This window comes from Noviluteimonas lactosilytica (assembly GCF_020866925.1).
GTDB classification, from domain to species: domain Bacteria; phylum Pseudomonadota; class Gammaproteobacteria; order Xanthomonadales; family Xanthomonadaceae; genus Noviluteimonas; species Noviluteimonas lactosilytica.
Map to the genome: position 1 here is coordinate 967,124 of NZ_JAJGAK010000001.1, position 230,686 is coordinate 1,197,809.

Annotated in this window: 192 protein-coding genes, 1 tRNA gene, 1 other RNA gene and 3 pseudogenes (2 of these 197 cut by a window edge); 63 read left to right on the forward strand and 134 right to left on the reverse strand. The window is 67.9% G+C overall.

Annotated features, from left to right (window positions below):
- Positions 1-1,881, forward strand: the 3' portion of a protein-coding gene (locus LK996_RS04840; protein WP_230526004.1) for a glycosyltransferase. The gene continues 234 nt to the left of window position 1, outside the view; only the last 1,881 of its 2,115 coding nucleotides appear in the window; its start codon lies beyond the left edge, outside the window; its stop codon occupies positions 1,879-1,881.
- Positions 1,882-1,970: 89 nt separating this feature from the next.
- On the opposite strand, the gene LK996_RS04845 is transcribed toward LK996_RS04840, so the two are convergent.
- The 3 genes from LK996_RS04845 to hrpA form a co-directional block, all read right to left on the reverse strand.
- Complete coding sequence (locus tag LK996_RS04845; protein WP_230526005.1) at positions 1,971-3,512, reverse strand: tetratricopeptide repeat protein; 1,542 nt, start codon at positions 3,510-3,512, stop codon at positions 1,971-1,973.
- A gap of 1 nt (position 3,513) precedes the next feature.
- Complete coding sequence (locus LK996_RS04850) at positions 3,514-5,586, reverse strand: RelA/SpoT family protein (protein ID WP_425493733.1); 2,073 nt, start codon at positions 5,584-5,586, stop codon at positions 3,514-3,516.
- A 164-nt stretch (positions 5,587-5,750) separates the two neighbouring features.
- Positions 5,751-9,704 (reverse strand): ATP-dependent RNA helicase HrpA, encoded by a 3,954-nt coding sequence (gene hrpA / locus LK996_RS04855; RefSeq protein WP_230526007.1) that lies wholly within the window; start codon positions 9,702-9,704, stop codon positions 5,751-5,753.
- Between the two features lie 115 nt (positions 9,705-9,819).
- Between hrpA and LK996_RS04860 the strand changes: the two genes are divergently transcribed.
- Together LK996_RS04860 and recQ are read left to right on the forward strand one after the other, a co-directional pair.
- Positions 9,820-10,347 carry a Dps family protein gene (locus tag LK996_RS04860; protein WP_230526008.1) on the forward strand — a complete coding sequence of 176 codons (528 nt, stop codon included), beginning with the start codon at positions 9,820-9,822 and terminating at the stop codon, positions 10,345-10,347.
- Between the two features lie 176 nt (positions 10,348-10,523).
- The gene (gene recQ, locus LK996_RS04865) at positions 10,524-12,323 is read left to right on the forward strand and encodes a DNA helicase RecQ (protein WP_230526009.1); all 1,800 of its coding nucleotides are present in this window, start codon (positions 10,524-10,526) and stop codon (positions 12,321-12,323) included.
- Positions 12,324-12,411: 88 nt separating this feature from the next.
- Here recQ and LK996_RS04870 read toward each other — a convergent pair whose 3' ends face one another.
- On the reverse strand, positions 12,412-12,627 hold the full coding sequence (locus tag LK996_RS04870; RefSeq protein WP_230526010.1) for a hypothetical protein: 216 nt from the start codon (positions 12,625-12,627) through the stop codon (positions 12,412-12,414).
- Between the two features lie 298 nt (positions 12,628-12,925).
- On the opposite strand from LK996_RS04870, the gene LK996_RS04875 reads away from it, so the two are divergent.
- Positions 12,926-14,407: a DUF1254 domain-containing protein gene (locus LK996_RS04875; RefSeq protein ID WP_230526011.1), complete on the forward strand. Its 1,482-nt coding sequence runs from the start codon at positions 12,926-12,928 to the stop codon at positions 14,405-14,407.
- Between the two features lie 21 nt (positions 14,408-14,428).
- Here LK996_RS04875 and LK996_RS04880 read toward each other — a convergent pair whose 3' ends face one another.
- From LK996_RS04880 to LK996_RS04895, 4 genes are all read right to left on the reverse strand, one after another.
- Positions 14,429-14,983, reverse strand: coding sequence for a hypothetical protein (locus LK996_RS04880; RefSeq protein WP_230526012.1), 555 nt, complete (start codon positions 14,981-14,983; stop codon positions 14,429-14,431).
- Between the two features lie 60 nt (positions 14,984-15,043).
- Entirely contained in the window at positions 15,044-16,651 is a 1,608-nt protein-coding gene (locus LK996_RS04885; protein WP_230526013.1) for a sensor histidine kinase, read from the reverse strand.
- Between the two features lie 92 nt (positions 16,652-16,743).
- Positions 16,744-17,760, reverse strand: a complete 1,017-nt coding sequence (gene galE, locus LK996_RS04890) for a UDP-glucose 4-epimerase GalE (RefSeq protein WP_230526014.1) — start codon at positions 17,758-17,760, stop codon at positions 16,744-16,746.
- A gap of 73 nt (positions 17,761-17,833) precedes the next feature.
- Complete coding sequence (locus LK996_RS04895) at positions 17,834-23,632, reverse strand: putative Ig domain-containing protein (protein ID WP_230526015.1); 5,799 nt, start codon at positions 23,630-23,632, stop codon at positions 17,834-17,836.
- Positions 23,633-23,914: 282 nt separating this feature from the next.
- Between LK996_RS04895 and LK996_RS04900 the strand changes: the two genes are divergently transcribed.
- Complete coding sequence (locus tag LK996_RS04900; RefSeq protein WP_230526016.1) at positions 23,915-25,834, forward strand: patatin-like phospholipase family protein; 1,920 nt, start codon at positions 23,915-23,917, stop codon at positions 25,832-25,834.
- A gap of 4 nt (positions 25,835-25,838) precedes the next feature.
- Here LK996_RS04900 and LK996_RS04905 read toward each other — a convergent pair whose 3' ends face one another.
- The 6 genes from LK996_RS04905 to LK996_RS04930 form a co-directional block, all read right to left on the reverse strand.
- On the reverse strand, positions 25,839-28,178 hold the full coding sequence (locus LK996_RS04905; RefSeq protein WP_230526017.1) for a prepilin-type N-terminal cleavage/methylation domain-containing protein: 2,340 nt from the start codon (positions 28,176-28,178) through the stop codon (positions 25,839-25,841).
- Positions 28,179-28,191: 13 nt separating this feature from the next.
- Entirely contained in the window at positions 28,192-29,940 is a 1,749-nt protein-coding gene (locus tag LK996_RS04910) for a hypothetical protein (RefSeq protein WP_230526018.1), read from the reverse strand.
- Positions 29,941-29,959: 19 nt separating this feature from the next.
- Entirely contained in the window at positions 29,960-30,571 is a 612-nt protein-coding gene (locus LK996_RS04915) for a PilW family protein (protein WP_230526019.1), read from the reverse strand.
- A complete protein-coding gene (locus LK996_RS04920) occupies positions 30,568-31,143 on the reverse strand; it encodes a pilus assembly FimT family protein (protein ID WP_230526020.1) in 576 nt (191 codons plus the stop codon). The genes LK996_RS04915 and LK996_RS04920 overlap by 4 nt, the downstream gene beginning before the upstream one ends.
- Positions 31,144-31,277: 134 nt before the next feature.
- Positions 31,278-31,592, reverse strand: a complete 315-nt coding sequence (locus LK996_RS04925) for an I78 family peptidase inhibitor (protein ID WP_230526021.1) — start codon at positions 31,590-31,592, stop codon at positions 31,278-31,280.
- Between the two features lie 53 nt (positions 31,593-31,645).
- On the reverse strand, positions 31,646-32,284 hold the full coding sequence (locus tag LK996_RS04930) for a glutathione S-transferase family protein (RefSeq protein WP_230526022.1): 639 nt from the start codon (positions 32,282-32,284) through the stop codon (positions 31,646-31,648).
- Positions 32,285-32,455: 171 nt separating this feature from the next.
- Between LK996_RS04930 and LK996_RS04935 the strand changes: the two genes are divergently transcribed.
- From LK996_RS04935 to LK996_RS04965, 7 genes are all read left to right on the forward strand, one after another.
- Positions 32,456-32,761, forward strand: a complete 306-nt coding sequence (locus LK996_RS04935) for a hypothetical protein (protein ID WP_230526023.1) — start codon at positions 32,456-32,458, stop codon at positions 32,759-32,761.
- Positions 32,762-32,828: 67 nt separating this feature from the next.
- Positions 32,829-32,999 (forward strand): hypothetical protein, encoded by a 171-nt coding sequence (locus tag LK996_RS04940; protein ID WP_230526024.1) that lies wholly within the window; start codon positions 32,829-32,831, stop codon positions 32,997-32,999.
- A 132-nt stretch (positions 33,000-33,131) separates the two neighbouring features.
- Positions 33,132-35,210 carry a TonB-dependent siderophore receptor gene (locus LK996_RS04945; RefSeq protein ID WP_230526025.1) on the forward strand — a complete coding sequence of 693 codons (2,079 nt, stop codon included), beginning with the start codon at positions 33,132-33,134 and terminating at the stop codon, positions 35,208-35,210.
- A 19-nt stretch (positions 35,211-35,229) separates the two neighbouring features.
- Positions 35,230-35,493, forward strand: coding sequence for a hypothetical protein (locus tag LK996_RS04950; RefSeq protein ID WP_230526026.1), 264 nt, complete (start codon positions 35,230-35,232; stop codon positions 35,491-35,493).
- Positions 35,493-35,756, forward strand: coding sequence for a hypothetical protein (locus LK996_RS04955; protein WP_230526027.1), 264 nt, complete (start codon positions 35,493-35,495; stop codon positions 35,754-35,756). The genes LK996_RS04950 and LK996_RS04955 overlap by 1 nt, the downstream gene beginning before the upstream one ends.
- Before the next feature lie 4 nt (positions 35,757-35,760).
- Positions 35,761-37,347, forward strand: a complete 1,587-nt coding sequence (locus tag LK996_RS04960) for a PepSY-associated TM helix domain-containing protein (protein ID WP_230526028.1) — start codon at positions 35,761-35,763, stop codon at positions 37,345-37,347.
- On the forward strand, positions 37,344-37,748 hold the full coding sequence (locus LK996_RS04965; RefSeq protein ID WP_230526029.1) for a group III truncated hemoglobin: 405 nt from the start codon (positions 37,344-37,346) through the stop codon (positions 37,746-37,748). Before LK996_RS04960 ends, LK996_RS04965 begins: the two co-directional genes overlap by 4 nt.
- Here the strand turns inward: LK996_RS04965 and LK996_RS04970 are convergent.
- From LK996_RS04970 to LK996_RS04985, 4 genes are all read right to left on the reverse strand, one after another.
- On the reverse strand, positions 37,745-38,425 hold the full coding sequence (locus LK996_RS04970; protein WP_230526030.1) for a 2OG-Fe(II) oxygenase: 681 nt from the start codon (positions 38,423-38,425) through the stop codon (positions 37,745-37,747). The genes LK996_RS04965 and LK996_RS04970 overlap by 4 nt on opposite strands.
- A 41-nt stretch (positions 38,426-38,466) precedes the next feature.
- Positions 38,467-39,390, reverse strand: a complete 924-nt coding sequence (locus LK996_RS04975; protein WP_230526031.1) for a rhodanese-like domain-containing protein — start codon at positions 39,388-39,390, stop codon at positions 38,467-38,469.
- Positions 39,391-39,486: 96 nt separating this feature from the next.
- Positions 39,487-40,578, reverse strand: coding sequence for a glycosyltransferase (locus tag LK996_RS04980; protein WP_230526032.1), 1,092 nt, complete (start codon positions 40,576-40,578; stop codon positions 39,487-39,489).
- Positions 40,575-42,056, reverse strand: a complete 1,482-nt coding sequence (locus LK996_RS04985; protein ID WP_230526033.1) for an alpha/beta hydrolase — start codon at positions 42,054-42,056, stop codon at positions 40,575-40,577. The genes LK996_RS04980 and LK996_RS04985 overlap by 4 nt, the downstream gene beginning before the upstream one ends.
- A 205-nt stretch (positions 42,057-42,261) precedes the next feature.
- On the opposite strand from LK996_RS04985, the gene LK996_RS04990 reads away from it, so the two are divergent.
- Positions 42,262-43,872: a M20/M25/M40 family metallo-hydrolase gene (locus LK996_RS04990; protein ID WP_230526034.1), complete on the forward strand. Its 1,611-nt coding sequence runs from the start codon at positions 42,262-42,264 to the stop codon at positions 43,870-43,872.
- 24 nt (positions 43,873-43,896) lie between these two features.
- On the opposite strand, the gene LK996_RS04995 is transcribed toward LK996_RS04990, so the two are convergent.
- From LK996_RS04995 to LK996_RS05005, 3 genes are all read right to left on the reverse strand, one after another.
- The gene (locus LK996_RS04995; protein WP_230526035.1) at positions 43,897-44,085 is read right to left on the reverse strand and encodes a hypothetical protein; all 189 of its coding nucleotides are present in this window, start codon (positions 44,083-44,085) and stop codon (positions 43,897-43,899) included.
- Positions 44,086-44,101: 16 nt separating this feature from the next.
- Entirely contained in the window at positions 44,102-46,063 is a 1,962-nt protein-coding gene (locus tag LK996_RS05000; RefSeq protein WP_230526036.1) for a pyridoxal phosphate-dependent decarboxylase family protein, read from the reverse strand.
- An 86-nt stretch (positions 46,064-46,149) separates the two neighbouring features.
- Positions 46,150-48,015, reverse strand: a complete 1,866-nt coding sequence (locus tag LK996_RS05005; protein WP_230526037.1) for a winged helix-turn-helix domain-containing tetratricopeptide repeat protein — start codon at positions 48,013-48,015, stop codon at positions 46,150-46,152.
- A 112-nt stretch (positions 48,016-48,127) separates the two neighbouring features.
- Here LK996_RS05005 and LK996_RS05010 point away from each other — a divergent pair, with 112 nt between their 5' ends.
- Positions 48,128-48,646 carry a hypothetical protein gene (locus LK996_RS05010; protein ID WP_230526038.1) on the forward strand — a complete coding sequence of 173 codons (519 nt, stop codon included), beginning with the start codon at positions 48,128-48,130 and terminating at the stop codon, positions 48,644-48,646.
- A gap of 122 nt (positions 48,647-48,768) precedes the next feature.
- Here LK996_RS05010 and LK996_RS05015 read toward each other — a convergent pair whose 3' ends face one another.
- The 3 genes from LK996_RS05015 to LK996_RS05025 form a co-directional block, all read right to left on the reverse strand.
- Positions 48,769-50,214 carry a hypothetical protein gene (locus LK996_RS05015; protein ID WP_230526039.1) on the reverse strand — a complete coding sequence of 482 codons (1,446 nt, stop codon included), beginning with the start codon at positions 50,212-50,214 and terminating at the stop codon, positions 48,769-48,771.
- Between the two features lie 39 nt (positions 50,215-50,253).
- A complete protein-coding gene (locus LK996_RS05020) occupies positions 50,254-50,400 on the reverse strand; it encodes a hypothetical protein (RefSeq protein ID WP_230526040.1) in 147 nt (48 codons plus the stop codon).
- Between the two features lie 64 nt (positions 50,401-50,464).
- Complete coding sequence (locus LK996_RS05025; RefSeq protein WP_230526041.1) at positions 50,465-51,388, reverse strand: LysR family transcriptional regulator; 924 nt, start codon at positions 51,386-51,388, stop codon at positions 50,465-50,467.
- 102 nt (positions 51,389-51,490) lie between these two features.
- Here LK996_RS05025 and LK996_RS05030 point away from each other — a divergent pair, with 102 nt between their 5' ends.
- Positions 51,491-52,723 carry an MFS transporter gene (locus LK996_RS05030; RefSeq protein WP_230526042.1) on the forward strand — a complete coding sequence of 411 codons (1,233 nt, stop codon included), beginning with the start codon at positions 51,491-51,493 and terminating at the stop codon, positions 52,721-52,723.
- A gap of 27 nt (positions 52,724-52,750) precedes the next feature.
- Entirely contained in the window at positions 52,751-53,788 is a 1,038-nt protein-coding gene (locus LK996_RS05035) for an aldo/keto reductase (RefSeq protein WP_230526043.1), read from the forward strand.
- A gap of 4 nt (positions 53,789-53,792) precedes the next feature.
- Here the strand turns inward: LK996_RS05035 and LK996_RS05040 are convergent, their stop codons facing one another.
- Both LK996_RS05040 and LK996_RS05045 read right to left on the reverse strand, forming a co-directional pair.
- Positions 53,793-56,150, reverse strand: coding sequence for an arylsulfatase (locus LK996_RS05040; RefSeq protein WP_230526044.1), 2,358 nt, complete (start codon positions 56,148-56,150; stop codon positions 53,793-53,795).
- Positions 56,151-56,288: 138 nt separating this feature from the next.
- Positions 56,289-56,654, reverse strand: coding sequence for a VOC family protein (locus LK996_RS05045; RefSeq protein WP_230526045.1), 366 nt, complete (start codon positions 56,652-56,654; stop codon positions 56,289-56,291).
- Positions 56,655-56,837: 183 nt separating this feature from the next.
- Here LK996_RS05045 and LK996_RS05050 point away from each other — a divergent pair, with 183 nt between their 5' ends.
- The 6 genes from LK996_RS05050 to LK996_RS05075 all read left to right on the forward strand — a co-directional run bounded on the left by LK996_RS05050 (position 56,838) and on the right by LK996_RS05075 (position 69,291).
- Positions 56,838-57,899, forward strand: a complete 1,062-nt coding sequence (locus tag LK996_RS05050; RefSeq protein ID WP_230526046.1) for a glycoside hydrolase family 18 protein — start codon at positions 56,838-56,840, stop codon at positions 57,897-57,899.
- A 60-nt stretch (positions 57,900-57,959) separates the two neighbouring features.
- On the forward strand, positions 57,960-60,305 hold the full coding sequence (locus LK996_RS05055) for a winged helix-turn-helix domain-containing protein (RefSeq protein ID WP_230526047.1): 2,346 nt from the start codon (positions 57,960-57,962) through the stop codon (positions 60,303-60,305).
- Positions 60,306-60,462: 157 nt separating this feature from the next.
- Entirely contained in the window at positions 60,463-62,001 is a 1,539-nt protein-coding gene (locus LK996_RS05060) for a M4 family metallopeptidase (protein WP_230526048.1), read from the forward strand.
- 42 nt (positions 62,002-62,043) lie between these two features.
- The gene (locus LK996_RS05065; protein WP_230526049.1) at positions 62,044-67,575 is read left to right on the forward strand and encodes an autotransporter outer membrane beta-barrel domain-containing protein; all 5,532 of its coding nucleotides are present in this window, start codon (positions 62,044-62,046) and stop codon (positions 67,573-67,575) included.
- A 33-nt stretch (positions 67,576-67,608) separates the two neighbouring features.
- A complete protein-coding gene (locus LK996_RS05070; protein WP_230526050.1) occupies positions 67,609-68,760 on the forward strand; it encodes a TIGR03032 family protein in 1,152 nt (383 codons plus the stop codon).
- Between the two features lie 93 nt (positions 68,761-68,853).
- On the forward strand, positions 68,854-69,291 hold the full coding sequence (locus tag LK996_RS05075; protein WP_230526051.1) for an Ohr family peroxiredoxin: 438 nt from the start codon (positions 68,854-68,856) through the stop codon (positions 69,289-69,291).
- Positions 69,292-69,326: 35 nt separating this feature from the next.
- On the opposite strand, the gene LK996_RS05080 is transcribed toward LK996_RS05075, so the two are convergent.
- On the reverse strand, positions 69,327-70,022 hold the full coding sequence (locus LK996_RS05080; RefSeq protein ID WP_230526052.1) for a DUF4410 domain-containing protein: 696 nt from the start codon (positions 70,020-70,022) through the stop codon (positions 69,327-69,329).
- A 137-nt stretch (positions 70,023-70,159) separates the two neighbouring features.
- Here LK996_RS05080 and rnk point away from each other — a divergent pair, with 137 nt between their 5' ends.
- Positions 70,160-70,543 carry a nucleoside diphosphate kinase regulator gene (gene rnk / locus LK996_RS05085; RefSeq protein ID WP_230526053.1) on the forward strand — a complete coding sequence of 128 codons (384 nt, stop codon included), beginning with the start codon at positions 70,160-70,162 and terminating at the stop codon, positions 70,541-70,543.
- 4 nt (positions 70,544-70,547) lie between these two features.
- Here rnk and LK996_RS05090 read toward each other — a convergent pair whose 3' ends face one another.
- The 21 genes from LK996_RS05090 to aspS form a co-directional block, all read right to left on the reverse strand.
- Complete coding sequence (locus tag LK996_RS05090; RefSeq protein ID WP_230526054.1) at positions 70,548-71,171, reverse strand: carbonic anhydrase; 624 nt, start codon at positions 71,169-71,171, stop codon at positions 70,548-70,550.
- Between the two features lie 145 nt (positions 71,172-71,316).
- A tRNA-Lys gene (locus LK996_RS05095) sits at positions 71,317-71,392 on the reverse strand.
- Between the two features lie 37 nt (positions 71,393-71,429).
- Positions 71,430-72,110, reverse strand: coding sequence for a 7-cyano-7-deazaguanine synthase QueC (queC, locus tag LK996_RS05100; protein ID WP_255656368.1), 681 nt, complete (start codon positions 72,108-72,110; stop codon positions 71,430-71,432).
- Entirely contained in the window at positions 72,107-72,793 is a 687-nt protein-coding gene (gene queE / locus LK996_RS05105) for a 7-carboxy-7-deazaguanine synthase QueE (RefSeq protein ID WP_230526055.1), read from the reverse strand. Before queE ends, queC begins: the two co-directional genes overlap by 4 nt.
- Before the next feature lie 85 nt (positions 72,794-72,878).
- Complete coding sequence (ybgF, locus tag LK996_RS05110) at positions 72,879-73,685, reverse strand: tol-pal system protein YbgF (protein ID WP_230526056.1); 807 nt, start codon at positions 73,683-73,685, stop codon at positions 72,879-72,881.
- A 3-nt stretch (positions 73,686-73,688) separates the two neighbouring features.
- Complete coding sequence (gene pal / locus LK996_RS05115) at positions 73,689-74,204, reverse strand: peptidoglycan-associated lipoprotein Pal (protein WP_230526057.1); 516 nt, start codon at positions 74,202-74,204, stop codon at positions 73,689-73,691.
- A gap of 76 nt (positions 74,205-74,280) precedes the next feature.
- Positions 74,281-75,576: a Tol-Pal system beta propeller repeat protein TolB gene (tolB, locus tag LK996_RS05120; RefSeq protein WP_230526058.1), complete on the reverse strand. Its 1,296-nt coding sequence runs from the start codon at positions 75,574-75,576 to the stop codon at positions 74,281-74,283.
- 97 nt (positions 75,577-75,673) lie between these two features.
- Positions 75,674-76,627, reverse strand: coding sequence for a cell envelope integrity protein TolA (gene tolA, locus LK996_RS05125; RefSeq protein WP_230526059.1), 954 nt, complete (start codon positions 76,625-76,627; stop codon positions 75,674-75,676).
- The gene (tolR, locus tag LK996_RS05130) at positions 76,624-77,085 is read right to left on the reverse strand and encodes a protein TolR (RefSeq protein WP_230526060.1); all 462 of its coding nucleotides are present in this window, start codon (positions 77,083-77,085) and stop codon (positions 76,624-76,626) included. Before tolR ends, tolA begins: the two co-directional genes overlap by 4 nt.
- A 12-nt stretch (positions 77,086-77,097) precedes the next feature.
- The gene (tolQ, locus tag LK996_RS05135) at positions 77,098-77,895 is read right to left on the reverse strand and encodes a protein TolQ (protein ID WP_230526061.1); all 798 of its coding nucleotides are present in this window, start codon (positions 77,893-77,895) and stop codon (positions 77,098-77,100) included.
- The gene (gene ybgC, locus LK996_RS05140; RefSeq protein WP_230526062.1) at positions 77,892-78,323 is read right to left on the reverse strand and encodes a tol-pal system-associated acyl-CoA thioesterase; all 432 of its coding nucleotides are present in this window, start codon (positions 78,321-78,323) and stop codon (positions 77,892-77,894) included. The genes tolQ and ybgC overlap by 4 nt, the downstream gene beginning before the upstream one ends.
- Positions 78,307-79,368 carry a Holliday junction branch migration DNA helicase RuvB gene (gene ruvB, locus LK996_RS05145; protein WP_230526063.1) on the reverse strand — a complete coding sequence of 354 codons (1,062 nt, stop codon included), beginning with the start codon at positions 79,366-79,368 and terminating at the stop codon, positions 78,307-78,309. Before ruvB ends, ybgC begins: the two co-directional genes overlap by 17 nt.
- Before the next feature lie 4 nt (positions 79,369-79,372).
- Positions 79,373-79,912: a GNAT family N-acetyltransferase gene (locus LK996_RS05150; protein WP_343225848.1), complete on the reverse strand. Its 540-nt coding sequence runs from the start codon at positions 79,910-79,912 to the stop codon at positions 79,373-79,375.
- Complete coding sequence (locus tag LK996_RS05155) at positions 79,893-80,177, reverse strand: type II toxin-antitoxin system TacA family antitoxin (RefSeq protein ID WP_230526065.1); 285 nt, start codon at positions 80,175-80,177, stop codon at positions 79,893-79,895. The genes LK996_RS05150 and LK996_RS05155 overlap by 20 nt, the downstream gene beginning before the upstream one ends.
- Before the next feature lie 78 nt (positions 80,178-80,255).
- On the reverse strand, positions 80,256-82,175 hold the full coding sequence (locus tag LK996_RS05160; RefSeq protein WP_230526066.1) for a potassium transporter Kup: 1,920 nt from the start codon (positions 82,173-82,175) through the stop codon (positions 80,256-80,258).
- A gap of 13 nt (positions 82,176-82,188) precedes the next feature.
- A complete protein-coding gene (gene ruvA, locus LK996_RS05165) occupies positions 82,189-82,779 on the reverse strand; it encodes a Holliday junction branch migration protein RuvA (protein WP_230526067.1) in 591 nt (196 codons plus the stop codon).
- Positions 82,780-82,799: 20 nt separating this feature from the next.
- Positions 82,800-83,321 (reverse strand): crossover junction endodeoxyribonuclease RuvC, encoded by a 522-nt coding sequence (gene ruvC, locus LK996_RS05170; protein ID WP_230526068.1) that lies wholly within the window; start codon positions 83,319-83,321, stop codon positions 82,800-82,802.
- A 22-nt stretch (positions 83,322-83,343) separates the two neighbouring features.
- Positions 83,344-84,075: a YebC/PmpR family DNA-binding transcriptional regulator gene (locus tag LK996_RS05175; RefSeq protein WP_230526069.1), complete on the reverse strand. Its 732-nt coding sequence runs from the start codon at positions 84,073-84,075 to the stop codon at positions 83,344-83,346.
- Between the two features lie 37 nt (positions 84,076-84,112).
- The gene (locus LK996_RS05180; protein WP_230526070.1) at positions 84,113-84,763 is read right to left on the reverse strand and encodes an alpha/beta fold hydrolase; all 651 of its coding nucleotides are present in this window, start codon (positions 84,761-84,763) and stop codon (positions 84,113-84,115) included.
- On the reverse strand, positions 84,760-85,317 hold the full coding sequence (locus LK996_RS05185; RefSeq protein WP_230526837.1) for a GNAT family N-acetyltransferase: 558 nt from the start codon (positions 85,315-85,317) through the stop codon (positions 84,760-84,762). Before LK996_RS05185 ends, LK996_RS05180 begins: the two co-directional genes overlap by 4 nt.
- Before the next feature lie 5 nt (positions 85,318-85,322).
- A complete protein-coding gene (gene aspS / locus LK996_RS05190; RefSeq protein ID WP_230526071.1) occupies positions 85,323-87,101 on the reverse strand; it encodes an aspartate--tRNA ligase in 1,779 nt (592 codons plus the stop codon).
- A 156-nt stretch (positions 87,102-87,257) separates the two neighbouring features.
- On the opposite strand from aspS, the gene LK996_RS05195 reads away from it, so the two are divergent.
- Entirely contained in the window at positions 87,258-88,328 is a 1,071-nt protein-coding gene (locus tag LK996_RS05195) for a GGDEF domain-containing protein (protein ID WP_230526072.1), read from the forward strand.
- A 304-nt stretch (positions 88,329-88,632) separates the two neighbouring features.
- Here LK996_RS05195 and LK996_RS05200 read toward each other — a convergent pair whose 3' ends face one another.
- The 3 genes from LK996_RS05200 to clpB form a co-directional block, all read right to left on the reverse strand.
- Positions 88,633-88,905 carry an FmdB family zinc ribbon protein gene (locus LK996_RS05200; RefSeq protein ID WP_230526073.1) on the reverse strand — a complete coding sequence of 91 codons (273 nt, stop codon included), beginning with the start codon at positions 88,903-88,905 and terminating at the stop codon, positions 88,633-88,635.
- Between the two features lie 31 nt (positions 88,906-88,936).
- Positions 88,937-90,808: an ABC-F family ATP-binding cassette domain-containing protein gene (locus LK996_RS05205; protein ID WP_230526074.1), complete on the reverse strand. Its 1,872-nt coding sequence runs from the start codon at positions 90,806-90,808 to the stop codon at positions 88,937-88,939.
- 63 nt (positions 90,809-90,871) lie between these two features.
- The gene (clpB, locus tag LK996_RS05210) at positions 90,872-93,454 is read right to left on the reverse strand and encodes an ATP-dependent chaperone ClpB (RefSeq protein ID WP_230526075.1); all 2,583 of its coding nucleotides are present in this window, start codon (positions 93,452-93,454) and stop codon (positions 90,872-90,874) included.
- A 135-nt stretch (positions 93,455-93,589) separates the two neighbouring features.
- Here clpB and LK996_RS05215 point away from each other — a divergent pair, with 135 nt between their 5' ends.
- Positions 93,590-94,339: a lysophospholipid acyltransferase family protein gene (locus LK996_RS05215; RefSeq protein WP_230526076.1), complete on the forward strand. Its 750-nt coding sequence runs from the start codon at positions 93,590-93,592 to the stop codon at positions 94,337-94,339.
- 40 nt (positions 94,340-94,379) lie between these two features.
- Here LK996_RS05215 and LK996_RS05220 read toward each other — a convergent pair whose 3' ends face one another.
- The 3 genes from LK996_RS05220 to rluD all read right to left on the reverse strand — a co-directional run bounded on the left by LK996_RS05220 (position 94,380) and on the right by rluD (position 96,477).
- The gene (locus LK996_RS05220; RefSeq protein WP_230526077.1) at positions 94,380-94,757 is read right to left on the reverse strand and encodes a YbbD-related protein; all 378 of its coding nucleotides are present in this window, start codon (positions 94,755-94,757) and stop codon (positions 94,380-94,382) included.
- Entirely contained in the window at positions 94,745-95,413 is a 669-nt protein-coding gene (gene pgeF / locus LK996_RS05225) for a peptidoglycan editing factor PgeF (RefSeq protein ID WP_230526838.1), read from the reverse strand. The genes LK996_RS05220 and pgeF overlap by 13 nt, the downstream gene beginning before the upstream one ends.
- 74 nt (positions 95,414-95,487) lie before the next feature.
- Entirely contained in the window at positions 95,488-96,477 is a 990-nt protein-coding gene (gene rluD, locus LK996_RS05230) for a 23S rRNA pseudouridine(1911/1915/1917) synthase RluD (protein WP_230526078.1), read from the reverse strand.
- A gap of 111 nt (positions 96,478-96,588) precedes the next feature.
- Between rluD and LK996_RS05235 the strand changes: the two genes are divergently transcribed.
- Complete coding sequence (locus LK996_RS05235) at positions 96,589-97,449, forward strand: outer membrane protein assembly factor BamD (RefSeq protein WP_230526079.1); 861 nt, start codon at positions 96,589-96,591, stop codon at positions 97,447-97,449.
- A 74-nt stretch (positions 97,450-97,523) separates the two neighbouring features.
- Here the strand turns inward: LK996_RS05235 and LK996_RS05240 are convergent, their stop codons facing one another.
- From LK996_RS05240 to sucC, 7 genes are all read right to left on the reverse strand, one after another.
- On the reverse strand, positions 97,524-99,167 hold the full coding sequence (locus LK996_RS05240) for an NAD+ synthase (RefSeq protein WP_230526080.1): 1,644 nt from the start codon (positions 99,165-99,167) through the stop codon (positions 97,524-97,526).
- A 49-nt stretch (positions 99,168-99,216) separates the two neighbouring features.
- Entirely contained in the window at positions 99,217-102,972 is a 3,756-nt protein-coding gene (locus LK996_RS05245; protein WP_230526081.1) for an ATP-binding protein, read from the reverse strand.
- Positions 102,973-103,026: 54 nt separating this feature from the next.
- Positions 103,027-104,097, reverse strand: a complete 1,071-nt coding sequence (locus LK996_RS05250) for a DNA topoisomerase IB (RefSeq protein WP_230526082.1) — start codon at positions 104,095-104,097, stop codon at positions 103,027-103,029.
- 24 nt (positions 104,098-104,121) lie between these two features.
- A complete protein-coding gene (locus LK996_RS05255) occupies positions 104,122-104,829 on the reverse strand; it encodes a toxin (RefSeq protein ID WP_230526083.1) in 708 nt (235 codons plus the stop codon).
- The gene (locus LK996_RS05260; RefSeq protein ID WP_230526084.1) at positions 104,804-105,169 is read right to left on the reverse strand and encodes a hypothetical protein; all 366 of its coding nucleotides are present in this window, start codon (positions 105,167-105,169) and stop codon (positions 104,804-104,806) included. The genes LK996_RS05255 and LK996_RS05260 overlap by 26 nt, the downstream gene beginning before the upstream one ends.
- Before the next feature lie 137 nt (positions 105,170-105,306).
- Complete coding sequence (gene sucD, locus LK996_RS05265) at positions 105,307-106,182, reverse strand: succinate--CoA ligase subunit alpha (RefSeq protein WP_230526085.1); 876 nt, start codon at positions 106,180-106,182, stop codon at positions 105,307-105,309.
- A 14-nt stretch (positions 106,183-106,196) separates the two neighbouring features.
- Positions 106,197-107,363 (reverse strand): ADP-forming succinate--CoA ligase subunit beta, encoded by a 1,167-nt coding sequence (gene sucC / locus LK996_RS05270; RefSeq protein ID WP_230526086.1) that lies wholly within the window; start codon positions 107,361-107,363, stop codon positions 106,197-106,199.
- 118 nt (positions 107,364-107,481) lie between these two features.
- On the opposite strand from sucC, the gene LK996_RS05275 reads away from it, so the two are divergent.
- The 10 genes from LK996_RS05275 to LK996_RS05320 all read left to right on the forward strand — a co-directional run bounded on the left by LK996_RS05275 (position 107,482) and on the right by LK996_RS05320 (position 120,197).
- Positions 107,482-109,068, forward strand: coding sequence for a sensor histidine kinase (locus LK996_RS05275; protein WP_230526087.1), 1,587 nt, complete (start codon positions 107,482-107,484; stop codon positions 109,066-109,068).
- A 39-nt stretch (positions 109,069-109,107) separates the two neighbouring features.
- On the forward strand, positions 109,108-110,526 hold the full coding sequence (locus LK996_RS05280) for a sigma-54-dependent transcriptional regulator (RefSeq protein ID WP_230526088.1): 1,419 nt from the start codon (positions 109,108-109,110) through the stop codon (positions 110,524-110,526).
- Positions 110,523-111,875, forward strand: a complete 1,353-nt coding sequence (locus LK996_RS05285; RefSeq protein WP_230526089.1) for a glycosyltransferase family 39 protein — start codon at positions 110,523-110,525, stop codon at positions 111,873-111,875. The genes LK996_RS05280 and LK996_RS05285 overlap by 4 nt, the downstream gene beginning before the upstream one ends.
- A gap of 236 nt (positions 111,876-112,111) precedes the next feature.
- A complete protein-coding gene (locus tag LK996_RS05290) occupies positions 112,112-112,552 on the forward strand; it encodes a pilin (protein ID WP_230526090.1) in 441 nt (146 codons plus the stop codon).
- Between the two features lie 151 nt (positions 112,553-112,703).
- Positions 112,704-113,135: a pilin gene (locus tag LK996_RS05295; protein WP_230526091.1), complete on the forward strand. Its 432-nt coding sequence runs from the start codon at positions 112,704-112,706 to the stop codon at positions 113,133-113,135.
- Positions 113,136-113,220: 85 nt separating this feature from the next.
- Positions 113,221-115,209 (forward strand): tetratricopeptide repeat protein, encoded by a 1,989-nt coding sequence (locus tag LK996_RS05300; protein ID WP_230526092.1) that lies wholly within the window; start codon positions 113,221-113,223, stop codon positions 115,207-115,209.
- Positions 115,206-117,122: a tetratricopeptide repeat protein gene (locus LK996_RS05305; RefSeq protein ID WP_230526093.1), complete on the forward strand. Its 1,917-nt coding sequence runs from the start codon at positions 115,206-115,208 to the stop codon at positions 117,120-117,122. Before LK996_RS05300 ends, LK996_RS05305 begins: the two co-directional genes overlap by 4 nt.
- 8 nt (positions 117,123-117,130) lie before the next feature.
- Complete coding sequence (locus LK996_RS05310; protein WP_230526094.1) at positions 117,131-118,258, forward strand: glycosyltransferase family 4 protein; 1,128 nt, start codon at positions 117,131-117,133, stop codon at positions 118,256-118,258.
- Positions 118,255-119,181: an NAD-dependent epimerase/dehydratase family protein gene (locus LK996_RS05315; RefSeq protein ID WP_230526095.1), complete on the forward strand. Its 927-nt coding sequence runs from the start codon at positions 118,255-118,257 to the stop codon at positions 119,179-119,181. The genes LK996_RS05310 and LK996_RS05315 overlap by 4 nt, the downstream gene beginning before the upstream one ends.
- Positions 119,154-120,197 (forward strand): glycosyltransferase family 2 protein, encoded by a 1,044-nt coding sequence (locus LK996_RS05320; protein WP_230526096.1) that lies wholly within the window; start codon positions 119,154-119,156, stop codon positions 120,195-120,197. The genes LK996_RS05315 and LK996_RS05320 overlap by 28 nt, the downstream gene beginning before the upstream one ends.
- A 10-nt stretch (positions 120,198-120,207) precedes the next feature.
- Here the strand turns inward: LK996_RS05320 and LK996_RS05325 are convergent, their stop codons facing one another.
- Genes LK996_RS05325 through LK996_RS05370 form a run of 10 tightly spaced genes read right to left on the reverse strand, consistent with a single transcriptional unit; the run spans position 120,208 to position 130,731 of the window.
- On the reverse strand, positions 120,208-121,410 hold the full coding sequence (locus LK996_RS05325; RefSeq protein ID WP_230526097.1) for an acyltransferase family protein: 1,203 nt from the start codon (positions 121,408-121,410) through the stop codon (positions 120,208-120,210).
- A complete protein-coding gene (locus LK996_RS05330; RefSeq protein WP_230526098.1) occupies positions 121,341-122,012 on the reverse strand; it encodes a class I SAM-dependent methyltransferase in 672 nt (223 codons plus the stop codon). Before LK996_RS05330 ends, LK996_RS05325 begins: the two co-directional genes overlap by 70 nt.
- Positions 122,009-123,175 (reverse strand): glycoside hydrolase family 99-like domain-containing protein, encoded by a 1,167-nt coding sequence (locus LK996_RS05335; RefSeq protein ID WP_230526099.1) that lies wholly within the window; start codon positions 123,173-123,175, stop codon positions 122,009-122,011. Before LK996_RS05335 ends, LK996_RS05330 begins: the two co-directional genes overlap by 4 nt.
- Positions 123,172-124,425, reverse strand: coding sequence for a class I SAM-dependent methyltransferase (locus LK996_RS05340; protein ID WP_230526100.1), 1,254 nt, complete (start codon positions 124,423-124,425; stop codon positions 123,172-123,174). The genes LK996_RS05335 and LK996_RS05340 overlap by 4 nt, the downstream gene beginning before the upstream one ends.
- Entirely contained in the window at positions 124,422-125,384 is a 963-nt protein-coding gene (locus LK996_RS05345) for a GDP-mannose 4,6-dehydratase (protein WP_230526101.1), read from the reverse strand. The genes LK996_RS05340 and LK996_RS05345 overlap by 4 nt, the downstream gene beginning before the upstream one ends.
- Positions 125,384-126,409 carry a glycosyltransferase family 2 protein gene (locus tag LK996_RS05350; protein ID WP_230526102.1) on the reverse strand — a complete coding sequence of 342 codons (1,026 nt, stop codon included), beginning with the start codon at positions 126,407-126,409 and terminating at the stop codon, positions 125,384-125,386. Before LK996_RS05350 ends, LK996_RS05345 begins: the two co-directional genes overlap by 1 nt.
- On the reverse strand, positions 126,409-127,260 hold the full coding sequence (locus LK996_RS05355) for a class I SAM-dependent methyltransferase (protein WP_230526103.1): 852 nt from the start codon (positions 127,258-127,260) through the stop codon (positions 126,409-126,411). The genes LK996_RS05350 and LK996_RS05355 overlap by 1 nt, the downstream gene beginning before the upstream one ends.
- Positions 127,261-127,278: 18 nt before the next feature.
- Complete coding sequence (locus tag LK996_RS05360) at positions 127,279-128,787, reverse strand: lipopolysaccharide biosynthesis protein (protein WP_230526104.1); 1,509 nt, start codon at positions 128,785-128,787, stop codon at positions 127,279-127,281.
- A 5-nt stretch (positions 128,788-128,792) separates the two neighbouring features.
- Entirely contained in the window at positions 128,793-129,875 is a 1,083-nt protein-coding gene (gene gmd, locus LK996_RS05365; protein ID WP_230526105.1) for a GDP-mannose 4,6-dehydratase, read from the reverse strand.
- A gap of 1 nt (position 129,876) precedes the next feature.
- Positions 129,877-130,731 (reverse strand): glycosyltransferase family 2 protein, encoded by an 855-nt coding sequence (locus LK996_RS05370; protein ID WP_230526839.1) that lies wholly within the window; start codon positions 130,729-130,731, stop codon positions 129,877-129,879.
- Between the two features lie 118 nt (positions 130,732-130,849).
- On the opposite strand from LK996_RS05370, the gene pilB reads away from it, so the two are divergent.
- The 4 genes from pilB to coaE are packed head-to-tail and all read left to right on the forward strand — an operon-like array spanning position 130,850 to position 135,373.
- Positions 130,850-132,574 (forward strand): type IV-A pilus assembly ATPase PilB, encoded by a 1,725-nt coding sequence (pilB, locus tag LK996_RS05375; RefSeq protein ID WP_230526106.1) that lies wholly within the window; start codon positions 130,850-130,852, stop codon positions 132,572-132,574.
- 25 nt (positions 132,575-132,599) lie between these two features.
- Positions 132,600-133,868 (forward strand): type II secretion system F family protein, encoded by a 1,269-nt coding sequence (locus LK996_RS05380; RefSeq protein WP_425493706.1) that lies wholly within the window; start codon positions 132,600-132,602, stop codon positions 133,866-133,868.
- Positions 133,869-133,878: 10 nt separating this feature from the next.
- Complete coding sequence (locus LK996_RS05385) at positions 133,879-134,742, forward strand: prepilin peptidase (RefSeq protein WP_230526107.1); 864 nt, start codon at positions 133,879-133,881, stop codon at positions 134,740-134,742.
- A 16-nt stretch (positions 134,743-134,758) separates the two neighbouring features.
- Entirely contained in the window at positions 134,759-135,373 is a 615-nt protein-coding gene (gene coaE, locus LK996_RS05390; protein ID WP_230526841.1) for a dephospho-CoA kinase, read from the forward strand.
- On the opposite strand, the gene LK996_RS05395 is transcribed toward coaE, so the two are convergent.
- From LK996_RS05395 to LK996_RS05405, 3 genes are all read right to left on the reverse strand, one after another.
- Positions 135,366-136,334, reverse strand: coding sequence for a Nudix family hydrolase (locus LK996_RS05395; protein ID WP_230526108.1), 969 nt, complete (start codon positions 136,332-136,334; stop codon positions 135,366-135,368). The genes coaE and LK996_RS05395 overlap by 8 nt on opposite strands.
- A gap of 22 nt (positions 136,335-136,356) precedes the next feature.
- The gene (secA, locus tag LK996_RS05400) at positions 136,357-139,092 is read right to left on the reverse strand and encodes a preprotein translocase subunit SecA (RefSeq protein WP_230526109.1); all 2,736 of its coding nucleotides are present in this window, start codon (positions 139,090-139,092) and stop codon (positions 136,357-136,359) included.
- A gap of 168 nt (positions 139,093-139,260) precedes the next feature.
- Entirely contained in the window at positions 139,261-140,193 is a 933-nt protein-coding gene (locus LK996_RS05405) for a M23 family metallopeptidase (RefSeq protein ID WP_230526110.1), read from the reverse strand.
- 4 nt (positions 140,194-140,197) lie between these two features.
- On the opposite strand from LK996_RS05405, the gene LK996_RS05410 reads away from it, so the two are divergent.
- Entirely contained in the window at positions 140,198-140,659 is a 462-nt protein-coding gene (locus tag LK996_RS05410) for a DciA family protein (RefSeq protein WP_230526111.1), read from the forward strand.
- Positions 140,660-140,895: 236 nt separating this feature from the next.
- Here the strand turns inward: LK996_RS05410 and lpxC are convergent, their stop codons facing one another.
- The 15 genes and pseudogenes from lpxC to mraZ all read right to left on the reverse strand — a co-directional run bounded on the left by lpxC (position 140,896) and on the right by mraZ (position 157,730).
- Complete coding sequence (lpxC, locus tag LK996_RS05415; protein WP_230526112.1) at positions 140,896-141,804, reverse strand: UDP-3-O-acyl-N-acetylglucosamine deacetylase; 909 nt, start codon at positions 141,802-141,804, stop codon at positions 140,896-140,898.
- Positions 141,805-142,045: 241 nt separating this feature from the next.
- The gene (gene ftsZ / locus LK996_RS05420) at positions 142,046-143,284 is read right to left on the reverse strand and encodes a cell division protein FtsZ (protein ID WP_230526113.1); all 1,239 of its coding nucleotides are present in this window, start codon (positions 143,282-143,284) and stop codon (positions 142,046-142,048) included.
- 110 nt (positions 143,285-143,394) lie between these two features.
- Positions 143,395-144,630 (reverse strand): cell division protein FtsA, encoded by a 1,236-nt coding sequence (ftsA, locus tag LK996_RS05425; protein ID WP_230526114.1) that lies wholly within the window; start codon positions 144,628-144,630, stop codon positions 143,395-143,397.
- Positions 144,631-144,686: 56 nt separating this feature from the next.
- Positions 144,687-145,370: pseudogene (locus LK996_RS05430) on the reverse strand (cell division protein FtsQ/DivIB); the annotation flags it as partial.
- Entirely contained in the window at positions 145,367-146,356 is a 990-nt protein-coding gene (locus tag LK996_RS05435; RefSeq protein WP_343225849.1) for a D-alanine--D-alanine ligase, read from the reverse strand. The pseudogene LK996_RS05430 and the gene LK996_RS05435, both read right to left, overlap by 4 nt.
- Positions 146,353-147,795: a UDP-N-acetylmuramate--L-alanine ligase gene (gene murC / locus LK996_RS05440; RefSeq protein ID WP_230526115.1), complete on the reverse strand. Its 1,443-nt coding sequence runs from the start codon at positions 147,793-147,795 to the stop codon at positions 146,353-146,355. The genes LK996_RS05435 and murC overlap by 4 nt, the downstream gene beginning before the upstream one ends.
- A gap of 38 nt (positions 147,796-147,833) precedes the next feature.
- Positions 147,834-148,883: pseudogene (gene murG / locus LK996_RS05445) on the reverse strand (undecaprenyldiphospho-muramoylpentapeptide beta-N-acetylglucosaminyltransferase); the annotation flags it as partial.
- A 29-nt stretch (positions 148,884-148,912) separates the two neighbouring features.
- Positions 148,913-150,220, reverse strand: a complete 1,308-nt coding sequence (gene ftsW, locus LK996_RS05450; protein ID WP_230526117.1) for a putative lipid II flippase FtsW — start codon at positions 150,218-150,220, stop codon at positions 148,913-148,915.
- Positions 150,220-151,305 carry a phospho-N-acetylmuramoyl-pentapeptide-transferase gene (gene mraY / locus LK996_RS05455; protein ID WP_230526118.1) on the reverse strand — a complete coding sequence of 362 codons (1,086 nt, stop codon included), beginning with the start codon at positions 151,303-151,305 and terminating at the stop codon, positions 150,220-150,222. Before mraY ends, ftsW begins: the two co-directional genes overlap by 1 nt.
- The gene (locus LK996_RS05460) at positions 151,295-152,677 is read right to left on the reverse strand and encodes a UDP-N-acetylmuramoyl-tripeptide--D-alanyl-D-alanine ligase (protein WP_230526119.1); all 1,383 of its coding nucleotides are present in this window, start codon (positions 152,675-152,677) and stop codon (positions 151,295-151,297) included. Before LK996_RS05460 ends, mraY begins: the two co-directional genes overlap by 11 nt.
- Complete coding sequence (locus LK996_RS05465) at positions 152,674-154,176, reverse strand: UDP-N-acetylmuramoyl-L-alanyl-D-glutamate--2,6-diaminopimelate ligase (RefSeq protein WP_230526120.1); 1,503 nt, start codon at positions 154,174-154,176, stop codon at positions 152,674-152,676. Before LK996_RS05465 ends, LK996_RS05460 begins: the two co-directional genes overlap by 4 nt.
- The gene (locus LK996_RS05470; RefSeq protein WP_230526121.1) at positions 154,173-156,077 is read right to left on the reverse strand and encodes a peptidoglycan D,D-transpeptidase FtsI family protein; all 1,905 of its coding nucleotides are present in this window, start codon (positions 156,075-156,077) and stop codon (positions 154,173-154,175) included. Before LK996_RS05470 ends, LK996_RS05465 begins: the two co-directional genes overlap by 4 nt.
- On the reverse strand, positions 156,074-156,334 hold the full coding sequence (gene ftsL / locus LK996_RS05475; RefSeq protein WP_230526843.1) for a cell division protein FtsL: 261 nt from the start codon (positions 156,332-156,334) through the stop codon (positions 156,074-156,076). The genes LK996_RS05470 and ftsL overlap by 4 nt, the downstream gene beginning before the upstream one ends.
- A 2-nt stretch (positions 156,335-156,336) precedes the next feature.
- Positions 156,337-157,287, reverse strand: coding sequence for a 16S rRNA (cytosine(1402)-N(4))-methyltransferase RsmH (rsmH, locus tag LK996_RS05480; protein WP_343225850.1), 951 nt, complete (start codon positions 157,285-157,287; stop codon positions 156,337-156,339).
- Positions 157,284-157,730 (reverse strand): division/cell wall cluster transcriptional repressor MraZ, encoded by a 447-nt coding sequence (mraZ, locus tag LK996_RS05485; protein ID WP_230526123.1) that lies wholly within the window; start codon positions 157,728-157,730, stop codon positions 157,284-157,286. The genes rsmH and mraZ overlap by 4 nt, the downstream gene beginning before the upstream one ends.
- 337 nt (positions 157,731-158,067) lie before the next feature.
- Between mraZ and rnpB the strand changes: the two genes are divergently transcribed.
- Positions 158,068-158,416: RNase P RNA component class A (gene rnpB / locus LK996_RS05490), an RNA gene on the forward strand.
- Positions 158,417-158,450: 34 nt separating this feature from the next.
- Here the strand turns inward: rnpB and LK996_RS05495 are convergent.
- Together LK996_RS05495 and rsmI are read right to left on the reverse strand one after the other, a co-directional pair.
- A complete protein-coding gene (locus LK996_RS05495) occupies positions 158,451-159,935 on the reverse strand; it encodes a class I SAM-dependent methyltransferase (RefSeq protein WP_230526124.1) in 1,485 nt (494 codons plus the stop codon).
- 77 nt (positions 159,936-160,012) lie between these two features.
- Entirely contained in the window at positions 160,013-160,843 is an 831-nt protein-coding gene (gene rsmI, locus LK996_RS05500; protein WP_230526125.1) for a 16S rRNA (cytidine(1402)-2'-O)-methyltransferase, read from the reverse strand.
- 313 nt (positions 160,844-161,156) lie between these two features.
- On the opposite strand from rsmI, the pseudogene LK996_RS05505 reads away from it, so the two are divergent.
- The 3 genes and pseudogenes from LK996_RS05505 to LK996_RS05515 all read left to right on the forward strand — a co-directional run.
- Positions 161,157-162,368, forward strand: a pseudogene (locus LK996_RS05505) (penicillin-binding protein activator); the annotation flags it as partial.
- Entirely contained in the window at positions 162,352-162,759 is a 408-nt protein-coding gene (locus LK996_RS05510; protein ID WP_230526127.1) for a YraN family protein, read from the forward strand. The pseudogene LK996_RS05505 and the gene LK996_RS05510, both read left to right, overlap by 17 nt.
- Before the next feature lie 91 nt (positions 162,760-162,850).
- A complete protein-coding gene (locus LK996_RS05515) occupies positions 162,851-163,705 on the forward strand; it encodes an SGNH/GDSL hydrolase family protein (protein ID WP_230526128.1) in 855 nt (284 codons plus the stop codon).
- 3 nt (positions 163,706-163,708) lie between these two features.
- On the opposite strand, the gene thiL is transcribed toward LK996_RS05515, so the two are convergent.
- From thiL to glyA, 11 genes are all read right to left on the reverse strand, one after another.
- Complete coding sequence (gene thiL / locus LK996_RS05520) at positions 163,709-164,668, reverse strand: thiamine-phosphate kinase (protein ID WP_230526129.1); 960 nt, start codon at positions 164,666-164,668, stop codon at positions 163,709-163,711.
- Positions 164,665-165,099, reverse strand: coding sequence for a transcription antitermination factor NusB (gene nusB / locus LK996_RS05525; protein WP_230526844.1), 435 nt, complete (start codon positions 165,097-165,099; stop codon positions 164,665-164,667). The genes thiL and nusB overlap by 4 nt, the downstream gene beginning before the upstream one ends.
- A 17-nt stretch (positions 165,100-165,116) precedes the next feature.
- Entirely contained in the window at positions 165,117-165,584 is a 468-nt protein-coding gene (gene ribH, locus LK996_RS05530) for a 6,7-dimethyl-8-ribityllumazine synthase (RefSeq protein WP_230526845.1), read from the reverse strand.
- A 44-nt stretch (positions 165,585-165,628) separates the two neighbouring features.
- Positions 165,629-166,735, reverse strand: a complete 1,107-nt coding sequence (gene ribB, locus LK996_RS05535) for a 3,4-dihydroxy-2-butanone-4-phosphate synthase (RefSeq protein ID WP_230526130.1) — start codon at positions 166,733-166,735, stop codon at positions 165,629-165,631.
- Complete coding sequence (locus LK996_RS05540) at positions 166,732-167,346, reverse strand: riboflavin synthase (protein WP_230526131.1); 615 nt, start codon at positions 167,344-167,346, stop codon at positions 166,732-166,734. Before LK996_RS05540 ends, ribB begins: the two co-directional genes overlap by 4 nt.
- A complete protein-coding gene (locus LK996_RS05545) occupies positions 167,346-168,137 on the reverse strand; it encodes a class I SAM-dependent methyltransferase (RefSeq protein WP_230526132.1) in 792 nt (263 codons plus the stop codon). The genes LK996_RS05540 and LK996_RS05545 overlap by 1 nt, the downstream gene beginning before the upstream one ends.
- Complete coding sequence (gene ribD / locus LK996_RS05550; RefSeq protein WP_230526133.1) at positions 168,134-169,243, reverse strand: bifunctional diaminohydroxyphosphoribosylaminopyrimidine deaminase/5-amino-6-(5-phosphoribosylamino)uracil reductase RibD; 1,110 nt, start codon at positions 169,241-169,243, stop codon at positions 168,134-168,136. Before ribD ends, LK996_RS05545 begins: the two co-directional genes overlap by 4 nt.
- 4 nt (positions 169,244-169,247) lie before the next feature.
- Positions 169,248-169,679: a hypothetical protein gene (locus LK996_RS05555; RefSeq protein ID WP_230526134.1), complete on the reverse strand. Its 432-nt coding sequence runs from the start codon at positions 169,677-169,679 to the stop codon at positions 169,248-169,250.
- Positions 169,676-170,191: a transcriptional regulator NrdR gene (nrdR, locus tag LK996_RS05560; RefSeq protein ID WP_230526135.1), complete on the reverse strand. Its 516-nt coding sequence runs from the start codon at positions 170,189-170,191 to the stop codon at positions 169,676-169,678. The genes LK996_RS05555 and nrdR overlap by 4 nt, the downstream gene beginning before the upstream one ends.
- Positions 170,191-170,565 (reverse strand): four helix bundle protein, encoded by a 375-nt coding sequence (locus tag LK996_RS05565; RefSeq protein WP_230526846.1) that lies wholly within the window; start codon positions 170,563-170,565, stop codon positions 170,191-170,193. The genes nrdR and LK996_RS05565 overlap by 1 nt, the downstream gene beginning before the upstream one ends.
- A gap of 129 nt (positions 170,566-170,694) precedes the next feature.
- Positions 170,695-171,945: a serine hydroxymethyltransferase gene (gene glyA, locus LK996_RS05570; protein ID WP_230526136.1), complete on the reverse strand. Its 1,251-nt coding sequence runs from the start codon at positions 171,943-171,945 to the stop codon at positions 170,695-170,697.
- Between the two features lie 147 nt (positions 171,946-172,092).
- Between glyA and ettA the strand changes: the two genes are divergently transcribed.
- The 3 genes from ettA to LK996_RS05585 all read left to right on the forward strand — a co-directional run bounded on the left by ettA (position 172,093) and on the right by LK996_RS05585 (position 175,681).
- Positions 172,093-173,754, forward strand: coding sequence for an energy-dependent translational throttle protein EttA (gene ettA, locus LK996_RS05575; RefSeq protein WP_230526137.1), 1,662 nt, complete (start codon positions 172,093-172,095; stop codon positions 173,752-173,754).
- An 11-nt stretch (positions 173,755-173,765) separates the two neighbouring features.
- On the forward strand, positions 173,766-174,581 hold the full coding sequence (gene pyrF, locus LK996_RS05580) for an orotidine-5'-phosphate decarboxylase (protein WP_230526138.1): 816 nt from the start codon (positions 173,766-173,768) through the stop codon (positions 174,579-174,581).
- A gap of 176 nt (positions 174,582-174,757) precedes the next feature.
- Complete coding sequence (locus tag LK996_RS05585; RefSeq protein WP_230526139.1) at positions 174,758-175,681, forward strand: RICIN domain-containing protein; 924 nt, start codon at positions 174,758-174,760, stop codon at positions 175,679-175,681.
- A gap of 11 nt (positions 175,682-175,692) precedes the next feature.
- Here the strand turns inward: LK996_RS05585 and LK996_RS05590 are convergent, their stop codons facing one another.
- Together LK996_RS05590 and LK996_RS05595 are read right to left on the reverse strand one after the other, a co-directional pair.
- Entirely contained in the window at positions 175,693-176,538 is an 846-nt protein-coding gene (locus LK996_RS05590; RefSeq protein WP_230526140.1) for a glycosyltransferase family 2 protein, read from the reverse strand.
- Positions 176,535-177,362: a glycosyltransferase family 2 protein gene (locus LK996_RS05595; protein ID WP_230526141.1), complete on the reverse strand. Its 828-nt coding sequence runs from the start codon at positions 177,360-177,362 to the stop codon at positions 176,535-176,537. Before LK996_RS05595 ends, LK996_RS05590 begins: the two co-directional genes overlap by 4 nt.
- Before the next feature lie 208 nt (positions 177,363-177,570).
- Between LK996_RS05595 and LK996_RS05600 the strand changes: the two genes are divergently transcribed.
- Complete coding sequence (locus LK996_RS05600; RefSeq protein ID WP_230526142.1) at positions 177,571-177,882, forward strand: hypothetical protein; 312 nt, start codon at positions 177,571-177,573, stop codon at positions 177,880-177,882.
- A gap of 70 nt (positions 177,883-177,952) precedes the next feature.
- Here the strand turns inward: LK996_RS05600 and gspD are convergent, their stop codons facing one another.
- From gspD to gspE, 11 genes are read right to left on the reverse strand one after another with little or no spacing between them, the layout of a single operon-like run.
- The gene (gspD, locus tag LK996_RS05605) at positions 177,953-180,178 is read right to left on the reverse strand and encodes a type II secretion system secretin GspD (RefSeq protein ID WP_230526143.1); all 2,226 of its coding nucleotides are present in this window, start codon (positions 180,176-180,178) and stop codon (positions 177,953-177,955) included.
- A 14-nt stretch (positions 180,179-180,192) separates the two neighbouring features.
- On the reverse strand, positions 180,193-181,002 hold the full coding sequence (locus LK996_RS05610; protein ID WP_230526144.1) for a general secretion pathway protein GspN: 810 nt from the start codon (positions 181,000-181,002) through the stop codon (positions 180,193-180,195).
- Positions 180,989-181,630 carry a type II secretion system protein GspM gene (gene gspM, locus LK996_RS05615; RefSeq protein WP_230526145.1) on the reverse strand — a complete coding sequence of 214 codons (642 nt, stop codon included), beginning with the start codon at positions 181,628-181,630 and terminating at the stop codon, positions 180,989-180,991. Before gspM ends, LK996_RS05610 begins: the two co-directional genes overlap by 14 nt.
- A complete protein-coding gene (locus tag LK996_RS05620; RefSeq protein ID WP_230526146.1) occupies positions 181,611-182,801 on the reverse strand; it encodes a PilN domain-containing protein in 1,191 nt (396 codons plus the stop codon). The genes gspM and LK996_RS05620 overlap by 20 nt, the downstream gene beginning before the upstream one ends.
- A complete protein-coding gene (locus LK996_RS05625; protein WP_230526847.1) occupies positions 182,798-183,670 on the reverse strand; it encodes a type II secretion system minor pseudopilin in 873 nt (290 codons plus the stop codon). The genes LK996_RS05620 and LK996_RS05625 overlap by 4 nt, the downstream gene beginning before the upstream one ends.
- Positions 183,671-183,687: 17 nt before the next feature.
- Positions 183,688-184,320 (reverse strand): prepilin-type N-terminal cleavage/methylation domain-containing protein, encoded by a 633-nt coding sequence (locus tag LK996_RS05630; RefSeq protein ID WP_230526147.1) that lies wholly within the window; start codon positions 184,318-184,320, stop codon positions 183,688-183,690.
- A gap of 17 nt (positions 184,321-184,337) precedes the next feature.
- Entirely contained in the window at positions 184,338-184,778 is a 441-nt protein-coding gene (xpsI, locus tag LK996_RS05635; protein WP_230526148.1) for a type II secretion system protein XpsI, read from the reverse strand.
- Positions 184,775-185,284 carry a type II secretion system protein XpsH gene (gene xpsH, locus LK996_RS05640; RefSeq protein WP_425493707.1) on the reverse strand — a complete coding sequence of 170 codons (510 nt, stop codon included), beginning with the start codon at positions 185,282-185,284 and terminating at the stop codon, positions 184,775-184,777. Before xpsH ends, xpsI begins: the two co-directional genes overlap by 4 nt.
- Positions 185,285-185,287: 3 nt before the next feature.
- Positions 185,288-185,725 (reverse strand): type II secretion system major pseudopilin GspG, encoded by a 438-nt coding sequence (gspG, locus tag LK996_RS05645; protein ID WP_230526149.1) that lies wholly within the window; start codon positions 185,723-185,725, stop codon positions 185,288-185,290.
- On the reverse strand, positions 185,722-186,939 hold the full coding sequence (gene xpsF / locus LK996_RS05650; RefSeq protein ID WP_230526150.1) for a type II secretion system protein XpsF: 1,218 nt from the start codon (positions 186,937-186,939) through the stop codon (positions 185,722-185,724). Before xpsF ends, gspG begins: the two co-directional genes overlap by 4 nt.
- Before the next feature lie 11 nt (positions 186,940-186,950).
- The gene (gene gspE / locus LK996_RS05655; protein WP_230526151.1) at positions 186,951-188,678 is read right to left on the reverse strand and encodes a type II secretion system ATPase GspE; all 1,728 of its coding nucleotides are present in this window, start codon (positions 188,676-188,678) and stop codon (positions 186,951-186,953) included.
- Between the two features lie 221 nt (positions 188,679-188,899).
- Between gspE and LK996_RS05660 the strand changes: the two genes are divergently transcribed.
- Positions 188,900-191,935, forward strand: coding sequence for an HYR domain-containing protein (locus tag LK996_RS05660; protein ID WP_230526152.1), 3,036 nt, complete (start codon positions 188,900-188,902; stop codon positions 191,933-191,935).
- A 99-nt stretch (positions 191,936-192,034) separates the two neighbouring features.
- Here the strand turns inward: LK996_RS05660 and purL are convergent, their stop codons facing one another.
- The 3 genes from purL to xerD form a co-directional block, all read right to left on the reverse strand.
- Positions 192,035-195,970 (reverse strand): phosphoribosylformylglycinamidine synthase, encoded by a 3,936-nt coding sequence (gene purL, locus LK996_RS05665; RefSeq protein WP_230526153.1) that lies wholly within the window; start codon positions 195,968-195,970, stop codon positions 192,035-192,037.
- Positions 195,971-196,012: 42 nt separating this feature from the next.
- Positions 196,013-196,885, reverse strand: coding sequence for a DsbC family protein (locus LK996_RS05670; protein WP_230526154.1), 873 nt, complete (start codon positions 196,883-196,885; stop codon positions 196,013-196,015).
- A gap of 91 nt (positions 196,886-196,976) precedes the next feature.
- Positions 196,977-197,927: a site-specific tyrosine recombinase XerD gene (gene xerD / locus LK996_RS05675; RefSeq protein ID WP_425493708.1), complete on the reverse strand. Its 951-nt coding sequence runs from the start codon at positions 197,925-197,927 to the stop codon at positions 196,977-196,979.
- 32 nt (positions 197,928-197,959) lie between these two features.
- Here xerD and LK996_RS05680 point away from each other — a divergent pair, with 32 nt between their 5' ends.
- Entirely contained in the window at positions 197,960-198,421 is a 462-nt protein-coding gene (locus LK996_RS05680) for an RDD family protein (RefSeq protein WP_230526155.1), read from the forward strand.
- A 19-nt stretch (positions 198,422-198,440) separates the two neighbouring features.
- Here LK996_RS05680 and lptG read toward each other — a convergent pair whose 3' ends face one another.
- Positions 198,441-199,544 carry an LPS export ABC transporter permease LptG gene (gene lptG / locus LK996_RS05685; RefSeq protein ID WP_230526156.1) on the reverse strand — a complete coding sequence of 368 codons (1,104 nt, stop codon included), beginning with the start codon at positions 199,542-199,544 and terminating at the stop codon, positions 198,441-198,443.
- Complete coding sequence (gene lptF / locus LK996_RS05690; protein WP_230526157.1) at positions 199,541-200,632, reverse strand: LPS export ABC transporter permease LptF; 1,092 nt, start codon at positions 200,630-200,632, stop codon at positions 199,541-199,543. The genes lptG and lptF overlap by 4 nt, the downstream gene beginning before the upstream one ends.
- 96 nt (positions 200,633-200,728) lie before the next feature.
- On the opposite strand from lptF, the gene LK996_RS05695 reads away from it, so the two are divergent.
- From LK996_RS05695 to LK996_RS05715, 5 genes are all read left to right on the forward strand, one after another.
- Positions 200,729-202,207 carry a leucyl aminopeptidase gene (locus LK996_RS05695; protein ID WP_230526158.1) on the forward strand — a complete coding sequence of 493 codons (1,479 nt, stop codon included), beginning with the start codon at positions 200,729-200,731 and terminating at the stop codon, positions 202,205-202,207.
- Entirely contained in the window at positions 202,207-202,632 is a 426-nt protein-coding gene (locus LK996_RS05700) for a DNA polymerase III subunit chi (RefSeq protein ID WP_230526850.1), read from the forward strand. Before LK996_RS05695 ends, LK996_RS05700 begins: the two co-directional genes overlap by 1 nt.
- A 4-nt stretch (positions 202,633-202,636) precedes the next feature.
- The gene (locus LK996_RS05705; protein WP_230526159.1) at positions 202,637-205,417 is read left to right on the forward strand and encodes a valine--tRNA ligase; all 2,781 of its coding nucleotides are present in this window, start codon (positions 202,637-202,639) and stop codon (positions 205,415-205,417) included.
- Positions 205,401-206,501 (forward strand): acyltransferase family protein, encoded by a 1,101-nt coding sequence (locus tag LK996_RS05710; RefSeq protein WP_230526160.1) that lies wholly within the window; start codon positions 205,401-205,403, stop codon positions 206,499-206,501. Before LK996_RS05705 ends, LK996_RS05710 begins: the two co-directional genes overlap by 17 nt.
- Before the next feature lie 65 nt (positions 206,502-206,566).
- Entirely contained in the window at positions 206,567-210,436 is a 3,870-nt protein-coding gene (locus tag LK996_RS05715; protein ID WP_230526161.1) for a patatin-like phospholipase family protein, read from the forward strand.
- Positions 210,437-210,445: 9 nt separating this feature from the next.
- Here the strand turns inward: LK996_RS05715 and LK996_RS05720 are convergent, their stop codons facing one another.
- The 6 genes from LK996_RS05720 to LK996_RS05745 form a co-directional block, all read right to left on the reverse strand.
- A complete protein-coding gene (locus LK996_RS05720) occupies positions 210,446-211,138 on the reverse strand; it encodes an ABC-type transport auxiliary lipoprotein family protein (protein WP_230526162.1) in 693 nt (230 codons plus the stop codon).
- Positions 211,135-212,049, reverse strand: a complete 915-nt coding sequence (locus LK996_RS05725) for an MlaD family protein (RefSeq protein WP_230526163.1) — start codon at positions 212,047-212,049, stop codon at positions 211,135-211,137. Before LK996_RS05725 ends, LK996_RS05720 begins: the two co-directional genes overlap by 4 nt.
- A 10-nt stretch (positions 212,050-212,059) precedes the next feature.
- Positions 212,060-212,851, reverse strand: a complete 792-nt coding sequence (locus tag LK996_RS05730) for an ABC transporter ATP-binding protein (RefSeq protein WP_230526164.1) — start codon at positions 212,849-212,851, stop codon at positions 212,060-212,062.
- A gap of 1 nt (position 212,852) precedes the next feature.
- Positions 212,853-213,962 (reverse strand): MlaE family ABC transporter permease, encoded by a 1,110-nt coding sequence (locus LK996_RS05735; protein ID WP_230526165.1) that lies wholly within the window; start codon positions 213,960-213,962, stop codon positions 212,853-212,855.
- 71 nt (positions 213,963-214,033) lie between these two features.
- Positions 214,034-214,720, reverse strand: a complete 687-nt coding sequence (locus tag LK996_RS05740; RefSeq protein WP_230526166.1) for an RES family NAD+ phosphorylase — start codon at positions 214,718-214,720, stop codon at positions 214,034-214,036.
- 7 nt (positions 214,721-214,727) lie between these two features.
- Positions 214,728-215,141, reverse strand: coding sequence for an MbcA/ParS/Xre antitoxin family protein (locus LK996_RS05745; protein WP_230526167.1), 414 nt, complete (start codon positions 215,139-215,141; stop codon positions 214,728-214,730).
- A 160-nt stretch (positions 215,142-215,301) separates the two neighbouring features.
- Here LK996_RS05745 and LK996_RS05750 point away from each other — a divergent pair, with 160 nt between their 5' ends.
- A complete protein-coding gene (locus LK996_RS05750; protein ID WP_230526851.1) occupies positions 215,302-216,561 on the forward strand; it encodes a threonine/serine exporter family protein in 1,260 nt (419 codons plus the stop codon).
- 27 nt (positions 216,562-216,588) lie between these two features.
- On the opposite strand, the gene LK996_RS05755 is transcribed toward LK996_RS05750, so the two are convergent.
- The 3 genes from LK996_RS05755 to LK996_RS05765 form a co-directional block, all read right to left on the reverse strand.
- Positions 216,589-216,969, reverse strand: a complete 381-nt coding sequence (locus tag LK996_RS05755) for an H-NS histone family protein (protein WP_230526168.1) — start codon at positions 216,967-216,969, stop codon at positions 216,589-216,591.
- 32 nt (positions 216,970-217,001) lie between these two features.
- A complete protein-coding gene (locus LK996_RS05760) occupies positions 217,002-218,699 on the reverse strand; it encodes a proline--tRNA ligase (RefSeq protein ID WP_230526169.1) in 1,698 nt (565 codons plus the stop codon).
- Positions 218,700-218,790: 91 nt separating this feature from the next.
- Positions 218,791-219,282 carry a DUF4124 domain-containing protein gene (locus LK996_RS05765; protein ID WP_230526170.1) on the reverse strand — a complete coding sequence of 164 codons (492 nt, stop codon included), beginning with the start codon at positions 219,280-219,282 and terminating at the stop codon, positions 218,791-218,793.
- 90 nt (positions 219,283-219,372) lie between these two features.
- On the opposite strand from LK996_RS05765, the gene pssA reads away from it, so the two are divergent.
- From pssA to rimI, 3 genes are read left to right on the forward strand one after another with little or no spacing between them, the layout of a single operon-like run.
- Positions 219,373-220,140: a CDP-diacylglycerol--serine O-phosphatidyltransferase gene (gene pssA / locus LK996_RS05770; RefSeq protein ID WP_255656393.1), complete on the forward strand. Its 768-nt coding sequence runs from the start codon at positions 219,373-219,375 to the stop codon at positions 220,138-220,140.
- Positions 220,137-220,391 (forward strand): hypothetical protein, encoded by a 255-nt coding sequence (locus LK996_RS05775; RefSeq protein ID WP_230526171.1) that lies wholly within the window; start codon positions 220,137-220,139, stop codon positions 220,389-220,391. Before pssA ends, LK996_RS05775 begins: the two co-directional genes overlap by 4 nt.
- Entirely contained in the window at positions 220,388-220,873 is a 486-nt protein-coding gene (rimI, locus tag LK996_RS05780; protein ID WP_230526172.1) for a ribosomal protein S18-alanine N-acetyltransferase, read from the forward strand. Before LK996_RS05775 ends, rimI begins: the two co-directional genes overlap by 4 nt.
- On the opposite strand, the gene LK996_RS05785 is transcribed toward rimI, so the two are convergent.
- Positions 220,804-221,445 carry an alpha-ketoglutarate-dependent dioxygenase AlkB family protein gene (locus tag LK996_RS05785; RefSeq protein ID WP_230526173.1) on the reverse strand — a complete coding sequence of 214 codons (642 nt, stop codon included), beginning with the start codon at positions 221,443-221,445 and terminating at the stop codon, positions 220,804-220,806. The two genes, rimI and LK996_RS05785, sit on opposite strands and share 70 nt — an antisense overlap.
- Positions 221,446-221,480: 35 nt before the next feature.
- Between LK996_RS05785 and LK996_RS05790 the strand changes: the two genes are divergently transcribed.
- Positions 221,481-223,103 carry an electron transfer flavoprotein-ubiquinone oxidoreductase gene (locus tag LK996_RS05790; protein ID WP_230526174.1) on the forward strand — a complete coding sequence of 541 codons (1,623 nt, stop codon included), beginning with the start codon at positions 221,481-221,483 and terminating at the stop codon, positions 223,101-223,103.
- A gap of 90 nt (positions 223,104-223,193) precedes the next feature.
- On the opposite strand, the gene LK996_RS05795 is transcribed toward LK996_RS05790, so the two are convergent.
- The 4 genes from LK996_RS05795 to LK996_RS05810 form a co-directional block, all read right to left on the reverse strand.
- Entirely contained in the window at positions 223,194-225,581 is a 2,388-nt protein-coding gene (locus tag LK996_RS05795; protein WP_230526175.1) for an FG-GAP-like repeat-containing protein, read from the reverse strand.
- Positions 225,582-225,715: 134 nt separating this feature from the next.
- Positions 225,716-228,148 (reverse strand): FG-GAP-like repeat-containing protein, encoded by a 2,433-nt coding sequence (locus tag LK996_RS05800; protein ID WP_230526176.1) that lies wholly within the window; start codon positions 228,146-228,148, stop codon positions 225,716-225,718.
- A gap of 145 nt (positions 228,149-228,293) precedes the next feature.
- Positions 228,294-228,926 (reverse strand): CoA transferase subunit B, encoded by a 633-nt coding sequence (locus LK996_RS05805; RefSeq protein WP_230526177.1) that lies wholly within the window; start codon positions 228,924-228,926, stop codon positions 228,294-228,296.
- A complete protein-coding gene (locus tag LK996_RS05810) occupies positions 228,926-229,636 on the reverse strand; it encodes a CoA transferase subunit A (protein ID WP_230526178.1) in 711 nt (236 codons plus the stop codon). The genes LK996_RS05805 and LK996_RS05810 overlap by 1 nt, the downstream gene beginning before the upstream one ends.
- Before the next feature lie 130 nt (positions 229,637-229,766).
- On the opposite strand from LK996_RS05810, the gene LK996_RS05815 reads away from it, so the two are divergent.
- Entirely contained in the window at positions 229,767-230,513 is a 747-nt protein-coding gene (locus LK996_RS05815; RefSeq protein WP_230526179.1) for an electron transfer flavoprotein subunit beta/FixA family protein, read from the forward strand.
- On the forward strand, positions 230,513-230,686 hold the 5' portion of the coding sequence (locus tag LK996_RS05820) for an electron transfer flavoprotein subunit alpha/FixB family protein (protein ID WP_230526180.1). Its footprint extends 765 nt past the window's final position; only the first 174 of its 939 coding nucleotides appear in the window; it begins with the start codon at positions 230,513-230,515; its stop codon lies off the right edge, out of view. Before LK996_RS05815 ends, LK996_RS05820 begins: the two co-directional genes overlap by 1 nt.

Consider the following 230,686-nt stretch of genomic DNA (forward strand, 5'->3'; position numbering starts at 1 on the left):
GCCAGCATCGTCATCCCGGTCTACGGCAAGTTCCCGCTCACCCTCGCCTGCCTGCGCGCGCTCGCCGCGCATCCGCCGGCCAATGGCGCGGAAGTGATCGTGGTCGACGACGGCTCGCCGGACGACACCGGCGAACACCTGCCCCGCATCGACGGCCTGCGTTACCACCGGCGCGCCACGAACGGCGGCTTCATCGCCGCGTGCAACGACGGCGCGTCGCTCGCGCGCGGCGAATACATCGTGTTCCTCAACAACGACACGATCCCGCAGCCGGGCTGGCTCGACGCGCTGTTGCGCACCTTCGACGAACACCCGGACGCGGGCCTCGCCGGCGCGCGCCTGGTGCTGCCCGACGGCCGATTGCAGGAAGCCGGCGGCGTCGTGCGCAACGACGGGCATTCGGACAACATCGGCCGCTTCGCTTCGCCCGCGCATCCGCTGTATGCGTACGTGCGTCGCGTCGACTATTGCTCCGGCGCCGCGATCGCGCTGCCGACCGCGGATTTTCGCGCCCATGGCGGCTTCCACCAGGATTACGCGCCGGCGTATTACGAGGACACCGACCTCGGCTTCCGCGTGCGCGCGGCGGGCAAGTCGGTGTACGTGCAGCCGGCCGCCGACGTGCTGCATTTCGAGGGCGGCACCGCGGGCACCGACGTGCGCGAAGGGCCGAAGGCCGCGCAGGTGCGCAATCGCGAAGTGCTGCTCAAACATTGGCAGCACACGCTCGTGGCGCATCCTGGCCATGACGTCGCGCAGGCCGAATTGAGTCGACACCATTTCGGCAAGCAGGTGTTGATCGTCGACGCGGAAACGCCGACACCGGACCGCGATTCCGGTTCGCTGCGCATGATCAATCTCATGCGCCTGCTGCGCGAGGAAGGTGCGCACGTCGTCTTCCTGCCCGCCAACGCGCGGCACGACGGCGCGTACACGGAAGCGTTGCAGCAACTCGGCGTGGAAACCTGGTACGCGCCGTTCGCGGGGAACATGCCGGCGTGGTTCCGCGAACACGGCCCGCGCTTCGACACGATCGTGCTGTGCCGCCACTACGTGGCCTCCGAAATGTTGCCGCTCGCGCGCAAATACGCACCGCAGGCGCGCGTGGTGTTCGACACCATCGACCTGCATTACCTGCGAGAACGCCGCGGCGCCGACGTCGCGGGCGATGCGGCCCTGCGCCGCAGCGCCGACCGCACGCGCGCGCTCGAGCTCGACTGCATCGCGCGCAGCGACGCCACGCTGGTGGTCAGCGACGTCGAACGCGCGCTGCTCGCGCAGGATGCGCCCGGCGCGCGCGTGGAGATCCTGTCGAACCTGCATCGCGTCGCGGGGCCAGGGCAGTCGTTCGCGCATCGCGAAGACCTCGTGTTCGTCGGCGGCTTCCGCCATCCGCCGAACGTGGATGCGGTGTCGTGGTTCGTTCGCGACGTGTTCCCGCTCGTGCGCGCGCGCTTGCCGGTGGTGCGCTTCCACTGCATCGGCGGGCACGTGCCCGAATCGATCCTCGCGCTCGGTGCGATCGACGGCGTCGTCGTGCACGGGCACGTGCCCGACATCGAACCGTACATGCAGGGCGCGCGCATCGCGCTCGCACCGCTGCGCTACGGCGCGGGCGTGAAGGGCAAGGTGAACCTGAGCATGGCGCACGGGCAACCGGTGGTCGCGACGTCGTGCGCGGTGGAAGGCATGCACCTGCGCGATGGCGAGGACGTGCTGGTCGGCGACGAACCCGCCGCGTTCGCCGATGCGATCGTGCGCCTGTATTCGGACGAGGCGTTGTGGACGCGCTTGCGCGATGCGGCGCTGGTCAGCGTGGAGAAGCACTTCTCCGTCGACGCCGCGCGCGACGTGGTGCGTCGCATCCTGCTCGGCGCGTGAGAGGCAAAACAGGGGCAAGAACAGGGGTCAGAGCACTATTTCGCTCAACGAAATAGTGCTCTGACCCCTGTTCTTGCCCCTGTTCTTGCTCACCGCTGCGCCGAGCCTCCGCTCGCCATGCGGATCCGCTCGGCGAACGCGTCCAGGCCGTCGGCCGATGGATCCAGCGACCGCGCCGTATTCAACGCCCGCTGCGCCGTGGCGATCTCGCCCGCACGCAGACGCTCCTCGCCCACCGCGATCCACCGCATCGCCAGCCGATTGCGCGCCTGCAACACGCTCGCGCGACTGTCGCCGAGCTGGTCGCGCGCGTCCAGGCACGCTTCCGCACGCACGAGGCGATTCGCGCGCAACGCGTCGTCGTAGCAGGTGCGCGCCGCCGGGAGGAGCGTGGCCTGCGCGCTGCGCACCACCGGATCGTCCGGCGCGATCGCACGCGCGCGCCGCAGATGATCGTAGGCGCTGTCGCCGGGCGGCGTGAGCAGGTCGCCTCGCGCCTGCGCTTCGCGCGCTTGCGCGAGCAGGCGATGCACTTCGGACGAACGACCCGCGCTCGTCTGCGCCATCGGCAATCGCTCGCGACGCGCGCGCGATTGCGCGAGATGGCGTTCGGCGTCGGCGATCGCGGGCGACGTGGGATCGAGCGTGCGGGCCTGTTCGAGGCTTGCTTCGGCACGATCGAAATCGAAGTCGGACGCCTGGCGCTTGCTGCGTTGCGCCCACTCGGCGACGAGGCGATCCAGCCCTTCGCGCGCCTGCTCGTCGGTCGGATCGATGGCAAGCAGCGTGCGATACGCCTCCGACACTTCATCCAGGCGCTGGCTCTTCAATCCGCGCGAGGCGCGTGAACGCTCCGAATCGCGCGCCTGCGTGAGCGCGCCTTCCGCATCCGGCAAGCCGACGTGGCCCGGATCGTATTCGCGCACGCGCGCGACGATCGCCGCGGCTTCGTTGTATTCGCGCTTGCCGAGATGCTGCTGCGCCTGCTGCAGCAGATCTGAGAGCGCGTCCTCGCGCCCTTCGAGCGCGGCGTTGTTGGTCGGCTGCAAGGCGAGCACGCGCTTGTACAGCGGCAACGCGGCCGTCGCGTCGCCGTCGAGGCGGCCTTCGCTGCGCGCGACCTGCGCGTCCTGCAGCATCGTGTCGACGCCGACGACCTGGCTTTCGAGTTGGCGCAGGCGTTCGGTGATGCGATCGGCGTCGGCGGTCGGCACCGAGAGTTCGCGCGCGAGTTGCAGGTTGGCGTGCGCTTCGGCGAAGCGGCGTTTCTCGGTCGCGAGCGCGGCCTGCGCGAGCGCCGCCGTGCCGACGCGCTGCAGGCCCAGGCGCGCGTCCTGGCGATCGGGATCCAGCGCCATCGCCGCCGCGTACAACTCGCGCGCACCGCTGCCGTCGCGCGCGCTGAGGTGATTGCGCGCGAGCGCGGCCGCCGCGCTGTCGAGCATCTGCTGCGTGCGGGGCTCGGGATACACGCGATCGGACATCTGCTGGCGGAACGCGATCGCGAGCAGCACGACGCCGAACACACCGACCACCACCCATTCGACATGCCGCCGCATCGCCGGCGGCCAACGGCGCACCCAGTCGACGAAGCGGAGGCGGATCGGGTCGCGGACGCGGACGCGGGGCATGTCAGGTCGCGCGGCGTGCGTCGTCGACGCCGGGGATCGCAGCGAGCTTGCCGAGCAGCGACGACAGTTGCCCGAAGTCGGCCACGCGCAGGCGCAGTTGCAGGCGCACGCGCCCGGTGCCGCGTTCGGGATCGCTGTTGATCGCGGCGACGTGCGCGTTCTCCTGCGCGATCAGGTTGGTCACGTCCTTGAGCAGCCATTTGCGATCGAGCGCGAGCAGTGCGACATCGACATCGTGCCCGCCGCCGGTGCCGCCCCACTCCACCGGGAGCGCGCGCTGCGGTTGCGCGGCGGACAGGCGCGCGAACGTCGGGCAACCGACGCGATGCACCGACACGCCCTTGCCGCGCGTGAGGTAACCGACGATCGGCTCGCCCGGCAACGGCTGGCAGCACTTCGCGGGTTGCGCGAGCAGGTTGCCGACGCCTTCGATGGTGAACTCCGAGCGGCCCTTCTTCGACTTGCCGCGCGCGACGACCGCGGTGGTCGCCGGTTCCGGCTCCGCCAGCGCGCGTTCGTGTTCGAGCAATGCACGCCCGACCTGGTGCGGGCCGACGTCGCCGAGCGCGACGAGCACGACGAGATCGTCGTCGTTCGACACGTTGAACTTCGCGAGCACCGGCGCGAGGTCGGCCTTTGCCAGGCCGAGGCGCTTGAGTTCGCGATCGAGCAGTTCGCGGCCGGCCTGCAGGTTGCGCGCGCGATCGAGCTTGTGGAACCAGCTGCGCACCTTCTCGCGCGAGCGTGCGCTCGCGAGGAAGCCGTTGGACTGCACGAGCCAGTCGCGCCGCGGTTCGGCGACCTTGCCGGTCATGATCTCGACGCGATCGCCGCTGCGCAGCACGTGGTCGAGCGGCACGATGCGACCATCGACCTTCGCGCCGCGGCAGCGATGTCCGACTTCGGTATGCACGTGGTAGGCGAAATCGAGCGGCGTCGCGCCCTGCGGCAGATCGACGACTTCGCCGCGTGGCGTGAGTACGTAGATGCGATCCTCGGCGAGTTCGCTGCCGAGCTCGCGCATCAGGCTCGCTTCGTCGCCGGCCGGGGCTTCGAGCAGTTGGCGCATCCACGCGATGCGTTTTTCCATCGCCGCGTCGCTGGCCTTGCCGTGGCCGCGGCCTTCCTTGTATTTCCAGTGCGCGGCGACGCCGAGTTCGGCCTGCGCGTGCATCTCGTGCGTGCGGATCTGCACTTCGAGCGTCTTGCCTTCCGGCCCGATCACCGCGGTGTGCAGCGACCGGTAGTCGTTGCGCTTCGGACGCGCGATGTAATCGTCGAACTCTTCCGGGATCGGCAGCCACAACGCATGCACGACGCCGAGCACGGCGTAGCACGCGGGGATGTCGTCGACCAGCACGCGCACCGCGCGCAGGTCGTACAACTCGCCGATGGGCGCGTTCTTCTTCTGCATCTTCCGCCAGATGCTGTAGATGTGCTTCGGGCGGCCGGCGACTTCGCCCGCGATGCCCTGCGCTTTCAGCGCATCGCGCAGCGACTCCTTCACGTCTTCGATGAAGCGCTCGCGACCGCCGCGCTTTTCGTCGAGCAGGCGCGCGATCTGCTTGTAGGTCTGCGGTTCGAGGTAGCGGAACGCGAGGTCCTCGAGTTCCCACTTCAGCTGCCAGATGCCGAGGCGATTGGCGAGCGGCGCGTGGATGTCGCGCGTGAGCTGCGCGAGCGCACGTTGCTTTTCCACCGGCTGGTCGCCGGCCAGGCGCAGGCGCGCGAGGTGGCGCGAAAGCAGCACGAGCACGACGCGCAGATCGCGCACGATCGCGAGCAGCAGGCGGCGCAGGCCTTCGCTGTTGCCATGCCCGTGGCCCGTCGATTCGGCGTGCAGCGTCCACACCTGCGCGGCGGCGCGCTGGCCTTCGAGCAGCGCGGCGATCTGCGGGTATTCCTTGTCGACGCGCGTTTGCAACGCCGTGGCCAGCGCCGGCAACGAACGCAGCATCGCAGCGGCGGTCAGTTCGCCGTCGGCGCCGAGCTTGCCCAGCGAACCGAGCGTATCGGCGAGCACGGCGGGCGAATCCGGCGCTTCCGCGAACGGATCGCCTTCGACCTGCAGCATCGCATCGCGCAACGCCTGCGGGATCGCGTCGGCCGGCGGCGTCGCCAGCAACGCGGGAAGCGTGAGGGGGGTGTACCTGCTCAAGGACCTGGGCTCGGGGTCATGCGTTTCAACGCCCTACAGTACCGCGCCCCGTGCGAAGGGCGCGGCATGCCATTCAGTTTTCAGTGAAGCCGCTCCCCGCGCAGCCTGGCCAGCCGTGATGCGAGTCGCTTCGGCGAAACTCCCGCGCGCGCGCCCAGTTCCTGCGCGAACAGCGAGACCCGCAGTTCCTCCAGGTCCCAGCGCAGCGACTGCCATTCGGGGTCGTCGCGCAGGTCGTTCGCGGCCGCCGAGGCCAAGGCGTCGGCGAAGGGCTTGAGCTCCAGCATGCGCTGCTGGTCGCGGGCCGGATCGCGCAGGGCGCGCTCGCTGCGCAGGACCAGCGCGCGCAGGTAGCGCGGGTAGTCGGCGAGTGCGGTCGCGGGTACTTCGCGCAGGAAGCCCGGGGGCACGAGCGCCGCGAGTTGCCGGCGCATGTCGTCGAGGTTGCCGCTCGCCCAGCCGACCAGCTTGCTGTCGAGGCCCGCGCGCACGTCGGCGACGAGGCCGAGGATGGTTTCGGCCTGGCGCAGGCGTGCGGTCGCTTCGGGGAATAGCGCCTTGCCGATTTCCTCGCGCTTGAGCGCGAAGGTCTCCGCGCTGCGAATCTTATCGAGGCCGTCGTTGTCGAGGCCGTCGGCCGCCAGCGCGGCGAACGCGCCTTCGACAAGATCGGCGCGCAGGCGATCGCTGTCGCTGCCCGATACGTCGCGCGGCGCGGCCGATTCGATCGCGGCGTACAGCAACGCGAGCTTCGGCTGGATCGGCAGTTGCTTGCGCGCCTGCTTGAGGCGATCGGCGAGCGCGATGCGCAGCAGGCGGCGCACGCCCTGCGGATGGCGGCGACGCGCTTCCTCGCGACTCGCATGCACGGTGAGCGCGACCGATTCGCCGCGATCTTCGAGTGCGGGGTATGCGGGCACGCCGCCTGCGCCGGGCACCGATTCGGGAATCGCGCGCGCCGGGAATTCGACGAGACCCTGTTCGGCGAGGCCTTCGGCGGCGCGTGCGGCGAACGCGGCTTCGGCGCGCGCGCCGAAACGTTCGCGCAGGTCGGACAGGTCGCGGGATTCGGCGAGCACGTGGGCTTCGCCGCGTTGCGCGGATTTCGCGGTCGCATCGAGCAATCGCAGGTTCGCGTGCAGATGCGGTTCGAGCGAGGCGATGTCGAAATCGCCCGCCGTCACCGCAACGCCGCCCAGCTTGTGCAGGAACCGCGCGAGCTCGCCTTCGATCGCATCGGCGGTCGGTTGCGGAAATGCTTCGGCGAATGCGCGCGCGAAATCCGGCGCGGGAACGAAGTTGCGGCGCAACGCCTTGGGCAGGGACTTGATCAGGCCAGTCGCCTTGTCGGCGATGAAGCCCGGCGCGAGCCACGACAACCGCGCCGCATCGAGCGCGTTGAGCAAATGCAGCGGCACCACGACCGTCATGCCGTCATCCGGCGCACCCGGCTCGAAGCGATAGCGCACCGCGAGCCGCGCATCGCCGAGCGCGAAATACGGCGGGAATCGCGTGGCGTCGCTCTCGTCGCCGACCATCAGGTCGGACAGCGACCATTCGAGCGCCGCCTTCTCCTCCTTCGACAATCGCGCATACCACGCATCCAGCGCCTGCGCGTTGTGCACGTGCGGCGGCAGGCGGTCGAGATACCACTGCGCCTGCCAGTCTTCGTCGACGACCAGGCCCGCGCGGCGCTGCTTGGCTTCTTCTTCCTTCGCCTTCGCGAGCATCGCGAGGTTGCGCGGCAGGAAGACGCTGCGCGTATTGATCTCGCCGGTCACCAACGCATCGCGCGCGAAGATCTGGCGCGCTTCCTCGGGGAACAGCGCGCCGTAATGGATCGGCCGCTTCGGCGCGAGCACGAGGCCGAACAAGGAAATCTGTTCGCTGCCCACCACGCGCCCCTGCGATCGCGCCCAGCGCGGATCGTGCTGGCGACGCGCGAGCAGGTGCGGCAACGCGTCGATCGCCCATTCCGGTTCGACGGTCGCGTTGGTCAGCGCCCACACGCGCTCGGTGTCGAGCAGCGTCGCGGACAACACCCACGGCGGCGGCTTCTTCGACAGCGGCGAACCGGGGAACAGCTGGAACTTGCGCCCGCGCGGACCGTCGTACAGGTTGCGGTCCGCGCGATTGCCGAGTTGCGTCGCGAGGCCCGTCATCAGCGCGCGATGGAGGTCTGCGTAGGGCGCGTCTTTCTCGTCCTGGTTCCAGCCGAGCTCGTCGCACAGCAGCTTCAACTGGCGATGCAACTCGCGCCATTCGCGCAGGCGCAGGAAGCCGAGGAAGTGCTTCTCGGCCCACGTGCGCAGCTTCGATTGCGTGAGGTCTTCGTGCGCGACGCGGTAGGCGTCCCACAACTTGAGGATGCCGACGAACTCCGACTTCGGATCGGCGAACTGCGCGTGCGCGTTGTCGGCCGCGGCGCGCTGGTCGGCGGGTCGCTCGCGCGGATCCTGGATGCCGAGGAACGAGGCGATGACCAGCATCTCGCGCAGGCAATGACGTTCGTGCGCGGCGACCAGCATGCGCGCGAGCTTCACGTCGACCGGCAGGCGCGCCATCGTGCGGCCGATGGCAGTGAGCTTGCGCGTCCCCTTGTCTCCGTCCTCGATCGCGCCGAGTTCGAACAAGGTCTGCCAGCCATCGGCGATCGCGCGCGGTTCCGGCGGTTCGAGGAACGGGAATTCCTCGATGCGCCCGAGGCCGAGCGACAACATGCGCAGGATCACGCCCGCGAGCGCGGCGCGGCGGATTTCCGGATCGGTGTACTGCGGGCGCGATTCGAACTCCGCCTGCGAATACAGGCGATACGCGGTGCCCGGCGCGACGCGGCCGCAGCGGCCCTTGCGCTGGTCGGCGCTGGCCTGGCTGATGTCTTCGATGTGCAGGCGGTCGAGTTTCTGCCGCGGGCTGTAGCGCTTCACGCGCGCCAGGCCCGGGTCGACGACCGCATGGATGCGCGGCACCGTCAGCGAGGTCTCGGCGACGTTGGTCGCGAGCACGATGCGCCGCTGCGGGCCGGGATTGAACACGCGATCCTGGTCGCGCGCGGAAAGGCGCGCGTAGAGCGGCAGGATTTCGGTGTGGCGATATTTTCGCCGTTCGAGCGCGAGGTGCGCGTCGCGGATCTCGCGTTCGCCCGGGAGAAAGATGAGCGTGTCGCCCATCGGGCGCTCGCGCGCGATCTCGTCGCACGCCGCGATGATGCCGTCGAGCACGGTGCGATCGCCGGCGTCCTCGCCCTCGCCTTCCAGCGGGCGATAACGCACTTCGACCGGATAGCCGCGGCCTTCGACATTCACCACCGGCGCGTCGCCGAAATGCGCGGCGAAGCGCTCGGTGTCGATGGTCGCCGACGTGACGATGACCTTGAGGTCCTTGCGGCGTTCGAGCAGCTGCTTCAGGTACCCGAGCAGGAAATCGATGTTGAGGCTGCGCTCGTGCGCTTCGTCGATGATCAGCGTGTCGTAGTCCGACAGCCAGCGATCGGACTGGATCTCGGCGAGCAGGATGCCGTCGGTCATGAACTTCACCGCGGTCTGCGCCGACACGTTGTCGCTGAAGCGCACCTGGAATCCGACCGCGCCGCCGACCGGCACCGCGAGTTCCTCGGCGACGCGACGCGCGACCGCGCGCGCGGCGATGCGCCGCGGCTGCGTGCAACCGATCATGCCCGCCGCGCCGCGGCCTGCGGCCAGGCACAGCTTGGGCAGCTGGGTGGTCTTCCCCGAGCCGGTTTCGCCCGCGATCACCACCACCGGATGGCGGCGGATCAGTTCGACGATGCGGTCGGCCTCGGCGGCGATGGGCAGCGACGGATCGACCGCGGCCTGCGGCAGCGAGGCGGCCCGCGCTTCACGCGCGGCGACCGAGCGCTGCAGGGCCTGCGCGAAGGCCTCGCCCAGCGCCTCGTCCTGCGGCTTCGCGTTCCAGCGCGACCACAGGCCCAGCAGCCGTCCCCGATCCCTCGACAAGGCCCCGTCGATGGCCCGGCGCGCCTGCGCAGACGCGGCCTTTGCACTCCCTTCCATACACTCCGTGGCCGATAGCCTTGTTCAATCGCAGCGACAGCAACAATCGACTATTCGTCGGGTCGCCGCCCCCTTTATTGTGACCGCAACCCCCCGCAACAAGGAGCGACAGCGCATGTCCACCCCCGCGAAGAACCTGAAGGAAGATCCGAAAGTCGGCCAGACCGCCCCCGAGATCGACATCGGGATCGAGGCCGGCGACCGCAAGAAGATCGCCGAGTCGCTGATGGTCGTGCTGGCCGATGCCTTCACGCTTTACCTGAAGACGCACAACTTCCACTTCAACATCACGGGCGAGATGTTCAACAGCCTGCACGCGATGTTCGAGGTGCAATACAACGAGCAGTGGATGGCCTTCGACGAAATCGCCGAGCGCATCCGCGCGCTGGGATACAACGTGCCGGCGTCCTACGAGGACTTCCAGCGCCTGACCAGCATCAAGCCCGGCACCAAGGTCGAGCATACGGACTGGCGCGAAATGGTCCGCCAGCTCACGGTCGGCAACGAGGCGGTGTCGCGCACGGCGCGCCAGGCGCTCGGCGTCGCCGACAAGGCCGGCGACGACCCGACGGTCGACATGCTCACGCAGCGGCTGAAGGTGCACGAGAAGAACGCGTGGATGTTGCGGGCGTTGCTGCAGTAAAGCGATAGAGCGGGAAACGGGAAACCCGGGAAACGGGAGGTTGGACTTCGCTTCGGCTGAGGGACCGTCGGCCGAATCGTAGCTCGACCTCCCGTTTCCCGCTTCTCGTTTCCCGTTTCCCTTTTTGCCGAGCCCTCGGCAACGATTCGCTTGCACCGCTTGTTACCCTACCGCGCATGCAACACGCGCTCGACACCCTCCGCCACGTTTTCGGATACGACGCCTTCCGCGGCGTGCAGGGCGAGATCGTCGAACACGTCGCCGGCGGCGGCGATGCACTGGTGCTCATGCCCACCGGCGGCGGCAAGTCGATGTGCTACCAGTTGCCCGCGCTGCTGCGGCAGGGCACGGCGATCGTCGTCTCGCCGCTGATCGCGCTGATGCAGGACCAGGTGGAAGCGCTGCGCCAGCTGGGCGTGAAGGCGGCCTTCCTCAATTCCTCGCTCGATGCGGGCGCGGCGCTCGCGGTGGAACGCGAGTTCGCCGACGGCGCGCTGGATCTGCTGTACGTCGCGCCGGAGCGGTTGCTCACGCCGCGCTTCCTGTCGCTGCTCGATCGCGCGCGCGTCGCGTTGTTCGCGATCGACGAAGCGCACTGCGTGTCGCAGTGGGGCCACGACTTCCGCCCGGAATACCGGCAGCTCACGCTGCTGCACGAGCGCTGGCCCGAGGTCCCGCGCATCGCGCTGACCGCGACCGCGGATGCGCCGACGCGGCGCGAGATCGTCGAACGCCTCGGCTTGAAGGACGCGCGCCAGTTCGTCAGTTCCTTCGACCGGCCCAACATCCGCTACACGGTGGTCGCCAAGCAGGACAGCCGGCGCCAGCTCGTCGATTTCCTGCGCGAGCGGCGCAACGATTCTGGCATCGTGTATTGCCTGTCGCGGAAGAAGGTCGAGCAGACCGCCGAATTCCTCGTCGCGCAGGGCTTCACCGCCCTGCCCTACCACGCCGGTCTCGACGCGGAGGTGCGTGCGCAGCACCAGCGCCGCTTCCTGCGCGAGGACGGCGTCGTGATGTGCGCGACGATCGCCTTCGGCATGGGGATCGACAAGCCCGACGTGCGTTACGTCGCGCATCTCGACCTGCCCAAGTCGCTCGAAGGCTATTTCCAGGAAACCGGCCGCGCCGGCCGCGACGGCGATCCGGCCGACGCGTGGATGGCCTACGGCCTCGGCGACGCCGTGCTGCTGCAACGGATGATCGAGGAATCCGAATCCGGCGAAGAGCGCAAGCGCCTGGAGCGCCGCAAGATCGAAACACTGATCGGCTACTGCGAATCCACCGCGTGCCGACGACAGACTCTGCTCGCGTATTTCGGCGAGGAACACGACGGCGATTGCGGCCACTGCGACAACTGCATCGCGCCGCCGAAGAGTTGGGACGGCACCGTCGCCGCACAGAAGGCGCTGTCGTGCGTGTATCGCACCGGCCAGCGTTTCGGCGCGGCGCACGTCATCGACGTGCTGCGCGGCGCGGACACGCAGAAGGTCCACCAGTTCGGGCACGACCGCCTGAGCACCTACGGCGTCGGCACCGAGCTCGATGCGAAGCAATGGCGCAGCGTGTTTCGCCAGCTCGTCGCGGGCGGATGGTTGCAGGTGGATGTCGAAGGGCATGGCTCGCTGCGGCTGACGCAGGCGAGCGCGGCGTTGCTGAAGGGCGAGACGACGTTGACGTTGCGTGCGGAAGCTGAGAAGGCGCCGAAGTCGCGGCGCGAGTCGCGCGGGGCGACGGAAGCGGCCGGTGATCTGCCACACGAAGCGCAATCGCGATTCGAAGCGTTGCGTCGCTGGCGCTCCGAGGTCGCGCGTACGCAAGGCGTCCCTGCGTACGTGATCTTCCACGATGCGACGCTGCGGCAGATCGCACTCGCGGAACCATCGAACCTCGATGCACTCGCGGAAGTCCAGGGCGTCGGCGCGGCGAAGCTCGAACGCTACGGCGCGGCGGTGCTGGAAACGCTCAGCGGGTAGCCAGACACGACGACGGGGAGGCCTCGCGGCCTCCCCGTCATCTCGCCCTGATCAAGGCGAAAACGAAAACGAAAACCGGTGGCAGGTTTTAGCGGTCGCTGCCGCTGCCGCCGCGGTTCTGGTCGCTGCGCTGGCCCTGCTGCTGGTCGCGCGAGGAACCCTGCATGTCGCGGTCGCTGCCGCTCTTGGACTGGCCTTCCTGGCGTTGCCCGGTCTGGTCCTTGCCCATGCCGTGCTTCTTGTCCTGGTTCTGCTGCTGGCCGCCCATGTTCTGCTGGTTGCGGTCGTTCGGATTGTTGGCCATCGTGGATCTTCTCCGTTGGTTACCAATATGCGGCGGTGTTTTCGCCGGCCCGCACAGTCTGCGAAATGCGGCGTGCGCAGCGCGTGATTCGTTCGCGCATTCAGTGCGCAATCGCGTGCACTGCATGAACCACTTCATGAACGTGCGGCCGCTTGCACAAACACGAATGCGCAATGCGCGGAACTTTTCGAATACTCCGCAATTACACCTTGGTGCAGAGTTTTTGCCCGCAAGGACAATCGGTCGCCGCGTCGCGCGTTGCTAGCCTCCACGACGCCACCAGCGAGAGAGATTTCCCATGCACCTCCTGCTTTCCAACGCGCGCGCGACGACGCGCGCGGCCGCGTTCGGATTCGCCCTGCTTTTCGCGCTCACGTTCGCCGGCTGCACGCGCGCGCCCTCCTCCGACGAAGCCAGCTCGATGGCGAACAACGCCACGATCAACGCATCGAGCATCGCCAACGATCCGGTCCGCCTGGACGACCTGCGCGAACTCGCGCGCGATGCCTACGTCTGGGGCTTTCCGATCGTCGACAACTACCGCGTCATGGACGCCTACGTGCTCGATCCGAAGAACCCCGAATACAAGGGCCCGTTCACCACGATCGCGAACAACGCGCGCCTGTACACGCCGCAGGACAAGGCGATCCAGACGCCCAACTCCGACACGCCGTATTCGATGGTGTGGCTCGACCTGCGCGACGAGCCGATGGTGCTGACCGTGCCGTCGATCGAGCGCAAGCGCTACTACTCGATCCAGCTGATCGACGCCTACACGCACAACACCGGCTACATCGGCAGCCGCACGACCGGCAACGCGCCGGGCCGCTACCTCATCGCGGGCCCGGGCTGGAACGGCGCGAAGCCGCCGGGCATCGCGCAGGTGTTCCCGATGGAAACGGAGTTCGTGTTCGCGGTCTATCGCACGCAGTTGTTCGGCGCCGACGACATGGACAACGTCAAGCGCATCCAGGCCGGATACAAGGTCGAACCGCTGTCCGCGTTCCTCGGCGAGCCGCCCGCGCCCGCGCACGCGCCGATCGAATGGATCAAGCCGGTGTCCGCGGAAGAACAGCGCACCTCGCTGGAGTTCTTCAACGAACTCGCGTTCGCGATGCAGTTCATCCCGACGCACGAGGCGGCGAAGCGCTTCCGCGAGCGTTTGTCGGCGGTGGGGTTCGTGCCCGGCCGCCACTTCGACTTCGACAAGACCGAACCCGCGATCCGCGACGCGATGCTCGCCGGCATGCGGGACGGCCAGGCCGAGATCGACAAGGAACGCAAGCAGCGCACATCGTCGAAGGGGATGTTCGGCACGCGCGCCGACATGCATTACGACGTGGTGTCGCGTGCGCTCGGCGCGCAGGTCGGCATCTACGCGAACTCGCCGGAAGAGGCGATGTACGCGACTTACGAAACCGACGCCGATGGCGAGCCGCTCGACGGTGCCCATCGCTACGTCCTGCGCTTCCCGAAGGACGGCCTGCCGCCGGTGAAGGGCTTCTGGTCGCTGACGATGTACGACCTGCCGGCGCAGTTGCTGGTCGACAATCCGCTCGATCGCTACCTGGTCAACTCGACGATGCTCGACACGTTGCATCGCGATCCGGACGGCGGCATCACGCTGTACCTGCAGCACGCCTCGCCAGGCAAGGACAAGGAAGCGAACTGGTTGCCCGCGCCGAGCGGCAAATTCTTCGCGGTGCTGCGGAACTACTGGCCGAGCGACGCGATCGTCAGCGGCGCGTGGAAGGGACCGAAGCTGCAGCGCGTCGATTGACGCAACGCATGCCTGCCGCGCTCACGCCGCGAGCGCCGGCAGGCGCGGCAACGCTTCTTCCGGGACGACTTCGGCGAAGCGTGCGAGGACGCGTTCGCCGTAACTCGGTTGCGACGTGCTCACAAGGTAAGCCAGCGCTTCGAGCAGGCGATCCAGCAGCGCGGATGGCTCTGACGTCGACTGGATCGCGAGGCGCAACTCCACCGCCGTCGGCGAACGCTGCAGTTGCAACATGTCGATGAGGTACATCTTCGCGGCGGCCAACGAGCGGCGCTTGGTTGTCGTCGCTGCAGGCGTCGGTGCCGGCGCCGGCACCTGGATCGCTGCAACAGCGGACCGTGGAACCGGTGCAACCGGCGGCAACGTCCGCCCCCAATCGTCCGCCGACGCGAGATACCCCCCGCTCACAAGTCGATCGATCGACGCCGCGCTCGCATCCCCGAGCATCGCGATCAACTCGTCGCGCGTTCGCTTGCCGTCGGCAAGAATGAGAATGCGGCGGTCGCGCAGGTCTACCGCGCCGGCCTTGCCGGCGTCGAGCACGTCGCGTGCCTTGTTCGTCTTGGCCAGTCGCATGGCGGTTCCCCCTGAGGCGCGACAGCCTAGTTCGCGGATATGAGCGTTCGATGACAGCGGTCACGCCGTCGCGCGCACATGCACCGGCAGGCACACGCGAAAGCGCGCGCCCTTGCCGAGCCCCGCGCTGTGCGCTTCGATCGACCCCCCCTGCAATTGCACGAGGCTGCGCGCGAGCGCGAGGCCGATGCCGAGGCCGCCGTCGTTGCGGTCGGGCGTCGGTTCGGCCTGCACGAACAGGTCGAACACGTGCGGGATCAGCGTCGCGTCCAGGCCGATGCCGTTGTCTTCGATCTCGACGCACGCACGCTCGTCGTCGACGAAGCAGCGCACTTCGATGCGGCCACCGTCTGGCGTGTACTTCGCGGCGTTGCTGAGCAGGTTGGCGAACACTTGCGTCATGCGCGCCGGATCGCCTTGCAGCAGCACCGGCGCATCGGGGAGCGAGACGCGCAGGACGTGCCCCTTGCGTGCGGCGAGCGGCGCGATCTGTTCGATCGCTTCGCGCAGCGAACGCGCGAGATCCATTTCGCGCATGTCGAGGATGGCGAGGCCGCGCGTCACGCGCGAGACGTCGAGCAGATCGTTGACCAGGTGCGTCACGTGGCGAACCTGGCGTTCGATGATCGCGCTCGCTTCCTGCACGCGGGTCGGCTCGTCGGGCGCCATGCGCAACAGCGCCGCCGCGGTGCCGATCGGCGCGAGCGGGTTGCGCAGTTCGTGCGCGAGCGTGGCGAGGAAGCGGTCCTTGCGCTGGTCCGCGTCGCGCAACGCGGCGAGCGCGGCTTCGCGATCGGTGACGTCGGAGCCCTGCACGAAGATGGCGTAGACGCGACCGTCGTCGCCGACGATGGGCTGGTAGACGAAGTCGACGAAGCGCGGATGCAGTTCGCCGCCCGCGCCCTGGATATGCACTTCCATCCCGCGACCGACGAAGCGCCGGCCCGTTTCGCGCACCTGGTCGAGCAGGTTGATGTAGCCCTGCTCCGCGATCTCGGGGAGCACGTCGACGAGCCTGCGGCCGAGGAAGTCGCGCTTGCCGGTCAACGCTTCGTAGGCCGGGTTCGCGATCTCGAAGGTGTAGTCCGGACCCGACAGCACTGCCATGAACCCCGGCGCCTGCGCGAACAACGCCTGCATGTGCCGGCGTTGCGCTTCGAGCAAGCTGTTGGCGTCCTGTACGGCGCGCGCGCGCGACACCACGCCTTGCCAGAGTTGTTCCGGCGTCGCGCCGCGCTCCTGGCGCGCGGCTTCGAGCTCGATGCGCGTGCGTTCGACCTCGGTGACGTCGGTGGTGTGTTGCAGCACGCCATGGACGCGACCGTCGCCATCGAACAGCGGCGTGTGCGTCGCGCTCCAGTAGCGTTCCTCCACCACGCGGCCCGACGCGGTCTCGCGCTCGATCGTGAAAGGCACGAGCGCGAGCATGTCGGGGCGGCCGGTGTCGAAGGCGCGCTCGATCGAACGCCGCACGGCTTCCGCCTGCGCCTGCCCCGCGCCATCGACTTCACCGGGGAACGCGTCGAAGACGCGACGCCCGATCAATGCTTCGACGGTCGTGCTCAGGATGCTCGCGTAGGCCTCGTTGACGGCGAGGTAGCGCAGGTCGCGGTCGACGACCATGTAGGGATTCGGCGATTGGCGGAACAACGATTCGAAGTCGACCACGCCTGGCTCCGTGCGCCACCGGGGAAGTCGCGGGGGTCGCGCATTGTGGCGAAGCGCGCGTCATCGCGGCTTCACATCGCGCGGGGCGCGCCCTAGAAGGACTGCGCGGCGTGCCAGCGCAGCGCGGTTTCGATGATCGGTTCCAGCCGGTCGTACGCGGGGCGCCATCCGAGCGCCGCGCGCGCACGGTCGCTTGCCGCCACCAGCACGGCCGGATCGCCCGCGCGCCGCGGCTCGATCGAATACGGGATCGCGCGACCGCTCACCGCTTCGGCCGCCGCGATCACTTCGCGCACGGAGAAGCCGGTGCCGTTGCCGAGGTTGAACGCGTGTGCACCCGCTTGCGCGTCGAGGAAGTCGAGCGCGCGCAGGTGTGCATCGGCGAGATCGTCGACATGCACGTAATCGCGCACGCACGTGCCGTCCGGCGTCGGCCAATCGTCGCCGAACACCTTCAATGCGGGACCGGTGCCGAGCGCGGCGCGCAACACGTTGGGAACCAGGTGTGTTTCCGGCGCATGCGATTCGCCGATCACGCCATCCGGGCTCGCGCCCGCCGCGTTGAAGTAGCGCAGCGCGACCGAACGCAATCCGTATGCGGTGGCGGCATCGGCGAGGATGCGTTCGACCATCGCCTTGCTCGCGCCGTAAGGATTGATCGGTTGCCTCGGATGATCCTCGTCGATGCGCGCCGACTGCGGTTGCCCGAACACCGCGGCGGTCGACGAGAACACCAGGCGATCGACGCCATGGCGCCGCATCGCCTGCAACAGCACCAGCGTGCTGCCGACGTTGCTCGTGTAATACGCGTACGGATCGGCGACCGATTCGCCGACCAGCGAACGCGCGCAGAAATGCATCACCGCATCGAAGCGCGCGTTGCCGAAGACGCGATCGAGCGCATCCGCATCGCCGATGTCCGCTTCGACCAGCTCGCCCCAGCGCACCGCTTCGCGATGACCGGTGGAGAGATCGTCGAGGACGGTGACGCGGTGGTCGCGTTCGGCGAGCCAGCGCGCCATGTGGCTGCCGATGTAGCCCGCGCCGCCGCAGACCAGGACGTGCTTCTTTGCGGCAGGCTTCCTGGAGTCGGGCGTGTGCTCGGGCATGCGCGGAAGGATGCCCGGAAACGAACCGGGGCGGGAAGGCCCGCCCCGGTTCGGGTCGATCGATGGAGCAGGATCAGAAGTCGGCGCGGATCTGCAACCGCAGCGCCTGGCCCTCGAAGAGGTCTTCCGCGCTGCCTGCCGTGCCGTACTCGAAGGTGACCCGGACCGCGCCGAACGCCGCTTCGAGGCCGAACGCCGCGAGCGCGCTGCGTTCGTCGAGGCCGCGCACCGCGAGCACGTACGGCGAGGCCGGCGCGTCGAGGTACCACAGCTGCTGGTTCACCGATGCGCCGTTGCGGTCGCGCACTTCGACGCGCACCTTCGGCGTCAGCGTGCCCCAGTTGAAGCGCAGGTCGTGGAAGGCCTCGGCACCCAGGACGAACGCCGAGTTGCGTTGCGACACGTCGCCGTACTGCAGCGCCAGCGGGCTGGTCGCCGATTCGGCGAAGCCGTCGAGCTCGGTACGCGCGTGTTCGTAGCGCAGGTACGGGACCAGGCCGCGATCGCCGTTGCGCCATTCGCCGCTCAGCTCGACACCGATGAACGCGTTGGTGCCGTCGCGTTGACCGACCACCACGCCCGCGTCGCCGAGGGCACGACGGCTGTCGAGGTCGAGGTCCGTGCGACCGGCGACGGCCGCGAGGCCGAAGGTGTCGCCGAGTGCGACGCGGCCGTACAGCATCCACGTCTTGCCATCGACATCGCCGCGATACCCCGACGCGCGTTCTGCGATATCCCAGCCGGTGCCGAGCGCGGCGCCGAAGCGGACCATGCCGAGCTGCATGTCGGCGCCGACGGTGAACGCGCCGGTGACCGAGGTGCCGCTGGCGTAGTTCGTGTCGTGCGTGCCGGAGGCCCACACTTCGATCGGCTGCTTGCATGCTTCGTTCGACTCGCCTTCCGACGGCGCGCACGGCGCACGCGGCGCGTCGAGTCGGCGGAACACGTGCGACATCTGCATCTCGCCCTGGCGACGCGCGGCACCGAGTTGTTCGGTGACGCTGTCGATCACGCTCGGATCGCGCGTCGGATCCGGACGCACCAACGCGCCGATGATCAGGGTGAAGGCGCGCGAGCCCGCGTGGCCCAGGTCGTCTTCGCCGCGCACGGTGAACGTGTAGGTGCCCGGCGTCGTCGGCGTGCCCGACAGCGTGCCGTTGTTCGACAACGTCATGCCCGCCGGCAACGCACCATCGGAAACCGTGAACGTGTACGGCGCGGTGCCGCCGGTGGCGCCGAACGTCGCGCTGTACGGCGCACCGCCGTGGCCTTCCTCGAGCGTGCCCGGCGTGATGTCGAGCACGATCGCTTCGGCGACGGCGAGCGTGTATGCGCGCGTGCCGAAGTTGCCGTCGGCGTCGGTCGCGGTGACGGTGAACGTCGCATCGCCCGCGGTCGTCGGCGTGCCGCTGATGTGGCCGTCGGCAGCGAGCACGAGGCCTTCCGGCAGCGTGCCTTCGGTGATCGCGAAGGTGTACGGCGCGCTGCCGCCGTTCGCGGTCAGCACTTGCGCGTACGCATCGGCCGCGGTCGCACCCGGCAGCGTTTCCGGATCGACGTTGAGCAGGTCGCCGCCGGCGATCGCCAGCGCATAGGCGTGCGTCGCGGTGTCGCCGTTCGCGTCGGTGGCTTCGACCGAGAAGGTGAAGTCGCCGGCCGCGGTCGGCGTGCCGGTGAGTTCGCCGTTCGCGGCGATCGCCAGGCCCGCGGGCAACGCACCCGAGGCGAGGCCGAACGTGTACGGCGCAGTGCCGCCGGTCGCGGTGAACGTCTGCGCGAACGCGGTGCCGTTGGTGCCGCCGGCCAGCGTGTCCGGGGTGATCGCGATCGTCGCGGCCGCGATGGTCACGGCATACGCACGCGCGCCCTTGTCGCCATGCGCGTCGGTCGCTTCGACGGTGAAGGCGTACGAGCCCGCACCCGCCGGCGTGCCGGCGAGCTTGCCGTTCACGAGCGTCAAACCCTTGGGCAACGTGCCCGACGTCAGCGCGTACACATACGGCGCGCTGCCGCCGGTCGCGGCGAAGTCCTGCGAATACGCCTTGCCGTTGCTGCTGTTCGGCAGCGTCGCGGGCGTCACCGTGACGGACGCGGCGCCGACGACGAGCGCGTAGGAGCGAATGGTGTTGTCGCCGTTCGCATCGACCGCCTTGATGTCGAAGTGGAACGTGCCCGCCGCCACGCCCGGCGTACCGGCCAGCGTGCCGGCCGACGTCAGCGAGAGGCCCGCCGGCAACGTGCCCGAGTCGAGCGAGAACGCGTAGGGCGCGGTGCCGCCGTTCGCGGTGATCGACTGCGAGTACGCGGCGCCGTTCGCGGCATTGGGCAGCGAGTCGGGCGTGATCGCGACGGTCGCCGGATCGACGATGAGCGCGTAAGGCATCGACGAGGTGTCGCCGTTGGCGTCGGTGACGGTGACGGTGATGTCGTACGTATCGGCCGGGCACGTCGGCGTACCCGACAGCACGCCACCCGACGACATCGCCAGGCCGTTCGGCAACGTGCCCGTGGTGATCGCGTACGTGTAGGCCGGCGTACCGCCGGTCGCGCTGAGCGACTGCGAGTAGGCCGCGCCGTTCTTCGCGGTGGGCAGCGCGTTCGGCGTGATCGCGATGACCGCCGGGTCGATCGTGACCGTGTAGTCGCGCGAACCCGTGTCGCCGTTGTTGTCCGTCGCGGTGATCGTGAAGGTGTAGGAACCTGCGACCGTCGGCGTGCCCGACAGCGTGGCGCCCGACAGCGACAGGCCCGTCGGCAGCGCGCCCGACGCGGTGAACGTGTACGGCGCATTGCCGTCGGTCGCACCGAAGGTCGCGCTGTAGGCGGCGCTGTTGATGCCGCTGGGCAGCGACGACGGCGTCACCGCGATCATCGCGGACGCAACGCCGAGCGTGTAGGCCTGGTCGAGCGTGTCGCCGTTGGCGTCGCGCACGCGCACCGTGATCGGATACGCACCGGCGGTCGCGTTCGGCGTGCCGGAGAACGCGCCGGCCGACGAGAAGGCGATGCCGGTCGGCAGCGCGCCCGACACGAGCGAGAACGTGTACGGCGCGGCGCCGCCCGATGCAGTGAGGTCTTCCTGGTAAGCGCGCGCGTTCACCGCGCTAGGCAGCGTGCCCGGCGAGAGGGTGAGCGTCGCGCCGCCGATGACGAGCGAATACGTCTCCGTCGCGGTGTCGCCGAATGCATCGGTGACGGTCACGTCGAATGCGTACGAACCGGAGGCGCCGTTCGGCGTACCGGACAACACACCCGCCGGCGATAGCGCGAGGCCCGTCGGCAACGCAGTCGACGCATACGCGTACGGCGCGGTGCCGCCCGACGTGGTGAACGTCTGGCTGTACGCGACGCCGTTGGTCGCACCAGGCAGCGAGGCCGGCGCGATCGCGAGCGTCGCGGCGGAGACCGCGACCGTATAGGTGCGCGAACCGGTGGAAGCGAAGCTGTCCGTCGCGGTGATGGTGAAGGTGTACGAACCCGCGGCCGTCGGCGTGCCCGACAGCGTGTCGCCTGCCAGCGCGAGGCCGGTGGGCAGCGTGCCGGTATGCGAGTACGCGTACGGTGCCGTGCCGCCCGACGCGGTGAACGTCGTGCTGTACGCGGTGCTCTTCGTGCCGGCCGGCAGCGTCGTCGGATCGACGGTGACCGTCGCGGCAATCACTTCCAGCGAGTACGCCTTGACCGCGGTGTCGCCGTTCTGGTCGGTCGCGGTGACGGTGAAGTTGTACGTGCCCGTCGCGGTCGGCGTGCCCGACACCGTGTCGCCGAGCAGCGTGATGCCCGGAGGCAACGCACCGGCGGTGATCGTGTAGACGTACGGGCCGGTGCCGCCGGTGGTGAACAGTTGCTGCGAGAACAACACGCCCACGGTCGACTGCGGCATGAACGCCGGCGCGACGCCCATCGACGCGGGATCGATGGTGAGCGTGTAGCTGCGCGAGGTCGACGCAAGCGCTGCATCATCGACGCGGATGGTGAAGCTGTACGGGCCCGCGGCAGTGGCCGGCGTGCCGCTCAGCGTGCCGTCGGAGGCGAGCGTTACACCGGTGGGCAGCGTGCCGGACTCGACGGTGAAGGTGTAAGGCGCCACACCGCCTGCGGCGATGAACGATTCGGAGTACGCGAACCCGTTCCTGCCATTCGAAAGCGAAGTCGGACCGAACGTGAGCGGCTCGGCGACGATCGTGAGCGAAATCGTCACGGTCTTCGAATCGCCGTTCGCATCGGTCGCGGTGACATCGAACGTGTACGTGCCCGGCGTGGTCGACGCGCCCGACAGCGTGCCGCCGCCCGACAACGTGATGCCCGGCGGAAGCGTGCCGCTCGTGGTGAACGTGTACGGGCCGGTGCCGCCGCTCGCGGTGAACGTCGTGTTGACCGGCGTGCCGCTCGCGACATCGGCGAGCGACGACGGCGACACGGTGATGCTGGCCGGCGTCACGACCAGCGTGTAACCGTGCAGCCCGCTGTCGCCGAGCATGTCGGTCGCGATGACGTTGAAGTTGAACGTGCCCGCGCTGGTCGGCGTGCCCGAAAGCGTGCCGTCGTTCTGCAGGGTCACGCCGGTCGGCAGCATGGAGGCCATGCCGAGCGAGTAGATGTAGGGGGCGGTGCCGCCGGTGGCGGTGAACACCTGGCTGTAGGCGACGCCGTTGTTCGCGCTGGGCACGGAGCTCGGCGACAGCGAGATCGTCGCTGCGGTGATCGCGACCGTGTACGCGCGCGTGCCGAAGTTGCCGTTGGCATCCTGCGCGCGCACGGTGAAGTTGGAGGTGCCGATCGCATTCGGCGTGCCGGTGATCGCACCGGTCGACGGCGCGATCGACAGGCCGCTCGGCAGCGAACCGGCGGAAATCGAATACACGAACGGAGCGGTGCCGCTCGAGGTGACCGTCTGGCTATACGCGGTCGACCTGGCGCCGTTGGGCAGCGATGCCGGCGCAAGGACCAGCGAGTTGCTGCCCGCGATCGCCACCGTGTACGCGCGCGTGCCGGTGTTGCCGAGCGAGTCGGTCGCCTGCACGGTGAAGTTGTAGCTGCCCGCGACATTCGGCACGCCCACGATGAAACCGGAGGCCAGGGAGACTCCGGTCGGCGGCGAGCCCGCGCTGATCGCGTAGGTATACGGACCGGTGCCGTTGCCCACGCTGAGCGCCTGCGAATACGGCACCGTCGTCTGGCCGCCAGGCATGATCGACGGGAGGACGTTGAGGATCACCGGCGGCGCCGCGTTGATCGTGATCGAGAACGTCGACACACCCGTGCGCGACGATGCATCGGTCGAGCGCACGGTGAACGAGTACGTGCCCGCGAGCGTCGGCGTGCCGCTCAGCGCGCCGGTGGTCGCGAGCGTCACGCCCGGGGGCAGCGTGCCGCCGACGAGCGCGTACGTGTACGGCGAGCTGCCGCCGGTGGTCGTCAGCGATCCGCTGTACGCGGTCCCGACCGTGCCGGTCGGCGGCGTGCCGCCCACCGTCAGCAGGCACGAGCCGGTCGCACCACCGGTCACGTTGAACGAGAACTCGTTGCTGCCGTTGAACAGCGCCGTCGTTCCGTTCCCCGAGATCTGGAGGGTGAACTTCTTGTTGCCGTTCGTGGCGCAGGTCATGCCGCTGACCAGGCCCGAACTCGACACCGAGATGCCAGCCGGCAACCCCGCGCCGACGACCGTGAACGTGTACGGCCCCATGTAACCCGAAGGTCCCGACGGCACGATCTGCTGCGAATAGGCCGCACCGGCCGTCACGCTCGCGAGATTGGTTTCGACGGCGATGCCGTCGACGGTTCGGACGGAAGCGAATGCAGGCGCGGCGATGAGCGTCGCGACGGCCACGAACGTGGCGGCCGCGGCCCGAAGAAGGCGGCTGAGCATGTTGCGGATTTCCCCTGTGAGAGCCCCAGATGCCTTTCACGTCCCCCTGACGCGGCATGTGGCGCGGCGCGAGTGTGACATCGGCCCGGAACCGATTTCAACCTCCATCACACTTCCGGACATTCGTTCTTGCGTTCTCTGATTTGGACGACGACAGCCTCGGTCAATAGGTGACCTTCGGTGTCACTTCCGGACCGCCACGGCCCTGCCCCACGAGGAACTTGATCGCCTGGCGCACATCGCCGAAGGTCGTTGCATCGCGGCGGCAGGGAAACGAGTGCGATGAAGTACTGCGACCTGGTGATGAAGGGCGGGATCACGAGCGGCATCGTGTATCCGAATGCGGTGCTCACCCTCGCGCGCGAGTTCCGTTTCAAGAGCGTGGGCGGAACATCGGCGGGTGCGATCGCGGCCGCGGTCACGGCAGCCGCCGCGTATGGCGATCGACGCATCGCAAATGGCGATCCCGCGATGCACGACGCACCCGGCGCAGGGTTCGATGGATTGCGCGACGTCGCCGCGCAACTCACGACGCAAGGCTTCATCCATCGCCTCTTCCAGCCCGCGATGGGCGTGCGCAATGCGTATCGCGCGCTGGTCGTGTGCGCGGGCGCCGCGCCGAAGTGGAAGAAGATCGCGGCCGCATCGCTCGCCGTGCTGGCGACGGCGCCGCTCGAATTCCTGCTGGTGTTCGGATTGCTGCTCGCGCTCGGGTATTCGCTCGCGAACACCGGCGGCCTGCTCGCGATGCTCACGCCTTCCTTTTTCTGCGGTTATGCGGCGGCGACGGTGTCGTCGGTGTTGCGCGTCGCACGCGTGGTGCGCGGCAACCAGTTCGGGCTGTGTGTCGGCATGCGCGAACGCGGCGCATCGACGCCCGCGCTGACGGAGTGGTTGCACGCCACGCTGCAGCGCCTCGCCGGCAAACCGCTCGATGCGCCGCTGACGTTCGCCGACCTGTGCGGCGCGCCGCGCTTTCCCGGCGAACCCGCGACGCCCGACGCACTCGTGCTGCGCATGATCACCACCAGCATCTCGCATCGCGAACCGCGCACCCTGCCCTTCCGCGACGTGCGCTTCTGGTTCCTGCGCGAAGAGTTCGATCGTTTGTTCCCGAAGGTCGTCGTCGACTGGATGGTCGACAACGGCGGCGCGCCGGAGCAGGTGGAAGGCAAGACGTATTACCCGTTGCCCGCGGACGACGACCTCCCCGTGCTCGTCGCCACGCGCATGAGCCTGAGCTTCCCGTTGCTGGTGAGCGCGGTGCCGCTGCACGAGCCGGCGAAGCGCATGCCGGCAGAACCCGAAGCAGTGATCGAACCCGAGCGCGCGCCCGCAACACCCGCGAAATCCGCCGCCGACAGCGTCGATCAACTCGCCGCTGGCGGCGCGCGCACGCCATCGTCGGGCACGCCGTCCACGGACGCGCCGTCGAGGGACGCGCCGTCGAACATCGCGTCGATGCGCACGGTGTGGTTCTCCGACGGCGGCATCGGCAGCAACTTCCCGATCCACCTGTTCGACGCCGCGCTTCCGCTGTGGCCCACTTTCGCGATCAACCTGGTGTACGCGGCGGTCGACGACACCAGCGTGTCGCGCCACGGCGCGATCTTCCTGCCCGAACGCAATGCACAGGGTTGGCAACGCACGTACGCGCGACTCGGCGACGGCAACGCGGCGGGCGACGTCGCGGGCTTCCTGTTCGGGATCGTCGCGACGATGCAGAACTGGCGCGACCTGTTGCTCGCGCGCGCACCCGGCCAGCGCGACCGCATCGTGCACGTCGCACTGGAAGGCGACGAAGGCGGGATGAACCTCAACATGCCGCAGGCGGTGCTCGAACGCATCGCGGCGAAGGGCGCGGCCGCGGGCGAACGCTTCAACGCGTTCTCGTTCGAGAACCACTACTGGATCCGCTGGCGCAACCTCGCCTCCGGCCTGCAGCGCTACACGCTGCAGGTCGCGCGCACGCATGACGCGACGCTGCGCATCCCCGATTACGCGAGCGCGTATGCGTTGCCGGAATCGCCGGATGCGGCGCCGCCCTCGTATCCGTACACCGATTACTTCCAGCGCAACGAATCCACGCGCCTGCTGCTGCAACTCGTCCACCAGGGCGAGGCCTGGGCCGACATGCAGCCCGACCTCACCCAGGGCGCGCCGCGCCCCTTGCCGCAGATGACGATCACGCCGATCTATTGAAGGCTCACCGCCACGGCGTGTTCCAGGTGATCTGGGTGAACGTGCCCTGCGATGCCTTGCAACTGTCGATCGTCGCGAGCTGCGGACTGCCTTCCTCCGTGAAGGTCGCGATCGCCAGCCCGCCTTCCGCGACGGCTGCGAACAGGACCGACGTGCTTTCGATGAGCATGCCTTCGTTCACCGACGCCGCGATCGTGCCGTTGACGCCGTTGAACGTGGCCGATGCAAGCGTGAAGTTGTGGAAGGTCGGCACCGCGACGATCCCCGAGGCAGCCTTGTTGCCCTGGCAGGTGAAGCTCATCTGGGTCGACGTCGTGTCCTCGTAGTTGTACCTGCGGATCGACACCGTGCCCTGCTGCGGCAGGATCGTGCCCGGGCTCGTGCCGCAACGATGATCCGTGCCGGCGGGCTTGAAGCATTCGACGTCGTTGTCGATGCCCAGGCTGAAGAACACGAACGGGTTGCCGCCGCCGCCCAGCGCGCGCACGTCGAACGTCGGACCCGGAGGACCGCCGACATCGAACTGCTGCGACTGCTGGTGCGTCTCGTCGACGTCGGCCTCATCGACGCCGCCCAGGTTGACGTTCGGCGAATACACCGCGATGCCCGAGTTCGAACTGCGCGTCTGCGCCGTGTTCTGCGCCGTGCCGTTGGCGATGCCGGTCGTCCGGCCGCCCGAGGGATCGTCGGGATCGGTGGCAAGCAGGTTGGCGCTGTTGACGTTGATGATGCCTTCCGGCGCGGCGGTCCACGCCGCGATCTCGGTGAGGTTCGCGGTGGTGAACGGCAGGAACTGCAGGATGCAATCGGCTTCCGCATCACCCGAAGGGCACGGATCGTCGTCGCCATCGGCAAAGGCTTCGCTCACTTTCTCGCGCGCCTTCTCCTCGAGATGATCGACATACAGGCCGCGCGCATGCAGGAAGCGGTAGTCGGTGTTGGAGACGACCGGGAGCGTGATCGGCGTGGTCGGGAACTCGCTGAGGAATTCCGCCTGCGGCGTGGCGCCCGGCGGCACCGCCTGGCTGCCGTCGTACAACGCGAGGTAATCCTTGACGAACGTGGTGTACTGCGCGACCGCCGCGTCGGTGGGCTCGCGGGACTTCGCCGGCACACCGTTGTCGTCGGGTTTCGTTTCGAGCAGCCCGAACTGGCGCTGGTACAGGTCCGCCGCGGTCCGCCAGAACCCATCGATGCGCACGAGACGGCACGAATCGACGTAGGTGCCGCCATTCGTGTTCGCGGGCGAAAGCGCGCCGTTGGCGGCGGCGTCGTACTTGATCTCCTCGCCGACGCGTTCCGGATCGAACTCCACGCCGGTGCCGGAGTCGTGGTGGTCGCGGCAGCATTCCTGGCACAGCTCGCTCTGCGTGACGCCCGAACGCGGGCCCGACGCCTTCGTTTGACCGGGCGCGGCGATGTTGCCGTCGGGGATGTGCACGGCGTAGGCGTCGCCCGTCCAGATCGCGGGCCACAGCGCCGTGCGATAGATCTCCGGCAGGTTGGCGCCACCGGCGCCGTATCGGCAGCTGCACTTGATGACCTCGTTGTCAAAACGCTTCGTCACCACCACCGAGCTGTCGCCGAACTGCTGCGGCGGCGTGTAGTTGAGCACCGAGAAGCGCGTGCCGACGATCTCCTGGTTCTTGCCCTGGCCGATGAGTTCCGGCGTGGGGTTGCCGGTGCCGTTCATCATCTGCTGGTCTTCCGGCCCCATCGCGATGGGAAGCACGCCGGACGTCGCGGGGTCGATCGTGCGCACGATCGGGCCGCCGGTGGGGTTCTCGGTCGGATCGGGCGGCACGACGACGAAGTTGGTCAGCGACATCGAGCTGATGTCGGAGACGAGCTGGTTCGAATGGACGCCGCCGGTCGCATCGGTCCACGTGGCCACGAGGCCGACGCGCTTGAACTGCGCGGTGCGCGGATTCTGGTTGGCCGGCGCGGGCGCGGGCGTGGCGAAAGTGGCGTCGCCGTACCAGGTGTTGACAGTCTGTTGCACCGACAGTGAACCCAGGTTCGCCTGCTCGCGCGCGCAGTCGAGCCAATCGTCCGCGCTGCCGTCGTTGTCGCAGCCATCGCCCGCCGCGCCTTCCACGCTGGTGAGCGGAGCCGCTGCGCCTTCCGGCGCAAGGCTGCCGTAACCACCGCTGCGCAGTTCGTCGATGCGCGCGGTCAACATCGCCGCGACGCGCGCACGCGCCTTCGCATCGGCGGAGGCACGGGACAAACTGCCCTGCAACGCCGCGAGCGCCAGCAGGCCGACGCTCAGCACGACGATCGCGACCAGCACTTCGAGGAGGCTGAAGCCCGTCGCCTTGCGTCCATCGTGGAATCGCACCATGGCTGCCGTCTCCTCAGTACGCTTGCTGGTCGGTCCACGCGCCCGGCAGGGTCGAGTAGACGAGTCCGGCTTCTTCGATGACGCCGCGCAGCACGTTGCCGTCGTAGATCACCGCGGCGGTGCCGTTCGCCTTCAACTGGCCCTGCACGACGAGCGCGCCGTAGATCGCGGAGCCTGCGTTCATGAACAACATGCAGTTCGCGGGGCAGTTGCCCGTGAGGCTGCTGCCCGTCTCGGGCCGCAGCGTGGCGCCGGTGTCGCGCACGAACACGTAGCCGAAGACCACGCCGTGGATCGTGATCGGACCATCGAGGATCAGGAACACCGGCGCATCGGGCGTGCCCACCTGGCCGGTGAGGTCGCAGGCTTGCTGGCACCAGATGACGCCGGCGCTGTTCGGCGCGTCGTTGATCATCGCGTTCGTCGCGAGTTGTTCGGCGCGCACGAGTTCCGCGTTCGCGTCTGTCGGAATGATGTGGTCGGCGATCTTGTACAGGTACGCCTCGTCGGGGCCGACCGAACGCGTGACGCCGTTGTCGGTGTTCTGGTACAGGATCGCGCCGGCCTTCGTCTCGGCGAAGCAGTCGAGGTTGTTGTCGAGCCACGCCTCCACGCCGAACACGAACTTGAACATGTCGGGCGGGAATTCGCAGGTCGGATGCGACTGCGCATCGGAGCGCACGTTGAAGTTCGCGCCTACGTGGCCGCCGGTGTTGTAGCCCGTGTCGCTGTTGGTGCCCTCGTCGATGTCGAGGATGTCGATGCCTTCGCAGTCGTCCGACGGATCTTCGCAGCGGTTGATGCCGCTCTGGTCGTAACTGAGCGTCGCCGGCGCGCCGTTGGTGTCGCACTTGCAGTCGTCGCAGCGGATCGTGCTCTGGTAGAGCGTCGGCGTGTGGTTGCCTTGCGTGTAACGGAAGAACTCGTCGGCGTAGCAGGTGTTGGGCGTGCCGTGCTTGTCGATGTTCAGCCGAGTCCATACCGACACCGGCACGCCGGTGCCGCCCGCGTTGGGATTGGTCACGACCTGCAGGTTGCCGGTCACGTCGACCGATCCCGACGCCATGATCGGCGGCGTGTTCATCACTTCGTCGCCGAGCTTCGGATACTGGCCGACGGTCTGCACCAGCGTGCTGCTGGTGTTCTCGCCCGGGAATTTCGCGACGCTGACGAAGGTGGCGACCATGACACGCGACGAACCGATGTCGCCGCACGGAATGCCTCCGGCGGTTTCGGCCGGGCCGTTCGCGTAGCACAGCACGGGCGCGACGCCGTAGGCCACGTTCTGTCCGTTCGCGAGCGATGCGATCTTGGACGCCGCCGGCAACGGCAGCATGTAGCGCGACAACTCGGGATCGATGTTGGCGATCGTGTTCGGCACGTCGCCGCGCAACCGGAACATCTGCTCGCGACGCGACACCGGCGCGGTGGTCGGGTCGCCGTCATGGTCGAACGTCGCGCCGCTGACGGCGCCGCACGGGAAGTTGGTTTCGGTGGCGCCGCAGCGTTGCCACAAGCCGGCGGTCTGCATCATCTCCGGGTGCTGGCGGATCAGGTACTCGAAGCCCTGCGCCAGGCCCGCTTCGGCGACTTCGTTGACGACCTTCGCACGCATGTCGTTGCCGGTGCTGCGTTGTTCGAACATGCCGACCTTCAGCGCGAACAGCGTCAGCAATCCCGCGAGCAGCAACAGCACGAAGGCGATGACCAGGACGGTGCCCGACGCATTGCGGCGGGGGGACAGGCGGGGCGACGCATGCATGGCGCGTTCTCCGACGGATTCAGATGCCGGCGCCGACCGAACGCACGTAAACCGTCTGGCTCATCGTGCGGGTGGGCTGGACCACGTTGGGGTTGGTGTCGACGAGGCGACCGCTCAGCGTGATGGTGAACTCGCGCTCGAACATTTCGCTGGCCGCGTCGGTGGAAGGCGTGAACGCGATGTCGGTGATCTCGACCTGCGGCGACCCGAGCGTCGTCGTGGCGTCGCCGTCGGCACAATCGGCGGGGCGATCGTCGTTCGTGGCAAGCACGACATTGCCGTCGTCGACGCGGACGATGTGCCAGGGGCCGCTCGCGGCGCCTTCGTAGCCGTAGATGATGCAACCGGCGTTCGCGGTGTCGATGGCGCCCACCGGGTTGCCTGCGGGCGCGAGCGCGACGGTGAGCGGATCGCCCACCGAGCGCGCGCGGCGCATGTCGTTGGCGACGAGGTTCAGCGTCGCGCGCAATTCCTGGTGCAGGCGCGTGGACTGCAGCGTCTGCCGATTGGAGCGCACGATCGCGACGACGAGCGCGACGACCGCGGCGGCGACGATCAGGCTCAACGCCATCGCGACCATCATTTCGATGAGCGAGAAGCCGCGCTCGCGACGGCGGCAGGACAAGGTCATTCGCATACCAGCATCCCCGACAGGACCGGCTTGGTGGCCGGCGTGCAGGCGAAGGCCTGCCCAAGCGCGTTGACCCGGATCTCGACGTCGTACTTGCCGGTCGGCGAGGTCAGCGTCACCGTGCGATCGCCCAGCGGCACGATCGCGCCGAGGGTGCTGTTGAAATCGAACGCGGCGGGCAACGCGCCGATCGACACGTCCGTGTAATCGGCGGACGCGACGACCTGGCGACCGCCCGACACGAGGCAGACGCCGGCGTTTGCGCAGTTGCACTCGGTCGCACCCGCGGCGGGCACGCCACCCACGGGCGGGATCGCGGCGTTGGCGCCGACGCACCACGCGGTGCCCGAACCGCGCATCGCGATGTTCACGTCGAGGTCGTTGCGCACGGCCTCGGCGCGCGCGTTACTGATGAGGCTGACGACGTCGTCGGCCGCCGCGCGCACGCGGTTGCGGTCGAAGAAATCCGACAACGACGGTGCCGCGAGGGCTGCGAGCACGGCCAGCACCGCGACCGTGATCATCAACTCCATCAGCGTGAAGCCGCGGGAACAGCTCGCACGAGTACGCATGGTTCTTCCGCCTGCAGACATGCACACGTTTGGCAACGCAGGCAGGTCGCCTTCACGGGCATGCAACGGACGGGCGGATGGCTTCGGCGGACGAACGAATGCGAAGCGCGAAAGTCAGCTTGGTGAACTTGTTTTCACCGACACTCGAAAGACTGCATGACGTTGTCCTTGTCGGTGTAGATCGTCAGGCGATCAGGGCGAAAATCTTTCCGCTCCGTCGACGCGGGCGCGACGATCCGCCACAGGCCCATCCCGCTTTCACGCAACAGGCGGCGCGCGTTGTCCTCGGTCGCGGGCTGGCCGATCGCCCAATCGAGCTTCGAGGTGTCGCACTTCGCCACGCCGGGATCCTGCGTCGACATGGGCGCGCATGCGGCGAGCGTGAAGGACGCAATCACGGCGACGATCGCGCTTGCTGCGGTCGCGACTTCTGCAATCGGGCGGCGCATGGCAGGCTCCTGCGAGTGGACGCCTGCACCCTACTCCTGTGCGATGGCGCGGGCTACGCGGGCAGCTCGCCGGCCGAATGCGGGTCGATCGCATAGGGCTGCGATTCCGCGAGGTGGCCGGGTTGCGCTTCCACGCGCGCGACCCAGGCGCGGAAGGCCGGGAAGGGTTCGAGCGACAAGCCCGCTTCCCCGGCGCGCGCGGCGTAGGCGAACAGCGCGATGTCGGCGATCGTGTACGCCTCGCCCGCGATGAAGGGACGTTGCGCGAGCTCACGGTCGAGCAACGCGAGCGCGCGCAGCGACGCGGTGCGCTTGCCTTCGACGACGTCCGGCGCGCGCTGCTTGCCGGTCATCGTCCAGTGCCGCAGCGAGCCGATCACCGACTCGACGTTCTCCTGCTCGAACGACAACCACTGGTGCACCTTCGCGCGCGCGAACGGTTCGCCCGGCAGGTACGCGGTGCCGTCGGCGAGATACGCGAGGATCGCGTTCGACTCGGCGAGCGCGCGGCCGTCGTCGAGTTGCCACACCGGCACCTTGCCCGTGGGATTCAGCGCGAGGAAACCGGGCGAGCGGCCCTCGCGTTCGAAGATCGACACGAACACCGTGCGATGCGGCGTGCCGAGGTGCTGCAGCAACTGGCGGATCTTCCAGGCGTTGCGGGACGGAAGGTAGTCGTAGAGCGTGGGCATCGTGGCGTGTTCTGGCGTGGGGGACGAAGCGCGAGTCTCCTCCGCAGTCGTCCCCGTCGCCATCCGATTCCTGCCTTGCGTGCGCGCCCCTTCTTCGTCACCCGACCGGGCGATACCACCGGCCGCGGCGCGACCTGTACAGGAAAGCACCCCGCAACAACGGAGATCGACATGCGCACGCTTCCCAGGTGGGCGCCGGGCGTCGCACTCGCCATCGGCTTGTGCATCGCGGGCGCGACCCACGCGCAACACGTCGTCGTCGACGGGTCCATGTGGCTGAAGTCGTCGACGGAGACGCGCAAGGTGTTCCTCATCGGCGCAGGCAACATGGTCGCGCTCGAGAATGCCTACGCGAAGAAGAAAGGCACGCCGCCGCCGACCGTCGGCACGATGGCCGCGAAAGCGGTCGAAGGCATGACGCTCGACGAAGTGTCGGATCGCATCACGCGCTGGTACGAAGCCAACCCCACGCGCTAGGACGTTCCCGTCATGGGCGTGTTGTGGATGGACATCGTCAAGCCCGCCAATCCCTGAGGAAGACGCCATGAAACGCACGTTGAGATTGTTCGCCGCGCATTGCGTGTTGTTGCTCGCCGCATGCGCGACCGTCGCCGGCACCGCGATCGGCGCCGGCATCGGCAGCGTCTCCGGCAACACCGCCGCGGGCGCGATGATCGGCGGCGGCGTCGGCATGATGGTCGACGTCATCGACTGACGCCCGACCCCCGCGGGCCGGGGAGTGGCATACGGCGGCGCATTGCAGAGTCCCGGGCGGGTCTCTACAATTGCGAACGATTCGCATCTGGGCCGTTCCGGCCCGGGTGCACCTCCCCTCAAAGGCCCTTTCATGCCCGCCCACGCCGCGCGTCGCCGCGCCCTGTCCCTGGCCGTCCTGGCCGCCCTCGCCTCCTTCACCGCTGCCGCCCAGGAGCGCGTCATCGACACCGTCGAGGTCGTCGGCAGCAGCGAGACCGCGACCAAGACCGACACCCCGATTTCCGAAATCCCGCAATCCGTGTCGGTCATCTCCAGCGACGAGATGCGCGATCGCGCGGTGCACGGCGTCGAAGAAGCGGTGTGGTTCACCGCCGGCGCGCAGGGCGGCGGCTACGGGCCCGACCCGCGCAGCGACTGGCTGCTGGTGCGCGGCTTCACGCCCGCGCGTTATCTCGACGGCATCGCGCTCGCCGATGGATCGAACACCGGCATCACGCGCATCGAGCCCTACGGCCTGGAACGCGTCGAAGTACTGAAGGGCCCGGCCTCGGTCGGCTACGGTGCGATGCCGCCGGGCGGCCTGCTCAACTACATCAGCAAGCGCCCGACCGAAACGGACCTGCGCGAAGTGGAACTGCAGGCCGGCACGTTCGGCCTCGCGCAGGCCGCGGTCGATTTCGGCGGCGCGCTCAACGACTCGGGCACCTGGCTCTATCGCCTCACCGCGCTCGCGCGCAACAGCGACGACGTCGTCGATTTCGTGCACGACGATCGTTACTACGTCGCGCCCGCGCTGACGTGGAAGCCCGACGAAGCGAACACGCTCACGCTGCTCGCGCGCTACCAGCGCAACGACACCGTCGCCGGCGGCGGCTTCCTGCCTTCGCAGGGCACGCTCGATCCGAATCCGAACGGCAAGATCCCGATCAACCGCTACACCGGCGAACCGGGCTACAACACCTACGACAAGACGATGCAGTCGGCCGGTTGGGAGTTCACCCACGACTTCGGCGGCGGCACGGTGTTCGGCCAGAGCGCGCGTTACGGCACGACCGACATCGATCCGGCGACGACGGTCGGCGCGTTCGGCCTGCTCGGCGACCTGCGCACGCTGTTCCGCTACATCTGGGCGACCGAAGAGGAATCGAAGAACTTCGGCATCGACAATCACCTGCAGTTCGCGTTCACCACCGGCGGCGCCGAACACACGGTGCTGATGGGCATGGACTATCGCAACGCGCGCAACAACTACGCGTCCGCGTTCTCGTTCACCGCGCCGACGCTCGACATCTTCAACCCCGTGTACGGCGCGACGATCGTGCGCCCCGACTACACCTCGCGCGTGATCCAGCACCAGTCGCAGGTCGGCTTCTACCTGCAGGACCAGGTGAAGATCGATCGCTGGGTGGTGACCCTCGGCGGCCGCCAGGATTTCGTCGGCACGACCACCGAGGACGTGATCGTCGGCGGCGGCGGACGTCGCCAGAGCGACGACAAGTTCTCCGGCAAGGTCGGCGTCAACTACGTGTTCGACAACGGGCTTGCGCCTTACGCGGGCTGGTCGCAGTCGTTCCAGCCGACGGTGGGCACCGATTTCTTCGGCAAGGCCTTCGTGCCGACGACGGGCGACCAGGTCGAAGTCGGCCTGAAGTACCAGCCGCGCGGCAACCGCATCCTCGCCACGATCGCCGCGTACCGCCTGCTGCAGCAGAACACGCTGACGGTGGATCCGAACCACACGCTGTATTCGATCCAGCAGGGCGAAACCGAAGTGCGCGGCGCCGAACTCGAAGGCCGCTGGTATGCGACCGACGGCCTGAGCCTGTTCGGCGCGTACACGTACGCCGATACGGAAGTCACGCAATCCAACGACCCGCTGTCGCTCGGCAAGCAGATCCCGCTGCAGCCGAAGCACGTGGCGTCGCTCGGCTTCGATTACACCTTCACCGCAGGCGCGCTGTCGGGCTTCGGCTTCGGCGCGAGTTCGCGTTACACGGGCGAACACTACGGCGATGCGTACAACGAATGGCAGACGCCGTCGTACACGCTGTTCGACGCGGCGATCCATTACGACGTCGGTCCGTGGCGCCTGCAACTCAACGCGAACAACGTCGCGGACAAGGAGTACATCAGCGCGTGCAACAGCGCGGCGTGGTGCTACTACGGCTATCCGCGCACGGTGACCGCGACCGCGCGGTTCCAATGGTGAATGCCCCAGTGGTGATGCGTTGCTGACCCTGCTCGCCATCGTTGCCACGCTGCTCTCGGCCGCATCGCTGCATGCGGGCTCGCCGCATGGGCGATGGCCGGGCGCCGCGCGACGCGCGTTCGGTCGCAAGGCGATCGGTTTCGCGATCGCGGGGGTCGCGCTCGCGGCATGGATCGCGCGACTCGGCATCGGCGCGGGCGCGTGCGCGATGGTCCTGACGTGGATGTTCGCGTTCGTCTTCCTGCCCTACGCGATGACGCTGCGCGCAGGGGAGCCGCGCTGATGTGGGCGCGCGCAAGCGCCGGCGTCGTCGCCGGTTTCTTCCTCTCGGCAGGCATCGTCGGCCTGGTGTGCTGGGGCTTGCCCGGACCGTGGACGTCGACGATCGTCGGCGGCCTCGTCGCGTTCTTCCCGGTGTGGATGGGCGTGATGGGCGCGAGCTTCGCCTTCGCGAACGGACGCCGCGCGTGGGCGTGGCTGGGTTCGCTCGCGGTGTTCAGCATGGGCGCGCTCTGGGGCCTGCAGCAATTGGCGTGGGTGGCGTGACGCGATGAAGTTCAGTGCCGACACGCTCCGCAAGTTCACCACCGTCCACACGTGGGTCGGCCTGGTCGCGGGCTTCGCCCTGTTCGTCGCGTTCTACGCGGGCGCGATCACCGTCTTCCATCACGACGTGCAGGCGTGGCAATCGCCGCACGGCGTGGCGCGCAAGGCCGAATCGCTTGCCGACGCGCAGCGACTGCTGGACGAAACGCTTCGCCTGCATCCGGAAGCGCGCACGCACGTCGGCATGGTGTTCCCCGGCGGCGAGTATCCGGTCGCGTCGAGCTACTGGGTCGATGCGAAGGGCACGTGGCAGTTCGCCACGCTCGCCGATCCGCAGGGCCGCCCCGAATCCACCGGCACCGAGTTGCCGGAACTCGTCAACGCGCTGCACTACACGCTGGGCCTGCCGATCACCGCGGGCACGTGGCTGATGGGCGTCGTGAGCCTGTTGTATGGACTCGCGTTGATTTCCGGCGTCGTCATCCACCTGCCGAAGCTCGTCGAGGATCTGTTCGCGCTGCGTCGCGGCCGCAACCTCAAGCGCTTCTGGCAGGACGCGCACAACGTCATCGGCGTGCTCAGCCTGCCGATGCACGTCGTGTTCGCGACCACGGGTGCGCTGCTGTGCCTGCTCGCGTTGCTGATGGCGACGATGAACCCGCTCGTGTTCCGCGGCCAGCTGATGACGGCGCTGCCCGCCGCGATGGACACCGCGCCGCAGGTCGCCGCATCGGAACGCGCGCAGCCGATCGCCTCGCTCGCCTTCCTGCATGCGCGCGCGATCGAAGTCGCGCGCGAACACGGCGTGCCCGACTTCGAACCCGCCTACCTGAAGCTCGCCAACGCCGGCGACGCCAACGCGATCATCGAGATCAGCGGCGCCAGCGAACGCGCGGTCGGCGCGATCGGTTCCGTCGCGATGAACGCCGCCACGGGCGAAGTCCTCGCCACGCAATTGCAGGGTGCGCGCGACGCCAACCACGCCACGCTCTCCGCCACGTACTCGCTGCACTTCGGCGACTGGGGCAACGCGTGGGTGCGGTGGATGTATTTCCTGCTCGGCCTCGGCGGCGCGTTCCTGTTCTATTCCGGCAACCTGTTGTGGATCGAATCGCGCCGCAAGCGCAGGCAGCAGGCGCAAGGCCGCGCGCAGTGGTGGATGGCGCGCGCGACGGTCGGCGTGTGCATCGGCGTGTGCGTCGCGATCTCCGCCGCGTTCGTCGCGGCCGCGGTGTTGCAGATGCCGGCGTGGCGCACGCGCGTGGATCTCGACACCGGCATCCGCGTCGCGTGCCTGGCCACGTGGATCCTGTGCGCGACCTGGGCCGCGTTGCGGCCGCCGATCCGCGCGGCGCACGAACTGCTGTGGCTCGCCGCGATCGTCACCGCGCTGGTGCCGATCGCACATGGCGTCGCCACCGGCGCATGGCTGTGGACGAGCGCGGCCGCCGGCGACATGTCGCTCTTCGCGATCGACGCCGGTGCACTTGCGCTCGCGTTCGGCTTCGCGCGCCTCGCGCAAGCGTCACGCAAGCGCATGCACGATGGCGATGGAAACAGCGTGTGGGCGATCCAGGCCACGACCCCATGACCACGCCACTCGACAACGCCGACATCGTCCGCCTCGTCGATCGTTTCTACGACCGCGTGCAGGCCGACCCGATCCTCGGCCCCGTGTTCAATCCCGCCGTGCACGACTGGCCGGAACACAAACGCACGCTCGTGTCGTTCTGGAGTTCGATCGCGCTCGGCACGCGCAGCTATCGCGGCAATCCCATGGCGATGCATCGCCCGCATGCGATTCGCGAAGAGCACTTCGCGCATTGGCTCGCGCTGTGGCGCGAAGTCGCGGAGGCCGAGCTGCCCGCCGAACACGCGGCCATGTTCATCGAACATGCGAATCGTATCGCGCAGAGCCTGCAATTCGGCCTGGGACTGATGCCGCGGCGTGGAGTGATCCGCGGGCTGCCGGTGATCGGCGACGACCTTTAGTCCATGTGCGACGCGTTGCGATCGCGATGCTTTCCCAGCGCACGATCCGCCCGCCCCGCCACCCATTTGACGAATCGCGACCACCGTCCGCGCCGCGTCTTCCGCGAGCGCGCCGATTCATCGACCAGCCACGCCACCTGGATCACGTGCCGCTCGCCTTCGAACGGCAGGTGCCCGTGCCACGAACACTCGGTGCGCTTGAACGCCGCGAGCGTGCCGTAGAGCGGCGGGATTTCGGGAACGAGCGTCGCGTCGATGTCGTTCGTGGCCGACAGGAAACGCAGGCAACCGGCATGCGATCCGTCGGGCCAGTGCGGGTTGAGGTACAGCAACGCGCTGGCGACTTTCGACAGGCTGTCGGTGTGGATCGACCCGTGCCGCTCGTTGAGCGAACGGCAGATCGTCACCAGCGGCGGATGGCGCGACATGCCGGCGATGCCGAGTCGCGCACCCAGCGCATCCGCGAAACCGGGCGCCGTCAGTTCGGCGACGAGCGCGTTGACGCTCGCACCGCAGTCGCCGACGTCGTGCGGGAAATACCCCGCGCCGCGATAGCGCGGAAAATCCGCATCCAGCGCCGACACGTACGCCGGATCGAGCACGTCGTGCGCGATCAGCAAGGGGAACGGCGCCTCCCGGACGTCGGCGACATCGAGCTGGTCCGTTCGCAGCAACATGCGGGAAATCTTCCGGGGAGCGCGTTCAAGCGCCCGTGAAGTCAGACCGCTGCGTTCTCGACCGCCCGGCCTTCGGCGAGCCATCCCGACACACCGCCCGCGAGCGGACGCACGTTGCGGAACCCGCGCTTGCGGATCGCAAGGGCCAGCACCGCGGCGGAGACCTCGTTCGGACAGTCGCAATACACGACCACGGTCTGGTGCGGCATCGCCATCGCTTCTTCGGGCGTCGATGCAAAGACCGCGCCGGGAATCCAGCCGGTGCTGCGACGATCGGCTTCGGCGCGCACGTCGAGGATGAGCGGCGCGTTGCCGGAGTCGATCATCTGCGCCAGTTCGGCGGACGACACGCGCGCCATGCGCAGTTGCCGCAGGAACCACTGGCGACGGCCCCACTTCCACGCGATGTACGCCGCGACGATCGCGAGCAGCGCGGGCAGCGCCATGTGCCCGAGGTCCGCGAGATCGGCGAGCAGGTCGTCGACCGCGTCATGGAAGACCACGCCGAGCACCACCGCGCCGCCCGCCCACAACGCGGCGCCGATGCCGTCGAAGAACAAGAAGGTGCGCGTGCGCGTGCCCGATTGTCCGGCGAGCGTCGTCGCGACGGCGGCGAACCCCGGCACGAACTTGGCGATGATCAGCGACGCGACGCCGTACTTCGCGAATGCACCACGCGTGCGGATCACGCACGAATCCGGCGACAACGACAGCCGGCACATCAGGCGCACGATCCGGTTGCCGAAGCGCCGCCCGCCGGTGAACCACACCCAGTCGGCGAGTATGGCGGCGACCGTCGCGACGGCCAGGATCGGCCAGACCGACTTGCCGTCCATCACCGCGAGCGCGGTGGTGACGATGATCGCCGGATACGCGGGCACCGGGATCCCGCCCTGGTCCAGCAGGACCGTGACGAAGACCACCACGAGCCCGTAAACGGCGATGAGGTGCAGCAGCGAATCCATGGCGAGCGAGCCCCCGATCAGGAACCCGGGAAATGGCGACGCATTGTGCGCCTCCAAGACGCCGCACGCGGATCGCAGCGTTGCGGCATCGCCACGTCAGGCTGCCAGGGCCACGGACAGTTGCACGATCCGCGCTTCGAGCGAATAGCGGCGCGCGATGTCCTCGCGGTGCGCCTCTGCATTCGCCCGCCACCGCGGCCACGACGCACGCAGCGAACGCAGCAATTCGACCGCATGATCCAGGTGCGGGTCCGCCCAGTGCATGTCGATGTCGTAGAAGTCGACGAAGTCCTCCATGCCGAACACCGGCGCGAGGTTGCTGCGCACGACGCCCTGCGGATGGAGGAATTCCATCGGCGCCGACCAGCCGGTATGCACGACCGGCGTGCCGGCGAGCGTGGCCTGCCACGCAGGCAGCCCCCAACCTTCGGCATGCGCAAGGCCCACGACGCCATGCGCCGAGGCATACAACTCGCGCATCTGCCGGTCGGAAAGAAATCCGGTCGCCAATTCGATGCGCGGCAACGCACGCGCGGGCCGCATCTGCCGCAGGACCGACTGCACCGCGTCGTGCATGAACTTCGTGTTCTGCGTGGCGTCGCTGAAGCGATGGGCCTTCAGCAGCAAAGTCGCATCGGGATCGCCGTCGAACGCTGCGCAGAAAGCACGGATCAGACCGGTGGGATTCTTGCGTTCGGACCACTGGAAGACCGACAGCAAGCGGAAGCGATCCGCGGCCGGGCCCTTCCTGTCGGCATCGTACTTGCCCGCATCGGCATCCGGGCCGACGACATACACGGGCACCGTGACACCGGAAGCGATGAACATCGCGCGCGCCCACGCCGACGGCGTCCAGATCGCATCCATCGCGTTGCACATCCCCACCCATGCCGTCGGCAGGCGATCGGCCTCGAACACGGTGAAGCCGATGTTGCGCACGCCCGGCAAGCGGAACTGTTCGAACAACGGCGGGATCATGTTGACGATGTTGACCTCGGGCGCCACGTGTTGCTCGAACAACCCACGCGCCTGCGCGGCGAGCGGACCGAAGTCGGCGTTGCTCGCCTGGATCGGAAGTTCGACCACCGCCACCTCGTGACCCGCCTGCACGAGCTGGTTGATCACGATCCGCCCCAGTTCCGCGTAGCCCATGTGCGACTGGATCGGGCTGCAGAAGCGCACTTTCATCGGATCACTGCCTCGATGCGCATGGCCATGTCGTCGTGGAACGGATTCCAGCTCAGCCGGTTGAGGCTGTCCTGCGAGACCGCGAGCGTGTTGCGTTCGCCGCGCACCGCGACGGTGCCGAGTTGCAGGTGCGCGCGTCCCGTGGGGACGTTGCCGTACAGCGGATCGTCGGCGGGAAACGGCAGGGCGACGTGCGACAGGGAATACACGTCGGCAGGGTAACGCAGCGTCGTTGCCTCGACTTGCACGTGCGTGCTGCCCGCGGGGCGCGTGCGTGCCACGACGCTGGCGTCGTCCGGCGACGCCGTTCCGATCACCGTCACCGTGTACCGGCGTGCCGGACCTTGCAGCGCCGCTTGCGACCACTGCGTCGCGTTCGTGCGCAGGATGGGGGCGAGCACGCGATTGCGGTTCACGTCGAACAACACGAGTTCGCTGCCGTTGGCGGGCAACGCATCGAACAAGCGCGTCGCCACCGCGGGCGCGTTGACCGTGTCGTCGACCACCGACTGGAACGCCAGGATCGGCGGCACGCGATCCATCCGTCCCTGCGCGGCGACGTCGGCGATCGCCGCGCTCACGTCGCTCGTCACCAGGTAGGACTCGCGCGCCGCGCGCACGGGGAACGAGTTGTACTTGAAGGCATTGAACTCGGGCAGCACGTCGAGCCAAGCCGACCGCGCGAATCGCGGGAAGAACGACGGCAACCCTGCGAGCCCCGCATAACGCGCGAACGCATTCACTTCGATCATCGGCGACACCAGCACGACGCGCTCGACATCGTTGCGCTCGCCGCGCGCGATCCGGCGCATGACGTGCAGCACCGCGAGCGCGCCGCCATTGGAGTAGCCGACGAGATGCACCGGCACGCGCCCCTGTGCGCGACGCGCGGCTTCGCGCATCGCCATCTCCGTCGCCGCTTCCCATTCCTTCCGGCCTTCGCGCGTCAGCCCCGCAGGCACCGTGCCGTGCCCCGGCATGCGCGGCACGATCGCGACGTAGCCGTGCCGACGGTACACGTCGGCGAGACTGCGCATGCTGTACGGCGCGTCGGTCAGCCCGTGCAGCATCACCGCGACGCCGCGCACCTCGCCCGCGGGTTCGAGCACGAACGAGCGATTCCAGTCGCGCCCGAAGGCCATCGGCGACGCAAGGCTGCCATCGACGTAACGATTCAATGGCGTGCGATCGCCCGCTTCCATCTTGTCCTGCAAGTCGCGATGCACTTCATCGAACATGCGCTGTTCCGCCGCGACGTACTCCGCCCAACTCGCCTGCGCGATGTCGTGCGCGTCCATCTCCACCGGCGCGACCTTGTGCCACGCGCGCAACGACGGCCCCTGCGTCGACTGCCACGCACGCAACGCCAGCAGCACGACCAGCAACAGCAGGATCAGCGCCGCGAACTTGCGCACGACCAGGACGACGCCGCCGAGCGTGCGTCGAAGGAGCGAACGGCCGGGTGTCGGGTTCCCCATGCGCCGCAAGTCTAAGCGCCCGCGCCCCCGGGCGCCTGGAACACGGCGACTGAAACACGGCGACTGAAACACGGCGACTGAAACAAGAGGCCCGTGTAAACGGTGGCCCGCATCCCGTTACACCATGACTGATGGCCCACCGGCCGGCCCCATCCCGGGTGGCACACTCGGGGTTTGCCGTGATCCAACCTGCCAGGGGAAATCCATGAAGCGAGTGCTGTTGGCGGCCGCTGCCGCCACGTTGGTGTTTGGCCTGCACGCCGAAGGCCTGCACGTTGAAGAGCGCGTCGACCTGTCGATGACCAGTCGAATCCGCCAGGAGGCCTTCAACCACTCGCAGGTGATGGCGCTGCTCGGTCATCTCACCGAACAGATCGGCCCGCGCCTCACCAACTCGCCCGCGATGTCGCAGGCGAACGACTGGACGCGCTCGAAGTTCAACGAGTGGGGCCTGGCCAACGTGCGCGACGAAGCGATGACCGACGCATTCGGTCGCGGCTGGGAATTCCGTTCGGCCAGCGTGGAGTTGCTCAGCCCGCGCGCCTACCCGCTGCGCGCGTTGCCGAAGGCGTGGACGCCCGGCACGAACGGCCCGGTCGAAGGCGAGGCGATCGCCGCGAAGATCGAATCGAAGGCCGACTTCGAGAAGTTCAAGGGCAAGCTGCGCGGCAAGATCGTCTTCCTCAGCGAAGCGCGCCCGTACAAGCCGGGCGAGAAGCCCGACTGGCATCGCGAGACCGACGAAACGCTCGGCGAAATGAAGGCGCTCGCCGTGCCGGTCGACCAGACCGCCGAAGCCCGCGAGGAAGCGCGCGAACGCCGCCGCAAGCGTTACGAATTCACGCCGCAGCTCAACCAGTTCCTCATCGACGAAGGCGCGATCGCGTCGGTCAGCGCCAGCGGTTGGGACAACGGCATCGTCCTGTTGTCCGGTGGCGGTTCGCGCAAGGCGGGTGAATCCGTCGGCGTGCCGTCGCTCGCGATGTCCGCCGAGCACTACAACGCCGTCATGCGCACGCTCGCGCGCAAGGAACCTGTGCGCCTGCGCGTGAACGTCGATGCGCGCTTCACCAGCGAGACCGACCAGCCGGCCTACAACACGCTCGCCGAAATCCCCGGCACCGGCCCGCACAAGAACGAAGTCGTGATGATCGGCGCGCACATGGATTCCTGGCACGCCGGCACCGGCGCCGCCGACAACGGCGCGGGCGTGGCGGTGATGATGGAGGCCATGCGCATCCTCAAGGCCGCGGGCGCGAAGCCCGATCGCACGATCCGCGTCGCGTTGTGGACCGGCGAGGAACAGGGCCTTCTGGGCTCGGCCGACTACGTGTCGCGCCACTTCGGCAAGTTCGCCGAGACCACCGATCCGGAAGAACTCAAGCTCCCCGAGTTCCTGCGCACCAAGCGCGGTGCGCTCCAGCCGGGCCGCGACTACGAGAAGCTCGCCGCGTACTTCAACCTCGACAACGGCGGCGGCAAAATCCGCGGCATCTACGCGCAGGAGAACATGGCCGCCGCGCCGATCTTCGAAACCTGGCTGAAGCCGTTCAACGACGTCGGCGCGACCATCGTCACCCAGCGCAACACCGGCAGCACCGACCACATCTCGTTCGACCGCATCGGCCTGCCCGGCTTCCAGTTCGTGCAGGACGACCTCGACTACTTCACCAACGTCCACCACAGCGACCTGGACGTGTACGACCACATCGTCGCCGAGGACCTGAAGCAGGCGTCCGCGGTCGTGGCGTCGTTCGCGTACAACGCGGCGATGCGCAGCGAGAAGCTGCCGCGCAAGGCGGTCATCGCGGACTGACGCGACTTTGCTGCACGTCGTCGGTCATTTCGGCCTGCGCCCACGGCGCAGGCCGAACCACATGTGGGAGTTGGCTTCGGCCGACGCGATGACGCCGCGTGCTTCCTGCATGTCCGCGGGTAACGGCGCTAGCGTGACGAAATAGCTCCAGTAGCCGAAGGCCGCGAGTACGGCCCCGAGTACGACGTGCCAAGGCTTCGCCGTGCTGGTCATCGAGCGTGTCGTGCGTTCATGCCGGCACGCTAGCACCCCGCTGCAGCTCACGCACGCGCTGTTCCAGGAACTCGAAGTAGCGATCGATGTAGCTGATGCCGTTCTCCCGGTCGATCAGCCACGGGTTCATCAGCGTGTGACGCAGGATCGCGAGGCGATCGGCGTCGCCGTCGAACGTCGCGGGGTCCAGGCCCAGCTCCGTCGCGATGCGGTGCAGTTCGGCGATGCCGAGCGCATCGGGCCGCAACGTGGTCATCGAGCCGAAGAACTCCTTCACCTGCAGCGGTCGTTGCGGATCGCAGCGGAGTTCTTCGTGCAGCAGGCGCACGAACGCATTCGCGCGCGCGACATCCGTGTTGCCGACCGGATTGAGCGCCAGGCACACGATGTTGCTGTCCGGCGCGAACGGCACCTGCGCATGCACGACGTCGGCGACCGCTGCGGCAAAACGTTGCGCGCGCGCATGGAACGCTTCGGCCGCCGACACCGTCTGTCGCGGCAACATGCCGAAGTGCGCGTGGTCCAGCGGCAACACGCGGTGCGTGACGTAGACGGCGGCTGCGGCAGCGCCCGACTTCGAGCCTTCCGGGATGTATTGGCCGAGGCGACGGTAGCGCGCCATGTAGCGCGTCGATGCCGGGCCGTCGAACACGTAGTCGGCCTCCTCCGCCAACAGCGCCATCGCGCGGTGGTCGCGGCAAACGAACGCCCCCGACCCGTAGGGCAGGTAGCCGAGCTTGTGCGGATCGACGGTGACCGAATCGGTGTCGGCGAGTGCGGCGAATGCGGCATGGACGTCGGGCAGCGGAAAGCGCGCGAAGTCCGTGGCCACGTCGTCGCGCGCGCGCAGGCTGCCGTCTTCGTTGCGGAACAGCGTGGCGAGATATCCGCCCCATGCGCCGTCGACGTGCACGCTGAAGCCGAGCCCGCGCGATTGCATCGCGTCGCGCGCGGCGACCACGCGATCGATCGGATCGACGGTGCCGTACTCGGTCGTGCCCAGCACGCCGACCGCCATCAGCACCGGCTCGTGCCGACGCAGGCAACGTTCGAGCGTCTCCTGCAAGGCGTCGGCATCCAGGCGCATGCCGCGCTCGGGCAACAGTTCGAGTTGCGCACGCCCGAGGCCCAGCAACTTGACGCCCTTGCTCCACGAGTAATGCGCGGTGGTCGGCGCGAGCACGCGCGGCGGTTTCAGCGTCGGGTGCCGCTCGAAGAATCCGGCGATGCCCAGCGTCTCGATGCGTGCGGCTTCCACCGCGGCTTGCCACATGCGTCGCTGCGCAGGCGGCTGTGCGTCGCGCCATTGCCGCCAGCGTTCCGACAACGCGATGCCCGCAGCGGGGCCGGTGTTGAAGGCGAGCCAATCGTCGTCGGGAACGTCGATGTCCGGGACGCCCACCGCACGCAGCGCCACCGGGAAGGCCTTCAGTGCGAGCGCGAGCCGCAACGCCTGGTAGTTCGCGACGGTGCCGCCCGAAGTGAGATGTCCGAAGGCGCAGTCTTCGCGCTCGGGGTCGTCGGGATAGCCGATCATGCGCGCGAGTTGCAGGCCCGCACGCACTTCCAACTCGACGGTGACGGGCGCGGCGTCTTCGCTGACGTTGTTCGGGTTGTACGGCAGCGTCAGCAATTGCGCGGCGAGTCCCGGCAACAGCAGGTCCGACGCCATGTGGCCGATGTATCGCGGACTGTGGAACGGCACCGACTTCTTCAGCGCGGCCGACAGCGCGTGCAGTTCGCGCCGCATGCGCGCCTCGAACGCCTGGTACGCCGGTTGTTGCGCGGCGCGCGTCGGGATCGCGGGCGGATCTTCCGGATGGAAGTTGCGCCGCCAGTAGACATGGTCGCGCAGGAACTCGACGACGAGTTTCTCCAGCAGCGCGTCGTTCTCGCCATAGGGACCGAGGAAACAGGCATCGAGGACGGCGGCGTCCTCGCGGGCGCCCAGGGGCTGCGGAAAGTCGGCGAGGCGCATCGGGTTGGCTGGCATGGAAGGACAGAGACCAGCGTAGCCAGCACGCGCGCCCGCCCCCTTGATGCAGATCAAGTCGCCGGATGCGACTACGGGAATCGCATGGCCGCGTCGACGGCACGGAAACGCGGCAGGTCCCGCAGGTTGTCCCAGCGGCTGTCGACGCGCAGGAACGTCATGCGGACGTCGCTTTCGCGCAGGCCTTCTTCGAGCAGATCGAGCGCGCCGTCGGTGTCGCCGAGCGCGTTGCGCACGGCGGCGATCGAAGTCGGCGGCAGGTAACCGTCCTTCGCGCGTTGCTCCATGCGCGCAAGCAACGCTTCGGCATCCGCGCGACGATCGGCGCGCGCGTACACCATGCCCAGCACCGCGAGCACCTGGCTGCATTGATCGCAAGCCTCAGCGGCGGTTTCGAGATCGCGGATGCCGCCTTCGACGTCGCCGCCGTAGGCCTTCTCCGCGCCGCCGAGCATCCGCGCCAACCAGAAGTCCGGTTCGACATCCTGCACGCGGGCGCCCGCGCGTTCGGCTTCTTCCTCGAAGCCCGCCTCCCACAACATCCCGGCGCCGAGCAGGTTGAACAGCGGCGACAACGGCTCGAGCTCGACGGCCCGCCGCGCATGTTCACCCGCTTCGGCCTTGCGCCCGATGTTCGACAGCAGGTGCGCGTAGGCAAGGTGCGCTTCGGCGAGACTCGGGTTCAATGCGATCGCGCGCTTGAGCGAGGCTTCCGAACCGGTCCAGTCGCGGTCGTACCAGAAGCGCACGAAGCCCTGCGATGCGTAGGCTTCGGCAAGATTCGGATCGAGCGCGAGCGCGCGATCGATGGCCGCCTTCGCGAGCGGGAAATGCACGCGCGGGTCCGCATCGGCCGTCATCACCAGCGTGCGATGCGCGAACGCCATGCCGGCATAGGCGCGCGCGCACGTCGGGTCGAGTTCGATCGCGCGGCGAAACGAGGCGAGCGCCTTGCGCATCGCTTCGCCCGAGGGGCGTTCGAACTGGTGCCGGCCCGCGAGATAGGCGCGGTACGCCCCGGCATCGTCGCCATCGCACGGCTTCGCAGCACCGGCGCGTGCGCGCGCATTCAGCGCGAGCGCGCCGACCATCGCATCGGCGAGGCGGTCCTGGAGGGTGAACACGCGATCGGCGCGTTCGTCGAACGTGCCGGACCACAACGCGTTGCCATCGGCCGTGTCAAGCAGGCGCGCGCTCACCCGAACGCGGTTGTCGGCCTGTTGCACGGTGCCGTCGATGACGTAACGCGCACCGAGTCGCGTGGCCGCATCGATGGGGTCGCGGCCCGGTTCCAGTGCGCGTTCGCTGGAGGCGAGCGAGCGCACGCGCAAAGATGTCGAATCGCCGATGCGGGTGATGAGCGTGTCCGCCAGGCCGAGTTCGAGCAGCGGATCGCGTTGCGCGCTCGAGAGCGTGCGGAACGGCAGGACCGCGAGCGCGGCATCGGGTGGGGCCTGCGTCGCCGGGCGGTTGGTCCAGCGCCAGGCCACGAGCACGCCGATCAGCGCGAGGAGCACGCAGGTGATCGCGACGACCGGCGCGCGCTTCGACCGGCCCGCACCGGCGGGAGCAGCGCCGCCACCCGGCGTCGCGGGCACCGCCTCTTCCCCTTCCACCACATCGGCGACGAACCGGTAACCGCGACCGGGCACCGTCACGATGAAGCGATGGTCGCCGGGTTGCGTATCCAGCGCGCGCCGCAGCGCGGCGATCGCTTGGGTGATCGTGTTCTCCTCGACCACGCGGCCGCTCCACACGGCCGCCGCCAGTTCGTCGCGCGTGACGATGCGATCGCGCTGCTCGACCAGGAACACCAGCACGTCGAAGGCCTTGGCAGGAAGCGGCAAGGGCGGCCCATCGACTTCGCGCACTTCACGCGCGCGCGTGTCGACGCGAAACCTGTCGAAGCTGTAGTGCCGGGGGCTCGCGTCGGGCATGCGCTTCACCTTTTTTCAGAAAGCTTCACCGGATTTCGATGGCGTGGGAGGCCACCGCACGGCGAGGGTCGCGCTCCCCGGGGGCGTCGACCCCCATTCGCGGAGCTCCGCCATGAACGCCATGAAGCGCCTGTTCCTTGTGCCGATGCTGCTGTGCACCACGTTCCCCGCACTCGCCGTCGACCCGGTGAAGACCGGCGCGCTGCCCGTCGCGGCCAACAACATCGTGGGCACCTGGGCGACCGATGGGGCCGTCGGCCCGTGCGGCAGCGGCGTCACCCCGATCCCGATCCGCGGCTACCTGCAGTTCCAGGCCGGCGGCACGGTGCTCGAACTGCCGCGCTTCCCGCCCGACGGCGTGCCCAATGCCTTCGGCGTGGCCGGCAACAACCAGCGCTCGTACGGCGTGGGCACGTGGTCCTACAACCCGCTCACGCATCAGTACACGATGAAGTTCCACTTCGACTGGTTCGTCGACAACGTCTACCACGGCTACAACATCGTCGAACGCACGTTGCTGCTGAGCAACGACCGCAAGGCGATCGCCGGCCCCGCGCGCGCGACGCGCTACGCCGCGAACGGCACGGTGCTTTCCGTGGTGTGCGGCAGCGCCGTTTCCACGCGCCTGTAACCGAAGGCGCGCCGCAGTGCGATGGCGGCGGCGCGACGGCACGGCCTGCGGTCGACGACGCACGCGTCGGACGCAGCCGTCGCCATCGCGACGTCGCCGCATTCGATGGCCGGCGTCGCCGTTCACTCCCTGGCGTCGCGTTGGACGAATGCACGCGCCGCGGCGATCTCGCTGCGTCCATCGGCATCGCCGACTTGCGCGAGCAATCGCGTGTAGTACGTGCGTGCCTTCGCGCGGTCGCCTGCGCGTTCGGCGGCGCGCGCGGCGCCGAGGAGATTGCGGAAGCGATTCGGGTCGTTGCGCAGCGACGTTTCGAAAGCGGCGAGCGCGTCGGCCGGCCGATCCAGTTCGAGCAGCATCTCGCCGAGCATCTCGCGCGCGGGGATCACGCGACCCGGCATCATGATGTGCTCTTCGGTCCTGTCCTCGCGATCGGCCGTCTCGCGCATCAACGCCAGCGCCTCGTCGTCGTGTTTTTCCGCGCGGGCGATCCATGCACGGATCGCGCCGGCCTGGAGGTCGGCCTGTTCGACCCAGTAGCCCTTGTCCTGTTCGACCATGCGCGTGCGCAGCGCTTCCAGTCGCGCGACCTCCGACTTTGCCGCGGCCGTTTCACCGAGGCGCGCCGCGCCGATGCCGCGCGCGAATGCGTTCACCGCTTCGGCTTCCGGGAATTGCTTCCAGTCGAATGTTTCTGGGAGCGGATGCAACGCCAGCTTCGACGCCGCGGCCCAGTCATGGCGTTCGAGCGCGTAACGCGCAGGGACGGACGCGCTCGCGTAGGCGACCTGCCGCACCTGGTCTTTCGGCGTCGCCGATTCGACGAACGCCACCAATGCACGCACGTCTTCGTCTCGCGCGAGTTGCAGGTCGGCGTACGCCATGTAGTCGATCGCATGGAAGACATCCGGATCGCGCGTGGCGGCCGCGCGCGATCGCTGGTTCGTCGCAATGGACTCCTGCCACTGGCCGGCACGGGAAAAGATGTGCGACGGCATGTGCAACGCATGCGGCGAATCCGGTGCGATCGACGCGTAACGCCGCGCCGCGTCGAGCCCGCGATCCGCGATCGCGGGGAAGTCGTAGGCGTGGATCAGGAAGTGCGCGATGCCGGGATGGTTCGGGTTCGTGGCGAACAACGGCTCGAGGAGCTTCGCGCTCTCGAGTTGCCGCGCATACGTCTGGTCGTTGCGGTCGGCGGTGACCTGCAACCAGAAGGCGTACTGGATCGCCGCTTCGCTGTCGTCGGGCCACCGCGCGCGCAGTCGCGCGAGCGCGTCCGTGTACGCCTGCGCCCGCTGCTTGAACGGCACGGTGTCGTAGTCCTCGAAGACGACGGCGATCGCGTCGATCCAGTCGCGCTCGCGCTCGGTCTTCGCACCGAGTCGCTTCGCCTTCTGCACCATCTCCCACCCGTGCGCTTCCTGCTTCGCGCTCGGCGGAGAGCCCAGCGGGTTGGCGAGGCTCGCGACGGCGAGCGCCCAGTACGCCATCGCGCAATCCGGATCGGCGGCGAGCACGTCGGCCGCGGCGGCGTCGATCTTTTCCCAGTAGAAGGAATAGAGCATCGCGGCGAGGACGTCGAACTTCTCCTGCGCCTCATGTTTTCACGACACCGGGAAATCCACGTCACCGACTGCGGCGTGCATCGCGGCGTGGTGGTCGTCCGCCTGCGCGCGCGCATCGCGTGGCCACGACACGCCGAGTGCAACGAGACATCCCAGGGTCAACGGTGCAATCGATCGCAGGAACATCGACCTCTCCTTCGGTGCCCTCGACGAATCAATGAACGGCTTGGCGCAGTCCGTTCGGACATGCCTAACGTTCGCGCGTTCGTTCGCGCTCCCACGGCGGCGGATCGCCCAATCGCTGCGCAAGGAAGTCGACGAACGCGCGCACGCGGGGCGGCACGAGGCGGCGCTGCGGCATGACTGCGTGGATGCCGGTGTCGGGAGGCGGATAATCGGCCAGCAGCACTTGCAATCGCCCTGCACGCAGATCGCCGTTGACGTGCCACGTCGAATGCAACGCGATGCCCATGCCGGCGACGGCGGCATCGCGCAGCAGCTCGCCCTGGTTGCTTTCGATGCGACCCTGCACGCGCACGGCGACTTCGCCATCGGGCCCCTGCAAGCGCCACACATCCTGCCGCCCTTGCGTGCCGACGAGCAGCAAACATTCGTGGCGCGCGAGATCTTCGGGTGTTTGCGGCGCGCCGTGCTTGCGCAGGTAGTCGGGCGATGCGCACAGCACGCGTCGATTGCTCGCGAGCTTGCGCGCGACGAGCGTCGAGTCGTCGAGCGCGCCGATGCGGATGGCCAGGTCCGTGCCCGCGTTCACCAGGTCGACCTTCAGGTCGTTCAAGTCGACGCTGACGCGAACGTCGGGATGGAGCGCGAGGAACTCCGGCAGCAACGGCGAGATGTAGAGGCGGCCGAACGTCGAGGACATCGTCATGCGCAGCGTGCCCGCGATGCCGCCGCCCGTGCGGCGCAGACTTTCGGACAGCGCGTCGAGGTCTTCGACCAGCGCGCGACCTTGTTCGGCGAGCAGCAGGCCTTCGGGGGTCGGCGTCAGGTGGCGGGTGGTCCGATGGAGCAGGCGGACGCCCAGGTCGCCCTCCAGCCGCTTCAGCCGCTGGCTGGCCACCGCGACCGACAGGTCCAGGCTGCGCGCCGCCGCGCTGATCGACCCCAGGTCGAGCACCCGCAGGAACAGGGCGATGTCGCCGATGCGATCCATGGATTATCAAGGGATCGTTGAAAGTGCTTCCACATATGCGCGGTTTTTTGAAAGAGCGCAAGGGCTCAGGCTGTGCATTGCCCCCATCCCGGCCCGACCTCCATGTCCTCCGCCTCGATCCCGCTCCCCGCCCCGACGCGCCGAATCCCGCTCGCGCTCTACGCCCTCACCGTCGGCGCCTTCGGCATCGGCACCACCGAGTTCGTGATCATGGGCCTGCTGCTGCAGGTCGCCGACGAGTTGCAGGTCACCATCGCGGCGGCGGGCCTGCTGATCTCCGGCTATGCCTTGGGCGTCTTCGTCGGCGCCCCGTTGCTGACCGCGGCGACCAGCCGCATGCCGCGCAAGCGCGCACTCGTCGCGTTGATGGTGATCTTCACCCTCGGCAATCTCGCGTGTGCGCTTGCGCCGAACTACGCGTGGCTGATGGCCGCGCGCGTGCTGACGTCGCTGGCGCACGGCACGTTCTTCGGCATCGGTGCGGTCGTCGCGACGGGGCTTGTCGCGGAAGAGCGCAAGGCGTCGGCGATCTCGATCATGTTCACCGGGCTTACCGTGGCGACGTTGCTCGGTGTGCCGGCGGGTGCGTGGCTCGGTTTGCACTTCGGTTGGCGCGCGACGTTCTGGGCCGTCGTCGCGATCGGCATCGTGGCCACCGTGGTCATCGCTGCGCTGGTGCCCGCCGACCATGGCGATCGCAAGCAGATCTCCATTCGCGAAGAAGCGAAGGTGCTCGGCCGCCCGCAGGTGTTGCTCGGCCTGGCGGCAACGGTGATCGGCTATGCCGGCGTGTTCGCGGTGTTCACCTACATCCAGCCGATCCTGACGCAGGTCACCGGCTTCGCCGACAGCGCGGTGTCGCCGATCCTGCTGGTGTTCGGCGTCGGCATGATCGCCGGCAACCTCGTCGGCGGCCGCCTCGCCGATCGCCGCCTGGTGCCGACGCTGATCGGATCGCTCGCGGTGTTGGCGCTGGTGCTCGGCGTCATGACGTTCGCGCTGCACAGCAAACCCGCGGCCGTGTTGTTCACCGGCCTGCTCGGCGCCGCCGCGTTCGCGACCGTCGCGCCGTTGCAGTTGCGCGTGCTGCAGAAGGCGGAAGGCGCGGGGCAGAGCCTCGCCTCCAGTTTCAACATCGCGGCATTCAACCTCGGCAACGCGCTCGGCGCGTGGCTCGGCGGCGTGGTGATCGCGCGCGGTCCGGGCCTCGGCGCGGTGACGTGGGTGGCCGCGCTCGTGACGCTCGGCGGACTGGCGATCGTGTGGTGGAGCGTGCGCAGCGATGTCGCGCAACGCACGCCGGCGACGGGCGATTGCGTCGCCGACGCCGCCTGACACTCCACTTCGAACAAGGAGCAACACATGGAAACCCGCTTCCTCGGCGCGTCCGGCTTCAAGGTGCCCGCGCTTGGCTTCGGCGCCGGCACGTTCGGCGGACAAGGGCCGTTGTTCTCGGCCTGGGGCAACAGCGATGTCGCGGCGGCGACGCGGCTCATCGACATCTGCCTCGAGGCCGGCCTGAACCTGTTCGACACCGCCGACGTGTATTCGAACGGCGCGTCGGAATCGATCCTCGGCGCCGCGATCCGCGGCCGGCGCAGCGACGTGATCCTGTCGACGAAGCTCACGCTGCGCGCCGGCGATGATCCCAACGCGGTCGGCGCTTCTCGCCATCACCTCCTGCGCGGCGTCGAACGCGCGTTGCAACGGCTCGACACCGACTACATCGACGTATTGCAGCTGCACCACTTCGACGCGATGACGCCGGTGGAAAGCGTCATGCGCACGCTCGACGAGCTGGTGCGCGCCGGCAAGGTGCGCTATCTCGGCGTGTCGAACTTCTCCGGCTGGCAGTTGATGAAATCGCAGGCGATCGCGGATCGACATGGCTACGAGCGCTTCGTCGCGAACCAGGCGTACTACTCGCTGATCGGCCGCGATTACGAGTGGGAGTTGATGCCCGTCGGCGCGGATCAGGGCGTGGGCGCCATCGTGTGGAGTCCGCTCGGTTGGGGCCGCCTCACCGGCAAGCTCCGCCGCGGCCAGCCATTGCCGGAAGGCAGCCGCCTGCACGACACCGCCGCGTTCGCGCCGCCGGTGGAAGACGAACGCCTGTACCGCGTCGTCGATGCGCTCGATGCGATCGCAGCGGACACCGGCAAGACGATCCCGCAGATTGCGTTGAACTGGCTGCTGCAACGACCGACGGTTTCGTCGGTATTGATCGGTGCACGCAACGAAGCGCAGCTGCGCGACAACCTGGGCGCGGTGGGTTGGTCGCTGACGCCGGAACAGGTGGCGACGCTCGACAAAGCGAGCCATGCGACGCCGCCGTACCCGTACTACCCGTATTGGAACGGGATGTTCGCCGAGCGCAATCCGCCGCTGGTCACGCCCTGATCGACTACTGACGCGCCAGGTACATCCGCATCCTGGCTTCCTGGTCCTCGACGGCGCCGCCCGACACGTCGATCAGCGCCTTCCGCACCGTGCCCGTGAACGCGAACGGCGCCGCGTAATCGTCCATGACCGGCGCGCCCGTATCGGCGCCGACGGCGACGCCCGCGGCAAGGCCGAGCGTCAGGGGAATGGTGACCGGCAACTCTCCGCTGCCGACCGGGTGCGCATCCACGAACAACTTCACGTTGGCCGGCACACCCTTGCCCTTGGCGATGTCGGCCTCGCCCGTCGGCGTGAATTCGAAGCTGAAGATGTGGTCGCCTTCGGGGATTCCGCCGTTGCTGGATTGCACCTTGAAACGCTGGTCGGCGACGTAGTTGTAGCCGTAGGTGAGCTTGCCGTCCTCGACGTAGAACGAAAAACCGCCATCGTTGCCGCCCATGCAGAACAGCACGCCTTCCGCGCCGCCCTTGGGCACGTTCGCGTGCACCGACACCGAATGATGCCGGTTCACCAGCAAGGGCGCGGCATTTCCCGGCACCACCTGCGTGCCCGGGTAATACACGTACTTCTTTCGCCCGACCGCGATCTGCGGCCGCTCTTCTCCGAGCCGCAACGTTCCGCGGCTGTCGATCGGCAGCACGTTGTACTTGCCCGCCTCGACGTACCACATGCCGATCATGGCGATGAGCCGCGCTTTGTCGGCTTCGGCCAGGTCCTTCGTTTCCGCGAAATCGTCGTTGAGGTTGTAGAGCTCCCACCCGTGCGCGTCGAGCTCGGTGAGTTTGTCGTGGTCCATCGGCGCGCCGAAGCCCAGGCCGGATTCGGTGAACGACGTGCCCGGCCACGGACACACGGCGCGCCAACCGTCGTGGTACAGCGAGCGATGGCCGAACATCTCGAAGTATTGGGTCACGTGCAACGAAGGCGCCGCGGCATCGTCGAACGACGACTTGAGACTGAATCCCTGCAGCGGTGATTGGGTCACCCCACGGATCTTTGTGGGCGGCGCGATTCCCAATGCATCCAGCACGGTCGGCACCATGTCGATCGCATGGCAATACTGCGTGCGGATTTCGCCCTTCGCCTTGATGCCTTTCGGCCAGCACACGATGAACGGATCGGCCGTGCCGCCGCGGTAGGTCTCGCGCTTCCAGCGACGGAACGGCGTATTGCCCGCGTGCGTCCAGCCCCATGGATAGTGATTGAAGAACTTCGGACCCCCGATGTCGTCGATCGCAGCGAGGTTCTTCCCGAGGTCGTCCGGCACGTTGTTGAAGAACTTGCCTTCGTTGACCGAACCGTGCGGACCGCCCTCTGCGCTGGCGCCGTTGTCGGAGATCACCATGATCAGCGTGTTCTCGTATTCGCCCATCTCCTTGAGGAACGCGATCAACTCGCCGATGTAGTGGTCCGTGTGCTCCAGGAATCCGGCGAACACTTCCATCATGCGTGCGTACAGGCGACGCTCGTCGGCGGGCAACGAATTCCAGTCCTGCACGTCGGGATCATGGCGCGACAGCGACGTGTTGGCAGGAACGATGCCGATGGCTTTCTGCTTCTCGAACACCTTCTCGCGATAAGCATCCCAGCCATCGTCGAACTTGCCCTTGTACTTGTCCGCCCACTCCTTCGGTACGTGATGCGGCGCGTGCATCGCGCCGGTGCAGAAGTACATGAAGAAGGGCTTGTCCGGCGCCACCTGCTTGGCGTCGGCGATCATCGACTTCGCTTTCTCGACGAGGTCGGGCGTGAGGTGATAGCCCTGTTCCGGCGACGTCTCCGGTTCGACCTGGTGATTGTCGGCGACCAGCTCCGGGTAGTACTGGTGCGTGTCGCCACCGAGGAATCCGTAATAGCGCTCGAAGCCGCGGCCGAGCGGCCAGCGATCGTAGGGACCGGCGGCCGACGTCGCTTCGGCGGGCGTGAGATGCCACTTCCCGAGCGCGTACGTGTTGTAACCGTGCTGCAACAGGATCTCCGAGAGCGTGCCGTTCTCGAAGGGCATGTAGCCGTTGGCGCCCGGATAGCCCATGGAGCCTTCGGTGATGCACGCCAGTCCGTTGGAATGATGGTTGCGACCGGTGATCATGCATGAGCGCGACGGCGAACACAGCGCCGTCGTGTGCATGCTGCTGTAGCGCAGTCCATCGTTGGCGAGCGCATCGAGGTTGGGCGTGCTGATCGGACTGCCGTAACACCCGAGCTGCCCGAATCCCGTGTCGTCGAGCACGATGAACAAGACGTTCTGCGCGCCCTTCGCCGCGCGATTCGGCGCCGGCCACGCCGGTTGCGAAACATCGAACGTCCGGCCGATGACGCCGGAGAAGGCTTGGCCCGCGGGATATTCCTTGAGAGGCATGACGGATCCTGGATTCGCGCACGACGCGTCGCCCGGGAATCTTGCGCCCCGTTGCCGAGCCGTGCGTCCGAAGTTATCCGTAGCGCCGATGCGTAAATCTACTTACGCGTGCGCTCGTGAGGCGATGCGATGCGCCGATCAACGCCTTGCGTACTCGAACAACTCGACGACGTTCCCGGAAGGATCTTCCACCAGGATCTGGCGGCCCGCGCCTGCTTCCGCCACATCGCCTCGAAAGTGCGCACCGGCTGATCGCAGATCGTCGATCATGCCGTCGAGGTCTTTCGTGACGAGCATGAACCTGCTCCACCCGCCCGGTTGCGGATGACCGCCCGCTTTTCCCGCGCTACCGGCGCCGGGCGCGTTGAGGAACAGGTGCAGGTCGTCGCGCGTGAGTTCGGCGAATGCGCCGGGGTTGTGTTTTTCGATCGAGAAGCCCAGCCGGTCGCGATAGAAGTCAACGGCCTTGTCGATGTCGTTCTCGATGTAGCGCACGGACGCCATGGTGCATCCCTCCGATAATGGAAGCCCCACGCACGAATGTTGCCAATGCAGGCGCACCGGCGCAGTGAACTCATCCGTGTCGTGTGCAGCGACGAAAAAATGACTCCCCCGCGCGGGGGATGCCGCCGGCAGGGCTTGCTCAAGCAACGTTGCGGGCCCGCCATCGCCACACGGAGCCGTGCCATGCGTCGATCGATCCTCGCCACTGCAGTGCTTTGCGCCGCCTGGCCGATGATGTCGACGGCGGCCGGCCCGACGCAGGTCTACGGCGCATGGCATTGCTCGGACGACATGTGCACGTGGGGCGTGCCGCGCACCGTCGCGGAGTTCGATGCGAAGAACCATTGGCTGATCGATCGCGGCGACGGCCGGCCTTCGGTCAACCTCGTCGTGCTGAGCTTCGTGCATCCGCTGAAGCTGTTGAACGAAACGACCGACGCCACGACGCTCAACGGCGTGCCACGCGGCATGACGCCGCAGATGGTCAACTACTTCACCAGTCGCAACGTCCGCGTCATGCTGTCGATCGGCGGCATCACTTACGTCGATGCTTGGAACCAGGCGCTGGCGCAGGATGCGACGCTGTTCGGATTGCGCGCGGCGCAGCTCGCGAACGCACTCGGCGTCGGCATCGAGATCGACTACGAAGAGAACAGCGATCCCGACCTCGTGGGCCTGCAGGTGTTCATCACCGCGTATCGCTCGGTGATTCCGTACGACGCCACGGGCAGCAACCCCGCGGCGCGACTCACGATCGATCTCGCCGCCGGCGATCGCTGGCTGATCGATATCGGCCGCAAGGCGACGCGCGACTGGTTGCGCACGAATGCACCCGTGCTCGATTACGCCAACGCGATGGTGCCCGCCAAACAACCTTCGGCGACATCGGCGATCGCGAACTGGAAGGAACACATCGACGGCAAGTCTCGCTACAACCCGGTGTACCCACCGCTGGCGCCGGCCAAGTTCACCGCGGGGCTGTATCTCGCGGGCGCCAATCGCGCGCGGCCGGAGTGCAACAAGTTCGCTGCGTCGCTGCAGAAGTCGACGGGCTCGTTCGTGACGACGGCCGCGCCCAACGGCGCCGGCACCACGCCCGGATTGCTCGGCTACATGTTCTGGGCCGCGGAACGTCCCTCGCGTGGCACGACCACGCAACCGCCCAATGGTTGCGAAGCGGGCGTCGGCGCCGGCGCTACGACGTACGACATTCCGATCCCGATGCCGGCGCTGCGACAGCAGTGACAGCGCCGACTGGCGCGAATTAATGCGACCATCGCGGAGGGAGAAGCTGGCCGCCAATCCATGCGCCTGAAGTACCTGTTCGGCGAATTCGAGCTCAATCCGGCGACGCGGGAACTCGTGCGCAACGGGAGCCCGGTGGCGCTGCGCGCCCGGTCGCTGGAATGCCTCATCTACCTGATCGAGCATCGGGATCGCGCGGTGGGCCGCGACGAGTTGATCTCGGCCGTGTGGGGCCGGGTCGATGTCGGCGACACGGTCGTGGCCCAGACCCTGCTGCGCGCGCGCAAGGCGCTGGACGACACCGGCAACCAGCAGGGGATGATCCGCACGCTGCCGCGCTTCGGCTATCGATGGGTGGCGCCGGTGCAGGAAGTGCCGCTCGCGCCGGACGAAGTGCCTCCGACGCTCGAAGTGGAGGCCGAAGCGGACACGGGCGACCCACGACACGTCGACGAAGCGGTCCCGCGCATCGATGTCGCGGCGCCCACGCGCTCGACCACGGACACGCGACGCCGATGGCCCCGCGGCTGGTCGGCGTTCGCCGTCCTGCTGGTCGCGATCGGGCTCGGCGCCTTCCTTTATCTGCGTTCGAAAGACACGCACGCGCCCGCGATGGCGGACGACCTCGTGCTGGTCATGCCGATGACCGTCGTTCCGATCGATTCCGAGAATGCGTGGGTGCGCCTGGGCGCCATGGACTACATGGCCGAGCGATTGCGCAGCAGCGGCATCAACGTGTTGCCCAGCGAGCAGGCGTTGCGCACCGCCGCGGCGATCGAAGGCGACGCGCCCGACGTGGACCGCAGGAAGTTGCTCGCGCTCAGTGGCGCGCGCTGGATCGCGCAACCCGAGGCATTGCGGGAACGCGATGGCTGGCGCGTTCGCTTGCAGGTGATCGAAGGCGGCAAGGCGCGTTCGCTCGAAGCGCGCGGGGACACCGCGCTCGCCGCCACCGCTGCCGCAGCCGACGCGTGGCTGCGGCAACTGGGCAGGCGGGACGGCGCTGCGCCGCCGCCGACGCGGCTGGCCGAACGCCTGCATCGCATCGACGCGGACATCCTGGCCGGTCGCCTGACGGAAGCGCGTCGCGTCGTGCGGTCCTTGCCGCCGGCCGAACGCAGCGATCCGCGTTTCCTGCTGCGCGAGGCGAAGCTCGAGTTCCGCGCCGCCAACCTCGATGCGGCGGCCACGCTCTACCAACAGGTCCTGGACAAGGTGACCGCCGCGGATCCGGACACGAAGATCGGCGCGCTGATCGGGCTGGGCACCGCCTTCCGTGCGCAGGACCAGCTGAACGCAGCCGACCAGCGCTTCACGCAGGCGCTGGAAGCGCTGGAGTCGCTGCCCACCGATCGCGTCGATGCCCGGATGTTCGGCGTGGCGTACCAGGGGCGCGGCATCGTCCGCGTCCAGCGCGGCGAGATCGATGCCGGCATTCGCGACATGGGGCAGGCGCGCGTCTGGCTGCAACGCTCCGGCGATCGCATCACGCTCGGCGTGATCGGCCACAACCTCGGCAAGGCGGAGGCGATCCGCGGCGACTACCTGCAAGCGCTGCTCGAGTTCGATCGCTCGATCGAAACCTTCGAACGATTCCGCGTGCACGACTACCTCGCGAACTCCTTGTACGAGAAGGCCGAACTGCAACTCGCGCTGGCCAGGCCGGCCGAGGCGTGGGAAACGATCCGTCGCGCCGACGCGTTCCTGCCGAAGCTCGAGAGCGACGCGCTCGCGTGCGAGGTCCTGTCGACCAAGGCCAGGGTCCTGCTCGCGCTGGGTCGCTTGCGCGAGGCCGGCGATGCGCTGGCCGCGATCGCCGCGCGCGGCGTGCAGGACACCGATCCGCGACGACTGGAGCTCTCCCTGCGCCTGCACCTGGCGCGAGGCGAAGTCGCCCAGGCCGGGCGCCTGGCCGCGCGAGGCCCGGTCATCGGGGATGCGAGCCGCGGGCTGTTGCTGGCCGCGGTCCAGGCCGCGTTGCGCGCCGGCGATGTCCCGCTCGCCGAGAAATGGATCGCCGGCGTTGCGCAGGGCGAAGGCACGGGAGATCGCGACTTCGCCCTCGCGCTGGCGCGGGCGCTCGTCCTCCACGCCGGTGGCGACCGGGCGGGTGCGCTCGCGCAGGCGGAGCGGGCGGCCGCGCTGGTCGGGCGCCGCGCATCGCCCGACATCGAAATCCAGGCCGGCGTCGTCCAGGTCATGTTGCTGCTCGACCTGGAGCGGGCCACGGCGGCCTCGGCCATCGTCGGTGAGCTGGAGAAGTACGCGGAGTCCGATTACCGGGTGGCCTGGGTCATGCCGAAGCTCTACCAGGCGCTGGGCGATCCGCGCGCGGCCGCTTCCGCACGCGTGCGTGCGATGGCGCTCGCCGGGGAACGCGACTCCGCGGTCGCCCCCCTCCTCTGATTCCCTCGCCGGGCGGGGCGCCGCGTCGCCCGGCCCGGTGTGACCCGCGCATTTCCTTTCGATTTCCGTTCCATCACCGCGCCCGATTTCCCCCTTGTGGCGTGCGGGGCCGGGAATGGAACGTGGTTCCCCTGCGCTACGAACCCAGGGGAACCCCATGCATCTGTTCACCAAGTTGTCTTTGCTCGCGGCACTGACGACGGTCGCCGGCGACGCGCTCGCGCTCGACAACTCGCCCACCGGCCGTGCCCTCGGGTTGCTGCGCAGCCACGGCGCGCTGGCATCGGCCTCCGCCCACGACGGGTTCCTGGCGCGCGACGTGATCGTCGATGCGGACGGCACCGAGCACGTCCGCTTCGACCGCTCGTACCGGGGCCTGCCGGTGATCGGCGGCGACGTGGTCGTCCATTCGCGCCAGGGGCGCTTCCGGTCGATGTCGGTGAACCAGCGCCAGCCGCTGCTGCTGCCGGTCCGCCCGGGCCGCGATGCGAAGTCCGCCATCGGCGCCGCGGGCGCCGCGTTCGGCGCGCGCACCGACGGCACGCCCGAAAGCACGCTCGTCGTGTACGCGCGCGACATCGAGCCCCGCCTCGCATGGCAGGTGCGCCTGCACAACGCGCAGGCCGACATGACCTACGTCGTCGATGCACAGGACCGCCGGATCCTCGATCGCTGGAGCAACCGCGAGACCGCCGCCGTCACCGGAAAGGCCAGGACGCTCTACTCGGGCGAAGTCGCGCTCACCACCAACAGCATCACCGGCGGCTACGAACTGCGCGACCCCTCGCGCGGCGGGATGCGCACGATCGACGGATCCAACGCACGCACCTCGGGCCAGGTTTACAAGGACAGCGACAACACCTGGGGCAACCACACGATCGCGGACGTGGCCACCGCGGCCGCCGACGCGCAATACGGTGCAGCCGTCACCTGGGACTATTTCCGGATCGCGCACGGCCGCCTCGGCATCGGCGGCAACGGCAAGGGTGCGTACAGCCGCGTGCATTACGGCCGCGGCTACAGCAACGCCTACTGGTCCGACACCTGCTTCTGCATGACCTACGGCGACGGCGACGGCGTGCATCTCAGCCCGCTGGTCGCACTGGACATCACCGGTCACGAGATGTCGCACGGCGTGAATTCGCAGACCGCGAATCTCATCTACTCCGGCGAGTCCGGCGGCCTGAACGAGGCCAACTCGGACATCCTCGGCACGATGGTGGAGTTCCATGCGAACAACGGCAAGGACACGCCGGATTACCTGATCGGCGAGGAAGTGTTCATCGACAACGTGGCCGGCAGCGCCAACCAGATGGCGCTGCGCTACATGTTCAAGCCGATCGCCGACAAGCGTTCGCCGAATTGCTGGTCCAGCGGCCTCGGCAACCTGGATGTGCATTACTCGTCCGGCGTCGCCAACCTGTTCTTCTATTTGCTCGCCGAAGGCACCGCCGCGAAGACCTACAGCGGCGTCAACCACACGCCGGCGACCTGCAACGGGTCGAAGTTCGCGGGCATCGGTCGCGCGAAGGCCGGGAAGATCTGGTACCGCGCGCTGACGGTGTACTTCACGTCCACGACGAATTACGCCGGCGCGCGCGCGGGGACGATCAGCGCCGCCAACGATCTTTACGGCATCGGCTCCGTGGAAGCGCGCGCAGTCGCCACCGCCTGGTCTGCCGTCTCCGTCAACTGACGAATCTCCAATCGAACCGCATTGCGCAGCCCAGGGGAAGCGATGATCGAGTCCAGCAAGAACGTCCGCGCGCGCAAGCAGCGCAAGAACGCGACCCTCGTGGTCGCTCCCGTTGCGCGCGCGGTGCGCGCCGCGCTCGCCGCATCGGCCGTGTTCGCGTTGTCGGCCGGCGTCGCGAACGCCGCGGTGCGCAGCCAGGATGCGGCGCCTGCCGCGTATCGCTTCGCCGCGCAGGAGGCGTTCGCCGCGGAGGCTGCCTTCCCGCCCCCCGTCGACGTGACCCGCGTCGACGGCGACGATCATCCGAGCAGCGTGCTCCCGGCAGGCAACGACGGCGCGTGGGGCGGCGACATCGCCACGCTCACCGAGATCGACAACGGCACCGACGTGCACGTCAGCGGTCATGGCGCGGACGTGCATGCGCTGTATGCCTTCGACGACAGTGTCACGATCGTCAACAACGCGGACGTCACCGCGGACGCCACGTTTCTCCTGGTGGGCGATTACGTGCAGGCGATCGGTGTGCGTGCCGCGGGTTACGCCGTCGATGTCCACAACGACACCTACGGGATGATCGGCGCGACGGCCGAGTCCGACGGCGGCCGCGCGCGCGCCAGGGCCGTGTACGCCACCGGTTTCTTCGAAAGCGTGTCCGTCGGCAACGACGGCGAGATCCAGTCGCATGCCCAGGCGAACGATGGGCGCGCGGAAGCGCACGGTGTCTATGCGTTCGGTTACGGCAGCGCCACGACCGTCGACAACGCCGGCGACGTCCACGCCAGCGCGCACGCGGACGGCGGCTTCGGCTACGCCACCGGCATCACGTCGATCGGGTACGGCTCGGGCGACAACGATGCGGTGGTCGTCAATCGCGGCTCGATCGATGCCGAAACCGACGCCGCGTACGCCTACGCATTCGGCGTCCTCAACCTGACGCGGCAGCGCTACGGCAGCGCGTCGTTCACCAACGACGGCGACATCCACGCGACCGCGACCGGCGACCTCGCCACCGCCACGGGCGTCCTCAACCTCGCCCTGCGCTACGGCGATGCGACGATGACCAACACCGGCACCGTCGAAGCCGTCGCCAACGGCACGATGGGCGGATCGGCGACCGGCCTGTACACCTATGCCAACGTCTACGATGCGACCGTCGACAACAGCGGCACGGTCAGCGCGATCGCCACCGGCGACATCGCCCTTGCGACCGGCATCGATGCGAGTTCGGCGCTGTACGGTGCGACGACGGTGCGCAACAGCGGCGACGTGACCGCGCACGCCTACGCCGGTTCGGGATTCGCCAACGCCGCGGGCCTGGTGGCCTCGTCGGAAAAGGAAGTCGACGTCACCAACGAAGCGAGCATCGACGTCGTCGCCCGTTCGGCGGACGACGCCGCGTTTGCGCTGGGCCTGTATGCCACGGCCGTGGAAACGACCACGATGCGCAACTACGGCGACGTGGGCGTGCTCGCCGAGAGCGCGAACGGCGACGCCATCGCGTATGGCGCGTTCGAGTTCGCGGGTTACGCGGGCATCGGCGTGATGATCAACGGCGGCGAACTCCATGCCACGGCCTCCGCCGGCGCGGGTGCGCAGGCGCACGCCACGGCCATCAACGTGATCGGCGACGTGGCGAGCGTCTTCAACGACGCCAACGCCACCGCAACGGCCACCGCCGGCGACGGCGGTCTCGCCGATGCGCGTGCCGCGCGGTCGTACGGCATGTACACGTCGGTCTCCAACTACGGCGCACTCGCCGCCGATGCAACCGCCATGGGCGGCGTCGCCGGCGCACGCGGCATCGATTCGCTCGGCGTCCTGGGCTCGACCGTCTACAACGCGGGCGACATCGTGGCCAACGCGGATGCAACCGGCGGCGAAGCCTCTGCGTTCGGCACGTACTCGGTCGGCATCTCCTCCGGCGCCGGCACCACGAACCATGGGACGATCGCGGCGCATGCCAGCGGCGATGCCGCCGACACTTACGGCGTCCTCAACGCATCGGCCTACTACGGCGAAGCGATCACGATCAACACGGGCAGCATCAGCGCGATCGCCGAAGGCGGCGTCGCCGCGGAAGGCGAAGAAGAAGCGATCGCCTTCGGCGTCTACAACTTCGCGCTGCTCTACGACTCGGTGGTCGACAACAGCGGATCGATCTACGCGGCGGCCATCGCCACGGCCGACATCCGCGGCACGACGGGCTTCCTGCAGGCCAAGGCCGTGGGCGCGGAAGCGCTCAGCGTCTACGGCTACGGCGACGCCGTGATTTCCAATACGGGCGACATCGACGCGGTCGCTGTCACGAGCCAGGGCTATGCGTCGGCGTGGGGCGCGGCGGTGCAGTCGACCGGCGCTTACGGCGGCATGGCGCTCGTCGACAACGATGGTTCCCTGTCGGCCTATGCCTATGCGGACATCGGTGTCGCGAGCGCCACGGGCGCCTACCTCCTCGACATCGCGGGCGATGCGCAGGTCGTGAACCACGGCGACATCAGCGCCATGGCCCGCGCCGAACGCGGCATCGTCAACGTTTCGGTCAACTACGCGTATGCCATCGGCGTGCAGGATGTCAGCATCTACGGCACGGCCAGTGTCGCCAATTACGGCAGCATCTCGGCCACTGCCTCCGCCGAGGGCGCCATCACCGGCGCGACGGGCATCATGGCCTACGGCGACTACGCCGTCGTTTCGAATGCCGCGGGTGCGAGCATCCGCGCTACCGGCGAAGTCGACCTGTTCGGCGGCGGGTTCGCGGTGGGCATCAGCGCCGGCGGCAACCATGGCGTCGACGTCGTGAACGATGGCGACATCGGCGTGTACGGACATGCCTACGCGTTCTCCGAAGGCGACAACGGTTTCTACGGCGCGGCGCAGGCGACCGGCATCGAGGCTTCGGCCGGCATGCAGGGCGACGTCTCGGTACTGAACAACGGCGACATCGTCGCCATCGCGCTCGCCGAGGACAGCGTCAGCTTCGCCCAGGGCGGCGCCGGTGCGGTCGGCATCAATGTGTATGCGAAGTACGACGCGAGCATCGTCAACAGCGGCGACATCCTCGCGTCGGCGCAGGCCGAGTTCGGCATTACCGGCGCCTACGGCGCGATCGCGCACGGCCACGACACCGACGTGGTCAACGCGGCCGGGGCCACCATCGTCGCCACCGCGTCGGTGGGCAGCCGATCGGGCGAGCAATACGGTGGTCGCGCGGTGTCGTTCGGCACCCACACGTTCGGCTCGGGGATGGAGGAAGGCGTCACGTACAACGCCGGCGTCATCGTCTCGCACGCCACCGCCACCTCGGATGGGACCAACGCGGTGCCGGCGCTTGCCACGTCCTGGGGCAGCGCCATCGGCGCGTACTCCAACGTGCTGGCCGGAACGGTGATCAACCACGGCGACATCGAAGCCGTCGCGAGCGCCGAACTCGGCTATGCGACGGCCTTCGGCGCTTACGTGACCACCGGTTTCGAGTCGGAAGTCGCCAATGCGGGCCGCATCCTCGCCAACGCGACCGCCGACAACGGCAATGCGTTCGCAGTGGGCAGCCATGCATACGCGTTGCACCAGACGGTGACCTACAACTGCGACGAATACGGCTGCGATTGGGCGAACCCCAACGTCGTCGTCGACGGCGGCGACGCGCTGACCGACAACAGCGGCGAAATCATCGCCACCGCAAGCGCGCTCGGCGGCGTGGGCTACAGCTATGGCGCCGTGGTGCTCGGCGCGTTCACGGCCAGCATCACCAACAGCGGCGTGATCAGCGCGGCCACGCACGCCGACGACGCGACCGCGATGGGCGTGGTGGTGCGCAGTGCCTCCGGCGCGCAACTCGACAACACCGGCCGCATCCTCGCCGGCGCCTACGGCGCCGACGCCACCGCAACCGCGGTGCTGATGGGCGACACCGGCAGCAACGTGCTGACCAACAGCGGCACCATCGCCGCATTCGGCGATGGCGAACGCGTCGCCGTGTCGTCGGGCAGCGATGCCACCGCGCGCATCGTCAACAGCGGTTCGCTGATCGGCGCGGTACGCACGGGCAACCTCGACGACGACCTGGTCAACGACGCGGGTGCGACCTGGCTCGCGATCGGCGAGTCTGGCTTCGGCGGCGGCGACGACCGCATCGTCAACCACGGCACGCTCGTCATGCAGGACGCCGCGATCCGTCTCGGCGGCTACGCGGCGGGCAACATGTTCGAGAACTTCGGCACCATCGCCGTGTCGGGCGACGCGAACGTGATCGACATGGACAACCCCTTCCCGGTCTTCAACAACGGCACGATCAGCTTCGTCGACGGCGCGGCCGACGACGTGCTGACCATCGTCGGCGACTTCGCCGGTGAAGGCACGCTGCAGCTCGACGTCGGCGGCCTGCACGGCACCAGCGACCGCCTCTACATCGACGGCAGCGTCATCGAATCGACGGCGCAGACGCTCGACCTGAACCTGCTGGACCTGCCGACGACGGCGAACGTCGACATCCCGCTCGTGCTCGTGGGCGGCGATGCGCTGGCCGGCGACTTCATCCTGGGCCACGTGCAGCACGGCACCGGCTTCGTGACGATGGACTTCCGCCTGGACACGCGCATCGATGCGAGCAACGCGACGCGCGACATCGTGTCGCTCGGCGTGGACGTCACCGGCCTCGACGACCTGGGTTCGCTCGCCGCGGCCATCGCGCCCGGTGCGCAGCGCCTCGTCGATGCGCAGGTCGGCACCTGGCACCAGCGCATGGGCGTGGTGCCGCGCCAAAGCAGCGACGCCGGCATGGCGCCGTGGGTGCGCGTGTTCTCCAGCAGCGGCGACATCGACGCGGACCATCGCAGCAACTTCGGTTCCGGCGGCCACTTCGGCTTCGAACAGTCGAACCACGGTTGGGAACTCGGCCTCGACACGCGCCCGGGCGACAACTTCGCCTTCGGCATGCTGGTCGCCAGCTCGGAAGGCACGCAGCACCTGGACGGCGCCGCCGGCAGCGACCGCTTCGACGGCACGTCGTTCGGCCTGTACGGCACCGGGTTCGGCGCCAACGGTTTCTACCTCGACGTCTCGCTGCGCTGGACCGGCATCGATGGACGCATGCGTTCGTCGGCAGGCGAACATCGCGTGGACGCGTCCGCCGAATCGTTCAACGTCGAGACCGGCTTTACCGCGTGGACGCTGGGCAACGGGATCGGGGTCGTGCCGCAGGCGCAGTACACGCGCACGCGCATCAGCGACATCACGCCGGTGCAATCGGGCCAGGCCGAGTTCGTCAGCGACGGGGGTGTGTCGTCGCGCGGGCGCCTCGGCGTGGCCTTCGACAAGCGTTTCGAGCACGCCGGATTCACGTGGACGCCGTACGGCTCGATCAATGCGATCCACGAGTTCGACGGCGAGTACGCGTACGCGATCAACGACGGCCTGCTCGGCACCACCAGCACCGACGGCACCAGCGCGATGGTCGAACTGGGCCTGGGCGCGCAGAAGGGCGGCCTGTCGATCACGGGCGGCCTCAACTGGATCGACGGCGGCGCGATGCAAGGCATCGGCGGCGGCCAGGTGAACGTGCGTTACAGCTGGTGATCTCCGAACAACGAACCAGAAGGTGAAGTAGCAGTGGAACAACAGAACAACCTGGCCGCGGACACGCAGGACGTGATCGCAACACCCGCCTCGCCGGCGCCGCCGGCGAAGCAACCCCTCGACCTGGCGCGGATGAAAGTCGAGAAATCGTGCTCGCGCGGCCTCGCCCCGTGGCTCGCGGCCAACCGGCTCTCGCTCGCGATCTCGTCGTACCAGAGCGGGCGCGTCTACCTGGTCGGCAGCGACAAACAAGGCCGCGTGTCGTTCTTCGAGCGCATCTTCGAACGCGCGATGGGCATCGTCGGCAATGCGCAGCGCATCTACCTCGGCGGGTTGTTCCAGTTGTGGCGCTTCGAAAACGTCCTGCGACGCAACGAGACGATCCACCAACAGTTCGACAAGTGCTACGTGCCGCGCAACGCACAGACGATCGGCGACCTCGACATCCACGAGCTCGGCATCCGCAAGAACGGCAAGGTGGTGTTCGTCAACACCAAGTACTCGTGCCTGGCCGAACTCAGCCAGACGCACAGCTTCAAGCCGATCTGGAAGCCCGACTTCATCAGCAAGCTCGCACCGGAGGATCGATGCCACCTCAACGGGCTGGCGATGGTCGACGGCGAACCGCGCTACGTCACCGCCGTGTGCCGCAGCGACAGCGTCGACGGCTGGCGCGATCGCCGCCACGACGGCGGCGTGGTGATCGACGTCACCACCAACGAGATCGTTTGCGAAGGCCTGTCGATGCCGCATTCGCCGCGCTGGGCGAACGGCAAGCTGTGGGTGCTCAACGCCGGCACCGGCCACCTGGGCTGGGTGGACTTCGAGAAGAAAGCGTTCGTGCCCGTCGCATTCGTCCCCGGCTTCGCGCGCGGCCTGTCGATCATCGGCAACGTGGCCGCGGTGGGGTTGTCGAAACCGCGCAACCAGCGCTTCGAAGGCCTGCAGCTCGACGAAGAACTGCGCACGCGCGACGCCGATCCGTGGTGCGGCGTGCAGTTCGTGTCGCTGGCCAACGGCGACGTCCTCCACTGGATCCGCTTCGAAGGCGACGTCACCGAACTCTTCGACCTCGCCTTCCTGCCCAACGTGCGCAATCCGATGATGGTCGGCCTGCGCACCGCGGAGATCCGCGAGCTGATCACGTTCGAACCGGAGACGGCGTCGGAAGCGGCGCCCGCCTGACGAGGATCGACGACGCAACCAGCCGTTCACATGCGCCCGCATGGGCGCATGATCGGTCGCGGGGAAGCATCGGAGACCACGATGAACGCGAACATGAGCCAGACCCCGAAGATCCTCTTCACCGGCAAGACCCACACGGTCGTCAAGCACGGCGACGCAAGCGGCGGACACGGCAACGTCGACCTCAACCTGTCGTCGCCCAATGCCGCCGCACGCATCATCGCGGACGTCGAACCGCACCCGTTGGCGGAGCAGCTGTTCGCCGGCGCATGGTCGGCTTGCTACATCACCGCCCTCGGCATCGCGGCCGACAAGAAACGCGTGAAGCTGCCCGACGACATGTCGGTCGACATCCAGGTCGACGTTGCGCAGTCGGGCGTCGCGTGGGTCCTGCAGGCGAAGTTCGACATCCACATGCCGGGCGTGCCGCAGGACGTCGCGGAAAAGATCGCGCAGATCGGCCACGACACCTGCCCGTACTCGAAAGCGACGCACGGCAACATCGACGTCGCGACAAACGTCACCACGTAACAGTAATGCGATGCGGCGCGGTGCGCTGCGGCGAATTATTTCCAGCCGCGCTGGCGGTAGATGTCGATGATCGAATCCGCGATGCCGTCCGCCGTGCGTTGCGCGGCCGCGCGGATCGATTCCGGGCCGCGTTCCTGCATCACGTTGGACGCGCCCGACACTGCCGCGCTCGTTCCCAATCCACCGAGGCCCAACGGCAACAGCACGCCCGGCAATCGGCCGCCTTGCGTGTCGGCTTGCGCGGAGGCGAGCGCGCGCCGGCCCGTCGATGTGATCTGGTAGGTTTCGACGAGCGTGCTCATCTGCGCGCGACCCGCGCCGAATCCCACCAGCATCCGCAGCGAACGACTGCCCGTATCGACCGACACGAACTCGCCGCGCACCACGACATCGCCGACCTTCGGCACCGGCCCCGTCGCGATGGGATACGCGTCGATCCCCGCCGCGCGCAACCGCTCGACAAGCCGCTGCGACACCTGCTGCCCCAACTGCTGGCCAACCGCCACGTCCTCCGCCGTCTGCGCAGGCGCGTTCGCATCGATGTAAGCGGAGATCTCCGTATCCGGCGGAAGCGCATCGCGCGCGCCGACGAAGTCATACACGAGGAGGCGTTCCGGTCGCGCAACCTCCTGCGTCGCATCGGCCTGCTCGAAGCGCGGCGTCGGCGTCGTCGCACAACCGGCCCACACCGCGCAGCACAAGACCAGTCCAAATCGCAGGCAGGCAAGCATGTCGATGCATCCGGTTGCGAAGGCGCGCACTAGACGCCCTGCCCGGTTACGCGCAAGTGAAGCGCACGAAGCGGTGTCGAATTGACCTTTGCGATGCGTGCAGCTAGCGTTCGCTGCCTCACGCATGGGAGACCGAAGTGCCCGCGACGCCCAACATCGTTGTATCCAGGCAGGATGCAGCCCGCCTCGAAGCCTTGCTGGAATCGGCGGGTTCGGAAGGCGACGTCGCCCGCGCACTCGCGGCCGAACTCGACCGTGCGGAATACCGCGAGCATGGCGACATGCCCGACGGCGTCGTCATGATGGGCTCGCACGTCCGATGCATCGACGAGACCACCGGTGAGCAACATGCGTTGACGCTGGTCTACCCGCCGGAAGCCAATTTCGCCGAGGGCCGCGTTTCGATCCTCGCACCCGTCGGCGCCGCGCTGCTGGGCCTCTCCGTCGGGCAAACGATCCAGTGGCCGCTCCCCGGTGGGCGCACGACGCGCCTCACGGTTGCCGCCGTCGCGAACGACTGAGTCGTCAGGACGCGCGCGCCCCGGGGGCCGAGTTCTCGGCGCGTGGCGCCAGCAACGCGACGACGCCGGTCGCGACGTCGTAGATCGCGGGAACGACTTTCAGCGTCCGATCCCTCACGCGCTCGGCGACAACGGTCGACGCATGCGTCAGCGTGTCGACCTGGTTGAGGACGTGCTCGCGCGTCACCGCGTCCACGTCGTGATCGCCCACGTCATGGATCGCCGGCAGGATGCCCGCGAACAAGGCGCTGATCTGGCCGGGCACCGGCGCGTTGCGGATCGCTGCACTGATCGCGCCGCAGTTCGTGTGGCCCATGACCATGATGACCTTCACGCCCAGCATGGCGACCGCATATTCCAGGCTGGCGATGACCTCCGTCGTCTCGGTGTTGCCCGCGATGCGCGTGACGAACACGCGCCCGATGTTCTCGTCGAGCACCAGCCCGACGGGCACGCGCGAATCCGCGCACGCGAGGATCGCCACGAACGGATGCTGACTGTCGGCGGTCTGCGCATGCAGCAGATCGAGGTCCTGCTGATAGAGCGTCGGCCGGCCATCCACGAAACGGCGATTGCCTTCGAGCACGAAGGCCAGCGCTTCGTCGGGCGTGGCGGGTTCCTGTCGCATGGCGATCGTCCAAGGCCCTTTCAGACTTCCACGACAACCACAGTCGCGACCGGTCGCGCGCAACGCCTGCTGAGTTCCAAAAAAGAAACAGGGGTCAGAGCACCATTTCCCGAAGGAAATGGTGCTCTGACCCCTGTTTCTTTTTTGGTGGGCCGTGATGGATTCGAACCATCGACCAGCGGATTAAAAGTCCGATGCTCTACCGACTGAGCTAACGGCCCACGTTGAAGGGTTGCACCCCGCTTGAGGGAGCGGATTCTAGCTTACGTAGCGTGTCGGGTCTTGCACGCCCGCGGCGGCGAAGCCTTCGGCTCGTAGCCGGCACGCGTCGCAATGGCCGCAGGCGCGCCCTTCCGCATCGGCCTGGTAGCACGACACGGTCTGCGCGAAGTCGACGCCCAGGCGCAGGCCCTCGCGCACGATGTCGGCCTTCGACATCCGCAGCAGCGGCGCGTGCACGCGGAAGCCCGCGCCTTCGACGCCGGCCTTGGTCGCCACGTTCGCGAGCTTGTCGAACGCTGCGATGAATTCGGGCCGGCAATCCGGATAGCCGGAGTAATCGACCGCGTTGACGCCACAAAACAGATCCGACGAACCCAGCACTTCCGCCCAGCCCAGCGCGACCGACAGCATGATCGTGTTGCGCGCCGGCACGTAGGTGACGGGAATGCCGGGGCCGCCGGCTTCGGGGACGTCGATGTCGTCGGTCAGCGCGGAGCCGCCGATCGAACGCAGGTCGACGACGACGGTCTTGTGCGCGGCGGCGCCGAGTGCATTCGACACGCGGTCGGCCGCGTCGAGTTCCGATGTGTGCCGCTGCCCGTAACGCACGCTCAGCGCGTACGGTTCGTAGCCCTGCTCGCGCGCGATGGCGAGCACGACGGCGGAATCCATGCCGCCCGAGACGAGCACGACCGCGCGCTTCTTCGCGTTGTTCAACGCCCCGGCTCCTCGCCCCACAGGGCCTTGTGCAACTGCATCTGGAAGCGCACGGGGATGCGCGCTTCGACGATCCAGTCGGCGAGTTCGCGCGGCGAGACCTGCGCGTGGCTCGGCGAGAACAACACGTCGCAACGATCGGCGATGCGATGTTCGGCGAGCACGTCGCACGCCCAGTCGAAGTCGGCGCGGCTGCAAACGACGAACTTCACCTGGTCGTTCGGCGTGAGCTGCGCGAGGTTGCTCCACAGGTTCCGCGCGACTTCGCCCGAGCCTGGCGTCTTGATGTCGACGACGCGCGAGACGCGCGGGTCGACGTCGCTGATGTCGATCGCGCCCGAGGTTTCGAGCGACACGATGTAACCCGAATCGCACAGTCGGCGTAGCAACCCGGTCACGCGCTTCTGCGACAGCGGCTCGCCGCCGGTCACGCACACGTGGCGCACGCCGTGGCGTGCGACTTCGGCGAGGATCGCGTCGATGTCCCACCACTCGCCGCCGAAGAACGCGTACGTCGTGTCGCAGTACTGGCAGCGCAGCGGGCAGCCGGTGAGGCGCACGAACACGGTCGGCCAACCCGCATCGCGGGCTTCGCCCTGCAGGGACAGGAAGATTTCGGTGAGCTTGAGACGGTCCGCCGTGGCGGCGGGGGCCGCATCGAGGGCGGGAGTGACTGCGGACATGCCGCGATTTTACAGGACCTCGCCGCTTCCCCCGGGGTGAAGGGGGCGATGCCCCCTTCGAATCCCCATCAACGCGGGCGGGGGTTCAGCGAACCCGGCCGAGCTGGATCGCGCGGAGGCGGTCTTCGGCCGTGCGGGCCGCGTCGGTGCCCGGGTACTGCTGGGCGACCTGCGACAGCGTGGCTTCGGCCGCATCCAACTGCTTGAGGCCGTATTGCGACAGGCCGACCTTGAGCAGCGCGCCCGGCGCCTTGTCGTGCGTCGGGTATTGGCCGAGCAGCGACTGGAATTGCTCGAGCGCGAGGTCGTAGTTCTGCGTGACGTAGTAGCTCTCGCCGAGCCAGTACAGCGCGTTCGGCGCGTACGTGCCCTGCGGGTAGTCGCGCAGGAACGCCTGGAAACGCTGCGCCGAAGTCACGTAGTCGCCGGACTTCAGCACGTCGAACGCGGCGTTGTAGGCCGCGCGCTCGTCGCCCGTCGTCGCGACGGCACCGGCGTCGCCGCGCACAGTCGGTGGACGGTCGACGCTCGCGGAAGGCGCCGACGTTGCGCCACTCGCGGGACGCACGGACGTCGACGCACCCGGCGGCACCGTCGTCGCACCCGTTTCGATGCGCGTCAGGCGCGCATCGACGTCGCCCCAGCGATTGGCGAGCTCGGTCTTGAGCTGCGCGTTCTCCTGCTGGGTTTCCTCGAGTTGCGAACGCAACGCCGTCACTTCCGAGCGCAACTGCGAAACCTGGTTGAGCAGGTCCACGTTGCCCTGGTTGTTGGCGGCCTGCTGCTCGAGCGCGGCCACGCGATCGGCGAGGCTCGCGCGTTGCGCGAATGCGGGAGCGGCGGCCACGAGGGCCGCCGCAATTACGAAACCGATGGCACGCGGGCGCCGCATCGCTTACTTCGCCGTGTAGACGATCTCGACCCGGCGGTTCTTCGCCCAGCAATCTTCGGTCGATTCGTTGCAGGTCGGACGCTCTTCGCCGTAGCTCACGACGGTGATCTGGCTGGCCGAACCACCGTTGGCCTGCAGCGCGGAAGACACCGCGTTGCCGCGGCGCTCGCCGAGGCCGAGGTTGTATTCGCGGCTGCCGCGTTCGTCGGCGTGGCCTTCCAGCGTCATGCGCGCCGAGGGACGGTCGCGCAGGTACTTGGCGTGGCAGGCCATCGCGGCCTGGAACTCCGGACGCAGCGCATCCTGGTCGAAGTCGAAGTACACGATGCGCTGGCGAAGGCAGGCGTCGCGGTCCAGGTCTTCGGGCGTGAAGGCGCCCGGGGTCGTGGCTTCCGGCGGCGGAGCAACCGTGCTCGGCACGGCCGGCGCCACCGGTTCTTCCTTGACCTTCTTGGAGCAGGCCGCGACCGCCGTCACCAGCATGGCGGCCATCAGCACGTTCTTCGCAGTTGCGTTCATCGTCGTTCCTCGTCTTCTCGCATTGTGGGAGCGGCCGCCGTTTCGCGGCGGCCGGGGGTCGAAAGTCTACGCCCGTTCAGCGCTTTTGCCGGTACGGGCCCCAGGCCGGTTCCTGGACGCTTGCGCCCTGCACGGGCAGTCGCGCGCGGGCGCGGCCGTCGGCGGACACGGTGTACAGCACGCTGCGCCCGCCTTCCTTCGCGGCGTAGAGCAGCATCGATGCGTTGGGGGCGAAGCTCGGCGATTCGTCGAGGTTGCCCGGCGAGAGCGGCGTCCACCGGTTGCCCTGCGCGCGATCCATCAGCGCGATGCGATAGGTGTTGCCGTTGCCCTGCGCGGTGGCGATCTTCTTGCCGTCGGCCGAGACCGTCGCGCGCGCGTTGTAGCTGCCCGAGAACGTGAGGCGCGTTGCGCCGCCGCCGCCGGCCGAGGCTTGATAGATCTGCGGACGCCCGCCGCGATCGGACGTGAAATAGATCGTGCCGCCGTCGGCGCTCCACACCGGCTCGGTGTCGATGCCGAAGTGGTTGGTGATCTGGCGCAACTGCTTGCTGCCCAGGTCCATCACGTAGACCTCGGGGTTGCCGCTGCGCGAGAGCGTCAGCGCGAGCTTGCTGCCGTCGGGCGAGAAGCTCGGCGCACCGTTGATGCCGCGGAAGCTCGCGACCAATTCGCGTCCGCTCGACGCCAGGTTCTGGATGTAGATCGCCGAGTTTCCGCGATCGAAACTGACGTAGGCCAGGCGCTTTCCATCCGGGCTCCACGACGGCGAGAGAATCGGCTGCGGCGAACTCACGACATCCTGCGAATTGTGGCCGTCGCTGTCGGCGACCATCAGGTTGTAGTGGCGGTTGTTGCCGGTGCCGCTCGCGGTCACGTAGGCGATGCGCGTCCAGAATGCGCCGCGCACGCCGAGGATCTTTTCGTACACCGCATCGGCGACTTGGTGCGCGAGGTCGCGCGAAGCGGCGGCCGGCGCGATCTTCGCTTCGCCGAGGATGCGTTGCTGCTTGGCGACGTCGAACAGTTCGTATTCGACGCGCAGGTTGCCGCCCTCGGGCAGCGCGCGACCGACGAGCAGGAACTCCTGCTGCAGCGCGCGCCACGTCGGGTAGTTCACTTCGCTCGACGCGGTCGGCCGTTCGACGAGATCGCGGTCGGGCAGCGTGCGGAAGGAACCCGAGCGCGCGAGGTCGTTGGCGATGATCGCGCCGATGTTGTCGTCGCCCCCCGCTCCACCGGAGAACGGGACGACCGCGATGGGCAGCGCCGAGGCGGTGCCGCCGACGACATCGACTTCGACTTGAGCCGTTGCCGCGAAGGGCAACAGGAGGAGGACGAGGGCGGCGAGCCGGCGCAGCGTTCGGGTCATCGTGGGGGGATCCTGAATGGAGCGGTGTTGTTAACAGCTTGGCCGTGAAATGCGGAACAAAGATGAACGGATCGGGACTTTCGAGCCCCGCCCGGACTCATTCGGCCCGGAATCGGAGGATCAGGCTGTCGATGAAGACACTTTCGAACCCGGCATACGGCAAGGGCTGGGCCTTGAGCACCGCGGCTTCGACCGAGCGCCGGGTCAGTTCGTCGTAGGGGCAGTTGGGCATCACCTCGACGCGTTCGACGCGGCCGCCGCGCGACTGTTCGATGCGGATCGGGCAGACCGCGCCACCCGGCACGTCATCGGGGCGCGTCCAGTTCATGCGCACCGCGTTGGAGATCGCGCTGAGGTAACGCGCGCGCAGGTCGTCGGACTGACCGCCCTGCCCCGGCGGCGGGCTCGCGGGCGCATCGGATTGCGCCGAGGCTTCGGCCGCGTTGTTGCGATCCGCGATCTGGCGAAGTTTTTGCTCGGCGAGGTTCGCTTCGCGCTTGGCGGCTTCGCGCTGGCGACGGATGTCGGCGAGTTGCTTCTGCCGCATCTGTTCCATCGCGCTCAGGCGTTGCTTGCGTTCGGCTTCCAGCTGCTGCTCGCGCTTGGTGAGGTCGATCTGTTCCTGGCGGCGCCGTTCTTCCTGTGCGCGATCGACCGGCGGTTTTTCCGCGATCGCTTCGGGCGTCGCGAGTTCCTGGTCGCGCGTGTCGGGCTTGGGCACCGGTTCCTGCGCGACGGGTTGCGGCGGCGTCGGCGCGACTTCGGGAAGCGGCTCCGGTTCGGGTTGCTGTTGCGGCGTCGTTTCTTCCGGCGCGACTTCGGCGGGCGGTGGCGGCGTCGCCTGTTCGGGGCGCTGCGCGAGCGTGCGTCGCATCGACGCCGTCAACGCGTTCGGATCGATCAACTCGGCTTCGATCACCGGGCCCTTCAGCAATTCCGGCGCGCCCGTGCGCGTCCAGTACAGCCCGAAATACACGAGCGCGAAGAACAACGCGTGCAGCAACAGCGACGCGAAGAACGATTGCACCGTATCGGCGCGACGCTCCTTCACTGCTTCGCTGCCCCGGCCGGCTGGGCTCCGGCCGGCGAGCTCATGAGGCCCGCACGCGGCACCTGCGCGCGCGTCTGCAGCGCGGTCAGCACGTCGTAGACCTTCTGGTACGCGACGTCATTGTCGGCGGCGACGTACACCGGCACGTCCTTGTTGTTGCGCACGAAGGCGCCGACCTTTTCGACGAGCTGGTCCTGCGTGACCGGTTCGTTCTTCGCACCCTGCAGCGTGAGCCACAGGTTGCCGTCGCGATCGAGGCTGACGACGATCGGTTCCTTCTTCTGTTCGACCGGGCGCGCGTTGGACTGCGGCAATTCGATGTCGACGCCGAGGTTCAACAGCGGCGCGGTCACCATGAAGATGATCAGCAGCACGAGCATCACGTCGATGTACGGAACGACGTTGATCTCGGCCTTGAGCTTGCGCTTGCGGTGGCGGCGCGAAGGCGTGGCGTTCATGGACGGCCCCCGTTAGTCGTCGACGTGGGCCTGGCGCTGCAGGATCGAGGAGAACTCTTCGGAGAACGCGTCGTAGCGCGTCGCGATGCGTTCGACCTTGGTCGCGAAGCGGTTGTACGCCCACACCGCGGGGATCGCGGCGAACAGGCCCATCGCGGTGGCGATCAGCGCTTCGGAGATGCCCGGCGCGACGGTCGCGATGGTCGCTTCCTTCACGTTGGCCAGGCCCTGGAACGAAATCATGATGCCCCACACCGTGCCGAACAGGCCGACGTACGGGGAGATCGAGCCGACGTTGGCGAGGAATTCGAGGTTGTGTTCGAGGCCGTCGAGTTCGCGCGAGGTCGTCGCACGCATGGCGCGCTGCGCGCCTTCCAGTTGCATGCGTCCGTCGACGCCGCGGCGCTGGCGCACGCGGTTGAACTCGCGGAAGCCCGCTTCGAAGATCGCCTCCAGGCCTTCGGCGCTGCGGCCGCGTTCGGTGGCGCCGGAATACAGTTTCGACAACTCGGCGCCGGACCAGAAGCGCTCTTCGAAACGTTCGGCATCCTTCTCCGCGCGATCGAGCATGCGCTTCTTGCGGAAGATGATCAGCCACGACGCGATCGAGGCGAACAGCAGCAGCAGCATCACCAGCTGCACCGGGATGCTCGCGTGCAGGATCAGCTGCAGGACGTCGAGGTGGCCGCCCGGCGCGGCGGCGGCCGCGGCGGCCTGGCCCGCCTGGTCGGCGATCTCCACGGTCTGCGCAGGCGCCTGTTCCGGCAAAGCTTGGGTGGCGGCTTCCTGCAGCATCAGGATCGGCGTCATGCGGGGGTCTCCACGAGGGCGTTCAACGAGTCATGCAACGGTTGGGGGATCGCAACGGGTTTGAAGCTCGACGCGGACAGCGCCGCGATACGGACCTCCGCGTCGAGCAGCAGTTCCCCGTCGCGGTGGATCGACTGCACGAGCACGAGGCTCGCGCGCCTGCACTGCGTCAGCGAGACCGACACCTGCAGGGCGTCGTCGAGCCGGGCCGGCAGGCGGAAGTCGATGCGCATCGCGCGCACGGCGAACACGAGATCATGTTCGTCGCGCAGGCGCGACTGGCCGTTTCCCTGCGCGCGCATCCATTCGGTCCGCGCGCGTTCGAGGAACGCCAGGTACTGCGCGTGGTAGACCACGCCGCCAGCGTCGGTATCCTCCCAGTAGACCCGTGTCGGCCAACTGAACACCGGCTCACTCACGGGTTGCATCGTCCGCGTTGGTCGTGTCCGGTCCGGTGAAGAGGTCTTGCGCACCGGTCTTCGGGCGCAGGCCGAGGTGGCGATAGGCCTTCGCGGTGGCCATGCGGCCGCGCGCGGTGCGGACGAGGTAGCCCTGCTGGATCAGGTAGGGCTCGATCACGTCTTCGAGCGTACCGCGCTCCTCGCTCAGCGCGGCGGCGAGCGATTCCACGCCGACCGGGCCGCCGTCGAAGGATTCGACGATCGTGCGCAGTAGGCGGCGGTCGAGTTCGTCGAAGCCCTGCGGGTCGACCTTCAGCATCTGCATCGCGGCGTCGGCGACGGCCTTGTCGATGCGGCCGTCGGCGCGAACCTGCGCGAAGTCGCGCACGCGGCGCAGCAGGCGGTTGGCGATGCGCGGCGTGCCGCGCGAACGGTTGGCGATTTCCGCCGCGCCTTCGGGTTCGCACGAGATGCCGAGGATCGTCGCCGAGCGGCGCACGATGCGCGTGAGTTCTTCCGGCGTGTAGAACTCCAGGCGCTGCACGATGCCGAAGCGATCGCGTAGGGGCGCGGTGAGCAGGCCCGCGCGCGTGGTCGCGCCGATCAGCGTGAAGGGCGGCAGGTCGAGCTTGATCGATCGGGCCGCGGGGCCTTCGCCGATCATGATGTCGATCTGGAAGTCTTCCATCGCCGGATACAGCACTTCCTCGACCACCGGCGAAAGGCGATGGATCTCGTCGACGAACAGCACGTCGTGCGGCTGCAGGTTGGTGAGCAGCGCCGCGAGGTCGCCGGCCTTCTCGATCACCGGACCGGACGTCTGGCGCAGCCCGACGCCGAGTTCGTTGGCGATCACGTGCGACAGCGTCGTCTTGCCGAGGCCCGGCGGCCCGAAGATCAGCACGTGGTCGAGCGCCTCGCCGCGCGCCTTCGCCGCCTCGATGTAGATCTGCATCTGCTCGCGGACCGGGGCCTGGCCCAGGTATTCGTCGAGCTTCTTCGGGCGGATGGAAGCTTCGATGGCTTCGTCTTCGCGCGTGGAGGCGGCGGTGATGACGCGGGGTTCGTTCATGGGGCTATCGTCGCATGTTGTCGGCCAGGCGTTTCGCGAGGTCGCGGAGCGGCAACACGACGGTCAGCGGCTCGATCGGCGACGGCACGAATCCTCGGTCGAGGTAAAAGGACCTGGCCGTTTCGTCGATCGCATGGCAGAGGATCGCCGCGATACCGGGGCCTTCCTGCGCGGCGCGGAGGCATCGCCGCGACGCATCCTTCAACAGGCCGCTTCCGATGCCTCGACGCTCATGGTCTTCGTGAACGGCGAGGCGCCCGAGCAACGCCACGGGGATCGGATCGGGCATGTTGCGCCGCATCTTCGCGTTGGCCGATTGCGCGTGGCGGATCGATCCCGCGGCGAGCGAGTAGTACCCCACGACGGTGTCGCCTTCGCACACGACGAATGTGTTGGAAGCACCGCTGGCCTGGCTGTCGAACGCGCGCTCGCGGAGCCAGCGCGCCAGCGACGCGTGCCTGCATCGAAAATCGTCGGTTCGATGAAGTTGCGCCAGCCGCTCCGGCGGGCGAAGCGTCGGCGCCTCAGGCTTCCCAGGGCGCACGCTTGGTGAGCATCCGCAGGGCGGCGTCGCTGACCGGTTCGTCGATCAGGCGATTGAAGTCGTTGAGCTGCTTCGTACCCAACTGGAACGACGTGCGATCGGCGAGCACTTCATGCGCGCGCTCGGAGAGCGTCTGCAGCATGAACTCGGTGCGCTTCACGCCCAGCGCATCGGCGGCCTGGTCGATCAGGGCCTTCATGGCCTTCGACGCGCGAATGTTGATGGTGGCGGCCGCGGGTTCGCGGCGGCCGAGGGCGATGGCCATGGGACGACCTCCTGCCGAAATGTGCGCACATTGTAACGCCAGCGGGGCCGGCGGCAACCGCGACCTCTTCGGCAGGATTCAGATTTCGACCTGTGCGCCCAGTTCCACCAGCCGGTTGCCCGGGATGCGGAAGAACCCCGTGGCCGGCGCGGCGTTGCGGTGCAGGAAGGCGAACAGGCGGTCGCGCCATACGGGCATGCCGCGGTGGCGGCCGGCGACGATGGTTTCGCGGCTGGCGAAGTACGTCGTGTCCATCGGGTCGAACGGGATGCCGACGCGTTCCTCCATGTCGCAGGAGCGCATCAGCGCCAGCGGCACGTCGGGGACTTCCATGAAGCCGAAGCGCACCGTCACGCGGTAGAAGTCGTCGCCGATCGCTTCGATCTTCAGGCGCGCATCCTTGGGCGCGTGCGGCACGTTGAGCGTTTCCACCGTGAGGAACACGTTGCGCTCGTGCAGCACCTTGTTGTGCTTGAGGTTGTGCAGCAGCGCGTGCGGCACCATGCCCTTCTGCGCGATCAGGAAAATGGCGGTCCCCGGCACGCGCGTCGGCGGCGCGAGCATCAGGCCGGGCAGGAAGGAATCGAGCTGGATGCCTTCCTTGCGGATTTCCTCGTACAACAGCTGGCGACCACGGCGCCACGTGCGCAGCACGGTGAACACGAAGATCGCGAGCACGACGGGGAACCACGCGCCGTCGAGGAACTTCACGCCGTTGGCGACGAGGAATGCGACGTCGATGATCCCGAACACCACGCACAGCGGCAGCACCCACGCGCGCGCCTTCGGCCACATCGCGCGCGCGACCAGGAACAGCAGCAGCGTGTCGATCAGCATCGTGCCGGACACCGACACACCGTACGCCGACGCCAGGCCCGTCGAGCTGCGGAACATCAGCACGACCGCGATCACCGCGAGCATCAGCACCCAGTTGATCCACGGGATGTAGATCTGGCCGATGGTTTCCTTCGACGTGTGCTGGATGCGCATGCGCGGGATGTAGCCGAGCTGCATCGCCTGGCGCGCGACCGAGTACGCACCGGTGATCACCGCCTGCGATGCGATCACCGCCGCCGCGGTGGCGAGCACGATCATCGGGATGCGGACCATGTCGGGCACGGCGAGGTAGAACGGATTGCGCGCGACGTCCGGGTCGAGCAGCAGCAGCGCGCCCTGCCCCATGTAGTTGAGCATCAGCGCGGGCAGCACGAACCAGTACCACGCGTGGCGGATCGGCCGCGCGCCGAAGTGGCCCATGTCCGCGTACAGCGCCTCGCCGCCGGTGACCGCGAGCACCACCGCGCCGAGGATGAAGATCGCGTGCCCGCCGTGCGTTGCGAAGAAGTTCATCGCCCACCACGGGTTGATCGCGTGGAAGACCTCGGGGTTGTGGCGGATGTTGATCACGCCGATCACCGCGAGCGCGACGAACCACACCACCATGATCGGCCCGAACACCTTGCCCACGCGCGCGGTGCCGAAGCGCTGCGTGACGAACAGGAACACGATGATGCCGAGCGTGAGCGGCACGACCCACGAGTGCAGCTGCGGCGCGACGACTTCCAGGCCTTCGATCGCCGACAGCGTGGTGATGGCCGGCGTGATCACACCGTCGCCGAAGAACAGCGACGCACCGAAGATCCCGAGGATGCCCACCGCGTACGCCGAGCGCGAATCTTTCGGCAGCGTACGCTGGGCGAGCGCCATCAACGCCATGATGCCGCCCTCGCCTTCGTTGTCGGCGCGCATGATGATGGTGACGTACTTCGTGGTCACCACGATCATCAGCGCCCAGAACACCAGCGACAGGATGCCGAGCACGGTGTCGTGGTTGGCGACCAGGCCGTAATGCGGCGAGAACGCTTCCTTCAGCGTGTACAGCGGGCTCGTGCCGATGTCGCCGAACACGACGCCGACGGCGCCGACGGAGAGCGCGAGCAGCCCTGTCGATCCGCCATGCCCGCTGGCGTGCGAAGTTGCCTTTTCGTTGGCGGCCATGGTCTTGACGGACTCAGCGGAGCGCGGACTTTAGCGCCTTGCGGATGATGGTCGCGGCGTCGTCGCCGGCTGCGGCGGCGTCACGCACCATCCGCGCCGCTTCCGCGGGCTTGTAACCGAGTTGCTGCAGGGCGACGACCGCTTCGGATTGCGGATCGGCGGGCACGCCGCCCGTGCCCAGCGGACCGCCACCGCCGCCGAGGTCGGCCGCGCGATCGCGCAGTTCGACCACCATGCGTTCGGCGGTCTTCTTGCCGATGCCGGGGATGCGCGTGAGCGCGGTGACGTCGCTCGCCTGCACCATGCGCGCGAATTCGTCGACGCTGACGCCGGAGAGCACGGCCAGCGCGATCTTCGCGCCGATGCCCGACACCCGCTGCACGTCGCGGAACAACCGCCGCTCGTTCTCGCGCAGGAAGCCGTACAGCGACACGCTGTCTTCCTTTTGCGCGTAATGCGTGAACAACGCGACCTCGCGCCCGAGTTCGGGCAGGTCGTAGAACGTGCTCATCGGCGCTTCGAGTTCGTAGCCCACGCCGTTGACGTCGACCACCAGCCACGGCGGCTGCTTGTGCACGAGGATTCCCTTGAGGCGTCCGATCACCTGTGTCTGTCCTCGTGTTGTCAGCGGCGGCGCAGCAGCGCGACGCTTGCGCCCGCGCGCAATGCGGTCGCGCTCATGTGCGCGTGCGTGAGTGCGACGGCCAGCGCATCCGCGGCGTCGGCCTGCAGGCGTGCGTCGGGGAGTTTCAGCAACAGGCGCACCATGTGCTGCACCTGGGCTTTCTCGGCGGCGCCGCGGCCGACCAGCGATTGCTTGATCAGGCGCGGCGCATATTCGTGCACGGGCAGGTGGCGACGCACGACGGTCGCGAGCGCCGCGCCGCGGGCGTGACCCAGCTTCAGCGCGGAACTGGCGTTCTTGTCCATGAAGACGGTTTCGATCGCGACCTCGTCGGGTCGCCAGCCGTCGATCACCGCTTCGAGGCCTTCGCACAGGCGGCCGAGGCGCGCGGGGAAATCGGCGGCGTCGAGCAGCACCAGCGCTTCGCAATGGACGAACGTGCAACGCCCCGCCTCGTCGACGTCGATCACGCCCACGCCGGTGCGCTGGGAACCGGGGTCGATGCCGAGGATGCGGGTCACGTTGTCGAGTCTACGCTGCGTCTTACGCGTATGCGGCGTCGCCGAGGTCGGCGTTCGAATAGACGTTCTGGACGTCGTCCAGGTCCTCGAGCCAGCGCAGCAACTTGGCGACCTGGATGGCGGTGTCGCCGGTCACGGCGATGTCGTTGTCCGCGCGCATCGTGATTTCGCCGAGGTCGGCCTTCAGGCCCGCGCCTTCCATCGCGGCCTTGACGCTTTCGAAGGCGTCGGGCGCGGTGAGGACGTCGATCGCGCCGTCTTCCGGGTAGACGACCACGTCGTCGGCGCCGGCTTCGATCGCGAGGTCGGTGATGCGCTCTTCGTCCGCGCCGGACGCGAACGAGAGGACGCCGAGCTTCCTGAACATGAAGGCCACGGAGCCGTCGGTGCCGAGGTTGCCGCCGAACTTGCCGAACGCATGGCGCACGTCGGCGACGGTGCGGACCTTGTTGTCGGTGAGGCAGTCGACGATCACCGCGACGCCGCCGGGCGCGTAGCCCTCGTAGCGGATTTCCTCGTAGGTGACGCCTTCGAGTTCGCCGGTCGCCTTCTTGATCGCGCGCTCGATCACGTCCTTGGACATGTTGACCTGCAGGCCGCGGTCGATCGCCGCGCGCAGGCGCGGATTGGAAGCCGGGTCGCCGCCGCCGGCGCGTGCCGCCACGCCGATTTCGCGGATCACCTTGGTGAAGATCTTGCCGCGCTGCGCGTCGACGGCGTTCTTGCGCGCTTCGATGGAGGGGCCACGACCCATGGGGAACCCGATGCCTTGCGTTGCGAGGGCGCGGATTCTACGCGGCCGGCCCTGATCGTGCTTGCGAAAACGCGCCGTCGCGCAGGAAGGCCACCGCCTGCCCGGCCGCTTCGGCCGAAAACAGCAGGCCGCTGTGGCTGGCGTCGACGACCACGTGGTCCTTCACGCCCGCAAGGCGGGTTTCCTCGACCGCGACCGTGCCGTCGTGCTCGCTGCCGAAGCCCGCGAACAAGGCCCCGAGCCCATGCGGCACGCGGCCCGCGACCACGCCGACCTCGGCGCCGCAGGTCGGGCACGCCCGGAAGCCTTCGCGCAACAGGCGCGCGCTGCGCCCGAGCATCGCGCCCGCCATCGGCCAATGCAGCATGCCCGCGGCCGCGCCGCTGCCGGTGAGCGGCGAGCCCAGGCACACGACGCGCCGCACCTTCAACTGCGGCGCATCGGTCAGCGCCTGCAACGCGATCAGGCCGCCGAGGCTGTGCGCGACGATGTCGAGTTCGCGATCGCCGATCGCCTCGATCAGGCGCGGCACCGCGCGATCGGGCCCGTCGGCGACGCTCAGGTAGGAGAAGACTTCGGTATCGAACCCCGCCCCGTGCAGCTTGCCGGCGAGCCAATGCATCGCCATGCCCGGCATCCACAGGCCGTGCAGCAGGAGCACGGTGCGGCTGGTCGGGGGATGGGTCATCCGGCGTTCGCGCGCGCCTTCGGCGAAGCGGCGGCATCGCGACGCAGGATGAATTCGGGGTCGCGCGTTTTGCCGACCAGGAATTCGTAGCCGCCGACCTTCTGGAACCCAAGGCGTTCGTAGAACCGCTGCGCGCCGAAGTTCTGCGAGTACACGCCGATCCACAGCGTGCGCGGGCCGTCCTGTTCGAGCCAGTCGAACGCGGTCTGGATCAGGCGCGAACCGACGCCGCCGTTCTGCGCGGCCGGCATCAGGTAGATGCGCTTCAACTCGCCGTCTTCGGGCTTCACGTCGGCGTGCGGCAACGTGCACGGACGACCGGCGAGTGCGTAACCCACCGCTTCGCCATCGCGCTCGACGAGCCACAGCGCGCAACCCGGATCAGCGAGGTACTTGTCGTGCTGTTCGAGCGAATAGCTGTCGCGCACGAACGCCGCGAGGTCTTCCGGCGGATAGAGATGACCGAAGGCCTGCACGAACGCGCGCTCGGCGACTTCCGACAAACGCATGGCGTCGGCCGGCGTCGCGCGGCGAATCGTGCAATCGCCGGCCATGACGTTCACTTCGCGACCTTCTCGCGCACCTGCACGTGCACTTCGGCCAGCTGCGCATCCGGCACCGGCGACGGCGCGCCGGTCATCAGGCACTGCGCGGTCGTGGTCTTCGGGAACGCGATGACGTCGCGGATCGATTCGGTGCCCGCCATCAGCGCGGCGATGCGATCGATGCCGAACGCGATGCCGCCGTGCGGCGGCGCGCCGTACTTCAGCGCGTCGAGCAGGAAGCCGAACTTGCCTTCCGCTTCTTCCGCGCCGATGCCGAGCAGCTCGAACACCGCGCTCTGCATCTTCGAGTTGTGGATGCGGATCGAACCGCCGCCGATCTCGTTGCCGTTGAGCACCATGTCGTAGCCGCGCGACACCGCGGACTTCGCGTTCGCGCGCAGGTCTTCGATCGAATCGACCGCCGGCGCGGTGAACGGATGGTGGAGCGCGACGAAACGGTTCTCTTCGTCGTCCCACTCGAACATCGGGAAGTCGGTGACCCACAGCGGCGCCCAGCCTTCGGCGACGAGGCCGAGATCCTTGCCGAGCTTCAACCGCAGCGCGCCCATGAAGTCGGACGCGCTCTTGTACGTCGCGGCGCCGAAGAAGATCGCATCGCCGGTTTGCGCGCCGGTCGCCTTCAGGATGGCGTCGAGCGTCGCATCGTCGAGGAACTTCGCGATCGGCGAGCTCACGCCTTCGCGGCCCTTGGCGAGGTCGTCGATCTTCATCCACGCCAGGCCCTTCGCGCCGTACTTGGCGGCGTGCGCGGCGTAGTCGTCGATCTGCTTGCGCGAGAACTGCGCGCCACCCGGCGTGCGCAGCGCGACGACGCGGCCGTCTGCGTGGTTCGCCCAGTCGGTGAACACCTTGAATTCGCAGGTCTTCACCAGCTCGGCGATGTCGGTGAATTCCATCGCGTTGCGCAGGTCGGGTTTATCCGACCCGTAGCGGCGCATCGCTTCTTCATACGTCATGCGCGGGAATGGATTGGCCAGCTCCACGTTCATCACTTCGCGGAACACGACACGGATCATTTCCTCCACCGTGTCCTGCACGTCGCGCTCGCTCACCCACGCGAACTCCATGTCGAGCTGCGTGAATTCGAGCTGGCGGTCGGCGCGCAGCGCTTCGTCGCGGAAGCAGCGCGCGATCTGGTAGTAGCGGTCGAAGCCCGCCATCATCAGGATCTGTTTGAACAGCTGCGGCGACTGCGGCAGCGCGTAGAACTCGCCGTGGTGCATGCGCGCGGGCACGAGGAAGTCGCGCGCGCCTTCGGGCGTCGCCTTGGTGAGGATCGGCGTTTCGATGTCCTGGAAGCCGCGCGCGTCGAGCCAGCGGCGCAGCGACTGCACCAGCTGGATGCGCGTGCGCATCATCTGCTGCATTTCCGGGCGGCGCAGGTCGAGGTAGCGATACTTCAGGCGGATGTCCTCGCCCGGGTTCTCGTGCGCGTGGAAGGGCAGCGGCTCGGCCTTGTTCATCAGCTCGATCGAGGTCGCGACGACTTCGACCTGGCCCGTCTTGATCTTCGGGTTGACGCTCTGGCGGCGGCGCACGGTACCGGTGATGCGCAGGCAGTCTTCGTAACCGACGTGCGCGGCGGCCGCGAGGACCGCGGCGTTGCCTTCGGCATCCGACGGCTCGGCGACGATCTGGACGATGCCTTCGTGGTCGCGCAGGTCGATGAAGCACAGGCCGCCGAGGTTGCGGGCGACGTCGGCCCAGCCGCACAGGGTGACGGTCTGTCCGACCAGCGCCTCGTCGACGAGGCCGCAGAAGTGGGTACGCATGGGGGCTCCAGCCGATTGTGTTGCCCGGCGACGGGCGCCGGAAAGATGGCCATTCTAGCCGGTCGCCCGCGCCGGGCGGCCCTCATTCCCGTGCGAGTCCTGCGCCGCCCGGTTGCGACGTTGGGCTTATGCAAGGACCACTGAGGGGGCGGTCGCATGGTGTTTCCGCCGGAGCGCGAGGCGGTCTACGTCCGCAGGATGTTCGGGTGGCAGCGGGCCCGCCTGCGGCGGCTGGTGCTGCTCGCCCCGTTCCTGCTGCTGTTCTTCATCGCGCTGGAGGCGCTGCTGATGCCGGCGCCGATCGGCGCGTGGCTGCGCGCGCCGGCGACCTGGGTCAGCTTCACCGTGCTGCTGGCGATCGCGATCTGGATGCGGAGCCTGCGCGACGCCGATGCCTTCGCATGGGCCGGGGTCGCGCTGCAGACGCTGTTCCTGCTCGCGTGCGCGCTCAGCACGCGACCCGGGCACGGGGGCCTCGCCCTGCTGCTGCCGATGTTCGTCGCCACCCCCTTGGTGACCGCGCCGTTCTGGGCGCGGGCGCGCACGGTGGTGGTCGCTGTGCTGCTGGCCTATGCGGCCGGCGGGTTCGCGCTGTGGCACAGCGCGGCGGGGAGCACGGTGTGGCTCGCGTTCGGGATCCAGGCGGTGGTCGGCGCCATCGTCGCGCTTGCGATGCACGCGACGGTCGACCACGCGCGCCGCAGCTACTTCCTCGCCGAAGAAGAACTCGCGCAGCGCGCGCAACTCGACGCGCTCACCTCGGTGCTGAACCGCCGCCACTTCATCGAAACCGGCGAAGCGCTGCTGATGCACACGCGCCCGGGCCACGCGCTGACCGCGTGCTTCCTCGACCTCGACCACTTCAAGCGCGTGAACGACGAAGGCGGCCACCGCGTCGGCGACAAGTTGCTGGCGGCCGTCGCGAAGGTGCTGCTCGAACTGCAGGGCGCGGGGCGCCTGATCGGCCGCGTCGGCGGCGAGGAATTCGCGCTGCTGCTGCCGGGCATGCGCGCCGACGAAGCGGAAGCCTTCATCGAGCGCGTGTGCGAGCGCATCGCCTCATTGTCGGTCGATGGCTTCTCCTGCACCGCGAGCGTCGGCGTCGCCGAGTGGCATGCGGGCGAAACGTTGTCGGACCTGCTGCATCGCGCGGACCTCGCGCTGCTTGCGGCGAAGCGCGCGGGGCGGAATCGCGTGGTGCAGTGGAGCGCAGGGGTCGCTGCCTGAACTTGTGGAGAGCGCGGCTTCGGATGGGCGGCTCGACACGCGCAGGTGTATGTACCCCGCCGGTCCTGCCAAGCGCCATCCATGGCCAGCCAAGGCCCGTGCGCAAAACCATCCATGGTTTTGCTCGGGGTACATACACCTGCACGTGCCGACCCGCACTTCGGATTCACTCCCTCCACATCTTCAGCAGAAGAGCGGAGACGTCGACGAAGTGGGGGCGATGAATTGTTTGTGCGGAGGGGTGCGCATGCGCACCCCTCCGCCCGTCCGAAGCGACGCGCCCAATCCGTCTACGTGCGACGCGTTACTCGGACGACGAAGGCTTCGACTCGGCCGGCTTCGACTCGATCGGCTTCGCCGACCCCTCGGTCAGGTTCTTCTTTTTGTCGCCGTCTTTCTTGAAGTCGGTCTCGTACCAGCCGCTGCCGGAGAGGCGGAACGACGGCGCGGTGAGCTGGCGCTTCACCTGGTGCTCCGCGCCGCACGCGGGGCACGTCGTCGGGTCGGGGTCCGACATCTTCTGGAGTCGGTCGAACTCGTGGCCGCAGGCGGCGCATTCGAAGGCGTAGATGGGCATGGCGATTCGATAGGGTCGGTGCGGTGGGGAATCAAGCGGCGTCGTAGAGGGACAGCAGGTCGGCTTCGGCGCGTTCGAGCTCAAAGCGCAGCGTCGCCTGTTGCTTGCCGAGGTCGCCGGCGCGGCCGTCGGTGTAGGCCTTCGGATCGGCGAGTTCGGCGTCGATGCGCGCGATCTGCGCTTCGAGGTCGGCGACGCGGGCCTCGGCCTTCTGCAGCGCGTGGGTGTTCACTTTCTTCGCGGCGGGCTTCGAAGCAGCGGGCGCCGGTGCGGGTGCGGGGGCGTCGGCGGGCTTCGCCTTCGCGGCCTTGTCGGCCTTCGACGATTCGCTGCCCGGGCGCGAGCGCAGCCACGCCGCGTACTGGTCGAGGTCGCCGTCGAAGTCTTCGACCTTGCCGTCGGCCACGCGCACGAAGCGATCGCACACCAGGCCGATCAGGTGACGGTCGTGCGAGACGAGCACGATCGCGCCGTCGAAATCGCTCAGCGCTTCGGCGAGCGCTTCGCGCATGTCGAGGTCGAGGTGGTTGGTCGGCTCGTCGAGCAGCAGCACGTTCGGTTGCTTGAACGCGATCATCGCGAGCGCGAGGCGCGCCTTCTCGCCGCCGGAGAATCCGTCGATCGATTCGAACGCGCGGTCGCCGGGGAAATTCCACTTGCCGAGGAAATCGCGGAACACCTGCGTCGCCGCATCGGGCGAAATCTTCTTGAAGTGATCGATCGGCGAGGCGCCCGCGGTCAGCGATTCGACCGTGTGCTGCGCGAAGTAACCGATGCGCATGTCCGGATGCGCGATGCGGTCGCCATCGATCAGCGGCAGTTCGCCGACCAGCGTCTTCACGAGCGTCGACTTGCCGGCGCCGTTCGGGCCGAGCAGGCCGACGCGATCGCCCGCTTCGAGGCTGAAGCCGACGTCGTGGAGGATGCGCGTCGCGCCGTAACCGCAGTCGGCGTGGCGCAGGCTGACCAGCGAGTTCGGCAGCTTCACCGGTTCCGGGAAATCGATGTGCAGCGAGCGTTCGGCGCGCACCGCCTCGGTGCCGGCGAGTTTCGCCAGGCGCTTCATGCGCGACTGCGCCTGCTTGGCCTTGCTCGCCTTGGCCTTGAATCGGTCGATGAACGACTGCAGGTGCGCGCGCTCGGCCTGTTCCTTCTCGAACGCGATCTGCTGCTGGCGCAGTTGTTCGGCGCGCTGGCGTTCGAACGCGGTGTAGTCGCCGCTGTACAGCTTCGCGCGCTGCTCGTGCAGGTGCAGCGTGTGCGTGCAGATGTTGTCGAGGAACTCGCGGTCGTGCGAGATCACCAGCAGCGTGCCGGGATAGCGCAGCAGCCACTGTTCCAGCCACAGCACGGCGTCGAGGTCGAGGTGATTGGTCGGTTCGTCGAGCAGCAGCAGGTCGCTCGGCGTCATCAGCGCGCGCGCGACGTTGAGGCGCACGCGCCAGCCGCCCGAGAAGTCGGACACGGCCTTCGCGTGCGTTTCCGGCGGGAAGCCCAGGCCGTGCAGCAAGCGGCCCGCGCGCGCGGTCGCGTCGTAACCGTTGAGCTCTTCGAGTTTCTGGTGCGCCTCGGCGACGGCTTCCCAGTCTTCGTTGGCGAATGCGTTCGCCTCCATCTGGATCGCCGCGTGCACGGCGGCGTCGCCGGAGAGCACGAAGTCGATCGCCGAATCGGGCAGCGACGGGGTTTCCTGCGCGACCGAGGCGATGCGCGCCTTGCCGGGCATGTCGACGTCGCCCTTGTCCGCCTCGACCTCGCCCATCATCACCGCGAACAGCGACGACTTGCCGGTGCCGTTGCGCCCGACCACGCCCACGCGATAACCCGCGTGCAACGCGAGGTCGACATCGGACAGGAGAAGGCGTTCGCCGCGGCGGAGGGCGAAGTTGCGGAAGGAAATCATGAGGGGGAGGCGTGCAGCGGGAGGCCGGATTTACCGGCGCATTCTACCCGCCTCCCGCCCCGTTCACGCCTTCCGGAACGTGAGCTGCCCGCCTTCGGCCCCCACGAGGATCGTGTCGCCGCTCGTGAATTCGCCGGCCAGGATCTTCGTGGCCAGCGGATTTTCGAGCTGCTGCTGGATCGCGCGCTTGAGCGGGCGCGCGCCGTAGACGGGGTCGAAGCCCACGTTTCCGAGCAGCTGCAGCGCCGGATCGGACAGTTCGATCCGGATCCCGCGCTCGGCCAGCCGCTTGCCCAGGTATTGCGTCTGGATGCGCGCGATCTCGCGGATCTGCGCCTTGTCGAGCGGATGGAAGACGACGATCTCGTCGAGGCGGTTGATGAATTCCGGGCGGAAGTGCGCCTGCACCACGCCCATCACCGCCGCCTTCATCTGCACGTAGGACTCCGGCGTATCGCCCGACAGTTCCTGGATCATCTGCGAACCGAGGTTCGACGTCATGACGATCACGGTGTTGCGGAAATCGACCGTGCGCCCCTGCCCGTCCGTCAGGCGCCCATCGTCGAGCACCTGCAACAGGATGTTGAACACGTCCGGATGCGCCTTCTCGACTTCATCGAGCAGGATCACGCTGTACGGGCGGCGGCGCACCGCTTCGGTGAGGTAGCCGCCCTCTTCGTAACCGACGTAGCCCGGGGGCGCGCCGATCAGGCGCGCGACCGAGTGCTTCTCCATGAACTCGCTCATGTCGATGCGCACCATCGCATCGGACGAATCGAACAGGAATTCGGCGAGCGCCTTGGTCAGTTCGGTCTTGCCCACGCCGGTCGGGCCGAGGAAGAGGAACGAACCGTTCGGCCGATTGGGATCGCTCAGACCCGCGCGTGAACGGCGGATGGCATCCGACACCGCGCGAACCGCTTCGGACTGGCCGATCACGCGCTGCTGCAGCTGCGACTCCATGTTGAGCAGCTTCTCGCGCTCGCCTTCGAGCATCTTGCTGACGGGGATGCCGGTCCAGCGCGACACGACTTCGGCGATTTCCTCGGCGGTGACCTTGTCCTGCAGCAGCGTGAAGCCCTTCGTCTCGGCTTCCTGCGCGGCGTGCAGCTGCTTCTCCAGTTCCGGCAGCTTGCCGTACTGGATCTCGCTCATCTTCGCGAAGTCCTGCTTGCGCTGCGCGGCTTCGAGTTCGAGCTTCGCCGCTTCGATCTGCTCCTTGATCTTCGTCGCGCCCTGCAGCGTGGCCTTTTCGGCCTTCCACACTTCCTCGAGATCGTTGAACTCGCGTTCGAGCTTTTCGATTTCCTGCTCGAGGTCGGCCAGGCGCTGCTTCGATTCGGCGTCCTTCTCCTTCTTCAGCGCCTCGCGCTGGATCTTCAGCTGGATCAGGCGGCGTTCCTTGCGATCGAGTTCCTCCGGCTTGGAGTCGATCTCCATGCGGATGCGCGAGGCCGCTTCGTCCATCAGGTCGATGGCCTTGTCGGGCAACTGGCGATCGCTGATGTAACGGTTCGACAAGGTTGCAGCAGCGACGATCGCGGGATCGGTGATCTCCACGCCGTGGTGCACCGCGTAGCGCTCCTTTAGGCCGCGCAGGATCGCGATGGTGTCCTCGACGCTCGGTTCGCCGACGAACACTTTCTGGAAGCGGCGTTCGAGCGCGGCATCTTTCTCGATGTACTTGCGGTATTCGTCGAGCGTGGTCGCGCCGATGCAATGCAGCTCGCCGCGCGCGAGCGCGGGCTTGAGCATGTTGCCGGCGTCCATCGCGCCTTCGGCCTTGCCGGCGCCGACCATCGTGTGCAGTTCGTCGATGAACAGGATGATCTGGCCTTCGTTCTTCGCCAGGTCGCTGAGCACGGCCTTCAGGCGTTCTTCGAACTCGCCGCGGAACTTCGCGCCGGCGATCAGCGCGCCCATGTCGAGCGACAACACGCGGCGGCCGCGCAGGCCTTCGGGCACTTCGTTGTTGATGATGCGCTGCGCGAGGCCTTCGACGATGGCGGTCTTGCCCACGCCGGGTTCGCCGATCAGCACGGGGTTGTTCTTGGTGCGGCGCTGCAGGACCTGGATGGTGCGGCGGATTTCCTCGTCGCGACCGACGACCGGATCGAGCTTGCCGTTCTCGGCGCGCGCGGTGAGGTCGATCGTGTATTTCTCCAGCGCCTGGCGCTGGTCTTCGGCATTCTCGCTCTGCACCTTCTCGCCGCCGCGCATCCCGTCGATGGCGGTCTCGAGCTTCTGCTTCGAGGCACCTGCGGCCTTCAGCGCGCGGCCCGCTTCGCCGGAATCCTCGAGCGCGGCGAGCAGGAACAGTTCGCTCGCGATGAACGCATCGCCCTTCTGCTGGGCGAGCTTGTCGGTGACGTTGAGCAGGCGCGCGAGATCGTTGCCGACGCTCACGTTGCCGGCCTGGCCCGAGACCTTCGGCAACTTGTCGAGCGCTTCGCCGAGGCGTTCGCGCAGCAGCGGCACGTTGACGCCGGCCTGCGAGAGCAACGGGCGCGTGCCGCCGCCCTGCTGGTCGAGCAGCGCGGCGAGCAGGTGCACCGGTTCGATCACGCTGTGGTCGCGGCCCACGGCCAGCGACTGGGCGTCGGCCAGCGCCTGCTGGAAGCGCGAGGTGAGTTTGTCCATGCGCATGGGAGGGGATCCTCATGAAGATGAGCCGGGCGCTGGGCCCGGCAATAGCCTGTAGGTGCGGGCGTGGAGACCGGATGCAAGCCGGGGCCGGGTATCCTGTGCGCCGTTTTCCAAGGCTCGGCGGGTCGTTTCGGCATGGCGCGGTGGAAGTGGGGGGCGCTCAACGCGCTGCAGGCGGTGATGGTGCTGCTGGTGACGGCGGTCGGTTTCCCGGTGGCGCTGCTGCTGGGCCTGGTGTCCGGCCCGGGCGCGGCGCTGCGGGTGGCCTCGTGGTATTGGGCGCCGCTGCTGTTCGGCGGCGCGGGCGCGAAGCTCGTGGTCGAAGGCGCCGAGCGCGTCGACTGGTCGCGGCCGCAGGTGCTGGTCGCCAACCATCAATCGATGTTCGACATTCCCTCGCTGTTCGCCGCGGTGCCGGTGCCGCTGCGCTTCATGCTCAAGCGCGAACTCGCGTCGATGCCCTTCATCGGCTGGTACGCGCGTTTGATGGGCATGGTGTTCATCGATCGCGGCAATGCACGCGATGCGAAGCAGAAGCTCGGCGAAGCAGCCGACCGGTTGCGCGACGGCGCGACGCTGGTCGCCTTCCCCGAAGGCACGCGCGGCACGACGGGCGTCGTCGGTGCGTTCAAGGGCGGCGCGTTGCAGGTCGCGCTCGATGCAGGCGTGCCGGTGGTGCCGGTCGCGATCGAAGGCACCGGCGCGGTGTTGCCGCCGTCCGGCTTCCGCGTGCGGCCGGGCACGATCCGCGTGCGCTTCGGCGCGCCGATCGACACCGCGGGGCTGGAGCGCAACGTGCTCGCGACGCAGGCGCGCGAGGCAATCGTCGGCATGCTGCAGAAAAACAGGGGTCAGAGCACTATTTCGGAGGAAATAGTGCTCTGACCCCTGTTTTTGCCGCGCCACGTCGCGCGGGCGTCGACCATCAGAATTCGATCCGTCCGTGCCAACGCGAACGCTCGGGATCGAAGGTGAGCGTGTAGCGATCCTCCGCGCCGCACGTCCAGGCATTCGCGCCGGTCATGACGCAACTCGGCGGCAAGCTTTGCCCGGTCGCGCGGTAGGTGAACGACACGCGGTCGTTCTCGAGGTCCGTCGAGATGGTGATGTCGCTGGCGTCCCCGGGCAGGTCCACGGGCAGCCAATGCGCCGTCGGTGAGCCTTTGACATCGGTCATCGTGGAGAACCTGGCATCCGGCTTGTCGGGACCGCTGAGCGCCAGCGACACGATCGCGAACACAGCGAACAGCGCCACCAGCGCGACCGCGCATCGCACGAAGAACCGCGATGTCATCGCAGCCACGCGATCGTCGCCATGCGCCCCGTGCGCCGGTCGCGCCGGTGCGAGAAGAAGCGCGCATCGCCGATCGTGTCGAAGCCGCCGCCGAGCACGTCCATCACGCCCGCATGCGCGAGGCGCTGGCGCGCGAGTGCGTACAGGTCGACGCGCGAATGCCCCGGCCGCGTGGGAATGAAGGCCGCCGCGGCCGCGGGGTTCTGCGATACGAACGCATCGAACACTTCGGCGCCGACTTCATACGACGCCTGCCCCGCCGCCGGCCCGAGCCACGCGGCGATGCGTTCGCGCGGCGCATGCATCTGCGCGAGCGTCGCCTCGAGCACGCCGGCCGCGAGGCCGCGCCATCCGGCGTGCGCGACGCCGAGTTCGTCGCCGTCGCGCGAAGCGAAGACGACGGGCATGCAGTCGGCGGTGAGGATCGCGAGCACGGTGCCGCGATGGCGCGTCACCGCCGCATCGGCTTCCGGTTCGTCGGCCCCGGGTTCGACGACGACGTGCGTGCCGTGGACCTGGCGCAGCCAGCGCGGGCGCGACGGCAACGCGAACCGCTCGACCAGTTCCGCGCGATTGCGTTCGACGACATCGGCGTCGTCGCCGCTGCGCAGGCCGAGGTTGAACGTATCGAACGGCGCCACCGAATGACCCGCGCCGTAACGCATCGTGGTGAACGCCGCGACGTTGCCCGGCGCATCCCAGTCGGCGTGCACCACCGCTTCGGCGGGAAGCGTGTCGCTCACCGCGCCGACTCCGCCGCCGCGCGCTGGTCGTCGCGCAGGGCGTCCATCAACGCGCGCAGATCCGCGGGCACCGGTGCGGTGCAACGGATCGGCTCACCGCTGAGCGGGTGCGCGAATTCGAGGGTTTCGGCGTGCAGCGCCTGGCGCTTGAATCCGCGCAGCGCTTCGACGAGTTCCGGGGTCGCGCCGCGCGGGAGCTTCAACGGCCCGCCGTACAGCGGATCGCCGACGATCGGGTGCTTGAGGTGCGCCATGTGCACGCGGATCTGGTGCGTGCGGCCGGTTTCGAGGCGGCATTCCAGCGCGGTGTGCGCGCGGAAGCGTTCGCGCAGGCGGTAATGCGTCACCGCGTCCTTGCCGTCGTCGCGCACCGCCATGCGGATGCGGTCGCGGGGGTGGCGGTCGATCGGGGCGTTCGCGGTGCCGCCGGACACGAGCGCGCCCACGACCACGGCGAGGTACTGGCGATGCACGCCGCGCGCCGACAACTGTTCGACCAGCGAGGTATGCGCCGGCAGCGTGCGTGCGACGACCATGACCCCGGAGGTGTCCTTGTCGAGGCGATGCACGATGCCCGCGCGCGGCAGCGCGTTCAGCGACGGGTCGCGATGCAGCAACGCATTGACCAGCGTGCCGGCCGGGTTGCCCGCGCCCGGATGGACGACGAGGCCCGCGGGCTTGTCGAGGACGAACACCGCGTCGTCTTCGTAGAGGATGTCGAGGGCGATGTCCTCGGGCTCGGCGTCGGTCTGGATCTCGAGCACCACGTCGAGGGTCACCGCCTCGCCGCCGCGCACGGGATCGCGCGGCCGCACGGGCCGGCCATCGAGCAGGGCGTCGCCGGATTTGATCCACTCGGCCAGGCGCGACCGCGAGAACTCGGGGAACAATTCGGCCAGCACCGCGTCGAAGCGTCGGCCAGCCGCGGCCTCCGGCACGACGGCGGTGCGCGCGGCGGCGCCGGCGGCGGGATCGTTGGGTGTCATGCGCGCTCCGGTTCAGCCGGCGGTCCCGGATGCGGGCCGGCGGCGGTTGGCAGGCTGCTATTATCGACCCTTCGTGCGCCCTCCGCGCCCCTCCAGTACACGCCCCAGCCCATGACCCAGCGCTCCATCACGCGTTCCCTCCACCTGGTGCTCCTCGTCGCCGTCCTCTTCGGCGCGACCGGGTGCGAGTCGATCAGCAAGCTCTGGAAGAACGAAGACGCCAACGAAGGCCAACCGGTCGACGTCCTGTACGACAAGGGCCACGAGCTGATGACCGAAGGTCGCTGGGCGAGCGCGTCGGAAACCTTCCAGCGCCTGATCGCCCAGTACCCGTACGGCGCCTACACCGAGCAGGCGCTCATGGAAATGGCGTACGCGCAGTTCAAGTCGGGCAGGCACGACGACGCGGTGTCGACGATCGACCGCTTCATCCGCACCTACCCGACGCACAAGAACATCCCGTACTTCTATTACCTGCGCGGCCTGTCCAACGCCACGCGCAACGCGATCTTCCTGCAGCAGGTGTTCTCGCTGGAGTCGAGCAACCGCGACCTGACCACGCCGATGCAGGCGTACAACGATTTCTCGATCGTGGTCGAGCGTTACCCGAACAGCCGTTACGTGCACGACGCGGCCGCGCGCATGATCGAATTGCGCGACCTGTTCGCCAAGCACGAACTCGACACCGGCCTGTACTACCTGCGCCGCGGCGCCAACGTCGCCGCGATCTCGCGCGCCAAGTACCTGATCGAAACCTACCCGCAGAGCAAGTGGCAGAACGACGCGGTCGCGCTGCTCGCCGTCGCCTACGACGAGCTGGGCAACGAAACCCTCGCCGCCGACGCGCGTCGCGTGCTGAAGGAAAACGAGCCGGACCATCCGTTGTTCGCCGGCGAGTGGCCGGACTTCCCGTCGAAGTTCCGCAAGCTCAATCCCTTCGCGGGCGAGAAGTCGGGCGCCGAGCGCGACTGACGAGCGAAAACAGGGGTCAGAGCACCATTTCGAAACGGCGGCCGCGAGGTCGCCGTTTTCGTTTGGCGATCCGCTCAGCCGTACCCGTTCGTGATCGGGTAACGGCGCTCGCGGCCGAATGCGCGACGCGAGACCTTCGGGCCCGGGGCGGCCTGGTGGCGTTTCCATTCGCTGATGCGCACGAGGCGCAGCACGCGGTCGACCGTCGCGGCGTCGAAGCCGGCGGACACGATCTCGTCGCGCGCCTGTTCGAGGTCGACGTGGCGATACAGGATCGCGTCGAGCACGTCGTACGGCGGCAGGGAGTCCTGGTCTTTCTGGTTTTCGCGCAGTTCCGCCGACGGCGGGCGGTCGATCACGTCGACGGGGATCGGCATGCCGCCGTGCGGCGCGGAGCCGCCGAAGGCGTTGCGCCAGCGCGCGAGTGCGTAGACCTCGGTCTTGTACAGGTCCTTGATCGGGGCGTAGCCGCCGCACATGTCGCCGTAGATCGTCGCGTAGCCGACCGCGTACTCGCTCTTGTTGCCCGTCGTGAGCAGCAGGCCGCCGAACTTGTTCGACAACGCCATCAGGATCACGCCGCGGCTGCGCGATTGCAGGTTTTCTTCGGTCACATCGGGCGCCTGTCCTTCGAACAACGGCGCCAGCGCTTCGAGGAATCCGGCGAACGGTTTCTCGATCGACACCGCTTCGAGCTTCACGCCGAGCGAGCGGCACTGCACGTCGGCCAGGTCGTTCGACATGCCGGCGGTGTAACGCGACGGCAGGCGCACCGCGGTGACGTTGTCCGCGCCGAGCGCATCCACCGCGAGCGCGAGCACCATCGCCGAATCGATGCCGCCCGACAAACCGAGCCACGTCTTCGTGAATCCGTTCTTGCCGCAGTAATCGCGGATGCCGCGCACGATCGCGCGCCACGCGAGTGCGTCGCGGCTTTCCTCTTCTTCGATCGGCCACGCGACGGGCGCGAACTTCCGCGTCGCGCCGTCGAAGTCGGCGACGAGCCAGTGATCCTCGAACGCGCGCGCGGCGGGATGCACCTTGCCGTCGCCGTCGGCGATCACCGACGCGCCGTCGAACACCACCGCGTCCTGCCCGCCAACGAGGTTGAGATACGCGAGCGCGACGCCGGATTCGCGCACGCGCTCGGCGATGAGGTTGTCGCGCTGCGCGTGCTTGTCGCGCTCGAACGGCGAAGCGTTGGGTACGAGGATGAGTTGCGCACCAGCGTCCACCGTGCGTGCGACCGGCTCGGCGAACCACAGGTCTTCGCAGATCACGACACCGACATTGACGCCGTCGAGTTCGAACACGCACGACTCGCCGTCGGGATCGACGTCGAAGTAGCGACGCTCGTCGAACACCGCGTAGTTCGGCAACTCGCACTTGCGATACGTCTGCGCGACGTCACCATCGCGCAGCACGCTCGCGGCGTTGTAGACGATCGCGCCGACCGCCTGCGGCCAGCCGACGACGGCCACGATGCCGGTCGCCGCTTTCGCGATCTCCTGGATCGCGCGTTCGCAGTCGAGCAGGAAGCGCGGTCGCAGCAGCAGGTCTTCCGGCGGATAGCCGCTGACCGCGAGCTCGGGGAACAGGACGATGTCGGCGCGATGTTCGTCGCGCGCCTGCGCGATGAGGCGCGCGATGCGATCGGTGTTCGCGGCGACCGCGCCCACCGGGAAGTCGAACTGCGCCAGGGCGATGCGGAGCGTCATGCCGCGCAGTCTACCCGGCCGCGCTGCGTGCCACGCGTCAAGCCACGACTCACCCTACGAACAGGCCCGCGAGCTGCTCCGGCGCCACCGGCTTCACGAGGTGCAGGTCGAATCCGGCTTCGATCGCGCGCTGGCGGTCGGCCTCCTGCCCGTACCCGGTGACCGCGATGACGGTGGCCGCCTGCGTGCGCGGGTCGGCGCGCAGGCGGCGGACGACGTCGTAGCCGTTCATGCCCGGCAGGCCGATGTCGAGCAGTACGACGTCCGGCGGGGATTCCTGCGCGAGCACCAGCGCCGCGTCGCCGTCGTGCGCGACGCGCACGTCGTGCCCGAACGCTTCGAGCAGGTGCGCGAGCGTCTGTGCGGCATCGATGTTGTCGTCGACCACCAGCACGCGACGCGACGCCAGCTGCGCAGCGGGCGGTGCAGCGACCGGCGTGCGTTCATCGGGCGGGGCCGCGGACACCGGCAAGGTCACGATGAATTCCGAGCCGCGCCCGGCGCCGTCGCTCCGCGCGATGATCGCACCGCCGTGCAGTTCGACCAGGCTGCGCACGACGGTGAGGCCGATGCCGAGCCCGCCCTGCGAACGATCCAGTCCGCGTCGCGCCTGCGCGAACAGGTCGAACACATGTTCGATCGTGTCCGGCTCCAGGCCGATGCCGTTGTCCCGCACGCGCAGTTCGACGACATCGCCGTGCGTGCGCAGCGAGACGGTGACGTGGCCGCCCGGATCGGTGTACTTCGCCGCATTGGTGAACAGGTTGACGAAGATCTGTTCGAGCCGCACCGGATCGCCCGACACCATCACCGGCCGTCCCGGCATGGTGACCGCGACATCGTGGTGCTTGTCGTCCATCGCGCCCTGCACGCTTTCCAGCGCGCGATCGATCACGCCGCGCAGGTCCAGGCGCGTGCGATCGATGTCGATCAATCCGCGCGTGATGCGCGAGACGTCGAGCAGATCGTTGACCAGGCGCCCCAGGTTGCCGGTCTGCCGTTGCAGCACGTCGAGCAGGTGGCGCGTGCGGTCGCTTTCGTTCGTCGCGCCCGCCTGCAGCAGCGCGACTGCGTTGCGCACCGGCGCGAGCGGATTGCGCAACTCGTGCGCGAGCATCGCGAGGAACTCGTCCTTGCGCCGGTCGGCGTGCTGCAACTGCGCCATCAACGACTCGATGCGGCGCCGCGCGAGCACGTGCTCGGTGACCTCGTAGGAGAACACGAGGATCGAATCGATCGTCCCGTCGTCTTCGCGCACCGGCTGGAACACGAAGTTGAAGATCGAATCCTCCAGCTTCCCGGTGTTGGTGCGATCCAGGTGCGCGAGCGCCTCGGTGCCGATGTACGGCTCGCCGGTGCGGCGCACCTGGTCGAGCAGGCCGATGAAGGGTTGGCCTTCGAGTTCCGGCAGCGCTTCGCGAATGGGCTTGCCGATGATCGGCCGATTGCCCGCGAGCGCGAGGTATGTCGCGTTACCCAGCTCGATGACGTGGTCGGGGCCGCGCAGCAGGGCGAACGCCGCGGGGGCCTGTTCGAACAGGTCGCGCAGCAGGGTGCGCTGGCGTTCCACTTCGCGGCGACGCTGCGCGCGTTCGATCTGCAACGCGACGCGCGCGAGCAGTTCCTTCGCGGAAAACGGTTTGACGAGGTAGTCGTCGGCGCCGCCTTCCATGCCGTCGGCGCGCGCGTCCTCGCCGGCGCGCGCGGAGAGCATCACGATCGGCAGGTGGCGCGTGCGCGGGTCTTCGCGCAACGCGGCGGTGAGGCCGAAGCCATCGAGGCCCGGCATCATCACGTCGGTGAGCACGAGGTCCGGCAGGTGTTCCTGCGCGGCGGCCAATGCGTCGTTGCCGTTGCCGACCGCACGCACCGTGTAGCCGTCGCCTTCGAGCAGGCGGCGCACGTAGTCGCGCATGTCGGCATTGTCGTCGGCGAGCAGGATCTTGCCCTGCAGGATCGTGCCGTGCGATGTCGCGTGCGTATCGACGGCCGGCGCATCGGAGGTCGCCGCGAGCCAGCGTTCGGCTTCCTCAACGTAGCTCGCCGCCGCGGTGCCGGGCATCGCGGCATCGATGGCTTCCACGATGTGTTCCGCGGGCAGGTGCGTGCGGCCCATCGGCAGCGACACGGTGAAGCGCGTGCCGATGCCCGGCGTACTGTGCGCATCGATCCGCCCGCCGTGCATTTTCACCAGTTCGTGCACGAGCGCCAGGCCGATGCCCGAGCCTTCGTGCGTGCGGGCGCGGGCGTCCTGCACGCGATGGAAGCGTTCGAACAGGCGCGGCAGTTCTTCCGGTGCGATGCCGATGCCGGAGTCCTCGACGATCAACACCGCATGGCCGCGCTCTTCGCGCATGCTCACGCGAATGCCGCCGTCGAAGGTGAACTTGAACGCGTTCGACAACAGGTTGAGGACGATCTTCTCCCACATGTCGCGATCGATGTAGACCGGCGCGGACAACGCGGGCGCGTCCACATCGAGCTGCAGGCCGGCCTTCTCGGTGGCCGAACGGAACATGCTCGCCAACTCCGCGGTGTAGGCGTCGAGTTGCACGGGCACGTAACGCGCCTGCACGCGTCCCGCTTCGATCCGCGAGAAGTCGAGCAGCGCGTTGACCAGGCGCAGCAGGCGTTGCGCGTTGCGATGCACGGCGGCGAGGTCTTCGCCGAGCAGCGCCTGCGTGTCGCCACGCAACGCTTCCTCGACGGGCGCGAGCAACAATGTGAGCGGCGTGCGGAATTCGTGGCTGATGTTGCTGAAGAACGTGGTCTTCGCGCGGTCGAGCGCGGCCAACTGTTCGGCGCGGCGCTTTTCGTGCTCGTAGGCCTGCGCGTTGGCGAGGCTGGTCGAGATCTGTCCCGCGACCATCTGCAGGAAGTCGCGATAGCCCTCGTCGAACAGGCGATACGGATTCAGCGCGGCGACGAGCCAGAGGGTGTGGTTCGCATCGCCCGACGCCACCGGCAACACGATCGCCTGCATCGGGGCGTCTTCCCACGGCCCGGTCGGCAGCGATGCGGGCAGCTGCGAGGCACGCACGCGTTGCAGTTCGTGCGTGGCGAGCGCCTCGCCGAGCGGCCACATCGTGTCGTCGAGCGGGATCACGAGCGGTGCGGCGGGATGGCCGGGCGGAATTCCCGCGGCGCCCACCAGCGTCGCCTCGACATCATCCGCCTTCGCCGCATACAACATCGCGAACGGCAGGTCGTGCGGATCGCCGGCGAGCGCTTCGATCGCGCGCTCGCGCACTTCTTCCGCCGTGCGCGCATCGGCTGTGCGCGCAGCGAGGTCGCGCAGCAACGCGAGCTGGCGCTCGCCGACGATGCGGCGCGTCTCGTCGGTGTTGGCGCAGAAGATGCCGCCGGGGCCGCCTTCGTCGTCGGGAACGGGACTATAGGAGAAGGTGTAGTAGGTCTCCTCGCGATAGCCGTTGCGCTCCATGATCAGCAGCATCGATTCGTCGTAGGTGCCTTCGTTGTTGTTCAGCGCGGACGCCACGCGCGGCGCGATGTGCCCCCAGATCTCGTTCCACACCTCCGCGGCGGGCATGCCGAGCGCGCGCGGATGGCGCGCGCCGACGATGCTGCGGTACGCATCGTTGTAGAGATTGATCAGCTCGTCGCCCCACCACACGAACATCGGCTGGCGCGAGGTGAGCAACACACGGACGCACGTACGCAGGCTCTTCGGCCAATGTTCGACCGGACCGAGCGGCGTGCGCGACCAATCGATCGCGCGCATCAACGCGCCGGTCTCGCCACCGCCCGCGAACAATTCTTCCTGCACCTGCACCTGCGCGTTCATTTCAGTTCCCCCGAACCGGCGCGCATGCTGGCATTTGTCGTGTGCAGTGGCCCTTCACGCCGTCTTCTCATTTTTGCGGGCCTCGCGGTGGCCGGCGCGGAGCAGGCGCAGGGCCGCCTGTTCCCATTGCCGCGGGCCGCGCACGGACGAAGCCGCCTGGCGCAGGCGTCCGCTTTCGAAAACCGCGAACACGGCCGGGTCGATGTACGCGCGCCGACAGACCGCCGGGGTGTTGCGCAGCGCGCGCGCGACGCGCTCGACGGCGGTGTTGCACATCGCCCTGATGGCGCGCGCATTCGGCGAGCCGTCGGCCTTGCAGGGCACGTCGTGCAACGCGAGCACCTGCAGCGCGGCCATGGTCGCGCCCCAGGTGCGGAAGTCCTTGGCGGTGAAGTCGTCGCCCATCGCTTCGCGCAGCCAGTCGTTGACCGTGCCCGAATCCATCGGCTGCACACGGCCGTCGTCGTCGACGTACTGGAACAACGATTGCCCCGGCAGTTGCTGCACGTGCCGAACGAGCTTCGCCAGCCGCGCATCGTCGAGCACGATGTCGTGCTCCTGCCCGCTCTTGCCGCGGAACTTCAGGCGCAGTCGCCCGCCCTGCAGGAACGCGACGTGCTGGTTGCGCAGCGTGGTGAGGCCGAAGGACTTGTTGTCCCGCGTGTATTCGTCGTTGCCCACGCGCGCGAGCGTGTCGGCCATCAGCGCGACGACGATCGCGGCGACCTTCGCGCGCGGCAGGCCCTCGAGCGCGAAGTCGCGCTTCACCGCCCGGCGCAGGCGCGGCAACGCGGCCCCGAACTGCACGATGCGATCGAACTTCTCCGTATCGCGCACCGCGAACCAGCGCGGGTGGTAGCGGTACTGCTTGCGCCCGCGCGCATCGCGGCCGGTCGCCTGCAGGTGACCGCTCGCATTCGCGCAGATCCACACGTCGCGCCACGCCGGAGGGACCGCGATCGAGCGGATGCGCGCCAACGTGGCCTTGTCGCGCACGACGCGCCCGCGCGCGTTCACATACGAAAAACCCCGGCCTGCGCGTTTGCGGCGCAGGCCGGGGTCGGTATCGCTGACATAGGTGAGCCCGCCGTTGCGTGCGGACTCGATGTTCGGATCGATCGCCATCGCGGCAGGGTTGCCGCGAGGGTGTCAACGCCTCGTCTTCGGCGCGAATGCGCCCGTCACGGCCGCCATCCAGGGCTCGCATGCCGTCAACAGGTCCGGCGGGACCGAATACATCGGGTCCCGCGCATCGAAGAGCACGGCGCGGCGCATCTGCGCGCGGACGAGCGTGAAGGCCTGCTCGCTCGTAAGACGACTGTTATCGAACATGAGCGTCATGTCGGCGATGGGCGCCGCATGCCCGATGGCGGCCTGCGTGCGGGCGAACCTGTGCGTCAGTTTTGCGGTATCGACTGCATGCCCGCCCTGCAACGTCCTCGTCAGCACACGCAGGATCGACATGTCGACGGAGGTGAGGCCGACGAAGACGAGGACCACGAAGTAACCAGCCCGCTGCATTTCGCGGATGTCGTCGACCTTGGACTCGTGGCCGCCACCCGGCAGCGGCTTCCAGTGGGAGAACACCGTTTCGAAGGCGAATGGCATCTGATGCTCCATGACGAGCCGCTTGAATGCGCGAACGCCATGTTGCGAAAGGATTTGCCACTGCACCTGCTCGTCGCGCAACTCGCGCGCCCATTCGGGAATACGGCCGGTCTGCGCGTCCGGCTCCGGCAGAATGGACAGCATCATGCGATCCGCGTTGATCAGCGGAATGCGGAGCGTATCGGCGAGTTGCTCTCGCCAGAGCGTGGATTTTCCCGACCCGTTATGACCGGCCAGCACGAACGCCACGGGCTTTGCGCCGTGCGTCCGTTCGAGAAGCGCTTGCAGTGTTGGCGGTCTTGGGGGCACGAGTCGATGCGCGGAACTTGCCGTCCACGAATCGTCCCACGACGCGCGTTCCATCAAACGACTCACGCACGATGAGAGTCGGATCAGATGGATATACGGAAAAGGCGTACACCTTCGATGGATCAGGACCACTGAAGACGACCGATCGATCGATCCCCGGCTTGCTCAACGCTTTCGCAAGCTTGCGCACGAGCACGGTCGTCGTGTCGGCCTTCCGAACCTCGGGCTTCGCGGTGCGCCCCACCTTCACCAACTGCACACCGGGTCCAAGTTTGGCCATCGTCCGTCCCCTCACCAATCGGGACGACCTGGCCGATCCATTCGATGGTTTGCGCGCTGTAGCCATGTCCCGATCATCGCGCAAAAAAAGAGCGGGCGCACGAGGCGCCCGCTCCCTGTGTCTTGCGTTGACGGCGGTTACTTCTTCAAACGCGCCGCGATGGCCGCACCGAGGTCGCCCGGCGACTTCACCGTGGTGACGCCGGCCTTTTCCATCGCTTCGAACTTGCCTTCGGCCGTGCCCTTGCCGCCCGAGGCGATCGCGCCGGCGTGGCCCATGCGCTTGCCCTTCGGCGCGGACGCGCCGGCGATGAAGCCGACGACCGGCTTGGTCACGTACTGCGCGATGAATTCCGCGGCTTCTTCTTCGGCGGTGCCGCCGATCTCGCCGACCATGATGATGCCTTCGGTCTGCGGATCGTCCTGGAACCACTTCAGCGCGTCGATGAAGTTGGTGCCGTTGATCGGGTCGCCGCCGATGCCGATGCAGGTCGACTGGCCGAGGCCCACGTCGGTCGTCTGCTTCACGGCTTCGTACGTGAGCGTGCCGGAGCGCGACACGATGCCGATCTTGCCCGGCATGTGGATGTGGCCCGGCATGATGCCGATCTTGCACTCGCCCGGCGTGATCACGCCCGGGCAGTTCGGGCCGACCAGCACGACGTCGTCGTAACCGGCGAGCGCGTTCTTCGCGCGCAGCATGTCGAGCACCGGGATGCCTTCGGTGATGCACACGATGACCTTGATGCCCGCGTCGGCCGCTTCCATGATCGCGTCGGCCGCGAACGGCGGCGGCACGTAGATGACGGACGCATCGGCGCCGGTTTCGTTCACCGCATCGGCGACCGTGTTGTACACGGGCAAGCCGAGGTGCAGGGTGCCGCCCTTGCCCGGGGTGACGCCGCCCACGACCTTGGTGCCGTACTCGAGCATCTGTTCGGCGTGGAAGGTGCCCTGCGAGCCGGTGAAGCCCTGGACGATGACCTTGGTGTTGCGATTGATCAAAACGCTCATGGAGTCGTCAGTCCTTACTTCGCGGCCGCGGCCGCGACGGCCTTCTTCGCGCCGTCGTTGATGTCGTCGGCGGCGATGATCGCCAGGCCCGAATTCTTGAGGATGTCCTTGCCGGCTTCGACGTTCGTGCCTTCCAGGCGCACGATCACCGGAACCTTGACGTCGACTTCCTTGACCGCCGCGATGATGCCCTCGGCGATCATGTCGCAGCGGACGATGCCGCCGAAGATGTTGACGAAGATCGCCTTGACGGCCGGGGCGCGCAGGATGAGCTTGAAGGCTTCGGTCACGCGTTCCTTGGTCGCGCCGCCGCCGACGTCGAGGAAGTTCGCCGGCTCGCCGCCATTGAGCTTGATGACGTCCATCGTCGCCATCGCAAGACCGGCGCCGTTGACCATGCAGCCGATGTTGCCGTCCATGGTCACGTAGTTGAGGTCGTGCTGCGAAGCGAGCACTTCGGTCTCGTCTTCCTGGCGGATGTCGCGCATCGCGACGAGGTCCGTGTGGCGGAAGCTGGCGTTGTCGTCCGAGTTGATCTTGCCGTCGAGCACCGCGAGGTTGCCGTCGGTCATGATCGCCAGCGGATTGAGTTCGACGAGCGCGAGGTCCTTTTCGTTGAACAGGCGGAACAGGCCCAGCATGATCTTCGTCAGCTGGTTGACCTGCTTCGCATCCAGGCCGAGGGCGAAGCCCATCTCGCGGCACTGGTAGGGCTGCAGGCCCTGCACGTAGTTCACGTGCAGCGTCTTGATCGCGTCGGGGTTCTCTTCCGCGGTCTTCTCGATTTCCACGCCGCCTTCGGCGGAGGCGATGAAGGTGACCGCCTTGCTGGTGCGATCGACGAGCACCGACAGGTAGAGTTCCTTCGCGATGTCGGTGGCCTGGGTCACCAGCACGCAATCGACGGGCAGTGCGACGCCGGCCGACTGGTAGGTCTCCATCTTCGTGCCGAGCATGCCCTTGGCGTAGTCGCGGACCTCGTCGTAGGTCTTCGCGAGCTTGACGCCGCCGGCCTTGCCGCGGCCGCCCGCATGGATCTGGGCCTTGACCACCCAGAAGTCCCCGCCGATGGCCTTGGCGGCGTCGACCGCCTCTTCCGCCGTGCGCGCGACGCGCCCCGCCGGGACCGCGATGCCGTAATCGGCAAACAACTGCTTCGCCTGGTATTCGTGGAAGTTCATTGAAGTGGGGGGTGGGCCGCCAAAAAGGGGCCGTATTGTCGCCGATGCGAGACCCCCGGGGCAAAGCCGCCTCCCCCTATACTCGCCCCAACCTCATCGGGGACCCCCTGTGACGCGCATGCCGCCGCGGTCGACCGCCCCCGCCACCGAATACGCGCTCCGGCGCGAGCTTTACTTCTTCACGCTCTATCGCGCGCTGGAAGCGGGCCTGCTGGCGCTCGTGATGTTCAGCCCGTTCGGCGACATCTTCCGCGAGCCGCGCTTCCCCATGCTGGGCGGCGCGACCGCGGTGGGATACCTCATCGCGGCGATCGTGCTGATGTTCACCGGGCGCGCCGGCAACCTCACGGTGCAGGCGGTCGGCGGCGTGCTGGTCGACATCCTCGCGGCGGCGCTGGCGATGCACGCGCTGCCGTCGGCGGCCTCTGGCATCGCGCTGATGCTGTTGTTCAACATCGGCGCGGCGGCCTTGTTCGTGCCGATGCGCGTCGGGCTGGGCATCGCGGGGCTCGCGAGCGCGGCGCTGATCGGCGAATACATCTGGTCGGCCTACCAGGGCGCGCCGTCGGGTCGCTCGCCCGCGGAGTTGCTGATGTTCGCGGTGAGTTTCTGCGCGGTGGCCACGCTCTCGAACATCCTCGGCAAGCAGATGCGCGCGAGCCTGGCGCTGGCCGACCAGCGCGGCGCCGAGGTCGCGAACCTGGCCGAAGTGAGCGAACTGATCATCCGCCGCATGCGCATCGGCGTGCTGATGGTCGATGGCACCGGCAAGGTGCGGCTGGCGAACGAAGCCGCGATGCTGCTGGTCGGCGGCCAGATGGGCGATACGCTGCACGCGCTCGCGCCCGACCTCGACACGCGACTGCGCCGCTGGCGCCACGACGGCGTCGCGGACGAAGCCCCGATGCAACTCGGCGCCGACCTGCCGGAGATCGTGCCGCGCTTCACGCGCCTGCTCGCCGACAGCGACCAGTCGCTGGTGTTCCTCGACGACACCACCCTGCTCTCGCGCCGCGCCGAATCGATGACGCTCGCCACGCTCGGCCGCTTCTCCGCGAGCCTCGCGCACGAGATCCGCAATCCGCTCGCGGCGATCTCGTACGCCACGCAGCTGCTCGAAGAGTCGAAGGAAATCCTCGACGCCGACCGCCGCCTGCTGGAGATCATCCACCAGCAGACGATGCGCATGAACGGCATCGTCGAGAACGTGCTGGGCCTGGCGCGCCGCGAGCGCGCGCAGCCGGAGTACGTCGAACTGGTCGGCTTCGCGCGGCGCTTCATCGAGGAGTACCGCACCAACCATCCGCTCGAAGGCGACACGCTGCAGGTCACCGCGACGCAGGGCGCGATCCCCGCGCTCGCCGATCCGCGCCAGCTGCACCAGGTGCTCGTCGCGCTGGTCCACAACGCGCTGACCTACGGGCGCATGCCCGGCCAGCCGGCGCGCGTGCACCTTCACATCTCCAACGCGCACGGGCCGCAGATCGACGTGCAGGACCGCGGCCCCGGCATCCCCGAAAGCGTGGCCGCGCAACTGTTCCGGCCGTTCTTCACGACCTCGGGCCACGGCACGGGGCTCGGCCTGTATATCGCCCGCGAATTGTGTCGCGCCAACCAGGCCACGCTCGAGTACGTCGCGATGCCGGGCGGCGGTTGCTGCTTCCGGATTCGACTTGCGGGACCGCATTCATTGTTGCCGACCTGACGCCCGATGTAAGGTTGCGGGTAAGGGGAAGGGAACCAGATGAACGACCAGCGTAGTGCCTTGATCGTCGACGACGAGCGCGACATCCGCGAATTGCTCGTCCTCACCTTGGGCCGCATGGGGCTGCGGACGGAAACAGCATCGAGTCTCGGCGAAGCGCGCGCGCTGCTCGCCGTGCATCGCTTCGACTTGTGCCTCACGGACATGCGCCTGCCCGACGGCTCGGGCATCGACCTGATCGCCGAGATCACCGCGCAGTATCCGCAGACGCCCGTCGCGATGATCACCGCGTTCGGCAACGTCGAAGCCGCGGTCGAAGCCTTGAAGGCCGGCGCGTTCGACTTCGTCAGCAAGCCGGTCGACCTCGCGGTGTTGCGCGGCCTGGTGAAGCACGCACTCGATCTTCCGCAGCGCGGCGCGCGCCGCCTCAATGCACCCGCGAGCGATGCGCTGGCCACGCGCCTGTACGGCGATTCGCCGGCGATCGTCGCGTTGAAGCAGACGCTCGGCAAGGTCGCGCGCAGCCAGGCGCCGGTGTACATCGCCGGCGAATCGGGCACTGGTAAAGAACTCGTCGCGCGCACGATCCACGAGCAGGGCCCGCGTGCGAGCGGTCCGTTCGTGCCGGTCAACTGCGGCGCGATCCCCGCCGAACTGATGGAGAGCGAGTTCTTCGGCCACAAGAAGGGCTCGTTCACCGGCGCGCACGTCGACAAGATGGGCCTGTTCCAGGCGGCCGAAGGCGGCACGCTGTTCCTCGACGAAGTGGCCGAACTGCCGCTGCCGATGCAGGTCAAGCTGCTGCGCGCGATCCAGGAGAAGTCGGTCCGCGCGGTCGGCGCGAACAACGAAGTCGCGGTCGACGTGCGCATCCTCTCGGCGACGCACAAGGACCTCGCGGCGCTGATCGCCGACGGCCGCTTCCGCCACGACCTGTACTACCGCATCAACGTCATCGAGCTGCGCGTGCCGCCGCTGCGCGAACGCCTCGACGATCTTCCCGGTTTGTCGTCCGCGATCCTGCATCGCCTCGCCGGCCAGCAGGGCCGCGCCGAACCGGTGCTCGCGCCCGACGCCGTCGACGCGCTGCGCGGCTATCCCTTCCCCGGCAACGTGCGCGAACTCGAGAACATCCTCGAACGCGCGCTCGCACTCGCCGAAGACGACCGCATCGAAGCCGCCGACCTGCGCTTGCCGACCTATGGCCCGCCGCTCACCGCGCCGATGAGCGCACCCGCCTCCGTGCAATTGCGCGAAGCGCTGATCCGCGATCCGCGCCAGGCCGACCCGCGCGACAGCATGACCAGCGCGTTGCCGAGCTACATCGAAGAGATCGAACGCAACGCGATCCAGCAGGCGCTCGAAGACAACCGCTACAACAAGACGAAGGCCGCCGCGCAACTCGGGATCACGTTCCGGGCGTTGCGTTACAAGCTGAAGAAGCTCGGGATCGATTGAGCCCCGCCGCGCGCCATTGGATCGCGCTGCTGGCGCTCGCTGCGCTGTCGGCGTTCCTCCAGTTCGCCAACGTCCGCCAGACCGAACAGGGCGGCGTCGTGCACGGCGATGCAGTCAAGTACGTGTTCTACGCGTACAACCTCAAGCACCACGCAACCTTCTCGCGCTTGCAGACTTTCGGCGCGCAGGCCGATGTCGTGCCCGTGCCCGACAAGCTGACGCTGCCTGGCTATCCGTGGTTCGTGTCGAAGTTCCTCGGCGACGGGCCGCCGGACCAGGCGTTCCTGTGGCGGATCGAGGCCGCGCAGGCGCTGCTCGGCGTGGCGACGACGCTGCTCGCCTTCCTCGTAGCATTGCGGCTCGCGCCGTTCTGGTGGGCGTTCGCGGCCGGTGTGCTGGTCGCGACGCAACCACACCTGGTCGTCATCAGCGACTACCTGCTGACCGAAACGCTGTTCACGCCGCTGGCGCTCGCGTTCGTGCTCGCGTTCCTGCGCGCGGCGGCGCCCGACGGCAACAAGTGGCACGCGGCGATCGCGGGGCTGTTGCTCGGCGTCGCCTGCCTCGTGCGTCCGCAATTGCAACTCGTGCCGTGGCTCGTGCTGCTGGCCGTGTGTTTCGTGCCGCGGTTGCGGCCGCGACTGAAGCAGGCGGCGCTCGGCGCGTTGTTGTTCGCCGCGGTCGTGCTGCCGTGGCAGGTACGCAATGCGCAGGTGCCGTTGCCGGCGGGCGAACCGGATCTCCTGGTGCAGTCGATCTACCACGGCGCGTTCCCGGGAATGATGTACGAAGGCGACCTGCGCACGCTGGGTTACGCGTATCGCTTCGATCCCGATGTCGCCGCGCATTCGCGCGACCTGCCTTCGGCGTTGGCCTATATCGGCGATGGGTTCGCCGCGCACCCGGGGCGCTACGCGTATTGGTATTTCATCGACAAGCCGCTGATGTTCCTGGCGTGGGGACACATCGCGGGCGTCGGCGACATCTTCATCTATCCGGTCACGCGATCGCCGTGGCTGGAGCGACCGCTGTTCCGCGCGCTGCGCGAGGCGCACTTCTGGCTGCATTGGCCGTTGATGCTGGCGATGCTGGCGACGATGGTGGTCGCATTGCGGCGGCCCGAGTCGTTGAGTGACGATGCCGGGCAGCGCCGGGCGATGGTGCTCGTGTCGACGCTGCTCGCGCTGATGCTTGTGCTTCATGTGCTGGGGCTGCCGTTGCCGCGGTACAACCTGCCGTTCCGTGCGCTCGAAGTGGCGCTGGCGATGGCGGGCCTGCGCGCGACCTGGGTCACGATTCGGCAAACGAAGCGAAGCTCATCCGGCCGCAGTGCGCCTGCTACAGACTGACGAGCTTGGTCACTTTGTGACACGAAGGTCCGCCACCCCACGGATTCACCGGCCTAAACAGGGAAATTCGTGATGTGCCGCACCCCCAATGGGAGCGCGAGTCGACGTGTCCCATTTGGCATGCAACCTGCGTAACATTCCGGGCACGTGCAACGTTGCACGGCTGCCCGACGGATCCGGAGAGGCCGGAGCCATGCGCGGCACGTGAAGTTCAAACACTCCTAGGGGATACACACATGAAGAAGCAGCAGGGCTTTACCCTCATCGAACTGATGATCGTGGTCGCCATCATCGCGATCCTGGCCGCCATCGCCATCAGCCAGTACCAGGACTACGTGATCCGCTCGCAGGTGTCGGAAGGCTCGTCGCTCGCCGACGGCACGAAGACGGCGGTCGCCGAGTTCGTCAACAACTACGGCCGTTACGGCGCGAACAACACCTCGCTGGGCCTGGCCGCGTCCACCGGCATCACCGGCAAGTACGTCCTGTCGGTCGACGCCGCGAACGGCCCGATCGTCGTGACCTTCGGCAAGGACGCGCACACCGCGATCACCGCCGCCGGTTCGAACCAGCTCGTCTTCTCGCCGATCACGCACGCCGGTTCGATCGAATGGCGCTGCAACACGACCGCCACGACGATCAACAACAAGTACCGTCCGACCCCCTGCCGCACCTAATCGCGACCGGGCAAGCAGTACCGGAGGGGCCGCCCAGTGCGGCCCCTTCCTTTTTGTGAGGGAGGCCACACTCCCATTCACCGGGCTGGCACACTGCTTGCGTCGGTATCGCCATAGACCGCTTCAGCATTCATGCCCGGGGGGGCGCTGCATGAAATCCGACCAGTCCGGCTTCACCCTGATCGAACTGATGATCGTGGTCGCGATCATCGCGATCCTCGCCGCCATCGCCGTGTCCCAATACCAGGACTACGCGATTCGCGCCCAGGTCGCCGAAGCGGCATCCCTCGCGGATGGCGCCAAGACCAACGTCGCGGAGTACGTGCAGAACCACGGGCGCTACGGCAGCAACAACACTTCTGTCGGCCTCGCGGCTGCGAACCAGATCCTGGGGCGCTACGTGACCAACCTCGATGCCTCCGGCGGCACCATCGACGTGACGCTGGGCAACCAGGCCCACCAGCACATCCAGGGCGGCCATCTGATCTTCTCGCCGCGCACCCATGCCGGCAGCATCGAGTGGGTCTGCAATCGTTCGAACACGTTGAACGAGAAGTACGTCCCGCCTGCCTGCCGTCATTGATTCCGTGATAGCCCCGTCGCCGAAAGCGACGGGGTTTCGCTAGGATGCGCCCACGCCCGACCGCGGCGTCCACAGGCGCCGCCGCATGCCCCAACGCTTTCGCAGACTGCAGGACCATTGGGCCCCGCTGGCCTTCGCAGCTGTCCTGCTCCTCGCCCTCCTTGCCTGGTGGCCCGGTGTTTCCGGTGGCTTCCTGTTCGACGACTTCGTCAACCTGCCCGCGCTCGGCGGAATGGGCGCGATCGACAACGCACCCGCGTTCTGGCGTTACATCACCTCGGGCACGGCCGATCCCACGGGACGCCCGCTCTCGCTCCTGAGCTTCCTGGTCGACGCCAACAACTGGCCGGCCGATCCGGCGCCGTTCCTGCGCACCAACGTGTTGCTGCACCTGCTCAACGGCGCGCTGCTGTTCGTGTTGCTGCGGCAACTCGGACGTCGCCTCGATGGTCCATCGTCGCGCGCCGATGCGGCGGCCGTCGTCGGCGCAGGCGCGTGGTTGCTGCATCCGTTGTTCGTGTCGACGACGCTGTACATCGTGCAGCGCGAGGCGATGTTGCCGGCGACGTTCACGCTCCTCGGGCTGATCGCGTGGGTGCACGGGCGTGCGCGATTCGCGATGTCGCCGAACGCCGGCATCGCATGGATGGTCGGCGGCCTGGGGCTGTGCACGCTGCTGGCGGTGCTGAGCAAGGCGAACGGCGCCCTGCTCCCGGTACTCGCATGGGTGATCGACGCGGTCGTATTGCGACCGGGCGATGCGGCCGGGATCCGCGAGGATCGACGCCTGCGGGCGGTGCGCGGCGTGTTGTTGATCGCGCCAAGCGTGCTGCTGTTCGCGTGGCTGGCGTTGCAGCTGCGTCATCTCCACCATGATTTCGGCATTCGCGAATGGACCATCGCCGAACGCCTGCTGACGCAACCCCGCGTGTTGGTGGATTACCTGCAAGCACTCGTCGTGCCACGCGTGTTGACGACGGGGCTGTACAACGATGGTTACGTCGTGTCGACGGGGCTGATGTCGCCCGCATCGACGTTGCCTGCATTGCTCGCGATCGTCGCGCTGATCGTCGCCGGCTTCGCGTTGCGTCGCCGCGCACCGGCGCTCGCGTGCGCGATGCTCTTCTACTTCGCCGGACACCTCATCGAGTCGACGGTGCTCCCGCTCGAGCTGTACTTCGAACATCGCAACTACGTGCCCGCATTGCTGCTGGGCTGGCCGCTGGCGCGTGCGATCGTCGGGCTCCGCCTGAACAAGGACGCACGCGCGGCGTTGTGCGCCGTGTTGTTGCTGATGCTGGCAGCGACCACCTGGCAGCGCGCGTCGCTGTGGACGCAGCAGGACAAGATGGCCTACCTGTGGGCCGACAGGAACCCCGACTCGTCGCGTGCGCAGGCCACGGCCGCGTTGTTCGAGATGCGCACCCTGCCGCCGCTCGCGGTCATGCGCTTGTCGCCCCTGGTGCAGGCCAACCCCGACGACTTGCAGCTCGCGCTCAACCTCGCGAGTGCGCGCTGCGCCGCGGGCGGCCTGGGGCCGCGCGACGTGGATGCGGTCGCATACGCCCTGCGTCACGCCACGCACGGCGACCAGCTCGTCTATCGATGGCTCGGGGAGGCGCTGGGGCTCGCGCAGGCGGGCAGTTGCGGCGGCGTCGACGTCGCCACCGTCGCACGCTGGATCGATGCGACACGCACCAACCCGACGATCTCGCAGATCGCGGGCCGCCAGCAGGATTTGCATTCGCTCGCCGGCCAGGTCGCCCTCGCGCAGGGCAAACCCCAGGTCGCGCTGGACGAATTCGATGCCGCGCTCACCGCGAGCCCGAGCCCGCAGGCGGCGCTGCAGCAGGCCGGCATGCTCGCGAGTGCAGGTTGCTTCGAACAGGCCATCGCGCATCTCGATCGCGCGCCGATGCGGCCTGCGTCCGACGCATCGTCGCCCTGGAACATGCGTCGCGCGCACGACTGGGTCATGCAACGCCAGGGTTTCTACGAACACGAGCGCACCACCCTGCGCGCGATCATCGCCGAAGACCTGCGCACGCAGGGCCAGGGGAAGTGCGGCGCATGAGGTTGCTCGATCGCGACGCACGCAAATGGACGGCGATGGGGCTGCTGCTCGTCCTGTGCGTCGTAGCCGCCTACGTGCCGGGCCTGCACGGCGGTTTCATCTTCGACGACTACCCGAACGTCATCGACAACGCGCGGGTCAAGCTCGAGCACCTCACCGCGAACGGGCTCAGCTCGGCGGCGTTCTCCTCGGAAGCCAGCTCGCTGCAGCGGCCGATCGCGATGCTCACCTTCGCGCTCAATTACTACTTCACCGGCTTCGACGGCGCCGCGATGAAGTGGACGAACATCGCGATCCACTCGATCAACGCGCTGCTGGTGTTCGGACTGGCGAACCTGGTGCTGGTGCTCGGCGCACCGACGGCCTCGGCGCAGCGGCGTCGCTGGACGGCGGGTTTCGTTGCCGCTGCGTGGGCGCTGCAGCCGATCAACTTCTTCGGCGTGCTGTACATCGTGCAGCGCATGGAAAGCCTGTCGCACCTGTTCGTGTTCGGCGGGTTGTGGTTGTACCTGGTCGGTCGCCAGCGCCAGTTGCGCGGCGAGAGCGGACGCTGGCCGATGGGCATCGGCCTGTTCGGTGGCACGGCGCTGGCGCTGCTGTGCAAGGAATCCGGCGTGCTGCTGCCGCTGTATGCCTGGCTGCTGGAACTGTGCCTGCCGGCGCTGCGCAATGCGGCGGACCGGAGGCGTGTGCAATGGCTGTTCGTCGCGGTGCTGTGGTTGCCCGCCGTCGCGGGGCTCGCCTGGCTCGCGCCCTATGTGCTGCGACCGGAGACCTTCGCCGCACGCGACTTCACGCTCGCCGAGCGGTTGCTCACCGAACCGCGCGTCGTGTTCGACTACCTGCAGTGGACGGTGTATCCGCGCCTGTCCGAGTTCGGGCTGTACCACGACGACCTGGTCGTTTCGCGCGGCCTGTTCGCGCCCGCGACGACCGTGTTCGCGCTGGCCGGAATCCTGCTGCTCGCGGCGCTTGCATGGTGGCTGCGGCGCAAGCGCCCGATCGCGGCGCTCGGGTTGCTGTGGTTCCTTGCCGCGCAGTCGCTGACCGCCACCATCATCCCGCTCGAACTCGTGTACGAGCACCGCAATTATTTCGCCTCGCTCGGCGTGTGCCTGCTGATCGCGGACCTGCTGTTGCTGTGGCCGACGCGCGAATCCGCGCGCCGGATCGGCGTGCTCGTCGCGGGCTTCGCGCTGCTGTACTACGGCGCGACCACGCACCTGCGCGCGCGGGAATGGAGCGAGCCGTTGCGCTTCGCGCAGATCGAGGCGGCCAAGCACCCGAATTCGCCGCGCGCCACCTACGGGTACGGGCGCATGCTGGTGATCGCGAGCGACTACGACGCGAATTCGCCGCACCTGCAACCTGCGATCGTCGCGCTCGAACAAGCCGCGAAGCTCCCGAAGAGCGGCCTGCTTCCCCACAGCGCGTTGCTGCTGACCGCTGCGCACACACAGACGGCGATCCCCGACGCATGGTGGGACGACATGACCGCGCGGCTGCGCGCCAACCCCGTCGGTCCGCAGGAGATCAACGCGATCAGCAGCCTCGTGCGCTGCTCGCGCGATTCGGAGTGCCGCTTCCCGCCCGACCGCGTGGTCGCGCTGTTCGAAGCCGCCCTCGCCCGCAAGCCCGTGCCCGACATCTACGCGCTGTGGGGCGATTACACGCTCAATGTCCTGCGCCGCCCGGAGGATGCCATCGCGCTATCGAAGCGTTCGGTCGAGCTCCGTCCCGACGTCGCCCAGTACCGCATCAACCTCGCCATGCAGTTGATCTACGTCGGCCGCATCGACGAGGCCCGGCGCGAGATCGCCACGCTGCGCGGCCTGGGGCGCCTGGGCCAGAACGAGGCCGCGGCCGCGATGCTCGAACAACGGATCGCCGATCGCGCCGGCGGACCGACATAATCGCCGCCATGCCTATGCGCGATGTGTTGATGGTCAGCACCTCCTACCCCGCGGACCTGCGGGACTGGCGGGGCTTGTTCATGCGGCACCTCGCCGATGCGCTCGGCCGGCATCCGGCGATCGACCTCGCCCTGTGGGCCCCGCCCGGCGAAGCGGGACCCGGCGTGCGCTTCGACGTCACGCAGGACGAGCGCGAATGGCTCGGCGCGCTGATGCAGGCCGGCGGCATCGCGCATCTCGTGCGGCGCGGCGGCATGCGCGGCGTGGTCGCGGCGATGCAGCTGCTGCGCGCGTTGCGCGGCGTGTATCGACGCAACGCGAAGGTCGATGTCTTCCACGTCAACTGGCTGCAGAATGCACTGCCCCTGCCGCACGGGCCGCAGCCACTGCTCGTCACGGTCCTCGGCACCGACATGCAGTTGCTGCGCCTGCCCGGCATGCGCGCGCTGCTGCGTCGCGCGTTCCGCGGTCGGCCTGTCGCGATCTGCCCGAACGCCGACTGGATGCTGCCGGAACTCGAGGCCGCGTTCGGCGATGTCGCGACGGTGCGCTTCGTGCCCTTCGGCATCGATCCGCGCTGGTATGCGCTCGAGCGGCGCTTCGAAACGAACGCGACACCGAAGTGGTTGTGCGTCTCGCGCATCACCGCGAACAAGATCGGTCCGTTGTTCGAGTGGACCGAACCGATGTTCGCGCACGGCCGCGGCGAGTTGCACCTGTTCGGCCCGATGCAGGAACAAGTCGCCTTGCCGTCGTGGGTGCACTGGCACGGGCCCGCATCGCCGGACGATCTGCGCGACACCTGGTTTCCGCAGGCGCACGGCCTGATCACGCTGAGCCAGCATGCGGAAGGACGACCACAGGTGATGCTCGAAGCGCTCGCGTCGGGTTTACCGATCATCGCGTCGCGCCTGCCGGCGCACGACGATCTGCTGTCCGCAGGCGATGGCGGCGTGTTGTGCGATTCGCCCGACGCCGTGCGCGCCGCGTTGGAATCGCTCGCCGAACCGGCGGCGAACCGCGCGCTCGGCCTGCGCGGACGCGCGCGCATGCAGTCGGACATCGGCACGTGGGACGATTGCGCCGAACGTTACGTCTCGCTCTATCGACAACTGCAGGAGCGCGCGCGCCGATGAGCGATCCGGCTTCGATCGATTCGATCTTCCTCCTCGGCGCGGGTGGCTTCATCGGTCGCCATCTCGCCGGGCGTTTCGCGCAGGCGGGCATCCCCGTGATCGCGGCCACGCGACAGCCGACGGCCTTCGATCACCCGGGCATCCGCAACGTCGTCGCGCCATGGGACGACCGCGAACAGTTCGCGCAATGGTTGCCGCAGTGCCGTGCGATCGTGCACGCGGCGTCGTCGAGCACGCCGGGCAGCAGCGCCGCGAAGCCGCAGCTCGACGGCAACCTGCGCACGACGCTCGCGATGATCGAAGCGTTGCAGGACACGCCGGCGTGCCGCCTGCTGTTCCTGTCGTCGGCGGGTACGCTGTACGGCGATCGCGAAGCGCCCGCGCGCGAAGACGATCCGCTGCGCCCGCGCTCCTACCACGGCGCCGGCAAGGCCGCGGCCGAACACTTCGTGCATGCGTGGGCCACGCAGTACGGCGGCACCGCGGTGCTGCTGCGTCCCTCCAACGTTTACGGGCCCGGCCAACCCGCGCGCCGCGGTTTCGGCATCATTCCCGCCGCGTTCGACTGCGCGCTGCACGGCACGCCGCTGACGATCTTCGACGGATCGACGGTGCGCGATTACCTGTACATCGACGACTTCATGGCCCTGTGCGATGCGACGCTCGATGCACCGCTCGATGGTGGCGCGCACGTGTTCAACGCCGCATACGGCGAAGGCGTGTCGCTCGACACGCTGATCGACCGCATCGACGCCGTCACCGGCCGCGCGATCGAACGCCGCTACCAGGCCGCACGCCGCGTCGACATCCACACCATCACCGCCGACACCACCGCCGCGCGCTCGACCTTCCCGTGGTCGCCCGCCATCACGCTCGACGAAGGCCTGCGCCGCACATGGCAGTGGTTTTCCACCCAGGCCTGAACGCCCCCGCGCATCCGCGCGTGTCGGTGTGCATCGCCAACTTCGATGGCGAGGCGCTGCTGCCTGCGTGCATCGAGTCGGTGCTCGCACAGCAGGGCGACGTTGCGATCGAAATCCTGGTGCACGACGACTGCTCGCGCGACGGCTCGGTAGCGCTGCTGCGCGAACGCTGGCCGCAGGTCCACGTTATTGCCGCGGACAAGAACGTCGGTTTCTGCATCGGCAACAACCGCATGGTCGCGCGCGCGCGCGGCGAGTACGTGCTGCTGCTCAACAACGACGCGGCGCTCGCGCCCGATGCGATCAGTCGCCTGCTGGAAATGGCGGAGCTGATGGGCACGCCCGCCATCCTCACGCTGCCGCAGCACGACTGGGACACGGATGCGCTGGTGGATCGCGGCTGCCTGCTCGATCCGTTCTGCAATCCCATTCCCAACGTCGACCCGACGCGCGACGACGTCGCCTACGTGATCGGCGCGTGCCTGTGGTGCCCGCGCCTGGCGTGGCATGCGCTCGGGGGTTTTCCCGAGTGGATGGAGTCGATCGGCGAAGATCTGCACCTGTGCGGCCTCGCGCGCCTACGCGGCATGCCGGTGCGCGCGTTGCGCGAGAGTCGCTATCGGCATCGGCAAGGTGCGACGTTCGGCGGTAATCGTGCCGACGCGGGGCTCCGCACATCGATCCGTCGTCGCCGTCTGAGCGAACGCAACAAGACGCGCGCACTGATTCTCCTCACTCCGACCTTCCTCGCGTGGCCGCTGCTTGCAGCGCATTTGGCGGCGCTGGCGATCGAAGGACTGGCGTTGTCGCTGCTGCGCCGCGACGCCACATTGTGGCGCGAGGTCTACTGGCCCGCGCTTGCGACACCCTTCTGCGAATGGTCGGTGCTGCGTGCGCGGCGCAACGAAGTGCAGGCAACACGCGCGATCACCGTCGCAAAGTGGTTCTCCACGGTGCGTTGGCAGTTGCGGAAGGTGGCGATGTTGCTGCGCTACGGCGTCCCGACGGTTCGATAGTCGCGGCGGATCACACCGGTTCCATCGACGGTCGGGCGTGGCGTCGCTTATTCATGCGGCTACCTACCCGAATGCCCGGAAGTTCCACCAAGCGATAGCTTGCCTCGCACATCAGCAGCAACACAGCAAGCAGCGCCGCAGCGCACGCCATCCACGCCGCGAGTGCGCCGATATCCAGCGCGAGGGTGTCGTACAGCCCCTGCAATCGCGGCCGCAATAGCCAGATCACCAGCGGATGCAGCAAATAGATGCTGTAGCTGCGCTCGCCCAGGTAATGCATCACGGCATTGCCGCGATGCGAAACCGTTGCGCCCCGCCACGTACACAACAGCGCAAACGCCAGACCCCACAGGATCGTCCCCAGCCCCGCACCCGTCCGCAACATGTGCCCCTCGGGCAATGCGAGCAATGTCGCGATGGACGCAACCGACGCAACAGGTGCGATGCGCTGCACCCAGCGACTTCCCGAGTCGTCCGAAAGCGCGATACGGTACGCGAGCAAGCCGTAGGCGAAGAAGCACAGGTTACTGGGCAGCATGAAGTTCGCCCAATCGCCGTGCTCGCGGAACAGCAGGATTCGCCCCGCGCACGTCATAACGGTCGCGACCACCGACAGGACGACGGCGGCACGCATCGTACGCACGGTGAGCAACAACACCGGGAACAACACGTAGAACAGCATCTCCACGCCGACGGTCCACCCAGCCGGCACGATGCCGTCCTTTGGCGAGAAGGCGGTGGTGAATGTGAGGTTCAATAGCACGCGCCACGGATCGACACGATTGCCTCCGGCGACCTGGAAACACACGATCATCGCGAGGATCAGGTAGAACAGCGGCGCGATACGCCAGAAGCGCTTGGTGAAGAAAGTCGTAACCCATTGCGGGCGATCGACGTGCCGTTCGGTCGAATGCATCAACGAGAACGCGCTCAGCACGAAGAACAGGTACACGCCTTTCGCAAAGTCGGCCGCGACGAAAGCGAGCGATGGGGGCACCGCGACCGTCGTCAGGTGCGCAAAGTGGAACAGCACGACGGCGACCGCTGCGAGTCCGCGCAAAGCGTGGATCCCCGGGATCAAGCGATCAGCGGATACGGTCCCCGACGTCACGGTCGCTTCCGCCCGCGCCCCCTGCGCAATGCTCATCGTTCTTCTGCCCCCCGGGCCGGCACTGCCTCCAGCACAATCTGGATCGCAAACAGGCTCGGCCACACACGCCCCAGGAAGCGCAGCGGCTCCCGGATCAGCGCCGGATACTTGTGCAGACCGACGTAACCATCGATGCGCACGACGCGCAGGCCCGCGCCTTCGATCAGCGCGACCATGGTGTCCTTCGTGAAAAACCGCAGGTGCGTGCGATCGAGGATGCCGTAGTCCTTGTAGTCCCAGCGCCCCAGCAGATGTGTGAGGCGATTGGCGGCGAAGGCGATGTTGGGCAGCGACAGGATCGCGCGGCCGCCGGGCTTCAGGCGCGGCACGAGGTCGGCGAGCACGCGTTCCGGCTGCACGAGATGTTCGAGCACGTCGCCGAACAGCAGGAAGTCGTAGGTGCGCCCGTCGGCCGCGGGCACGCCGTCGTCGAGGTCTGCAACGTCGACGCGGCGATAGCCGGCCGCGCGCGCCTGCTGCGCCTGCGTCGCGTCGCGTTCGATGCCGTCGACGATCGCGTTGGCTTCACGCACGAGCACGCGACCGAGCGTGCCGTTCCAGCAGCCGACGTCGAGCACCTCGGGCTGCCCCGCATGCGCGCGCACGGCGCGGACGAAGACCGGGTTCGCGTGCGCGTAAACATCGACGCCGGCGTCGCGCGTCATGGCGTCACCTGGCGCAGGCCGAGTGCGGACGCGGTCGCATCGAGGAACGCATGGCCATGCTGCTGGTCGGGTTCGAGGTGGCAGCCCTCGGCCCATTCGTTCCAGGCGTTGAGGAAGACGAGCCGCCGCGACGGCGCACGCGTCGACACGCGCGCGAGGGCGTCGTCGAGCCAGCGTTTGTACTGCGTGGCGTCGTGGTTCTCGATGATCGTGGCCGACGTGCGGCGCACGGTGTTATCCCAACTCGGGAACACGACCGGATAAGTCGTGTCGGCAATCGGCGCACGCGCGATCGAACGATCGACGTACGCGGCGTAGTCGACGATCGTGTTGAGGCTGCGCTTGCCGAGCCAGCGGTTGTTGCGCAGCGCGTCGTACCAGCGCGCAGGCAGCAGGCGCTGCAGCAGCGACACCGCGTGGCCGGTGGGGTTCTTCGTCGCAGGAAAATGCTTGCGGTTCGGTTCGAACTCGACGACGCCGTCGAAGCCGAGCGCCTTCAGGCCGGCGGTGTCGTGCTTCGAGAAGCCCGTGCGCACGCCGCAGAACCACGGCTCGACGCCCAGCTTCTCCATGCAGGTGCGCCGCCACGTTTGCAACATGGCGGCGACGTCGGGCATGTCTTCGGGCAGGTAGATCACGAACAGCGGGCGCCCCTCGACGCGCAGGTAGCGCGGATCGGCGAACACGCCGCAGAGCCAATCGATATGCGCCGCATCGTCGGCTTCGTCGTAGTCCTGGCGCATCAGCACATCGTGTTCGCGACCGCTCCACGCGCGCGACCACGTCTGGTTCGCCCAGCACAGGCAGAACGGGAAATCGGGCGCGCCACTCGCGAGCACTTCATCGAGCGGGCGGTTCAACAGGCGCTTGCCCTTGAACCAGTAGTGGTAGTAGCAGAACGCCTCTATGCCCGCCGCGCGCGCGAGATCGACCTGCTGCTGTCGCGTTTCCGCCACGCGCAGGTCGTAGAAACCGAGGTCCGCGGGAAGGTGCGGCTGGCCGTGGCCTTCGAAGCGTGGCTTGCCCGTGACGACGTTGGTCCACTCGGTGAAGCCCGTGCCCCACCACGCGTCGTTCTCCGGGATCGGATGGAACTGCGGGAGGTAGAACGCGATCGCGCGGGCGCGCGGCGCATCGCCTCGCGTGGGCGCATGCAGGTTCACGCGAGGACCTCTCCCGCATGCACGACCTGCAGCGTCGGCAACGGAAACACCAGCGAGCGTCCCGAGTACGCCGGATTGGCGAGGAAGTGGCGGCGGAAATGCCACGGCAGCACGAGGTGGTAGTCATGGCCGTGCGCGAGCACCTCGCTTTCCGCGCGGATCGGCAGGAACGTGCCCGGCGTCATCGCGCCGAACTTGTCGGGATTCACTTCGCCGACTTCCGCGATGTCGTCGGACGTGATGCCGCAGTACTGCAGCAGCACGTTGCCCTTGGTCGACGCACCGAGCGCGGCGATGGTCTTGCCTTCGGCCTTCGCCCGGTCGATGAACGCACGCAGGCCGTCGCGCGACTGCGCGGTGCGGCGTGCGAAGTCCTCGAACGGCGCGAGCGTGTCGAGCCCGCGCGCCTGTTCCTCCGCGAGGATGCGCGCGACTTCGGGGCTCTCCGGCATGCCCGACGTCGACTTCGCCGCGGTCACCGAGAAGCTGCCACCGTTGACGTCGTTGAACTCGATGTCGACGATCGTGAAGCCGACGCGGTCGGCCATCCACTTCACCTGCTTCAGCGCGTAGTACTCCAGGTGCTCGTGGCACACGGTGTCGTACGACAGCGCATCGAGCATCGCCGGCATGTAGCTCTGTTCGAACACCCACACGCCGTCGTCGGCGAGCACGTCGTGCACGTCCTGCATGAACGCCATCGGTGCCTCGAGGTCGTAGTACATCGAGAACGACGTCAGCACGCGCACGCGCTTGCCGGGGCGCACCTTGCGCAACGTATCGGCGGTGAAGAAGTCCGCGCACAGGTCGACGTTCGGCTTGTAGTACTGGCGGAACTTCGCGCCGGTGGGATCGATGCCGAGCAGGTCGGCGCCGATCGATTCCGGATAGGCGCCGAGCGTCGTGCCGTCGTTGGCGCCCACGTCGACGACGAGGTCGCCCTCGCGCAACGCCACGAGGCCGAGCACGCGCGCGACCTTTGCGTGCAGGTGGCGCACCATGCTCGCGTTGAGCCCGGAGCGATAGCCGTAGTTGTCGCCGTACATCTCGCCGAGGTCGTAGGAATGCGCGAGTTGCAGCAGGCCGCACGCCTGGTCGCCCATGCACTTCACCAGGCGCAGCGGACCGGTGGTCACGTGCGCGTCGCGCGAACGCGGGAACACGCCGGTGAGCATCTGTTCGCCGAGGTCGAGGACCTGCGCCAGGTGGGTGTTGCCGCAGATGCGGCAGCGGTGAAGCGGTTGCGTCATGACATCGAATCCCTGGAAGCGAGCGACGCGATCGAGGCGTCGACCATCAGGCGCACGATCGCGCCGAAATCCGTCGAGGGCTGCCAACCCAGGACCCGTCGTGCCTTCGCGGCATTGCCCACCACGGGGCCGCGGCGATCTTCGCGCAGGTCCGTGGTGTTTCCCTTGACCCAGTCGCGATAGTCGAGCCCGACATGGGAGAACGCAAGGTCGCAGAACTCGCGGACCGTGTGGAGTTGGCCGGTCGCGACCACGTAGTCGTCGGCATGATCGTGCGCCAGCATCAGGCGCAGGGCGTGGACGTAGTCCGGCGCGTAGCCCCAGTCCCGTTGGGCGTCGAGGTTGCCGAGGCGCAATTCATGGTCGAGACCGGCGCGGATTCGCGCCACGGCATCGGCGATCTTGCGCGTGACGAAGGCCTGCCCACGACGCGGGCTCTCGTGGTTGTAGAGGATCGCCGAGCAGGCGAACACGTCGTGGCGCGTGCGAAACGCCTGCACCGTCGCATGCGCGAAGAGCTTGGCGGCCGCATACGGGCTGCGCGGGCGGAACGGCGTCGACTCGTCCTGCGGCGCTGCCGCGGGGTCGCCGAACATCTCGCTGCTCGACGCCTGGCAGAACCGAATCGACGCATCGGCATCGACGATCGCCTGCAGCATGCGCGCGACAGCGATGCCGTTGAGCTCGCCGATCGCCACGGGGTCGTCGTACATCCCGGCGCCCGTGGAGAATGCGGCGAGGTTGTAGAACTCGGTGGGCCGCACCGATCGCAGCAACTGCGCCAGTGCATCGACATGGGCGAAATCCCACTCGGTGTACTCGATGTCGGGGAGCCGCGCCGCGCGCGGCGTGCGTCCGGCGCGCAGGAGCCCAACCACACGGTGTCCTTCCGCGCGCAGCTGTTCGGCGAGGTAACTGCCGTCCTGGCCGCTGATGCCGGTCAGAAGAACCGTGGCCATCAGTATCCCGCCGAGCGCGCGACTGCGCGCGAGACGAAGGTGGCGTGCGGACTCCGCGACAGGTCGTAGATGTTCATGCGCGCATGCCGCGCGAACAGGCCGCAATACAGGCTCGACATCCCATTTGCGAACGTGGCGGGCACGACCGCGATGGCGCGCGAGACCACGCGTTTGAACGCCGACATCGGACGTTCGGCGAGATAACGATCGTACTCGTCGCGTGCGTAACCGCCGATGCTCCGGTACAGCCAGAGCTTGCGCAGCTGTCGCCAGGGCTCGCGCGCGGAGATGCGCGCCTTCGCTTTCGACGACACGCTGTCGAAGGACCAGACCAGCGACGGCCACTTGAACATCCAGATCTCGAAACCGCGCGGCGTCCACATCGCGTTCCCGTATCGGATCGTGATCATGGGTGCGGCAATGACGCGCGTGCGAGGTGTCTGCGCCTGGAAGATCACGCCGACATGGATGAACAGCGATCCATAGTAGGCGGCGCGATCGCGCGCGAGCCAGAAACTGCGCCGTATCACCACGCAGCCGATGAAGCTCAGCGCGTGCGCGGCGTCGACGAGCAGGCTATCTGCGTCTTCGGGTGCGTACGTCGAGTCGGCGCCGGCCGCGACCAGCGTATCGCGCAACGCGCCGCCGAAGTCGACGGTGCGCACTTCCGTGTTGACGACGACGAGATCGACATCGTCGCCCAGCGCCTCGACGACGCGATCGATCGCCCCCGGCTTCAGCAGGTCGTCGTCGGTCATCAGCCAGCAGAACTCACCCTGCGCGTGCGACACCGCAATGTCGTAGTCCCGATCGACGCCAGAGTTCACAGGCAGCCGAACGTAACGTACGCGCGGGTCGGCGGCCGCATATTTGCCGACGATCTCGCCCGTGTTGTCTTTCGATGCGCCGTCGACGATGAGCAGCTCGACGTCGTCGCGCAACTGGGAGACGATCGTGTCGAGGGTTTCACCGATGAACGCACCGCGATTCAGTGTCGCGATGCAGATGGAGAGCCGGGGTTGCATCACACCTGCTCGAGCGGCTGTCTGGCCATCATCGCGAACTGGCCTGCGTGGTCTTTTCCGTAGGCGCGAAGCTGGTAGCGGTTCTCGATGAAACCCTGGCGCGGCTGCAGGTCGGCAATGAAATGGGAGTCCAACTGCTCGGCATCGACGAAAAATGCGTTGACGCCGTTGGAATCGATGGCGACGAAGCTGTAGCCGCGCTGATCGAAGAAACGCTTCCAACCCGCGAGCGACACGCCGTAATACAGCTGCGAGGGATGCGCCGTCGATCGACGGAAGTCGTCGCGGTACGTCGACGCCACGCTGCGCTCGGGGCCGAACGCCGAGTTGTATTCCACCGACACGATCTTCGGACGAAACCCGCGCGCGAACAGCGCGTTCGCAATGTGGTAGTCGTTGCCGTCGATATCCAGCGAGAACACATCCGGATCGCGAAACGCGACCTGGTCGAGGATCGCATCCACGGTGCCCAGCGTGACGAACATCGACACGAACTGGCTTCCGATGCTGTAGCGGCCGACGTTGCGCCGGGCACGCGCGGACTGGCGCGGATCGCCTTCGATCATCAGGCCTTCGTATCCCGCGGTCGTGAGCAGCCAACTACTGTTGTTCTCGGTGCCCTCGGCGGCGCCGATCTCGACGACGTAGCGATTCGGCGCTTCCAGCTGGCTGCGCAGGACATCGATGATCCCGTCCTCGCCGTTCTGGCTGAAGCCGGAGAACTCCCAGCTCGCCGGGTGGCGGGGATCGACAAGGCGGGCCGCGCGCGACGCGCCGCCCTTCGCCAGCGCAATCGCGATGCGCTGTCGATCCTTGTAGTCGATCAGGTAATCGATGACCCTGCCCAGCATCCGTTCACTCCGTTCCTCTCATTGCGCGGGCGTCGGGCGACCGAATGCCATCGCCAACACGCGCCTGAACTCGCGGGGTTCGAAGCTGCCCGCGACACCGATCGCAATGCCGACGAGTGCTGCGATTCCACCGATCCCCAAGGCCACCCAAGGCCCGACGGCGAGCGTGCGGCATATCCACGCGCCAAGCAATGCCGGAATGAATGTCGCCAACGCGGGGACCCCCGCATTGCGCAAAAGCCAGGACCAGCCCGCGAACGCCATCACCTTCCGGCCCGTCAGCCATGTTCCGACCACGACGTAGAGCGCGTTGATGGACGCCCAGCCAAGCGCGCCCCCGAGGGCGCCGAATCTTGCAGCCAGCGCCAGCACCACGGGAATCATCACGATCAGCAACCCCAGCGCGGTGACGAAGGCGAGCTTCGGTTTGCCGGCGGCAAGCTGCAGGCTGTAGGGGAAATACATGATCCCGTTGAGGGCCGAACCGATCGCGAGCCACGCGGCCAGCGGCGCGACCTCCGAGGCGACCTTGGCATCACCCAACCAGAGCGTGACCAGCGGTTGCGTCTGGAACACCAGGCCGAAGGCCAATGCGAACAACGCCGTCGCAAACAGCTTCGTTGCCGACTCGTACAAGTACTTGAGCGACGCGCCGTCGCCTCGCGCGATCAGCGCGGAAAACTTGGGGAAGAGCGTGTTCAGCGTTGGCGTCGTCAGGATCTGAAGTCCGCTCACGAGCAACGCGGCAAGCATGTAGTGCGCGAAGGGCTCGAGCGAAATGACACGACTCAGCACGATCTTGTCGAACTGCGACAACACCAGGCCAGTGATCGCCACGCCCGACATCCACGCGGAGAAATGCCACACGCGCCGCAGGTCCCTGAAGTCATACGGCGCATCGCGCTCACCCACCGCGCGACGCGCGAGCACGCGCAACACGATCGCGTGCAGCAATCCGAACGCCGCCTGCACGATGAAGAACGCTTCGATGCTCCGGACGCCCCACGCGAGCACCGCGATGGTCGTGATGGCCGCGCAGATGTTGATCGTCATGCTCGTCGCCGCCGAGCGCGCGAGACGATGCGCGCCGACCAGCGCGCCGTGGTAGAGACTGATCGGCCAGCGGCACGCGAGGTTCACGCCCATCAGCATCACCGCTTGCGCGACGGTCTCGGCGGGCAATGCCCTCGCCTGCAACCAGTGCGAGCCGATCCATGGCGCGACGAGCGCGACCAGGGCGGCGATGAGGACAGCGACGCCGATGTACACCACCCCCAACGTGCGCAACAGCGACGCAGAACGTCGTTGCTGGCCGACCTCGGCGCCATGCGCGATCTCGCGGCTGACGGTTGGCGCTAGCCCGAGGTCCAGCACCTGCAACACGGTCTGCAGCGTCGCGTAGAAGCCGATCAGGCCATACGCCTCCATGCCGAGGAAACGCAGGTAGAACGGGAGTGCGATGAGGTTGATCAGCACGACGACGACCGAGTTGGCCATCGCCGCCGCCATGTTCCGCGCAAGGCGCATGCGCGCTACTCGTTGAAGTCGTCGGCGCGGTAGCCGTGCTGGGTGATCAGCGCGTCGCGCTGCGCGGCGCGGAGGTCGGCGTGCGCCATCTCGCGCACGAGCTCGTCGAAGCCGATCGAAGGTTCCCAGCCCAGTTCGCGCTTGGCTTTCGACGCATCGCCGAGCAGCGTGTCGACTTCCGTCGGGCGGAAGTAGCGCGGGTCGACCGCGACGATCACGCGGCCGTTGGCATCGACGCCCTGCTCGTCCAGGCCGCTGCCGCGCCAGGTCAGTTCGATTTCCATCGCGCGTGCAACGGCGGCGACGAACTCGCGCACGCTGTACTGATGGCCTGAGGCGATGACGTAATCGCCCGGGTTGTCCTGCTGCAGGATCAGCCACTGCGCAATCACATAATCGCGCGCATGGCCCCAGTCGCGTTTCGCGTCGAGGTTACCCAGGTACAGGCAGGACTGCAGTCCAAGTTTGATGCGCGCCAAGCCGCGCGTGATCTTGCGGGTGACGAAGTTCTCGCCGCGTACCGGGGACTCGTGGTTGAACAGGATGCCGTTGCTCGCGTGCACGCCGAACGCTTCGCGGTAGTTCACCGTGATCCAGTACGCGTAGAGCTTCGCGGCGGCGTACGGCGAACGCGGATAGAACGGCGTGGTCTCGCGCTGCGGGATTTCCTGCACCATGCCGTACATCTCGGACGTCGACGCTTGGTAGAAGCGCGCGCGCTTCTGCATGCCGAGGATGCGGATCGCTTCGAGCAGTCGCAGTGTGCCGAGCGCGTTGGTGTCGGCGGTGTATTCGGGCTGTTCGAAAGAGACCGCCACGTGGCTCTGCGCGGCGAGGTTGTAGACCTCGTCCGGTTGCACCTGCTGCATGATGCGGATGAGGCTCGACGAATCGGTCACGTCGCCGTGGTGCAGGAAGAAGCGCACGCCCGCTTCGTGCGGATCGCGATAGAGATGATCGATGCGCTTGGTGTTGAACGACGAGGCGCGGCGCTTGATGCCGTGCACTTCGTAGCCTTTGTCGAGCAGCAACTCGGCGAGGTAGGCGCCGTCCTGGCCGGTAACGCCGGTGATGAGCGCGCGCTTCACGTCAGTAGCGATCCTGTTTGTAGGTCAGCGCCGTAATCTGCTCGGACACCAGCCCGATCAGGAACACGATCACCGCGGCGCTGATGAGCAGCGCACTCATGTTGGTGAAGCGGCCGTACGTCGCGAAGCTCCACGCGTAGTAGGCCACGCCCAGCACGCCGAAGCCGAGCGAGGCGGGCGCGAACAGCTTCAGCGGCGAATACAGCGTCGCGATGCGGAAGATGATGATGAGGAAGCGCGCGCCATCGCGCAGCGGGCGGATGTGCGAGCGCCCGATGCGGCGCGCGACGTTGATCGGCACATAGGCCACCGGGTAGGCGCTGCGGAAGAACGCCATCGTGCTGGTGGTCGGGTAGCTGAAGCCGTTCGGCAGCAGGTGCAGGAATTCGCGGAAGCGTTCAGCGCGCGCGGCGCGAAAGCCGGATGTGAGGTCGGCGACGCGATGCCCCGTCATCCAGCTCGCGAGCCGGTTGTACAGGCCATTGGCGAGGCCGCGACCGACGCTGGCCTGGCCGCCCGAACTGCGAGCACCGACCGCCATGTCGTAGCCCGCTTCGAGGCGCTCGAGCAGCTTGGGGATGTCGGCGGCGTCGTGCTGGCCATCGGCATCCATGAAGACGAGAATGTCGCCGGATGCGGCGCGCGCGCCCCGCTTGATGGCGGCGCCGTTGCCCATGGCGTAGGGTGAGGACAGGACGCGCGCCCCGAATTCGGCGGCGACGGCGGCCGTGGCATCGGTGGAGCCGTCGTCGACGACGATGACTTCGGCATCGGGCATGGTCGCCTTCAGCCCCGGCAGGGTCTGCCGAAGGCCGTCCGCTTCATTCTTGGCCGGAAGGATGATCGAAACGCGCATTGGCCGCTCCCCTGTCCCGTACAGGTTAAGCGAGAACCGCAAGTCCGGAATAGCGACGGTGATCCGTTGTGTGATCTGGGGTTTGGGGTATCTTCGGCAATAGATTAGGGGGAGAGACATGGCAACCGTTGCGACCGCCAACCTGGTGGGGATCACGGGCATTGCCCGGCGACTCGTCATGGATGGCGTGCTGGACGAGGCCCGCGCCCGCGAGGCGATGGAGCTGGCGACCCGTGAGCGCAAGCCGCTCGCGCTGTTCATGGCCGAAAAGAAGCTGGTGACCTCGGCGCAACTCGCCGCGGCCAACTCGGCTGAATTCGGCATGCCCATCTTCGACGTCAGCGCGCTCGACCCGAACCAGTCGGCGATCAAGCTGGTCAGTGAAGAACTGGTCCGCAAGCACGGGGTCCTGCCGCTCTTCAAGCGCGGCGGCCGCCTGTTCGTGGGCCTGTCGGACCCGACCAACAGCCACGCCCTCGACGAGATCAAGTTCCACACCAACCTGGCGGTGGAGCCGATCCTGGTCGACGAGGACAAGGTCCGCCGCACGATCGACCACTGGCTGGAATCGGCCGATGCGCTGGCCGACGCGGTCGCCGACAGCGAGGGGCTCGAGAACCTCGACTCCAGCGGCGGCGACGAGGATTTCTCCAACGACACGGGCGTGGACGCCAAGGGCGACGACACCCCGGTCGTGAAGTTCATCAACAAGGTGCTGGTGGATGCGATCCGCCGCGGCGCCTCGGACATCCACTTCGAGCCCTACGAGACCGAATACCGCGTGCGCCTGCGCATCGACGGCATGCTCAAGCAGGTCGCCAAGGTGCCGGTGAAGCTGCACTCGCGCATCGCCGCGCGCCTGAAGGTCATGGCGCAGCTGGACATCGCCGAGAAGCGCGTGCCGCAGGACGGCCGCATCAAGCTCAACCTCTCCAAGAGCAAGCAGATCGACTTCCGCGTCAGCACCCTGCCGTCGCTGTTCGGCGAAAAGGTCGTGCTGCGTATCCTGGACGGCGGCGCGGCCAAGCTCGGCATCGACAAGCTCGGCTACGAGGACGACCAGCGGAGCCTGTTCCTCGACGCCGTGCAGAAGCCCTACGGCATGGTGCTCGTCACCGGTCCGACCGGCTCGGGTAAGACGGTGTCGCTGTACACCGCGCTGAACATCCTCAACGACGAGACGCGCAACATCTCCACGGTCGAGGACCCGGTCGAAATCCGCGTGCCGGGCATCAACCAGGTGCAGATGAACGTCAAGCGCGGCATGACCTTCGCCGCGGCCCTGCGCTCGTTCCTGCGACAAGACCCGGACGTGATCATGGTCGGCGAAATCCGCGACCTCGAGACCGCCGAGATCGGCATCAAGGCCGCGCAGACCGGCCACATGGTGCTCTCGACCCTGCACACCAACGACGCGCCGCAGACCATCGCGCGCCTGATGAACATGGGCGTGGCGCCCTACAACATCACCTCGTCGGTGACGCTGGTGATCGCGCAGCGCCTTGCCCGCCGCCTGCACGACTGCAAGCGCGAAGTGCACCTGCCCGACCATGCGTTGCTCGCCGAAGGCTTCTCCGCAGACGAGATCCACGCCGGCTTCAAGATGTACGAGGCCGTCGGCTGTCCCGACTGCACCGAAGGCTACAAGGGCCGTACCGGCATCTACCAGGTCATGCCGATGACCGAAGAGATCCAGGACATCATCCTGTCGGGCGGCAACGTGTTGCAGATCGGTGAAGCCGCGCAGCGCTCCGGCGTGCGCGACCTGCGCCAGTCCGCACTCATGAAGGTGCGCAACGGCGTGACGAGCCTCGCGGAAATCAACCGCGTGACGAAAGACTAATTAAGAGACTTTGGGGGAACGCCAGATGGCCGTCACCAAGAACGCCGCCCGTAGCACGACGAAGCAGCCTGCAGCCGCACGGCGCGCCGAGTCTTTGCCGATCTTCGTGTGGGAAGGCAACGACAAGCGCGGCGTGAAGATGCGCGGCGAACAAGCCGCGCGCAACGCCAACCTGGTGCGTGCCGACCTGCGCAAGCAGGGCATCACGCCTTCGATGGTGAAGGTGAAGCCCAAGCCGCTCTTCGGCGGCAGCGGCTCGCGCATCACGGCGAAGGAAATCGCGGTGTTCAGCCGCCAGATCGCGACCATGCTCAAGTCGGGCGTGCCGATCGTGCAGGCGATGGAAATCATCGGCGGCGGCCAGAAGAACCCGAAGATGCGCGACCTGATCAACACGATCCGGTCGGACATCGAGAGCGGCTCGGCCCTGTCCGAGGCGCTGGCCAAGCATCCGGTGCAGTTCGACGAACTCTTCCGCAACCTCGTCAAGGCCGGTGAATCGGCGGGCGTGCTCGACACCGTGCTCGACACGGTGGCGACGTACAAGGAAAACATCGAAGCGCTGAAGGGCAAGATCAAGAAGGCGATGTTCTACCCGGCGATGGTCGTCGCGGTGGCGTTGCTGGTCAGCGCGATCCTGCTGGTGTTCGTGGTGCCGCAGTTCAAGGAAGTGTTCGCGAACTTCGGCGCCGAGCTGCCGGCCTTCACCCTGCTGGTGATCAACCTCAGCGAGTTCATGGTGAAGTTCTGGTGGCTGATCTTCGGCGTGATCGGCGGTGCGATCGTCGGCTTCATCATGCTCAAGAAGCGATCGCCTGCATTCGCGCACTTCCTCGATCGCATGGTGCTGAAGCTCCCGGTGATCGGCAAGATCATGCACGAGGCGGCGCTGGCGCGTTTCGCCCGCACGCTCGCGGTGACCTTCGCGGCCGGCGTGCCGCTGGTCGAGGCGCTCGACACCGTGGCCGGCGCGACCGGCAACACCGTGTACGAGCAGGCGGTGAAGCGCGTGCGCGACGACGTGTCCGTGGGTTACCAGGTCAACCTGGCGATGAAGCAGACCAACCTCTTCCCGCACATGGTCGTGCAGATGACCGCGATCGGTGAAGAAGCCGGTGCGCTCGACACGATGCTCTACAAGGTGGCCGAGTTCTACGAGATGGAGGTCAACAACGCGGTCGACGCGCTGGCCTCGCTGCTCGAACCGATCATCGTGGTGATGCTGGGCGTGATCGTCGGCTCCATGGTCGTGGCCATGTACCTGCCGATCTTCAAGCTCGCCGCCGTCGTCTGACGCTCGCTGGATGGCATTCCTCGATCAGAACCCCGGCCTCGGCTATCCCGCCGCGGCCGCCTTCGGGCTCGCCCTCGGCAGCTTCCTGAACGTCGTGATCCTGCGCCTTCCGCGCAGGCTCGAATGGCAGTGGCGGCGCGACAGCCGCGAAGTCCTCGGCGAGCCGGAGGAATACGATCCGCCGCCGCCGGGGATCGTCGTCGAACCCTCGCACTGCCCGCACTGCAAGCATCGCCTGGCGTGGTACGAGAACATCCCGCTGGTCAGCTGGCTCATCCAGCGCGGCAAGTGCCGGCATTGCCACGCACCGATCTCGGCGCAGTACCCGTTCGTCGAGTTCCTCACGATGGTGCTCGTGCTCGCGTGCGTGTGGCAGTTCGGGTTCGGCTGGCGCGGCTTCGGCGCGGTGGTGTTCACCTGCTTCCTTATCTCGCTCGCGGGCATCGACCTGCGCACGCGCCTGTTGCCCGACCAGCTCACCCTGCCCTTGCTGTGGCTGGGATTTCTAGCCGCGGTCGAGAATCTCTACGTCGGCCAGAAGGCGGCGCTGCTCGGCGCGATGGCGGGCTACTTCTCGCTCTGGTCCGTGTACTGGGTGTTCAAGCAGGTCACCGGCAAGGAAGGCATGGGCCACGGCGACTTCAAGCTGCTCGCCGCGATCGGTGCGTGGGTCGGCCTCAAGGGCATCCTGCCGACGATCCTGGTGTCGTCGATCGTGGGCGCGATCTTCGGATCGATCTTCCTGTTCTGGCAGGGGCGCGATCGCGCGACGCCGATTCCGTTCGGCCCCTATCTCGCCATCGCCGGCTGGATCGCGTTCTTCTGGAGCGAGCCGCTGATCGACGGCTACCTGCACCTCACCGGGTTGAAGTAAGCCGATGGACGCCGGCCTGCCGATGTACGCGGTCGGCCTGACCGGCGGCGTCGCGTCGGGCAAGAGCGCGGTGGCGGAACGCTTCGCCGCGCGCGGCATCGCGGTCGTCGACGCGGATGTCGCGGCGCGCGAAGTCGTGCAGCCGGGGCAACCGGCGCTGGCGGAAATCGCCGCGACCTTCGGCCACGATGTCCTGCTGGCCGACGGCCAGCTCGATCGCGCGGCGTTGCGTCGCCACGTCTTCGGCGACGATGCGGCGCGCCGCCAGCTCGAAGCGATCCTGCATCCACGCATCCGCATCGCACTGCACGAAGATGCGCTGCGTGCGCAGGGGCCGTACGCGATCGTCGCGATCCCGCTGCTCGCCGAAGGCGGTGGCCGCAATGCGTATCCCTGGCTCGACCGCATCCTGGTCGTCGACGTGCATCGCGAGATCCAGCTCGCACGCGTGATGGCGCGCGACGGCATCGACGCGATCCTCGCCGAACGCATGGTCGCCGCGCAGGCGAGCCGCCAGGCGCGGCTGGCGATCGCCGACGACGTGGTGGTGAACGACGGCGCGATCGACGAACTCGATGCGCACGTCGATGCGCTGGATCGGCGCTACCGGAAACTCGCGACGCTCAGGTAGGCCACAACCCGCGGATCGCGGCGATGCCCTGCGCGCCGTGCGCGCGCGCGACGTCGATGTCCTGCGCGCCCATTCCGCCGATCGCGTACATCGGCAACGCGACTTCCTCGCGCAACGCCGCGAATCCCGTCCAGCCGAGCGGCGTGGCGTCCGGATGCGTGAGCGTGTCTGCCACCGGGCCGACCACGGCGAAATCGCAGCCGAGCGATTCGGCGCGGCGCAGTTCGTCGAGCGTGTGGCACGACGCGCCGACGCGCATGCCTTCGGCCAACGGTCGCACGTCCAGTTGCATGAGCTGCGCGGCGCGCAGATGCACGCCGATGCGCAACGCCTGCGCCAGCGCGATGTCGCCGTTCACCAGGACTTCGGCGCCGTGGCGGCGACACGCATCGACCGCCGCTTCCACCAGTTGCGTCCAGCGCGCGGACGCGCAATGCGGTGCGCGCAATTGCACGCGACGGATGCCTGCGTCCAACGCGCGCTCGAGCGATTCGAGCCACGCGGCATCGGAGCCGTCGGGCGCGGGCGTGACGAGATAGCGATCGGGCTGCAGCAATGCGGCGACGACGGGGATGTCGGCCGGCGGCATCTGATACGACGCGAGCGTGTGCGGCGGCGCCCACGCGAGCGCCTGGCCATCGAGGCCCTTCACCGTGCCGCGCCACGCACCGACCATGCGCACGTCCAGGCGCAGGCGCTTGTGCGGATAGCGCTGCGGCACCGCGATCAGCGGCGCGCCGCAGTCGATATCGATGCCGAGTTCTTCGTGCAGTTCGCGGGCGAGCGCCGCTTCGGGCGACTCGCCGGGTTCGCGCTTGCCGCCGGGGAATTCCCAGAGGCCGGCGAGGTCGCGGCCTTCGGTGCGGCGCGCGAGGAGGATGCGGCCGGCCTTGTCGCGAATCACCCCGGCGACGACGTCGACCGGGGGCGTTTGCGCTTCGCGACTTCGGCCTTCGCCCATCTCAGATCAGGCCCATCTCAGGTCAGGCGAGCTGGCCGTGGCAGTGCTTGTACTTCTTGCCGCTGCCGCACGGGCACGGATCGTTGCGACCGACGCGCTCGGAGGGACCGGGCGGCAGCATCTCCAGCGAGGTCTGCGTGCCCTGGACCTGCGCCGCTTCCTCGTCGGCGCCGTAACCGCCGGTTTCCGGATGCTGGAACTGCATCTGGCGCGCGATCGCTTCGGCGCGCGCGCGTTCGGCGGCTTCGGCCTGCGCGATCTCTTCCTCGGTGCGGATGCGCACGCGGGCGAGCAGCGTCACGACTTCGCGCTTCACCTTCTCCAGCATCTGGCCGAACAGCTCGAAGGCCTCGCGCTTGTATTCCTGCTTCGGCTGCTTCTGCGCGTAGCCGCGCAGGTGGATGCCCTGGCGCAGGTAATCCATGCGGCCGAGGTGTTCCTTCCAGTTTTGGTCGAGCACGTTGAGCATGATGTGCTTTTCCAGCATGCGCATGTTCTCGCCGCCGATCTGCGCTTCCTTGTCGGTGAACAGCTGCGCCAGGCGCTTCTGCACTTCCTCGGCGATGCCCTCGGAGTCGATTTCCTTCTGCGCGGCGACGTGCGCCTGCATGCCGGCGCGCACGCCGAACTCGTTCTCGAGTTCCGCGTCCAGGCCCTGCAGGTCCCACTGTTCGTCGATCGAGTTGATCGGGACGAACTTGGCGACCATGTCGGCGACCACGTCTTCGCGGATGCCGGTGATGTTCTCTTCCACGCTCTCGGCGTCGAGCAGCTCGTCGCGCTGCTGGTAGATGACCTTGCGCTGGTCGTTGTTGACGTCGTCGAAGTCGAGCAGGTTCTTGCGGATGTCGAAGTTGTGGGCCTCGACCTTGCGCTGCGCGTTGGCGATCTGCTTGGTCACCAGCGGGCTTTCGATGATGTCGTCTTCCTTCAGGCCCATGCGCGCCATGACGCGCTGCACCCAGTCGGCCGCGAAGATGCGCATCAGGTTGTCTTCGAGCGACAGGTAGAAGCGCGACGAACCCGGGTCGCCCTGGCGACCGGATCGGCCGCGCAGCTGGTTGTCGATGCGGCGCGATTCGTGGCGTTCGGTGCCGACGATGTGCAGGCCGCCGGCGGCCTTCACCGCGTCATGGCGTTCCTGCCAGGCCTGGCGCAGCGGCGCCTTGTCGGCGTCGGGGGCCTCTTCGCCGAGCGCGGCGAGTTCGGCTTCGAGCGAACCGCCGAGCACGATGTCGGTACCGCGGCCGGCCATGTTGGTCGCGATGGTCACCGCACCCGGGCGACCGGCGTTGGCGACGATGTGCGCTTCGCGTTCGTGCTGCTTCGCGTTGAGCACTTCGTGCGCGATGCCCGCGGCCTGCAGTTGTTCGGACAGCAGCTCGGAGACTTCGATCGACGTGGTGCCGACGAGCACGGGCTGGCCCTTCGCGTGGCACTCCTGGATCTCGCGGACGACCGCGCGGTACTTGCCGGCGCGGTTGAGGAACACCAGGTCCGCGTTGTCCTTGCGGACCATCGGGCGGTGCGTCGGGATCACGACGACTTCCAGGCCGTAGATGTTCTGGAACTCGTAGGCCTCGGTGTCCGCGGTGCCGGTCATGCCCGACAGCTTGTTGTACATGCGGAACAGGTTCTGGAACGTGATCGAGGCGAGCGTCTGGTTCTCGCGCTGCACCGCCACGCGTTCCTTCGCTTCCACCGCCTGGTGCAGGCCGTCGGACCAGCGGCGGCCCGGCAGCGTGCGTCCGGTGAATTCGTCGACGATCACCACTTCGCCATCGCGCACGATGTAGTCGACGTCGCGCTGGAACAGCGCGTGCGCGCGCAGCGCGGCGTTGAGGTGGTGGACGACGTGGATGTTGTTCGCGGCGTACAGCGCGTCTTCGTCGCCGGTCAGCACGCCGGCGCTGCGCAGCAGCGCTTCGACGTGTTCCATGCCGGCCTCGGAGAGGTGGACCTGCTTGCCCTTCTCGTCGACCCAGAAATCGCCCTCGCCTTCCTCTTCCTTCTGGCGGGACAGGCGCGGGACGATCGCGTCGAGCTGGTGGTAGAGCTCCTGCGATTCGTCGGCGGGTCCGGAGATGATCAGCGGGGTGCGCGCTTCGTCGATGAGGATCGAGTCGACTTCGTCGACGATCGCGTAGTGCAGGCCGCGCTGGTAACGGTCTTCCTTCGCCAGCGCCATGTTGTCGCGCAGGTAGTCGAAGCCGAATTCGTTGTTGGTGCCGTAGGTGATGTCGGCGGCGTACGCGGCGTGCTTGTCCGAATGCGGCATGCCCGGATAGACCACGCCGACCGACAGGCCGAGCCAGTTATACAGCTTGCCCATCCACGCCGAGTCGCGGCGCGCGAGGTAATCGTTGACCGTCACCACGTGCACGCCCTTGCCTTCGAGCGCATTGAGGTAGGTCGGCAGCGTCGCGACGAGGGTCTTGCCTTCGCCCGTGCGCATTTCGGCGATCTTGCCCAGGTGCAGCACCATGCCGCCGATCAGCTGCACGTCGTAATGGCGCATGCCCATCACGCGGCGCGAGGCTTCGCGGCAAACGGCGAAGGCTTCGGGGAGGAGCTTGTCGAGCGACTCGCCCTTGGCGACTCGCTCCTTGAATTCCGGCGTCTTGGCCTGGAGCTCCGCGTCCGACAGCGCCTGCAGCTGCGGCTCGAGCGCGTTGATCTTCTTGACGATGCCCCCGAGCTGGCCGAGCAGGCGTTCGTTACGGCTGCCGAAGACACGGGTGAGCAAGCTGTTGAGCATCGAAGGACACCAAATTCAGGAGGGGTGCGGACGCGGGCAAGGCACGTCGTCCAGCAACAAAAAAGGGCGCGGGGCGCCCTTTGTTCGGCAACGCGGCATTGTAGCTGGGGACCGCGGCTGCGCCTATCAAGCCTGCCGCGCCATTGGAAGGCGCGGCAGGAGGGAAGTTCAACCGCGGGTCACGCTGCGGTTCTGGTTCTGGCCCAGGAACTTGCGCGGATTCACGACGCGGCCGTTCTCCCACACTTCGAAGTGCACGTGGGCGCCGGTCGAACGGCCGGTGGAGCCGGCCTTCGCGATCTGCTGGCCCGCGCGGACGAGGTCGCCGATGCGGCCCATCAGGCGCGAGTTGTGCGCGTAGCGCGTGACGTAGCCGTTGCCGTGGTCGACTTCCACCACGTTGCCGTAGCCCGAACGCACGCCGGAGAAGCTGACCACGCCGTCGGCGACGGCGAGGACGGGATCGCCGACCTTCGCCTTGAAGTCGATGCCCTTGTGGAACTGGTGGCCGCCGACGATCGGATCGGCGCGGCCGCCGAAGCCGGAGGTGATGTAGCTGTTGTTGATCGGATCGCGCGAGGGGACCGCGTTGCGGTCGAGCTCGCGGTTGAACAGCAGCGACTCCATCACCGAGAGCTGCTGGCCCGACGCGGCGTATTCCTTCTCGAGCGTCGCGAGCTCGCGCGACAGCTCGTCGCGCGGCATGTCGCGGATGGGGCCCGGACCACCGGTCGGGACCGGCTGTTCGAAGTCGAACTCGCCGTCCTCGAGCTGGCCGGCGCGCGTCAGGCGCTCACCGAGCGCGTTGAGGCGGTTGGCCTGCGCCTGGAGTTCGCCGAGGCGGGCGGCCAGCGCATTGATCTCGCGCTGCGACGCTGCACGGGTGGCGGCGAGTTGCTTGTCCTGCTTGTCGACCTTGGCGGTCAGGTGCGCGTTGTACGCACCGGCGATGCCAACGGAAGCGCCGAGCCCCAACACGAGGCCGGAAGCGAGCAGAATGCCGGCGGCGACCCCGGGACGACGCTGTGCGTGGTCCGTGAGTCGGCCGACGAGGCCCGTCGCGGGACGGTGCCGATTATTCAGTACGATTTTGAAGCTCATATCGATGTCGGATTCCAAGTCCAGGCCCAAGCAGCCCGCACGCGTAAATCGAAACACGGGGCCGCAAGCACCCATGGAGGCGTTGCTCGCGGACGCCGCCTTCGACCCCCTACGTCGTGCCCTCTGGCTTGACGCGCTGGATCAGCGGTTGCGCCCTTCCCTGCCTGCCGCACTCGCCCCGCACGCGCGGGTCGCGAACTACGACGGAAGCAGGCTCGTCTACGTCGTCGACGCCCCGGTGTGGCGAACCAAACTGCGGCTCATCGCACCGGACCTCCTCGACGCGGCCCGATCCCTCGGGCTCGACGTGGCCGAAGTCGTTGTCAAAACAACGACTCTCCCGTTCCACCCACCAAAGCCGGCGGAACCGAAAGCCACACCGATGTCGGCGGCTGCGAAGGAAGCGTTGCAGGCCGCGCTGGCGTCCCTGAAGGACCCCGAACAGGCGGGGCCCAAAGACTCCTGACTCTGGCCGACCAGGTCCCCGGGCTACGTTTGCCGCGGGGGCCGGATTCGGCTTGAGGGGGATGCTACCCCGCCCTTCCCACCGCTTTCGCTAACGAACCATTCGAGATTCGTTAGAAACCCGTTAAACCGACAGATTCGATTCACAGATCGATCACGCAGGTGACCCCGGAGTCGGATCGGGGTGAGGGTGGCCGACGGCATCACCCATGCGGGGGACGAATCCCCCGGCTGCGTTCACGCGATCGCAGGGTTTCCGTAGACGACGGGCGCGGCGGCCGGGTCGTCGAAGGTCACTTCGTCCCACGCCGAGGCATCGGCGAGGAGCGCGCGGACCAGCTTGTTGTTGAGCGCGTGGCCGGACTTGTAGCCCTCGAACGCGCCGATGATCGGGTGCCCGGCGAGGTAGAGGTCGCCGACCGCGTCGAGGATCTTGTGGCGGACGAATTCGTCGGCGTAGCGCAGGCCGTCGTCGTTGAGGACGCGGAATTCGTCGAGCACGATCGCGTTGTCCATCGAGCCGCCGAGGCCGAGGTTGCGCTCGCGCATGAACTCCAGGTCGCGCATGAAACCGAACGTGCGCGCGCGGCTGACTTCCTTGACGTACGACGTCGTGGAGAAGTCGATCTCCGCGCGCGACTGCGCGGCGGGAATCGCCGGATGGTCGAAGACCACGGTGAAGCCGATGCGGAAGCCGTCGTGCGGTTCGAAGCGGGCGACCTTGTCGCCTTCGCGCACTTCGATGGGCTTGCGGATGCGGATGAAACGCTTGGGCGCGTTCTGCTCGGAAATCCCCGCCGATTGCAGCAGGAACACGAACGGGCCCGCGGAGCCGTCCATGATCGGCACTTCCGGCGCCGACAGGTCGACATAGGCATTGTCGATGCCGAGGCCCGCGAAGGCCGACATCAGGTGTTCGATCGTCATGACCTTGCCGCCGTGCGACGACAGGCCCGTACACAACATCGTCTCGGTCACCAGGCCGGCATCGGCCGGAATCTCGACGACGGGATCGAGGTCAACGCGCCGGAAACGGATGCCCGTATCGACCGCGGCCGGACGCAGCGTGAGATAGACCTTCTCTCCGCTGTGCAGGCCCACGCCGGTCGCGCGGATCACGTTCTTGAGGGTGCGTTGGGGCAGCATCGGTCTGCTTGCTATCGATCGCTTTCTCGACGCCTCGGAGAGGCCGGGGGACTACGCGCGGCGTCTGCCGCAGCGGCCGCAAAGGGTACCACGCGACCCGCTGAATGCTTCGCCAAAGCGCGGACCCAGTGTCCCGCTTGCGCGGTGCAAAAGGGTCGGCCGGTAGACGCCGGCCGACCGAAGGACACCATGCGGGGCCGGCGCAGGCCCCGCATGTTTCATGTAACGAACCGCTTTGCGATCAGTCCGCCTGGCGACGCAGGAACGCCGGGATGTCCAGGTAGCTGCTGTCGCCGCCGAAGTCCGCCGCGGCGGGTTCGCTGCGACCGCCGCGCAGGCTCGACGAGGCCGACGTGCTGCCGAAGTTCGGCACCACCGGTTCGTTGAGGTTGGCCATCGCGTCGAAGTCCGGCTGGCCGGTCGTCGCGTTGCGGACGAGCTTGATCGGCGAACGCACCTGCGCTTCGCGATGACCGTGCTGCTCGTAGCCGCGCTGCGGCAACGCCTGGCGCGACACCGCGCGATTGAGGCCGGTCGCGACGACCGTGACGCGCACTTCGTCCTGCATGTCCGGATCGAGCACGGTGCCGATGACGACCGTCGCGTCTTCCGACGCGAAGTTCTCCACGGTGCGGCCCACTTCGTCGAACTCGGCCATGGTGAAGTCCGGGCCGGCGGTGATGTTGACCAGGATGCCGTTGGCGCCCGACAGGTTGACGTCGTCGAGCAGCGGATTCTGGATCGCCGATTCCGCCGCGGCCTGCGCACGATCGTCGCCGCGCGCCGCGCCCGTGCCCATCATCGCCAGGCCCATCTCGGACATGACGGTGCGCACGTCGGCGAAGTCGACGTTGATCAGGCCCGGACGCACGATCAGGTCGGCGATGCCCTGCACCGCGCCGAGCAGCACGTCGTTCGCCGCGCGGAAGGCCTGGATCATCGTCGCGTTGCGACCCAACACGGTGATCAGCTTTTCGTTCGGGATGGTGATCAGCGAATCGCAGTGCTGGCCGAGTTCGTCGATGCCCTTGAGCGCGACCTGCATGCGGCGGCGACCTTCGAACGGGAACGGCTTGGTCACGACGGCGACCGTCAGGATCCCCATCTCCTTGGCGAGCTGCGCCACGACGGGCGCCGCGCCCGTGCCCGTGCCGCCGCCCATGCCCGCGGTGATGAACACCATGTCCGAGCCCTGCAGGGCATCCATGATGCGTTCGCGATCTTCCAGCGCGGCCTGGCGGCCGACCTCCGGATTCGCGCCCGCGCCGAGCCCCTTGGTGACGTTGCTGCCGAGTTGCAGCTGCAGCTTCGCGCCGCAGTTCTTGATCGCCTGCGAGTCGGTGTTGGCGGTGATGAACTCCACGCCGTCCACGCTGCTGTTGACCATGTGCGCGACCGCGTTGCCGCCGCCGCCACCCACGCCAACGACCTTGATCACTGCATTCGGGGCCATCTTTTCAACCAGTTCGAAGTGCGCCATGTCCGTGTCCTCTTATAAGTGTTGTATGAACCACGACTTCCAAAGTGTTCCGTTGCCTGCCGCCGCCTTCCATTCCGCCTGCGCGTCTCCCGTGAGGCGCGCTCTCCGAATCAGAATTCGCCGCGATACCAGTTCTTCAACTTGTTGAAGAACGACCCCGCGCGTCCCGCCGAGATCGACGGTCGACGCGGGTTCTCGATCTGGCTGCCCATCAGCAGCAGGCCGACGCCCGTGGCATGCACGGGGTTGCCGACCACTTCGCCGAGGCCGGTCACGTGCTGCGGGATGCCCACGCGCACCGGCATCTGCAGCATTTCCTCGGCGAGTTCGACGACGCCTTCCATCTTCGAAGCGCCGCCCGTCAGGACCATGCCCGCGCGGACGTGCTGCTCGAATCCGCTGCGGCGAAGCTCCGCCTGCACCATCTCGAAAATTTCCTCGTAACGCGCCTGCACCGCCTGCGCGAGCGAGTGACGCGGCAGGCGACGCGGCGGACGATCGCCCACGCTCGGCACCTGGATGCTTTCTTCCGCGGTCGCCAGCTGCGCGAGCGCGCAGGCGTAGCGCACCTTGATCTGTTCGGCTTCCGGCGTCGGCGTGCGCAACATGTGCGCGATGTCTTCGGTCACCTTGTCGCCGGCGATCGGGAGCGAGGCGCTGTGCGCGATCGCGCCCTGCACGAACACCGCGATGTCGGTGGTGCCCGCGCCGAGGTCGACGAGCACGACGCCGAGTTCGCGTTCGTCGGGCGTCAGCACCGCGGTGCTCGAGGCGAGCGACGCGAGGATCAGGTCGTCGACCTGCAGGCCGCAACGCTGCACGCACTTGCTGATGTTCGCCGCCGCCGACTGCGCGCACACGACCAGGTGCGCGTGCACTTCCAGGCGCACGCCGGTCATGCCGACCGGATTGCGGATGCCTTCCTGCGAATCGTCGAGCACGTAGTCGCGCGGGATCGCGTGCAGGATCTTCTGGTCGGCCGGGATCGCGACCGCCTTCGCCGCGTCGAGCACGCGATCGAGGTCGGCGTACGTGACCTCGCCGTCGCGGATCGGCGCGATGCCCTGCGAGTTGCGGCACTGCACGTGGTTGCCGGAGATCGATGCGTAGACCGAGCGCACTTCGCAGCCGGCCATCAGTTCGGCTTCCTCGACCGCGCGCTGGATCGACTGCACGGTGGATTCGATGTCGACGACCACGCCGCGCTTGAGCCCGCGCGATTCGTGCGAGCCGATGCCGATCACTTCGATCGGACTGCCCGGCGAGTATTCGCCGACGAGTGCGGTCACCTTCGACGTGCCGATGTCCAGGCCCACGATCAACGATTTGTCGCCTTTGCGGTTCATGTATTTCCTTGCGAGGTCGTGCCAGCTGCCGCGGTCTGCGGCGGCACATCGGCCCACTGCAGCGCGAAGCCGTTGGTGTAGCGAAGATCGGCGCGACGCAGCACGCGCTGCGGCTGCGCCGTGAGTTGCGGAAGCAGGCGCGCGAAGCGGCCCAGGCGCGGGCGCGCGTCGCTGCGGCCGACGATCACTTCGGCGCCGTCGGACAGCACGAGCGACCAGCTGCCGCGCGCATCGAGATGCAGGGCGCGCACGTCGCGGCCAGTGCTCGCGAACAGCGCGCGCGATTCGTTGTACAGCGCGACGACGTCCTGCACGCGCGTCGCCGGCCCGCCGAGCGTCGGCAGCTTCGCCGGCACGCGGATGCCTTTCACCGGGAACAGGCGGCCGTGTTCGGACAGCAACTGGTCGTTGCCCCAGCGCGCGAAAGGACGATGTTCGACCACGCGCACTTCGATGACGTCGGGCCAGTGCTTGCGCACTTCGGCGCGTTCCACCCACGGCAGGCGCGCGACGGCTTCCTGCGCCTGTTCCAGCGGCACGGCGAAGAAGCCGCGCTGCGCGAACGGCAATACGGTGGCGCGCAACTGTTGTTCGTCGACATTGCGCAACGCGCCCTGCACGCGCAGCGTGCGCAGCGGCCAGCGTTCCGACGCGACCCAACCGTTGAGCAACGCAACGATCGGCAGCGCGACGAGCGCCACCGCCAGGGTCCACGCCAGGATGCGCAGCACTGCGTTCACTTGCGCGCACCTCCGTTGCGGTCGAGCGAGGTTTCGAGGATCCGCCAGCACAGTTCGTCGAACTCGATGCCGACCTGGCGCGCGGCCTTCGGCACCAGCGAGTGGCTGGTCATGCCGGGGGCGGTGTTCACTTCGAGCAGATGGAACTTGCCGGTCGCGCGATCGCGCATCACGTCCACGCGCGACCAGCCGCTGCAATCGACGGCCTTGAACGCGGCGACCGCGAGGCGGCGGATTTCTTCTTCGTCGTCGCCTTCGAGGCCGGGGCACAGGTACTGCGTGTCTTCGGCGACGTACTTGGCGTGGTAGTCGTACCACTGTCCCTTGGGCACGATGCGGATCGACGGCAGCGCGACGTCGCCGAGCACGGCGACGGTGAGTTCGTCGCCTTCGATGAGCTGCTCCATCAGCAGTTCGCCGCGCGCTTCTTCGTCGATGTAGCGCTTGGCGAGTTCGACCGCAGCGTCGAGATCCTTGTCGGCGTACACGCGCGACACGCCGACGCTCGAACCTTCGGCGGCAGGCTTCACGATCACGGGCAACCCGAGCGCCTTCGCCGCGGCATGCACGTCCGCGCCCTTGCCGAGCTGCACGTATTTCGGCGTCGGCAGGCCAAGCGACAACCACACCTGCTTGGTGCGGATCTTGTCCATGCTCAGCGACGAGCCGAGCACGCCCGACCCGGTGTACGGGACATTCAGCGCATCGAGCAACCCCTGCAGCACGCCGTCCTCACCGCCGCCGGCATGGCCGTGGAGGATGTTGAACACGCGCGTGAAATGCTTTTCCTGCAGTTCGCGAATGAGGTTGGGGATGCCGTCGACCGCATCGGCCGCGACGCCGCGCGCGCGCAGCGCTTCCAGCACGTTGCGGCCGGAATCGAGCGAGACCTCGCGTTCGGAACTGGTGCCGCCCATCAGCACGGCGACGCGACCGAACGCGGCCGGGTCCGTCACGCGCAGCGGCGGGAAATCGTGCGTACTCACTTCGTTGCTCCTTCGAAACCCTGCGTGGCGATCTGCTGCGCGGCGGCGCCGATGTCGCCGGCGCCCATGAGCAACAGCAGGTCGCCGTCCTGCAACACGTCCGGCAACACGCCGGACAGATCGAACGGGCCGCCGACCACGATCGGATCGACGCGGCCGCGTGTGCGCACCGCGCGTGCCAGTGCCTTCGCATCGGCGCCCGCGATCGGCGCTTCGCCGGCGGGATACACCTCGGTCAGCACCAATGCGTCGACCGTCGACAACACCGCGGCGAACTCGTCGAACAGATCGCGCGTGCGGCTGTAGCGATGCGGCTGGAACGCGACGACCAGGCGCTTGTCCGGCCAGCCGCCGCGCGCGGCGGCGAACACCGCCTCCAGTTCCTTCGGGTGATGGCCGTAGTCGTCGACCAGCTGCACCGTCGCGCCCTTCGCGGTCGTCAACCGTGCGAGCAGGTTGAAGCGGCGGCCGATGCCTTCGAACTTCGCCAGCGCGCTGGCGATCGCTTCCGGTGCAACGCCCAGCTGCCAACCGATCGCGGCGGCGGCGAGTGCGTTCTGCACGTTGTGGCGGCCGGGCAACGCGAGCGCCACCGGCGTGCGCGAGCCATCGGGCAGGTGCAGCATGAAGCGCATGCACGCGCCGTCCTGCGTCACGTCTTTCGCGCGCACGTCGGCGTTGGAAGCGAAGCCGTAGGTCATCACGTGGCGCGGCGTTTCCTTCGCCAGCGTTGCCACTTCCGGATCGTCGATGCACAACACAGCCAGGCCGTAGAACGGCAGGCGATGCAGGAACTCGGCGAAGGCGGCCTGCACGTTCGCGAAGTCGCCGCCGTAGTTCTCGAGATGATCGGCGTCGATGTTGGTGACGACCGCGACCGCGGGGTTCAGGCGCAGGAAGCTGCCGTCGCTCTCGTCGGCTTCGGCGACGAGCCACTGGCCGCCGCCGAGGCGCGCGTTCGCGCCCGCCGCGAGCAGCTTGCCGCCGATCACGAAGGTCGGATCCATGCCGCCTTCGCCCAGTACGCTGGCGACGAGCGAGGTCGTGGTGGTCTTGCCGTGCGTGCCTGCCACCGCGATGCCGCGGCGGAAGCGCATGAGTTCGGCGAGCATTTCGGCGCGCGGCACGATGGGGATGCGGCGGGCGCGCGCTTCCATCAGTTCCGGGTTGTCTTTCTTGATGGCGCTCGACACGACGACGCAATCGGTGTCGAGCACGTTCGCCGCGCCGTGGCCGCGATGGACCTTCGCGCCGAGTTGCGCGAGGCGACGCGTGACCGCGTTGTCGGCGTTGTCGGAGCCCGACACCTGGTAGCCGAGCGTGCACAGCACTTCGGCAATGCCGCTCATGCCGACGCCGCCGATGCCGATGAAGTGCACGCGCGGGTAGGCCTTCGCCAAGTCGCCGGTGGTCTGCAGGCGGCGCTGATCGTTCGTCATCACGCAGCCTCCTTGTGCAGGCGATCGAAGCGCGCGATTTCTTCGAGCACGATGTCGGCGACGCGCGCCGCGGCATCGGGGCGCGCGATCGAACGCGCGGATTCGGCCATCGCCATGCGCTTGACCGAATCTCCGCGCAGCGTGCGCAGCACGTCGCGCAGGCGATCGGCGAGCGCATCGTTCTGCGGCAGCAGCACGGCCGCGCCGCGTTCGACGAGGTATTCGGCGTTGCGCGTCTGGTGGTCGTCGACCGCCTGCGGGAACGGCACGAGCACGCTGCCCACGCCCGCGGCGCACAACTCGGCGAGCGTCAGCGCGCCGGCGCGGCACACCACGAGGTCGGCCCACGCGTACGCGGCCGCCATGTCGGCGATGAAGGGCTCGATGCTCGCGGCGATGCCGGCCTGCGCGTACGCGGCTTCGGCATCGGCGCGCATCTTTTCGCCGCACTGGTGGCGCACCTCGATTGTCGGATCGTTCAGCGCCTGCAGTGCCTTCGGCACGGCGGCGTTCAACGCGCGCGCGCCCTGGCTGCCGCCGAGCACGAGCAGGCGCATGCGCTCGTTGCCGCGCGCCATGCGCAGCTGCGGCGTCTGCACCGAGGCGATCTCGTCGCGCACCGGGTTGCCGACGACTTCTTCGATGACGCTGTGCGTGAACGTCTGCGGGAAACCGGTCAACACGCGGCGTGCGACACGCGCGAGCACGCGATTGGTCAAACCGGGCGCGCGATTCTGTTCGTGCACGAGCAGCGGCACGCCCGCGAGTTTCGCGGCGACGCCGCCCGGCCCCGCCGCGTAACCGCCGAAGCTGATCACCGCGCGCGGACGACGCTGCGTGACGACGCGCGCCGCGGCGCGCACCGCGCTCAGCACGCGCACCGGCGCACCGACCAGCGTCGCGATGCCCTTGCCGCGCAGGCCCTTCACCGCAATCGTGTCGATCGCGATGTCGTGTTGCGGCACGAGCTTCGTTTCCATCTGGCCGTCGGCGCCGAGCCACGTCACGTCGGCACCGCGCGCGCGCAATGCACGTGCGACCGCGAGGCCCGGGAAAATGTGTCCACCCGTGCCGCCGGCGAGGATCATGACGCGCGCCGTTCCGCGCTCGGTCGTGCTCATGCGAGCCTCCCGAGCGTGGGTTCGATGCGCTGGCGCAGGCGGCTCGTGCCGCGCGCACTCGCCGTCGCGGTGGGCGCGACCGGTTGCGTCGTCGCCGGCACGTTGCCCGGCGCCGGCGCTTGCGCTTCGCCGCGCAGGCGCGCGACCTGGCGCTCGGCGCGTTCGAGTTCGTACGACACGCGCAGCAACAGGCCGATCGCCATGCACGTCATCAGCACGCTCGAACCACCGGAGGAAATCAGCGGCAGCGTCAGTCCCTTGGTCGGCAGCAGCCCGAGGTTCACGCCGATCGACACGAAACTCTGCAGGCTCATCCACAGGGCGACGCCGAACGCGCAGTAGCCCGCGAAGTGGCGGCGCATCTCGACGCACTTCAGGCCGACCCAGAATGCGCGGCCCGAAAGCAGCGCATACAGGCCGATCACCAGCGTCACGCCGACCAGGCCGAGTTCTTCGGCGATCACCGCCATGATGAAGTCGGTGTGCGCTTCGGGCAGGTACGACAGCTTCTGCACCGACGCACCGAGGCCGACGCCGAACACTTCGCCGCGACCCACCGCCATCAATGCGTTGGTCAGCTGGTAGCCGCTGTCGAACGGATCCGCCCACGGATCGAGGAACGAAGTGAAGCGGCGCACGCGATACGGCTCGGCGATCGCGATCGCCGCGAGGATCGGCAGGCCGACGAGCACCGGGCCGAACATGCGCGGCATGTTCACGCCGCCGAGCACGAGCATGCCCGCGGTGATCGCGAGGATCAGCGACAGCGAACCGAAGTCGGGCTGCATGATCAGCAACGCGACCAGCGCGACCGCCACGCCGAGCGGCTTGAGCATCGCCTTCCACGTCGCGTTGACTTCGTCGCGGAAGCGCACGAGGTAACTCGCGAGCCACACGATGTAGAGCAGCTTCACCGCTTCGACGGCCTGGAAGTTCGACACGCCGAGGTTGAGCCAGCGCCGCGCGCCGTTGACCGTGCGACCGAGCCCGGGCACGAACACCGCGAGCAGCAGCACGAAGCACGCGAGCAGCAGCAATTGGTTCTTCGCTTCGATCGTCTTCAACTCGGTGCGCATCATCCATCCCGCCAGGCCCAGGCCGACGGCGAGGAACACGAGGTGGCGCACGAGGAAATAGAACGGGCCGACATCGAGCCCTTCGCCGATGGCGATCGAACTCGAAGCGACCATCACGACGCCCACCGACGCGAGCGCGATCGCCGCGCCGAGCAGCCACGGATCGAAGCGGCCCTCGATCGCGTCGAGCCGCGTGGCCTGGTGCCGGGCGTTCGTGCCGTCGGTCATCAGCGCACCTTCAACGTGGCCAGTCCGACCAGGACGAGGATCACCGAGATGATCCAGAAGCGCACGATCACGCGCGGTTCCGGCCAGCCCTTGAGCTCGAAGTGGTGGTGGATGGGGGCCATGCGGAACACCCGCTTGCCCGTGAGCTTGAACGAGGCGACCTGGATCATCACCGAGAGCGTCTCGACGACGAAGATGCCGCCCATCACGACGAGAACGAGTTCCTGGCGCACGATCACCGCGATGCAACCGAGCACCGCACCGAGTGCGAGCGCACCGATGTCGCCCATGAACACCATGGCCGGATACGTGTTGAACCACAGGAACCCGAGTCCCGCGCCCGCGATCGCGGCGCAGATGATCACGAGTTCGCCCGCGCCCGGCACCTGCGGGATCTGCAGGTAGTCGGAGAACACCGCGTTGCCCGACGCATACGCGAACACGCCGAGCGCGCACGCGACCAGCACGCTGGGCATGATCGCCAGGCCGTCGAGGCCGTCGGTCAGGTTCACCGCGTTGGAGAAGCCGACGATCCAGAAGTACGCGATCGCCACGAACGTGATCGACGCGAGCGGCAGCGCGACCGTCTTGAAGAACGGAATGTAGAACGTGGTGCCGACCGGCGTGTCCGCCGTGTACCAGAGGAACAGGCCGGCCGCGAGTCCGAACACCGACTGCAGCAGGTACTTCCAGCGCGACTTCATGCCGTTCGGGTCGCGCTTGACGATCTTGATCCAGTCGTCCCACCAGCCGATCGCGCCGAACGCGATCATCACCGCGAGCACGAGCCACACGTAGCGGTTGCGCAGGTCGCCCCACAGCAGCACCGACGCGACGATCGTGATCAGGATCAGCGCGCCGCCCATCGTCGGCGTGCCGGCCTTGGAGAAGTGCGACTGCGGGCCGTCCTTGCGGATCGGCTGGCCGCCCTTGAGCAGCGCGAGGCGACGGATCACCGCCGGCCCCCACCACAGCGAGAGCGCGAGCGCGGTGAGTGCGCTGAGGATGCCGCGGAACGTGAGGTAGCCGAAGAGCCCGAAGAGGCTCTGCAGTTGTTCCAGCCAGCGGAAGAGTTCAAGCAGCATGCGGATCGTTCCCCTGGTCGCGCAGCAGCGCGGACACGATCTTGTCCATCGCGCTTCCGCGCGAACCCTTGACCAGCACGCGCACGCCGTCGCGCAGTCCGCTTTCCAGCGCCTGCGCGAGTTGCGCGTGGGTCGTGAAGTGATGTCCGTCTTCGCCGAACGCGTCCACGGCGAACTTGCTCAACGGCCCGAGTGCGTACAGGCGGTCGATGCCCGCGCTCTTCGCGCGGCGACCGGCTTCGGCGTGCAGCAATTCGGCGTCCGCGCCGAGTTCGCGCATGTCGCCGAGCACGAGCCACGCGGTCGCACCGCTCGAAGCGAGCGTGTCGATCGCCGCGTTGAGCGAACCGGGATTCGCGTTGTAGCTGTCGTCGACGAGGATCGCGCCGCTGTCGAGGCGATGCGTGACCAGGCGACCGGCGACGGGGCGCGCATTCGCGAGACCCGCGGCGATCGTTTCCGGCTCGATACCCGCGCCGAGCGCGATCGACGCGGCGGCCAGCGCGTTCAGCACGTTATGGCGACCGGGCATCGCGAGGTCGACGTCGACTTCGCCGATCGGCGTGACGAGCACGAAGCGCGAGCTTTCCGCATCGAGTTCGATCGCCTGCGCGGTGACGTCGCTGCTCGCTTCCAGGCCGTAGCGGATCAGGCGGCGGCCATGCGCGCGCTCGGCGAAGTACGGCGCGAACGCATCGTCGGCGTTGATCGCGGCGACGCCGTCGGCGGGCAGCGCATCGTAGATCGCGCCCTTCGTGTCGGCGACGCCGAGCAGGCTGCCCATGCGTTCCAGGTGCGCGGGCGCGATGTTGTTGACGACGCTGATGTCGGGGCGCGCGATGTTGGTGAGATACGCGATGTCGCCCGGCTTGCCGGCACCCATCTCGTACACGGCGAACTTCGCGCCTTCGGGTGCGTCGAGCACGGCGAGCGGCAGGCCGATTTCGTTGTTGCGGTTGCCCGGGTTCGCGTAGACCGCTCCCTCTTCCGGGAACGCTTCGCGCAGGATCGACAGCACCAGCGTCTTCACGCTGGTCTTGCCGTTGCTGCCGGTGATCGCGATGACCTTCGTCCTGCGATCGCGCTGCACGCCGGCGGCGAGCGCGGCGAGCGCGCGTTCGGTGTCGGCGACGACGAGCTGCGGCAGCGGGCTGTCGCTCTCGCGCGACACGAGCGCGCAGATCGCGCCGTTGCGCGCGGCCATCGAGAGATGATCGTGACCGTCGAAGCGCTCGCCCTTCAGCGCGACGAACAATGCGCGGCCGTGCGGCATGCTGCGCGTGTCGGTGGCGACGACATCGACGACGACATCCGTGCCGTGCACGCGGCCCCCGACCAGGTTCGCGATGCGGGAGAGCGGCATGGCGATCATGCGCGCTGCTCCTGTGAGCGATGTTCCAGTGCGGATCTGGCCACCAGCGTGTCGTCGAAGGGATGCTTCACGCCGTGGATTTCCTGGTACGGCTCGTGGCCCTTGCCGGCGACGAGCACGATGTCGTTGGGGCCCGCTTCGCGCACGGCGCGGTGGATCGCCTTCGCACGGTCGCGTTCGACGGTCATGCGCGCGCTTTCGCCGCGCATCGCGTCGCTGAAGCCCTTGAGGATGTCGGCGACGATGACGTCGCCGTCTTCGCCGCGCGGATTGTCGTCGGTGACGAACACGCGATCGGCGAGGCGTTCGGCGATCGCCGCCATCTGCGGGCGCTTGCCGGTGTCGCGTTCGCCGCCGCAACCGAACACGCAGGCCAACTTCGCCGACGCATGCGCGCGCAGCGAGGTCAGCGCCTGTTCCAGCGCGTCGGGCGTGTGCGCGTAGTCGATCACCACCAGCGGCGCGCCATCGTGGCCGCCGAGGCGGTTCATGCGGCCGTGGATCGGCTGCAGGCGCGACAGCACGTCGGCGACGTTCGCGGGCGCATGACCGAGCGCGACCAGCGTGCCGCCGACCGCGAGCAGGTTGTCGACATTGAAGCGGCCGAGCAGCGGCGAGCGCACGGCGTGACGTTCGTCGCCGGCGATGAAGTCGAAGGAGACGCCGCGGTTGTCGAGCACGACGTTCTCCGCGCGCACGTTCGCCGTCGCGTCGCCGCGCGCGCTCGTGCCGATCCGCGTCAGCGTCGCGGGCAGCGCATCGAACAATGCGCGCCCGTAATCGTCGTCGATGTTGATCACCGCCGCGCGCAGGTCCGGCCAGCCGAACAGCTTGGCCTTCGCCGCGCCGTAGCTGTCCATGTCGCCGTGGTAATCGAGATGGTCGCGCGTGAGGTTGGTGAACACGCCGACATCGAAATGCACGCCCGCCACGCGGCCCTGGTCGAGCGCGTGCGAGCTGACTTCCATCGACAGCGCCTGCGCACCGGCGTCGCGCAGTTGCGCGATCAACTGGTGCACCTGCAACACGAGCGGCGTGGTGAAGCCCGTCGGCACGACGTCGCCATGCAGTCCCGCGCCGAGCGTGCCGATCGAACCGGCGCGCGTGCCGAGCAATTCCCACGCCTGCGCGAGCAGCTGCACGGTCGACGTCTTGCCGTTCGTGCCGGTGACGCCGACGGTCGTGAGCTTGTGCGACGGGAAGTCGTGGAAGCGATCGGCGAGTTCGCCCAGGCGCGCGCGCAAGCCGGGAACGGCGATCGCGTCGCTCGGCGCGGGTGCGGTTTCCGGTGCGGGCGGCTCGAACAGGATCGCGCGCGCACCGGCCGCCTTCGCCTGTTCGGCGAACAGCAAGCCATGCGCGCCGAAGCCGGCGATCGCGACGAAGCCATCGCCCGGCTGCACCGAGCGGCTGTCCATCACCAGGCCGGTGACGACGAGGTCGCCGGGGACGCCGGCGACATCGGGAAGGAGTTCGGCAAGGCGCATCGCGCGGGTCATCGCAACGCTCCTTGTTGCGCGGCAGCGAGCGGCGGCGATGCAATGCGTGCGGTCGCGGGTTGCGAAGTGGTGCTGGCGGCCGCCGGTACGACGGACACCTTCGGCTTGCGTTTCGCTTCCGCCGCGGCCTGCGCGGCGAGCCACGCGTCGAGATCGTCCGGAGCGACATCCATCAATCGCAGCGCACCATCCATCACGTTGTGGAACACCGGCGCCGACACCAGGCCACCGACGTACGCGAGCTCCGGTGCGGGATCGTTGACCACCACGACCATCGAGAAGCGCGGATCGCTCGCGGGCACGAGCCCCGCGAAGTACGACAGATAGCGACGCGAGTAACCGCCGCCGCTCGCCTTGCGCGACGTGCCGGTCTTGCCCGCGACGCGATAGCCGAGCACGCGCGCCTGTGTCGCGGTGCCGCCGGGCAGCGTCACCGTTTCCATCATGCGCAAAACTTCGTTGGCGACGACCGGATCCATCACCTGGTGGGCCTCGTTGCGCTGGCCCTTCACGAATGTCGGCGCAATCAGCTTGCCGCCGTTGCCGATCGCAGCGTACGCCTGCGCGATCTGCAGCGGAGTCACGCTCAAACCGTAGCCGTAGGACATCGTCTGTTTCGACGTGCCGCTCCAGCGCTCCGGCGGCGGCAGCAGGCCGGCCGATTCGCCGGGAAAACCGCTGTGCGTGCTCTGGCCATAGCCGAGCTTGCGCATGTAGCCGTAGAAGGTTTGATCCGACAGGCGGTGCACGATCTTCGCCGCGCCCACGTTCGAGCTCTTGGTGATGACGCCCGTGGTGTCGAGCACGCCGTAGTTGTGCGTGTCGGTGGTGCGGAAGCGACCGTTCGGCATCCAGCCGGGGTTGGTGTCGAACTTCGTCTGCGGCGTGACCGCGTGCGCTTCGAGCGCGGCCGCGACGGTGATCGGCTTCATCGTCGAGCCGGGCTCGAACAGATCGGTGACCGCGCGGTTGCGGTGCGCTTCGCGATTGCTGCCTTCCACGGCGTTCGGGTTGAACGACGGCAGATTGACCATCGCGAGCACTTCACCGGTCGCCACGTCGAGCACGACGGCCGAACCGCTCGTCGCGCCCTTCTCGAGCAGCGCGTTGCGCAGTTCGCGGTACGCGAGGAACTGGATGCGACGGTCGATCGAAAGCGTGAGGTCCTTGCCCGGTTCGGCGGCGCGGATGAGATCGACGTTCTCGACGATGCGGCCGCGGCGATCGCGGATCACGCGCTCGGCGCCGGGCTTGCCGCGCAGCCACTCGTCGAACGCGAGTTCGAGGCCTTCCTGCCCGCTGTCGTCGATGTTGGTGAAGCCGAGCACGTGCGCGACGGCGTCGCCCTGCGGGTAGAAGCGGCGGTATTCGCGCTGCGAGAACACGCCGGGAACGCCGAGCTTGACGATCGCCTGCGCGCTTTCCGGGCGCACGCGGCGCTGCAGGTAGACGAATTCCTTGTCCGCGCGCTGCGACAACTTGCGCGCGAGATGATCGGCGGGCACGCCGAGCGCCTGCGCGAGTTCGGGGATGCGCGTCGGATACTTGAGCAGGACCTGCGGGTTCGCCCAGATCGATTCGACCGGCGTCGACACCGCGAGCGGCTCGCCGTTGCGGTCGGTGATCATGCCGCGCGAAGTCGGGATCGGGATCTCGCGCAGGAACCGCGCCGCACCCTGCGCCTGGTAGAAGTCGTTGTGCACGACCTGCAGGTCGAACGCGCGCACGAGCAGCGTGAGCGAACACAGCCCGATCGTGCCGGCGACGATCGCCAAACGCCCGCGCAGGTTGAACTGCGCGCGGCCGCGCGGCTTCTGCCGCTGCGCACCGAACAGCGCGCGAATGCGGCCGCCGAGGCTGTTCGGCGTGCGCTTGTCGTTGGCGGACAGGCCCGGCCTCATGGGCGCACCACGACGGTTTCGTCGGCCGACGGGAACGCCATGCCTAGGCGATTGCGCGCCACCTGGTCGATGCGGTTGCTTTCCGCCCACGTCGCCTGTTCGAGTTGCAGGCGGCCGAAGTCGATGTTGAGTTCGTCGCGCTCGCGCTCCAGGTGCTTGAAGGCGATGAACAGCTGGCGATGTTCGTGGCGTGCGTAGACCACGCCGATGGCGGTGGCCACGTTCGCGAGGATCAGCACGAACACCACGATGCGCAGGCTCACGGGTTCACCCCGCCGAGCTTCTCGGCCACGCGCAGCACGGCGCTGCGCGCGCGGGGGTTGGCGGCGAGTTCGGCCGCGTCGGCCTTGGTCGCGTCGCCGATCGCGCGCAGCGTCGGCACGAACTCGGCGACGACGGGCATGCGGCGATTGGTCGGCGGCGCCTTCGCATGGCGCGCGATGAATTGCTTGGCGATGCGGTCTTCGAGCGAATGGAACGAGATCACCGCGAGGCGACCGCCCGGCTTGAGGCACGCGTGCGCGGCGTCGAGGCCGGCTTCGAGATCGGCGAGCTCGCGGTTGATGAAGATGCGGATGCCCTGGAACGAGCGCGTCGCCGGATGGATCTTCGAATCGCCGCGCGGCATCACCGACGAGATGAGGTCGGCGAGTTGCGCGGTGCGTTCGAGCGGCTGCGTCGCGCGGCGCGCCACGATCGCGCGGGCGATGCGGCGCGACTGGCGCTCTTCGCCGTAGGTGAACAACACGTCTGCGATTTCGCGCTCGTCGGCGCGCGCGAGCCACTGCGCCGCGCTTTCGCCGGACTCGGGGTCCATGCGCATGTCGAGCGGGCCGTCTTTCGCGAAACTGAAACCGCGCTCGGCGACGTCGAGCTGCGGCGAAGACACGCCGAGATCGAGCAACACGCCATCGAGGCCTTCGCGCGCTAGATCCCAGTGGCCGAGGTCGGCGAACGAGCCCCGGTAGATCGAGACGCGATCATCCGTGCCGAACTTGCGTTCGGCTTCGGCGATCGCTTCCGGATCCTTGTCCATCACCAGCAAGCGCCCTCCCGGGCCCAATTGCGCAAGCACGCCGCCTGCGTGACCGCCGCGACCGAAAGTGCCGTCCAGGTATCGTCCGTCCGCACGCACACGCAGCCCTTCCATGACCTGCGCAAACAAGACCGGAAGGTGGGCGGACCGTGCATCCGCGCCACCGCGGGTCACAACTGCAGTTCGAGCAGTCCGTCGCCCAGGTCCGCGTCCGTCAGGGTCTGACGGATCTGCGCCAGGTGCGCCTGCTCGCTCCACAGCTCGAACTTGTCGCCCATGCCGAGCAACACCGCCTTCTTCTCGAGCCCCGTCGCACTGCGATGGCTGGCGGGCAGCGAAATGCGGCCGCTCGCATCGGGTTCGACGAAGGTCGCCGCGCCGACCAGCTTCAGCTGCAGGTTGCGGCTGACGCTCTTGGTTCGCGGCAAGGCGTTGACCTGGTCGCGCATGCGCTCCCAGACCGGCATCGGATAGAGGTAGAGGCAGCCGGAGTCGAACGGGCTGTAGGTGACGACCAATTTGTTGCCACACTCACGCGCGACCTGGTCCCGGTAACTGGTCGGAATCGCCAGCCGGCCCTTGTCGTCGATTGTGATGGCGGTCTCACCCTGGAACATCGCCCTGCCCGGTCGTGCCCGTCTGCCGCGGGCTTCGAAGTTTGGAAAACCACGGATTCCCCGGATTTCCCACCAGTCGCCACGTTAGGCCCGGCCCACAGGGTTGTCAACAGCCTTGAAGCCTTATTTTCCTTTTTCACATCAAGGGCTTGCAGCGAACTTCAGAGTCTTGTTCAAGACTTATCCACTAGCCTCTGAATTGTCTCAAATTGTGAGATTCGAGCCGGTCCGAACCCGGCCGTTGCCACCGCCAGTGGCGTGAAGGTGAATATCGGTCGCGCCGTGTTGCATCGCAACACCCCGCGGGACCGCCGGCTGGGCGACAATGCCGCCCGGCGGAGTCGGACAGGCAACCGCGTCGCGCGCAAGCGCGCCGAGGAAAGTCCGGGCTCCACAGGGCACGGTGCCAGGTAACGCCTGGGCGGCGCGAGCCGACGGAAAGTGCAACAGAGAGCAAACCGCCGATGGCCCTTCGGGGATCAGGCAAGGGTGAAATGGTGCGGTAAGAGCGCACCGCGAGTCCGGTAACGGACCGGCACGGCAAACCCCACCGGGAGCAAGGCCAAATAGGGACCTCATGACGTTGCCCGCGTCGGGTCCGGGTAGGCTGCTTGAGCGTATCGGTGACGATGCGCCTAGAGGAATGGTTGCCTTAGACAGAACCCGGCTTATGTCTGACTCCGCCACAAGAAAGCCCGCGCAAGCGGGCTTTCTTGTTTTTCAGGCGGCGCGGGATTTCTCGAGGGCGTTGTACGCCAGCGCGCGGCCCGCTTCGCTCGTGGCGGCGAAGTAGAGGGTCGTGTCGCGGGTTTCCATCAAGGGCACCGCCTCCAGGATGTACGGCATCGAGGCGAGCGTGGTGCGCAGCGATTCGTGGAAGTAGTGGATGTGCGAGCGCGGGTTGGGTTCGGCGTCGTAGCCGGCGACGATCAGGCCGAGTTGCGCGAGCGGCGCGAGGCGATGCAGCAGGTGTGCGTACTCGTCCGCGGTGCGCTGGTGCACGAGGACGTCGAGGCACAGCACGAAATCGCGCGGGCGGCCGTCGAGGGCGTCGAACTGCGCCGGCGTGAGGAACCGCCAGTCGTTCCGCTTCGTGCGCGCGACGCGCAAGGCTTCGATCGCGATGTCGACGCCCGTGCCGTCGGTGCACGGCAGGTTGCGCGTGACTTCGAGGTCGCCGCAGCCCCAGTCGAGCACGGACGCCTCCGGCGCCAACGCGACGAGCGCCGACAACCACGCGCGTTTCAGTGCGAGCGCTTCGCCGCGCGATCCCGGCCCGCTGCCGAGCGCAGGATGCGCGGCGTAGCGATGGTTCCAGAACGTGCGGTTGTCGAACGTGGCGCGCGTGAACGCATCGATCGCCGCGTTGACGCGCGCGACCGCTGGCGCGGCGCCCGGCACGAGTTCGCCGTCGAGCCGCATGTGCGCATCGAGCCGGCCGTGGTGGTGCAGCACGATCGCCGAATCGTCGGCCTGCGCGGCGCGCACGTGCGTCGGCACGTTCCAGGCCCCGGGCAGGAGATCCGCGTGCAGGCCGGTTTCCGCGAGCGCGAGGCAGAACGCGACCTGGTCGACGTGCACGCGCCAGCGTTCGAGGATCCCCGCGCGATCGAGCAGCCAGCGCGCCCAATGCGTCCACCTCGGCCCGATCGAATCGCGCAACGCGCGCGCATCGAGGACGTAGACGCCGCCGTCGAAGTGCCCCGCCAACGTTTCGAATCGCGCCGTCCCCTGGTCGGCGTCGCGCAGCGCGGTGCTGCGCACCTGCGGCAACGGCACGCCCGCCGCGCCGAACACGCGCTGCAGCACGTGCAGTGGTGGATTCGCCGCATCCACGAGCTTGCCCGCGATCGGCGCCTGCACGGCTTCGATCGGCAGGCGCGCGGCGAAGACCGTGTCGACGTCCATCAGCACGACGCGGCGCGCATCGCCGAAACCCGTGTCGAGCTGGCGCAACTTGTTGCAATGCGGGCTGCGCGCGTCGAACGGCGGCACGGCCAGCGTGCGCACGCCGAGCTTGGCGCACAACGCTTCGATGTCGTGCCGCAGCGGCGCGGCGTGGTGGACGACCAGGTCCTCGACGGCGATGCCGCCTGGGCCGAGCGCGGTCGCGAGCCACGGCACGAACGCCGCCCACAGGGCGGGCGTGTCGTCGAGGACGCAGGACCAGGCGATGCGCTGGCGCGGCAGGGGCACGTGGAGCATGCGCGGAAAACTAACAACGGCGCGGCGCACCGCTCATCGTCACTTGGGGCAACCGCGCGCGATGTCTCCGCCTTGCGTCAGCCGCCGTAGAGCGCCTTGCGCGGGGCGCCGCTCAATTCGGCGGCGAGTTTCGCGGCGGTCGACGGCGGCAAGTGTTCGCCGAGTTTCGCGTACAGGCGCTTGCCTTCGGCGATGCGCGCCTGCTCGTCGTCGCCGGCGCCCTGCACCAGCACGACGAACTCGCCCTTGCGCTGGTTCGCGTCCGCGCTCACGCGTGCATGCAGGTCGGCGAGCGTGCCGTCGAGGACGGTCTCGAACAGCTTGGTCAGCTCGCGCGCGACGACCGCGCGACGCTCGGCGCCGAAGATCGCGGCCATGTCGGCGAGCGTTTCTTCGATGCGGTGCGCCGATTCGTAGAACGCCAGCGTGCGGATTTCCGCGGCGAGCGGCGCGAGGCGCTCGCGGCGCGCGTTCCCCTTCGCCGGCAGGAAGCCTTCGAACACGAGGCGGTCGCTCGGCAATCCCGCGACGCTGAGCGCGGCGACGAACGCACACGCGCCCGGCACCGGGCTCACCGGAACGCCGGCCGCGCGCGCGGCGCGCACGAGGCGGAACCCGGGATCGCTCACCAGCGGCGTGCCCGCGTCCGACACCAGCGCGAGCGATTCGCCCGCGAGCAACCGCGCGACCACGCGTTCGGCGATCTGGTCCTCGTTGTGTTCGTGCAAAGCGACCAGCGGCCGTTCGAGGCCGAAATGCGAGAGCAGCTGGCGCGTGTGCCGCGTGTCTTCGGCACAGATGGCCGCGACGTTGCGCAGCGTGTCGAGCCCGCGCGACGAGAGGTCGCCCAGGTTTCCGATGGGCGTCGCGACGACGTGCAGCGTGCCGGGACGTGAAGGCGAGGACATTGGGAACCCTGTCGGCGAATGCGCACGTCGAGCAACGGTGTCGACGGGCGGGCAGGTAGAATCCTAGCCGCTTCCCCCCACGCCGCGCCCGCGGCCGAGGATCTGAATGCGTTCGAACGGACAGACGTGTGTCGGCAGGACCTGGTTGCGCGCCCTGCTGGTTGGCGTGCTCGCGATCGGTTTGGCGAGCTGCGCTTCGACCAACGTGGTGAAGCTGCCGGAGAGCGCGAGCCACGCGTTTTCGCAGCCGTTCTCGCAGGCGCGCGACCTCGCCCGCGGCCAGGACACCCTGCCCGCCGAGCAGAAGACCGACAACGCGCGCAACATCGAGCGCCTGCTTGCCGGCCTCGACGACGCGACGCTGTCCGCCGACGCCGCGGCCCTGCCGGCCGGCGATCCGCTGTATCCGTTCGCGGGCCAGGCGCTCATCCGCCGCGGCCTGCCGCTGCCGCGTCCGTTCGATCGCGGCGCGTGGCGATTCGACGCGGGCAATCGCCCGCCGGCCGAACGCGACGGGTATCGCCCGCCGGTGAAGCTCGCGGTGCTGCTGCCGCTGTCCGGTGGCCTCGCCGCCGCAGCAGCGCCGGTGCGCGACGGGTTCCTCACCGGTTATTTCGGCGAAACCCGCCGTCGCCCCGACGTCGCCTTCTACGACACCGCCGGCACGCCGGGTGGTGCGGTCGCCGCGTACCAGAAGGCGGTCGCCGAAGGGAACGACTTCGTGGTCGGTCCGCTCGGTCGCGACGAAGTCGGCGCCGTGTTCCGCGATGCGCAGACGACCGTGCCGATGCTCGCGCTCAACCGCGCGAACGTCCCGCCGCCGGCCGGCAACGCGAGCTTCTCGCTCTCGCCCGAAGACGACGGCATCGCCGCCGCCGAATTCCTCATCGACCAGAACGCGCGCCGCGTGCTCGTGATCAACGGCGTCGACGACGGCCTGCGCCGCGCGAGTGGCGCGTTGCGCGACGCGCTCGCCGAACGTGGCGGCATGGTGGTCGAGTCGCTCGACATGGGGGGCGATCCGATCACGCTGCTGACGCGCCTGCAGGCCGCGGTGCAGAAAGCAGGCCAGGTCGATGCGGTGTTCCTCGCCACGCGCGCGTCGGAAGCGCGCACGGTCGCGCCGTTGCTCGCATCCGCGGGACTGGCCGGCAAGTTGCGCGTCTCCACGTCGCAGTTGATCGCGGGCACGGGCAAGCCGGCGGACGACATCGCGCTCGACGGCATCGTGTATCCGACCGAACCGTGGACGGTGCGCGGCGTGTCGGGCCTGCCCGGCGCGGCGAGCGTCGCGTCGCGCCTCAAGACCGCACGCGGTCCTGCCGCACGCCTGTTCGCCTTCGGCCACGACGCGTGGCTGATCACCGCGTATCTCGAAAAGCTCGCGCTCGATCCGAACGGCAACGTCGACGGCGCCACCGGCACGCTGCGCCTGGATGCGGCGGGCAACGTGCTGCACACGCCGACGTGGTCGACGTTCCGCGGCGGCATGCCGGTGCCGCTCGCGGATGCGACCGCGCGCTGACGCGCCGGTTTCGCGGCAAGGCGTCGACCGTCGCGCACGCGGCGCCGCCGTCGAGGACGCGGCGCTCGCGTACCTGCTGGCGAACGGCCTGCGCCTGCTCGCACGCAACGCGGGCTTCAAGGTCGGTGAGCTCGACCTCGTGATGCGCGATGGCGCGAGCGTCGTATTCGTCGAAGTCCGCTACCGCGCGCATGCGGGATACGGCGGTGGCGCTGCGTCGGTCGACTTCGCGAAGCAACGCAAGCTCATCCGGGCCGCACAAGTGTTCCTCAAGCGCCACCCCGCGCTCGCGCAGGCGCCCTGCCGGTTCGACGTGGTCGAAGCACGCGGCGACCCGGCGCAGCCGACCTTGCACTGGATCCGCGCCGCGTTCCGCGCCGACGGCGCGTAAGCGGACGCATGAACGGGATGCCGGCCTGCACTTGACGCTGGCCGCGCGCGGCGTTGCGATGAAGGCCCACGCACGCCACCTCGGGCCCGCCATGTCGCCTTCGTCCCGCCGTCGCTTCCCGCGCGCGATCGCCACCTGGGTGCTGGCGGTCTGCGCGTTCGCATCGCACGCCCAGGATGCCGCGCCGGCAAATGCCGCGCCGGCAAATGCGAAACCGAAGACCTATCGCGTCCTGTTCGTCGGCAACAGCCTCACCTACGTCAACGACCTTCCCGCGACCCTGCGCGCGCTCGCCGCCGCGCAACCCACGCCCGCGAAGATCGAGACGCAAACCTTCGTCGCGCCCGGCGGTTCGCTCGCAGAACGTTGGGACGACGGCAAGGCCGCGGCCGCGCTCGGCGAAGGCCATTGGGATGCGGTCGTACTGCAGGAGCGTGGCGGCCTGCTCGCGTGCATGGTCGATCCCGCGCAACGCACGCAACCCGATTGCCGCGCGAGCGACCGCGCGCATCGCGATTTCGCCGACCGCGCGAAGGCCGCGGGCGCGCGCGTGTTGCTGCTGTCGACGTGGGGCCCCGACACGCAATATCAGTCGAAGCTCGACCGGGCCGCGAAGCAACTCGCGTCGCGCATCAACGCGCGCGTCGTCCCCGCCGGCGCCACGCTGCGCACGCTCGCGCAACGGAACGGCGACAAGGCCACCTTCCCCGACGGCATTCATCCGAGCGTGCTCGCGACGCTGGTGATGGCGGTGCAACTGCACGAAGCGATCGTCGGCACGGCGCCGCAGGCGACGGACGTGACGCTCGATTTCGCGTTGCTGCCCGCCAACGCCGCGATCCAGCCGGATACGCCGATGGAATCGCAGCCGCAGCTCAAGGGCGATGGCCGCAAGGTCGTGGTGAAAGCCGATGCGATGGCCGCGGCGATCGAAGCGGCGAAGTGAGCCTTACGCGCTGAAGTGCCGCCACCCGGCCGACGCCGGATGCCATTCGTTGCCGTCGGCATCGAATGCGCTCACGCGCTGCCCATCGACGATGCGCCCGATGCGCGTCACCGCGATACCGACATTGCGCGCGATCGTCGCGATCGCGTCGCGCGCGGCTTCGGGCGCGGTGAAGCACACCTCGTAGTCGTCGCCGCCCGCAGCCTGCAGGTGGCGCCGCGCATCGCCGCCGAACCCGGCACGCAACGCATCGGAGGCCGGCAACGCATCCACCTCGAGTTCGGCGCCGACGCCGCTGGCGACGCACACGTGCCCAAGGTCGGCGAGCAAACCGTCGGACACATCGATCGCCGCGCGCGCGACACCCGCGAGCGCACGCCCCAGCGCGAGCCGCGGTGTCGGCCGATCGAGTCGTTCCCGCAACGCATCATCGATCAGCGCATTTGCGCGCCATTGTTCGAGCGCCGCCGCGGCATCGCCGAGCGTGCCGCTCACCCAGATGTCGTCGCCGTCGCGCGCGGCCGCACGACGCAACGCGCGTGCAGGATCGACGAAGCCGTGCACGGTCACGCTCACCGACAGCGGTCCGCGCGTCGTGTCGCCGCCGACCAGCGCGACGTCGTGCATCGCCGCCAGGCGCAGGAAGCCTTCGAGGAAACCGTCGACCCAGGCCGGTTCGGCGTCGGGCATCGACAGCGACAACGTGCACCACGCGGGCGCGGCGCCCATCGCGGCGAGGTCGGAGAGATTCACCGCGAGCGCTTTCCACCCGAGGTCGGCGGGCGCGGTGTCGACGGGGAAATGCACGCCGGCGTTGAGCGTGTCGGTCGCCACGACCAGCGCCTGGCCCGCGGGCACCTGCAACAGCGCGGCGTCGTCGCCGATGCCGAGCAGCACGTCGCTGCGCGTCGTCGCCGCGCGGCGGCGGATGCGATCGATCAGGTCGAATTCGTCGGCGCTCACTTGCGCGACGCGTCGAACTCCGCCGTGCGCCACTCGGCGGCCGCATGGTCGAGCACGCCGTTGACGAACGTGTGCCCGTGTTCGGAACCGAAGCGCTTGGTGGTGCTGATCGCTTCGTTGATGACGACGCGATACGGCACGTCGATGCGATGGCGCAGTTCGTACGCCGCGATGCGCAGCGACGCGCGCTCGATCGGATCGACCTCTTCCATCGTGCGGTCGAGGTAAGGCGCAAGCCCGGCATCGAGTTCGCCGACATGCTTCATCACGCCGCGAACGAGATCCTCGAAATACGCGAGGTCGGCGATTTCGTGCACCTGCTCGTGCGCGAACTGCGCGATGACCGACTCCGCGGTGCCGCCCGACATCTGCCACGCATACAGGGCCTGCAGCGCGCGGCGGCGCGCGCGCGAACGCAGGACCGGGTCCATGCCGTCGTGGCGTCGGTTCAAGGCAGCTTCTCCAGCAAGTTGTGCATTTCGATCGCGGCCAGCGCCGCTTCCTCGCCCTTGTTGCCGTGGCTTCCGCCGGCGCGCGCTTCCGCATCTTCGAAGCGCTCGGCCGCGAGCACGCCGTTGAGCACCGGCACGCGGAAGTCGAGCGCGACGCGCATCAGGCCTTCGGCGCAACGATCGGCGACGTGTTCGTAGTGGCGAGTATCGCCGCGCACGACGCAACCCAGCGCGACGATCGCGACGTGGCTGCCCGCGGCGCCCAGGCGCGCGGCGGCCAGCGGCAGTTCCCACGCGCCGGGCACGCGGATCACGTCGACCGCCTCGGGGGCGATGCCGTTGTCGAGGAAGGCCTTGCGCGCGCCTTCGACCAGCGCGTCGGTGACGCGCGGGTTCCAGCGGGCGGCGAGGATGGCGAAACGGGCGCCGGGGTTGGCGCGCAGGTCGCCTTCGATGAAGCGCATGGGCGTGAAGACCTGGATCGAGGGGTTTTCAGGGGGCGCGCAGTTTAGCGCGCGGGCCATTCGACATGCGCCACGACCTCCAGGCCGAAGCCCGCCAGGCCCACCTGCTTGCGCGGCGTGCCCAGCACGCGGAGCTTGCCGAGGCCGAGGTCGGCCAGGATCTGCGAGCCCGCACCGGTGCGCCGCCATTCGGCCAGCGCGCCCGCGCGGCCCGTCGGCGCATGCGGCTGTTCGCGGATGCGGGCCAGCACGGCGTCGGCGTCCTGCACTTCGCCCAGCAGCACGAGCGCGCCGCGCCCTTCATCGGCGATGGCCTTCAGCACGTCGCCGACGGCGGGTCCGAAATCCGGGCGGCGCCAATGCACGGCGTCGGCCAGCGGATTGAGCGCATGCACGCGCACCAGCGTCGGCGTGTTCGCATCGGCCTGCCCGCGCAGCAGCGCGAAGTGCAGCGCACGGCTGAGCCGGTCGCGATAGGTGTGCAGCAGGAACGGGCCGTGCTCGGTGTCGATCTCGCGCGCGTCGACGCGCTCGATCGTGTGTTCGGTGGCGAGGCGATGGCGGATGAGGTCTTCGATCGAGCCGATCCTGAGCCCGTGCTCGCGCGCGAAGACTTCCAGTTCCGGGCGGCGCGCCATGCTGCCGTCGGGATTGAGGATTTCCACGAGCACGCCCGCCGGCTCGAAGCCCGCGAGCTGCGCGAGGTCGCTCGCCGCTTCGGTGTGGCCCGCGCGGCTCAACACGCCGCCCGGCTGCGCCTGCAGCGGGAAGATGTGGCCCGGTTGCGAGAGATCGTGCGGCTGCGCGTCGGGGCGCACCGCGGTGCGGATCGTGTGCGCGCGATCGTAGGCGGAGATGCCGGTGGTGACGCCCTCGGCCGCTTCGATCGACACGGTGAAATTGGTGCCGTGCGGCGAGGTGTTGTCGCGCACCATCGGCGGCAGGCCGAGCTGGCGGCAACGCTCGCGCGTCAGCGACAGGCACACGAGGCCGCGCGCGTGCGTGACCATGAAGTTGATGTCGCCGGGGCGGACAAGCTCGGCGGGCATGATGAGGTCGCCCTCGTTTTCGCGATCTTCGTCGTCGACGATCACGACCATGCGGCCGGCGCGCAGTTCGTCCAGCAATTCGGGGATGGTGGCGAAGCTCATGCGTGCGACTCTCTTTCCTTCATCAGGCGCTCGACGTAACGCGCGAGCATGTCCACTTCCAGGTTCACCGCGTCGCCCGGCTTCGTTTCGCCGAACGCGGTGTGCGCGATGGTGTGCGGCACCAGCGCGACTTCGAATCCGCTGTCGTCGACGCCGTTGACGGTGAGGCTCACGCCGTCGACGCAGATCGATCCTTTCGCCGCGATGTAACGGCGCAACGCGTGCGGCGCGGCGAACACCCAGCGTTGCGCGCGGCCGTCGTCCCACGTGTGCGACACGCTGCCGACGCCATCGACGTGGCCGCTGACGAGGTGGCCGCCGAGGCGATCGGTCGGCAGCATCGCGCGTTCGAGGTTGAGCGCGCGGCCGATCGGCAATTCACCCAGCGTGGTCAGCGCGAGCGTCTCGTTCGACGCGTCCGCTTCGAATCCGGCGTCGTCGATCGCGACCACGGTCAGGCACGTGCCGTTGACCGAAATGCTTTCGCCCATGCGCACGTCCGCGTCCTTGCCCCATGGCAAGGTGCCGACCTCGATCCGCAACCGCGCATCGCCACCGCGCATCTCGCGCGCGGCCAGCCGGCCGACGCCTTCGATCAAACCCGTGAACATCAGGACTCCCTGGTCTGTTTGCGGCGCGCGTGCACGAACATCGGCCAGCGCAGCGTGCGCGTCGTGTCCGGATCGCCCCACGCGCGCGCGATGGCCTGCGCATGCATGGCGACGGGGTCACGACCGTGTGCGTCGATGTAACGCTTGGTGGCCGAGTAACTCGAGAAGTAACCGAGCATGCGCGGCAACGTCCACTGCGCCTGCAACTCGAGTACCGGCGTTTCGATCCAGTCGAACGGCCACGCGAAATCGCGATACGCCTCGTCGATCAGCCGCCGCTCCGGCGGCCAGTAGTCGAGGATTTCCGCGCGCAGCGGATCGATCGCCTGCTCCACGCCTTCCGGCGCGATCATGTCCTGGTAGCCCCACGCGACGAGCACGCCGCCGGGCTTGAGCACGCGCGCGCATTCGGCGAAGAAGCGCGGCTGGTCGAACCAGTGCAGCGCCTGCGCGATGCACACGGCGTCGGCGGTCCCATCGGCGAGGGTCGTCGCTTCGCCCGGCTCGACGGAGAACCGCACGTTCTGCGGCCCCATCGCCTGCGCGATCTGCGCGGCGCTCGGGTCGGTCGCATGCACGTGGTCGAACACGCGCGCGAGGTCGCGCGTCGCCTGCCCGCTCCCGCATCCCGGTTCCCACGCGAGGCCATGCACGAGCACGATCGACTCGATCCACGCGAACAACGCATCCGGATATTCCGGCCGCGCCTGCGCGTACTGCGCCGCGACCGCGGAGAAATGGTCGGCAAAGCCAGGGTCGCCAACACCTGGATCGTCGAAACGTGCGCTCACGGCGCCGCGCCCGGCTGCAGCAGCACGCGCACGTCCGCGCCGATGCGGCGCGTTTCGACGATGCGCATCGACAGGCGCTCGGTCATTTCGTCGATGTGCAGGCCGTCGAACAATGGCCGCGCGCGTTCGCCGAGCATCAGCGGCGCGACATACAGCAGCAGTTCGTCGACGAGGCCCGCGGTGAGGAAGGCGCCTGCGAGCGTCGCGCCTGCTTCGACCTGCACCTCGTTGATCCCGCGCTCGCCGAGCAGCTTCAGCACCGCATCCAGGTCCATCAGGCCGTGCGCGACGTTGACCGCCGCATGATCGGCTTCGATGCCGCGCGGCATGCGCGCGTCCGGCGCGTGCAGGTACAGCGTCGGCGCGCCGCCTTCGCGCACGTGGCCGCGCGCGACGGTGGCGAGGCCGGGATCGAGTACCACGCGCAGCGGCGGCGCGAACGGCGTGTCGTCGCCGAGGCGCACTGTGAGATGCGGATCGTCGATCAGCACGGTGCCCGCGCCGGTGAGGATCGCGCCGGCGCGCGCGCGCCACTTCTGCACGTCGCGGCGCGCAGCCTCGCTGCTGATCCACTTCGAATCGCCCGATGCGAGTGCGCTGCGACCGTCGAGCGACGTCGCGAGCTTCACGCGCAACCAGGGACGTCCGCGTTCGATGCGCGAGAGGAAGCCGCGATTGAGGTCGCGCGCCAGCGGTTCCATCAGGCCGGTGTCGACCTGGATGCCCGCCGCGCGCAGCTTGTCGAAGCCGCTGCCATTGACCTTCGGGAACGGATCGGACATCGCACCGACGACGCGCGTGACGCCGGCGGCGATCAACGCATCCGCGCACGGGCCCGTGCTGCCCTGGTGCGAACACGGTTCGAGCGTGACGTACGCGGTCGCGCCGCGCGCGCGTTCGCCGGCCGCCTGCAGCGCGAACACTTCCGCGTGCGGACCGCCCTTGCGTTCGTGCCAACCGGTGCCGACGACTTCGTCGCCCTGCGCGATCACGCAGCCGACCATCGGGTTCGGACGCGCGGTGTATTCGCCCCTCGATGCGAGGCGCAACGCGCGCGCCATCATCGCGTGGTCGGTGGCGGTGAAACCCTGTGCTGGCACGCTCATGCAGTCACTCGCGGACGTAGGCGCCGCGCTCCTCGCCCTTGCGGAAGGCATCCATGTCCCACGGCCAGGCGGGGACCAGATCGGAGCCGTCCACGCGCAGGCGCATGCGGTCGAATTGCGTTTCGGGAAGTTGCGGCGGAAATCCCATCTCTTCGACGGCGAGTTCGACCGTGTCGCCCTCGCGCGTCCATTTGCCGCGCGCGCCGAGATCCAGCGCGCCGTACGTGAAGAACCACTCGAACGTGCCGTCCTCGCGGAGCAGCAGGCCCGAACCGGTCTCCATCACGCCGTCGAGATGGTACTCGCCGGCCAGCGCCGATTGCGTCGCCGGCGCGGCATGCTGCGTTGCATCCTGCGCCATTGCGGCGGGCGCCGCGCCGAACGCCAGCGCGAATGCCATCGCCGCCACGACCGGCAGGGCGCGCCGCGCGTTCACCGCCTGCGCACCTTCTCCGGCTCGCCTTCGAGCAACGGCAGTTGTCCCTCGCCCGCGGGCAGGTCGCGCTCCAGGCGATCCAACTCCTCGCGGAAATCGGCGACGTCCTCGAACGAGCGATACACGGACGCGAAGCGCACGTAGGCGACGTGGTCGAGCTTGCGCAGTTCGGCCATGACGAACTCGCCGACGCGACGCGATGCGATTTCCCGCTCGGTCGTCATGCGCAACTGGTGCACCACCGCGCGCACCGACGCTTCGATCTGTTCTTCCGACACCGGCCGCTTCTGCAGCGCGCGATCGAAGCCCTGGCGCAACTTGCGCGCGTCGAACGCCTCACGCCGACCATCGCCCTTGATGATCAGCGGCAGCTTGAGTTCGATCGTTTCGAGCGTGGAAAACCTTTCGCCGCACGCCTCGCACTCGCGGCGCCGACGAATCGTGGCGCCGTCTTCGCTGACGCGCGAGTCGATGACGCGGGTGTCGACGTGTTGGCAGAAGGGGCAGTGCATCAGGGGCGGGAAACGGGAAACGGGAAACGGGAGGAATGGGGCGCAGCACGCTCCTGTGACGTCTTCCGAAGCGCGGACTGCAGTCGCTTCAAGAGCTGGTCGACGCGAGCGATTTGATCGAGGCAACTGTCCGTCGATCGCGGCGAAGCAAGCGACATCCGGGCGACAAGCATTGTTTGGGTTCTCAATTCGGCGAGGGAGCCAGAGGCCATGGAAACGAACCGCAGGTAGTCAGGAATCGAAGCACGCGCGTTCCCTTCGGCAATGCAGGAAGGAACCGAAACGGCTGCACGACGCATCTGGGCGACGAGACCGTATCGCTCATCGCCCGGAAGCTCTTTGGTCAGTTCGTAGACACGCTCGGCCAACGCCATTGCCTGCTCCCAAACCACCAGTTCTCTGAAGTCCTTGGCCACCGACCTTCCCTGGTCAGAGGTGCGATCCATTCGCAGCCGTCATCCCGTTTCCCGCTCCTTGTTTCCCGTTTCCCGCTTGTCGGCTCCTCAGCCGTAGACGGGAAACGCCTTGCACTGCTTCGTGACTTCATCGCGCACGCGCGCGATGACCGCGGCATCCGTCGGCGCATCGAGCACGTCGCAGATCCAGTTCGCCAGCGCCACGCACTCGGCTTCGTTGTAGCCGCGCGTCGTCACGGCCGGCGTGCCCAGGCGCAGGCCCGACGTCACGAACGGCTTCTCCGGATCGTTCGGCACCGCGTTCTTGTTCACGGTGATGTGCGCCTTGCCGAGCGCGGCTTCCGCGTCCTTGCCGGTGATGCCCTTGCCGATCATGTCGACGAGCATCAGGTGGTTCTCGGTGCCGCCGCTGACGATCTTGTAGCCGCGCTTGATGATGGTCTTCGCCATCGCCTGCGCGTTCTTCACGACCTGCTGCTGGTAGGCCTTGAACTCCGGTTCCAGCGCTTCCTTGAACGCGACGGCCTTCGCGGCGATCACGTGCATCAGCGGGCCGCCCTGGATGCCGGGGAACACGATCGACTGCAGCTTCTTTTCGATTTCCTCGTCGGCCTTGGCCACGATGATGCCGCCGCGCGGGCCGCGCAGCGTCTTGTGCGTCGTGGACGTGACGACATGCGCGTGCGGCACCGGGTTCGGATAGACGCCCGCGGCGACGAGGCCGGCGACGTGCGCCATGTCGACGAACAGGTACGCGCCGACCTTGTCGGCGATCGCGCGGAACTTCGCCCAGTCGATGACCTGCGAGTACGCGCTGAAGCCGGCGACGATCATCTTCGGCTTGTGTTCGAGCGCGAGCTTCTCGACTTCGGCGTAGTCGATCAGGCCGGCGTCGTTCACGCCGTACTGCACGGCGTTGAACAACTTGCCGCTGATGTTCACCTTCGCGCCGTGCGTGAGGTGGCCGCCGTGCGCGAGCGACATGCCGAGGATCGTGTCGCCCGGGTTGAGCAGCGCGAGGTACACGGCCTGGTTGGCCTGCGAACCCGAGTGCGGCTGCACGTTCGCGTAGTCGGCGCCGAACAGCTGCTTGCAGCGTTCGATCGCGAGGCGCTCGGCGACGTCGACGTATTCGCAGCCGCCGTAATAACGCTTGCCGGGATACCCCTCGGCGTACTTGTTGGTGAGCTGGCTGCCCTGGGCCTCCATCACGCGCGGGCTGGCGTAGTTTTCCGACGCGATCAGCTCGACGTGGTCTTCCTGGCGGCGGTTCTCGCCGGCGATGGCGGCGGCGAGTTCGGGGTCGAAACCTTCGATGCGGGCGTCGCGGGGGAACATCGGCTGTCCGTGGGGATGTGGAAAGGCCGCAAGTTTAGCGTTTTGCAACGCCCGATCCCCGCTCGTCCCCTATAATCCCGCGATCCCGATTTTCCCTACGCGGCCCTGTCCACCGGCAGGTCGCCCGCGCCCGCCTGCGGAGCCCCGATGCAGTACATCTACACCATGAACGGCGTGTCCAAGACGGTCCCGCCCAAGCGCCAGATCATCAAGGACATCTCGCTGTCGTTCTTCCCGGGCGCCAAGATCGGCCTGCTGGGCCTCAACGGCGCGGGCAAGTCGACCGTCCTGAAGATCATGGCCGGCGTCGATACGGACTTCAGCGGCGAAGCCCGCCCGCAGCCCGGCATCAAGGTCGGCTACCTGGCCCAGGAGCCGCAGCTCGACCCGAACATGACCGTCCGCGAAGCCGTCGAGGAAGGCGTGGGCGAGGTCCTGCAGGCGCAGGCCGCGCTCGACCGCATCTACGAGGCCTACGCCGAGGAAGGCGCCGACTTCGACAAGCTCGCCGCCGAGCAGCAGCGCCTGGAGGCCATCCTGGCCGCCGGCGACGCGCACACGCTGGAAAACCAGCTCGAAGTCGCCGCCGACGCGCTGCGCCTGCCGCCGTGGGAGGCCGTGATCGGCAAGCTCTCCGGTGGTGAGAAGCGACGCGTCGCCCTCTGCCGCCTGCTGCTGCAGAAGCCCGACATGCTGCTGCTCGACGAACCGACCAACCACCTCGACGCCGAATCGGTCGAATGGCTGGAGCAGTTCCTCGCGCGTTTCCCCGGCACCGTGGTCGCGGTGACCCACGATCGCTACTTCCTCGACAACGCCGCCGAGTGGATCCTGGAACTCGACCGCGGCCGCGGCATTCCGTGGAAGGGCAACTACACCGACTGGCTCGTGCAGAAGGACGAGCGCCTTAAGCAGGAAGAGTCGTCGGAAAAGGCGCGCCAGAAGGCGATCCAGAAGGAACTCGAGTGGGCCCGCCAGAATGCGAAGGGCGGCCGTTCGAAGGGCAAGGCGCGCCTTGCGCGCATCGAAGAACTGCAGTCGGTCGACTACCAGCGCCGCGCCGAGACCAACGAGATCTTCATCCCGCCGGGCGAACGCCTCGGCCAGAAAGTCCTCGAGTTCAAGAACGTCAGCAAGAAGTTCGGCGACCGCCTGCTCATCGACGATCTCAGCTTCACGATCCCGGCCGGCGCGATCGTCGGCATCATCGGCCCGAACGGCGCCGGCAAGTCGACGCTGTTCCGCATGATCATCGGCCAGGAAACGCCGGACACCGGTTCGATCGACATGGGTTCGACGGTGAAGCTCGCCTACGTCGACCAGAGCCGCGACAAGCTGGAAGGCAACCACAACGTCTTCCAGGAAGTTTCCGGCGGCCTGGACATCCTCAACATCAACGGCGTCGAGATCCAGTCGCGCGCGTACATCGGCCGCTTCAACTTCAAGGGCCAGGACCAGCAGAAGATGGTCGGCTCGCTGTCGGGCGGTGAACGCGGTCGCCTGCACCTGGCGAAGACGCTGCTGCAGGGCGGCAACGTGCTGCTCCTCGACGAACCGTCGAACGACCTCGACGTCGAAACGCTGCGCGCGCTCGAAGACGCGCTGCTCGAATTCCCGGGCAACACCTTCGTGATCTCGCACGACCGCTGGTTCCTGGACCGCATCGCCACGCACATCCTCGCCTTCGAAGGCGACTCGCACGTGGAGTTCTTCCAGGGCAACTACCGCGAGTACGAGGAAGACAAGAAGCGCCGCCTCGGCGAAGAAGGCGCGAAGCCGCACCGCCTGCGCTTCAAGGCCCTCAAGTAAGGAGACGACGGATGAGCTTCATGCAGGCATTGAAGGCGCGCTGGAACGACAGCGCATCGCTCGTCTGCGTGGGGCTCGACCCGGAGCCGGCGAAGTTCCCCACGGGCTTCGCCGGCGACGACGAGGGCGTGTTCGACTTCTGTCGCGCCATCGTCGATGCGACCGCCGAGTACGCCTGCGCGTTCAAGCCGCAGATCGCGCATTTCGCGGCGCTCGGCGCGGAAGACGCGCTCACGCGCCTGATCGCGTACCTGCATGCCTCGCACCCGGGCGTGCCGGTGATCCTCGACGCCAAGCGCGGCGACATCGGCAGCACCGCGCAGCAGTACGCGCGCGAGGCGTTCGAGCGTTACGCCGCCGATGCGGTGACGGCGAATCCCTATCTCGGCCGCGATTCGGTGCAGCCCTTCCTCGATCGCGCGGATCGCGGCGTGGTGATCCTGTGCCGCACGTCGAACCCCGGCGCCGGCGACCTGCAGGACCTCGTCGTCGACGGGCGTCCGCTCTACCAGCACGTCGCGTCGATGGTCGCGCGCGACTGGAACGAGAACGGCAACTGCGCGCTCGTCGTGGGCGCGACATGGCCGGAACAATTGCGCGAAGTGCGCGCGATCATCGGCAACATGCCGATCCTCGTGCCGGGCGTCGGCGCGCAGGGCGGCGATGCGGAAGCGGTCGTGCGCAATGCCGCGAGCGCGGACGGCACGGGCCTGCTCGTGAGTTCGTCGCGCGCGATCCTGTATGCGTCGAACGGCGCCGACTTCGCCGAGGCCGCCGGACGCGCGGCGCGCGAGTTGCGCGACACGATCAACGCTGCGCGGCGCTGATTTTTTCGCGGGTTGGTTTCCGCGGATTCCTTCGCGCGGAAAAGTCCTACTAGTTCGTACGGCAACGAGAACGCGCGCAACTGAAGCAGCGCGCGAACATTGCGCCTTGCGCTGATCGTCGGCGTGTAGCCCGGATTGCAATGCTCACCTCTCCATCCGCAGAGAGAGAGGTTCCGATGTTGCGCACCCTGATTGCCCTGTCCCTCGGCCTCGCCGTCGTGCCCGTCGCATTCGCCGACACGCCGCCGACCGATATCCCGTACCAGTTCGCGTTGTTCAACGGCGCAGCCGCGGGCTCGTGCCTGCAGACGCCGTCCAACCTGCCGCTCGAAAACGACCGCGTGCACCAGGCGCAGTGCGAGCTCGCCGGCGACAAGCAGATGTTCGTGTTCGAGACGGGCGTGGCCGGCTATTCACTCCGCACCGCGCAAAACAATCTCTGTTTCGACGCGGCGACGGGTTCGAGGCCGGGCGACGCGGTCCGCCTGTCTCCCTGCGAACCCACCACCAACCAGCAGTGGAGCGTGCATTACACGCCGTCCAGCCCCGCCGTCGCGATGATCCGCAACGTCCAGGTGGGGCTTTGCCTCGACCTGGCCGACGGCTTCGCGTCGCTGTCCTCCTGCAGCATCACCAACGGCACCGGTCCGAGCTTCGTGATGAACCAGCAGATCTCGCGCCTGCCGGGCACCGCGACTGCGTTGCAATCCACCTTCACGAACAACTGCATGGCGCTCGACGGTCTCCCCTCGGAAACCGCGTGCACCAACGATGGCCGCACGAGCCTGCGCATCCTTCCGGTCGACAACGCCGGCAACACGTTCCGCTTCATGGGCACGGCGGAGCACACCTGCCTGCTCAACGTCGACGGCGTGCTGACCTACGACGCGTGCATCACCGGGCCGACCGCGCATTGGCGCCTCCTCGAACACTCGATGAGCACGCTGCCCGGCGGCGAAAAAGCGGCGATCTGGCAGGTGCAGAGCGGCGCCGATGGCCAGTGCCTCAACGTGAAGCGCGGTGGTGAGACGCTCGAAGCGCTGTCGCTGTGGCCGTGCGACACGGTGGGCAACGCGCTGTGGAAGTTCAGCACCTACTGATCGGGCAATGGTCAGCCGGTGGCGCTGCGCACTACGGCGCGCAGCGCCGAAACCGGAAAGCGTCCCCAGATCAACGCGAACACCGCCGCACGCTCGACAGGCGTGCGGCGTTCGGCTTCGAACTTGCGGAAGTAACGCCACAAGCCGCGGTGCTTGTGCCATTCGACGAACACCGGCCGCGACCGCGACGATACGCCGCGCAGGTGCACGACCTGCACATCGTTGGCCACCGCAACCGTTGCGCCGAGTTGGCGCGCGCGGCGACACAGGTCGAGATCTTCCGCATGCAGGCGATAGCCGGTGTCGAAGCCGCCGAGCCGATCGAACAGCGCGCGCGGCATCACCATCAACGCACCCGAGATCGCATCGACGCGTTGCAACGGTTCGCGTTCGTCCATCGGCACGCCGAGCTTCGCGTTCGCCGGCGAGCGCAGCATTGCGCCGAAGTCCGGATCGCGGCGGCGCGTCGCCGCATCGCGCACGCCCGCACCGTCCACCTGGTCCGCGCCGACGAGCGCGGCGCCGCCGAGGTCTTCCGCGGCTTCGCGCAAACGGCGCAACGTGTCGGTTTCCACGAGGCAATCGGGATTCACGAACGCGAGCCACGGGCGATCGCATTCCGCGCTGCCCTGGTTGCACGCCGCGCCGAATCCCGGATTGTCGGGATTGGCGATGAAGCGCACGCGCGGATCGGCCGCGGCATGGCGCTGCATGATGTGCAGCGTGTCGTCGGTCGAACCGTTGTCGACGATGCGCACCTGGCCGACGTCGTCCGCCTCGCGCACGCGCTGCAGGCAGGCGTCGAGCGAGTCCGCGCTTTCGTAGGCGACGATGACGACCGCGATGTCGCCGCTCACGCGAACAACTCCCGCTGTGGCGCGGGCGGGCCGAGCGTCGCGAGCGTCGATTGCAGGTCTTCGCGGACGGCGCGCAACGGATCGTCCATCAGGAATTGCGCGAGTCGTGCGTGCCACGCGGGCCAGCGCGCGGCGAGCGCGTCCATGTCGCCGTCGTCGGGCAGGCCTTCGCCCGGGCGCGCGACGAACGCGGTTTCGCACAGCGCGTTGCGCCAACCCAGGCCGGCGAGGCGCAGCGAGAGATCGACGAGCGCCGCCATCCACGATCCGTAGCTCGCGGTGTCCAGGCCGCCGGCGCGTTGGCGCGCGCGGCCACGCAACACGACCGCGTGGCCCACGGCGGCCGGCAACTCCGGGTGCAACGGCGGCATCGCGGCGCAGGCGCGTGCGAGGCGTTCGAGATCGTCGGGCATCGGCATGATTTCGCCGACGCGCGGCCAGGCCGCGACTTCGCCCGCGTTGCACCACGGCGTCGCGGTCGCGATGGCGGAATCGCGCGCGAGGCACGACGTCAATTGCTGCAACCACCCGGACGCGGGCCGCGCGTCGGGCGCGAGCACGACGACGTCGGCGTCGCCGCACGCCTTCAAGGCTTCATCCAGGTGCGCGACGTCGCCGACCATGCGCTGGCGGCGCGTGTAATGCGCCTGCATCTGCGTGCGCGCGAGCCAGCCTTCGATCACCGCGTGCGCACGGGGTCCGGCGCGTGCGTCGTCGGCAAGCCAGACGCGCGTCCCGGCGGGCGTCGCCGCATCGAGCGCGGACAGGCAGGCGTCGAGGGCGTCCTCGTCCACGCCCACCGGCACGAGCACGACGGGATCCATGCTTCAGCTCGCGCGTCGCGTTGCCGCGGCGCCACGCAGGAAGATCGGGTCGGACGGGTTCCCCATGCCACCCATCTTACGGTCTCGCCTGACGAAGAGAAGCATCGACCCGGGTTCGACGAACAACCCACGCGCAAGCGCCCATCGGATCGCTCGAGAGTGGCATCGCGACAGGTCCCTGTCGCAACCCCACAACGAGGAGCAATGCATGAACAAGATTGCGCTTTGTACGCTGGCGATCGTGGCCGCAGCCACTGCCTCAAGCCCCGCGCACGCCGACCGCGACGATCGCGACGTGGCCGTCAAATGCGTCGCCGAATACGTCGAAAGCCGGTGGCCCTGGCGTGCGACGACGCCTTACGTGCCCGACAACACGCAGTTCCGCTTCGTCTGCCCGGGCGTGTCGGGCGCGCGCACGATCCCGCAGCTCTACCAACTCGATTACTCGATGATCGGCCTGCCGTTCAAGGAACCCGCGCCGGGTAACGCGGTGCGTTACGTGGTCTGGCTGGAACGCTGAGCCAAAAAAGAAGGCGGCGGCGCTGCGAGCGCCACCGCCTTCTTCGTCGTCGCACGAAAACGCGCCGCGCTTACTTGCGATACAGCGGTTCCAGCGCGCGGAACTTCTGGCCGTATTCGTCCGTGAGGTCGCGCGCTTCCTGCGGGTTGCGGATGATCGTCGGCGTCAGCAGCACGATGACTTCGGTGCGGTCGGTGGCGTTGGTCTGCGTGCCGAACAAGCCACCGATCCACGGAATGCGGCTGAGGCCGGGAATGCCCGAGGAGCCCTTCGTGCGCGTGTCCTGGATCAGGCCCGCGAGCATCACCGTCTCGCCACTCTGGATGGCGGCTTCGGTCTTCAGTCGACGCGTGTCGATGCGCACGTTGCCCTGCGCGTCGGCGGGAATCGCACCCGGCGTGCTCACTTCCTGCACGACGTCGAGGAACACCATGCCGTCCTTCGTGACGCGCGGGCGCACCTTGAGGATCGTGCCCGTATCGAGGTATTGAACCTGCGCGATGGTATTCGTCGGATCCGACGTGCCCGTGTTGACGCTCACCGACTGGATCGGGATGCGGCTACCGACGTTGAAAGTCGCCTCGGCGTTGTTGCGCACGAGCACGGACGGGGTCTGCAGCAGGTTGACGTCGGAGACGCGATCCAGCGCGTTGATCACTGCCATCGCGTTGGGGCCCAGGAAGGTCGCCGACAGGCCGCCCGTGATGGCGCCATTGGTCCCCACCGTGATGCCGCTGGCGGACGCCGCGGTCGAGCCCCAGATCGATCGACCCAACGCGAGCGCGCGCAACGCCGGATCGGGAATCGCGTTCTCGAAGTACCAGTTGACGCCGAAACGCAGGTCGCCGGAAAGCTTGATCTCCGCCACCTGCGCTTCGATGTGTACCTGCATCGGCATCGTGTCGAGGCGTTCGATCACGTCGCGGATGGATTGCCACGCGCCCGCATTCGAGCGCACGAGCAGCGTGTTGGTTTCGTCGACCGCGGCGACCCCGACCGTGTCGCCGTTGACCTGCAGGGTGACGGCGCTGTTGCCGCCCGTGCGCGGACCGAGCGACATGCCTTCACCGAGTCCGCTGCCCGACCCGCTGTCGCCGCCGATCTGCGCATTGCTGGTGCCGTCGCTGTCGACGCCGGTGTCCTGGATCTGCGTCGACTCCAGCCCCGGCATCAGCGACGCCGAGCCGCCGCCCTGGTCCGACGACCCACGCCCGCCACCGAACACCTGCGCCAGACGATCGGCGAGGTCCTTCGCCTTCACGTACTTCAGCTCGTACGAGAACAGCTGCACTTCGCCGCCCGCGCCTTCGATGCGTTCGAGCCACGACTGGATCTCGTCGAGGTAGCGCGGCTGCGGCGTGATCACGAGCACCGCGTTCGCGCCGTCGAGCGGCAGGAAGCGGAACATGCCGGCGACCGGCGACTTGCTCTGTTCGCCGAACACCTTCTCCAGGTCGCCGACGACCTTGCTCGCCTTGCCCGACCTGAGCGGGAACACGCCGACCGACATGCCCTGCAACCAGTCGACGTCGAAGATCTCGATGGTGCGCAGGTAGTTCTCGAGTTCGGCGCGCGTGCCGCCGATGGTGATGACGTTGCGCGCGTTGTCGGTGGTGATGATCGCGTTCGGGCGCGCGTAGGGCGTGAGCACCTTCTTCATCTCCTCGGCGGAGATGTAGCGCAGCGGCACCACGCGCGCTTCGAATCCGCGCGCGAGCGCGGGCGAACCGGTGCGCGGCGCGACGGTGCCGGACAGCGCGGAATCGGCGGCGACGATGTTGTAGCGCCCGTCGGCGAACACCATGCGCGCGTTGTTCCAGCTCAACACCTGTTCGAGCAGCGACATCGCCTGCGCCGGGCTCACCGGGCGCGGCGTCGCGAGGGTCACCGTGCCCTGCACGCCCGGCGCGATCACGTAGTTCTGGCCGAGCATGTCGCCGAGGATGGCCTTCACCACCGCCGGCAGGGATTCGCCTTCGAAGTTGAACGTCGCCGCGCCCGAACTGCCGCCGAGGTTCGGTGGCGGCGCGCTCGCCGCACTGCGGTTGATGACCTCGCCGCTGCCGCGCCGGATCTGCGCGGAAGGCGCGCCGGTGATGGTCGCGTTGTCCGGCAGTTCCGACGTCGTCGTCCCCGTGCCGTCGAGCACGGGGCGCGGGAGGTTCGACTGGATGACGGGGCCGGAGCGATCGCCATCCTTCCTGATGTTCGCCACCGGTTGGGACGTGCAGCCGGCGAGCGCCACCAAGGTCGCGGCGCACAGGAATGCCGCGAAGTTGGATCGTAGTGTCGTCATGGCTCGTTCTCGTCTCATTGCTGCGCCGGGGGTTTCTGGTTCTGTTGCTGGCGTTGCTGTTCCTGCCGGAGTTGCGCGCGTCGCTGTTCGATGCGTTTGCGGATCGCGTCCATCTGCTGCTCCGGCGTCATCGGTGCGGACTCGAGGCTCGAACCTGTCTGCTGCGGCGCGGTCGCGGTAGCGGCTGCGGGGTCGGCCTGCGTGGTCGGCGGCGGTGGCGGTGGCGGCGGAACTTCGTTCGCGTCGGTCATCTCGACGGGTTGGTCCATCACGACCTCGGCGCCCGGTTGCGGCGCCGCGGCACGCGTGGGCGCGCTGCCGCCCTTGCCGTCGAACACGCGCAGCTGGAGGGTCTTTTCGCCCTGCGGGCCGACGAAGGTCGCGGAGCGCGGTTCCACTCCGATCAGTCGCCAGCCCTGCGCTTCGGCCGGCGCTTCATCCTGCTTCATGCGGATCGACTCGCCGCCGGCGGCGGGTTGCACGATCGCCATGCGCACCTGCGGCGTGATCAGCACGCTGGTGAGGATGAAGTCGAACTGTTGCGCCTGGTCGTCTTCGCCCTGCGGCTGCAGCGAGAACGGTTGCGGGCGGCGATCTTCCGAGAACAACGGACGTTCCGCGGCTTCCGCGTACTGCGTCAGCGGCCCGATGCGTTCGGCCTGCGCCTTCGGCACGGCGGGCAACGCCTGCACGAGCGCGGGATCGTCGGGCAGGCGCGCGATGCGGCCGCCCATGTTCGCGAGCGACAACACCCACGCGAACAACGCCCATCCGGCGACGGTCGCCAGCAACCAGGTGCGCGGGCCGGCATCAGCGATTCGCACTGCGGCCTCCGCGTTGCGCCTGGTTGGCCGCCGGACGCGGCGGGATGTAACCGTACAGATCGAAGCTCACGTCCAGGCCGCCGCTCTGCGCGCGCCCCTGCCCCGGCGCATAGAAGTAACGCTGCGCGAGGATGTTGAGATTGTCGACGAACACGCGCGGGCTGCCGCCTTCGAGCGCGTGCAGCACGCTCGCAAGCTCGCCTGCGCCGCAACGCAGGCGCACCTGCACGGTGACGCGCGGGAAGCGTTCGGCCGGGCGCTGTTCGCTCAGCGGCGAACGGTTGGTGATCGCGCAACTGCGATTGCCGGGGCTCGCCTGCGACACCACCGCTTCGAGGCGCTGCACGAGGCCCGCGGTCGCGAGTTCCGGCGTCGTCTCCGGGAGGAAACCGGGGCGACTGGCCTGCGCCGTGCGCACCTGCGCGAGGCGACGCTCGACATCGGGCGCCTGGCGCAACTGCGTGCGCACGCGCAGTTCGCGTTCCTGCAAGGTCGCGATGCGGTCTTCGGCGTCCATCATCGGCGCCGTCCACCACGGATGGAGCAAGACGAAATAGGCGAGCACGAGCGCGGCCACGAGCAGGCCGAGCGCGAGCCAGCGATCGCGATCAGTCGTTTGCGGCGCCACGCGACGAGCCCTCCTGCCGGTTCTGCACGGTGGGTGCGACGATCGCGAGGTCCGCCGTCAGCGTGAAGCGATCCTTGCCGCTGCGCGGATCGGATTGCAGTGCGCCGGCGAGCGCGGGCGCGCGCCACAACTTCGAGCCTTCGAGGCGCGCGACGAGTCCGGACGCTTCGCTGCTCAAGCCGATCAACGTCAGCTTGTCGTTTTCGATCGCGACTTTTTCCAGGTACGTCGTGTCCGGCAAGCGACGCGTGAGTTCGTCGAGCACTTCGATCGCGCTCGGGCGGCCGCGCCGCAACTGATCGAGATAGAGCTGGCCGTCGACTGCATCGACGAGTTGCTGGCGACGCTGCGAGGCGGTGCGCGCCTTCGCCGTCTGCGCGTCGACTTCGGTTTCGAAGCGATCGGCCGCGCTGCGCCGGTTGTCGAGCACCTGCCACAGGCCGAAGCCGAGCGCGAGCAATGCGACGAGACCGAACACCCAATGCCACGTCGCCCACGGATCGGCGCGATGGCGGCGCATCGCGGGCGGCAACAGGTTGACGCCGAGCGGCGTGCCGCCCGCATCGGCGAGGTCGACGCCGGACAGCGTCGAGGCGACGCCGCCGAGCGCTTCGAGGCGCGGCTGCATCGCGGACAACGGAACGGCGACGAGTTCGACATCGAGCTGGCCGTCGCTCGCGCGCCGGCCGAGGATGCGCGCATCGAATGCGGCGGTCTCGGCGGTGAAAGGCGTCTGCCGGTCGATCTCGAACGACACCACGTCGCGCAGGCGATCGGCGGCGCCGGCGGGCAGCGTCATGCGACGGCGCAGGCCGGCGGACGCAGGCAGCACGAGCCAGCGCGGCAGGTCGACGATCGAGGGCGCGAGCACGCTCGCGAGCGGATCGGTGTCGATGCCGAGCGTTTCGCCCGCGGGCAGTCGGCCGATGTCGCGCAGGGTCTCGCCCGAGATGCCGTCGCCGGCCTGCAGGCGAAGCTGCAGCGCGTCGAGCCCTTCGGCAGCCGGCGCGTCCTGCGACAACAGCAGGCGATCGCGGCCGAGGCCGAGCGCCGCGCGCCAGCGCGCGGGCAACCACGCGGCCAGGCCGCGCGACCACCACGCAAGCCAGCCACCCGCGCCCGGCAGGACGCGCGTCTGGATACGGCCAATGCGGTCGCGCAATGCACTCATCGCGAAGAAGCTCCCTCCTCCCAGCGCAGCGGCGTGTAAGCGGATCCGGGCAATCCGTTCCCCCCCGCGCGCACCACGACCCGCAGCAACGCTTCGCGTCCATCGCGAAGTCGCGCACGGCTGTCGATACTATACGTGCCGCTGCCTGCACTCACTAAAGGCTCCCCTCCCTCGAGGATCGGGGCTGTGCCGCCCGAAGACGGATCCCATGCGCGGCGCCTGGCGATCGTTGCGTCCGGATCGATCCCCATCGCCCGCAACACCCCTGGCGAAGCAAACGCGGGGTCGGGCCGCGTGCGGCCGCTGAACACGGTCAGGTCGTTTTCGACCTTCGCGTACAACGCGGGCGTCATGCCCAGGACCTGTTCGAGCTCGGCGACGCTTTCGAAGGGGGCGTCCTTCGCACCGTAGTGGCGTTCGGCCGCGGCGTAGTCGCCATCCTCGGCGCCACCCTCGGGTTGCGTGAGCACGTCGGGGTCGCGCCAGTCGAGCACCGCGGCGGCGAGCTTGCGCGCGTCCTCCATCGGCATCTCGCCCGAGTGCTGGAACAGCGAGGCCAGCAAGGCGAGGTCGGCCTGGTTGAGGTCGATCTTGCCGTTCTCGTCGGTCAGCGCGACTTCCATCGTCGCGTCGCCGAAGGCAAAGCGATAGGGACGACCGTCCGGGCGCCACTGCCGGCGCGGATCGGGATCGGCCACGCGCACGAGCGCGTATTCGAAGCCGGCGCGCGCGGCCTCGCCCGCGATCACGCCGCGATGCAGCACGCGTCCCTGCAGGCCCTCGATCTTCGCGGTGAGCGCGAACGCACCGATCAATCCGGTCAGCAACGCGATCAGCCACAGCACCAGCAACAGGGCCGCGCCGCGCATGCGGGAACGATGCGCGCTCACAGCGAACTCCCGACGAAGCCCGCCGACAACTGCGGCGACACGACGATCGCCGGCCATGCGCGTCCCTCGATATCGCGCAGCGTGACTTCGACCTGCACCGGCAGGCGGTCGCTCATTTCCCAGTGGTCGCTCCATTCGCCGAGGCGGTTCTCGGCGGTGATGCCGCGGTAGCGGAACGTCGCTTCGCGCAGCGGACCGGCGAGCAGTTCCGGTTCGCGCGGCGGATCGTCGGGATGCGTTTGTCCTGCGAGCACGAGGGTGAACGCGACTTCGAGCCGCGCGCCGTCCTGGCCGTCGACGATCGTCAACTCGTGCAGGTAGGGACCACCGCGTCCGAGATAGTCCGGCAGGTCCGCGACGAAGCGCATGCTTGTCGCGTCGCCCTCGAAGCGGCGCGGCATCCCGGTCTCCGCGTTCATGCCGAACTGCACGGGCCGCATGCCGCCGATGCGCCGGCGCAGGAACAGTTCCACCGCGCGCATGTGTTCGTTGCGTTGCGCGATCGCTTCGCCGCGGGTCGCGGTCGCGGTGGCGGCGCGCAATGTCGCGAACGCGAGCGCGAGGCCCGCCGCGAGCAGCATCGTCGCAAGCAGCACTTCGATCAGCGAGAAGCCGCGCTGGGCACGCATGGGAACGGCGCGTCGCATCACAGCGGCGTTCCTCCCGGGAAGTTCGTGGGCGCGACGAGGCGCAACGACTGCACGCGCAGGCGATTGCGCGGACTGCCGTCGCCCCACGACACCTGCAGGTCGAGCGACATCAGTTGCGGCGCGCCGGGATCGACCGGCTGAGGATTCTCGGGCCCGGCCGGATCGCGCCATTGCGCGATGTCGAGCGTCCAGCGATAACGCCCCGCTTCGAAATCGCCTTCGGTGTGTCCGGGCGCGAGCGCGACGCCGACGCCCTGCTGCGCGAGCAGCGTCTGCGCGTGCATCGATGCGCGACCCGCGTCGTCGGCCCAGCGCACCTGCTTCGTCGCGCCGGACAGGATGCCGAGCAGGATCGTCAGCCCGAGCGCGAGGATCGCGAAGGCGACGATCACCTCGATCAGGGTGAAGCCCGCGGCGCGGCGCGCGAACGTCGTCATCGCGCCACCTGCCCGCGGTGCAGCTTCACTTCGCCGGTCAGCCATTGCACGTCGACGTTCCAGGCCGCTTCGCGCGAGCTCAGTTGCACGCGACCGCCGGTGGAAGCGCCGTCGGAGAAGAACACGATCGAACCGATGCCCTGCACCGGTTGCACTTCGCGCGCGCCGGTGAAGGTGACGCCGAACTTCGGATCGATCGTGCCGCCGCGCTCGTTCGGCGCGGTCCACGTGTGCGCGGCGGGATCGATGAGGAAACGCTGCGGCTGTCCGGTGGCGATCGCCTGTGCGCGCGTGTAGCGCAGTTGCGCCGCGATTTCCTTCGCATCGGCGCGCAGGCGAATGCCGGAGAACCCGTTCGTGACCGCGGCCGCGGCAAGCGCGCTCGCTGCGGCGATGAGCAGCAACACCATCAACACTTCGAGCAGGGTGAACCCTGCGTCGTTGCGTGGCGCGTGGAGCCCCCGGGACGCCCGGCGCTGCAGCACGTGGCGTCCGAGGGAAGTCATCACTTACTCGAACGCGATGTCGGCATCGACGCTGGTCCCGCCCGCCTTGCCGTCCTTGCCGAAGCTCATGAGGTCGAACGGCTTGTTTTCGCCCGGCATCTTGTATTCGAACGGATGGTTCCAGGGATCGTTGAGTTCGGCGGTCTTCGCATACGGACCGAGCCAGCCGCTCGCATCGCTCGAAACGAGTTCGTTGAGCGAGCCCGGCAGCGCGCCGGTGTCGGATTCGTACTGCTGCACCTTCTCCGCGAGCGTCTGCACCTGCGCCTTCGCGAGGTTGACCTTCGCGCGATCGCCGCCGCCGAGGATGCGCGTGGCCGCGAACGCCACGATGCCGCCGATCAGCACGACGACGATGATGATTTCGATCAGGCTGAAGCCGGCCTGCGCGGAGCGGGCGACGGGCGCCCTGGAATTCCGGGTGAGATTCATTGCAATCATCCGATGGCGTTGGTGAGATCGTAGATGGGCATGAGCACGGCGAGGATGACGACGGCCACCACGCCCGCCAGCACCATGGTGATCACCGGGACCAGCGCCGCAAGCATCCGGTCCAGCGCGGCACTGGTCTCCGCCTCGAAGGTGTCGGCGGTCTTGAGCAGCATGGTGTCGAGCGCGCCGGATTCCTCGCCGACCTGGATCATCTGCAGCGCAAGGCGCGGGAAGCGCTTGCCCTTGCCGAGCGCCGTCGACAGGCCGACGCCGCCTTTCACGTCGTTGGCTGCGGCTTCGACATCCGCCGACAGCACGAGGTTCCCCATCACGTTGCGGCCGATGCCCAGCGCAGTCAGCAACGGCACGCCATTGCGCAGCAGCGTGCCGAGCGTGCGCGCCAGCCGCGCCGTTTCCAGGCGCGCGACCAGCTGGCCGATGAACTTGCGCTTGAGCAGCCATTCGTCGAAGCGCGCGCGGAACACCGGATCGCGCCGCTTGCGGTCGAACCACCACAGCGCGAGCGCTGGGATCGCGAGCAGCACGAACCACCAGTCGCGCACGAACAACCCGATGCCGAGCACGAAGCGCGAGAACAGCGGCAGTTCCGCGTCGAGGCTCGCGTACATCGCGGCGAACTGCGGCACGACGTAGCCGAGCAGGAACAACAGGCTCAGCCCGACGATGGTGAGCAGGATGATCGGATAGATCAGCGCGTTGATGACGCGCGCGCGCAACGCACGCGACCGTTCGAGGTAATCGGCCAGGCGCTGCAGCGTTTCGTGCAGCGAACCGCCCGCCTCGCCCGCGCGCACCATGTTCACGTACAGGCGCGAGAACGTGCCGTGCTGGCGTTCGAGCGCGGTCGACAACGCGCTGCCGCCGCGCACCGAATCGCGGATGTCGCCGATGGTGCGGCGCGCCGCTTCGTCTTCGGGAAGTTCGAGCAGGATCGACAGCGCGCGATCGAGCGGCTGTCCCGCGGCGAGCAGCGTCGCGAGTTGCTGGGTGAACTGCACGAGGCGTTCGCCCGCGAACGGCTTGGGCTTGAACAGCGCGCGCCACGTCGATTCGCCGCCGCCTTCGGACGCGAGCTTCGCTTCCACCGGCAGGTGCCCCTGCTCCTGCAGGCGCACGGCGACTTCGCCTGCGGTCGCGGCCTCCATCTGGCCGTCGAGCAGTTCGCCGCGTGCGTTGAGCGCCTTGTAGCGATAGAGGGGCATGCGTGTGTCGATCAGGCGTCTTCGGTGACGCGCAGGACTTCTTCGATGGTGGTGACGCCCGCGAGCGCCTTGGCGAGGCCGTCTTCGTACATGGTGCGCATGCCGGCCTGGCGTGCGAGTTGTTCGATCTCGCCCATGCCGGCATGGCGCATGACGGCGCGGCGCAATTCGTCGTTCATCACGAGGAACTCCATGATCGTCGTGCGGCCGAGGTATCCGGTCGACGAAACGTCCGAAGGTTGCGGGCGATAAAGGAAGATCTCGCCGGTCGGCTGGTAGCGCCGCAGGCCGAACTTCTCGATTTCCTCCGGCGACGCCGGATAACGCTCCGCGCTTTCCGTGTGCAGCCGGCGCACGAGGCGCTGCGCGAGGATGCCGTTGACCGTCGAGGTCAGCAGGTAATCCTCCACGCCCATGTCGAGCAGTCGGGTGATGCCGCCGGCCGCGTTGTTCGTGTGCAGCGTCGACAGCACGAGGTGGCCGGTGAGCGCGGACTGGATCGCGATGCGCGCGGTCTCGAGGTCGCGCATTTCGCCGATCATGATGATGTCCGGATCCTGGCGCACGATCGAACGCAACGCATGCGCGAAGTCGAGCCCGATCTGCGGCTTGGCCTGGATCTGGTTGATGCCTTCGATCTGGTATTCGACCGGATCCTCGACGGTGATGATCTTGACGTCGCTGGTGTTGAGCTTGCTCAGCGCCGTGTACAGCGTGGTCGTCTTGCCCGAACCGGTCGGACCGGTGACGAGCAGGATCCCGTGCGGTTGTTCGAGCACGTGCCGGAACTGCGGCAGGAACTCGTCCGTGAAACCGAGGCGGTGGAAGTCGAACACCACCGTTTCGCGATCGAGCAAGCGCATCACGACGCTTTCGCCGTGCGAGGTCGGCACCGTGCTCACGCGCAGGTCGAGTTCCTTGCCCTGCACGCGCAGCATGATGCGGCCGTCCTGCGGCAGGCGACGCTCGGCGATGTTGAGCTTCGCCATGATCTTGATGCGCGAAATGATCGCGGCCGTGAGATTGGCCGGCGGGCTTTCGGCTTCCTCGAGCACGCCGTCGATGCGGTAGCGCACCTTCAGGCGGTTCTCGAACGGTTCGATGTGGATGTCCGACGCGCGCAACTCGACGGCGCGCTGGATGACCAGGTTCACCAGGCGGATGACCGGCGCTTCGGACGCGAGGTCGCGCAGGTGTTCGACATCGTCGACGTCGCCGCTTTCGCCTTCGGCGGTTTCGATGATCGCGCCCATCGCGCTGCGACCCTGGCCGTGCCAGCGTTCGATCAGGTCGTCGATCTCCGAACGCAGCGCGATGCTCGCGCGCACGTCGCGGCCGGTGGCCAGACGCACGGCGTCCATCGCATACAGGTCCTGCGGATCGGCGACCAGCACGTCGAGCACGTTGTCGCGCTCGGCGACCGGGACGACGTGGAACTGCTTCATGAACTTGGGCGACAGCGCGTTCGTTTCCGGCGGCAATTCGGGTGCGTCCTTCGCGCTGGCGAGCGGCAGGCCCAGCACGGCGGAGGCGGTTTCGGCGTGGTCGCGCTCCGACACGAGGCCGAGGCGGGCGAGCAGGCCCAGCAGGCTGCCGCCGGTTTCTTCCTGCAGTCGGCGGGCCCGGGCGAGGTCGGCGTCCTTCAGGCGGCCGCGTTCGACCAGGGCGGCGACGATGCGCTCGTCGGCCGCGGTTTCGATGCCATCCCCCTCTGGCGTGGTGTCGACGATGGCGTTCATGGTCCTCGTTCCGCGCGACGGGGGGCCATTCCGTGACCCGGGCGCCGACTGTAGCAGAGCCTTCATGAGCCCCGGCGCGCCGACCGGCGGTGGCGGAACGCCGTTCGGCCGGTGCCGGACGTTGACGATGCTGCGCCGCACGCGTCGGCAGACTGTGACCGAGTTGGCATTTCGGTGCCGTTTGCTCGAACGCAGCACACCAAGTCCTACAGGGGGACCCCATGTACACCCGGAACGTGCCCGCGCGGCTGCGCGGCATCCTCGTCGTCGCTGTCTGTTTGGCGGGCGGCTTCGCCGCTTCGCCGGTCTTCGCGCAGGGGGGGCCACCTCCGGGTCAGTGCCCGCCCGAGGCGCGCATCCAGTCACTGGCCCAGACGGTCAACGAAGGCGGCAACGTCACGCCGAGCGGCAACTCGTCGAAAGGCACGAACCTGACGTACCAATGGTCGGTCGACTCCGGCCCGGGACCGGTCACCTGGAATCCCAACGCCAACGTCGCCTCGCCGTCGTTCGTCGCGCCGCAAGTGACGGGCGACCGGCAGATGGTGATCCGTCTGACTGTCACCGGTTGCAGCGGGCAGACGCATTTCACGACCGGCACGATCCTGATCAAGGATCTCACCGCGCCGCCGACCAACACGAAGCCGACCGCGATCGCATCGGCGAATCCGCCGATCGCAAGTGAAGGCGTGACGGTCACGCTCGACGGCTCGGGCTCCACCGATCCCGAGAACAATCAGCTCACCTACGCGTGGACGCAGACCGGCGGCCCGTCGGTGACGCTCTCCGACGCGAGCGCCGCACAGCCGACGTTCGTCGCGCCCAACCTCACCAATCCCGAGGGCGCAACGCTCACCTTCAAGTTGCGCGTGACCGATACCGGCAGCCTGTTCGACGAGACCACCGTCGTGGTGAACGTGCTGTTCGCCAACGACAGCCCGTTCGCCTCGCTGCACTGCCCGCTCACGGTGAACGAGGGTGCGAGCGTGACGCTCGACGGCAGCGATTCGAAAGACTACGAAGACGATGCGGGCGGCACGATGCTGCATTACCGCTGGAGCCAGTTGCAGGGCCCGCCGAACATCGACGTCGGCAACGAAACCGGCGAGACCGTGACTTTCAATGCGCCCGTGCTCGGCACCGGCGAAGCGGGCTACATCGAGTTCGAACTGCGGGTCACCGACAGCGGCAACCTGCACACGACCGCCTCGTGCGCGATCTTCATCGAGGACGTCACCGCACCGGTGTTCTCCGGCGACGAAGATCGCACCGAGGAAGCCACGGGGCCCGACGGTGCGAACGTGTTCTACGACGGCCTCGCCGCGATCGACAACGTCGAAGGCGACGTCAGCGACGCGATCGTTTGCTTGCCGCCGTCGGGCTGGCTGTTCGGGATCGGCCCTGCCACCACGGTGGAGTGCGCGGTCGAAGACGCGAACCACAACGGCAACGAGACCAGCTTCGACGTGCTCGTGCAGGACACGACGAAGCCGGTCATCGCGCCGCAGAACGACATCGCGATGGAAGCGACGGGCCCGGCCGGGCGCGTGGTGACATTCGATGCGCCACAGACGTTCGACGTCGTCGACGTCGACCTGGTCGCCACGTGCGATCCGCCATCGGGTTCGACTTTCCCGCTCGGATCGACGATCGTCGACTGCGATGCGACCGATACCGCGGGCAATGCCGCGGCCACCGAGTCGTTCACGGTGACGATCCACGACAAGACCGCGCCCGAGGTCACCGTGCCGGACGACATCACGCTCGAAGCCACCTCGTCGGCAGGCGCGGTGGCGACGTTCGACGCGAGCGCGACGGACATCGTCGACGGCGACGTCGACACGACGTGCGTCCCGCCGTCCGGCAGCACCTTCGCGCTCGGCACCAACGGCGTGACCTGCTCGGCGACCGACAAGGCCGGTAACACGGGCAGCGCGTCGTTCTCGGTGATCGTCGAAGACACGACGCCGCCGACGCTTTCGCTGCCCGACGACATCACGGCGGAAGCGACCTCCTCCGCGGGCGCGATCGTCTCCTTCGTCGCGACGGCGTCGGACATCGTCGACGGCGACGTCGACGTGACCTGCGCGCCCGCCTCGGGCTCGCAGTTCGACCTCGGCGACACGACGGTGAACTGCTCCGCGACCGACGTCGCCGGCAACACCGCGAACGGCAGTTTCAAGGTGACCGTCGAAGACACGACGCCGCCGGTCGTCGACGTCCCCGACGACATGACCATCGAGGCGGATATTCCCGGCGGCAAGGTCGTGACGTTCGCGGCGTCGGCCCTGGACCTCGTCAGCGGCAGCGTCGCGACGACGTGCTTGCCGGCGTCCGGCAGCACGTTCGCGCTGGGCTCGCACACGGTGGCGTGCTCCGCGACGGATGGCGCCGGCAACACGGGCCACGCGTCGTTCTCGATCACGGTGGAAGACACCACCGCGCCGTCGCTCACGATGCCCGGCGACATCACGAAGGAAGCCACTTCGCCCGCCGGCGCGACGGCGACGTTCGCGCCGACCGCCACCGATCTCGTCGACACCAGCGTGGACATCGTCTGCGTGCCGGCGTCGGGCAGCACGTTCGCCCTCGGCGACACGACGGTGGATTGCACTGCGACCGACGACTCGGGCAACGACGCTGCAGGCAGCTTCACCGTCAAGGTGGAGGACACGACGCCGCCGAACATCGCTTCGCACGACCCCGTCAACGCAACGGCGAGCGCGAACTCCGGCGCAAACGTTGCCTACGCGAAACCGACGGCCACCGACATCGTCGACGGCGATGTCGCGGTGAACTGCCTGCCCGCGTCAGGTTCGTGGTTCAACGTCGGCTCGAACACCATCACCTGCACCGCGAAGGACAGTCGCGACAACACCGCGACCAGCACCTTCCAGGTCATCGTCAGCTACAACTTCTCCGGCTTCTTCCGCCCGGTCGACAACCTGCCGGTCGCGAACGTGGTGCAGGCCGGCCAGGCGATCCCGGTGAAGTTCTCGCTCGGCGGCAACCAGGGCATGAACATCTTCACCGCCGGTTACCCGCGCGTGCAGGTGATGAGCTGCGCGAACAACACCTTGCAGGACACCGTCGAAGAAACGGTGACTGCGGGCAACAGCAGCCTGCAGTACCAGACCAACGGCGAGTACCACTACGTCTGGAAGACCGACAAGGCGTGGGCGGGCACGTGCCGCCAGCTGCAACTGACGTTCGCGGACGGCAAGACGCAATCGGCGAACTTCACGTTCAGGAAGTAAGGCGCAACTCCCCAGGTGCGCAAAAGAGGAAGGGCCCGCATCGCGGGCCCTTTCTCTTTCACCGGCACTGCGCGCCGATCGACATCAGGCAGATCGGAATCAGCCGACCCACTTTCGCGCGTTGCGGAAGATGCGCATCCACGGGCCGTCGTCCGGCCAGTTGCGCGGCGCCCAGCTGTAATTCGCGGTGCGCAGCGTGCGTTCCGGATGCGGCATCAGGATGGTGGCGCGGCCATCGCGCGTGGTCAGGCCCGCGATCGCATCGGGCGAACCGTTCGGATTCGCCGGATACAACGCCGCCGGCTTGCCTTCGCCATCGATGTAACGCAGCGCGACGAGCGCCTGCTTCGCATCGGCCTCGTCCGCGAACGCGGCGCGGCCTTCGCCGTGCGCGACCGCGACCGGGATGCGCGCGCCCGCCATGTCCTGCAGGAACAGCGACGGCGACTGCGCGACTTCGAGCAGCGCCAGGCGCGCTTCGTACTGTTCGCCACGGTTGCGCAGGAAACGCGGCCAGTGTTCGGCGCCGGGGATGATGTCCTTCAGTTGCGCCATCATCTGGCAGCCGTTGCACACGCCGAGCGCGAACGTGTCTTCGCGCGCGAAGAACTTCGCGAACGCATCGCGCAGGTCGTTGCGCTCGAGGATCGACGTCGCCCAGCCGCGACCCGCGCCGAGCACGTCGCCGTAGCTGAAGCCGCCGCAGGCAACGACGCCCGCGAAGTCTTCCAGCCGCGCGCGGCCCGCGATGAGGTCGCTCATGTGCACGTCGATCGCGGCGAAGCCCGCGCGGTCGAAGCCGTACGCGGTTTCCACCTGGCTGTTGACGCCCTGCTCGCGCAGGATCGCCACGCGCGGACGCACGCCGGTGTTGATGTACGGCGCGGCGATGTCTTCGCTCGCATCGAACGGAATGCGCGGCTGCAGGCCGGGCGCGTCGAAGCGACGCGCGGTGGCGTGTTCTTCGTCGGCGCACTCGGGGTTGTCGCGCAGGCGCTGCATCTGGTGCGTGACCGACCACCAGGCGTCGAACAGTTCGTCCCAGCGCCATTCGGTCAGCACCGCGCCTTCGCGCAACACGCGCACGCAGGCGGCGGTGGTCGGACGCGCGATGCGCTGCGCGCAATCGATCAGGCCGTGGCGCGCGACGAGGTCGGCGAACTCCGCGCGATCTTCCGCGGTGATCTGCACGAGCGCGCCGAGTTCTTCGTTGAACAGCGTGCGGAACGGATCCTCGCCCCAACCGTCGAGCGAGATGTCGAGGCCGAGGTGCGATGCGAACGCCATTTCGCACAGCGCCGCGAACGCGCCGCCGTCGGAACGGTCGTGGTAGGCCTGCAGCACGCCGGCCTCGCGCGCGTCGCGGATCAGCTCGAAGAACGCGCGCAGGCGCTGCGGATCGTCGAGATCCGGCACCGCGCCCGCGAACGCGGGCAGCGCATTGGTCGCGCCGACGCCGGAATGCGGATGGCACTGCGCGAGGATCGAACCGCCCATGCGCTGCTTGCCCGCGCCGAGGCCGATCAGCCACAGCTCGGTCTCCGCGTCGCGCGTCAGCAGCGGCGTGAGCTGCTGGCGCACGTCGTCGACCGGCGCGAACGCGGACACGATCAGCGACACGGGCGACACCGACTTCTGCTGCACGCCGTCGCTGGTCCACTGCGCCTGCATCGACAGCGAGTCCTTGCCGACCGGGATGCTCAGGTCGAGCTCGGGCGCGAGGCCCAGGCCGACCGCGCGCACCGCGTCGAACAGCTTCGCGTCTTCGCCGGGGTGTCCGGCGGCGGCCATCCAGTTCGCGGACAACTTGATGCGATCGAGCGAGGCGACCGGCGCCGCGCACAGGTTGGTGATCGCTTCGCCGACGGCCATGCGCGCCGCGGCGGAGGCGTCGAGCAATGCGAGCGGCGTGCGTTCGCCGATGGCCATCGCTTCGCCGCCGAAGCCCGCGAAATCGGCGAGCGTGATCGCGCAGTCCGCGACCGGCACCTGCCACGGACCGACCATCTGGTCGCGCGCGGTGAGGCCGCCGACGGTGCGGTCGCCGATCGTGATCAGGAATTGCTTGGACGCGACGGTCGGATGCGCGAGCACGCGCAGCGCGACGTCGTGCAGGTCGAGCGTGGTCGTCGCGATCTCGGGCCAGCGCGGCGCGGGCGGCGTCGACGTGTCGCGATGCATCTTCGGCGCCTTGCCGAAGAGGACATCCATCGGCAGGTCGATCGCGCGATCATCCGGCAGGTGTTCCAGCGTGGCGCCGTGCGCGACGACGAGGCGTTCTTCCGCGGTCGCATGACCGACGACGGCGAACGGGCAACGCTCGCGCAGGCACAGCGCGGCGAATTCCGCGACGCGGTCCGGCGCGATGCCGAGCACGTAGCGTTCCTGCGATTCGTTGCACCACAACTGCATCGGCGACAGCGACGGGTCGTCGGTCGGGATGCGGTCGAGGTCGATGATGCCGCCGACGCCGGAGTCGTGCAGCAACTCGGGGATCGCGTTCGACAGACCGCCCGCGCCCACGTCGTGGATCGACAGGATCGGATTGTCTTCGCGCAGCGCGACGCAGCGGTCGATCACTTCCTGCGCACGACGCTCCATCTCGGGGTTGTCGCGCTGCACGGAGGCGAAGTCGAGGTCTTCGGCGCTTTCGCCCGAAGCGACCGAACTCGCGGCGCCGCCGCCGAGGCCGATCAGCATCGCCGGACCGCCGAGCACGATCACCGCGTCGCCCGGCGACAGCGGGCGCTTTTCGACCATGTCGCGATCCATCGCGCCGAGGCCGCCGGCGAGCATGATCGGCTTGTCGTAGGCGCGCACGAGGCCGTCGCCTTCGTTGAGTTCGAAGGTGCGGAAGTAACCGTTGAGGTTCGGCCGGCCGAATTCGTTGTTGAACGCGGCCGCGCCGAGCGGACCGTCGGTCATGATTTCCAGGGCGGGCGCCATGCGCGGATTCAGCGCGCGCGGCATTTCCCACGGTTGCGGCAGCGTCGGGATGCGCAGGTGCGAGACCGAGAAGCCGCACAAGCCGGCCTTCGGGCGACCGCCGCGACCGGTCGCGCCTTCGTCGCGGATTTCACCGCCCGCGCCGGTCGACGCGCCGGGGAACGGCGAGATCGCGGTCGGGTGGTTGTGCGTTTCGACCTTGATGCAGAACGCGCCGGGCGCGGCGGGCTCGCTGCGATATTCGAAGGTGTGCGGATGCGGGCGGAAACGTTCGACGCTCGAAGTGCCCTCGACCACCGCCGCGTTGTCGCTGTATGCCGACAGCGTGAACTGCGGCGTGCGCGCGTGCGTGTGCTTGATCATCTTGAACAGCGAGGCGACCTGGCCGCTCGCCTGCGCGCTGTTCATCAGCATGTTGCGGTTGTCGATCGACCACGAGGCGTTGAAGATCTTGTGGCGGCAGTGCTCGGAGTTCGCCTGCGCGAACATCATCAGCTCGACGTCGTGCGGGTCGCGCGCGAGTTCGGTGTAACGCTGTTCGAGGTATTCGACTTCGTCGGTCGCCAGCGCGAGGCCGAGGCGCGCGTTCGCGGCATCGAGCGTCGACACCGGCACGATCTCGAGTTCGCTGCGCGCGGGCGTGGCGAACATCGCGGCGCCGGCATCGCGCTCGGCGACGATCGATTGCGTCATCGGATCGTGCAGCAGCTTCGCGACCGCCGACTGCGTGGCGGCATCGGCGGGCCAGCCCGCGAGGTCGATGCGCAGGCCGCGTTCGACGCGCTTCACGTCGAGGCCGGCGCCGTGCAGGAGTTCGGTGGCCTTGCTCGCCCACGGCGAGATCGTGCCCAGGCGCGGCAGTACGAAACGCGAGACCGCGTCGCCGTCGCGCGGCGCCATCGCGTCGCCCGCTTCGAGGATGCGGTGCAGCGCGGCGCGATCGATCTGCGCGGCGTCGCGCGCCGGTTCGATCCAGTAGGTGAACCAGGCACCGGAGATGCGCAGCGCGGGGGCCACCGCCCGAAGGCGGGCTTCGAGCCGTTCGCGACGGAACGGCGACAGGGCCGGCAGGCCCTCCAGGACGATCATTTGAGGCCGGGACCGTGGGATCGGGCCCGGCATTCTACTAGGTCAGCGGCCCCCGGCCCCGCCCCGGCCCGTCGACGGGTCGGTCGCGTTCGACCGGCCGACCGATTTCCCGGCCGAAAGCTTGTCCAGCGCCGCGCGCAGCTGCTGCGGGGTGAGGTAGCCGCCGAGCGTCGTGCCGTCGGGCGCGAGGATCATCGGGGTGCCGGTGAGGCCGACGCGCTGGCCGACGTCGTATTCCATCGTTACCGGGTTGGTGCAACTCTTGCTCGGCACCGGGCGGTCGCTCTTGGCGTCGGTCAGTGCCTTCTTGCGATCGGCCGCGCACCACACGTCGACCATCTTCTGGTGGTCCGGGCTGCCCAGGCCCATGCGCGGGAACGCGAGGTATTCGACCGCGATGCCCTGCTTGTTCACGTCGGCGATCTGGCCATGGAACTTGCGGCAGTAGCCGCATTCGACGTCGGTGAAGATGGTGACGGTGTACTTCGGGTTCGGCGGCGCGAAGACGATGCGGTCCTTCGCGGGGATCGTCGCGACCAGCTTGCGGCGCACGGCGTTCATCGTTTCCGAGCTGAGGTCCTCGCCGGTCAGCGTGTTCGATGCGTTGCCCTGCACCAAATACTTGCCGTCGTCGCTGATGTAGACGAGCTGGCCGCCCGCCACCACGGCGCGGAAGCCCGGGAACGGCGCGGCGCCGACGTAATCGATCGGGATCTGCGAATTGATGCGGCGCACGGCGTCGCGCGCGCGCGCTTCGGGCGTGCCCGCCTTGACGAAGGGCTCGATCGCCTTCGGCTCCTTCGCCGGGGCCGTCGACTTGGCGCCGGGCTTCGCGGCCACCGACGGCGGGCCGTCCTGCGCGCAGGCGGACAGGCTGAGGGCGACGCAAAGGAGACTGAGGGTCAGGCGCTTCATTCGGACATCCGGAGCTGGGGCAGCGGATTCTGTCACTTCCCCGCGCCAAGGCCAGTACCGCTGGTCACGGATTGGTCTCCGGCTGGCGTATTCACCCTCGCGGATGATGGCGGGCATGCAGCTTCTGCAGGTGTTCGCGGGCCACGAGCGTGTAGATCTGCGTGGTCGAAAGTGAACTGTGGCCGAGCAGCATCTGCAGCGCGCGCAGGTCGGCGCCGCGATTGAGCAGGTGGGTCGCGAAACTGTGGCGCAAGCCGTGCGGGCTGATGCGCCGCGGGTCGATGCCGGCCGCACTCGCATACTGCTTCACCAGCAGCCAGAAGCGCTGGCGGGTCGGCGCTTCGCCGCTGTGCTCGAGGAACAATGGCGCGAGCGCCCGCTTGCCGGCGATCTTTGGCCGCGATTCGGCGAGATACCGCTGCAACCAGTGCTGCGCTTCCTCGCCGAGCGGCACCATCCGCTCCTTGCTGCCCTTGCCCATCACGCGCAGGACGCCCTGGCGCAGGTTGAGCCCGGTCGCCGGCAGCAGGCACAGCTCGCTCACGCGCAGGCCGCACGCGTACATCAATTCGAACATCGCGCGATCGCGCAGGCCGATCGGATCGTCGACGGCGGGCGCGGCGAGCAGCGCATCGATCTCCGATTCCGACAAGGCTTTCGGCAACGAACGCGGCAGGCGCGGCGGATCGATCAATGCGGTCGGATCGTCTTCGCGTTCGCGACGCCGCACGCAATGCGCGTAGAACGCGCGCAGCGTCGAGAGCAGGCGCGAGTTGCTGCGTGGCGAATACCCGTCGTGCGTGCGCTCGGCGAAATAGTCGAACAACGCCGCGCGATCCGCGCCCGGCAGGCCGCCGCCCCGCCCTTCGCGCCAGCGCGCATAGCCTTCGAGATCGCGGCGATAACTGTCGAGCGTGGCCTGCGCGACGCCGGACTCGGCCCACAGCGCATCGAGGAAATCGGCGATCGCCTTCGCATCCGCCTCGGGCACGGGCGCGCGCTGCATGGCGATCGCGCGGCGCTGGGTGGGCGAGGACGGCATGCGGTCCAGCTTATCCGACGTATCCTTGCCGGATGGCGACCCCGACCGAAAAACCCCGCGCGCTGGTGTCCTGGCGCCTGCTCGCACTGCTCTACGACGCGTTGCCGGTGCTCGCGCTGTGGTTCCTCGCCTCGGCGGGATTCACCGTGGCCTTCACCTTCCTCGGCCACCACGATCCGCACCAGAACATCGCCCCTTTCAGCCCGTTGCAGTGGCTGCTGTGGGCGCTGTGTTTCGCGATCGCGGGCGCCTACGCCGTGCTCAGCTGGCGCCGCGGCGGACAGACGCTCGGGATGCGCCCGTGGCGATTGCGCGTGGTCGCGGCGAACGGCGGCACGCCGTCAATGCGCGCGCTCTGCGTGCGCTTCGCGGTCGGCACGGTGTCGCTGCTCGCCGCGGGCCTCGGGTTCTGGTGGGCGTGGATCGATCGCGATCGCCTGGCCTGGCACGACCGCGCGAGCGGCACGCGCCTGCTGCGCGAACCCAAACGCTGATCCAAAGCAGGCCGATCGATCAGCCGCTGCGCCTGCGGAACAACACCGCCGACACACCCATCATCACCGCGAGCGGCAACAGCAACGCGATCCGCACGTCGAGGTGGAAGGCCTTCGCGAGGTTGCCGAACAGCGTCTGCAACATCCAGAAGCCCAGCGCGAACACGATGCCGATGAACAGGCGCTTGCCCAGCCCGCCGCTGCGCAGCGAGCCGAATGCGAACGGCACCGCCGCCAGGCACAGCGCGAGCACGTTGATCGGATAGAACCAGCGGCTCCAGTAGATCTCCTCGAACTCGCCGGCATCCAGGTTGTTGCGCCGGAAATACTCGATGCTGCTGCGCAGTTCGCGCGAAGGCAGGTAGCGCGGACGCGTCACGCTCGCGGCGAGCGCGGCGTCGTCGAGCTGCGTCTTCCAGCGTTCGACCGGCACCGTTTCCTGTTGCACCGACCGCTCGCCGAAACGCGTGCGCACGACGTTGCGCAACACCCAGCCCGACGGGCGATGTTCGGCGACCGCGGCCTTGGCGATCGACGCGAGGCGACCCTGGTCGTCGAACTGGTACAGGTCGATGTTCTGCAACTCGAGCCACTGGTCGCCGTTGGCCGAACGTTGCTGGCCGCCCGACGCGTTGAGGAACATGTCGCCTTCGCGCGCCCACACGCCGGCATATTGCGCGAGGATCATGTTGTTCGAACGCGCCTGCGCCTTGAGCGTGTCGGCCTGGCGCTGCGCCCACGGCGCGAGCGTTTCGCCGTTCACCACCATCAACAGCGTGAGCGTTGCGAGTGCGAGCGCGACCGCGCCGCTCAGGCGGCGACGCGAGAGACCGAGCGCGCGCAACGCGGTGAGTTCGGAACTCGCGGCGAGCTGGCCCAGGCCCATCAGCGCACCGACCACGGCGGCGGTCGGGAACAACCCGTACGCGCGGCGCGGCGCGGTGTAGGCGACATACACCAGCGCTTCCATGAAGCCGTAACGGCCCTGGCCGATGTCGGACAACTCGCTGATCAACAGCGTCTGCACGAGATCCAGGCCGAGCACGATCGCCCATGTCGCGAGCACCGTGCCGAGCACGACGCGACCGATGTAGAGGTCGTGCAGTTTCGGGAACGGCGTCATGCCGCGGCCTTCGGCGCGCGCGGGCGCTTCATGCTGCCGTCGCGCATGTACAGCCACGCCGCGAACGCGAGCAGCGGCACCAGCAGCCACCACAGGCCCGCGGCCGCCGGCACCCTGCCCTCTTCGATCCATTGCGTGCCGAGGACGGTGAGGTTCATGCCGACGAGATAACCGAGGAAGGCGACGAGCACGCGCCCGTAACGCGCCTGGCGCGGCGCGGCGCGCGCGAGCGGCACGGCGATCAGCGCGAACGCGAGCGTCAGCAGCGGCGGCGCGATGCGCCAATGCAGTTGCGCGGCTGCTTCGGGACGCGCGTCGCCGAGCAGGTCGGGCGTGGGCAGCACGACCGGATCGTCGGCGGCGCGCTTGCCTTCGATGTCGGGCAGGCGCAGTTCGTTGCTCGCGTAGCGCATCAGGCGGAAATCGCGGCCAGCCACGGCGGGGCCTTCGACGCGGAAGCCTTCTTCCAGCTTCAGGTAGCGCGAGCCGTCCGCATCGAGCGACAACGCGCCGGTCATCGACGTGCTGACATCGATGCGGTTGCCGGAGGCGCGATGCACGAACATGCGCGAGAAGCGCGTGCCGTCGGGCGACATCGCGCCGACATAGATGACGCCGCCGTTGTTCGGCAGCGCGATGAACTTGCCGGGCTCAAGGCCCGTGATGACGAGGTTGCGGTTGGCTTCCCACACCATCCGGTCGCCCAGGCGCTGCGCGGCCGGGCCGAGCCACAGCGAGCAGATCGCCACGACCACCACGGCCGGCAGCACGACCATCATCAGGGGACGCAACAGGCGGCCGGGCCCGATGCCGACCGAGGCCAGCACCGGCATCTCCGAATCCCGGTACAGCCGGCCGATGGCCAGCAGCAGGCCGAGCATCAGCGACAGCGGCAGCAGGATCGGCAGGAAATTGACCAGGCGCAGGCCCAGCTGCGACAGCACCAGCCCGGCGGGGACGCGGCCGCGGGCGATCTCGCTGAGGAGGTCCGCGAAGACGCCGCCGAGGCTGATCAGGCCGAGAACCACGAACGCGGCCAGCACCGACTGGGCGAATTCGCGCGTGAGATAGCGGTCCAGCTTCGGCATCGGGCCTCGTTGCTCTAGAATTCCGCCTTCGTTCGCCGGGATTTCCGGCCGCGCGGCATGAAGGCCCCGCGATTGTACGGAAAAGGAACCGGTGCGATGTCCCTCGAATTCACGTTGAACTCCGCGGCCGCCGCGAACACGGCGACCGATTGCGTCATCGTCGGCGCATTCGCCGACGCCAGCCTGGCCCCTTCGGCGCAGGCGATCGATGAAGCCAGCGGCGGTCGCATCGCAGCATTGATCGCGCGCGGCGATGCCAGCGGCAAGATCGGCCGCGTCGCCCTGCTGCACGATCTTGCGAACGTCGCCGCGCCGCGCGTGCTGGTGATCGGCCTCGGCGATCGCGACAAGTTCGGCGCCGCCCAATACCTCAAGGCCGTCGGCGACGCCGCGCGTGCGCTGCGCACCGGCCCGGTCGGCTCGGCACTGTTCACGCTGTCCGAGATTCCCGTGAAGGACCGCGACGCCGCCTGGAACATCCGCCAGGCCGTGATCGCCGCCGCGCACGCGTGCTATCGCTACACCGCCACGCTCGGCGCGAAGAACAAGAAGCGCGACGAAACGGGCCTGGCGTCGATGGCCATCGCCGGCGACGACGCGCAGGCGCTCGCGCAGGGCAAGGCGATCGCCGCGGGCGTCGCGTTCTCGCGCGAACTCGGCAACCTGCCGCCGAACATCTGCAATCCGTCGTACCTCGCCGCGCAGGCGCAGGAGTTCACCGCGCGCTTCCCGCAGGCCGAATGCGAAGTGCTCGGCCGCGATGCGATGGCCGAACTCGGCATGGGCTCGCTGCTCGCCGTCGCGCAGGGCTCGGCCAACGAGCCGAAGCTGATCGCGATGAAGTGGAACAATGGCGGCGACGCCAAGCCCTACGTCCTCGTCGGCAAGGGCATCACCTTCGATACCGGCGGCATCAACCTGAAGACGCAGGGCGGCATCGAGGAAATGAAGTACGACATGTGCGGCGCCGCGACGGTGATGGGCACCTTCGTCGCCGCGGTCGGCATGCAGTTGCCGATCAACCTCGTCGTCGTCGTGCCGGCCGTCGAGAACATGCCCGACGGCAACAGCTATCGCCCGTCCGACGTCATCACGTCGATGTCAGGCAAGACCATCGAAGTGGGCAACACCGACGCCGAAGGCCGCCTGATCCTGTGCGACGCGCTCACCTGGGCGCAGCGCTTCGAACCGCAGGCGATGGTGGACGTCGCCACGCTTACCGGCGCGTGCGTCATCGCGCTCGGCAAGTACGCGACCGGCCTGATGAGCAAGCACGACGACCTGTCGAACGAACTGATCGCCGCGGGCGAGACCACGTTCGATCGCGCGTGGCGCCTGCCGCTGTGGGACGAATACCAGTCGCTGCTCGAGTCGAGCTTCGCCGACGTCTACAACATCGGCGGCCGCTGGGCCGGCGCGATCACCGCGGGCTGCTTCCTCGCGCGCTTCACCGAAGGCCAGCGCTGGGCGCACCTGGACATCGCGGGCGTGGCGAACGATGAAGGCAAGCGCGGCATGGCCACCGGTCGTCCGGTCGGCCTGCTCTCGCAATGGTTGCTGGATCGCGCGGCCTGATGCCGCGCGCGGATTTCTACCTGATCGCCAAGCCGCGTTTCCGCGCGGAGCCGCTGCGCCTGGTGTGCGAACTCGCGCGCAAGGCGCACGACGCCGGCACGTGGACGCTGATCCTCGCGCGCGATGCGCAGCAGGCGGAAATGCTCGACGACATGCTGTGGGACATGGGCGAGGACGCCTACATCCCGCACCAGATCGCCGGAGCGGACATCGACGAGGACGAGGCCGCGGTGTTGATCGCGGCGCCCGACGTCGACGCGCCGCTGCGTCCGATCGTGATCAATCTCCGCGACGGCGCGGTCGAAGGCGCGGTCGAACGCGTCCTGGAAGTGGTGCCCGCCGACGAGAACGCCCGCGGGCCGTTGCGCGAACGCTGGAAGGCGTACCAGGCGCGCGGCTTCGAAGTGAACAAGCACGACATGTGATCCGATGAGCGACGAAACCCCCATCCTCGCCCCCAGCTACGACCCCTCCGCTTTCGAATCGCGTCTGTACGCGGAGTGGGAGGACGGCGGCGTTTTCAAGCCGCGCGGTGAAGGCACGCCGTACGTCGTGCTGCTGCCGCCGCCGAACGTCACCGGCACGCTGCACATGGGCCACGCGTTCCAGCACACGCTGCAGGATGCGTTGATCCGCTACCACCGCATGCACGGTTTCGACGCGCTGTGGCAGATGGGCACCGACCACGCGGGCATCGCGACGGAAATGGTGGTCGCGCGCAATCTCGCACGCGAAGGACTGACGCGCGACGGCCTCGGCCGCGCGGGCTTCATCGACAAGGTGTGGGAGTGGCGCGAACAGAGCGGCCACACCATCGAACGCCAAATGCGACGCCTCGGTGCGTCGGGCGACTGGTCGCGCAGCATGTTCACGATGGATCCGATGGCCGCCGACGCGGTGATCGAATCGTTCGTCCGCCTGCACGAAGACGGCCTGGTCTATCGCGGCAAGCGCCTGGTCAACTGGGATCCGGTGCTGAAGACCGCGATCTCCGACCTCGAAGTCGTCAACGAGGAAGAAGACGGCCACCTGTGGTCGATCTCCTATCCACTCGCCGACGGCAGCGGCACGCTCGTCGTCGCGACCACGCGCCCGGAAACCATGCTCGGCGACACCGCCGTGATGGTGCATCCGGAAGACGATCGTTACGCGCACCTCATCGGCAAGGCGGTGAAGCTGCCGCTGACCGATCGCGAGATTCCGATCATCGCGGACGCGTACGTGGACCGCGAATTCGGCACGGGCGTGGTGAAGGTCACCCCCGCACACGATTTCAACGATTACCTCGTCGGCCAGCGCCACGCGTTGCCGCTGATCAACATTTTCACGCCGGACGCGGTCACCAACGAGCACGTGCCGGAGAAGTACCGCGACCTCGATCGCTACGTCGCGCGCAAGGCCGTGCTCGCCGATCTCGAAGCGCAGGAGCTGCTGGTCGAGACGAAGCCGCACAAGCTGCAGGTGCCGCGCGGCGATCGCACGGGCCAGGTGATCGAGCCGTATCTCACGGACCAGTGGTTCGTGAAGATGGACGGCCTCGCGAAGCGCGGCATGGAGCTCGTTGAGAAGGGCGACGTGCAGTTCGTTCCGCCGAATTGGATCAACACCTATCGCCACTGGATGGAGAACATCCAGGATTGGTGCATCAGCCGCCAGCTGTGGTGGGGCCATCGCATTCCCGCGTGGTACGACGCCGCGAGCGGCACCTGCTACGTCGGCCGCAGCGAAGACGAAGTGCGCGCGAAGCACGCGCTCGGCAGCGACGTCGCGCTCACGCAGGACAACGACGTGCTGGAGACCTGGTTCTCCTCGCAGTTGTGGCCGATCAGCACGATGGGCTGGCCGGACGAAGCGAAGATGGCGCAGCTCGGTTACGACCGTTACGTGCCATCGTCGGTGCTCGTCACCGGCTTCGACATCATCTTCTTCTGGGTCGCACGCATGATCATGGCGACCGACCACTTCACCGGGCGCGTGCCGTTCCGCGACGTCTACATCACGGGCCTGGTCCGCGACAAGGACGGCCAGAAGATGTCGAAGTCGAAGGGCAACATCCTCGACCCGCTCGACATCATCGACGGCATCGCGATCGACTCGCTGGTCGCCAAGCGCACCACCGGCCTGATGCAGCCGAAGATGGCCGAGAAGATCGAGAAGGCCACGCGCAAGGAATTCCCCGACGGCATCGCCGCGCACGGCGCGGATCCGCTGCGCTTCACGATGGCCGCGCTCGCGGGACCGGGCCGCGACATCAAGTTCGACCTCGGCCGCGCCGAGGGCTACAAGAATTTCTGCAACAAGTTGTGGAACGCCACGCGCTTCGTGTTGATGAACACCGAGGGCAAGACGTTCAGCGGCAAGCCTGCGCCCGTCACCGACGCCGAAAAGTGGATCCTCGCGCGCCTCGAGGAAACGACGGTGCAGGCCGCCGAGCACTTCGCGTCGTACCGCTTCGACCTGTTGTCGCAGGCGTTGTACGAGTTCGCCTGGAACGAGTTCTGCGATTGGTTCGTCGAACTCGCCAAGCCCGCATTGAACGGCAGCGACGCCGCCGCCGCGGACAGCACGCGCCACACGCTGCTGCACGTGCTCGAATCGTTGCTGCGCCTGCTGCATCCGCTCGTGCCGTTCGTGACGGAGCAGCTGTGGCGTTCGGTGGCGCCGCGGTTGTCGATCGACGCGTCGACGATCTCGCTGCAGGCGTATCCGGAGGCCGGCGACAACACCGGCGACTTCGCGCAGGCCGAAGGCGACATCGAATGGCTGAAGGCGATGGTGAGCGCATTGCGCCGCATCCGCAGCGAACTCGGCGTGTCGCCCGCGAAGCAGATCGCGTTGCTCGTGCAGGGCGGCGGCGAGATCGAGTGCAAGCGCATGGGTCGCTTCGACTCGCAGCTGCGCTTCCTCAACCGCATCGAACGCATCGACGTGCTCAACGGTGAACCGCCGGCGGCCGCCGGTGCCCTCGTGGGCGAGATGAAGTTGTTCGTCCCGCTCGAGGGGCTCGTCGACCTCGGCGCCGAACGCGCGCGGCTGGACAAGGAACTCAAGCGCGTCGAAGGTGAGCTGGCCAAGTCGACGAACAAACTCGCCAGTGACACCTTCGTGCAAAACGCCCCCGCAGCCGTCGTCGAGCAGGAACGACAGCGACTCACCGACTGGACCGCACAACGCGATGCGCTCGCCGCGCAACGTGCCCGCCTGGGCTGACGCACTGCGGTCGAACACGCTGCAGTCGAACGCAATGCGGTTGTCCGATTACGCCACCGGGCGCGACAACAACTTCAACCTCGTCCGGTTCCTGGCGGCGTTCGCGGTGCTGTGGAGCCACAGCTACGCGTTGTCGATCGAATGGGAGCCGTGGATCGACTTCCTCCGCTACACGCCGGCCGGCGTCGCGGTGGATGTGTTCTTCGTCACCAGCGGTTTCCTGGTGACGGCGAGCCTGCTGCGACTCGGCGACGTCAGACAGTTCCTTCGCGCGCGCGCCTTGCGCATCTTCCCTGCGCTGATCGTGATGTCGTGCCTGCTCACCTTCGTGCTCGGGCCGTGGTTCACGACGCTGCCGCTCGGCGAGTACTTCACCGAGAGCGAGACGTGGAAGTTCCTCGTCAAGAACGCCACGGTGCTGGCCGGACTGAAGTTCCGACTGGAAGGCATGTTCCCGGACAACCCGATCGACCGCGTGGTCAACGGGTCGCTGTGGACGCTGAAGTTCGAGTTGTACTGCTACATCACGCTGGTGCTCGCGTGGTGGCTTGCGGCGAAGGTCTCGAAGTCCGACGCGTTCAAGCTGTTCACCCGCGTCGTGGTCATCGGCACCGCGCTGATGCTCGCCGGATTCTGGTGGGCGCACGAAACGGGCAACCCCACCTGGGGCGACTTCCGCCTGTTCTTCATGTTCTTCTGCGGCGCGGCGTTCTGGATCTTCCGCGCGCGCATCCCGATGCACCCCGCACTGTTCGCCGCGATGGCGTTCGTGCTGCTCGCCGGCGTGGCGATGCCGACGTATTTCTTCTGGGTGTATCCGCCGACCATCGCGTACATCGTGCTGTGGCTGGCGTACGTGCCCGGCGGATGGATCCGCAGGTTCAACAGCGTCGGCGACTACTCCTACGGCTTGTACATCTACGCCTTCCCGGTGCAGCAGGCGCTGATCGCATCGTTCCCCACGCAGGGTCCGCTGTTCGTTTTCGCTTGGGCCTCGGCGATCACGTTGCCGCTCGCGATGTTGTCGTGGCATCTGGTCGAAAAGCCGATGCTTGCGCGCAAGACGGCCAAGCAGACCGCGTGAATTCCGGGGTCTTGGTGAACGTCGCTCACCAAATTCCATGATGATGCGTTGGATTCGCGTGCGTGATGGCCGCGAATCCGAACGCATTCGCGTTGGCCCTCGTGTTCCTGTGCTGCGAGGTTGCCATGAACGATACGGCGCACACCAAGAGCTCAGCGCAGTACAGCCCAGTTGGGCTCGATATCTCGATCGATGCGGAAGGATCGACCGACCCCAACGATGAGCTTCGCGCGCGCGAACTGGAATGCATCCTCGGCAAGCAATCTGGCGACTCGTCGAAAGTCCGAGCGTGGGGCCTCGCGCTTTCCGGAGGCGGCATCCGCAGCGCGACGTTTGCACTGGGCGTACTGCAGGCCCTGGCGAACCAACGTTGGCTTGGAGGATTCCACTACCTTTCGACCGTCTCCGGTGGCGGCTACATCGGCGCGTTCCTGCAGGGCCTGCTCAAGCATCATGGCTTGGAACACACGATCGACGAGCTCGATCCCGCGCGCAACGGTCCCCGCGACAGCAAACGTTGCAACGACAAGCCGCGAGGCCAGACGATCCGCGAGCTGCGCGCGTACAGCAATTACCTGACGCCGAACAAGGGACGCCTGTCGGCGGATCGCGTCACGCTGATCACCACGTTCATCGGCAACATGCTGTTGACGCAGCTGCAACTCGTGGGTTGGTTTCTCCTTGCGCTGGCGATCCCCTACGCAACCTTCCTGGCAGCATCGCAACTGACGCCCAGTTACGGGACGCTGGCCCTGGCAAGCATCTGCGCGTCCGTTGCCATGGCGATTCGCGGCCTGGACCAGATGGCCGCCGACGCAGCTGCGGAGAACTCGCAGGTGCATCGGTCGACCGCATCGGCGCAGTACGCACCGCCATTGCTCCTGACGCTTGGAATCTTTCTCGTTGCCTGTCTTGCATTTCCAAGCAGGCCCGGATCACTGACGACGGTTCCGATTTCCCTCTTCGACCCCATCGTTGCTTCCCTCGTTGCTCCAGCAATCGCTCCCACGGGCATCCCGATCGGGGTCGTTGCCATTGCCGCCGCTTTCATCGCAGCGCAGCTGACTTGGGTATTGCTTTGGCTGTTCCGCAAGAAGCGCAAGCATGGCCGTGGGCGAAAGCTGACGCTTCACGTTGTGATTGCAGCCTTGTGCGCTGTGTTGGCAGCTGCCGGGTTGTGGGCCATCCAGTGGAACTACGGGTCGTTCGTCCGGTGGCCTAAAGAATGGGGCGTGCTGGTGTTTGGGGCGCCGATCGTGTTCCTTGTCTTCTTCTGCGCCAGCTTGTTGTACGTGGGATTGACGCTCACTCGAGAGGAAGATCGCGTTCCTCGCGAACGGTGGGCAAGGTTGCTGGGGCGAATCGGACTGTTCGTCCTCTTCACCATTTCGCTTCCTGCCGTAGTGATTGCCTACGGCCCCCCGCTTCTCAACATCGACCAGGACTCGCCGTGGATCACGCAGATCGCGGCCGTCGCACCCGTTGTGTGGGGTGCGCTGGGCGCCTACGCGGCCTATTTCGACAGAGTCGCCGCGCCGGGGCGCGTGACCTGGCGAACCCACGCCAAGAATCTCGTGATCGGCCTGGCACCCGTGGCCATGGTCGCCGGCGCTCTCGTGCTGAGCGTCAAGCTGGGGGAGGTGTTGATGCTCGGCCTCAACTCGCGCGGATACGACGAGCTTCAGGACTTGACTGACAAACTGTTGCCGGCGATGTGGCCGCAGATCGCCGGAAAGTTTCTTCTCATCGCTGTCGTGTTGTCGGTCATGCGCGTCCTGATCGACGACAACGAGTTCAGCATGAACGGCTTCTATCGAAATCGACTCGTCCGTTGCTACCTCGCCCCCTCGCGCAATCAGCGCAGGCCGGATCCGGATATCGGTGTCGATACGGAAGACGACATCTGGCTGAAGGACCTCGCAAGCATCCACGGTGGGCCCGGCGAGCCGAACGCGACCGATCGGCCGCTGTATCCCCTGGTGTGTTCGGCCGCCAACCTGATGTCGACGCGCGACCTGGACTGGCAGGATCGTCGTGCTGCGTCTTTCATCTTCTCGCCGCGACATTGCGGACACGTTCCGCTGCCTGGAAGAAAAGGTGCATTGGGTGATCGCTGGCCTTCCCCCGACAAGCGCGAGGGAGACAAGGCTTCCGAGGAAGAGCAGCAAATGCTCGGCGCGTTCGCGGACGGCCCGCAGCCCCTGACGCAGACGGTAACGCTCGGCACCGCGATTTCCATTTCAGGCGCGGCCGTCAGCCCTCAAATGGGTTATCACAGCTCGCCCGCGGTAGCGTTCCTGTTGACGTTGTTCAATGCGCGCCTTGGCTGGTGGGTTGCGAACCGCAATGGAAACACCGGGTTCCTTGCCCAGATGCGGCGCATCCTGGTCAACAAGGTGCTCTATGAGCTTTTCAGCAGGAGCGCGGCCGACGCTCCGCACACGTACGTCTCGGACGGCGGACACTTCGAGAACCTCGGGATCTATGAACTGGTTCGACGCCGGTGTCGATTCATCCTTGCGGTCGATGCATCCGCCGACCCCGACCGCGACTTTGAAAGCCTGGGGAACGCAATCCACAAGTGCCGCGTCGACCTTGGCGCCAGCATCGATATCGATGTCTCGCTCATGCGCCCGGACAAGCGTGGTTACTCGCGCCGGTTCGCGACGCTCGGCAAGATCAAGTATGCGAACGACGAAACCGGCTTGATCGTCTATCTAAAACCTTCGTTGCTGGGGAACGAAACGGCGGATATCGCGCACTACGCCGCAGCGCATCCGAGTTTCCCGCACGAGTCGACCTCGGATCAATTCTTCGACGAACACCAGTTCGAGGCGTATCGCCAATTGGGCTACATCGCGGGCAGGCGCCTTTGCGGACTGACGCGCATGGAACAGCCGGGCGACCTGCCCATTCGCGCCGAAAATCGCGGACTCAGCGAACTGAACCTCCACCATGACGGGATAAAGGAAGAATTGCTGGTCGAACTCGAGCATCGATTGTTCGAGCCGTCGGATGCCATCGCGTTGCGATTCTCGAAGCACAGCGCCGCACTGTCGCGTTTGCTGGAACGCCAGCGTCGCACGAGCGAGCTCAAATGCATGGATGCCTCCCTGTATCGCGGCTGGGCGCATGCCGTCGGAGGCGATGTGTCGTCTCCGAACGCGCTCCCCCGGAAAACCGAGGAGTTCCGGGCGTGTTTCTATTTCGCGCAGGAAGTCATCCAGCTCATCGAATCCGTGTACGTCGACCTCGATCTCGAACGCAACTTCAACCACCCCGACAATCACGGCTGGATCAACTATTTCCGGCAGTGGGCGTCCGTGCCGATGCTGCGTCTCGCGTGGGCATTGGGATCGCAGTCGGTCGGCCGGCGCTTTGCGCGCTTCTGCGAGAAGTCGCTCGGCATGCCTCGCATGAGCGAATCGCTCAAGATGACGTGGGATAGGGCGATCGACGAGAAGCGCCTGAGGGAACTGGCGGACGGCCTGCATTCTGCGGGCAAGATCAGTCGGATCGAGCAGGAAGTCATGCTCTCGGACCCGGTGAAGGAACGCGTCATGCGTGGAATTCCACTGCAGGTCGGATTGTTGAACTTCGCCTGGGCGAAGATCTTCGAGGGTCCGCTTCCGAACCTGCGCAACCTGGATTCGTTGAATGTCGGAATGCTGCTTGCGATTCCCAGCGGCCGCGCGGGGAATTCCCCGGACACGGTCATCGTCAGCAGGATCCAGGATCACATGCGCCGGCTGGGGCTGGGTACGGAAATGCTCGCGATTGCCGCACGCAAACTGAAGAAACTGGAAACCGCGACCATTACGCCGGGCAACTACGGAGAATCGATTGGACCGGTTGATGTCAAGGCCGCACGACGTCAGCAACGCAAGCTGCAGGCAATGCTGGATCGTGCCTGCTCTCTGCGAAACCAATGTTAGGCGACGTCATCAACGCTTCGTGGCATTTGCGCGCGCCGGCACGGGCGGCGGATTCGCCTTTTCATACCTCTCCCCTTCCACCAGCGTCCAGCCCACCAGTTCCTGCACGATGTTCGTCATCGCGGTGCCAAACGCGCGCGTGACCTCGCCCACCGCGGTGCCGCTGGCGGGCACGCGCTGGCGCAGCGTGCGCGTGGCGACGACGACGTTGGTGCGGTTGGCGACGAGCTTGGCGACGATCTCGACGTCGGCCTGCGGCGTGGCGCCGCCGGCGTAGTCGGATTCGAAGCGGCGGATGTCGAGCAGGAGTTCGTAGTCGCCGGCGATGCCGGTGCCACGCCGGCCGACGCCGCCGATGCGGCCGCTGTCCTCGAACGCCGCGAGCACCGCGTCCTGCACGAGGTCGGGCGCGGGTTCCGCCCACACGGCGCCGTGGTAGACCTGCAGTTCGCCCTCCGACGGACGCACGACGATGCGCGGCGAGTCGAGCAGTTCCGACGCGTGCGGCCGCGGCAACTGCAATTGCCATTGCACCGTCGGCCACGACGGGTCGGGCTGCACCTGCGCTTGCGGTGCATACAACGACAGCGGTTCCTTCTTCGGCACGATGCTGCATGCCGGCAACGACAGCATGCTCAACGCGAGCAGCAGCATCGACAGCGCCGGGGCTGCGATCGATCGAACGGGCGTCGTCCTGCTCATTCGGGCACGAACTCCTTGGGTTGCTGGCGGCCGAGCACGTAGCCCGCCGGATTGGCGTCGAGGCGGCTCGCGACGCGGCGCAGGTCGCGCACCAGGCCGCGCAGTTCGGTGAGCGCGGGGCCGAGTTGCTGCACGCCGTTGGCGAGCGGCGCGCGGTTCTCGGCGAGCATGCCGTTGGCGTTCTGCGACACTGACTCGAGTTGCGCGAGCGTGCGATCGAGCTTGTCGACCAGCGCCGGCAGGTGTTGCACGACCTCGCGATCGAGGCGTTCGACCGTGGTGTTGGTGGTGGCGAGCGTCAGCTTGAGTTGCTCGCTCGCCTCGCGCGCATTGACGATCAGCGTGCCGACATCCTCGCGCTGCGCGGCGACGGCGCCGGTAAGCTGCTCGATGTTCTCCAGCGAATCGGAAATGCGCCGCACGTTCTCTTCGCTCAGCACGCGGTCGAGGCGCTGCACGAGGCGGTTGGCGGTGTCGGCGATGTTCTGCAGCGCGGAGGGCTCGGTGGCGATGGTCGGCACCTGGTCGCTGTCGTTCGACGCCAGCAGCGGCGCGTTCGGGCTGCCGCCGCTGAGCTGGATGAAGGTCGGGCCGGTGAGGCCGTCCTGCGAAATCTTCGCGTGCGTGTCGGTCTTGATCGGCGTCATCGTGTTGATGCGCACCTGCGCGATCACCTTGCGCGGATCGTTGGGCGCCAGGCGCAGGTGGTCGATCGTGCCGACGTTGATGCCGTTGTAGCGCACGCTGCCGCCTTCGAAGAGGCCGGTCACCGCTTCGTTGAAGACGATGCGGTAGGTGTTCCATTCGCGCTCCGACGACCAGTTGGCCGCCCACAGCGCGAACAGCAGGCCGAAGATGCTGACCGCCAGTGTGAACGCGCCGATCAGGACGTAGTTGGCCTTGGTTTCCATGTCGCCTCCTTCAAGCCATTGTGCCAGCGCCGGCCTCGCGGGCGGCGCGGCCACGCGGGCCGTGGAAATATGCCTGCACCCAGGGGTGGTCGAATCGCTCGACGTCCTCGATCGGCGCGTTGACCAGCACGCGCTTGTCGGCGAGGACGGCGACGCGGTCGCAGATCGTGTAGAGCGTGTCGAGGTCGTGGGTGATCAGGAACACCGTCAGGCCCAGCGCGCGCTGCAGGGTCAGGATGAGTTCGTCGAAGGCCGCGGCGCCGATGGGATCGAGCCCCGCGGTGGGTTCGTCGAGGAACAGCAATGGCGGATCGAGCGCGAGCGCGCGCGCCAGGCCTGCGCGCTTGCGCATGCCGCCGGAAAGTTGCGACGGCAATTTGTTCACCGCATCGGCGGGCAAGCCGGCGAGCTTCACCTTCAGCAAGGCGAGTTCGTAGCGCAGCGTGTCCGGCAGTTCGGGGTGTTGCTCCTTCAGCGGCACCTGCACGTTTTCGCCGACGCTGAGCGAGGAGAACAGCGCGCCGTCCTGGAACAGCACGCCGGTGTTGCGTTCGATCTGGTTGCGGTCGTCCTCGTCCTCGCTGCGCGCGTCGACGCCCATGACTTCGATGCGGCCCGCGTCGGGTCGGCGCAGGCCCAGGATCGAACGCATCAGCACGGATTTGCCGGTGCCGGAGCCGCCGACGACGCCCAGGATTTCGCCGCGCCGCACTTCGAGGTCGAGGTTCTCGTGCACGACCTGTTCGCCGAAGCGATTGTCGAGGCCCCGGATGCGGATGACCATGTCGTTCGTGTCGGCCATGTCAGATGTCCATCTGCATGTACCAGAGCGCCATGATCGCGTCGATCACGATCACCAGCGAGATCGTCTGCACGACGCTCGACGTCGTGCGCTCGCCCACCGACTGCGCGGTGCCTTCGACCTGCAGGCCTTCGAGACAGCCGATCAACGCGATCACCGCGGCGAACAACGGCGCCTTCGACAGGCCGACGAGGAAGTGGCGGACTTCGATCGTTTCCTCCAGGCGCGACAGCCAGGCCTGCGGTGCGATGTCGAGGCTGAAGGCGCCGACCGACAGGCCGCCGAGCAGGCCGGCGATCATCGCGATGAAGGTGAGCAGCGGCAACATCACCAGCAGCGCGATCACGCGCGGCAGGACGAGCAGGTCGATCGGATCCATGCCGAGCGTGCGGATCGCGTCGACTTCCTCGCGGCTCTGCATCGCACCGATCTGCGCGGTGAACGCGCTCGCGGTGCGACCGGCGAGGATGATCGCGGTGAGCAGCACGGCGAATTCGCGCAGGAACGCGACGCTCACCAGTTCGACGACGTAGATCTCCGCGCCGAAGTCGCGGAGGATGTTCGCGCCGAGGAACGCGATCACCGCGCCGACGAGGTAGGAGAGCAGGAACACGAGCGGCACGGCGTCGAGGCCCACCTGCTCCATGTGGTAGACCGTCGAGGTCAGGCGGAAGCGGCGCGGCTGCGCGAGCATGCGCCCGAACTTCATCAGGTTCTCGCCGAGGAAACCGATGAGCGCGAGGATTTCCTTGTAGTTGTCGTGCACCGCGAAGCCGAGGCGGGCCAGCGCGGCGCTGACGCCGTATTCGCGCTTCTTCGGTGGACGGTCGTCCGCAACGTCCTCGATCGCGGCGACGAGCGATTGCTGGTCTTCGCGGAAGTGGAAACTGTCGAGGTCGAGCCCGCGACGCCGCGCGAAGCGCAACAGCAGGAGCACGCCCGCGGAGTCGAGGCTTTCGATCTCGCTCGCATCGACGGCGTCGACGCCGTCCGGTGCGATGCGGAGTTGTTCGGCCATGGCGCCGGCATGCACGAGCGTCCAGTTGCCCTGCAGTTGCAGGCGCATGGATCCGTCGGTGGCCAGGCTGGGTGGGCGGCTTGCGTCGCGCATGGGTGTCCCCTCTGCGGCGGAGGATACTTAAGTCCGCGTCATGGCGGGCGTTGACGCGGTCGGCGCAGCGTTCAAAGCAGGCGGGCATCCGACTTGCGATACCAGGCCGCGATGCGCGCGCCGTCCCAGCACAGCGTCACATGTTCGGCCTGCTGCGCGGGCGGCACGGCGGCCTTCGGCGTGAACAGGGCAACGCATTGTCCTCCCCGGCGGCGCACGCTGTCGTGGACGATGCCCGGCTCGGCGGCATCGCGCTGCGCGCGTGCGAAGGCCTGCGATGCGGCGTATCGCTGCGGGTCGAGGACATCGGGCTGCGCGCGCTTGCCGCGCAGGTCCACCAGGCGGGCGCGGACGGCGACGCGATAACAGCGCAGGTCGACCTCGATCGCCGGCTCCGCGGTGCGCGCGAGGAAACGCGCGCGGTGGTGACCGACTTCGGCGACCGCGGTCTCGAGGTCGTTCGCGGCGTAGTAAACGCCCCACGTGCCATCGGAGAAGCGCGAGCCCTCGGGGTTGAGGTGCGTGAACGCGGACATGATCGGCGTCGTGCCGGGCCCGCTGATGCGCTGGTCCTGCGGCACGATCGACAGCGCGCCCGCTTCCTGGCGCAGCCGCGGATTGCCGAGCGCCTCGATCGCGAACACGACATCGAGGTCCGCCGGATCGGCCACCGCGTCGAACAGACCCACCGCCGGGTAGCGGCTCGCGACGAGCCGGCACGAGGTGTCCCACGCCAACTGGACGCGCGTCACCCGCATGCGTGCGTCAGGACCATCCGCCGCGTTGCGCGTCGAGGTACTGGCGCACGACGTACAGGTCCGACACCTGGCCGGCGAGCATGCGATCTAGCGCCGTCTTGCCGCCGAACAACGGCGCGGCGTTGTCGCGATGGAGCCAGGCGTGCGCGCGTTCGGGAATGGGCAGCAGCACCTGCAGCGCCGCGTAGATGCCGAACAGGTGCGACAGGCGCTCGAGCGTCGCGTTGTCGAGGCCGCGCTTCACGCGCCCGTGCTTCCATTCGTAGAAGGTGCTGCGACCGCAGCCGAGCAGCTGGCGTTGTTGCTCGTTGCCGAGATCCCACGCATCGGCGATGCGGAAGAAGGTACGCAGCGCAGCGGCGGCGGCCTCGGGGGTGGCGAGGTCCGGTGCGTGGTCGAGCTTGGCAAGGGGCTGGGCCATGGCGACCTCCGGGAGGGAGATGTCGCCGTTGTAATCCATTGGTGGACGAATTGCAATGTTACGTCCGTTTGTGGAGCCGTACTCGACATGCGCGTCGGCAACCCGGATGTCGTCGTCTCCATGCGATGCTGTGGTCATGTCCGCACCTCCTTCCGTGTCGATGCCGCCTCGCGCGCAACACCTCGAAGTCGCCGATGCCGGCTATGCCGAACGCATCGCCTTCGTGCTCGAAGTCGCCGAGCACCTGCATGCGTACGGCACGACCGCGCAGCGACTCGAAGGCGCCGTGGTGGCCGTCGCGCAACGGCTCGGACTCGACTGCGAAGCGTGGTCGAATCCCACGGGGATGATCCTGTCGTTCAACGACCCGCGTCGACCCGCAGGTGTCTCGGATACGACGCGAGTCATCCGTTTGGCGCCGGGGGACACGGATCTTTTCAAGCTCTGCGAGGCCGATCGGATCGCGGAAGACGTCATGGCGGGTCGCGTCGGCATCGCGGAAGGACATGCGCAACTTCGCGCACTCGGTCGCCCTGCGAGCAGGCGCGAACGCGCGATGCAGGTGATCGGTTTCGGCATGGCGTCCGCCGCCGTCGCCGGCCTGCTGCGCCTGCCCTGGCTGGACATCGCGACGGCGGGATTGATCGGCGTGTTGATCGGCCTGCTGGAACTCGCATCGCAGGGACGCCCGCGCCTGCAGGAAGCGGGCGACGCGATCTCCGGCGTGGTCGCGGGCTTCGTCGCGATCGCGGTGGCCAGCCTCGTCGGCCCGCTCAACCTCAACACGGTGACCATCGCGTCGCTGATCGTGTTGCTGCCCGGCATGGCGCTCACCAACGCGGTGAACGAACTCACCAGCCGGCATCTCGTGTCGGGCACCGCGCGTTTCGCCGGCGCGCTGACGACCGTGCTGAAGCTCACCATCGGCACGGTGATCGCGTTCAAGGTGGCGGAACTGGCGGGACTGCAACCCCACATCCGTGCGTCGCGGCCGCAACCGGACTGGGTGGAAGGCGTCGCCGTGTTCACGGGCGCGCTGGCGTTCGCGGTGCTGTTCCGCGCGGCGAAGCGCGACTGGTGGATCGTGATGCTCGCGGCGGCGTCGGGCTATCTCATCGCGCGCTTCGGCGGGCAGATGTTCGGCAGCCCCGCCGGCGTGTTCCTCGCCGCGCTCGCGACTTCCGCCGCCGGCAATGCGTATGCGCGCCTCGCGCAGCGCCCGGGCGCGCTGGTGCGCGTGCCGGGCATCATCATGCTCGTGCCGGGCAGCGTCGCGCTGCGCGGCGTGATCAATCTCGTGCAACAACAGAACGTCGATGCGGGCGGCGATGCCGCGCTCGCGGTGCTCAACACGCTGATGGCGCTGGTCGCGGGGTTGCTGTTCGGCAACCTGCTGGTCAGCGCGCGCCGCAACCTCTGACGCGCACCGTCCCAGCGAAGGCGGGGATCACTTGATCAGGAAGTCTTCGAGCTTCTTTCCGCCGGCGATCTGCGTCGCCATCCACTTCGGCTGCTGGCCGCGGCCGGCCCAGGTTTCCGACGGGTTCTGCGGATTGCGGTACTTCGGGGCGACCTTGCCTAGCTTGTAGCCCTTGGTCGACTTGCGCGCGGCGGTCTTCGCGACGCCATTGCCCTTCGATGCCGCCGGCGCCGGTGCGCCACCGAACAACTCCGCGATCGAATAGCCCTCCGCGCGCGCGAGCGCGGTGAGCTTCTTGCGCACCAGCGCGATCGGCTTGCGCTTGCTCAAGGTCGTGCGGCGCTTCTTCGCCTGCGCGATGAGCGACTCGAGTTCCTTGGCCGACAGGCCGCTGAGATCGATGGACATGAAGCGTTCCTCCGCAAGGTGAAGGGTGGGCGTCAGCCGCGCAGCTTCGCGAACAAGGCGTCGCGATCGAGCTGCTCGGCGTCGGATGCCGTGCGCGCACGATACTCGAACGTCCCCGCGGCCAGGCCGCGTTCGGACACGACCACCCGGTGCGGGAGCCCGATCAGCTCGATGTCGGCGAACATCTGACCCGGACGCAGGCCGCGATCGTCGAGCACCGCGTCGATGCCGGCCGCATTGAGCTCGCGGTACAGCGTTTCGGCGGCGGCGGCGACGGTCGCGTCGTTCTTCGGATTGATCATGCAGACCGCGACCTGCCACGGGGCCATCGCGTCCGGCCAGACGATGCCGTTCGCGTCGTGGTTCTGCTCGATCGCCGCGGCGACGATGCGCGAAACACCGATGCCGTAGCAGCCCATCGCCGGCGTCACCGCCTTGCCGGCCATGTCGAGCACGGTGCACTTCATCGCTTCGGCGTACTTGCGGCCGAGCTGGAACACGTGGCCGACCTCGATGCCGCGCGCGATGCCGAGCGTGCCCTGCCCGTCCGGCGATGCGTCGCCGGCGACGACGTTGCGCACGTCGGCGACGATGTCGGCGTCGGCCAGGTCGCGACCCCAGTTGACGCCCGCGACGTGGAAGCCGTTCTCGTTGGCGCCGACGACGAAGTCGGCCATCGCGTCGACGCTGCGGTCGGCGACGATGCGAATCGGCTTTCGCGGATCCAGCGGGCCGAGGAAGCCCGGTTCCGCGCCGAGGTGTTCGAGGATTTCCGCTTCGGTGGCGAGGCGATAGTCCGCGAGGCCCGCAAGCTTGGAGAGCTTGACCTCGTTGACGACGTGGTCGCCGCGCACGAGCACCAGCACGAAGCCATCGTCGCCCCACACCGCAACGGATTTCACCGTGCGATCGAGCCCGATGCCCATCAACGCGGCGACGTCTTCGCACGTCTTCTGCGTCGGCGTGTCCACCTTGCGCAGCGCTTCGGCCGCCGGCGCGCGCGCGCCCGGCGCGATTGCCTCGGCGAGTTCGACATTGGCCGCGTACTCCGAGCCGTCGGAGAAGGCGATCGCGTCCTCGCCCGAATCGGCGAGCACGTGGAATTCGTGCGACGCGCTGCCGCCGATCGCGCCGGTGTCGGCGAACACCGCGCGGAACTTCAGCCCCAGGCGCGTGAAGATGCGCGTGTAGGTGTCGTACATGTTGCGGTACTCGTCGCCGAGCGACGCATCGTCGACATGGAACGAGTACGCGTCCTTCATCAGGAATTCGCGCGCGCGCATCACGCCGAAGCGCGGGCGGATCTCGTCGCGGAACTTCGTCTGGATCTGGTAGAAGTTCACCGGCAGCTGCTTGTAGCTCGACAACTCGTTGCGCGCGAAGTCGGTGATGACCTCTTCGTGCGTCGGGCCGTAGCAGTACTCGGCGTCCTTGCGGTCGCGAATCTTGAGCAGCTGGCCGCCGAACTTCTGCCAGCGCCCCGTCTCTTCCCACAACTCGCGCGGCTGGATCGACGGCATCAGCAGTTCGATCGCGCCGGCGCGATTCATTTCTTCGCGCACGACGGATTCGACCTTGCGCAGCACGCGCAGGCCCAGCGGGCTCCACGTGTACAGGCCGGCGGCGAGCTTGCGGATCATGCCCGCGCGGAGCATCAGCTGGTGGCTGACGACTTCGGCGTCGGCGGGCGTTTCCTTGACGGTGCGGAGATGGAACTGCGACAGGCGCATCGGGGGCTTCGAGGGGGAATGACGGACAGAACGGGCATTCTGCCACGGGATCCGCCCCTGCCCCCGGCGCCTGCCCGGGACCGCACGCGCGTCAGTTGCTGCAGTTGGCCTGGACGGCGAGCTGCATGTTCTCGGTTTCCTTCTGGCGCTGCGCGGCGTCGAGGACGGCGTCGTTCTTGCCGTCGCCGTCGTTGTCGACCGCGACGCCGTAGCTGTCCTTGAGGATCTTGAGGTTGGCCTGCGCCTGCTTGCAGGATTCGGCGCGCTGCTTTTCGCGCGCGGCGACCGCGGCCGGATCGATGGCGGCGGCCACGGCGGCGTTCGTCGAAGGTGCGGCGGGCGCGACCTTCGGGGCCGCGTTGGCGACCGGCACCGGCGTCACCGGGACGGGGTCCGGGCGGAACTCCTTCGTCTGCGTGCCCTTCGGCGGCGGCGTGTCGGAGTAGTGGGTGACGCCTTTCGCGTCCTTCCACGTGTACACCGCTTGCGCGAAGGCGGGCAGGCACGCCACGAGGACGATGCACCCGAGCACGAGCGTTCCCGGAACGAGGCGGGGCGGAACATCGATTTTCCAACCAGGCATGTCGGCGCTCCCTTGCGGACTCGGCGCCGATTGCAGCACTGCCCAACGGGCCGCGCAAGCGCCCGGCGTCGCAAGCGCTACACTCGTCGCATGGAGCCCATCGAAACAGCGCGGCCGCGACCGCGCGGCATCTACCTGCTGCCCAACCTGTTCACGACCGGCGGCCTGTTCGGGGGGTTCTTCGCGATCATCGCCGCCGCCCAGGGCAAGTTCGAGCCGGCGTGCATCGCCATCTTCGTCGCCGCCGTGCTGGACGGCGTGGACGGTCGCGTGGCGCGGATGACCAACACGCAGAGCGAGTTCGGCGTGCAGTACGACTCGCTGGCCGACCTCGTCAGCTTCGGCATGGCGCCGGCGCTGGTGATGTACCACTGGGCGTTGTCGGCGATGAAGCTCGACGGTGCGATGTTCGGCAAGGTCGGCTGGCTCGTCGCGTTCCTGTATGCCGCGTGCGCGGCGTTGCGCCTGGCGCGCTTCAACAGCCAGGTCGCGCAGGTCGACAAGCGCTGGTTCATCGGCCTGGCCAGTCCGGCCGCGGCGGGGCTCGTCGCGAGTTTCGTGTGGACGTGCCACGACCTCGGCCTGAGCGGAAGCGAGCTGCGTTACGCCGCGGCCGCGGTCACGATCGTGGCCGCGCTGCTGATGGTGAGCCGCGTTCGCTACAACAGCTTCAAGGGCAGCGGCCAGGGCGCGAGCGCGGAGCGCGTGCCGTTCGCCGCGATCGTTGTCGCCGTCGCGGTGTTGATCGCGTTGTGGATCGATCCGCCGCGCGTGTTGCTCGCGGCGACGGCGTTGTATGCGGTCTCGGGTCCGCTGCTGTGGTTCCGCCGCCGCAAGATCGCGAACGTGCCCGGATGAGCGACGCGCGCGCAACGTGGGACGACTACCAGCGCGAGATGCTCCACGCGCTCGGGCATGTCGTCTACGTCGCGGTGGGCGACGAACCGCCGCCCGACACGCCGCTCACGCAGGCGCTCGCGCGCGTGGCGAAGACCGATCTCGCCGGCTTGCCGCGCCTGCCCGACCTGGATTCGCTGCGCAAACCCGCGGCCAAGCGCGCGCTGTGGCCCGCGTTGCGCGCGTTGCGCAAACAGGCGTCGCGTCCATGAGCGCCGTCGCCGTCGACAGCCTGCCGGCACCGTCGCTGCGCCCGATGCGCGAAGCCGACCTGCCCGAGGTCATGGCGATCGAGCAGCGCGCGTACGAATTCCCGTGGACGCAGGGCGTGTTCCGCGATTGCCTGCTCGCGAACCATCCGGCGTGGGTGCTCGTGCAGGACGGCGAATTGCTCGCCTATGCGGTGATCAGCGTCGCCGCCGGCGAAGCGCACGTGCTGAACCTGTGCACGTCGCCCGACATGCAGGGTCGCGGACACGGGCGCCGCCTGTTGCGCGCGATCCTCCAACTGGCGCGCGGGCGCGGCGCGCAGCGCGTGTTCCTCGAAGTGCGACCGTCGAACAAACCCGCGATCGCGCTCTACCACGACGAAGGATTCAACGAGATCGGACGTCGGCCGCGGTATTACCCGGCGCGCGACGGGCGCGAGGATGCGTTGGTGATGGCGCTGGAGTTGCTGGTCGACGAAGACTGACGCACGTTGCGGAACGTCAGGTTGATGCGCGGCCCCACCGCGCGCGCCGTCGGCGGCACCGCATGCAACCAGTTGCGTTGCGTCGCGCCCGCCATCACCAGCAGGCTGCCGTGCGTGAGATCGAGGCCGAGCGACCGCTTGCCGTTGCGCTCGCGCATGCGGAAGCGCCGCGTGTCGCCCAGGCTGATCGATGCGATCAAGGGTTCGGGGCCGAGTTCGGGTTCGCTGTCGCGATGGAAGCCGAGGCGGTCGGCGCCGTCGCGGTACAGGTTCGCGAGCGCGCTGTTGAAGGGCGCGTCGAGTTCGCGCTGCAGCCGTTCGCGGATCGGCGCCAGCGCGTCGGGCCACGGGTGCGGCTCGAACAGCGTGCCCGAATAGCGGTACGCGACATCGCCCATCCAGCAGCTCAGCCGCGGTGCGTCGAGCGTGCGCCCGTACACGGTGATGCGGTGGCGTTCCCACGGCAGGCCCTCGCGCAGCGCCTCGAAGAGCGCATGCCCCTCCCCCGCCGCCAGCCAGTCCGGGTCGAACGCGAGGCGCGCACCCGGCAGTTCGATCGCCTCCAACGCCATGCGCCGTAGAATGGCGCGATTCCCCGGAGGCCGCCATGACCGAACAAGAACGCGACGTGATGGAGTACGACGTCGTCACCGTGGGCGCGGGTCCCGCGGGCCTGGCCTTCGCGATCCGCCTGAAGCAGTTGAACCCCGACATCTCGGTGTGCGTGATCGAGAAGGCCTCGACCATCGGCGCGCACATCCTGTCGGGCGCGGTGATCGAACCCGGTCCGCTCGACGCGCTGCTGCCGGGCTGGCGCGACAACCCGCCGCCGATCTGCGTGCCCGTCACGCACGACGAGTTCCATTTCCTGACGAAGACCGGCGCGACGAAGGTGATCGTGCCGCCGCAGATGCACAACAAGGGCAACTTCATCGTCAGCCTCGGTGCGTTGTGCGCGTGGCTCGCGCCGCAGGCCGAAGCGCTCGGCGTGGAGATCTACCCCGGCTTCGCCGCGAGCGAAACGCTGCACGACGAAGACGGCCGCGTCGCCGGCGTGCGCATCGGCGACATGGGCATCGCGAAGGACGGCACCCACAAGCCCGGTTACACGCAGGGCATCGACATCCGCGCGAAGGTCACCGTGCTCGCCGAAGGCGCGCGCGGCCATCTCACCAAGCGTCTGATCAAGCGCTTCGATCTCGCGCGCGGCAAGGATCCGCAGGGCTATTCGATCGGCATCAAGGAACTCTGGCAGGTGCCTGAAGAACGCACGTCGCCCGGCAAGGTCGTGCATTCGCTCGGCTGGCCGCTGGACACGAACACCTACGGCGGCAGCTTCCTGTATCACCTGGACAAGGGCCGCATCGCGCTCGGCTACATCAGCGGGCTCGATTACAAGGATCCGGAATTCAAGCCGTGGGAAGCCTTCCAGCAGTGGAAGAACCACCCGAGCGTGAAGCCGCTGCTCGAAGGCGGCAGCATCGTGTCGGCCGGCGCGCGCGCGATCGTCACCGGCGGTTTCCAATCGCTGCCGACCGTCGAAATGCCCGGCGCGCTGCTGATCGGCGACACCGCGGGCACGCTCAACGTGCCGAAGATCAAGGGCACGCACCAGGCGATGAAGTCGGCGATGCACGCGGCCGAGCATCTCGCTGCGTCCGATCTTTCGCCGGAGGGCTTCGACGCGAAGCTGCGGAACTCGGACGTGATGCACGAGCTGCGCCGCGTCCGCAACATCAAGCCCGGCTTCAAGAAGGGCATGTGGTTCGGCCTGTTCAACGCGGCGTGGGAAACGGTGACGCTCGGCCTGTCGCCGTGGACGCTGAAGAACAAGGCGGACTGGAATTCGCTCGACAAGGTCGGCGCGCACGAAGCGCCGAAGTACGACTACGTGCAGCGCGAACTCGCCCCGCGCGACCGTCTCGCCGGCGTGTACTTCGCCGCGACCGAACACGACGAAGACCAGCCGGTGCACCTCGTCGTGCACGATCCGAGCGTGTGCGTCACCCGCTGCGCCGCCGAGTACGACAATCCGTGCACGCGCTTCTGCCCGGCCGGCGTGTACGAGATCGTCGACGATCCGGAGGGTCCGGCGAACACCGGCAAGCGCCTGCAGATCAACGCCGCCAACTGCGTGCACTGCAAGACGTGCGACATCAAGGATCCGTACGAGATCATCACCTGGGTCACGCCGGAAGGCGGCGCGGGGCCGAACTACCAGAACCTCTGACGCAGCGATCCTCGAACGAAAGATCGGTAACGAAAAAGGCCGGGCGTCGAAACGCCCGGCCTTTTCGTTTTTCTGCAGCGATCCCGTGGATCAGCCGGACGGCGTCCAGATCAGCGCGACCGAGCTGATGTGCTGCTGGCTCTGCCCGCTGGGGACGAGCCAGATCGCATTCGCACCGTTGCTCGAGTTGCGCCACAGGATGTCGTCGCGACCATCGCCGTTGAAGTCGCCGAGGCCGATCACGTTCCACACGAGGGGCAGCGAAGGAACCGCGCGCTGCGTCGTCGCGTTGCCGTTCAACCACAGCGTGTTGCCGCTGGTGTTGAGGTTGCGCCACAGGATGTCGGCGCGGTTGTCGTTGTCGAAGTCGCCGATCGCCGCGACCGACCAGCCGGACGTCGTCAACGAGGTGACGTACATCTGCGTGTTGGCGTTGGCCGACAGCCACACCGTGTTGGCGCCGTTGATCGTGTGGCGCCACATGATGTCGTCGCGACCGTCGGCATTGAAGTCGCCGACGCCGACCGGCTGCCATTCCAGCTGCGCCGAATTCAGCCACTGGCCCATCGCCGAACTGCCCCGGCGCCAGAGGACGTTGCCGCCCGTCTGCGTGTTGCGCCAGAAGATGTCGTCGCGACCGTCGCCGTCGAAATCGCCGATGCCGGCCACCTGGAACGGCGGCGCCAGCGTGGCGATCGACATCGGCAGCGAGCCGTTGCCCTGGCGCCAGATGGTCTGCTGCCCGGTGATCGTGTTGCGCCACAGGATGTCGGAGCGACGATCGCCGTCGAAGTCGCCGACGCCCTGGATGTCCCACGCCTTGTTGGGAACCGTGGGCATGCCCATCGGCGTGCCGCCGTTGCCCGACAGCCAGGCCGTATTGGCGCCGGTGCCGTGGTTGCGCCACACGATGTCGCCGCGACCGTCGCCGTTGAAGTCGCCACGAATCCAGTTGCCGCCGATCGGTGCGCGACGCGCGCGGAAGTTCGCGACGGCCGGCATCATCTCGTTGAGCGAGCGCACGTTGTCCGCCGTCGTCGGTTCGCCGCAGGCATTGCCGCCGCACACGGTGATGCTGGGGTTGGCGAAGACCAGGTAGCCCGGTTGCGCCGCCGAACTGCGCTGCGCCATGACGGTGTAGAAGTCGCCCTGCGGACCGGATGCCCGGTAACCGAACGAATAGGGCGAGCGACCGTACTCGTCCGGATCCAGCACGTTGCCGTCTGAATTCGAGTCGTCGGTGCCGGCGGCGGTCGGGATGTCGTGCTGCTGGCCCATGAGGTGGCCGAGTTCGTGCGCGAGGTAGTCGTCGCGGCAGATCACGGCGTTGTCCGGGGTGCCGTTGCTGTCGCTCACGACCGAGAACGCGAACGGCGCATCGGACGCATCGATCGCGGTCTGCATGCCGCCGATCAGCCACGCGGTGCCGCAGCTCGTGTTCTCGGGGTTGTTGAACACGCGCACGAGCGACACGAGGTCCGCGCCGTATTGCTCGCGCAGGGTGGCCAGCGGTGCGAGCGCCGCCGGACGCGCCGCCGTCGAACACGTCACGCCGCGGTTGGGGAGGCGAAGCTGGCCCGGCGTGGCGCCGACGCAGGTCACGCCGGTGAGTTCGAACAGCGCGGTTTCGTTCGACGTGTTGTCGGGATAGGTCACCTGCTGCGTCTTCACCAGTCGAATCGCGCCCTGCGCATTGCTGGAGGCGAGCGCGGTGTTCGCGATGTCGACGAGGTGGTTCAGGCGCGTGACCGCCTGCGAATCGCCACCCATGAACGCGACGTAGCCATTGGTGTAGCCGATGAGGAGATCGACGGTCGTGGCACCGATCGCGGCCTGCGCACTGCTCGTGCGCGGCACGGTGAGCGACTTGCGCTTCACCGCTTCGACGGCTTCCTGCACGGGCGCTTCGACGGCCGCGTACGCATCCTGCACGTTCGGTTCCGGCGCGAGCTTAGACGCATCGACGTCGGCCATGTAGGTGCGGCCGGCGAGGGTCGTGAGATTGAAGCCCTGCCCGCCCGGAGTGCGGATCGACGCGAACACGGCCTTCGGGCCGAACGTCACGACCGCCTTCGCATCGGGCTGGCCGTCGACATTGCCGACCCAGGTCCAGTTGCCGTCGTCGTGTTCGACGTGCGATTCGTATTTCAGGCGCACCGGCACGCCGGACGGCGTGGGCATCGTCATCTCGCCTTCGGCGATCGCGGCGCGCGCATGCGCTTCGCTCACGCGCACCGGAAGGAACGTGGTCGCACCGCGATGCACGACCTGGGCGGAGTCGTCGAGCGCGGCGAACGCGTTACCGGGAAGTGAAGCGGCCGCGACGGACGAGACGCCTTTCGCGACGAGTGGTTGTGAACCCGATGGGGTGCGCGCCGTGTCGGACACTCCCCCGAGGCGATTCGATTGGCCGGTTTCCTGCGTGCAACCCGCGAGGAGACCGCCGGCGATCGCCAATGCCAGCAAACTGATGCGCATGTCAGTGACCCTTCCCTGTCCTGTCAGAAAGAGCCAGCTGTATGAACCTCCGGGAATCGAGGCCGCGTGAACATCCCGCGGCCCCGTGGTCCGGTTTGCCTCACGCAATGCTTACGCGAGGCGCTTCCAATGCATCACGGCACGACGAACCAGCCGCTCGCGTAGGTGCCGGCGCCGGCCGGATAGCTGCCCGGCGTCGTGGTCGTGGCGCCGAAACCGGTGCCGTTGCCGAGCCACATGCGCACGTCGCGGTTGGCGCTCGTCCAGGCGACATCGAGCTTGCCGTCGCCGTTGTAGTCGCCGAGGGCCGCGACGTTGTAGCTCGCTCCCATCGTGGCGAAGCCGATGCGCGTGCGCGCATAACCGTTCATCACCCAGTAGCTGAAGTTGTTCGAAGCGATCTTGTTCGAACGGCTGATGATGTCGTCCTTGCCGTCGCCGTCGACGTCGCCGGCGCCCGCGTACTGCCAGCCATCGGCGAAGCTGCCGGCGAACGCGGGGTACGTGCCCGGCGTCGCGGACGTCGCGCCGAAGCTCGTGCCGTTGCCGAACCAGAGGCGCACGTCGCGGCCCGCGACGAACACCAGGTCGAGCTTGCCGTCGCCGTTGAAGTCGCCGAGGCCCGACAGGACCTGGCTCAGGCCCATCGTCGCGGTGCCGGTGCGCACGCGCGTGGCGCCGTTCTGGATCCAGTACATGACGTTGTTCGACGCGAGCGTCGGGTTGCGGAACACGATGTCGGACTTGCCGTCGCCATCGATGTCGCCCGCGCCCACGATCTTCCAGCCGGCGGCGTAGTTGGCCACGCCCGTGGGGAAGGTGCCGGGCGTCGTCGGCGTTCCGCCCCAGCCGGAGCCGTTGCCGAACCAGATGCGAACGTCGCGGTTCACGCTCGTCCAGACGATGTCGAGCTTGCCGTCGCCGTTGAAGTCGCCGGTCGCCGCGATCGAGTAGCTCGTTCCGAGCGTCGTGGCGCTCGAGCCGGTCGTCGTCGGGCCGTTCTTCAGCCAGTACCAGACGTTGGTGGTGGAAATGCTGCCGTTGCGCAGCAGGATGTCGGACTTGCCGTCGCCGTTGACGTCGTTGCGCGTCAGCGCGCGCGGTTGGATCGAACCGTAGAACGAGGCGATCATGGGGATCGTCTGTCCGAGGCTCTTCGCGTTGTCGTCGTTGGGCGTGCCGCACACCTGCCCTTCGCAGATGCTGATGCGCGGATTGGAATACACGCGCACGGCTTCCTGCCCGTCGCCATAGGCCATGATCGTGTAGAACTGCGCCGTCTTGTAACCGAACGAATACGCGAATCGGCCGTATTCGTCGGCCGACAGCGTACCGTCGCCCGCCGCGGTCTGACGGTCGTGCGCCGAGCCCATGTTGTGCGCGACTTCGTGGGCGAAGGTTTCGTCGCGGCAGTAGTAACCGCCGTCGCTGCCACCCACCAGGCCTGCGGAATCGCTCACGACGGACACGGCGGCATACCGGTCGGCCATGCCGATCGCGACCTGGCCACCACCGAGCAGCCATGCGATGCCGCAGCCTTCGTTCTCGGGCTCGTTGAACTGGCGCACGAGCACCATCAGGTCGCCGCGGTAGGTCACGCGCGCGTTGGCCAGCGGCTGCAACGTGGCGGGAACCGGTGCATCGTGGCAATCGAGGTTGCCGTTGGTCGTTTCGGTGCACGCCACGCCGGTGAGTTCGCGCAGCGCGGTCTCGTTGTCGGTCGCATCCGGATAGTTGACCGCGACCGAACGCACCATGCGCACGCGGCCCACGACCTGGCTGTTGGTGAAGGCCTGGTTGGTGACGTCGACGAGATAGGTCAGTCGCGTGTTCGCCTGCGACGTGCCGCCAAGGTCGAGCGCGAACTTGTTGGTGTAACCGATCACGACGTCGACGGTCGCCGCTTCCGGCACGGCGCCCTGTGCGGTGAGCTGCTGCGGCTGCGCGGCGGCGAGCGACATCACCTTGTCGCGCGCGCCGGCGAGCGCGGGCGGCACGACGGCATCGCGTCCCTTCCACTTGCGGGCGGACGCGTGGAGCAGCGGATTGGTTTCCATCACGAACGTGCGCCCCTTCACCGAGGTGATGGCCAGGGGCGGCTTGTTGCCGTTGGGCACCGAGCCGAACACGGCGTCGGGGCCGAAGGTGATGATGGCTTCGGTGCCCGGGCGCGCGCCCTCGGGGCGGCCGATCCAGGTCCAGTTGCCGTCCTCGTGCTCGACGTGGCGGTCGTAGCGCAGGCGGATCGGCGTGCCGTCGGGCGACTGCAGCGCCAGGGTGCCGGAGACGATCGCGCCCATCGCATGCGCTTCGCTCAGCGCCACCTCGTGCCAGGTGTAAGCGCTGCGCTTGATCGGCGTGGCGCCGGTATAGGCGAGCAAGTGACCGCTGTCGGCGAGGCCGGCGATCGGGCGCGGCACGCCGCGTTGCAATGCAGAGGTCGTCGCGTGCGTGGCGTTCGTCGAGGCGTTGCCTTGACCGGCGAGTCCATTGCCGGTGGAGGGCGCGTCGGGTGCAGCGCAAGCCGCCAGGGCCAAGGCGCTGGCGATGAGCAGAGGAAGGCGCATTCGTTGGTTCCCGATGTAGTTGGATTGACGCTGCGAACCGTGGGAGACGGCCCCCTGAAGCAGCGTGCGCGGGACACTCCGGTCCCACGCAACTACAGCATTATCCCGATGCATGACGGGACGCAACCCATCCCGCCTGTCGTGTTCAGGAATTGCGAATCGGAACCCCGGTTTTCTCCGCCAGCTCGGCCTGGGTCACGCCCGGGGCGAGTTCGACGAGCACGAGACCGTCGGGCGTCACGTCCAGCACCGCGAGTTCGGTGATCACGCGATTCACCACGCCAACACCGGTCAACGGCAGCGTGCATTGCGGCAGCAGCTTGTGTTCGCCGCCCTTCGCGGTGTGCTCCATGAGCACGACCACGCGCTTGACGCCGGCGACCAGGTCCATCGCGCCGCCCATGCCCTTCACCATCTTGCCGGGCACCATCCAGTTCGCGAGGTCGCCCTGGTCGGTGACTTGCATCGCGCCGAGGATCGCGAGGTCGATGTGGCCGCCGCGGATCATCGCGAACGAATCGTGGCTGCCGAAGTAGCTCGCGCCCGCGCGTGCGGTGACGGTCTGCTTGCCGGCGTTGATCAGGTCGGGGTCGACTTCGGCATCGAGCGGGAACGGGCCGATGCCGAGCAATCCGTTCTCAGATTGCAGCCACACGTCCATGCCTTCGGGAATGAAGTTGGCCACGAGCGTCGGCAGGCCGATGCCGAGGTTGACGTACGCGCCGTCGGTGAGTTCCTGCGCGGCGCGCTGCGCCATCTGGTCGCGGGTCCAGGCCATCACATGCCTCCCTGGCGGACGGTGCGCTGTTCGATGCGCTTTTCGGGCGTCGCGTTCACGACGATGCGGTCGACGTAGATACCGGGCAGGTGCACGTGGTCGGGATCGATGTCGCCGATTTCGACGAGCTGTTCGACTTCCGCGACGCACGTCTTGCCGGCCATCGCGCACGCGGGGTTGAAGTTGCGCGCGGTCTTGCGGAACACGAGGTTGCCGGCCTTGTCGGCCTTCCACGCCTTCACCAGCGAGACGTCGGCGCGCAGCGCGGTTTCCAGCACGTAGTGGTGGCCGTCGAACTCGCGCGTTTCCTTGCCTTCGGCGACGACGGTGCCGTAACCCGTGCGGGTGAAGAAGGCGGGGATGCCGGCGCCGCCGGCGCGCAGGCGCTCTGCGAGCGTGCCCTGCGGGTTGAACTCGAGCTCGAGTTCGCCCGAGAGGAACTGGCGCTCGAATTCCTTGTTCTCGCCGACGTACGACGAAATCATCTTGTGGATCTGGCGGGTCGTGAGCAGCTGGCCGAGGCCGAAGCCGTCGACGCCGGCGTTGTTCGAGATGACCGTGAGGCCCTTCACGCCCGTGTCGCGGAGGGCCGCGATGAGGGCTTCGGGGATGCCGCACAGGCCGAACCCACCGACCGCGAGCGTCTGTCCGTCGGCGACGAGGTCGGCCAGCGCCGTGGCCGCGTCGCGGAATACCTTGTTGCCGGCCATGGGGCCTCCGATGCAAAGAGCGTGAAGTCTAGCGCCTGCGGCGCCGCGGCCCCATCCGACTTTCGTCCCCCGTGGCCGCCGACCGGCTAAAATCGCGGTCCGCTTCGTTCAACGGATTCGAGCCAGCCCCATGAAGATCCTCGTCGGCTACAAGCGCGTGGTGGACTTCAACGTCCGCATCCAGGTCAAACCCGACGGTTCGGGCGTGGTCACCGACGGCGTCAAGCTGTCGGCGAATCCGTTCGACGAGATCGCGCTCGAAGAAGCCCTGCGCCTGCGCGACAAGGGCGTGGCGACTGAAGTCGTCGTCGCGACGATCGCACCGGCCGACGCGCAGGCCCACCTGCGCAACGGTCTTGCGATGGGCGCCAACCGCGCGATCCACGTCGTCGCCGACGGCCCGGTTTCCTCGCTCACGGCCGCCAAGGCGCTGCTGAAGCTCGTCGAGAAGGAACAGCCCGACCTCGTGATCCTCGGCAAGCAGGCGATCGACGACGACGCGAACCAGACCGGCCAGATGCTCGCGACGCTGTGGGGCCGCCCGCAGGCGACGTTCGCATCGAAGCTCGACGTCGACGGCGGCAAGGCGACCGTCGTGCGCGAAGTCGACGCGGGCCTGGAAACGCTCGAAGTCGACCTGCCGGCGGTGGTCACCACCGACCTGCGCCTCAACGAGCCGCGCTTCATCAAGCTGCCCGACATCATGAAGGCGAAGAGCAAGCCGATGGAGTCCATCGCCTTCGCCGATCTCGGCGTCGAAGCCGGCGAAGATCTCAAGACCACGCATTACGCGCCGCCTGCCAAGCGCAGCAAGGGCGTGATGGTGAAGGACGCGGCCGAACTGGTCGCCGCACTCAAGTCGAAGGGGCTGCTGTAATGGCTAAGGTTCTCATCGTTGCCGAACATCTCGACGGCAAGCTCAATGCGTCGACCGCGAAGGTCGTGTCCGCTGCGAAGGCGCTGAATCCCGAATCGATCGACGTCGTCGTGCTCGCCGCCGATCCGGCGAACATCGCCGCGGAAGCCGCGAAGCTCGCGGGCGTGACGCGC

Bases quoted from the DNA above. Each gene is read 5' to 3' on its own strand.
- LK996_RS05660 (WP_230526152.1), top strand. From the start codon at position 188,900: ATGTACACCCGGAACGTGCCCGCGCGGCTGCGCGGCATCCTCGTCGTC.
- gspG (WP_230526149.1), bottom strand. From the start codon at position 185,725: ATGATTGCAATGAATCTCACCCGGAATTCCAGGGCGCCCGTCGCCCGC.
- LK996_RS05385 (WP_230526107.1), top strand. From the start codon at position 133,879: ATGGCATTCCTCGATCAGAACCCCGGCCTCGGCTATCCCGCCGCGGCC.
- LK996_RS04905 (WP_230526017.1), bottom strand. From the start codon at position 28,178: ATGGTGCGATTCCACGATGGACGCAAGGCGACGGGCTTCAGCCTCCTC.
- LK996_RS05750 (WP_230526851.1), top strand. From the start codon at position 215,302: ATGCCGCCTCGCGCGCAACACCTCGAAGTCGCCGATGCCGGCTATGCC.
- LK996_RS04985 (WP_230526033.1), bottom strand. From the start codon at position 42,056: ATGGGGAACCCGACACCCGGCCGTTCGCTCCTTCGACGCACGCTCGGC.
- LK996_RS04945 (WP_230526025.1), top strand. From the start codon at position 33,132: ATGCCCGCCCACGCCGCGCGTCGCCGCGCCCTGTCCCTGGCCGTCCTG.
- ybgC (WP_230526062.1), bottom strand. From the start codon at position 78,323: ATGCAACCCGTGAGTGAGCCGGTGTTCAGTTGGCCGACACGGGTCTAC.
- LK996_RS05755 (WP_230526168.1), bottom strand. From the start codon at position 216,969: ATGTCCATCGATCTCAGCGGCCTGTCGGCCAAGGAACTCGAGTCGCTC.
- LK996_RS05600 (WP_230526142.1), top strand. From the start codon at position 177,571: ATGAACAAGATTGCGCTTTGTACGCTGGCGATCGTGGCCGCAGCCACT.
- LK996_RS05810 (WP_230526178.1), bottom strand. From the start codon at position 229,636: ATGGCCGGCAACAAGGTATTCCGCGACGCGGCCACGGCGCTGGCCGAC.
- LK996_RS04995 (WP_230526035.1), bottom strand. From the start codon at position 44,085: ATGACCAGCACGGCGAAGCCTTGGCACGTCGTACTCGGGGCCGTACTC.
- LK996_RS05200 (WP_230526073.1), bottom strand. From the start codon at position 88,905: ATGCCCATCTACGCCTTCGAATGCGCCGCCTGCGGCCACGAGTTCGAC.
- LK996_RS04910 (WP_230526018.1), bottom strand. From the start codon at position 29,940: ATGCATGCGTCGCCCCGCCTGTCCCCCCGCCGCAATGCGTCGGGCACC.
- LK996_RS05405 (WP_230526110.1), bottom strand. From the start codon at position 140,193: ATGAGCTTCAAAATCGTACTGAATAATCGGCACCGTCCCGCGACGGGC.
- LK996_RS05680 (WP_230526155.1), top strand. From the start codon at position 197,960: ATGGCGACCCCGACCGAAAAACCCCGCGCGCTGGTGTCCTGGCGCCTG.
- pilB (WP_230526106.1), top strand. From the start codon at position 130,850: ATGGCAACCGTTGCGACCGCCAACCTGGTGGGGATCACGGGCATTGCC.
- LK996_RS05005 (WP_230526037.1), bottom strand. From the start codon at position 48,015: ATGCCCGACGCGAGCCCCCGGCACTACAGCTTCGACAGGTTTCGCGTC.
- LK996_RS05195 (WP_230526072.1), top strand. From the start codon at position 87,258: ATGGTGTTTCCGCCGGAGCGCGAGGCGGTCTACGTCCGCAGGATGTTC.
- LK996_RS05795 (WP_230526175.1), bottom strand. From the start codon at position 225,581: ATGCGCATCAGTTTGCTGGCATTGGCGATCGCCGGCGGTCTCCTCGCG.
- LK996_RS05670 (WP_230526154.1), bottom strand. From the start codon at position 196,885: ATGAAGCGCCTGACCCTCAGTCTCCTTTGCGTCGCCCTCAGCCTGTCC.
- aspS (WP_230526071.1), bottom strand. From the start codon at position 87,101: ATGCGTACCCACTTCTGCGGCCTCGTCGACGAGGCGCTGGTCGGACAG.
- LK996_RS05260 (WP_230526084.1), bottom strand. From the start codon at position 105,169: ATGGCCAAACTTGGACCCGGTGTGCAGTTGGTGAAGGTGGGGCGCACC.
- LK996_RS04920 (WP_230526020.1), bottom strand. From the start codon at position 31,143: ATGCGTACTCGTGCGAGCTGTTCCCGCGGCTTCACGCTGATGGAGTTG.
- LK996_RS05290 (WP_230526090.1), top strand. From the start codon at position 112,112: ATGAAGAAGCAGCAGGGCTTTACCCTCATCGAACTGATGATCGTGGTC.
- ettA (WP_230526137.1), top strand. From the start codon at position 172,093: ATGCAGTACATCTACACCATGAACGGCGTGTCCAAGACGGTCCCGCCC.
- LK996_RS05730 (WP_230526164.1), bottom strand. From the start codon at position 212,851: ATGGCCGACACGAACGACATGGTCATCCGCATCCGGGGCCTCGACAAT.
- LK996_RS05320 (WP_230526096.1), top strand. From the start codon at position 119,154: ATGGCAGTGGTTTTCCACCCAGGCCTGAACGCCCCCGCGCATCCGCGC.
- LK996_RS05465 (WP_230526120.1), bottom strand. From the start codon at position 154,176: ATGACCCGCGCGATGCGCCTTGCCGAACTCCTTCCCGATGTCGCCGGC.
- LK996_RS05625 (WP_230526847.1), bottom strand. From the start codon at position 183,670: ATGCGCGGCGCGGCCCTGTTGCTGGTGCTGTGGCTGATCGCGTTGCTG.
- LK996_RS05075 (WP_230526051.1), top strand. From the start codon at position 68,854: ATGAGCCAGACCCCGAAGATCCTCTTCACCGGCAAGACCCACACGGTC.
- LK996_RS04900 (WP_230526016.1), top strand. From the start codon at position 23,915: ATGAAGTACTGCGACCTGGTGATGAAGGGCGGGATCACGAGCGGCATC.
- LK996_RS05705 (WP_230526159.1), top strand. From the start codon at position 202,637: ATGAGCGACGAAACCCCCATCCTCGCCCCCAGCTACGACCCCTCCGCT.
- LK996_RS05330 (WP_230526098.1), bottom strand. From the start codon at position 122,012: ATGACGCGCGACGCCGGCGTCGATGTTTACGCGCACGCGAACCCGGTC.
- LK996_RS04955 (WP_230526027.1), top strand. From the start codon at position 35,493: ATGTGGGCGCGCGCAAGCGCCGGCGTCGTCGCCGGTTTCTTCCTCTCG.
- tolQ (WP_230526061.1), bottom strand. From the start codon at position 77,895: ATGACGCCGATCCTGATGCTGCAGGAAGCCGCCACCCAAGCTTTGCCG.
- LK996_RS05805 (WP_230526177.1), bottom strand. From the start codon at position 228,926: ATGGCCTGGACCCGCGACCAGATGGCGCAGCGCGCCGCGCAGGAACTC.
- LK996_RS04915 (WP_230526019.1), bottom strand. From the start codon at position 30,571: ATGACCTTGTCCTGCCGCCGTCGCGAGCGCGGCTTCTCGCTCATCGAA.
- lpxC (WP_230526112.1), bottom strand. From the start codon at position 141,804: ATGCTGCCCCAACGCACCCTCAAGAACGTGATCCGCGCGACCGGCGTG.
- LK996_RS05355 (WP_230526103.1), bottom strand. From the start codon at position 127,260: ATGCTGGGCAGGGTCATCGATTACCTGATCGACTACAAGGATCGACAG.
- LK996_RS05315 (WP_230526095.1), top strand. From the start codon at position 118,255: ATGAGCGATCCGGCTTCGATCGATTCGATCTTCCTCCTCGGCGCGGGT.
- clpB (WP_230526075.1), bottom strand. From the start codon at position 93,454: ATGCGCATGGACAAACTCACCTCGCGCTTCCAGCAGGCGCTGGCCGAC.
- LK996_RS05155 (WP_230526065.1), bottom strand. From the start codon at position 80,177: ATGGCCATCGCCCTCGGCCGCCGCGAACCCGCGGCCGCCACCATCAAC.
- LK996_RS05515 (WP_230526128.1), top strand. From the start codon at position 162,851: ATGTCGCCTTCGTCCCGCCGTCGCTTCCCGCGCGCGATCGCCACCTGG.
- LK996_RS05815 (WP_230526179.1), top strand. From the start codon at position 229,767: ATGAAGATCCTCGTCGGCTACAAGCGCGTGGTGGACTTCAACGTCCGC.
- xpsH (WP_425493707.1), bottom strand. From the start codon at position 185,284: ATGACTTCCCTCGGACGCCACGTGCTGCAGCGCCGGGCGTCCCGGGGG.
- LK996_RS05025 (WP_230526041.1), bottom strand. From the start codon at position 51,388: ATGGATCGCATCGGCGACATCGCCCTGTTCCTGCGGGTGCTCGACCTG.
- LK996_RS05380 (WP_425493706.1), top strand. From the start codon at position 132,600: ATGGCCGTCACCAAGAACGCCGCCCGTAGCACGACGAAGCAGCCTGCA.
- LK996_RS05360 (WP_230526104.1), bottom strand. From the start codon at position 128,787: ATGCGCCTTGCGCGGAACATGGCGGCGGCGATGGCCAACTCGGTCGTC.
- murC (WP_230526115.1), bottom strand. From the start codon at position 147,795: ATGACGAACGATCAGCGCCGCCTGCAGACCACCGGCGACTTGGCGAAG.
- LK996_RS04875 (WP_230526011.1), top strand. From the start codon at position 12,926: ATGCACCTCCTGCTTTCCAACGCGCGCGCGACGACGCGCGCGGCCGCG.
- LK996_RS05540 (WP_230526131.1), bottom strand. From the start codon at position 167,346: ATGTTCACGGGTTTGATCGAAGGCGTCGGCCGGCTGGCCGCGCGCGAG.
- LK996_RS04845 (WP_230526005.1), bottom strand. From the start codon at position 3,512: ATGCCCCGCGTCCGCGTCCGCGACCCGATCCGCCTCCGCTTCGTCGAC.
- pgeF (WP_230526838.1), bottom strand. From the start codon at position 95,413: ATGCGTTACGGCGCGGGTCATTCGGTGGCGCCGTTCGATACGTTCAAC.
- LK996_RS05345 (WP_230526101.1), bottom strand. From the start codon at position 125,384: ATGGCCACGGTTCTTCTGACCGGCATCAGCGGCCAGGACGGCAGTTAC.
- LK996_RS05185 (WP_230526837.1), bottom strand. From the start codon at position 85,317: ATGGCCGGCGATTGCACGATTCGCCGCGCGACGCCGGCCGACGCCATG.
- LK996_RS05460 (WP_230526119.1), bottom strand. From the start codon at position 152,677: ATGATCGCCATGCCGCTCTCCCGCATCGCGAACCTGGTCGGGGGCCGC.
- LK996_RS04940 (WP_230526024.1), top strand. From the start codon at position 32,829: ATGAAACGCACGTTGAGATTGTTCGCCGCGCATTGCGTGTTGTTGCTC.
- nusB (WP_230526844.1), bottom strand. From the start codon at position 165,099: ATGGACCCGGTCCTGCGTTCGCGCGCGCGCCGCCGCGCGCTGCAGGCC.
- LK996_RS05060 (WP_230526048.1), top strand. From the start codon at position 60,463: ATGCATCTGTTCACCAAGTTGTCTTTGCTCGCGGCACTGACGACGGTC.
- LK996_RS05235 (WP_230526079.1), top strand. From the start codon at position 96,589: ATGACCCAGCGCTCCATCACGCGTTCCCTCCACCTGGTGCTCCTCGTC.
- LK996_RS05020 (WP_230526040.1), bottom strand. From the start codon at position 50,400: ATGTTCCTGCGATCGATTGCACCGTTGACCCTGGGATGTCTCGTTGCA.
- LK996_RS05040 (WP_230526044.1), bottom strand. From the start codon at position 56,150: ATGCCTCTCAAGGAATATCCCGCGGGCCAAGCCTTCTCCGGCGTCATC.
- LK996_RS05080 (WP_230526052.1), bottom strand. From the start codon at position 70,022: ATGCTTGCCTGCCTGCGATTTGGACTGGTCTTGTGCTGCGCGGTGTGG.
- queE (WP_230526055.1), bottom strand. From the start codon at position 72,793: ATGTCCGCAGTCACTCCCGCCCTCGATGCGGCCCCCGCCGCCACGGCG.
- LK996_RS05565 (WP_230526846.1), bottom strand. From the start codon at position 170,565: ATGGCGTTGGCCGAGCGTGTCTACGAACTGACCAAAGAGCTTCCGGGC.
- LK996_RS04935 (WP_230526023.1), top strand. From the start codon at position 32,456: ATGCGCACGCTTCCCAGGTGGGCGCCGGGCGTCGCACTCGCCATCGGC.
- recQ (WP_230526009.1), top strand. From the start codon at position 10,524: ATGCAACACGCGCTCGACACCCTCCGCCACGTTTTCGGATACGACGCC.
- LK996_RS05735 (WP_230526165.1), bottom strand. From the start codon at position 213,962: ATGCGCGACGCAAGCCGCCCACCCAGCCTGGCCACCGACGGATCCATG.
- LK996_RS05395 (WP_230526108.1), bottom strand. From the start codon at position 136,334: ATGGGCGAAGGCCGAAGTCGCGAAGCGCAAACGCCCCCGGTCGACGTC.
- xerD (WP_425493708.1), bottom strand. From the start codon at position 197,927: ATGCCGTCCTCGCCCACCCAGCGCCGCGCGATCGCCATGCAGCGCGCG.
- mraZ (WP_230526123.1), bottom strand. From the start codon at position 157,730: ATGTTCCAGGGTGAGACCGCCATCACAATCGACGACAAGGGCCGGCTG.
- LK996_RS04870 (WP_230526010.1), bottom strand. From the start codon at position 12,627: ATGGCCAACAATCCGAACGACCGCAACCAGCAGAACATGGGCGGCCAG.
- LK996_RS05700 (WP_230526850.1), top strand. From the start codon at position 202,207: ATGCCGCGCGCGGATTTCTACCTGATCGCCAAGCCGCGTTTCCGCGCG.
- LK996_RS05620 (WP_230526146.1), bottom strand. From the start codon at position 182,801: ATGAGTGCATTGCGCGACCGCATTGGCCGTATCCAGACGCGCGTCCTG.
- purL (WP_230526153.1), bottom strand. From the start codon at position 195,970: ATGATCGTCCTGGAGGGCCTGCCGGCCCTGTCGCCGTTCCGTCGCGAA.
- LK996_RS05205 (WP_230526074.1), bottom strand. From the start codon at position 90,808: ATGATTTCCTTCCGCAACTTCGCCCTCCGCCGCGGCGAACGCCTTCTC.
- ribB (WP_230526130.1), bottom strand. From the start codon at position 166,735: ATGAGCTTCGCCACCATCCCCGAATTGCTGGACGAACTGCGCGCCGGC.
- LK996_RS05065 (WP_230526049.1), top strand. From the start codon at position 62,044: ATGATCGAGTCCAGCAAGAACGTCCGCGCGCGCAAGCAGCGCAAGAAC.
- sucC (WP_230526086.1), bottom strand. From the start codon at position 107,363: ATGAACTTCCACGAATACCAGGCGAAGCAGTTGTTTGCCGATTACGGC.
- sucD (WP_230526085.1), bottom strand. From the start codon at position 106,182: ATGAGCGTTTTGATCAATCGCAACACCAAGGTCATCGTCCAGGGCTTC.
- LK996_RS05030 (WP_230526042.1), top strand. From the start codon at position 51,491: ATGTCCTCCGCCTCGATCCCGCTCCCCGCCCCGACGCGCCGAATCCCG.
- LK996_RS05045 (WP_230526045.1), bottom strand. From the start codon at position 56,654: ATGGCGTCCGTGCGCTACATCGAGAACGACATCGACAAGGCCGTTGAC.
- secA (WP_230526109.1), bottom strand. From the start codon at position 139,092: ATGCTCAACAGCTTGCTCACCCGTGTCTTCGGCAGCCGTAACGAACGC.
- tolB (WP_230526058.1), bottom strand. From the start codon at position 75,576: ATGACCCGAACGCTGCGCCGGCTCGCCGCCCTCGTCCTCCTCCTGTTG.
- LK996_RS05010 (WP_230526038.1), top strand. From the start codon at position 48,128: ATGAACGCCATGAAGCGCCTGTTCCTTGTGCCGATGCTGCTGTGCACC.
- LK996_RS05715 (WP_230526161.1), top strand. From the start codon at position 206,567: ATGGCCGCGAATCCGAACGCATTCGCGTTGGCCCTCGTGTTCCTGTGC.
- LK996_RS05410 (WP_230526111.1), top strand. From the start codon at position 140,198: ATGTCGGATTCCAAGTCCAGGCCCAAGCAGCCCGCACGCGTAAATCGA.
- LK996_RS05370 (WP_230526839.1), bottom strand. From the start codon at position 130,731: ATGCGCGTTTCGATCATCCTTCCGGCCAAGAATGAAGCGGACGGCCTT.
- LK996_RS05305 (WP_230526093.1), top strand. From the start codon at position 115,206: ATGAGGTTGCTCGATCGCGACGCACGCAAATGGACGGCGATGGGGCTG.
- LK996_RS05585 (WP_230526139.1), top strand. From the start codon at position 174,758: ATGTTGCGCACCCTGATTGCCCTGTCCCTCGGCCTCGCCGTCGTGCCC.
- ftsA (WP_230526114.1), bottom strand. From the start codon at position 144,630: ATGAACCGCAAAGGCGACAAATCGTTGATCGTGGGCCTGGACATCGGC.
- LK996_RS04925 (WP_230526021.1), bottom strand. From the start codon at position 31,592: ATGCGCCGCCCGATTGCAGAAGTCGCGACCGCAGCAAGCGCGATCGTC.
- LK996_RS04975 (WP_230526031.1), bottom strand. From the start codon at position 39,390: ATGGATTCGCTGCTGCACCTCATCGCCGTTTACGGGCTCGTGGTGGTC.
- xpsI (WP_230526148.1), bottom strand. From the start codon at position 184,778: ATGACGACGTTCGCGCGCCGCGCCGCGGGCTTCACCCTGATCGAGGTG.
- LK996_RS05090 (WP_230526054.1), bottom strand. From the start codon at position 71,171: ATGCGACAGGAACCCGCCACGCCCGACGAAGCGCTGGCCTTCGTGCTC.
- LK996_RS05800 (WP_230526176.1), bottom strand. From the start codon at position 228,148: ATGCGCCTTCCTCTGCTCATCGCCAGCGCCTTGGCCCTGGCGGCTTGC.
- galE (WP_230526014.1), bottom strand. From the start codon at position 17,760: ATGCCCGAGCACACGCCCGACTCCAGGAAGCCTGCCGCAAAGAAGCAC.
- pyrF (WP_230526138.1), top strand. From the start codon at position 173,766: ATGAGCTTCATGCAGGCATTGAAGGCGCGCTGGAACGACAGCGCATCG.
- ribD (WP_230526133.1), bottom strand. From the start codon at position 169,243: ATGAGCGTGCCAGCACAGGGTTTCACCGCCACCGACCACGCGATGATG.
- LK996_RS05720 (WP_230526162.1), bottom strand. From the start codon at position 211,138: ATGAGCAGGACGACGCCCGTTCGATCGATCGCAGCCCCGGCGCTGTCG.
- hrpA (WP_230526007.1), bottom strand. From the start codon at position 9,704: ATGGAAGGGAGTGCAAAGGCCGCGTCTGCGCAGGCGCGCCGGGCCATC.
- LK996_RS05495 (WP_230526124.1), bottom strand. From the start codon at position 159,935: ATGCTCCACGTGCCCCTGCCGCGCCAGCGCATCGCCTGGTCCTGCGTC.
- nrdR (WP_230526135.1), bottom strand. From the start codon at position 170,191: ATGCACTGCCCCTTCTGCCAACACGTCGACACCCGCGTCATCGACTCG.
- LK996_RS05035 (WP_230526043.1), top strand. From the start codon at position 52,751: ATGGAAACCCGCTTCCTCGGCGCGTCCGGCTTCAAGGTGCCCGCGCTT.
- LK996_RS04960 (WP_230526028.1), top strand. From the start codon at position 35,761: ATGAAGTTCAGTGCCGACACGCTCCGCAAGTTCACCACCGTCCACACG.
- LK996_RS05350 (WP_230526102.1), bottom strand. From the start codon at position 126,409: ATGCAACCCCGGCTCTCCATCTGCATCGCGACACTGAATCGCGGTGCG.
- ybgF (WP_230526056.1), bottom strand. From the start codon at position 73,685: ATGCGGCGCCCGCGTGCCATCGGTTTCGTAATTGCGGCGGCCCTCGTG.
- LK996_RS05050 (WP_230526046.1), top strand. From the start codon at position 56,838: ATGCGTCGATCGATCCTCGCCACTGCAGTGCTTTGCGCCGCCTGGCCG.
- LK996_RS05775 (WP_230526171.1), top strand. From the start codon at position 220,137: ATGAGCGACGCGCGCGCAACGTGGGACGACTACCAGCGCGAGATGCTC.
- LK996_RS05245 (WP_230526081.1), bottom strand. From the start codon at position 102,972: ATGAACGCGCAGGTGCAGGTGCAGGAAGAATTGTTCGCGGGCGGTGGC.
- pssA (WP_255656393.1), top strand. From the start codon at position 219,373: ATGGAGCCCATCGAAACAGCGCGGCCGCGACCGCGCGGCATCTACCTG.
- LK996_RS04860 (WP_230526008.1), top strand. From the start codon at position 9,820: ATGTCCACCCCCGCGAAGAACCTGAAGGAAGATCCGAAAGTCGGCCAG.
- LK996_RS05175 (WP_230526069.1), bottom strand. From the start codon at position 84,075: ATGGGTCGTGGCCCCTCCATCGAAGCGCGCAAGAACGCCGTCGACGCG.
- lptF (WP_230526157.1), bottom strand. From the start codon at position 200,632: ATGCCGAAGCTGGACCGCTATCTCACGCGCGAATTCGCCCAGTCGGTG.
- LK996_RS05765 (WP_230526170.1), bottom strand. From the start codon at position 219,282: ATGCCTGGTTGGAAAATCGATGTTCCGCCCCGCCTCGTTCCGGGAACG.
- LK996_RS04965 (WP_230526029.1), top strand. From the start codon at position 37,344: ATGACCACGCCACTCGACAACGCCGACATCGTCCGCCTCGTCGATCGT.
- LK996_RS05510 (WP_230526127.1), top strand. From the start codon at position 162,352: ATGCGACCGCGCGCTGACGCGCCGGTTTCGCGGCAAGGCGTCGACCGT.
- LK996_RS05275 (WP_230526087.1), top strand. From the start codon at position 107,482: ATGCCGCCGCGGTCGACCGCCCCCGCCACCGAATACGCGCTCCGGCGC.
- LK996_RS05240 (WP_230526080.1), bottom strand. From the start codon at position 99,167: ATGACGCTCCGCATCGCCCTGGCGCAGTTCGACTTCCCGGTGGGCGCG.
- gspE (WP_230526151.1), bottom strand. From the start codon at position 188,678: ATGAACGCCATCGTCGACACCACGCCAGAGGGGGATGGCATCGAAACC.
- LK996_RS05695 (WP_230526158.1), top strand. From the start codon at position 200,729: ATGTCCCTCGAATTCACGTTGAACTCCGCGGCCGCCGCGAACACGGCG.
- LK996_RS05295 (WP_230526091.1), top strand. From the start codon at position 112,704: ATGAAATCCGACCAGTCCGGCTTCACCCTGATCGAACTGATGATCGTG.
- LK996_RS04930 (WP_230526022.1), bottom strand. From the start codon at position 32,284: ATGCCCACGCTCTACGACTACCTTCCGTCCCGCAACGCCTGGAAGATC.
- rsmI (WP_230526125.1), bottom strand. From the start codon at position 160,843: ATGTCCTCGCCTTCACGTCCCGGCACGCTGCACGTCGTCGCGACGCCC.
- ribH (WP_230526845.1), bottom strand. From the start codon at position 165,584: ATGCGCTTCATCGAAGGCGACCTGCGCGCCAACCCCGGCGCCCGTTTC.
- LK996_RS05470 (WP_230526121.1), bottom strand. From the start codon at position 156,077: ATGAGGCCGGGCCTGTCCGCCAACGACAAGCGCACGCCGAACAGCCTC.
- LK996_RS05310 (WP_230526094.1), top strand. From the start codon at position 117,131: ATGCCTATGCGCGATGTGTTGATGGTCAGCACCTCCTACCCCGCGGAC.
- LK996_RS05725 (WP_230526163.1), bottom strand. From the start codon at position 212,049: ATGGAAACCAAGGCCAACTACGTCCTGATCGGCGCGTTCACACTGGCG.
- xpsF (WP_230526150.1), bottom strand. From the start codon at position 186,939: ATGCCCCTCTATCGCTACAAGGCGCTCAACGCACGCGGCGAACTGCTC.
- LK996_RS04980 (WP_230526032.1), bottom strand. From the start codon at position 40,578: ATGAAAGTGCGCTTCTGCAGCCCGATCCAGTCGCACATGGGCTACGCG.
- LK996_RS05740 (WP_230526166.1), bottom strand. From the start codon at position 214,720: ATGCGGGTGACGCGCGTCCAGTTGGCGTGGGACACCTCGTGCCGGCTC.
- LK996_RS04850 (WP_425493733.1), bottom strand. From the start codon at position 5,586: ATGCTGCAGGTCGAAGGCGATCCGTTCGCGGAAGCGCCGGATTCGCCC.
- LK996_RS04880 (WP_230526012.1), bottom strand. From the start codon at position 14,983: ATGCGACTGGCCAAGACGAACAAGGCACGCGACGTGCTCGACGCCGGC.
- lptG (WP_230526156.1), bottom strand. From the start codon at position 199,544: ATGACGCCGTTCCCGAAACTGCACGACCTCTACATCGGTCGCGTCGTG.
- LK996_RS05340 (WP_230526100.1), bottom strand. From the start codon at position 124,425: ATGACGCAACCGCTTCACCGCTGCCGCATCTGCGGCAACACCCACCTG.
- LK996_RS05630 (WP_230526147.1), bottom strand. From the start codon at position 184,320: ATGCGTGCCCAGCGCGGCTTCTCGCTGATCGAAGTGCTGCTTGCGACG.
- LK996_RS05000 (WP_230526036.1), bottom strand. From the start codon at position 46,063: ATGCGCCTCGCCGACTTTCCGCAGCCCCTGGGCGCCCGCGAGGACGCC.
- mraY (WP_230526118.1), bottom strand. From the start codon at position 151,305: ATGCTGCTTGAACTCTTCCGCTGGCTGGAACAACTGCAGAGCCTCTTC.
- ruvB (WP_230526063.1), bottom strand. From the start codon at position 79,368: ATGAACGAACCCCGCGTCATCACCGCCGCCTCCACGCGCGAAGACGAA.
- LK996_RS05595 (WP_230526141.1), bottom strand. From the start codon at position 177,362: ATGGATCCCGTCGTGCTCGTGCCGGTGGGCGTGGACGAGGACGCCCTC.
- rimI (WP_230526172.1), top strand. From the start codon at position 220,388: ATGAGCGCCGTCGCCGTCGACAGCCTGCCGGCACCGTCGCTGCGCCCG.
- gspD (WP_230526143.1), bottom strand. From the start codon at position 180,178: ATGACGACACTACGATCCAACTTCGCGGCATTCCTGTGCGCCGCGACC.
- LK996_RS05790 (WP_230526174.1), top strand. From the start codon at position 221,481: ATGACCGAACAAGAACGCGACGTGATGGAGTACGACGTCGTCACCGTG.
- LK996_RS05785 (WP_230526173.1), bottom strand. From the start codon at position 221,445: ATGGCGTTGGAGGCGATCGAACTGCCGGGTGCGCGCCTCGCGTTCGAC.
- LK996_RS04970 (WP_230526030.1), bottom strand. From the start codon at position 38,425: ATGTTGCTGCGAACGGACCAGCTCGATGTCGCCGACGTCCGGGAGGCG.
- LK996_RS05180 (WP_230526070.1), bottom strand. From the start codon at position 84,763: ATGACCCATCCCCCGACCAGCCGCACCGTGCTCCTGCTGCACGGCCTG.
- ftsW (WP_230526117.1), bottom strand. From the start codon at position 150,220: ATGACCGACGGCACGAACGCCCGGCACCAGGCCACGCGGCTCGACGCG.
- ftsZ (WP_230526113.1), bottom strand. From the start codon at position 143,284: ATGGCGCACTTCGAACTGGTTGAAAAGATGGCCCCGAATGCAGTGATC.
- LK996_RS05300 (WP_230526092.1), top strand. From the start codon at position 113,221: ATGCCCCAACGCTTTCGCAGACTGCAGGACCATTGGGCCCCGCTGGCC.
- LK996_RS05760 (WP_230526169.1), bottom strand. From the start codon at position 218,699: ATGCGCCTGTCGCAGTTCCATCTCCGCACCGTCAAGGAAACGCCCGCC.
- pal (WP_230526057.1), bottom strand. From the start codon at position 74,204: ATGAACGCAACTGCGAAGAACGTGCTGATGGCCGCCATGCTGGTGACG.
- LK996_RS05745 (WP_230526167.1), bottom strand. From the start codon at position 215,141: ATGGCCCAGCCCCTTGCCAAGCTCGACCACGCACCGGACCTCGCCACC.
- LK996_RS05215 (WP_230526076.1), top strand. From the start codon at position 93,590: ATGGCGCGGTGGAAGTGGGGGGCGCTCAACGCGCTGCAGGCGGTGATG.
- LK996_RS04895 (WP_230526015.1), bottom strand. From the start codon at position 23,632: ATGCTCAGCCGCCTTCTTCGGGCCGCGGCCGCCACGTTCGTGGCCGTC.
- LK996_RS05015 (WP_230526039.1), bottom strand. From the start codon at position 50,214: ATGCTCTATTCCTTCTACTGGGAAAAGATCGACGCCGCCGCGGCCGAC.
- LK996_RS05280 (WP_230526088.1), top strand. From the start codon at position 109,108: ATGAACGACCAGCGTAGTGCCTTGATCGTCGACGACGAGCGCGACATC.
- tolR (WP_230526060.1), bottom strand. From the start codon at position 77,085: ATGAACGCCACGCCTTCGCGCCGCCACCGCAAGCGCAAGCTCAAGGCC.
- LK996_RS05250 (WP_230526082.1), bottom strand. From the start codon at position 104,097: ATGGCGATCGATCCGAACATCGAGTCCGCACGCAACGGCGGGCTCACC.
- LK996_RS05160 (WP_230526066.1), bottom strand. From the start codon at position 82,175: ATGGCCGCCAACGAAAAGGCAACTTCGCACGCCAGCGGGCATGGCGGA.
- LK996_RS04990 (WP_230526034.1), top strand. From the start codon at position 42,262: ATGAAGCGAGTGCTGTTGGCGGCCGCTGCCGCCACGTTGGTGTTTGGC.
- LK996_RS05055 (WP_230526047.1), top strand. From the start codon at position 57,960: ATGCGCCTGAAGTACCTGTTCGGCGAATTCGAGCTCAATCCGGCGACG.
- glyA (WP_230526136.1), bottom strand. From the start codon at position 171,945: ATGTTCCCCCGCGACGCCCGCATCGAAGGTTTCGACCCCGAACTCGCC.
- rluD (WP_230526078.1), bottom strand. From the start codon at position 96,477: ATGACACCCAACGATCCCGCCGCCGGCGCCGCCGCGCGCACCGCCGTC.